Origin of the sequence: Streptomyces siamensis (assembly GCF_039543605.1) — a bacterium.
GTDB lineage: Bacteria > Actinomycetota > Actinomycetes > Streptomycetales > Streptomycetaceae > Streptomyces > Streptomyces siamensis.
In genome coordinates this window covers 110367-340447 of sequence record NZ_BAABKB010000030.1, presented here as the reverse complement: position 1 = coordinate 340447, position 230081 = coordinate 110367, and the positions used below count along the sequence as shown (strand labels likewise).

Here is a 230081-nt window from a genome sequence, read left to right as displayed (position 1 = left end):
GTGCAGGCGTTCCTGGTCAGCCTGGATCTGCACCCGGGAATGACCCGCCGGCAGATGTGGCGCCGGGTCCTCGGCAAACTGGTCTCGCCGTGGTTCCACCTCAACTTCACGGTGGCCCGCGCCCGCTCGTTCTGGCACGGCTCGGCCACCTCGGAGAAGGCCGTCTCGCTGACCCTGTACGGCGGCGCGGTGGCCGCCACCGTCGCAACCGGAACCTGGCCGGCGCTGCTGATCGGCTGGTTCGTGCCGCTGCTGCCGCTGTTCCAGGTGAGCAACACCCTGCGGCTGTGCGTGAAGCACACCTTTCCCGAACCCCATCTCGAAGTGCGCCGCGGCAAAGAGTATTTCGGCAGCCTGACCAACGCCATATTCATCGGCGAGGCGGCTCCCGCTCCGGAGCTGCCACCGCTGCGGCGGACCGCCGCCTGGTGCGGCTGGGCGGCCCGTATGTTGTTCGTGCACGCACCCTCGCGTTATCTCGTGCTCACCGGGGACACGGTGGTCCATGATTTCCATCACCGTTATCCGTCCACTCCCAAATGGGCGAACTACATCTTCGAGCGCCAGGCGGACGCGGACCGGGGAAGTCCCGGCTGGGGCCCGTACAAACAGGCCTGGGGCCTGGTTCCCGCCATCAATCTGGTCTTCGACTCACTGTCCGTCGCGGACCCCGAAGAATTCGACATCGCACGGCTGCGTGAAGTCAGCAAGCGGGAATTGTTCGCGGCATTCGACGACTAGCCACTGCGCCATCCGCCCATATTTCACCGGGGGTCATCCATGCGGCACGAAGACACACGATCAGCAGCCCGTCGAGCGGACGCGGCGGCACCCCGCACCGTCATCCTCGGTGTGGCCGCCAGCGACAGCCACGTCGTGGCCAACCACCTCATCGCGCACGCCCTGCGCGCCCGCGGCTTCCACGTCGTCAACCTCGGCACCTGCACCCCGGTGGCCGAGTTCGCCGAGGCCCACGCCGAACACCCCGAGGCCGAGGCCGTGATCATCGGCAGTCTCAACGGACACGCCCACGAGGACCTGCGGGAGCTGCCCGACGCCCGCGCCCGGGGCCAGCTGGGCTGCCCCGTCATCCTCGGCGGCAACCTCTCCGTGGGCAGCCGCAAGGACAGCTCCGACCTCGAACGCCTGCGACAGCTCGGCGTCGACGTCATCCTGTCCGACCCGGAGCTGCTGCCCGCCACCCTGGACGAGCTGCGGGAACGCACCCTGGCGCCCGCCACCGCCTCATGACCGACCCCGGCATCCCGCCCGAACCCGCCGAGCTGCCCTCGCCGGCCGAATCCGTGGCCTATGTGAAGGAGCTGGGCAAGCCGACGGCGGCCGAGGTGCTGCGCGCGGCGCGGACGGACGGGCGCGTCGCCCTCCAGCCGCGCTGCGGCGTCGGCTCGCACGCACAGATGACCACACTCCTTCAGGACCTGGAGCGGCACGCCCGGCCGGACATCCTCACCCTCACCATCGACTCCCACACCCGTCTGAAGCGGTTCGACAACGCCAGGGCCGCCCTGCTGCGCAACCCCGCGGACCTCAACGGCTACCCCCTGGTCACCCACGGGTGGCAACGGGGGCGCCAGTTGAACGAGTCGGTGGCGGCCCCGCTGGAGGTGCGGCACGGCTCCCCCGACGCGCGGCTGCTGTTCGAGACCACGGTGGCGTCCGGCATCACCTCGTTCGAGGGCGGCGGAATCTCGTACAACCTGCCCTACTCCAAGGCCGTTCCGCTCAGCGAGTCGCTGGCGGCCTGGCGGGACGTGGACGCCTTCTGCGGCGACCTCGCCGGGCGCGGACTGGTCGTGGACCGGGAGCTGTTCGGCACGCTGACCGCCGTGCTCGTACCGCCGTCGATCTCCCTGGCGATCAGCGTCCTGGAGGCGGTGGCGGCGACCCGCGAGGGCGTGCGCTGCGTGTCGGTGGCGTACCCGCAGGGCGGGCACTTCGAGCAGGACGTGGCCGCGCTGCGGGCGATCCACTCGCTGGGCGCCCGCTATCTGCCCGCGGACGTCGAAGTGCACGCCGTGCTGCACGAGTTCATGGGCGTCTTCCCCCGCGAGCGGTCGCACGCGGACGACCTGATCCTGTACGGCGCCCTGGTCGCGCGGCTCGGCGGCGCCACCAAGCTGATCACCAAGACGTATCTGGAGGCGTACGGGATTCCCGACACCCGCGCCAACGTCGACGGCCTGCTGCTGGCCTCGCGCGCCAACTCCCCGCTGCTGGACTTCATCGCACTGGACGAGGAACGGATCGAACGGGAAAGGGAGTTGATCCTCAGGGAGGTCGCCGAGATCGTGGAGCCCGTGCTCGCGGCCGGCGACCTGTACAAGTCCATCGCGACCGCCTTCGAGGAGGGACGGCTCGACATCCCGTTCAGTGCCAGCCGTTACGCGCGCTCCGAAGTGATCCCGCGCCGGGCGCCCGACGGTGCCATCCGCTACTTCGCCAGCGGATCGCTGCCGTTCTCCGCCGGCACGCTCCGCCTGAACGAACAGGGCCTCGCCTCGGGCGACGGCGCCCGGATCGGCGACATGGTGAAGGGCCTGACCTCCGACATCAACTACTTCCTGAACGTCTTCGGCGAGACCCCGGCCGTCCCGTCGTGAACCCCGCGCACACCCCGCACCACCAGGAGTTGGCAGAGAAAATGCAGTCCATCCGCGTGAACAAGCCCGGCGACGCCTCCGCACTGCGCCTGGAGGAGACCGGGTCGCCCGGCCCCGGCAGCGGCCAGGTCCTGGTCCGCAACACGGCGGCCGGCGTCAACTTCATCGACGTCTACTACCGCAACGGCACCTATCCCGCCGAGGCGCCCTTCACCCCGGGGCAGGAGGGCGCCGGGGTGGTCGAGGCCGTCGGCGAGGGCGTGACGGCGTTCGCACCGGGCGCGCGGGTCGCGTACGCCACTCAGCTGGGCGCGTACGCCGAGTACACCGTGGTCCCCGAGGACAAGCTGATCCCCGTCCCCGACGGTGTGGAGCTCGCCGACGCCGCCGCCGTCGCCCTCCAGGGCATCGCCGCCCACTACCTCACCCACGAGACGCATCCCGTCGCCGAGGGCGAGACGGTGGTGGTGCTGGCCGCGGCGGGCGGCCTCGGCCGGCTCCTCACGCAGCTGTCCGCGGCCCGCGGGGCGACCGTCGTCGCCGTCGCCTCCACCCCCGACAAGCAGCGCATCGCCCGCGAGGCGGGGGCCCGTCACACCATCGGCTACGAGGACTTCGACGCCTCGGTCCGCGAGCTGACCGACGGCCGCGGCGCCCGGGTGGTGTACGACTCGGTGGGCGCCGCCACCTATCTGAGCAGCCTGCGCAGCCTCGGCCGCCGCGGCACGCTCGCGCTGTGCGGTCTGTCCAGCGGTCCGGTGCCGCCGCTGGACGTCGAGCTGCTGCGCGGCGGCGGATCGCTGTTCCTGACCCGGCCCACGATGAAGGACCACGTGTACGACGCCGAGACGCTGCGCGCGACGGGTGGCGCCGTCTTCGAGCAGGTCGCCGCGGGTGCGCTCACACCGCGTGTGCACGCCGCCCTCCCGCTGGCCGAGGCGGCCGAGGCGCACCGCCTGCTGGAGAGCCGCGCCACGACCGGCAAGCTCCTGCTCACCGTCTGACCCCCGCCCCCTTCACCCTGCCACCCCTCACCACAGGAGCCCAGATGGCCGAGCCGACCAGCCCCCACCTCCTCTTCGTCGGCGGCGCCGGGGACGCCACCCTGGCCGTCGACGTCGTGACGCACGCCCTCACCCAGGCCCGCGCACGCGGCCTGAGCATCCATGTGACCAACCAGGAGGCCACCCTCGCCGCCACCCCCACCGTCACGGAGCTGGCCGACGAGGCCTCCGCCGTGGACTTCGCGCAGCGCGGCGCCAGTGCCGCCTGGGCCCGGGAGCGGGTCGCGGCCGGCGAGCGCTTCGACATCGTCTTCGGCGTGCGCGAGATGGCGCAGGAGGCGGTCGCCGAGGTCGCGGACGCGGTCGACGCTCCCGGCAACGCCTCGGAGGCGGTCCACCGGATCCGCACCAAGGACGAGGCCCGCGCCCACCTGGCCGCCGCCGGGTTCCTCCAGCCGCAGTTCCGGGTCTGCGCCGACGAAGCCGAGGCGGTGGACTTCCTCGCGCGGTCCACCGGACCCTGGGTGGTCAAGCCGCGCGACGCGATGGGCAGCGAGGGCGTGACCCGGATCGACGGCGCCGGGGAACTGCCCGCCGCACTGGACTTCTTGCCGGAACGCGGCGCCTTCATCGTCGAGGAGTTCGTGGAGGGGCCCGAGTACAGCGCGGAGGGCGTCTTCATCGACGGCGCGCCGCACGTCCTCGCCCTCACGTCGAAGGAGCTGCTGCCGCCGCCGAACTTCTTCGAGATCGAGTACGTCATCCCGGCGATCGTCCCGGACACCACCCGCGAGGAGATCGAGAGCCAGGTCACGGCCGCGCTCACCACTCTCGGTCTGCGCTACGGCCAGTTCCACGTGGAGCTGTGGTGGACCGAGCGGGGCGTGGTCCTCGGCGAGGTGCACATCCGCAACGCGGGCGGCTGGATCCACCGCATGCTGCCGTACGTCATCCCCGGCCTGGAGTGGTTCGGTCTGGTCTACGACGACGTCCTGGGCCGCCCGATCGACCGGAGCGCGCTGAAGCCGGTGCGCGGCTCGGCGATCCGTTTCCTGACCCCGCCGTCCGGGCGGCTGATCGCGGTGGAGGGCTGGGACGCGGTGGTGGCGCACCCCGCGGTGATCCACGCCGAGCTGGCCGTCGCCCCCGGCGACGTCATCGAGCCGCACCGCTCGGTCGGCAACCGGGTGGCCCTGATCGCGGTCGGCGCGGACACCCCGCAGGAGGCGCAGGCCCTGGCTCGGAAGCTGGACGCGTCGGTCCGCTTCGTGACGGAGCCGGTGTCCGGACAGGGGGACGAGGCAGTGGCGGGCCAGCAGCCGGAACCGGCCACGGAGCCCGTCACGGGCTGATTCCGGCGGGGCCGGGGCGGGCCCGGAGAGGGGGATAATGTCCTGGAGGCGTCCGACGCGTGGCGAAGCCAGGCCGATTCACAGAAGGTCCAGAACTTTGGGTACCCAGCCCCCGATACCCACCCGTGTGGTGCTGCTCTGCGGCCCCTCCGGCTCCGGGAAGTCCCTTCTCGCGGCGGACTCCGGGCTCCCCGTCCTCCGCCTCGACGACTTCTACAAGGAGGGCACCGACCCGACGCTGCCGCTGGTCGAGGACAGCCAGGACATCGACTGGGACCATCCGCTGTCCTGGGACGCGGACACCGCGGTCGCCGCGATCGAGCAGCTGTGCCGTACGGGAGGGACGACGATCCCCGTGTACGACATCTCACTGAGCGCCCGTACCGGCAGCGAGACGCTGCGCTTCGAGCGGACGCCGCTGTTCATCGCGGAGGGGGTCTTCGCCGCGGAGATCGTGGAGCGCTGCCGGGAGCTGGGTCTGCTGGCGGACGCGCTGTGTCTGTCGCGCGGCCCGGTCACCACGTTCCGCCGCCGGTTCGTGCGCGATCTGCGCGAGGGCCGCAAGTCGGTGCCGTTCCTGCTGCGCCGCGGCTGGCGGCTGATGCGCGCCGAGCGCTCGATCGTGGCGCGCCAGGCGGCTCTGGGCGCGCACCCGTGCGACAAGGCCGAGGCGCTGGGCCGGCTGACCGCCGCTGCCGCCGGACGCCGGGTGCCCGCGCGCCCGACGGCGGCATAGCGGCCCGGCGCCCGGGGGCGCGGGCGGGTCAGCCGCCCGGGCAGCCCGCGGTGGCGCCGGACCAGCAGTGCGAGGACCACTTGTTGTCGTCCGAGCCGGTGAAGTTCGTGGAGGCGCCGGCCGGCACGCCCCACCTGTCGCCCGCCCAGTTGTCCAGCTGGTAGAACCACAGGTTGTTGTCGGGGTCCCTGTTCTTGGCGGCGCTCGCCTTGTTGTCGATGGTGGTCGACGTGCCGTGGAAGACGAGACCGCTGTAGCTCTTCTTGCTGGACAGCGTGTCGTAGATGCCGCCCGAGTAGTCCGCGAGGCGGTAGATGCAGGCTTCGTCCGTGTTGCAGGTGCCGTCGTTGCTGGCCGCCTGCGCGGGGGTCGTCGCGGCGAGGATCGCGGCGACGGACATCGCCGACGCGGCCGCGAGAACGCGTGCGCTTCTCATTCCGTACCCTTCTTTCCGGCGCTGTGGGGCCCACCGCCCGTGCGGGCGGAGAGCGCCGTACTGCGCTCGTGACCCTGGCACACCGACCGGCGCCGTACCGGAACGCGTTCCGGTGAATGGCCGAAAGATCGACGATCACGACCAGAAACCGCATACTCGAACTGTCATTCGCCTGCGGGCACTTGACGGCCGGCGGCACGAGTGATCATCTGAAATATGCTCAACTGGACGAGACCGGCGATCCGTTCGGGGGCGACGATCACCGTGACCGCCGCCGTCGCGCTCCTCGCCACCGCCTGCTCCTCGGGCGAGCAGGACCGGGGCGGACACGACGGGCGGGACGGCGAGGACACCACGCCCGCGGTCGCCACCTCCTTCGCCCACGCCCCGAAGGCGTACCCCCTGGACGCCTACCTCCCGGACGCGCGGGAGACCGATGCCGTCGACCGCGCCGTCTCCGTCCTGGCCCGCGCCTGCATGAAGAAGTACGGCGTGAGCCGGCCCGCCTACCAGGCGCCCGCCGGTGAACTGCCGCCCAACGCACGCAAGTACGGGCCCACGGACCTGGAGTCGGTCCGCGTCTACGGCTACAAGCCGCCGCTGCCCGACGGCGTCACCAAGCGGCAGGCCGTGGCGGCGCAGCAGCGGAGCGCGGCACAGGAGCGGACGATCACGCCCGCCGCGAAGGCCGTCTACACCGGTACCGCACAGCTGGCCGACAAGAGGAGCGGAACGGCCGCGGCCGCGGTGCCGGACGGGGTGCCCGAGGGCGGCTGCCACGGCGCGGCCCAGCGCGCCGCCCTGGCCGACCGGGCCACCGATGACCTGATGGTCGTTCAGAAACTCTTCCTCGATGCCTCCGCCACCACCCGCGAGGACGCCGCGGTCCGCGCCCTCGACAAGCGGTGGAGCGCCTGCATGGGCAGGTCCGGGTTGCGCTATCCCGACCCGCTCTCCGCGGTCGACGACGCCACCTGGCGCAGCCTGCGGACGAGCCCGGACGGTCCGCACCCGGGCTTCCCCGCTCCCTCGGCCGAGGAGATCAGGACGGCGGAGGCCGACGTGCGCTGCAAGAGCGCCACCGACTACGTGGTGACGCGTCACGACATCGAGTCGGGGCACCAGAAGCGGCTGATCGGGCAGCACGAGAAGGCGCTGGCCGCGGTCGCGGAACGCAAGCGGCGCATGGTCGAGCGGTCGCGGTCGGTCCTCGCGGACGCGAGACGGAAGAAGACCGAATAGCCCGGCGAACGCGGACACACGAAAAGAGGTCCAGGCGAACCCCCCGTCCGCCTGGACCTTCTCCCGTTTCCCCCGTGGTCCCCGTTCCCCCGTGACCCCGTTGGTTCCCCCCGGCACCACTCCCCCGAGTGCTGCCCCTTTCCCCTTGCGTTCCCCCCAGGCCTTCAGGCGACGAGCTCCCCGAAGGACTCCTCCTCGTCACGGCCGAAGCTGAGGACCTCGTCCTCGCGCAGCCGGCGGAGGGACCGCCAGATGCTCGACTTCACCGTGCCGACACTGATGTCGAGGATGTCCGCGATCTCCGGATCGGTGCGGCCCTCGTAGTAACGGAGGACCAGCATCGTCCGCTGGAGCTCCGGCAGCCGGGCGAGCGCCTGCCACAGCACGGCGCGCAGCTCGGTGCCGCGCATCGCGTCCGTGTCACCGGCCGTCTCCGGCAGTTCCTCGGTCGGGTACTCGTTCAGCTTGCGGCGGCGCCACGCGCTGATGTGCAGGTTCGTCATGGTGCGGCGGAGGTAGCCCCCGACCGCGGCCTTGTCGCTGATCCGGTCCCAGGCCTTGTACGTCGAGAACAGCGCGCTCTGCAGCAGGTCCTCGGCCTCGAAACGGTCACCGGTGAGGTGATAGGCGGTTGCGTACAGGGAGGCACGACGCTCCTGGACGTAGGCGGTGAACGCCGCTTCCGCATTCGCCGTCTCCGCCGTCTGGCGGCGTTCCCCCGTGCCCTCCCCGTACGCGGCTCCCCCGTGAGCCTTCCCCCCGGCAGCGCCCGCGGCGGATGCCGCGGGGCTCTCCCCCGTGAAGGCGTCAACCACCGTCATGTACGCGGTGTGCTGACGCCCGGTGCCGCGAGCGCACCCCCGCCCGCTCACGGCACCGGACTTCTCCGTGACCCGGGTGACGTCGTGCAGACGCGTGACAACTGCGCTAGTGCTGGTGCTGTGCAGCGTGTTCATCTCGCGCCCCCCGTCGTGGAGTCCCGGTTCTTCGGTTCGTTCGCCGTACTGCCTTGCTCGTGTCGAAAAGCTTGCCCGGGGCACTTCATGGCCGTGTCCGCCGACTGTCACAGACCTGTCACAGGGCCCGTCCGTGGGCGCGCCACAGGCCGATCACGGAGAAGAGCGGTACGACTACGCAGATGACCACTCGGACCCTCCTCGCCACGCGGGAGGGCCCTCCTTCTGTGCGGGAGATGGATGGGAGCGCTCCAACGGTCGATACCCGGCCATGACATGGGCCAGAATGACGTTCGTGCCTTCCCTGTTGCTGATCGAGGACGACGACGCCATCCGTACGGCCCTGGAGCTCTCTTTGACGCGCCAGGGACACCGTGTGGCCACCGCTGCCACCGGCGAGGACGGTCTGAAGCTGCTGCGCGAGCAGCGGCCGGACCTGATCGTGCTGGATGTGATGCTGCCCGGCATCGACGGATTCGAGGTGTGCCGGCGCATCCGGCGCACCGACCAGCTGCCGATCATCCTGCTGACCGCGCGCAGCGACGACATCGACGTCGTGGTCGGTCTGGAGTCCGGCGCCGACGACTATGTCGTCAAGCCCGTGCAGGGCCGGGTGCTCGACGCCCGTATCCGTGCCGTGCTGCGACGCGGCGAGCGTGAGGCCAACGACTCGGCCACGTTCGGCTCGCTGGTCATCGACCGTGCCGCGATGACGGTCACCAAGAACGGTGAGGACCTCCAACTGACGCCCACCGAGCTGCGGTTGCTGTTGGAGCTGAGCCGCCGTCCCGGTCAGGCGCTGTCCCGCCAGCAGTTGCTGCGTCTGGTGTGGGAGCACGACTACCTGGGCGACTCGCGGCTCGTCGACGCGTGTGTGCAGCGGCTGCGCGCCAAGGTCGAGGACGTCCCCTCCTCCCCCACCCTGATCCGCACCGTGCGGGGCGTCGGCTACCGCCTGGACTCTCCGTCGTGAGCGACGCGAGGGCGGCCGTCGGGCCGCGCCCCGGCGGAGGCCGTCGTCGAACCCTGCGCGCACCGGGACCGCAGATCGTGTCCGTGCGCCGCACGCGCGGGGAAGCGAGCGTTCGGACACCGTGACCAAACCGCAGGACAAGCTCCGCGGCTGGGCCGCGGCGCGCAAGGCGCTGCTGTCCGGCCTGCGTTTCACCAGCCTGCGGCTGCGGCTGGTCGTGGTGTTCGGGCTGGTCGCGCTGACGGCCGCCGTGTCGGCGTCAGGCATCGCGTACTGGCTCAACCGCGAGGCCGTGCTGACGCGTACGCAGGACGCGGTGCTGCGCGACTTCCAGCAGGAGATGCGCAATCACGCGAGCATGCTGCCGGTGCACCCCGGGCAGGACGAACTCCAGCGCACGGCGGGGCAGATGGCCAACAGCAGCCAGCGCTTCAGCGTGCTCCTGGTCGCCGAGGACAGTGCGGGCAAGACCGTCGTCGGCAACTCCGCGCTGGACACCTTCACGCTGGAGGACGTGCCCGAGTCCCTGCAGAAGGCGGTCAACAGGAAGCAGCCGCTGAACTCGAACAACAAGTCCGAGTACCACCTGTACTGGCAGCGCGTCACCGACAACGACAAGCCGTACCTCGTGGGCGGTGCCAAGGTGATCGGCGGCACCACCACCGGCTACATGCTCAAGTCCCTCGAACCCGAGGCGAAGGACCTGAACTCGCTCGCGTGGTCCCTGGGCATCGCCACCGGCCTCGCGCTGATCGGCTCCGCGCTGCTCGCCCAGGCCGCAGCGACCACGGTCCTCAAGCCCGTGCACCGTCTGGGCATCGCGGCCCGCCGCCTCGGCGAGGGCAAGCTCGACACCCGGCTGCGGGTCTCCGGCACCGACGAACTCGCCGACCTGTCGCGGACGTTCAACCGTACGGCGGAAGCACTGGAGAAACGGGTCGCGGACATGAGCGCCCGGGACGAGGCCTCGCGCCGCTTCGTGGCGGACATGTCGCACGAACTGCGGACGCCGCTGACGGCGATCACGGCCGTCACCGAGGTCCTGGAGGAGGAGCTCGACGCGGAGACCGGCAGCGTCGACCCGATGATCGAGCCGGCCGTGCGCCTCGTCGTCAGCGAGACCCGCAGACTCGGCGACCTCGTCGAGAACCTGATGGAGGTCACCCGTTTCGACGCGGGCACCGCGCGCCTCGTCCTCGACGACGTGGACATCGCCGACCAGATCACGGCGTGCATCGACGCGCGGGCCTGGCTGGACGCGGTGGACCTGGACGCGGAGCGCGGCATCATGGCGCGCCTCGACCCGCGCCGCCTCGACGTCATCCTGGCGAACCTGATCGGCAACGCCCTCAAGCACGGCGGATCGCCGGTGCGGGTGGCCGTGCGGCTGGAGGGCGAGGAACTGGTCATCGAGGTGCGGGACCACGGTCCGGGCATCCCCGAGGACGTCCTGCCGCACGTCTTCGACCGCTTCTACAAGGCGAGCGCGTCGCGCCCGCGCTCCGAGGGCAGCGGTCTCGGACTGTCCATCGCCCTGGAGAACGCGCACATCCACGGCGGCGAGATCACCGCGGCGAACTCCCCCGAGACAGGCGCGGTGTTCACGCTGCGCCTGCCCCAGGACGCGTCGGAGCTGCTCGCCGACGACCCCCGCGACAGGAACGGGAACGGCACGGAAGGCACCGCCGGATGACCACCGCACGACCCCTCCGCCGGCGTGGCGTACGCCCCTGGCTGGCCGTCCCGCTGCTCGCCGCGCTGCTCACGGGCTGCGGCATCCGCTCCACCCAGGTCCCCACGGACTTCGGCCCGGCGCCGTCGCGGGTGCCGTGCGCCCTGTCGGGCACCGACATCTCCACCCAGTCCTCGCGGGGGGTGCCGGTCCAGGTCTTCCTGCTGTGCTCGGCCCAGTTGGTCACCGTCGACCGGTCGGTCCGCATCCCGGACGGGACCGCGGAGGCGGCGCGCCGCGTCCTGGTCGCCCAGGGGCTCCTCGACGAGCTGGCCGAGACGCCCTCCCCGACCGAGCAGCAGGCCGGCTACACCACGGACGTCCGCGGCGGCATGACGGTCGGTGGTCCCCGGGGCAGGGATCCCGAGGACACGCTCCGGCTGAGCACCCCGCCGGAGAACCTCACCCGGGCGGCGCTGGCCCAGATCGTCTGCACCTTCGCCGACTCTGCCGCGGCGGAGGACGACGGTTCGGTGATCCTCGGCGGTCCCGTGCCGGCCCCGCTGCGCAGCTACCAGTGCACCCCCGAGGTCCGCTCCGATCCCGGCACCAACGCGCCCCCGTCGTCGGCGGTCGAGGGCTAGGGATTCCCCCGGCCGGGCGGGGCGGGAGTCCGGACGGGTCGAAAACCTGTCGCCCGGAACCGATCGTGCCGGGCGCCGCGTCTTGGGGGTCGTGCAGCGTCAAGGCTCAGACGGCGGCAGTGCCGTGACCCGCGTCCGTGTGGCAGGAGGTGTCCTCCTCGTCGCACACCTCGCCCTCGTCGCCTGGATCACACTGCGCCCCCTGGACGTCCCCTGGGTGAGCGCCGCCAATCTGCGGCCGTTCGCGGGGATCAGAGCCGACCTGGCGCTGGGCCCCCGGGAGGCGACCCGCCGCATCGCCGAGGGGGTCGGTCTGCTCGCCCCGCTCGGGGTGCTGCTTCCCCTGGCCGGCGGCAAGCTGGCCGTCTCGCGTCTCGGCTCCCTGGCCCGTACGGTCGCCGCGGGCGCCCTGATCTCGCTGGGCATCGAGCTCCTGCAGACCGGCGTACCCGGGCAGGTCGTGGACGTCGACTCCATGCTGCTCAACACGGTGGGCGTGGCCCTCGCCCACCTCGCCGTCGTACCCGCGGCCCGTGCCCGGCTCCGCCGACGGGTCGAGACCCGCGACGGAGCGGCCCTTCCCCGGGAGGACACGGCTCAGGGTCGGACCCCGACGATTCCCAGGGTCGGGATCGCACCGTAGAGCGAGGCCTGTCCCGCTTCGTCCGCGTACCGTCGAAGACATCGAAGGCCGGAGAGTCCGGCACTCGGAGACGGTTCGCGAAGGAGCCACCATGACCGCCCTTGCCCGCCCCACGAACGGCCGCATGATCGGCGGAGTGTGCGCCGCGCTGGCACGGCGCTTCGGCACCTCCGCGACCACGATGCGCGTCATCTTCCTGGTGTCGTGCCTGCTGCCCGGCCCGCAGTTCCTGCTCTACATAGCGCTGTGGATCCTGTTCCCGTCCGAGGACAAGGCCCGCACCGCCTGGTGAGCCGCCGCCTGCGCACGCGCCGATGGGGCGCACCCCAACCGGGGTGCGCCCCATCGGCGTTGTGCACACGGCCGGCGTCAGCCGATCGGCAGACCGTTCACCGGGAGGCCGTGGGTGGGCAGTCCCTGCACCGGCAGGCCTCCGAGCAGTCCGGCCACCGGCGCGGTGGGCCCGTCGGCGAGAAGCTTCGCCGCGGCGGGCTGTGCGGCTGCCACACCCGTGCCGAGCGCGCTCTGCCCCTGGGTGAGCGCCTCACCGGCACCGGGCAGCGCCTTGGCGACGTTCTCGGCGGGCAGGGTCTGGGTGACCGTGTCCAGCGCCGCGGAGGTGTCCGGCACGGCCGGCGCCGCGTTGGCGGCACCCGCGCCGGCCGCGGCGAAGGCGGCACCGAGAGCGGCGACACCGAGGGTCTTGGCAGCAGACTGCTTCATTTCTAACGCGTCCTTGGATCCGTGAGACGGGGTGAGCGGTCCAAAAACGTAAACACGCGAGGCAACGCGTCGCAAACATCGAAAAACGGCCGAGTCATGGAGATGGGGTGAAGACCCGGCCGCCTCCCGACCCCTCCCATCAGGTCTGATTCGTCGCAGAACCGCTGGTGGAGGCGGTCTGCTGGAACAGCCATTCGGACTTCAGTTCTGCATATCCGGGCTTGATCACGTCATTGATCATGGCCAGTCGTTCATCGAAAGGAATGAATGCTGACTTCATAGCATTGACCGAGAACCATTGCATGTCGTCGAGCGTGTAACCGAATGCGTCGACAAGGTGCTCGAATTCACGGGTCATGCTCGTACCGGACATGAGCCGGTTGTCGGTGTTCACCGTCGCGCGGAAGTGCAGCCGTCGCAGCAGTCCGATCGGATGGGCGCCGTACGAGTCGGCGGCACCGGTCTGCAGGTTGGAGCTGGGGCACAGCTCCAGCGGGATGCGCTTGTCGCGGACGTACGAGGCCAGTCGCCCGAGCTCCACCGAGCCGTCCTCGCGCACCTGGATGTCGTCGATGATCCGGACGCCGTGGCCGAGCCGGTCGGCGCCGCACCACTGGAGGGCCTGCCAGATGGAGGGCAGCCCGAAGGCCTCGCCGGCGTGGATGGTGAAGTGGTTGTTCTCGCGCTTGAGGTACTCGAAGGCGTCGAGGTGCCGGGTGGGCGGGTAGCCGGCCTCGGCACCGGCGATGTCGAACCCGACGACGCCCAAGTCGCGGTAGCGGTTGGCCAGTTCCGCGATCTCCAGGGCGCGGGCCGCGTGCCGCATGGCGGTCAGCAGCGCGCCGACCCTGATCCGGTGGCCGTTCTCCCGCGCGCGGCGCTCCCCTTCCCGGAAGCCCTCGTTGACCGCCTCGACGACCTCTTCGAGGGTGAGACCGCTCTCCAGGTGCTGCTCGGGCGCGTAGCGGACCTCGGCGTAGACGACGCCGTCCGCGGCGAGGTCCTCGGCGCACTCGGCGGCGACCCGGACGAGGGCGTCCCGGGTCTGCATGACGGCGCACGTGTGGGCGAAGGTCTCCAGGTACCGCTCCAGGGAGCCGGAGTCCGCGGCCTCGCGGAACCAGACGCCGAGCTTTTCGGGATCGGTCTCGGGGAGACCGGAGTACCCCGTCTCCTCGGCGAGTTCGACGATCGTGCGGGGGCGCAGGCCCCCGTCGAGGTGGTCGTGCAGCAGCACCTTGGGCGCCCGGCGGATCTGTTCCGAGCTCGGCGTGTTCTGGATCTGGCTCGTCATTTCCGCACTGTAGCCCCTACGCGCGTAGAACTCCTGTTGTACGAACCCGTCGATACGTAACGGTGACCGTGCGGACGGGTGGCGTACACCATGGCTTCTGACACTGTTCTGTCATGGCACAGCAAGCGACGCCGGTTCGCACGGCCCGGCTGGGGAGGGCGCTCGGCCCGGAGCCGACGGCGGTCAGCGCAGTGGTTCTGCTGCTCCCGGGCGGCGAGGAGACCTCCGCCCGCAGGCCGTCCCCCATGATGGCGAGCGCCTCGGTCCGGGCGCTGGGGCGCCGCCTCACCCGCGCCGGACAGGCGGACGGACTGGTCACGCACGTGGTGCACTACCGGTTTCGCGGCTGGAACGGCAGCGAGGCGCACCTGGCGCGCGACGCCTCCTGGGCCGTCGACGAGGTCGTACGCCGCTACGGCGACGTCTCCGTCTGCCTCGTCGGCATCGGCATGGGCGGCCGGGCGGCGCTGCGCTCGGCCGGTCACTCCGCCGTCAACTCCGTCCTGGCACTGGCCCCTTGGCTGCCCGAGGAGGACGTGGCGGCGCCACCCGAACCGGTGAAGCAGCTGGCCGGCCGGCGGGTGCTGATCGTGCACGGCACCAAAGACGAACGCACCGACCCGGAGCTGTCCTTCCGGCTCGCGGCGCGCGCCAAGAAGGCCAACCGCGACATCTGCCGCTTCGAGGTCCACGCCGACGGACACGCCCTGCACCAGTACCGGAACGAAGTCCTCGCCCTGGCCGAGGACTTCGTGCTGGGCACCCTGTTCGGGCACGCCTTCTCCCGGCCCGTGGAGGACGCGCTCGCGGCGCCGCCGCCGCTGGGTCTGCGGATGCCGCTGGCGGCGGGTTTCGGGCAGTCGCTGAAGCGGCGCTGAGGTTCCTGCCGTCCCTGCCGTCTCCGCCGGCCGGGAGCCGGCGCGGGCTCCCGGCCGGGACGCCGTCCGGGCGCGGTCCGGCCGGACCGCCGGGTGCCCGGTCAGTCCGGCAGGAGATGACCCCGCCGGGACAGCAGGAACCTCTTGAACGCGGCCACCGGCGGCGTGTCCGGGTGGCCGTCCAGCCAGGCCACCCCGATCTCGCGCACGGCGCGCGGAGCGGTGACGGTGAGTTCGACGACGCCCGGCCGGGCCACGGCCGGCGGCGGCAGCAGGGCCACGCCGAGGTCGGCGGCCACCAGCCCGCGGAGCGTCTCGGTCTCCTCCCCCTCGAAGGCGATCCGCGGTTTGAAGCCGGCTTCCCGGCACAGGTCGTCGGTGATGCGGCGCAGCCCGTAGCCGGGTTCGAGGGTCACGAAGGTCTCGTCCGCGGCCTCGGCGAGACGGATGCGCTTGCGGGAGGCGAGCCGGTGGTCGGCCGGCACCACGAGCCGCAGCTTCTGCTCGTCGAGACGGCGGGCCACCAGATCGGGCGCGTCCGGCACGGGCGAGGTGAGGCACAGGTCCAGCTCTCCCGAGCGCAGCCGCTCCAGCATCGCCTCGCCGTAGTTCTGGACGAGACTGAAGCGGACGCGGGGGTGATCGGCGCGGAAGGCGCGGATCAGTCCCGGAACGGTCTCCGACCCCATGGTGTGCAGGAAGCCGAAGGCGACCTTGCCGGTGGCCGGGTCGGCGTCCGCCCGCACCTCGTCGGCGGCGCGCTCGATCTCGGACAGGGCGCGCTCGACGGAGGAGAGGAAGGTGCGGCCCGCCGGCGTCAGCGACACCGTACGGCCGCGGCGGGCGAACAGGTCGACGCCCAGGTCCTGTTCGAGCCTCACCATGGCCCGCGACAGCGTCGACTGCGGGACCCGCATCTCCTGGGCGGCCCGGGTCACATGCTCGATGCGGGCGACCCCGGCGAAGTACGCGAGGCGTGGCGCGAGCACCGCCGCGATGTCTTCTGTGTCACTGGACGGTGACAGGCGCGTCTCTGACCTCTTCTCATGCATCACAGGAACGATTATGACGATTCCATGCATTGGACGGATGAGCTGCGGCTGCTTAGTTTCGAGGTATGCCTTCCGCCAGTACCGGGGCGTCCACCACCCTGGACGCCGCCACTCCGTCCGCTTCCACCGCCTTTGCGCCCGTCTCCGGGGCCGACACCCGCATGGCCCCGGGTGGGCCGGGATACCGCCGGATGAGCTTCGCCCTCTTCCTGGCGGGCGTCGCGACCTTCGCGCTCCTCTACTCCACCCAGGCCCTCCTCCCCCTCGTCTCCACGGACTTCGGGGTCAGCGCGAGTGAGGCGAGCTGGACGGTGTCGGCGGCGACCGGCGCACTGGCCCTCTTCGTCCTGCCCATGAGCGCCCTGTCGGAGCGCTTCGGACGGCGTACGTTGATGACGGCGTCCCTGGCGGTGGCGGTGACGGTCGGGCTGCTGGTCCCCTTCGCCCCCTCGATCGGCGCGCTGGTCGCGCTGCGCGCGGTGCAGGGCGCGGCACTGGCCGGGCTCCCGGCCTCGGCGACCGCGTACCTGGCCGAGGAGGTCCGCCCCAAGGCGCTGATCACGGCGATCGGCCTGTTCGTGGCGGGCAACAGCGTCGGCGGGATGAGCGGCCGGGTCATCACCGGCTGGGTCGCGCAGGAATGGGGCTGGCGGGTCGCCGTCGGCGCGATCGGAGTGATCGCGGTGGCCTGCGCGATCGCGTTCCGGCTGCTGCTCCCCGCGCCCCGGCACTTCACGCCCGGGTCGCTGCGGCCACGAGTACTGGCCCGCACGGTCCGCGACCACCTCGCGAACCCCCTGCTGTGCCGGCTGTACGCGATCGGCGCGCTGTTCATGACGGTGTTCGGCGGGGTCTACACCGTGATCGGCTACCGCCTGACCGACGCCCCCTTCTCCCTCCCGCAGGGCATCGTCGGCTCGATCTTCCTCGTCTACCTGGTGGGCACCGTGTCCGCGTCGACCGCGGGCCGGCTCGTCACCCGGCTCGGCCGCCGGGGCGCGCTGTACCTGGCGGGCGGCACGACCACCGCGGGGCTCCTGCTCTCCCTGGCCGACTCGCTGGCGACGGTCCTGACCGGGCTGGTCCTGATCACCGCGGGCTTCTTCGCCGGGCACGCCGTGGCGTCGTCGTCCGTCAGCCACACCGCTCAGCGGGGTCGTGCCCAGGCGTCCGCGCTCTACCAGTCCGCGTACTACATCGGGTCCAGCGCCGGCAGCACGCTCGGGGCGGTCGCCTTCCACGCGGGAGGCTGGGCAGGGACCGTGGCCCTCGGTCTGTTCGCCGTCCTCGGCGTCGTCACCATCACCCTCTTCGGCTCCCACGCGGCCCGCGCCCACACCCGCACGGCGGCCACGGCCCACTGAGGTCCGCGGCCCCGCGCCGGACAGTCCGTCCGTCCGGCGATCGAGGACGAGGCCTTCCGCGCCGCTGCGCGGTTCCGCGGACGAAGCCCCGAGGACATCGGGGAGACCCGCAGCCGGACCCCTTCCGAGCTGCGGGTTCGTCCACTCCGGGGGCCATTGTCAGTGGGCTGCGGTAGCTTCCGAGGTGCTGGCGCGACGAAGCGCGGAACGGAACAGCCTCAGGGGTGGGTTGGCGATGAGCGACGGTACGGCGACGACGACAGACCTGGACGTCCGGCTGGAGAAGCACCGCGTCGAGCTGACGGGCTACTGCTACCGCATGCTCGGCTCCTCCTTCGAGGCCGAGGACGCGGTCCAGGACACGATGGTCCGCGCCTGGCGGAGCTACGACAAGTTCGAGGGCCGCTCCTCGATGCGGTCGTGGCTGTACCGCATCGCGACGAACGTCTGCCTGGACATGCTGAACGCGGGCAACCGAAGGGCTCGTCCCATGGACCTCTCCGCCCCCTCGCCGCTGGCCCAGGCGGCACTCACCCCCCGCCCGGACAACACCTGGCTGGAGCCTGTCCCCGACGCGCGTGTGCTCCCGACCACCGCCGACCCGGCCGAGGCCGCGGTCGCGAAGGAGTCGGTGCGCCTCGCCTTCATGGCGGCCCTCCAGCAACTGCCGCCCAAGCAGCGTGCCGTGCTCATCCTGCGCGAGGTGCTCGCGTGGAAGGCGAGCGAGGTCGCCGAGCTCCTCGGCACCTCGGTCGCGTCGGTCAACAGCGCGCTCCAGCGGGCCCGCGCGACGCTCGCCGACAGTGACGCGGCGGGCGCCGACGCCGCCGTGTCCGACCCGCTCGACGAGGAACAGAGCAAGCTCCTGGAGCGCTATGTCGCCGCGTTCGAGGGGTACGACATGACGGCGCTGACGGCGCTGCTGCACGAGGACGCCATCATGACGATGCCGCCGTTCGACCTCTGGCTGCGCGGCACGGACGACATCACCGGATTCATGACGACCATGGGCGCCGCGTGCGAGGGCTCGCGCCTGGTGCCGGTCGAGGTGAACGGCCTGCCCGGATTCGCGCAGTACAAGCCCGATCCGGAGGAGGGCGGGTTCACGCCCTGGGCGGTTCAGGTGCTGGAGATCTCAAAGGGGCGCATCGCCGGTTTCCACTGCTTCCTGGACACCGCCCGCTGGTTCCCGCTCTTCGGGCTCCCCCTCCGTCTCGAAGCGGAGACCGACCAGGGCGAGTAAGCCGCGCAGCGCGGGGTCCGGGTCGCGAAGCCGTATGCGGCCCCCCGCGCGCCGTGCGGTCAGCTCCAGTCGCGCCAGCGCGTCGACGACGGCCAGCCCCGGCGGACCGATCCCGGCGACGTCGCAGACCACGACCCCGCCCCCGGCCGCCGTCAGCCGGGCGAGCAGGTCGTCGCAGAGCCGGGGCACCTCGTCCCTGGTGACGAGTCCTGGCAGCACGAGTACGGCGGGTGTCGTGGAATCCACAGTCAGTAGACCGATCGGGAGCGGGGAACTCATCGCGTAGTCCGTAAAGGATCACATTGACCTGCGCCCAGCCTTCCCCGGAGGGTTAGGTGTATGCCCCAAGAATCAGCGCCTCCCGTGATGGCCGACGGCTTCCTCATCGTCGGGGAGGTGCCGTGCAGGGGGTGCTGACGGGCTTCGCGGTCATCGCCGTGGTGATCGGCGTCGGGTATGTGATCGGCCGGCGCGGCCACCTCGGGGACAACGGCCGGGAGGTGCTGACGAAGCTCGCCTTCCATGTCGCCTCCCCCGCACTGCTGTTCACGACGCTCGCGCAGGCCGACCTGTCGGTCATCTTCTCCAGCCGCCTGCTGGTCACGGCGATGAGCACGGCCGCGGCGGCCGGCGTGTTCGTCGCGGTCGGCGTCGTACGCCGCTGGGGCGTGGGCCGCACCACGATCGGCGCGCTCTGCTCCAGTTACGTCAACTCCGGGAATCTGGGCATCCCGATCGCCGTGTACGTGCTCGGTGACGCCTCGCTGGTGGCGCCCGTGCTGCTGTTCCAGCAGATCATGGTCACCCCCATCGCCCTCACCGTCCTCGACCTCACCGGGGGCGGCGAGAAGCGTCCCCTGTGGCAGCGGCTGATCACCCCGCTGCGCAACCCCATCGCGGTCGGCTCGCTCGGCGGGGTCGCGGTGTCGGCGACCGGTCTGACCGTGCCGGGACCGATCCTCGACCCGCTCCAGCTGATCGGGGGCATGTCGGTGCCCGCGGTGCTGCTGGCGTTCGGCATCTCGCTGTGCGGCAGCAGCATGCCGGGGCGCGGCTTCGACCGGCATCCGGTGCTGCTGTCCGTCGCGCTCAAGGCGGTCGGCCAGCCGTTCGCCGCCTGGGCGCTGGCCGTCGGCCTGTTCGGACTGCACGGCGCGCCGCTGCTCGACGTGGTGGTCACCTCGGCCCTGCCCGCCGCGCAGAACCTGTTCACGTACGCCTCGCGCTACCGGGTCGGCGAGACCCTGGCCCGCGAGTCGATCCTGCTGTCGACGATCCTCGCCGTGCCGGTCCTCGTGGTGGTCGCGGCCGTGCTGGGCTGACGCGGGAACGCCGACGGGGCCGGCGCCGAAGCGCCGGCCCCGTCGGGGTCGTTCCGGTCAGGCGATCCGGTCGAGCACGATCGGCGTCGCCGTGAAGTCCGTGCCGGCGTCCGCGATGTCGTACGAACCGTCGACCGCCTGCAGCGCGTACTCGAAGCGCTCCGGGGTGTCGGTGTGCAGGGTGAGCAACGGCTGGCCCGCGGTCACCGTGTCGCCCGGCTTGGCGTGCAGTTCCACGCCCGCGCCGGCCTGCACCGGGTCCTCCTTGCGGGCGCGGCCGGCACCGAGGCGCCAGGCGGCGATGCCGATGTCGTACGCGTCGAGACGGGTCAGCACGCCGGATGCCGGGGCGGTCACCACGTGCTGCTCACGGGCTACGGGCAGCGCGGCGTCCGGGTCGCCGCCCTGCGCGGCGATCATGCGGCGCCACACGTCCATCGCGGAGCCGTCGGCCAGCGCCTTCGCCGGGTCCGCGTCCTTGATGCCGGCGGCGTCGAGCATCTCGCGCGCGAGGGCGACGGTGAGGTCGACGACGTCGGCCGGGCCGCCGCCCGCCAGGACCTCCACGGACTCGCGGACCTCCAGGGCGTTGCCCGCGGTCAGGCCGAGCGGCGTCGACATGTCGGTGAGCAGCGCGACCGTCTTGACCCCGTGGTCGGTGCCGAGGCCCACCATCGTGGACGCCAGCTCCCGCGCGTCCTCGATGGTCTTCATGAAGGCGCCGGTGCCGACCTTCACGTCCAGGACGAGCGAGCCGGTGCCCTCCGCGATCTTCTTCGACATGATCGAGGAGGCGATCAGCGGGATCGCCTCGACCGTGCCGGTCACATCGCGCAGCGCGTACAGCTTCTTGTCCGCGGGGGCCAGGCCGTCGCCCGCCGCGCAGATCACCGCGCCGGTCGTGTCGAGGACGTCCAGCATCTCCTCGTTGGACAGCAGCGCGCGCCAGCCGGGGATGGACTCCAGCTTGTCGAGCGTGCCGCCGGTGTGGCCGAGGCCGCGTCCGGACAGCTGCGGGACCGCGGCACCGCAGGCCGCCACGAGGGGCGCCAGCGGGAGCGTGATCTTGTCACCGACGCCACCCGTCGAGTGCTTGTCGGCCGTCGGGCGGGACAGCGAGGAGAAGTCCATGCGCTCGCCGGAGGCGATCATCGCCGCGGTCCAGCGGGCGATCTCGCGGCGGTTCATGCCGTTGAGCAGGATCGCCATGTTGAGCGCGGCCATCTGGTAGTCGGCGACCTCGCCGCGGGTGTACGCGTCGACGACCCAGTCGATCTGCGCGTCGCTGAGCTCACCGCGGTCCCGCTTGGTGCGGATGACGGAGACGGCGTCCATGGCCATGGCTTTCCTTCCGAAGAAATGGGGCGGCCCCTCCCGGCGGGATCAGGAGATCACAGGACCGGGAGGGGCCGCGGGAATTACTGGGCGAGATGGCCGGGCCCGAAGGCCTGCGGCAGCATCTCGGAGAGCGGCAGGACTCCGGCCGGGGTCTCCAGCAGCAGCTCGGGACCGCCGAACTCGAAGAGCAGCTGGCGGCAGCGTCCGCACGGGACGAGGATCTCGCCCTGTCCGTCGACACACGTGAAGTGCGTCAGCCGGCCGCCGCCCGTGTTCTGCAGCTGGGAGACCAGACCGCACTCGGCGCACAGCCCGAGCCCGTACGAGGCGTTCTCGACATTGCAGCCGGAGACGGTCCGGCCGTCGTCGACGAGGGCCGCGCAGCCGACCGGGTAGCCCGAGTACGGGGAGTACGAGCGGGACATGGCGTCCCGCGCGACGGCCCGCAGGGCCTCCCAGTCGACGTCCGCGGATCCCGCGCCGGCGGCGGTCACTTGCCCTGTCCCTTCCGGTACGGCATGCCGTCCGCCTTCGGCATCCGCAGGCGCTGCGCCGAGAGCGAGAGGACGAGCAGGGTGATGACGTACGGCGTGGCCGAGACGATCTGGTTCGGCACCTCGTCGGTGAGGGAGTACCAGAGGAACACGAGCACACCGACGGCCAGGGTGATCACGGAGGTCACGTACTTCTTCTTGACCACCGACCAGATCGCGCCGATGACGAGCAGGATGGCACCGAGGAGCAGCAGCGCGTGGACGTTCTCGGCGCCGCCGCGCAGGTTGAGGCTGTCGGTGTAGCCGAACAGGCCGGCGCCGATGGCGAGTCCGCCCGGCATCCAGTTGCCGAAGATCATCGCGGCGAGACCGATGTAGCCGCGACCGCTGGTCTGGCCCTCCAGGTAGAAGGGGTTGGCGACGATCGACAGGAAGACACCGCCGAGGCCGGCCAGGCCACCGGAGATGATCACGGCCAGGTACTTGTACTTGTAGACGTTGACACCGAGCGACTCGGCCGCGATCGGGTTCTCGCCGCAGGACCGCAGGCGCAGACCGAAGGGCGTACGCCACAGGATCCACCAGGTGGCCGGGATCAGCGCGACGGCGATCAGGGTCAGCCAGGAGACGTTGGTGACCAGGCCGCCGAGCAGACCCGCGATGTCCGAGAGGAAGAACCAGCCCTTGGAGTTGAGCGTGCTGAGCCAGTCGGAGAGTCCCGGCACCGTGAAGTGGCCGAGGGACTCGACCGGCGGGGACTGCTTGGCCGAGCCGCCCTGGACGCCCTCGAAGGCGAGGGGGGCCAGGTAGCGGGTGGCACCGAGCGCCAGGATGTTGATGGCCACACCGGAGACGATGTGGTTGACGTTGAAGGTGACGGTGATGATCGCGTGCAGCAGGCCGCCGATCGCGCCGCCGATGATGCCGACCAGGACACCGGTCCACGGACCCCACTGGTAGCCGGCCCAGGCGCCGAACCAGGTGCCGAGGATCATCATGCCTTCGAGGCCGATGTTGACGACGCCCGAGCGCTCCGCCCAGAGGCCGCCGAGACCGGCGAGGCCGATCGGGACGGCCAGCTGGAGCGCGGTCGACATCTGACTCACGTTGGTGATGCCGTCGGCGCCCGTGATGATGCGGACGATCGAGGTCAGCGCCAGGCCGCCCGCGATGACCAGCAGGAGGACGGGGAGCGACAGCCGGCGGCTGCCGGGTGCCGCGGGCTGCAGCGTGGGCTGGTTGACGTCGGTTGCGGTGGTCATCGGCCAGCCACCTCCTTCTCGGTGTTGTTGGCGGCGCCGAGGACGTGGCCCGCGGCGAGTTCCGCGCCGACACGGCGCTGCTGACGGCGCAGACCCCACTCGCGCACGGCCTCGTACGAGACCACGACCGCGATCACGATCAGGCCCTGCATGATGACCGCGATCTCCTTGTCGTAGCCGTGGAAGTCCAGCTCGGGCGACGCCTTGTCGAGCCAGGCCCACAGCAGGGCCGCGAAGGCGATGCCCACCGGGCTGTTGCGGCCGAGCAGCGCGATGCCGATGCCGAGGAAGCCGATGCCGGTCGGGAAGTTCAGGCTGTACGTGTGCGTGTCGCCGAGCAGGATCGGCAGGCCCGCGAGGCCGGCCATGCCGCCGGAGACGAGCATGGCGGTGAGCACCATGCGCTTGGGGTCCACACCGCTGGCCGAGGCGGCGCTCTCCGAGGCGCCGGAGGCGCGCAGGTCGAAGCCGAAGCGGGTGCGGTTGAGGACGACCCAGTAGCCGATGCCGAGGACGACCGCGAGGATCACGAGGCCGTAGATCTCTCCGGCCTCGCCCATGTTGAAGCCGGGCACCCAGCCGGACTCGTGCATCTCGCCGGTGGTGTTGTTGTTGCCGACCTTGACGCCGAAGACGCTGGGCAGCCACAGGTAGGCGATGACGGAGGTCGCGATCGCGTTGAGCATGATCGTCGCGACGACCTCGCTGACGCCGCGGGTGACCTTGAGGACACCGGCGATGCCGGCCCAGAACGCACCGGTGAAGACCGCGGTCAGGATCAGCAGCGGGACCTGGAGCGCCGCGGGCAGCGCGACGTGGGCGCCGACGACCGCGGCCATCATGGCGGCGAGCTGGTACTGACCGTCCACGCCGATGTTGAACAGGTTCATCCGGAAGCCGATGGCCACCGCGAGGGCCGCGATGTAGTACAGCGAGGCCTGGTTGACGATCAGGACCTGGATGTCGGAGAACGTGGCCTGCTCGAACATGATCGAGTACGGCTCGATCGGGTTCTTGCCCGATGCGATCAGCACGACCGAGGTCAGCGCCACGGCCACGACGAGCGCGATGACCGGCCCGGCCACCGCGAGGAGCAGGCGCTCCTTGTCGAACTTCTTCATCAGCGGGCCTCGTCTTCCGGGGCGTCTGCCGGGGTTTCGGCGTGCTCTTCGAGCTCCGCCTGCGCTGCGAGCTCTTCGTTCTCGAGGTGTCCGGAGGCGGCGCCGGTCATGGCCGAGCCGAGCTCCTCCGGGGTGATGGTGGCCGGGTCGGCGTCCGCGACGAGCCGGCCGTTGTAGATCACCCGGAGAGTGTCGGACAGGCCGATCAGCTCGTCCAGGTCCGCGGAGATCAGCAGCACGGCCAGGCCCTCGCGACGCGCCGCACGGATCTGGTCCCAGATCTGCGCCTGCGCGCCGACGTCCACACCGCGAGTGGGGTGGGCGGCGATCAGGAACTTCGGGTTGTGGCTCATCTCGCGGCCGACGATCAGCTTCTGCTGGTTGCCGCCGGACAGGGAGGCGGCGGTGACGTCGATGCCGGGCGTACGGACGTCGTACTCCTTGACGATCCGCTTGGTGTCCTCCTGGGCGCCCTTGATGTCGAGCCAGACGCCCTTCGCGTTGGGCTTCTCGGTGACGTGACCGAGGATGCGGTTCTCCCAGAGCGGGGCTTCCAGGAGGAGACCGTGGCGGTGGCGGTCCTCGGGGATGTAGCCGATGCCCTGCTCGCGGCGCTTGCGGGTGGCCCAGGCGGTGATGTCCTCGCCGAGGAAGCTGACGGAGCCGGAATCGGCGCGCTTGAGGCCGATCAGCGCGTCGATGAGCTCGGTCTGGCCATTGCCCTCGACGCCGGCGATGCCCATGACCTCGCCCGCGTGGATGGTGAAGGTGACGTCGTCGAGGACACGCTTGACCGCGTCGGCGGTCTCGGCCTTGTCCTCCGCGACCAGGCCGCTGTCCGGCGTCGGCTCGGCGAGGTCGCCGAGGGAGGCGCCACCGCTGGCGAAGGCCGTGAGGCCCTTGACCTGGATGACCGGCTGGTCCGTGACGGTGGACTCCGCGGTCTCCGGCGTCGGCAGCTCGCTGCCGACCATCAGCTCGGCGAGCTGGCGGGGCGTCGTCTCGGAGGGGACGGCGGTGCCGACCGTCGTACCGCGGCGGATGACCGTGATGTCGTCGGCGACCGACAGGACCTCGCCCAGCTTGTGCGAGATGAAGATGACGGACAGGCCCTCGGACTTGAGCTCGCGCAGGTTGTCGAAGAGTGCGTCGACCTCCTGCGGCACGAGGACGGCGGTGGGCTCGTCCAGGATCAGGATGCGGGCGCCGCGGTAGAGGACCTTGAGGATCTCCACACGCTGGCGGTCGGCGACACCGAGGTTCTCGACCAGGACGTCGGGGCGGACGCCCAGGCCGTAGCGCTCGGAGATCTCCGCGATCTTGCGGCGGGCCTTGGCGCCGATGCCGTACAGCTTCTCGCTGCCCAGGACGACGTTCTCCAGGACGGTGAGGTTGTCGGCCAGCATGAAGTGCTGGTGGACCATGCCGATGCCGCGCACGATGGCGTCGGCGGGCGACGAGAAGGTGACCTGCTCGCCGTCGACGGCGATGGTGCCCTCGTCCGGCTTCTGCATGCCGTAGAGGATCTTCATCAGCGTCGACTTGCCGGCACCGTTCTCGCCGACCAGAGCGTGGACCGTGCCCTTGCGGACGCTGAGGTGGATGTCATGGTTGGCCACGACACCGGGGAACCGCTTGGTGATCCCGGCGAGTTCGACAGCGGTCACCTGACCGTTGACCGCGCCGGCCGGAGGGCTGCTGGACGCGTTGATGGCGCACTCTCCTGAGGGAAAGGGGGTCGTCTACGCGCGTAGCGCCCCTACGGCAACGAAGGGGGCCACGCCCCGCGAGAACGGGATACGGGGAGCCAGACTCCTCGTATCCCGTTGAGCGGACGTAACCCCGCGGTTACCAAGCGGCTCCGAGGCAGGACAGGTGCGCTCCCGTGCCGCGCGGCAGGGGGTTGCGCCTGTACGTCCTCGAAGCCGCATGGCTGCTCCTGAGGTCTTGCTCGTCAGCTGGTCTTGACCTTGATCTTGCCGCTGACGATCTTCTCCTGGGCCGCCTTGACGGCGTCCTGGATCGCCTTGTCGCTCTTGAACTCCGGGTTGGAATCGGCCAGGCCGACCTCACCGGTCTTCAGATCGCCCCGTACGATACCGGTCTCCGGCTTGCCATCCTCGACCGACTTCGCAAGGTTGTACACAGCGCTCGCCACGTTCTTGGTCGCCGAAGTCAGGATCGAGTCCTTGTACTTGGCCAGCGCTTCCTGCTGGTACTGGTCGGAGTCGACACCGATCGCCCACACCTTGTTGGCGGCGGCGGCCTCGATGACACCCTGACCGGACAGACCGGCCGCCGCGTAGACGACGTCGGCCTTCTTCTCGATCTGGCCCTCGGCGGCCGTCTTGCCCTTGTCGGGGCTGGAGAAGCCGCCCTCCTCGGCGGTCTGCGTCAGGTACTGGGAGAGGACCTTGACGCCCGGCTTGGTGTCCTTGACGCCCTGCTCGAAGCCCGCCTCGAACTTGTGGATCAGCGGAACGTCCACACCGCCCACGAAGCCGACCGTGTCGGACTTGGTGGCCTTGGCGGCCGCGACACCGGCGAGGTAGGAGGCCTCCTGCTCGGAGAAGACCAGGTCCGCGACGTTCTTCGACGTGACGGTGGAGTCGTCGACGATGCCGAAGGTGGTGTCGGGGTACTTCTCCGCGGCGGCCTTGATGGCCGGGCCGTAGGCGTAGCCGATGCCGATGACCGGGTTGTAGCCCTGCTTGGCCAGCGAGACCAGGCGCTGCGTCTTGTCCGCGTCCGTCTCGCCGTCGGTGGGCTCGACGTCGGCGGTCTCGTACTTGAACTCCGCCTTCGCCTTCTTCAGGCCCTCGAACGCGGCGTCGTTGAAGGACTGGTCGCCCTTGCCGCCGACGTCGTACGCGATGGCGAGGCCCTTGTCGCCCTTGCTGTCCGAGGACGAGCTGGAGGTCGAGGTGCCGCCACAGGCGGAGAGAGCGAGGGCGAGAGAGGCGGTCGCAGTACCTGCGAGCGCGATGCGGGTAACCCGGCGCATGTGTTGTGCTCCTGTCGTACAAGCGCCTGACGGTTCAGCTTCGGCGCTGGCTTCGCCGCAGATTAACGCGCGTAGACCAACTAGAAAACCCCTTCTGTCCACCTTGTTATCCGGCTGTGCCCGACGCCACGCGCGCGCCGTGCGGAGACTTGCCGAACGCAAAGGCGCTGTGGCGGTGGGTGACCTGCGCGGGGCGCACGAGAGCGGGCGGGCACCATGGGTGCCCGCCCGCTCTGTGTAACTTCGACCACATTCGCCGGTTCCGGCGGGGGCGAGCCTCAGCGCGCCCGTGCGGTCACTACTCGGTCTTGACCTTGATGGAGCCGCCGACGATGCCCTCCTTGGCCTTGGCCACGGCGTCGGTGAGGCCGGAGATCTCCGCCATCTTCGGGTTGCTGTCGGCGAGGCCGACGCCGTTCACCTTCAGGTCGAAGGTCTGCGTGCCGGTCAGCGGCTTGCCGTCCTTGACGGACTTGGCGAGCGAGTACACGGCACCGCCGACGTCCTTGAGCGCGGAGGTCAGGATGTAGTCCTTGTACTTGGCCAGCGCTTCCTGCTTGTACTGGTCGGAGTCGACGCCGATCGCCCACACCTTCGCCTTGGCGGCGGCCTCGATCACGCCCTGCCCGGACAGGCCGGCCGCCTGGTAGACGACGTCGGCCTTCTTCTCGATCTGACCCTCGGCGGCGGCCTTGCCCTTGTCGGGGCTGGAGAAGCCGCCCTCCTCGGCGGTCTGCGTCAGGTACTGGGAGAGGACCTTGACGCCCGGCTTGGTGTCCTTGACGCCCTGCTTGTAGCCCGCCTCGAACTTGTGGATCAGCGGGATGTCCACACCGCCCACGAAGCCGACCGTGTTGGACTTGGTGGCCTTGGCGGCCGCGACACCGGCGAGGTAGGAGGACTCCTGCTCGGCGAAGACCAGGGACGCCACGTTGTCGCCCTCGACGACCGAGTCGACGATGCCGAAGCTGGTCTTCGGGTACTTCTTGGCCACCGCCTCCAGGGCGGGACCGTAGGCGAAGCCGATGCCGATGACCGGGTTGTAGCCCTGCTTGGCCAGCGACGCGAGACGCTGCTCCTTGTCGGCGTCGGTCTCGCCGTCGGTGGGCTCGATGTCGGCGGTGGCGTACTTGAACTCCGCCTTCGCCTTCTTCAGGCCCTCGTACGCGGCGTCGTTGAAGGACTGGTCGCCCTTGCCGCCGACGTCGTAGGCAATGGCGAGACCCTTGCCGGTCTTGCTGCTGTCGCCGCTGCCCTTGTCGCTGTCATTGCTGGTGCCGCCGCAGGCCGTGGCGGCGAGTGCGAGCGACGCGACCCCCACCGCGACGCGGGTCAGGCTGGATATCCGACGCATCTGAAGTTCCCCATTCTCCAAAGCCCCGCAGTGGGTGCTGAGTTCGGCGCAGATTAACGCGCGTAGACCGTCCAGGGAACGGGGTACCGCGTGGCCGTTATCCATTCGTGCCGATGGCCGGTTACGTCCTTGTGAACCACGGGGCCGAAAGGAGCAAGGGGGCGCACAACACCCGCCACCGGCATCACCCTTCGCGTCCGCAAGGAGCGGGCCGCGTGACGAGGCCCGTGGCCACGGATGGCTCGGCCCACGCTACTGCGCGACGGTGAAGGGCGCGACCGAGTCGCCGGTCGCGCCCGCCCTCCTCACGCGTCGGCGTCCAGCAGTGCCGCCGCCGTGAACAGCTCGACGCCGACGGTGATGGCCGACTCGTCCGCGTCGAAGTCGCCGCGGTGCAGGTCGCGGGTGGTGCGGTCGCCCGGAGTGCGCACCCCGAGGCGGGCCATCGCGCCCGGCACATGCTCCAGGTACCAGGAGAAGTCCTCGCCGCCGAGGCTCTGTTCGGTGTCCTCGATGGAGTGCGCCCCGCGCCGTGCGGTCATCGCGTGGCGCAGGAGCTCCGAGACGGCCGGGTCGTTGACGACCGGGGGGACGCCGCGGATGTAGTTGATCTCGGACTTGGCGCGGTAGAGGTTCGCGATCTCGTCGATCGCGGCGTGCAGCAGGTCGGGCGCGGCCCGCCAGGCCTCCAGGTCCAGGCAGCGCACGGTCCCGGAGAGCTCGGCGTGCTGCGGGATGACGTTGCAGGCGTGGCCCGACTCGATACGGCCCCAGGTCACGGCGAGCCCGCTGCGGGCGTCGACGCGCCGGGAGACGAGGGCCGGCACGTCGGTGACGACACGGGCGGCCGCGGTGACGAGGTCGGTGGTGAGGTGCGGGCGCGCGGTGTGCCCGCCCGCGCCGTCGAGTGAGACCTCGAGCCGGTCGCACGCCGAGGTGATGGCGCCGTGCCGCAGTCCGATGCGCCCCGCGTCCACCCTCGGGTCGCAGTGCACGCCGATGATGCGCCCCACGCCGTCGAGGACGCCCGAGTCGATCGCGTCCGGGGCGCCGCCGGGCAGCACCTCCTCCGCGGGCTGGAAGATCAGCCGCACGGGGCGGGGCAGCCGCCCCTCGCGGTGCAGCTCGGCGAGGACCAGCCCGGCGCCGAGCACGACCGTCGTGTGGATGTCGTGGCCGCAGGCATGGGCACGGTCGGGCACGGTGGACCGGTACGCGCAGTCGGTCTTGGTGTCCGGGATGGGCAGCGCGTCGATGTCGGCGCGCAGCGCGAGCATGGGCCGTACGTCGTCCCGGTCGCCGATGTCGCAGATGAGTCCGGTGCCGATGGCGAGCACTCGCGGCTGGAGGCCGGCCTGCTCCAGGCGCGCCTTGAGCGCCGCTGTGGTGCGGAACTCCTGGTTGCCGAGCTCGGGGTGCATGTGCAGGTCTCGGCGGAACGCAACGAGTTCGGCGCGCAGTGCCTCGGGCAGCGCGCCGGGGAGCAGCGGTTCCCCGGGGAGATCGGCCTCGGACTCTCGGGACATCAGTTGGTTCACCCTTTGAAGGGTAGGGCGATCGGGCGGCCGACCGACCCACGATCAACAAAACTTCAGCCCGTTAGGGGAAGAAAAATCGGCCGCGCACCGCATAGCTATTGGCGGGGATGGGTAAACTCGCCCGGCTTTCCGAGCGATTGGATCTTGGGCCGATGTGGTGACCGGCCCTCGATTCCGGTCCGCGAGGGCGCGCGGAACCCTTCCGGGGAACGCTCGGGGTTCCCGAGGCCATTCCCGTACCCCACGCATACCACGTCCGCGCCCTTCACCCGCCGCCGGACGCTCATGTGAGCGCCACTGTTCCAACACGGGGCGTGCGCCTCGGGGTGTCGAGGCGTCAGGCCGTGCTCACCGCCGAGAGCCGGTGGACGTCGCGTGCGGTGCCCGTGACCCCCGACAGGAAGCCCTGCGCGCGCGGGGAGGCGTTCTCCGTCAGCCAGGCCGGGTCGATGTCGCAGACGGCCACGCGGACCTCGGTGCCCACGAGGGCGAGCGGGAGGGTGTGGACGACCGTCGACGGGAAGCTCAGGATCGTACGGCCGATGGGGCCGCGGCGGGCGATCAGTTCGAGGGGCAGGTCGGGGCGGACGATCTCCAGCCCGGTCTCGGCGGCCAGCCGGTGCAGCTTGTCGGCACTCTCGCGGCGGTGCGCGAAGTAGCGGGTCGCGCCGTGGGCGGCGGCGAGGGAGCGCACCGCCTCCAGGTAGCGGTCCGGGTCGACGACCCCGGTCTCGACGAGGGACGTGCCGACGAGGTCGGCGCCCTTGGTGATGCGGGGCGGCCCGAAGCGGGCGCGGGTCCATGAGAAGTCGTTGGCGGTGACGCGGACGCCGTCTGGTGCCGATTCGATCGGCATGGAGGAGAAGACCTCGACCGTGCGGTGCTCGGTCGGGGTGAGACGGCGGCGGGCCGAGGCGGAGACCGGCGCGAAGAGCACGTCGCGCGGGCCGGGGCGGCCGCCGCGCCGGTGCCAGCGCACGAGGCGCTCGCCGCGGGCGAGCTGGGCGACGAACTCCATCGTCGCCGTGCCGTCGTCGACCACGACCAGGTCCTGGGCCCGGGTGATGGTCAGCAGCAGCTGCACGTACCGGGAGAAGGGGTCCCCCATGACGATGCGGCGGGCCCGGCGGAGCAGGGGGGCCAGTCCCCCGATGGTGTGGAAGGGGGCGGTGGTGCCGCCGCGTGCCTCCTCCCAGCGGACCTCGTGGCCCTCGTCGCGGGCCAGCTCGGCCATGCGGCGCAACTGGCCCCGGGTCATCGGGTCGTTCGGGGACAGGACGACGAGGGTGAGCTCCGCGCCGGGCGCCGTCGCGCGGGTGAGCCCCGCGTCGGCCGCCGCCGCGGCACTGTGGGCGTGCGTGTGCGCCCACTCCAGCACGTTCAGGAGCTGTACCGGACTCTCGACGAAGGCGAGGATGTGGCTGCCGGCGGAACCGGCGCGGGGGCTCATCGGTGTACGACCGTCCCGTCGTAAGGCGCTCAGACCGCGACCGGCTCGCCCGCGGCGGCGGCGATCTCCGCCTCGGCGACGACGCCCGCGACACGGCGCAGCTTCTTCATGGGGCCGAGCTCGGACTCGTAGACCTTCTTGACGCCGTCACCGAGGGAGGCCTCGATGGTGCGGATGTCACGGACGAGGCGGGTCAGGCCCTGCGGCTCGACGGAGGCCGCCTGGTCGGAGCCCCACATGGCGCGGTCGAGGGTGATGTGGCGCTCGACGAAGGTGGCGCCCAGGGCGACCGCGGCGAGCGTGGTCTGCAGGCCGGTCTCGTGGCCCGAGTAGCCGATCGGGACGTTCGGGTACTCGGCCTGCAGGGTGTTGATGACGCGCAGGTTGAGCTCCTCGGCCTTGGCCGGGTAGGTCGACGTGGCGTGGCACAGCAGGATGTTGTCCGAGCCGAGGACCTCGACCGCGTGACGGATCTGCTTCGGGGTCGACATGCCGGTGGACAGGATGACCGTGCGGCCGGTGGCGCGCAGCGAACGCAGCAGCTCGTCGTCGGTCAGGGACGCGGACGCGACCTTGTGGGCCGGGACGTCGAACTTCTCCAGGAAGGCGACGGCCTCGGTGTCCCACGGGGAGGCGAACCAGGCGATGCCCTTCTCCTTGGAGTACTCGTCGATCTGGCGGTACTCGTCCTCACCGAACTCCACGCGGTGGCGGTAGTCGATGTAGGTCATGCGGCCCCAGGGGGTGTCGCGCTCGATGTCCCACTGGTCGCGCGGGGTGCAGATCTCCGGCGTGCGCTTCTGGAACTTCACGGCGTCGCAGCCGGCCTCGGCGGCGGCGTCGATCAGCTTGAAGGCGTTCTCGAGCTCGCCGTTGTGGTTGATGCCGATCTCGCCGACGACGTAGACGGGGTGGCCCGGGCCGGCGGTCTTCGAACCGAAGGTGCGCAGACGGGAGTTGGTGCTCATGGTGGAGAAGTTCCTTACTTGTCGAGGGAATCGAGAGAGGGGCCGAGGATCCAGCTGGCGATCTCTCGGATCGCGCCGTCACCACCGGGGACGGTGGTGACCGCGCGTGCGGCGCCGCGCACGACGTCGTGGGCGCTCGCGACCGCCACGGGCCAGCCGACGAGGGCGAAGCACGGGAGGTCGTTGACGTCGTTGCCGACGTAGAGCACGCGCTCAGGCGCGATGCCCTGCTCCTCGCACCACTGCTTCAGTGCGAGGTCTTTCCGGTCGATGCCGTGCAGCACGGGGATCTGGAGCTTGCGTGCGCGTGCGGCGACGACCGGGTTCTTCTCCGTGGACAGGACGAGCATCGTCAGGCCGCTCCTGCGGAGGGCCGCGATGCCGAGGCCGTCCCCGCGGTGCACGGAGACGATCTCCCGTCCGTCGGAGTCGATCAGCACCCTGTCGTCGGTCTGGGTGCCGTCGAAGTCGAGGACGACCGCGTCGATGTCGTCGGCGGTCGGGAGGGAGCCGGGACGGTTGGCGTCGAAGAGCGGCGCGAGGGCACGGGCACGGGCGAGGTCGTGCGGGTCGTCGATCTCCAGGACCCGCGCGGGGTCGGTGCGCACCAGCTCGGTGCGGCCGAAGAAGCGGTGCTTGTGCTCGCGCAGCCCCGTCGCGTCCATCGCGTAGGCCGCGCCGGTCTCCAGGAGGTCCTGGGGGCGGTCCTGGCGCCGGGGGCGGAAGGACTTGTCGTGGTTGACTCCGTAGCCGCCGTCCGTGCCGGTGGAGTTGGCGACCTTGGTGGTGCCTCCCGCGCCGGCCGCGCTCGCCTCGGCGGTGTGCGCGGTGTCCACGACGGCGGGGTCGTCGGCCGCGTCCCGCCAGATGAACCCGTGGAACGGGGCCACGGTCAGGGCGGTGTCCGCGCCGTTCTCGACGACCGCCGCGGCGACGCCGTCGATGTCCTCGCGGACGATGAACGGGCTGGTGCACTGGACGAGGAGGACCACGTCGACGGCCGAGCCGTGCAGCGCCTCGTGGGCGTCCATGGCGTGCAGGACGGCGGCCTCGGAGGTCGCGGTGTCGCCGGCGATGGCGGCGGGGCGCAGCACGACCTCGGCGCCGGCCTGCCGTGCCGCCGCAGCGATCGCCTGGTCGTCCGTGGAGACCACGACGTCCGTGACGAGGCGGGTCGCGCGGCACTCGCGCACCGCGCGGGCCACCAGCGGCACACCGCCGACCGGGAGGAGGTTCTTCGCGGGCACGCCCTTGGAGCCGCCGCGCGCGGGGATCACCGCGAGCACCCGGCGCATCGGCGCCGCTTGGTCCGCTTCCTGATGGGTCATGCGCTGTTCTCCTTGACGAGGGAGGCGAGAGAGGCGTGGGGGGCGGGGGTTTCCGCGCGCGTCGCTCCGGTCGGCGGCGCTCACAGCTCGCCCATCCGCCGGATCACCGGTGCCACGCGCTGGACGCCGTGGCGGTAGGCGCCGCGGGCCGCCCGGCGCACGATCTGCCGTACGGGGCTGGGCTCCTTGTCCGCCGCGGGCGCGCCGGGCAGCGGGCTGCCGTCCGGGCCGAGGTGGTGGCGGGCGAGGATGCCGGGCAGGTAGCCGGGCGCGGTGACGGGCGTGTAGTAGGGCGCGAGCGGCGGCAGGCTCCCGGCCTCCAGCAGTTCGCCGATGCGCAGGCGCGCCCCGTCGAAGGCCGTCTCGTAGGAGCCGTGCCGGGAGGAGGGGCCCCCGGCGACGACGCCCTGCCGGGCCACCCAGGCCGCGTCGGGCGTGGGCCGGTGTCCGTCGTCGAGCTGGTCCCAGGAGGCGAGGCAGCCGGAGCCGACGAAGTGGTGGTTGCCGAGCGCCTCGCGCACCCCGAGGTCGGTCAGGACGACGGTGGGGATGCGCCGGTGCAGCGACTCCAGGGCCGCGGTGGAGCTGACGGTGACCAGCAGGTCGGTACGGTCCAGGACCTCGCCCATGTGCCCGTACACGAGGCGGAAGTTGGGCGGCAGGTCGGTCTTCTGCGCCAGCTTCTGGTAGGGCAGTTCCTCGATGTGCGTGGTGTGCTCGCCCGGCTTGGAGCGCAGTTTGAGCAGCACCTCGCGCTCCGGGTGCAGGCGGGCGTGCCCGATCAGCCGGTCGAGCAGGTACGTGCGGTCCTTGCGGCTCTCCGGCACGGAGGGCTGCGCGGCGAAGACGACCGTGTACGGGTCGTTTCCGGTGTAGTCCGCACCGCCGAGGAAGGGCAGCGCGACCTCGGTCACCGAGGAGGCGTCGGCGCCCACTCCTTCGTACACGGCCCGGAACCGGTCCGCGTCCTGGCGGGAGTTGGCGAGGACCAGGTCCGCGCCGTGCCGCAGGAGCAGGCCGTCGGCGAGCTTCTCGTAGACGACGCCGACGTAGCCGGTGACGACCACGGGCCGCCGCGTGCGCCCGTCCCAGGCGTGGGCGAGGCCGTGCAGCATCGCCTGGACGGCGCCGCCGACCAGCGCGAGGACCAGGACGTCGTACGGCTCCTTCGCCATCTCGCGCAGGAATTCGACGGCGGTGACCTCGCGGAGGGAATCCGCGCGGACGCCGACCTCTTCGAGCTGGCGGGCGGTGGGAGTGGCACGGCCGCGCAGGAGGAAGCCGTCGAGGCGCATGTCCGATTCGGCAGGGGAAAGGCGGTTCGCGGTGAGCGAGCCCCATTTCCACCGGGTATCGGAATCCGCGAGGACGGCCACCCGCAGGGACTTCGTGGTACTTGCTGGCACGTCGAAGACGCTAGGAAGCCATTTCGAGGTGCGGCCCAACCCGAATGCAACAAACGGTTAACAGCACATCGACGAATGGCGAATCGGGCCGCGCCACGCACGGAAATCAGCTGGGTTCACGGCTTCGCCACGCGTCGTTCACCTGACATCTCACCAACGGTCAAGACGAATGCCGGGCCGCCGCCTAACGTCACGTGGGTGGTCAAGCTCTCCGTCATCGTGCCGTTCTACAACGTGCAGCAATATGCGCCCGACACCCTGAAGAGCCTGCGTGCGAACACACGCGAGGACTTCGAATTCATTCTCGTCGACGACTGCTCGCGCGACGAGACACCTGACATTCTCGCGCGCGCGGAGCGCGAGCTCCCGGGTGCGGTGTATGTCAGACACGAGAAGAACGGAGGGCTGGCGACCGCGCGGAACACGGGCATCGACACCGCGCGCGGCGAATACCTCACGTTCCTCGACGGGGACGACTGGCTCGCCCCCGGCTACTACCAGCAACTCCTGTCCTCCATCGAGGAGTTGGGCTGCGACTTCGTGCGCACGGACCATGTCCAGTGCACCGCGCGGGCCCGCACCGTCAACCGGGTCCCGCACGGCCGGCGCGGCGTGGTGATGAATCCGCGCGACGCGATCCTGCCCGCCGACCGGTCCACGTCCGTCGACTACGCCTACGCCTGGGCGGGCATCTACCACCGCCGTCTGGTCGACCGCGGCCTGCTGCACTTCACCGACGGGCTGCGTACGGCCGAGGACCGGCCGTGGATCTGGAAGCTGCACCGGGAGGCCGAATCCTTCGCCACGGTGGGACTGCTCGGCGTGTTCTACCGGCGTGGCGTGGCCTCCTCACTGACGCAGATCGGCGACGTACGTCAGCTGGATTTCATTCGGGCGTTCGATCAGGTCGTGGCGGAAACCGCCGAGGACCGTGACGCGGAAAAACTCCTGCCCAAAGCCGTGCGCACGTATTGCGCGATTATTTCCCATCATCTTGGATCCATCGAAAGGTTCGAGCCACCCGTGGCACGGAAACTCAAGTCGATGAGCGCGGTCGCCCTGCGGCGCATGCCGCAGGACGTGCTCGACGACGCCCTCGACTCGATGGACGTCCAGCGCGCCACCCGGCTGCGCCGGCTGCGCCGCCGGCCCGCCCCCGGCACGGGGGTGGCCGCGTGACCACCCAGATCTTCATGGCGTCCACGCTGTACGGCACGGCCACGCTCGCCGCCGCCCTGGACAGCGACTGCTTCGCCGCCGCCGACCGGCGCATCCTGCTCGTCTCCAACAACGCGGCGACGCCCGAGACGACGCCCGGCGTGGACGAGATGCCGGGCTTCGAGCGGCTGCGCGGCCGGTTCGACGACGTGATCTCGTGGAACGAGACCATCTCGCCCTTCCACCCCGGCGGCTGGGCCCCGCGCCTCGACGACGTGCCCCTGTGGGAGCGGCATCTGCGGCTCGCCTGGGACCTCGGCGACGACGACGTCGAGCTGGCCGTCGAGTCGATCCAGGTGAACCCGGCGCTGGGCGTCGCGCAGATCTTCACCGGCGCGCCCGTCACCGTGTACGCCGACGGCCTGATGAGCTACGGCCCCACCCGCAACAAGATCGACCCGTTGGTCGGCACCCGGGTCACCCGGCTGCTCCACCTGGACCTGGTCCCCGGTCTGGTCCCGCTGCTGCTCACCGAGTTCGACGTGCGGCCGGAGATCGTGCCGACGGACGCGTTCGTCAAGGTGCTCGGCGAACTCGTCGACACCGGCGACGCGTTGCCCGCGATCGACGAGCCCGCGCTGCTCCTCGGCCAGTACCTCTCCGCGCTCGGCATCCTCACCGCCGAGGAGGAGGAGGACCTGCACGTACGGATGCTGAAGGGCGCCATCGCGCTCGGCCACACCCGCGTGGTGTTCAAACCGCATCCGACGGCTCCCGCCCGCTGGTCGCGCACCCTGGAGAAGGAGGCCGAGCGACTCGGCGCCGACCTCACCGTGCTCGACACACCGGTCCTCGCCGAGGTGCTCTACCAGCGGATGCGCCCCGCCCTGGTCGTCGGCTGCTTCTCCACCGCGCTGCTCACGGCGTCCGCGCTGTACGGCCTGCCCGTCGCCCGCATCGGCACCGGGTCGCTGCTGGACCGCCTCACCCCGTACGAGAACAGCAACCGCATCCCCGTCACCGTCGTGGACGCCCTGCTGCCGGAGCTCACGGACAAGGCGGCGGTCGCCGAACAGCGGCGCGCCATGGACGTCACGGCGCTCACCGCGCTCGTGCAGGCCGTCGGGTTCGCGATGCAGCCGAAGATCTACCCGGAACTGCGCGGGAGCGCCGAGGACTACCTGACGCACCGTCTGAACGACGGCACCTGGCGGTACTTCAAGCGCCGCAGGCTCACCTCGCTGGCGCTGCCCGGCGCGGTCCCCGCGCAGCTCGCCTTCATCCCGCGCAACGCGACGGTCCGCCGGGTGGCGCGCCGCGCCCGGTCACTGAAGCGGGCGACGCTCGGATGACCGCCTCGGCCGCCGGGCCCGCCTCGGCCCCCCTGGACACCACGCCCACGAAACCCACGCCGGGCACCGGGGCCGACGGTGTCCCGCCCCGGATACTGACCCGGGCGCACGCTCCGCGCCTGCGTGCGCTCGACGGACTGCGGCTCGTCGCCGCGCTGATGGTCGCCGGTTACCACTACGGGGGACGCGACGGCGAGGTGACGCAGGCGTGGGGCAGTTCCCCCCGGCATCAGTTCCCCCTGCTGCACTCGTACTTCGCGTACGGCTGTCTGGGCGTCCAGGTCTTCTTCGTCATCAGCGGGTTCGTGATCTGCATGAGCGGCTGGGGCCGCACCCTGCGCGCGTTCTTCGCCTCCCGCGCCTCCCGCCTGCTGCCCGCCTACTGGGCGGCGATCGTCATCGTGACGGCGGTGTTCGCGCTGCCCGTGGTGGCGTACAAGGCGGTCTCGCCGAGCGACGCGCTGGTGAACCTGACGATGCTCCAGCAGCCCCTGGGCGTCGACCGGGTGCTCGGCGTGTGCTGGACGCTGTGGGCGGAGGTCCGCTTCTACGCCCTGTTCGCGCTGTGCATCGTGCTGCCCGGCGCGAGTCGGCAGCGGGTGATCCTCTTCTGCGCGGGCTGGACGCTGGCCGCGGCGATCGCTCAGGCCGCGAACGAGCCGCTCCTCAACCTGGTCCTGATGCCGGAGTACGCGCCGTTCTTCATCGGCGGCGTCGGCCTCTACCTCGTGCACCGCGACCGGCGGGACGCGTACGCCTGGGGAATCGTCGGCGTGAGCTGGCTGATCGGCCAGCACTACGCCGTCCAGCGGCTGTGGCACGCTCCCGACCCGGACTTCTTCTCGTACCGCACCTCGTTCGGCATCGTCCTCGTCGTCACACTCGGGTACGTGGCCGTGGCCGCGATCGCGCTCGGCTGGCTGAACTGGGCGAACTGGCGCTGGCTGAGCGTCGCCGGTGCGCTGACGTACCCCTTCTACCTGGTCCACGAGCACCTGGGCTGGGTGGCCGTCCAGGCCTATCACCGCACGCTGCACATCCCGTCCTACGGCACGTTCCCGCTGACGGTCGCGACGATGCTGCTGCTGGCCTGGCTGCTCAACCGCTACGTCGAAAAGTGGCTCACCCCGAAGATCCGCACGGCCCTGTCGCGCCCCCGCTCCTAGCGGCCCGTCGAGCGCCGGGCGGGCCGACGACACCCGGTCCGGCGCTCGACGGCGCGGATGTCCGGACGAGTTGGCCTGCCGTTCATCTCGGCGGCCGTTTGGGGGTGTGTCCCCGGGCAGGCGTACGGCAGTCCCCGTACCCCGCCGGCTCCGCCAGGGAGTGATCTCTCCTCATGACAGCTGTACCAGGCACGACTCGGCCGCCCCGCACGCTCGACGACGTCCCCGGCTGGTTCCCCGTTCTCGACCAGGTGCTCTTCGACTGGTTCCTCGACCGGCAGGAGGGCACCGGTGTCCGGGGCGACCTGCTGGAGGTCGGTGTCTACCTGGGCAAGAGCGCGATCTTCCTGGGGCGCCGCCCGCGGGAGGACGAGCGCTACACCGTGTGCGACCTCTTCGAGGGCGACGCGCCCGACGACGCCAACAAGGCGGAGTCGACGAAGTCGTACCGCACGCTCACCCGGCGCGCCTTCGAGGAGAACTACCTCTCCTTCCACGACACCCTGCCCCGTGTCCTCCAGGGCCCCAGTTCCCGCGTCCCCGCCGAGGTCGCTCCCGGCTCCTGCCGGTTCGTCCACATCGACGCCTCGCATCTGTACGAGCATGTGCACGGCGACATCGGCGCCGCCCACGACGTGCTGCTGCCCGGCGGGGTGGTGGTCCTGGACGACTTCCGCTCGGAGCACACGCCGGGCGTCTCGATCGCCGTGTGGGAGGCCGTGCTCAACCGGGGCCTGCGCCCGATCTGTCTGAGCACGCAGAAGCTGTACGGCACCTGGGGCGATCCCGGTCCCGTGCAGGAGGAACTGCTGGCGATGGCGCGCCGGCGCGGGGACTGCCGGCTCAGCGTCCAGGAGGCGGCCGGCCACCGCATCGTCCGCCTCAAGTCGGACGGCATGAGGGCACCGGAGTTCCCTCCCGCGCGGTTCGCGCCGTCCCCCGTGCCGGACGGCGCGCCCGCCTCCGCCGCTCCGCCCGCGGGCCCCGTACGGCGCCGCGGGCGGGGTCGCCGCCTGGCCGCCGACCTGGTGCCGCCCGTCGTCGCCCGGGCGATCCGCAGCGCCCGTACGGGCCGCGGCTAGCGGGACTCTCCTCCCGCGCCGTAGCGGGCCTCGATGCCCGCGATCACCAGGGCCAGGCCTTCCTCGAAGTGCTGGTCGTAGTCCTCGAAGATCTCCGCGCCCGCCGCGGCCGACAGGGGGAAGTCGGCCATCAGGCGGGCGCGTTCTTCGACGTCGTACCCTTCGCGGCGCTCCCCCGGCAGGGGCTGGACGCCCTGTTCCTCGGTGACGTGGCCGATCGTGTAGAGGAACGCCGTCGTGGTCGCGCGGACCGCCTGGGCGAGGGTGTGGCCGGCGTCGGTGAACAGCCCGAGGGTCCGCTCCATCTCGACCGCGTGCAGGGTGCCGGTGAAGCGTGAGCCGCTGAAGACCTTGGCGCCGTCGCGGTAGCTCAGCAGCGCGGTGCGCAGTCCGCGGTTGGCGGTGAGGAGGCGCTGCTGCCAGGTGGTGTCGGCCGTGTCCCGGGCGTCGTCGACCATGCGCCGGTACATCTCCGTCGCCATCTCGTCGAGCAGTTCCTGCTTGTTCTTGAAGTGCCAGTAAAGGGCCGGTGCCTGGACGTTCAGCTCCTTGGCGATGGCGCGGAGGGTGAGGCCGTCGAGACCGGCCTCGTTCAGCAGCCGCAGCGCGGTGGCGACGACCTGCTTCTTGTCCAGCTTGGGGGATCTCTGGGTGACCACGCTTGACAGTTTAACGCCGTTAAGCGCATGCTGCCGCCATGGAACTTAACAGCGTTAAGGAGATGGTCGTGGACGAGGACGCACGCGTCGGTACGGACGTACTCGTCGTGGGGGCCGGCCCCACCGGACTCGCCCTCGCCGTCGACCTCGCCCGGCGCGGCGTGCCGGCGCTCGTGGTGGAGCGCTCCGCCGCGCTCTTCCCCGGCTCGCGCGGCAAGGGACTCCAGCCCCGCACCCTGGAGGTCCTCGACGACCTCGGCGTGCACGACGCGATCCGGCGGGCGGGCGGCCCCTATCCGGTCGGGATGATCTGGCGCGACGGCGAACGGCAGGCCGAGCACCGGATGTTCGACGAGAGCCCCGCGAGCGAGACCGCGCCGTACGGCACACCGTGGATGGTGCCCCAGTGGCGCACGCAGGAGATCCTCTTCGCGCGACTGGAGGAACTGGGCGGCGAGGTCGCCTTCGAGCGGGAGCTCGTCTCGCTCACCCAGGACGCGGACGGGGTGAGCGCCCGCTTCACCGCCGGCCCGCCCGTCCGTGCGCGGTACGCGGTCGCCGCCGACGGAGGCCGTTCCGCGGTGCGGCGCGCGCTCGGGATCGGCATGACGGGCGAGACCGTGGACCCGAGTCCGACCCTGGTGGCCGACGTCCGCGTCAGCGGGCTCGACCGCGACAACTGGCACGTCTTCCCGCCGGCCGCGGAGGGCGGGGGGTTCCTCGCGCTCTGCCCGCTCGCGGGCACCGACGACTTCCAGCTCACGGCCCAGTTCCCCGAGGGCACGGACGTCGACCTGTCCCCCGACGCCATCCGCGAGGTCGTCGTCGCCCGCACGCACCTGGCGCCCGACGCGGTGACCGAGGTCCGCTGGGCCTCGGACTTCCGCCCGCGCACGGGCCTCGCCGAACGCTTCCGCGCGGGACGGGTGTTCCTCGCCGGGGACGCCGCGCACATCCACTCCCCCGCCGGCGGCCAGGGCCTCAACACCAGCATCCAGGACGCGTACAACCTGGGCTGGAAGCTCGGCGCGGTGCTGCGCGACGGGGCGCCCGACGCACTCCTCGACTCGTACGAGGAGGAACGGCTGCCCAACGCCGCCGACATGCTCGGCCTGTCCACGCGGGTCCACCGCGGAGAGGTCCGGCGCGGGGCGGCCACCCAGCAGCTCGGGCTCGGCTACCGCGAGCGCACACTCGCGGTGGAGACCCGCACGGGCCTCGCCGAGGACGTGCTGCACGCGGGCGACCGCGCCCCCGACGGCATCCGCGACGGCGTACGCCTCTTCGACGCCTTCCAGGGACCGCGGTGGACGCTGCTGGCGGTCGGTACGGACGCGGACCTGCCGCGCCTCTCGGGCGTCCGCACCATCCGGATCGCGGACCACGACGCCTACGGGCGCGGCCTGTTCCTCGTCCGCCCGGACGGTTACGTCGGCTGGGCGGGCGCCTCGGCGGACGGCCTCGCGCCGTACGCGGCCGGCGTGGGCCTGCGATGAGCGGACCGCCGGCCGGGCGCCCGGCGCAGCGTCAGGCGCTGGCGAGCGTGAGCTTCACGGCGAAGCCGAGGAAGAGGGCGCCCGCGGCGGTCGTGGCACCCGCGGACAGCCGCTTGCGCCTGCGGAAGGCCGACGCCAGCCGGGTGCCGCTGAAGATCAGCGCCGTCAGGTAGAGGAAGCTGGCGAGCTGCGCGAAGGCGCCGAGGACCACGAACGACAGGGCGGGGTAGGCGTACCCCGGGTCCACGAACTGCACGAAGAAGGCGACGAAGAACAGGATCGCCTTCGGGTTGAAAAGGCTGATCACGAGCGCGCGCCGGTACGGACGTTCCCCGGCGGCCTCCACGGCCTCGCCGGACTCCACGACCCGCTCCCGCCGGGTCCGCCACATCCCCCGGGCGGCCCGCAGCATCCCGACCGCCAGCCACGTCAGATAGCCGGCGCCCGCGTACTTCACGATCCCGAACAGCACGGCGTTCGCCTGCAGCAGCGACGCGACGCCCGCCGCCGACAGCGTCATCAGCACGGTGTCCCCGCACCACACGCCCGCGGCGGCGGTGTAACCGGCACGGACGCCCCGGCGGGCCGCGACCGAGAGCACGTACAGCGAGTTCGGACCGGGCAGCAGCACGATCAGCACGAGGCCCGCCAGATAGGTGGGCAGATCAATGACACCAAGCATGAGGTGGAGTGTCGCACGCGCGCACGACACTCCACCCACGGGTTTCGCCCGGTGAGACGGGGCGGTCCACGGAGCAGGGGCGGATCACCAGCCGAGATCCAGACCCCTGTCGAGACCGTCGTCGAGACCGTCCTCCTCGATGATGTCGAGCGAGGAGCGAGGGCCGCCGGGCGCATCCGTCGGAAGACCGACGCTCGAGAAGTCGGGGAGGAGTTCGTCGAGCTCGGGGTGGCGGATGCCCGCATTGATCGCCTGGATCTGAGCGAAGTCCTTGGCCGCCTCCAGATCCTCCAGCTCCTTCTGCCTCTCGGCCTTCTCACGCATGCCACGGACCGCGTCCGTCAGCATCGTGACGGTCTTCCCGATCACTGAGGTGGGCATCATGTGGATGAGGACGCCGCCGATCACACATCGAGCCGCCCCGGCCGCCAGGCCGTCGTCGCTCTTGAGTCGGGCGTGGACGGCCTGCAGGAAGGCGGCGTCCACGTCCCCGTGTGCCGCCGTGAGGAGGGCCGAGGCCGCGTCGTACACCGGCTGGGTCCGCGCCTGGCCGGACGGTGCGGGCGGGACGAGTGGCTCCGCACCGCCGCCGGGATTCAGGGGGCGGGTGAGAACGACGACCGCGTCCTCGCCCGCCCTGATCGTGTGGAACGTGATGGCGAGATGCGCGGTCTCCCTGTTGACGTCCTCCAGTGTCAGCGGCGGCGTCATCCGCGCGATCACCTTCTCCGCATGAAGCAGGACCCGCGTCTCGTTGACGTACACGGGAACGTCGACAGTGAGCCCGGGCAGGTCGGTCACCCCCGGACGGGACAGCTCGATCCGCGGCTTCGGCAGTTCCGCGCGACGGCGCGGCCTCCTCGGTAGATCCATCTGCGCCTCCCGAACGACGGGCCGGTAGTCCTTCTTGGACGCACCGACCCGTCGGCGGGTTCCGGTGAAACTCCCGCTCAGCGGGCCCCGGAGGCTCAGAAGGCGTCGGACGGCACGTACGTGCCCCAGACCTCGCGCAGCGCGTTGCAGACCTCGCCGACCGTGGCGCGGGCACGGAGGGCGTCCTTCATCGGGTAGAGGACGTTGTCCGTGCCCTCGGCCGCCTTCTTGAGGTCGGCGAGGGCGGCGTCCACCGCGGCCTGGTCGCGCTCGGCGCGCAGCTTGGCGAGGCGCTCGGCCTGCTGGGCCTCGATCGCCGGGTCGACGCGGAGCGGCTCGTAGGGCTCCTCGACGTCGATCGTGTAGCGGTTGACGCCGACGACGACCCGCTCGCCCGAGTCGGTCTCCTGCGCGATCCGGTACGCCGAGCGCTCGATCTCGTTCTTCTGGAAGCCGTGCTCGATGGCGTTGACCGCGCCGCCCAGGTCCTCGACCTTGCCCATGAGTTCGACGGCCGCCGCCTCGACCTCGTCGGTCATCTTCTCGATGACGTACGAGCCCGCGAAGGGGTCCACGGTGGCGGTGACGTCCGTCTCGTACGCCAGCACCTGCTGGGTGCGCAGCGCCAGGCGCGCGGACTTGTCGGTGGGGAGCGCGATCGCCTCGTCGAAGGAGTTGGTGTGCAGGGACTGCGTGCCGCCGAGGACGGCGGCCAGCCCCTGGACGGCGACGCGGACCAGGTTCACCTCCGGCTGCTGCGCGGTCAGCTGCACGCCGGCGGTCTGCGTGTGGAAGCGCAGCATGAGGGACTTCGGGTTCTTGGCGCCGAACTCGTCCCGCATGACCCGGGCCCAGATCCTGCGCGCGGCACGGAACTTGGCGACCTCTTCGAGAATCGTCGTGCGGGCGACGAAGAAGAAGGAGAGGCGGGGGGCGAAGTCGTCCACGTCCATGCCGGCGGCGACCGCCGTGCGGACGTACTCGATGCCGTCCGCGAGCGTGAACGCGATCTCCTGCGCGGGCGAGGCACCCGCCTCCGCCATGTGGTAGCCCGAGATCGAGATGGTGTTCCACTTCGGGATCTCGGCCTTGCAGTACTTGAAGATGTCCGCGATCAGACGCAGCGAGGGCTTCGGCGGGAAGATGTACGTGCCCCGTGCGATGTACTCCTTGAGCACGTCGTTCTGGATCGTGCCCGTCAGCTGGTCGGCCGGCACGCCCTGCTCCTCGCCGACCAGCTGGTACATCAGCAGGAGCAGCGACGCGGGCGCGTTGATGGTCATCGACGTGGAGACCTTGTCCAGCGGGATCCCGCCGAACAGCACGCGCATGTCGTCGATCGAGTCGATGGCGACGCCGACCTTGCCGACCTCACCGTGCGCGATGGCCGCGTCCGAGTCGTGGCCCATCTGGGTGGGCAGGTCGAAGGCGACCGACAGGCCCATGGTGCCGTTGGCGATCAGCTGCTTGTAGCGGGCGTTGGACTCCACGGCCGTGCCGAAGCCGGCGTACTGCCGCATCGTCCACGGGCGGCCGGTGTACATCGACGGATACACACCGCGGGTGAAGGGGTACGAACCCGGCGCGCCCAGCCTCTCGGACGGGTCCCAGCCCTCCAGGGTCTCCGGCCCGTACACCGGCTCGATGGGCAGACCGGACTCGGATTCGCGCGCCATGTGCTGTGCCTCCCGCTGAAGCTACTTACTGGTAAGACCCGACCCTCGCGACGGACTGTAGCGGCGGCCGTGCGCCCGGTGGAGTGCCCCACGCTGGGACCTTCCTCACAGACCGGTTCACGGACCTGTCCCGCGGTTCGTTTCGTTGCCTTTCGACTTCTCGCTCTCCACCATGCCGTCTAGTTCGCAACCGGTCACGCGCGGGGAGCATCTCAGGTGACACAACGGCGAAACGGGGGGTCCGAATGAGTACGACGGGCATGGGGAGATCGCTGGCCGCCCTCGCGGCCCTGATCGTGCTGAGCGGCTGCACGGCGCAGGCCGTGGACGCCCACGGGAAGCAGCCGCCACCCGTGCGCGGCGGCAGCGACGGCCCGTCGGCGTCCGAGGACGGCAAGGAGAGCGGGAAGCCCGGCGACAAGCCGGGCTCCGCCGCCCCGAAGGTCCTGTGGTCCCGGGGCGACAAGGGCCGCGACGTCCGCGAGCTCCAGGCCCGGCTGCACCAGGTCGCCTGGCTCATCACCCCGCCGACGGGGAGGTACGACTCCCCGACGGTGAAGGCCGTCAAGGGCTTCCAGGGCAAGCGGGGTCTGCCGCGCACCGGTGAGCTGGACACGGTCACCTGGCAGCGGTTGCGGAAGATGACGCACGAGCCGGCGTCCTGGGAGCTGTACCCGTACGGCGGTCAGCCGGCCGCGAAGCCGGATCCGCGCTGCATGACGGGCCGGGTGCTGTGCATCAGCAAGACGAGCCGGACGCTGCGCTGGATGGTCGACGGGAAGACGGTCTCGTCGATGGACGTGCGGTTCGGTTCGCAGTACACGCCGACCCGCGAGGGTGTGTTCAGCGTCTATTTCAAGTCGCGGTACCACGTGTCGACGATCTACCACACGTCCATGCCGTACGCGATGTTCTTCAGCGGGGGCCAGGCGGTCCACTACTCCTCGGACTTCGCGGCCCGCGGCTACTACGGCGCTTCGCACGGCTGCGTCAACGTCCGGGACGAGGGGAGGATCGCCGCCCTGTTCGCACAGGTCCGCAACGGCGACAAGGTCGTCGTGTACTGGTGAGCGCCGGGGGCGCGGGAGAGGGTGTGGGGCGCGGGCGGGACCGGGGGAACGTGTCCCGCCCGCGCCAGGTGCACAGAGCCGTGGGTACGGGGGGAACCCCGGCTCCGTGCTACGGCCGATGACCAGTCGGCTCACCCATTACTGCGTCGCGGCGGCCGAAAACGTCACACCCGGACCGAAGAAAGTTGAAAGAAGTACGAAACCGCAGGTCAGAGGCGGTGCCCTCGCGCCGGGTGCGGCGACGCCCCGAGGACCCGGGCACCGCGGCGGGGTGCCCGCGGTGCTTTCAGTGGGCGGTGAGGAGCGACGCGAGGGCGCTCCGCGTCGCCGTCGAGGACGGCGACGACGGCAATGACGTCCGCGGCAGCAGCGGGCTCAGCGCGGAGTACGAGGGCGACGGCGTGCCGATGACGCCGTTGTGGTGGCCGTCACCGGGCAGTATGTGGTGGCTGTCGCCGTCACCGCCCTGGTCGCCCTGGTCCCCCTGGTCTCCCCGGTCGTCACGGCCGGAGCCCTTGCCGTCGCCCTCGTCGCGGTCGGAGCGGTCGTCGAGCCGGTTCAGCAGGCCGGCGCAGTAGGTCCTCACCCGTCCGCTGCCGCCCGCCGCGTCCTCCAGGCCGCGCCGGCGTCCCGCGTCGAGGTCCTTGCCGGCCAGGATGTCGCGGCAGGACAACCGCGTACGCCTCCACCACTCGCGCGTGCGGTCGGAGTCCTCCTTGCCCTTGGAGCCCGGCCGGGTTCCCGGGGTGGCGTCGTCGTCCGTGCGGTCGTCCGGCGAGGCCGGTCCGCGTCCGGAGGGGCCGTTCGTGGTGCCGTCGGGCGTCGGCGTCACGGAGCCCCCGGGAGTCGTCGGTGACGGCGAGACGAGCGGCTGTTCCGGTGTGCGGGCCGCGGTGACCGAGGCGGCCGGAGCGGGCTTGTCGTCACGGAACGGAGTCGGCAGGACGCCGGTCCCGGCCGCCACGGCGACCCCGCCGATCATCCCCGCGGCCAGCGCCGCGGCGAGCCCGACCCGCACGGGACGGCCCCGGCGAACCCCGCGGCGGCCCGCGCCGGGCCGCCCGATCCGTACGAGTCCGGCGTCCGCCGCATGGGCCCCGGGACGGGCGAGGGCACGGCGGCCGAGCTGCACGGCCTCACCCTCTCCGCTGGTACGCGCCTTGCGGAAGGCGGCCAACGCGGCTTCCTCGCCCGGGAGTTCACTGCCGTTCGGCGCGGATCCCGCAGACAGCCCTCCGAGCGCGTCGGCGAGCCGTTCCGCCTGGGCCCGGGAGTCGGCGTCGACGGCTTCCAGCGGCTCACCGCGCAGCAATCGCTCCGCCGCTTCGCGGTCCAGCCACCTGTACTGCTCGTCGGCCATCACATGTCCTTCTGCGTCCGCGGACGCGTATGCGTCACACCCGCGGACGTCACCGCGCGTGTGCGCGATCCTCTTTGTGGGGGAACGGCGCCGAGTCCGCCGCCGGTGTCCGCGTCGCCGCCGAGCAGCTCCGCGAGCCGCTTCAGGCCGCGGTGCGCCGCCGTGCGGACCGCGCCGGGGCGCTTGCCGAGGGTCTCCGCGGCGGACTTGGCGTCCAGGCCGACGACGACGCGCAGGACGACGGCCTCCGCCTGGTCCTGCGGGAGCTGGGCTATCAGCGACAGGGTGCTGTCGGTGGCGAGGGCCTCGATGGCCTCGCCCGCGGTGTCGGACTCGGCGGCCCTGCCGGTCAGTTCGGTCTCGTCGCCGCCTATCGCGGGCCGCCGCCCGCGCATCCGTACATGGTCGAGCGCCCGGTTGCGGGCGATACGGGCGGCCCACCCGCGGAACCGGTCGGCATCGCCGCTGAACCGCTCCAGGTCGCGCGCGATCTGCAACCAGGCCTCGGACGTGACGTCCTCCGCGTCCGCCTCACCGACCAGCGTCCGTACATATCCGAGCAGCCGTGGGTGCACCGTGCGGTACACAGTCCGGAACGCGGTCTCGTCCCCGTCCTGTGCAGCAAGCACCGCGGCGGTCAGCTCCGCGTCGTCCCCCAGCACCGCGCCTCTCTTGCGCCTAAGCCGGCACCGCTCTCGCGGACCGGGTTCTCGCCGTCGTGGTCGTCGTTCGTCAGCCGCGGCTCCAGGACCGCGGTCGGCTGCGGCGGCCTGTCGTCCCCCGCACTCCGGCGCGAAAGGCACGTTACGGCGTGAAACCGCTGCCCGTCCATGTTCGTACAGCATGCAACTAAGTCGTGACGCAGAGAGGTGTGACACAAAACGCAGCCGCGGCGCTGTAGAGAGTACGGGCCGCCGCGCGGCCCGTGCCGCGCGACGGCCGGGGCCTCTCCTGTGGGGGGTGGCGGCCCCGGCCGTCTCCGTGGCATCTCGTTCCGGCCTCGGACGACGCGCCGCGTCGCCGGCCGATGCGACCGACACGTGACCCATCGGTCAGACGCCTCACGCGAGCCTCCCTCGGCCCGATGCGGCGAGCCGCCCCGATGCGCCGAGCCGTGCCGGACTCCGGCTCGCGGGCCCCTTCGGCTCGACGCCTGCCGTGCCGGGCCACCCACGGGCGGCGGCCGAACGCCGACCGCCGGGCGCCCCTGACACCCCCTCAACTGCCGTGCAGGGCACGCCTATGTCCGGCTTACAGCCGTATCGACCGACCGGGCTGACGAGGAAAACACTCACTGTTTACTTTTCATTGACTCCAAGATCAACTGTTCGCTACCTTCCACGCCTCGCCCGATGTGGACAGGCCCCGGGGGGGGCCGCACCGGGTGAGAGATGAGGAGTTCCCCCATGTCGGGCAGATCTTCCAAGCGTGTGTCCACCGTGGTCGCGATGGCGTCAGCCTTCGTCCTTGCGATGTCCTCCGGCGCCTGGGCCAACTGGTCGAGCACCATCAACTCGTGGACGGACGGTGGAGGCTCCAACGGACAGTCCCGCTACTGGGCGGACCAGAGCTACTCGGAGATCATTTTCAAGGGCTGCACCGTGCAGGGCGGCAAGGACACCACCGGTGTCGAGTTGTGGGACTACGACGCTCTGTCGTCCAACGACTTCTACGGCGAGAAGACCTTCACCAACTGTTTCAACGGCTCGACCTACGCGAGCCGGGGCGAGTACACCGGTCTGCCCGAGGAGTCGGACTACTTCTTCCAGCTCGACAACGTCGGTGGCGGGAGCAACGCGTGCTGCCTGCTGTGGGCGACCTACGCGGGAGTCGACACCACTCTCGAAGACGCCTGATCAGTGATCTGCAGCGTGGTGTCTCGCCGACGGCGAGGCACCACGCCCCTTTGTTCGGACCACTCCAGGAAGTCAAGAAGTGAAACCCCTCATACTCATCCGGTCCAGCAGTGCGCTGAGGGTCGCCCCTGTCGCCCTGCTTCTCGTGTTCGCCTACTACGCCACCGATCTCGGTGACGATCTTCGCGTCGATCCGCTGGGCTACTCCGCCACCGTGGTCGACGCGGTGCTGCGCAACCTGCTGCCCGTGGCCTTCGCGATTGCCTCGGGTCTCGCCGCGTGGGAGGCGCGGAAGCTGGGGGCCTCCGAGATCTGGAAGCTGGGGGCGGTGCGATCGCGCTACACCATCGCCGCGCAGCAGCTGGCTCCCGTTGTCGCACTGGCCTGGTTGCTCCTCATCCTTCCCATGCTGTGTGCCCTTGTCCAAAGGCAGGTTGCGCCCGACCTGCCCGGCCTCACTCTGCTGGCCTTCGGACTGGTGCTCTGCGTCGCCCACGGGATCCTCGGATTCGCCGCCGGAGCCGCCATTCGGCACATCTCCGTAGTGCCCGTCGTCGCGGTCACCGACTTCCTGGCCGTCGGCTGGTCCACCGGACTGTCGACGCCGTGGCCCCGGCATCTCAGCGGCCTCTTCGCCGGCAAGATGATGTTCGGCGAACTGCCCACTCCCGCCGCCTTCGCGGCTCCGCTCCTGCTGGCCGTCGGCTCCGCCTGCGCCATGGCGCTGCTCTGGGCACCTGTTTCTCGCGCGCTACGAGGAGCCGTCGCGGGAGCACTCGTCCTCGCCTGCGCGTTCGGATCGTTCTCCTTGGTCGGCGACTGGAGTTACATAGGCCCACGGAGCACCGGTCACGGCACCCTGGCCTGTGCCGGGCAGTCCCCCCGCATCTGTCTGCCCGAGGCGCGCGCCGAGCGCATCTCCGCTCTCGCCGAGGAAGCGAAGGCGACGCTGGAAGCCCTGCGTCGAGCCGGTCTGCCTGCCGAGCCGACTTCCATCACAGACACCTCTCTCAGCCTCCGGTATCCCGAACCGTCCACGAAGAGCGACTGGACCGTGCCACTCGTCTTCGGCGAGGCGACCGGCACCGTTCGTTACCAGATCGCCCGCGAAGTGGTGCGTTTCGCATGCGCCCCTCCCGCCACCGCTCCCGCCCGCCTTGTGTACTACTGGGTGTCCTCCCAAGTCGGCCAGGGGGAGACCTACTTGAAGCGGCTCAGCTCCGAACCCGATTTCACGTCTCAGGAACGCAGCCGTATTCAGGACCGGGTAGGAGAGGTTCTGCGGTCGAGCAGGGCGCGACAAATGGACTGGTACGAGAAGACCGTGGCGGAGGCCTGCCAGGAAGACGGGAAGACAACGTGATGTGGTGGCTGCGCGCCCGTCGCGCCCACACTCGGCTGCCCCTGGGTTTCCTGATGTTCACGCTTCTGGCGGCGATCGTTCAGGACACCCCCCTCTTCCTGCCGTCCATCTGGTCCGGCGGCTCCGAGATCGTGCAGGCCGTCACGCTAGTTCCGCTCGTGCTGACCTCGGTCCTCTTCGACTGTCTGCACACGCGGCTGGACGCCGCCGAGACCACCGGGATCCGACCCGTCAGGTTCTTCGACGTCCTGCTCGCACTCGGCGTGGTGGCACTCGCGCTGGTCGTGGGCGAGGTGATCGCCACGGTCACCGGGGCCGCATCGGCCGAGACACTGGGCCGCAACACGGCCTTCCTCGCCGGCCTCACCCTGTTGTGCGGAGCTCTCTTCGGGAGATCCGCAGTCCTCGTCCCCGCACTGTGGCCGCTGATCGGCGTACTTTTCGGCATGCGGGCAGCCGGCGACGCCTACCCGTGGACCGTACTCCTCGAACCGCCTGGCACCTGGTACGCCTCCGTGGGAGCCCTCTTGATGCTCACCACCGGCGTTGGTGCCCACCTCCTTTCACCGAACCGCTTCGCACGGAGAGCCGCATGACCCTCGTTCTCGATTCCTGCACCTTCGCCTACGGCCGGCGGCGGGCTGCCGTGCTGAAGGACTTCGACTACCGCCTTCCGGACGGCCTGACCATCCTTCTCGGACCGAACGGGGCGGGCAAGTCCACGATGTTGCAGCTGGCTGCCGCCGTCACCGCGCCCCAGCGGGGAACCGTGACGTGGGACGGGCTTGACGCGAAGAGCAAGGAGTACCGGCGGACGGTGGCCTGGATGCCGCAGAACATCACCCCCCTGCCCTCACTGACGGCACGGGAGTACGTCGCTTACGTGGGCTGGCTGAAGGGAATGAGCAGGGCCGATGCCTGGGACAACGCTCCTCGCGCGCTGTCCCGCGTCGAGATGTCGAAGCACGCCGACACCCGCACCAGCCGGCTCTCGGGCGGCCAGCTGAGGCGTGTGGGTGTGGCCTGTGCCCTGGTCCACGAGGCACGTGTGCTCCTCCTCGATGAACCCACGGCCGGCATGGACCCACGTCAGCGACGGGTCTTCCGCGACCTCCTTGCCGCGGTCAAGGACGAGGTCCGCATCCTGCTGTCCACGCACGACGTGACCGACCTCGCCGAAGAGGCCGATCACGTGTCCGTTCTGGTCGGCGGACGTCTCGTGCAGAGCGGATCGACGGGCGAGTTCCTCGCCCACACTCCGCCCGGTACGGCGCAGGGCCGGGCTGCCGAAGGGGCCTATACGACCCTGCTCGAGTCGGCCTGACCGGTCGGGCGGGGGAACGCTCGCGAACGGTGCTACGGCTTGCCGTTGGACTTCGCCGGTTTCGTCGGCGACGCGGTCGCGGGCGAGGCCGGCCCCTGCGTGGCGCCCGGCTGCTTGGTGTTCCCGTTCCCGGCCCCGGCCCCGTTCCCGGTCCTGGGCGCGTCGGCCAACTGCTCGGCGCAGTACGCCGCGACCTTGTCCTCACCCCCGGCGGCGGTGACGAGACGCTGCCAGGCCGTCGAGTTCAGGGCCTGGCCCCGGTCCTTCACCGAGTCGTAGGCGCGGCAATGGGCGACGGTGTCCTGGGCCTGCGTCGGGTGGGCGGACGCACGGCCCCGCCCGGAGGGGTCCGGGGCGGCGGAGGTGGGCGACTCCTGCGGGACGGACTCGGCGGCGCGACGGTCCGGAACACTCCTCGACGGCCGCGCCGTGGCCCTGCCCTGGTCGTCGCCGTCCTCGTCGGACACCGAGCCGATCGCCGCGACCGCGACCCCGCCCAGCGTCAGACTGGCCAGCAGCACGGCACACATGGCCTTCAGCGAACGGATCGGCCGCCGCCGCTCCCGCGGCCGCCAGTCGTCGCGGCGCCGGGTCCGCGCGGCGAGCGCGCCTTCGTCCCGGGCGGCGCGGAAGGCGGCGACGGCACGGGCCTCGTCCTCGGCGTCGACGGTCTCCGCCCGCACGGCGGAGGCGAGGAGCGCGCCGAGGTCGGGCCGGCCCGCTTCGCCCGGGTGCGCGACCCGACGGTCGGACGAGCCGCCGTGACCGTGTCGTTCACCCATGTCCGGATCCATCCCTGCCCGACACCTTGTTGGACTTCTTGCCGTTCATCTCGACTCCCCCAGCGTTCTGGGGCCTTCATCCGTCACACCGCCGACGCCGAGCTGCTGCGCCAGGCGTTTGAGGCCGCGGTGGGCCGCGGTGCGTACCGCGCCCGGCCGCTTGCCCAGGACCCGCGCGGCGGCCGGCCCGTCGAGTCCGACGACCACGCGCAGGAGGACCGCCTCCGCCTGGTCGCGCGGCAGTCCCGCCACCATGCGCAGGGCGTCCTGTGTGGAGAGGGACTCCAGCGCCTGGTCGTGGGTGTTGTGCGCGCCGGGCAGTTCGAGCAGGTCCTGTTCCAGGGCGGTCGCCCGCGGCCGCACCTTGAGCCGGCGCAGATGGTCCAGTGCGCGGTGCCGGCCGATGGTCGCGGTCCAGCCGCGGAAGCCCGCCCCGTCGCCCCGGAAGCGTCCGAGGTCCCGCGCGATCTCCAGCCAGGCGTCGGACGCCACGTCCTCCGCGTCCTCGCCGACGATCCCGCGCAGGTACCCGAGCAGTCCGGGCTGCACGATTCGGTAGGCCACCGCGAAGGCCGCCTCGTCCCCCTCCTGCGCCCGCGCGACGGCCGCGCCCAGCTCCGCGTCGCGTGCCTGCACGCGGCGGGGTTCCCCTCCTTGACCCAACACAGTCCTCGTTTTGTACCGAGATCGTCCGGATTCACGCCGTGCGACACGGTCAGCCGCGTGCACGCTTCCACGCCCCTCTGCGTCAGGCGGCACAGAAATGTCACAGCCTGTCAGGAACCCCACACGTCCCACGTCCCCCTGACGCCGCTCCTGCACGGTGGGCACTCCCCCTTCACCTGGACCGCCTGCCACCGCCGACCGCGGCCCTGACCTGCGGCACTCGTCCGTGCAGCTGGAGATAGAACGTCCGCACGGACTCCCGCTCCCCGACCTCGAACCGCTTGACGACCTTTCCCAGCGGATTCCAGACCCTCCCGTCGGGCATCCGCACGCCGCAGGGCTGGCCGAACAGCTCGCGCTGCCCTGCGTCGAGCTCGACCCAGCGCGCCCCGGCCCGCCGCACCAGGACCTCGCCGGTGTAGGCGCCGATCCCGAACAGCACCTGCTGGACGGCGGCCCGATCGGACCCGCCCTTGCGCAGTCCGTCCAGGATGAAGTCGACGACGCGCAGACTGTTGACGGAGTAGTCCAGCGGCAGCCGGTTCCGCGCCGTGGCCTGCCGCACGAACCGCTCCGCGTGCCGACGCATCCGCAACTCGGCCGGCCCCCGCTCCTCCATGGCTCCCGCTCCTCACTCCACCGCGCACGAGCGCGCCACTCCCCCGGTCACCAGACCAAGCGGAAGGCACGCCGCGAACATCACGTGCGGCGGCAGTGACAAAGGTCATGCGAGGAAAGTCCCGTCCTCATACAACTATTCGGCCGGCTCAAGCGTCCGAAGCACCCGCACCGACGGACCTCCCGGGCCGGGCCTCCCACGGGCCGTACCCGGCTATTTCGTGGACCGGTCCTCTCCCGCTCCCCGCGGCAGCGGCTCCGCCCCGGTCAGGATCAGCATGTCCGCCACGAAGCAGGCGACCTCGCCGTCGGTGTCCCGGCCGATCCACACCGGATAGGCGCCGTCGCCCCGGCCGCTCGGGTAGGCGATCAGGTTGGTGCCGGTGGCCGTGTCGTCCACGACCGCGATGCCGTGGTCGTCCTCCGTCAGCACGCCCGACACCTGGCCGTCCCAGAACCTGCGGCCGAGGTCCGCGGCCGTGCTCGCGTCGGCGAAGGCGCCGGTGCCGGCGTCCACGCCGAAGCCGTAGAACTGCCCGTCCCGCAGGAGCCGTTCGTCCTGTCCGGGGAGCAGCGCCAACTCCCATCGCACCGCCGGGCGTTCGGACACGAGGACGCGGGCCGCGGTGTACTCGTCGAGGATCAGCGTCCGGCCCTCGTGCTCGGCCGTGTACCCCGCGGAGGCGAGCTGCACCGGATAGTCGCCGGGCGCCACCGTCACCGTGAATCCGGCGTCCTGCTCGCACTCCCCGTACGTGGGGTCGCGGGCCACCAGCCGCCCGCTGGGCAGCCGCAGCGTCCCGGCCGGGATCGGTTCCCAGACGGTGTACTCCTGCCGGTCCGTCGAGAAGCGGGCGCCGGGCGTGAACAGCTCGTTCAGGTGCCCGGGCCGCATCCCCCGCGGCGCCCGCCAGTTCGGACCGCCGGACTCGCCGGTCCGGGCGACCGTCACGGTCTCCCGCAGTTCGCAGCCGGGCGCGTGATCGCCGCCGAGCGGCGCGAGCAGCGCCTTCCACTGTCCGAACTCCGGCACGGGGAACCAGCGTTGTTCCTCGGGGACGTCCGCGGTCGTGTATCGCGAGCCGCCCTTGTCGCCCTGCGGTTCGACGATCTGGGTCCCCCGCCCGTCCGGCCGCAGCTCGATCGTCACGCGCCCCGCGTCCGCCGCGAATTCCGGGCTCCCCTCGTCGGGGTACGCCCAGCCGCGCCGGCAGGTGAGGAAGAGCCGGTCCGCCGCGAGCCGCCGCAGGTCCACCTCCATGAACCGCCGCCCGTGCAGGTCGGACACCCAGAGGCCGAGGTAGTGGTGCGACCAGTCCACGTGCGCGACGATCGCCCCGAGACTGTCGGCCTGCCTCAGCACCACCGCGTACGGCTCCCCCGCGGCGTCACGGGCCGCGGCCGCCTCGGCGCCGATCGGCCCGAGCACGACCCCGCGCCCGAAGTCCCACCCCTCGCCGTACACGACTTCGATGATCTGCGTGCCGTTCATCGGGCCGCTCCCCTCCATGCTCGCTCACACAGTCGGACACAGGATCCGGAGTTCTCGGCGCCGCCCTCCCGCCGCCCGGGGCTCCGGGAGAAAGTCATCGGCCGGCGTCGGCGGGCAGCGTCACCCTGCCGGTGAACACGCCGTGGTTGTCGGCCCGTACCTCCTGGCTCACCGTGATGTCTCCGCCGCGGTACGGGACGAGGAACGTGTACGCGTAACGGTGCGAGACGAGCCGGTATCCGTGCGCCGCGTCCAGGTTCCATGTCTCGGTGAAGCTCTTGAGCACGATGCTGCCGTCGGGCGCCGTCACCCCGGCGTCCCGCAGTTGGGCCAGCGCGGGTTCCATCTCCCGGACCGCCCGCTTCAGCGCGGGACGGCGGCGGGCGGCCGGCAACGACCAGCCCGCGGCGGAGACCTGGAGGCGCACGTCACGGCCGCCGGCGCCCGTCCGCTGCACCTTCGCGCTCTTGGCGTACGCGCCGAACGCCTCCAGCTCGGCCACGGGATCCTCGACGTCGTCGGCGATGTCGGGGTCGGACAGCGGCCCCTGCTTCCACGCCTCGGCGCCCTCCTTGACGTAGCCGGTGCCGCCGACCACGTAGACCAGCTCGGGCTTGCGCACCTCCTTGCTGGTGGTGATCAGGCCGTCCTGCCGGAGCGCGGTGGGGTTCGTGGTGCGGTCGGCCGTCGCCGTGTACGTGGCGGTGGAGGGCCGCTGCCCCTGCATGAGGAGCGTCTCGCTGCCGCGCAGGGCGAACGTCCACCCCTTCTCGGCCGCCATGGCCTGCCGGGCCCTGGCGGTGAACTGTTCCGCGGTCCTCGGCTCCGGCGCCGGCCCGCGCCCGGCACCGGGGCGTGATGTGGCCGTCGGCCCGTCCTCGGCCCGCGTCGTCCGCGAGGAGGCGGTGCGCTCGCCCGCCGACTTCCGCTTCCCGCCGCCGTGCGGCGAGCATCCGGAGACGGCGACCGCGGTCGCGGCCGCCACCGACAGCACGGCGACCGCGCGTCGCGTTCCTGGGCGAGGACGTGTTCCGGGCAGCACGGAGTGACCCTTCGGCAGGGAGGGAGAGCTCGATTGCGGCCCGGTTATACAACAGCCCCCGACACGACCGCGAGCGTCCGGGCATAACGGCACACATCGGAATCCCGGCCGCCGAATCCGGTGCGACGCGCCGTTCATCCAGCCCCGCCTTCGGCAGACATTGCCGCTCGCGCCCGTCAGGAAGGTCACCGACCGCTTCCTACCTCCACGGACACCTGCCGGAGCAGGGCGATCCCCTCGATCCTGCCGTGCCGGCCGGGCGGAGCCGGGCGGTGGGGTGACGCAGGTCGCATCGACTGTGGTGACGCTTTGCGATCGCTGTGCGCTGTGACTCATCGGACCACCCGTGTGACGGGTGGTGCTTTTGAGGACTTGTTTCCGAGAACCTTTTCCAGGGGTGGGGCAGTTGAGTCGCAGGACTGGCCATGCGTACAAACCGCTGACTCTGAAGCGGAGAGCGTGGCTGACGATCGGGGCCGTGGTGCTGGGCGGGGCGGGCGCCGTCACCTATGCCGTAGCAAACCCGTCCGCACAGCCGGACGACCCTGCCGGAGCACGCAAACCCGCCGTGCACACGGTCAAGCTGAAGGACAAGGGGGCCGGCCGCAAGGGCCTCGGCAAGCAGGACACCGACCGCTTCAGCGCCGTACTGCTGACCTGGAGCGACCCGGACGCGAAGCCGAAGGGCACGCCCGAGGTGCGGTACCGGGAGCGGGAGTCCGGCAAGTGGTCGGGGTGGCAGAAGCTGCCTGACGACCCCTTCTCGGCCGACGGCGAGGAGGGCAGGAAGGCCGCGCAGCGCGGCGGTACGGCGTCCGTGTGGACCGGCGACGCGGACGGCGTCGAGGTCCGCGTGATCGGAGCCGACGGCACGGAGGCCGCGGGACAACCGGCCGGCATGGACGTGCGGCTGCTCGACCCGGGCACCGATCCGAAGCGGAGCACGGAACCCGCGGCGTACACGCTCCCGGTGGAGGAGACCACGCCCGCGACGACGGACTCGCCGACCCCGGCCGACCCGGTGCCGACGACCACGGATCCCGCGACCCCGACGGACACCGCCTCCCCCACCGACACCGCCTCGCCGACCACCGAGCCGCCGAGCCCGTCGTCGACCGACACCGCCTCGCCGACGCCGTCGCCCACCGACACCGTCCCCGCGCCCCGCCCGTCGACGGTGGTCAAGCCGCCGGTCATCACCCAGGCCGAGTGGGGCGCGTCGACCGACTACGACGGAACGCCCGCGTACGGCACCGAGATCAAGGCGGCCGTGGTCCACCACACCGGTGTGGACAGCGACAACAAGCTCTCCTGCGGCGAGTCCCGCGCCCGGATGCGCACCATCCAGCAGGAGCACTTCTCGCGCGGCTACTTCGACATCGGCTACAACTTCGTCGTCGACAAGTGCGGCCAGATCTTCGAGGGCCGCAGCGGCGGCATGGACCTGCCCGTCATCGGTGCGCACGACATCGGCTTCAACACCAACACGGTCGGCATCTCGTACATAGGCAACTACGAGAACGCCAAGCCGACCCGCGCGGGCCTGGAGGCCATCTCCCGCATCGTCGCCTGGAAGTTCGGCATGTACGGCGTCGACCCCAACGGCAAGGTGACGCTGGTCTCCGGCAGCCCCAAGGGCCAGGACGGCAACCTCGTCGACAAGGGCACGTCGATCACGCTGCCGACGGTCTTCGGACACCGCGACACCAACGCCACCGCGTGCCCCGGCGCCAACCTCTACCCGAAGCTCGCCGAGATCCGCAGGTACGCCGCGAGCGCCGGCCGGAACTCCGCGATCCCGACCTCCGACTACAACCGTGACGGCGTGAGCGACCTCGTCGCCGGTACGCCCAAGGCGTCGGGCGGCGTCGGCAGCCTCACCGTGGTGCCCGGCGGGCTGAACGGCCCGGTCCCGGCGTCGAAGGTGACGCTCACGCAGAACAGCGCGGGTGTCCCCGGCTCCTCCGAGGCGGGCGACAACTGGGGTGCCGCCACCGCGTGGGGCGACGTGAACGGCGACGGCTACGCGGACCTCGCGGTCGGCGCGCCCGGCGAGGACGACACGAGCGGCAACGCGGACCGCGGCTCGGTCACCGTGCTCTACGGCCCCGCTCTGAACACCGGCTTCTCGTACGCCACCTCCGGCGTGACCGCCGCCGGCGCCAAGCTCGGTTCGGCCGTCGCGGTCGGCGACTTCGACGCGAACGGCAAGGCGGACGTGTTCTCCGCGGGCACCGGCAAGGGCGGCAACTGGAACGCCCGCCTCACCGGCGGCGCCACCGAGACCGGCACCCTCACCACCTCGACGAGCGCGATCGCGTACGCCGACGCCGCCACCGGCGACTTCAACCGGGACGGCTACGCGGACGTGGCCCTCAACTACCGTGACGCGGGCGGCATCGGCCGGGTCACCTGGTTCAAGGGCGGCGCGTCGGGCCTGACGAAGGTGTCCACGCTCAGCGTGAAGGGCGGCCGTTCGATCGCCGCCGGTGACGTGAACGGCAACGGCTACGACGACATCGTCATCGGCCAGCCCTCCGCCTCGGAGTCCGGCGCCGTCTCCGGCGGCCAGGTCACCATGGTCCCCGGCACCTCCACCGGCTTCACCACCACCGGCATGACGACGGTCCAGCAGGACACCACGGGTGTGCCGGGCGCCAACGAGTCCGGTGACGCGCTCGGTTCGTCCGTGTCCGTCGGCGACTACAACCTCGACGGTTACGCGGACGTCCTCGCCGGCGCACCGGACGAGGACATCACCCGCGACGCGGTCAACCGCTCCAACGCCGGCACCACCCTGCTCCTGAAGGGCACCTCGACGGGCCTGACCGGTTCCGGCTCGATCGCCGTGTCCCAGGACACCTCCGGGGTGCCCGGCTCCACCGAGACCGACGACAAGCTCGGCTCGGCCGTCTCGCTCGCCGACCTCTCCGGGTACGGCCGCACCGACCTGGTCCTCGGCACCGAGGGCGAGGACGGCGGCGACGGCATCCTGCTGTACGTGCCCAGCAACAGCACCGGTCTCGGTCTCACGCAGGCCACGGTGTACAGCAAGACCACACTCGGCACTCCGGCGGGCGCCCATCTGGGGCAGACGCTGACGCCGTAGCGGCAGCGATCCCCGCCAGGGCCACGAGGGGGCCGTGCGACATACGGACGTATGTCGCACGGCCCCTCTTCGTGTTCCCCGCGCCGCCGGAATCCGCCGCGCCGAACCGGGCGAGACCCTCCGGCCGGGCCCCTAGCCCACGGCCTCGCGGCACAGCAGCCGCAGCGAGCCGTCGCCCGCGTAGCAGCGGCGGGCCTCCTCGATCGGATCCCACAGGCGCCCGTCGGGCGTGCGCAACCAGTGGTCGCCGCCCGTCTCCCACCATTCGCCGCCCGTGCATCTGACGACGACCTCACCGGCGTACGCGCCGAATCCGCGCAGCGCCGTCTCGACGGCGGCGAACGGCGCGCCCTCCCGGCGTATCTCCTCGATCAGCCGGTCCACGCGCCACAGGCTCTGGGCCGAATAGTCGAGGCGCAGCCGGGCGCCCTCACGCATCGTCGCGACCGTGTCCGCCGCCCAGCGCACGGGCTTCGCCGCCGCCGGGGGCCTCGTTGCCCGAGTCGAGTCCACACTCATTGCGTTCACATTCCGAAGAGCGTGGTCGGGACCGGATTCGTCACGCGCCCGGTGGGTGTTCGCGACACCGGCTCAGGACCGCCATCTCCCTCGCCGGACAGTCACAGGAACCCCTCAGGCAAACGGGTTTGAGCCTGCCGGGGCCGCCGACGCGTCCGCCCGCGCCAGGACCGGCCCGAACCCTCCCGAACCCTCCTGGACCGCTCCGAACCGACCCGGACCGGTCCGCGCCGGACGGCCCGTGTGTACGCCTACGCCCTTCCCCGCGCCCTGCGCGACACCACCGCCCGCAGCACGCGCCGGCCCTCCGTGGACACGTCCAGAGCCGGACGCAGTCCTCCGGTGCCGTGGTCGGCGAGCAGTTCCAGGACGGTGACCTGGCGGCGCAGTTCGGCGGCGACGAGCGGCGACATGCCGTCCGTGCGGCCCTCGCGGCGGGACGTCACGCACGACGCTCCGTCCTCGGCGGCGTCCAGCATCCGGTGGATCTGCAGGGCCGCGACGGAACAGGCGTCGGCCCAGGGGCGCAGGTCGGCGGCGGAGCACTCGGCGGGTGCCGCGTCGAGCATGCGACGGGCGAGCACGACGGCCTCGTCCTCGTCGGCCGCGGCCGGCTCGGGAGCGTCCGCGTCGAGTCTGGTGCGCGCCTCCTTCAGGCGGTCGCCCCATGCGTTCCCGTCCGCCAGGCTCGCCCACAGCGGTCGCAGGATCTCGTCGTCGCCGCCCAGCAGAGGCACGCACCGATCCAAACAAGCCAGACCGCTCGCCGCCAGACCTCGCTCGTCGGCCTGAGCGATCAGTTCCACCAGGCTCATCGCGCCTCCCTCGAAATGCCTCGACAGGGCGCCCTTGTCTCACGGAGCCCGCACTTCCCCTTACTGCGTGCAACGGTCCGGGAGTGTCACAGCGGCACCACACCGAGCCGGTCGAGGAACCGGAAGAAGAGGTTTTCGGCCAACGGGTCGGGGCCCGCGGTCAGCACGTCGAGCAGCGATTCCGCGGTGACGGCATGACCGGCCTCGGCGGCCCAGGCGACGGCCCGCGCGGCGGCGTCGCCCGGTTCGAGGAAGTAGTCGTCGACGCCGAGCTCGTCCTCGCCGCCGCCCAGGTACCCGGCCATCGCCTCCCGCGCCAGGCAGGTGGTCCACGCGCCGCTCTCGGGGGCGGCTGCCTCGACGGCCACGCAGTCGCTGTCCATGACGTATCCGAACAGAGCGGGCGCGCCGGTCTCCCGGGCGAGTGCGTTCATGTTCCCGACGTCCCCGTCACCGCCCGGGTACTCCCACACCTGCCAGCCTGCCGGCGCCGTCCCGCGCAGCACCATGCCGCGCGCCCCGGCCAGCGTGTCCAGCTCCGCGAGCGGTGCCTCGCTTCTGCCCACGACGTAGTAGCCCCAGTAGCCCATGCCGGTTTCCCCCGGTGTCTCGGTTCGGCGACTCGGGCCGAATACACCACAGGGGCGGGGCAGTTGGCTACGGAAAGGGATGATTCGGCGCGGGTCGGACCGCCGCGGCGACGAGCGGACCGCGCCGGGCCTTGTCGTCCTGCATACGGGTCAGACGCCGCACGAAGAGCACCGCGAGGACGGCGGCCACCACCCACAGGACCTCGGCGACTCCCAGCATGCCCATCGCCTCGCGCAGTTCGGCGGGCGTGTCGGCGCCGCGTACGGACCGGCCGGACAGCCGGTCGGTGAGCGCGGCGGCCACCCATGTGAGCCACCAGGAGTTGAGGAGGAGGTGCGACGACGAGGGCATCCGCGTCCCGTCCGCCAGGGACAGTGTCGGCAGCGGTGCGCTCGCGTCCCAGACGTCGGCGGCGACGCGGCGCGGGAACCACAGGTTCACCACGGGAACGAACCAGCCCCAGACGGCCCAGCCGCGCCTCATCCGGTGCTCCTGCGGCCCGAACACCTCGGCGTTGACCCGCACCCGGTGGAACCAGCAGACGAACACGACGGCGGTGGCGATCTCCAGCACGAACTGGAGCCTGCCCGAGGCGACGAGGAGCCGGTCCGCCAGGTCCAGGTCGTCCTGGTCCACCGCCTCGAACGCCCCGGCGGCGATGTCGCTGACGAGCCCGTACGCCGAGAGGACCGAGTAGAGGGTGAAGAGTCCGGCGGCGGCGGACACGGCGAGCATGACGACCGTGGCCTGGGCGAGACCGACGGGCGAGCGCAGGTGCGCGGCGGGCGGCTGCGAGCTGCCCGACCGCTGCGAGCCGGCGAACCGCCGGGCGCTGCCGGGCCGATGGGGGGCGGCCGTCGCGACGGTGCAGATGTCGCACAGGCCGTCCCCGGCCGTCGCTTCGAAGTGCCGGCAGTGCGTGCAGAGCATGGCTGAGGGACCCCCCACTGGTTCAGAAGACGGAGACCGGGCGGGTCCCTCCCCAGGACCTCGCGCACGGCACGCGGAACATACGGTTCACCGTGCCCGGTCGTCCACCCCGTCGGGGGCCCGTGCTCAGCCCAGCCGGTTCGCGAGCGCCTTGAAGTCGGCCCAGGACAGCGCCGGTTTCCGGGGATCCCACAGTTTCTGGACCGTCGCGCGCAGCGGCATGCGGACGCCGGCGGCGACCTGGTCCTGCGTCTGGGCGGTCGAGCGGTCGCACCAGACGGCGAAGCTCCCGCCGAGGATCTGGGAGTCGTACTTCGCGGACACCGCCGTCGATCCGCGCAGGACGAGCGGGGTCCACTGCTCGTAGATGCGCTGCCCGGTCGGGTACACGAAGGTCTGCGGCTCGCCGAGGACGTAGTAGAGGTACTCGTCGTTGTAGTTGATGACCTTGCGGCCCTCGCTCAGGTACTCGACCGGCAGCCGGGCCCCGATCTCCTTGCCCGTCCAGTACGCCACCTGGAGATCGGCGTCCGCCTCGACCTGGCCGCCGCGGAAGAACCCGTCGTTCCACGCCCGTGCCGTCCGGTCGTGGCCGTGGACGACGGCGGCCCGGTCGTTGAGCCAACCGGTCGCCAGGTCGGCGACGCTCGCGCCGGGCCCGTACTTGGTGCGGGCGGCGGTGGCCAGCTGCGGGAAGGACGCCGCCGGATTCGACACCGTCAACGCCTGGTACTCGTCGCCGCCGAGGTGCCAGTACGGGCCGGGGAAGAGGTCCGCGTACTCGTTGAGCAGGTCGTCGACCAGGTTCGCCGCGGCGGGGTCGGAGATGTCGACGGCGCCCCGCGTGGCGACACCCGACACGTTGCGCAGCTGGAGGTCGGGGTGCGCGGCGATGACCGCGCCCAGGTGGCCCGGCGAGTCGATCTCCGGGACGACATCGATGTGCCGGCTCGCCGCGAGGTCGATGATCCTGCGGACCTCCGCCTTGCTGAGGTGCTCCTTCGAGACGATCTCGGGGTGCGTGTCCGACTCGATGCGGAAGCCCTGGTCGTCCGAGAAGTGCAGACCGAGCTGATTGAACTTCAGGTCGCCCAGCTCACGGACCCGGTCCTCGATCCAGTCGGCCGTGAAGTGCTTGCGGGCGATGTCGAGCATGAACCCGCGCTGCGCCTTCGCGGGCCGGTCGTTCACGACCCCCTCCGGCGCGGTGCCGCCGCCGTGCACCTCCTGCTTGAGGGTGCGCGTGCCGTAGAAGACTCCGGCCTCGGCGGGGGCCGTGATGGTGACCCGACGGTTCTTGACGGTCAGGGTGTACGACTCGGGACCCGCGCCGCCGTGGTCGAGGCCGAGCTCCACGTCGCCGTCCTCGGCCCCCGTCCGCCCCGCGTACGTCAGCTTCAGCTCTCCCGCGATCAGCCGTCCCTCATCGGCGAGTGCCTCGTCGCGCACGACCACGCGGGCCCCGGAGGCAGGACGCCAGCCGGGCCCCCGGGCCGGGGTGTGCTCCCGTACGGCGGGAATGGTCCGGGGCGCCTGCGACAGGGGGTACGACCGGGTCGGTGAGGGCTGCGCGCCGGGCGAGGTGCCCGACCGGGCGGCCGTCGACGTCCCGGCCCCCGTCGGCTCCCCGTCGCCTCCGGGCCAGAACGCGAAGGCCGCGGCGACGGCGCCCGCCACGACCACGGCCGCGCCGCCCGCGACGGCTCCCGTGCGCCGGACCCGCCGCTCCGGTGCCCGCCGCCTGCGGCCGGTCACCGCGCACCTCCCGTGCCCGCGCCCCCGGCTCGGCGCGCCGCCGCGGGTCCGCGCGGGGCGGTCCGTGGTGCGGCTTGCGCCGTTCGGGCGAACTGTGGGGCCGTCGGATCACGCCGGGCGTGGCGCAAAGGCCGCGGAGGTATCGAGGAGACCTCCGGCCCTCCGGGCGCTCCCCACGTACCCCCGCGAACGTTCCGCATCACGCTGCCCTCACTTCGCCACCGAGGTCCACTGCACAGCGAACCTAAGCCCAGAGCCCGCATCATCCGTCCACCGCACATTCCGAAACTCTCCCGTGCGGGTGAAATTCGGGCATCCATCGGACAGCTTCCAGCACACCTCGATAGCGTGAGCGGCACAACTTTCACTCCCTCCCCTGCCGAAACACGCGTGACGCCCATGACGTCACGGCCCGGACCTTCTCTCCCACCGCCGAGGATCTACGCTGCCGTCGCACCGTCACCCACGCCTCCCCGGCCAGGTCGCCCTCCCCGAGCAGAAGAGCGCGGCGCCGTCCCCGGGCCGCCTCGCACGGTTCAACGCCGCGCCGGCCGACGTGGTCACCCGTGCCCTGCTCGCCTGCTGCGGCAGCCTGCGCTGGGCCCAACGCCTGGCCGACCATCGGCCCTACCCGGACCTGGGCGCGCTGCTCGCCGCGGCCGACGAGGCGGCGTACGACCTGACCCCCGCCGACCTCGCCGAGGCGCTGGCCGGCGAGTCGCTCACCCTGCTCCCGGACGGCGCGTACTCCGCCGCGCACACCGCGCTGAGCGCCGCGCACGCCGCATACGAGAGCCGATTCGGCCATGTGTTCGTCATCTGTCTGGACGACTTCGGGCCGGAGGAGGCCCTCGACCAGGTGCTGGCCGGAATCCGGGCCCGCCTGGCGAACGAGCCCGAGGAGGAGCGCGTCCTGACGGCCGAGGAGCTCAGGCGACTCGCCCGGGGACGCATCTCCCGGCTTGCACGTACGTTCGACGATCCGTCGGGATCTCGTCCGGAAACGGCGGAATCGACGGATTCGGGCCACCCGGATAGCCCGTACGTGCCTGTTTGATTGCCTGTTTGATCACACCAGCGGGGCCGCTGTAAGCGTTCCGACAAGTCGTCGCTACGATGGCCAGGGCCGGTGGACCGTACCCGGCCGGGCCCGACCGACACAGAAGCCGGCGCGGCCCCAATCCCCGCTCCCGGAGGGTTCTTCCGTGCCGGCTGGAACGCTGTACCGCGGCCGGGAAGGAATGTGGTCCTGGGTGGCTCACCGAGTCACCGGCGTCCTCATCTTCTTCTTCCTGTTCGTACACGTGCTGGACACCGCTCTCGTCCGTGTCTCCCCCGAGGACTACGACAAGGTCGTGTCCACGTACAAGACGCCGATCGTCGCGCTGCTGGAGTACGGCCTCGTCGCCGCCATCCTCTTCCACGCGCTCAACGGCCTGCGCGTCATCGCCGTCGACTTCTGGTCGAAGGGCCCGCGCTACCAGAAGCAGATGCTCTGGTCCGTCGTCGGTATCTGGATCGTGCTGATGGCCGGGGCGCTCTACCCCGTCCTCGGTCACGCATTCCGCGAAGTCTTCGGGAGCTGACGCAGATGTCCACTACTGACACCGCCGCTTCCGGCATCGGCCCCGTCGAGGGCGCGGGCGCGTTCTCGGCGTACGGCGTCGACAACCCCGCCCCGGTCATCGAGGCCCCCCGCAAGCGCACCAAGAAGACCCCGAAGTCGACCCGCGGCAATTTCGAGATGTACGGCTGGCTGTTCATGCGCCTGTCCGGCATCGTCCTGGTCGTCCTGGTCATCGGCCACCTGCTCATCCAGCTCGTCCTCGACGGCGGCGTCTCCAAGGTCGGCTTCGCCTTCGTGGCCGGCCGCTGGGCCAACCCGTGGTGGCAGGTCTGGGACCTCGCGATGCTGTGGCTCGCGATGCTGCACGGCGCCAACGGCCTGCGTACCGTCATCAACGACTACGCGGAGCGCGCCAACACGCGCCTTTGGCTGAAGGGCCTGCTGTACACCGCCACGGTGTTCACGATCCTGCTGGGCACGCTGGTGATCTTCACCTTCGACCCGAACATCCGCTAGGCACGGGGCTGAGGCAACCACTCATGAAGATCCACAAGTACGACACCGTCATCGTCGGCGCCGGTGGCGCCGGCATGCGCGCCGCCATCGAGTCGACGAAGCGCAGCCGCACCGCCGTGCTGACGAAGCTCTACCCGACCCGCTCCCACACGGGCGCCGCGCAGGGCGGCATGGCCGCCGCGCTCGCCAACGTGGAGGAGGACAACTGGGAGTGGCACACCTTCGACACGGTCAAGGGCGGTGACTACCTGGTCGACCAGGACGCCGCCGAGATCCTGGCGAAGGAGGCCATCGACTCGGTCCTCGACCTGGAGAAGATGGGCCTGCCGTTCAACCGGACGCCCGACGGGACGATCGACCAGCGCCGCTTCGGCGGCCACAGCCGCAACCACGGCGAGGCCCCGGTCCGCCGCTCCTGCTACGCGGCCGACCGCACCGGTCACATGATCCTCCAGACGCTGTACCAGAACTGCGTGAAGGAGGGCGTGGAGTTCTTCAACGAGTTCTACGTCCTCGACCAGCTGATCACCGAGATCGACGGGGTCAAGCACTCGGCGGGCGTCGTCGCCTACGAGCTCGCGACCGGCGAGATCCACGTCTTCCAGGCGAGGGCCGTGATCTACGCGTCCGGCGGCACCGGCAAGTTCTTCAAGGTGACCTCCAACGCGCACACCCTGACCGGTGACGGCCAGGCCGCCGTCTACCGCCGCGGGCTGCCGCTGGAGGACATGGAGTTCTTCCAGTTCCACCCGACCGGCATCTGGCGCATGGGCATCCTGCTGACGGAGGGCGCCCGCGGTGAGGGCGGCATCCTCCGCAACAAGGACGGCGAGCGCTTCATGGAGAAGTACGCGCCGGTCATGAAGGACCTCGCGTCCCGTGACGTCGTCTCACGCTCCATCTACACGGAGATCCGCGAGGGCCGCGGCTGCGGTCCCGAGGGCGACCACGTCTACCTCGACCTCACGCACCTCCCGCCGGAGCAGCTGGACGCCAAGCTGCCCGACATCACGGAGTTCGCGCGCACCTACCTCGGCATCGAGCCCTACACGGACCCGATCCCGATCCAGCCCACCGCGCACTACGCGATGGGCGGCATCCCGACGAACGTCGAGGGTGAGGTCCTGTCGGACAACACCACCGTCGTCCCGGGTCTGTACGCCGCCGGCGAGGTCGCCTGCGTCTCCGTGCACGGCGCCAACCGCCTCGGCACCAACTCGCTCCTGGACATCAACGTGTTCGGGCGCCGCGCCGGCATCGCCGCCGCCGAGTACTCGCTGAAGGCCGACTACGTCGAGCTGCCGGAGAACCCGGCCGAGCAGGTCGTCGCGCAGGTCGAGCAGCTGCGTGCCTCCACCGGCACCGAGCGGGTCGCGGAGATCCGCCGGGAGCTCCAGGAGTGCATGGACGCCAACGTGATGGTGTTCCGCACCGAGCAGACGATCAAGACGGCGGTCGAGAAGATCGCCGAGCTGCGCGAGCGGTACAAGAACGTCTCGATCCAGGACAAGGGCAAGCGGTTCAACACCGACCTGCTGGAGGCCATCGAGCTGGGCAACCTGCTCGACCTGGCCGAGGTCATGGCCGTGTCCGCCCTCGCCCGCAAGGAGTCCCGCGGCGGTCACTACCGCGAGGACTACCCGAACCGCGACGACGTCAACTTCATGCGCCACACCATGGCGTACCGCGAGGTCGGCGACGACGGCACCGAGTCCATCCGTCTCGACTACAAGCCGGTCGTCCAGACCCGCTACCAGCCGATGGAGCGTAAGTACTGATGGCTACCCCTGTTCTGGACAAGGTCGAGGCGGAGTCCGCCGCCTCTCCCTACATCACCGTCACCTTCCGGATCCGCCGCTTCAACCCGGAGATCTCGGCGGAGGCGGTCTGGGAAGACTTCCAGCTGGAGATCGACCCGAAGGAGCGCGTCCTCGACGGTCTGCACAAGATCAAGTGGGACGTCGACGGCACGCTGACCTTCCGTCGCTCCTGCGCGCACGGCATCTGCGGCTCGGACGCCATGCGGATCAACGGCAAGAACCGCCTTGCCTGCAAGACGCTGATCAAGGACATCAACCCCGAGAAGCCGATCACGGTCGAGCCCATCAAGGGCCTGACGGTCCTCAAGGACCTGGTCGTCGACATGGAGCCGTTCTTCCAGGCGTACCGCGACGTCATGCCCTTCCTCATCACGAAGGACACGAACGAGCCGACGCGTGAGCGTTTCCAGACCGCCGAGGACCGCGAGCGCTTCGACGACACGACCAAGTGCATCCTGTGCGCGGCGTGCACGTCCTCGTGCCCGGTGTTCTGGAACGACGGCCAGTACTTCGGTCCGGCCGCCATCGTGAACGCCCACCGCTTCATCTTCGACTCGCGCGACGAGGCGGGCGAGCAGCGCCTGGAGATCCTCAACGACAAGGACGGCGTGTGGCGTTGCCGCACGACGTTCAACTGCACGGACGCCTGCCCGCGCGGCATCGAGGTCACCAAGGCGATCCAGGAAGTGAAGAGGGCGCTGATCACTCGGCGCTTCTGATCTCCTTCTGATCACCAGAGGGCTCTGTTTCCGTAACTTCGGAAACAGGGCCGTCTGCTGTTTTGGCGGATTTTCGCTCCTGCCGATTGATTCCCTCCGCAGTCACACTGCGAACTCAGCGGTTTCGCTGGTTCGGGTAAACAAGTACACATGGGGGGTAGATGAGTACGGAAGTGAAAAGTAATGACGAACTTGTCGCACGTCCCACACCGCTGGGAATAGTGCGGGCCTCCGAAACAGCTCTATTCATTGCTGCGCCGCTCCTCACAGCAGGATCTCTTTCCCTGATCGGAGTGGTGTGCGCGGACGCGGACAAGATCCGATTGGCCGGTCCGACACTCCTGCTCCTCGTAACGGCGGTGATCCTCCTCCTGCTGAGCATCCAACTCGGCTTTCATGCTCGCCAGTGGATCTATTCGTACGAGGACCTCCAGAACTGGACCGGCCTGAGCGAGCCCCGCAAGGACGACCTGGAGATCCAGCGAAGGGAATGCGTTTCGGGGGAGGAGAAGCTGGAACGCGCCGGCATGGTGTACAACGCGGGAACCGTGCTCCTCGCATTCGGCGTCGCCATGGTTCTCGTTCCCCGGGGCACCGGCGATCTGGCCGTTTGGCGCTGGGCCGCCACCATCCTTGTCGCGGTGGCTTCCATCGCACAGGTCATCTGGACGCTCAGGCTCTACGACCGTCGCGTCTTCCTTCCTAGTCGGCGGCAACACACCGGAGACAAGCAGACCTTGAAGAAGGTGGAGGTGAAAAATGTATGACGCAACCCTTCCGGGCCATCCGGTCGAATTCGTCCGGTGCCCTCTGTGCAGGCAAGAACCTGTTCCCAGGCAGGCCTACTCCTACCAGGACCGAAGGCGCTGGCAGAAGGTCCTGACCGAGGGCGACGCGGAGGCCATCAACGCATACCTCGTAAGGGACCGAGCCGTCTTCAAGCACGGCCCTTACGACGGTGCTCAGTGTCCGGCTCAGATCCTGCCTGGCCCAGCCCTCTTCCGCCTGGCGGGAGTGGACGCCAGGATCAAGGCGAACGAACTGATGAAACTACTCGGCCTGCTCTGACCGCTGCGGGGGCTCTCCGTCCTCCAACCGGCCGCCCGCGCTGCCGTCGGTCTCTTCCACGTGCGGCCGGGCACCCGGGTGGGCATACGGGAAGTCCAGGCGCTGCCGGTAGGCGAAAGAATCCGAGACACCTGCAAAGACCTCCTCTTCGGTCTCCTTCGTCGGCAACGGATAGTGAAGGGCTTCGAGGAGGTCGAAGCGGTGCAGGTCATAGGTCACGTGCATGAGGCCCGAGTACGACTGTGCTGCCGTCACCGCGCCCTTGTACGCCAGCGCGGCGAAGCCCAGACCGGCTCCACAGAGCCACCAGCCGGACCGCTCGTCGTACAGGGCCGCAATGCCTGTCCCAGTAAGCGCCAGAAACGACCAGCACAGATTCACCGCACTGTCGAGCGCGTCGCGGGTCGAGCGCAGCGCCTCCGCCATGCGGTCCGAGACCTGCAGATAGATCCGCGGCCATGACGCCAAGGTGGTCAGGCCGTATCTCTCCCCCGCGCTCAACTCACCCGCGCGCAACGCGTTCCCCAGCGCCGTGGGCAGCAAGACGTCCTCCGCAGGGTGAGCGGCGAGGCGGCGCTGCGCCTCGGCCCGTACCCGCTGTGCCGCCTCGCCGAGAGCTGCCTTTTCGGCTCGCTCCGACAACGCGACCCAGCGTTTGCGCTGCACCTGTACCAGCAGCTGCCCGAGGCCCGCAGTGAGCGCCCAGCGGTCCCAGTAGCCCTCCAGCACACGGACCGCCCGGACCTGGAAGGGCTGCAGCAGGAGGCCGAGGAGGGATGCGCACGCGGTGACCACGAGGAGCGCGCCGACTGCGGTGAGCGGACGCTCCGGCACCGCCGCACCCCAGTCACTGCGCCCCGAAAAGCTGCCTGCCCGCACGAGTGCGAGTACGCCCGTGACGAACAGGGCGCAGGGTGCGAACTGGACCGCCAACACCCGTCGCACGCAGCTCGCCCTCCCCTTGCGCCCCTCGCATTCTCAGTATGGGTACACGAGGGACACGTGGTCCGTGCGGGGAGGGCTACAACTGGCTCAGGATCGAAGGATCCGTGATCCCCGTGTCGTCCGCCAGGAGGATCGCCTTGCTGAGGATCACGCCCAGCATGCGGTCGCCCTCGAAGGGGAGGTAGCCGGTCCGGGGTTCTCCCGGGGCGGACTTGGGGACGATGCACAGGTACTGGTCGTTCGGGGTCATGAGGATGTTGCCCGAGCCGAGGTGGATCTTGTACGTGTGGCGTTCGCCCCTGACGTGCAGGAAACGGCCCTCCAGGGTGCAGCGGTCGGCTATCGCCAGGCGCGGGACCAGGCGGTCCAGGAGGGCGCGGCGGGTCTCGGCGCTCTGGTTCAGCTCGCCGAAGCCGTACGTCGTCCAGTACTCGCGGAAGCGTCCGCCCGGGCCGCCGTCCTGCCAGGTCGGGTCGTTCCCGACGCTGCCGACGCCTACGAACAGGTCGACGTCGCGCAGGACTTCGGACAGGACGAGGGGCGGGATGTCGGTGAGCGGGACGGGCTCCACCGGCTCCTGCCCGTCGCGCAGCCACATGCGGTACTCGCCGCCGAAGCAGTGTGCCGAGTTCTGCGGGGCGTCGATCGGATAGAAGCGGACCTGGTCGGTGCGCAGGCGCAGATAGCTGCCCGACTCGGTGGTGTCCTCGCCGTACTCCTCTCCGTCGCCCTCGATCCAGTACTCGGCGCGCAGGCCCCACTGAGGCAGGTCGCGTGAGGCGGGCGGCGCCTCGTCGTCGACGCAGAGACGGAGCTTGTTGCGCCAGCCCCTGATCGCGGCGAGGGAGTTGAACTGGTGCTGGCGCAGGATGTGCGCCGCGAAACGGTTCGAGTAGGTCCCCGTGGTGCGCTCGGCGTCCGTGAGCAGGTACACCTCGCGGTGGGCCTGCTTGAAGGGCTGGGTGATCTCGTGCCGCTCCAGCCAGTCCCGCCAGGCGACGACCTCGGCGGGCTCGCGGCCGACGGGGTGCCAGAGTTCGACTTCCAAGCCGTCGCTCACGGGCTCGTCGGCGAGGGTGCGCAGCTCGCCGTCCGCGAACCCGGCGGGCGTGCCGTCGACGGTCCACAGGAGACGGCGGGCGAGCGTGCCCACCAGAGGATGGTCGAGGTAGCGCTCGCGCCACGCGCCGTACGCCCAGGTGCGCCGGGCGAGGAACTGCCGGTCCAGACGCTCCGCCTGCGCCGACAGCATCCTGTCGATGTCCTTGACCGCCGCCTTCAGCTCCTTGAGCTCCTCGGCGTGCTCGCGCCGCACCGTCGCGGGCACCGCCTTCACGGACTTGCCCGCCGCGTTGCGCCAGCTCAGCACCGCTCGGGAGCCGTGGACGTCGAGCGTCGCGGTGGCCTCGCCGAACTCGTGCACGGCCCTGCCGACCTCGTCGAGGCCGTACGCCGGGACGGCCAGTTCCTCGATCTCCTCGCGGCTCAGCCCGAGGGCCACGGCCCGCGCCTCCAGGGCGCCGTCGAGCAGCTTCGCCGTGTTCTTGTAGGTCACCCGGGTGGCGAGCCGGGCGAGTTCGGCGAGCGCGGCCTCGCTGTCGATGCGGGCGAGGGCGACGACCCCGGCGTTGGCGACCTTCGGGTTGCGCGGGCCGAGTCCGGCGACCTTCTTCAGGGAGGTCTCGACGAGCGTGCCCAGCGCCCTGGCGGTGTCGGGGTGGGCGGGCAGGAGGGAGAGCAGCCAGGCGAGGCCGCGCAGCGCGTTCGCGTTCCAGGGGTCGTACGCGTTGTTGATGTCCGCCTCCCACGACCTGCGCTCCAGCGGGAGGGTCCGGGGGCGGCCGACGAGGGCGAGCCAGGGCAGCGCGGTGTCGCGGACGCGGTCCGGGCCGAGGGTGTCGATGAGCGCGGCGGCCCGCCTGTCCCATGTGGCGCTGGGCTTGGAGGCGGTGGCCGAGGCGGCGTGGGTGAGCAGCGCGTGCCAGGGGTCGTCGGGCCCGGAGAGGTGTTCCATGGCCGTCTCGGCCCACTCCTCCCCGACGTTGAGGACCGGTTCGGTGAGTTTCTTCGCCAGCTCGCCCAGCTCGTGGGAGCGGTACGCGTCCATGGCGGTGCGGCGGAAGACCGCGACGACGGCGGGGGCGAGGGGGCGTCCGGCGGCCAGCTCCGCCTCGGCCAGGACGTCGAGCCGTGCCGCGTACCAGAAGGAGTGCTGCCGGCCGAGTTCGTCGAGCTGCTTGAGGCGTTCGGGGACGAGCCGGTCGCCGGGGAGATCCCTGGCGAGGATGCCGATCAGCGTCATCGCGTTGCTCTTGGCGGCCGACTCCTCGCCGACCGAGTGGTAGCGCGCCACCAGGGCGTCGGCGAGCACGGTCCGCCGCTCGACGGGCAGTTCGCGCAGCAGGTCGAGCATCGTCGCCCAGCCGCCGCCCCAGTAGCCCTTGTTCTCCAGGGCGGCCTTGAGGGCCAGGTCGGCGACCTTGCCCATGTTGTCCTCGGCGATCCGGTTGCGGATGCGCTGTTCGTAGGACCGAATGCCGGTCATGGTCAGCCCCCCACCAGTGCGACGAGCTTCAGGAAGGTGACCTCGGTGCCGAGGGCGAGGTCGATCTCCTCGTCGAGGTCGGTCAGCTGACGGTCGCCGACGAGCACGAGGAAGCCGTTCCCCGCGAAGGCCGCGAGGGCCAGGTCCGTCTGCGCCCGCGGGTCTATCCGCCGGGGCGTGCGCAACGCGTATCCGTTCAGCACGCGCTCGGTGTCCTCGGGCTGCACCAGCCCCTGGAACACCCCCGTCGCACGCGCGTTGTACTCGGCGACCTCCTGGAAGACCCTGCGCCGGATCAGCTCGCGCAACGCGAGCCGCTCCTCGGCGATCTCGACCTCCCAGCCGGCGCTCCGGCCCCCACTCGTCGTCTCGTCGACGAACGTCACCATTCCCATGCCGAGGACCGTACGAGACGCCACTGACAACGGACGAGCCGGAAGTCCCTCATCCCAATGGGTGATCGCGGGCCGGGCCCGCGGTCGGCTCTGCTCCGCGGCCGGTCAGGATCCCTAACCTGATGACATGTCAGATGACGTGTCATACGAACTGCTCGGAATCGACAACGTACTGCTGCCCGTCGGGAACCTCGACGAGGCGGTCCGCTTCTACGAGCTGGCCGGGTTCCCGGTGGCGTTCCGGCTCGACGAGGCCGGGATCGCCGCGTTGAAGGTGGGCGGCGAGACGCCGGGCGTACTGCTGCGGCTGGACGAGGAGCTGAGCCACCGGCCGCCGCCCTGGGCCGTGCCGCGGGTGTGGCTGGAGGTCCGGGACGCCCGCGCCGCGGCGAGCGCTCTCGCCGCGGCGGGGATCCGGCCACTGGACGCCCCCTTCCCCGTGGCCACCGGATGGACCGTCGAGATCGCCGACCCCTGGGGCAATGTCGTGGGCCTCACGGACTACAACAAGCGGCCCGAACTGGCCCGCGCCGCACGGACGTAGCGGCGGCGCACGGAAGTCCCCGCACGGGTGACCGCACGCCCACCCCTCGACTTGAACATGTTCAAAAGGAGGTCTACATTCATTCCCGACAGCGTTTTGAACGCGTTCAAGAAGGGGTGGGGACATGGACCTCACAGTCGTCGCGTACGTCATCTACCTGCTGGTCAGCATCGCGCTGACCGTCTGGGTGGCACGCACCCTGAGCCGCAACGGACGGATCTTCCTGGCCGACGTGCTGCACGGCAACGAGAAGCTCGCCGACGCGGTCAACCACCTGCTGGTGGTCGGCTTCTACCTGGTCAACCTGGGCTTCGTCGCGCTCTATCTGAACCAGGACGAGACGATCGGCAACGCCCGGGAGGTCTTCGAGGCCCTGTCGACCAAGCTCGGCGTCGTCCTGCTCGTCCTCGGCGTCATGCACCTGGGGAACGTCTACGTGCTCAACAAGATCCGGCGCCGCGGCGTGATGGAGCGGGAGCAGCTGCCGCCCGTCGCGCCCACCGGCTGGGTCGCGCCGACGGCCGGGGCGTGAGCACGATGGCCGGCGCCGCCGCCACCGGGGACCGGGACGCCGCGCGCGTCCCGGTCCTCGGGCTCACCGTCCTCTACGACGCGCAGTGCCCGCTGTGCGGCTTCCTCCGCGACTGGCTGGCGCGCCAGCCCTGCCTGGTCCCCCTCCGGTTCGTCCCGGCCGCCTCGGACGAGGCCCGGCAGCGCTTCCCGGAACTCGATCACGCGGCGACCCTCGGCGAGATCACCGTCGTCGGGGACGGCGGACAGATCTACAAGGGGCCCGCCGCCTGGATCGTGACCCTCTGGGCGCTGCGCGAGCACCGGCCGCTCGCGCACCGGCTGAGCACACCGGCCGGCTCCCGGCTGGCGAAGGGCGCGGTCCTCGCCGCCGCGAAGTGGCGCGGGTCCCACGCGAACGGTCAGTGGACCGGCTCCCCCGGCAACGCGCAGTGGTCCGGCTCCCCCGGCAACGGGCAGTGGGGCGGCGGCGCCTACCACTGGGGCGACGGATGGCGTTACGAACCGGGCTCGGGGTGGACGTACGAGCCGCCCGCCTGCGACAGCGGGGCCTGCTCCACGGGGCCCACTCGTTAGGCTCGTCCCCGTGCCAGCACCAACAGACCGCCCCGGTCCCGACGAGAGCCCCGAGAAGGGGTCCGCCAAGAGCCCCGCGAAGAGCGAGCAGACCCGCGCCCTGATCCTGGAGACGGCGATGCGCCTGTTCCAGGAGCGGGGCTACGACAAGACGACCATGCGGGCCATCGCGAAGGAGGCCGGGGTCTCCGTCGGGAACGCGTACTACTACTTCGACGGCAAGGAACACCTGATCCAGGGCTTCTACGACCGGATCGCGGCTGAGCACCAGGTGGCGGTGCGGGAGGTGCTGGACCGCGAGACGGACCTGGAGGCCCGGATCGGCGGCGTGCTGAAGGCCTGGCTGGACATCGCGACCCCGTACCACGAGTTCGCGGTGCAGTTCTTCAAGAACGCCGCCGACCCGGACAGTCCGCTCAGCCCCTTCTCCCCGGAGTCGGAGCACGCGCGCGTGGAGGCGATCAGCGTCCACCGGGAAGTGCTCGCCGGAGCGAAGACCAAGGTGCCGGAGGATCTGCGGGACGTGCTGCCCGAGTTGCTGTGGCTCTCCCAGATGGGACTCGTCCTGTACTGGGTGTTCGACCGCACGGAAGGACGCGAGCGCAGCTACCGGCTCGCCGAGCGGGGCGCCCGCCTCACCGCGCGCGGCGTCTCCCTGGCCCGCTTCCGCGTCCTGCGGCCGCTCGTCCACGAGGTGCACGAGCTGTTCACGGACTTCCTGCCCGGCATGACCAAGGCGCTGCCCGACCCGTCGAAGCCGAAGAAGAAGGGCTAGCGACCGGGCCCGTACCCGCAGCAGGGGCACGGGCCCGGTCGCCGTCACGGACCGCGGCCGTTCAGTTGACCGCGTCCACCTCCCCCTGCAACAGCTCCACGTCGTGCACGAGCGGTTCGTCGGACACCACCAGGTGGCGCGCCCGCGCCCCGTACGACGGAGCGGTCGCCGAGAGCAGATACGTGCCCGGGGCCGGTACCGAGACGATGTACGAGCCGTCCGCCAAGGACGTCACCCGGTCCAGTTGGCGTCCGCCCTTGGACAGCAGCGTGAGGACCGCGCCGTCGACCGCCGCGCCGTCCGCGTCACGGACGAAGCCGTGCACCACCGACGCGCTGCCCGCCGCCACGGGGGCGGTGGGCTCGGGCTGCTCCTCCGCCGGCTCCACCGCCAGGTGCGGCAGCCGCTTGTCCAGCGCCGCGGGCAGCCACCAGTTGGCGTTGCCGAGCAGATGCATCGCCGCCGGCACCAGCGCCGTACGCAGGATGAAGGCGTCGAGGGCGACGGCCGCGGCCAGGCCCACCCCCGCCATCGCCGCGCCCGAGTCGCCGCTCAGCACGAAGGCCAGGAACACACAGACCATGATCAGGGCCGCGGAGTTGATGACGCGACTGGTCTCCGCGAGGCCGACGCGCACGGCGCGGGCGTTGTCCTTGGTGTGCACCCACTCCTCGTGCATCCGGCTCACCAGGAACACCTGGTAGTCCATGGACAGGCCGAAGAGCAGCGACAGCATGATGACCGGCAGGAAGGCGTTGATCGGCCCCTCCTTGCCGAGGCCGAGCAGCTCCAGCCCCCAGCCCCACTGGAAGATCGCCACCAGGACGCCGAAGGACGCGGCGGCCGCGATCAGGTTCATCAGCGCAGCCGTCAGCGGCACCACGAGGGAGCGGAAGGCGACCAGCAGGAGCAGGAAGCCGAGGCCGATGATCGTGGCCACGAAGTACGGCAGCCGGTCGCCGGTGATGGTCGCGAAGTCCTTGGAGACGGCCGTCACCCCGCCCACATGGGCCTGGGCCCCCGCCCGAGGGATCACCCGGTCCCGCAGCGTGTCGATGAGCTCGTCGGTCCGCTCCGACTGCGGCGAGGTCCTGGGCACCACCTGGATCACCGTCACGCCGTTCGCGGGCGGCAGCGCGGCGGCCCTGGCGACCCCGTCGGTCGCCCGGATGTCCTTGACCAGCGTGTCCGTGTCCCCGTCGGCCACCACCACCTGCAAGGGGCCGTTGAAGCCGGGGCCGAAGCCCTCGGCGAGCAGGTCGTACGCCTTCCGGGTCGTCGTCGACGCGTCGTCGTTGCCCTGGTCGGTGGCGCCGAGCCGCAGGCCGAGGACCGGCAGCGCGAGCACGGCCATGACGGCCACGGCCAGGACGGCGATCGTACGGGGGCGCCGCTGCACGGTCTGCGACCAGCGGGCCGCCGCGCCGCTCGTGCGCTCCGGTTCGGGCCCCGTCGCGGCGAGTTTGCGCCGCTGACGGCGGCTGAGCACCCGGGTGCCGAGCACGCCGAGGAGCGCGGGCAGCAGGGTGATCGCGGCGAGCACGCTGAACACGACGGTGAGCGAGGTGCCGATGACGACACCGTCCAGGAAGCGGAGATTGGTGACGAGCATCCCGGCGAGTGCGATGCACACCGTGCCGCCCGCGAACAGCACCGCCCGCCCCGAGGTGTTGAGGGCGGTGACCGCGGACTCCTCCGGGTCCGCGCCGCGCAGGATGCCGCGCCGGTGCCGGGTGACGATGAACAGCGCGTAGTCGATGCCGACACCGAGCCCGATCAGGGTGGCGAGCAGCGGGGCGAGGTCGGGCACGTCGGTGACGTGGCTGATCAGCTGGGTGGAGAACAGGCCGGTGCCGACGCCGAAGATCGCGACGCCGATCGGCAGGAGCATCGCGAACAGCGAGCCGAACGCGAGGAACAGCACGACGGCCGCGGCCAGGATGCCGACCATCTCGGCGAGCCCGGTGGGCGGCTCCTGCACCCGCTGGATCGCCTGCCCGCCCAACTCGACCTGAAGGCCTCCGCGTTCGGCGCCCTGCGCGGTGTCCAGGACGTCCTGCACGAGCTCCTTGGGTACGGCGTTGGCCTGCTCGGCGAAGGTGATCTGCGCGTAGGCGATCTTCCCGTCCGAGCTGATCTGCGCCGCGCCCTGCGCGCCGGAGTACGGTCCCGCGACCCCTCCGACGCCCTTCATCCTGCCGATGTCGTCCAGTGCGGGCTGGATCCGGGACCGGACGTCCTGGTCCCGGACCGTCCCCTCGTCGACCTTCCACACCACCGTGTCGGTGTCTCCCGCGCTGTCCGGGAAGGCCTTCTCCATCAGGTCGTACGCGCGCTTGGAGTCCGTGTTCGGAAGGGAGAAGACGTTCGCGTAGTCCGTGCCCGCGGTGGACGCCGCGAAGCCCAGTCCGAACAGTCCCCCCAGCCACAGCAACAGGACCACCAGCCGGTGCCGATAGCACCACCGTGCCAATGCCGTCACGCTCAACGCTCCTTGTTCGTCGGTCGAATCGGTCCGTCGGTCCCCCAGGTCCTGCACCCACCCTCCGTGTCGCGGCGCGCGCGGGAACACGACACGCCCATGACTCTCAAGGAACTCCAAAGCGGGAGCCGCCCCGCGGGACGACGGGCGTACGGATACTGGGGGCATGACCGCTCACGAGGGGGCCACCGTCCTCGTCGTCGAGGACGAGCCGAGCATCGCGGACGTCCTCGCCATCGCCCTGCGCTACCACCGCTTCGAGGTGATGACCGCCGGCACCGTCCGTGAGGCGCTCGCGCTGGCCGAGCGCACCCGGCCCGACGCGGCCCTGCTCGACGTCATGCTGCCGGACGGCGACGGCCGGGCGCTCGGCCGTGAACTGCGCGGAAGGCGACCGGACCTGGCGATCGTGTTCCTCACCGCGCGGGACGCCCCCGCCGAGATCGTGGGCGCGCTCGGCTTCGGCGACGACTACATCACCAAGCCGTTCAACATCGACGAGGTCGTCGCCCGGATCACCGCCGTCCTGCGCCGCACCCGCTCCGACGACGTCCTGCCGCAGCGTCCGCCGCTGCGCTACGGCGACCTGGAGCTGGACGAGACGACGTACCGCGTCCACCGCTCGGGCCGCACGGTCGAACTCACCCCTACCGAGTACGCCCTGCTGCGCTTCCTCGTCCGCAACGGCGGGCGGATCGTCCCCAAGGAGCAACTCCTGCGCCACGTATGGCAGTACGAGCACTCCGCCGAGTCCACCGTCGTGGAGACGTACATCAGCTATCTGCGGCGCAAGCTCGAACCGCTGGGCCCGCCGTTGATCCAGACCCGGCGGGGCGTCGGCTACGGGCTCGCCTGATGATCCGGTTCCCGCCCTACATCCCGCTCCCCCGCTGCCGGCACGGTCTGCGCTCCCTGCGCGGCAAGCTGACCCTCGCGAACGTGGCCCTGCTGGCCCTCGGCATCGTCGTGACGACCGCCGTGAGCCTGATGGGCATGCGGCACTATCTGCTCGACCAGGTCGACGCGGAGCTCGACCAGACGCGGAAGTCGCTGAGCAGCGCCCGGCTCAGCATGCGGGAGATCGACTCGCTGAGCACCCTCGCCTTCATCCGCGACCGGCTCGTCCCCGCGACCGAGCAGTCCCCGAAACCGGACTCGGTCTTCGCCTGGGTCGACGGGAAGGGCAGGGCGGTCTCCCTCGGCGGCTTCGAACCGACCGACACCCAGAAGGCCTTCGCGGACGCCGTCGGCGACCCCGGCGCGCTGGCCCGTGCCGGGGAACCGCACGACGTGACCGTGCGCGGGGACGCCTACCGGGCGACCGCCGCCCGGCTCACCGACGGCACGTACGTCCTGCTCGCCACGTCGACGGAGGGCCTGCACAAGGGCATAGCGAAAGCGCTCCGGCTCGACCTGACCGTCGGCACCCTGCTGCTGGCGCTCCTCGCGGTGCTCACGATGATCGGTGTCAGCCGCCGGATGCGGCCGCTGGAGGACATGGTGGAGACCTCGTCGGCGATCGCCGAGGGGGACCTCACCCGGCGCGTGCCCTCCAGCCACCATCCGACACAGGAGGTCGAGCAGCTGCGGATCGCCCTCAACTCGATGCTCCAGCAGGTGGAATCGGCGTACCGGACGCGCGAGCGCAGCGCGGCCCAGCTGCGCCGCTTCGTCGGGGACGCCTCGCACGAGCTGCGCACCCCGCTGGCCGCCATCCGCGGCTACCTCCAGCTGTACGACAAGGGCATGCTGACGGATCCGGTCGAGCGCCGCAGGGCCTGGGACCGGATGAACGCCGAGGTCGACCGCATGGGACGGCTGGTGGACGAGCTGCTGACCCTGGCCCGCCTCGACCAGCGCCCCGAACTGCGCTTCCGGAACATCGATCTGAGCCGGCTGGTGCGGGACGCCGCCGAGGACCTGCGGGCCCAGCAGCCGGAGCGGCCGGTGACCGTGGGCGCGGACGGAACGCTGCTCGTGCACGCCGACGAGTCGGGGCTGCGGCAGGTGCTCGGCAACCTCGTGGGGAACGTACGCACCCACACGCCGGCCGACGTGCCGGTGCGGCTCGGTGTGGAGCGCGAGGACGGGGTGGTCCGTCTGTGTGTCGCGGACGAGGGACCGGGGCTCCCGGAGGAGGACGCCGCCCGCATCTTCGACCGGTTCTTCCGGACGGGGGGCGGGGCGGGCAGCGGGCTCGGCATGGCCATCGTGCAGGGTGTGGTGACGGCGCACGGTGGTGAGGTGGCGGTGCGGACGGCACCGGGCCGGGGGCTGGCGGTGACGGTGACACTGCCGGTGCGGTGACGGCCCCGCGTACCCCCGCCGCCGACGCGGTGACCTGCTAGAACGGACTTGGGAAGAAGCTGACCGGGACGATTGAACGCAGGCAGCCACGACGCCGTACACAGGTGAAGGCGGCCCTGACGTCTCCAGCCTGGTCCGCCGCGCCATCACCGGGCTTCGCACGGAAGGACCGCCGGGTTGTCGTCCAACACGAGTTCTCGACAGCTGCCGCACACGGACGCGGACACTCCGCAGGCGGGGCCGGCGCCGCAGCCGCCCGCGGACACCGCCACCGGGGACACCACCGCTTCGGGGGACGGTGACATCCCCGGGGACCCCGCCGCATCCGAGGACGGCGTCACCGCCGGGCCCGGAGACGGTGGCACCGCCGGGAGCGCTGTCGCGTCCGAGGACGACGGCGACCCTCCGGCCGGAGCCGCCCCGGTGGAGGGACCCGCCACTGCGGACGCCACCCGCGGTGACAGTGCCTCGGCCGACACCACTGCCGATGAAGGCGACCCGGGGGACGCCACCCCTGGTGACAGCGACGCCGGCGAGGCCGCCCTCGACGACAGCGACGCGGCCGACACCGCCCCCGACGACAGCGACGCGGCCGACACCGCCCCCGACGACAGCGACGCGGCCGAGGCCGCCCCCGCCCCCGGGGACGGCGAGACCTCCGACGGTCCGCCGGCGCCCGTCCGCTCCCGCCGGCGGCTGCGGCGCGGGCGCGGCTGGCGGCAGAAGCACCCCGTCGCGGCCCGCATCCTGGCGTGGACCCTGACGTTCCTGGCCGCCGCGCTCGTGCTGTTCGCGCTGCTGATGCCGAGCAAGGTGGACAGCTTCCGGCCCGCCGAGTTCACCCGCCTCCCGGTGGAGGCGATCTTCGGCGCCGCCGTGCTGATCGTCCTGCCACGCACCCCGCGGATCGTCGTGGCCGCGCTCGCCGGGCTCGGCCTGGGCGCGCTGACGGTCCTGAACCTCCTCGACATCGGCTTCAACGAGTACCTGGGCCGGGGCTTCAACGTCGTCCTCGACTGGAGCCTGTTCGGCGACGCGGAGGCGTACCTGCGGGACACGATGGGCGGCAGGGGCGCGCTCGGCATCGTCGTCGCCGTCGTGGCGCTGGTGATCGCGGTGCTCGCCCTCACCACGCTGGCGGTGGTCCGGCTCGCCAACCTGCTGGCCCGGCACAGCGTCGCCTCGACGCGGACGACGCTGGTGCTGGGAACCGTCTGGATCACCTGCGCGGCGCTCGGCGTGCAGGTCGCCGACGTGCCGATCGCCGCCGACCACACGGCCGCGGTCGTCCAGGACCGTGCCCATCGGGTGCGGGACACGCTGCGGGACGAGGCGGCGTTCGCCCGGATCGCCAAGAAGGACGACTTCGCCGACACCCCGCCCGACCAGCTGCTGACCGGGCTGCGCGGCAAGGACATGATGATCACGTTCATCGAGAGCTACGGCCGCAGCGCCATCGAGGATCCGGTCATCGCACCCGGCGTCGACGCGACCCTGACCGCCGAGAACGACAAGCTGCGCGAGGCCGGGTTCGCGGCGAAGAGCGGCTGGCTCACCTCGGCGACGTACGGCGGAAGCAGCTGGCTGGGCCACTCGACCTTCCTCTCGGGCCTGTGGATCAACAACCAGCAGCGGTACCGCACCGTCACCGCGGGCGAGCACCTCACCCTCACCAAGGCCTTCCGCAAGACCGGCGCCTGGGACACGGTCGGCATCATGCCGGGCATCCAGAAGGCCTGGCCGGAAGCCAAGTTCTACGGCCTCGACAAGGTCTACGACTCCCGTGAACTCGGCTACAAGGGACCGAAGTTCAGTTGGTCGACCATGCCCGACCAGTACGCCCTGACCGCGTTCGAGCGCCTGGTGCACGGAAAGAAGCACGACAAGCCGCTGATGTCGGAGATCATCCTGACGTCCAGCCACCAGCCGTGGGCGCCGATCCCGAAGACGGTCCCGCAGGACCAGGTCGGCGACGGCTCGGTCTACGACGCCATCGAGAAGGCGGGCAAGAAGCCCTCGGACATCATCACCGACTCCACCAAGTCGAAGCAGGAGTACGGGAAGTCCATCCAGTACTCGGTGACCAGCCTCATCGACTACCTGGTGAAGTACGGCGACAAGAACACCGTGCTGGTCTTCCTCGGCGACCACCAGCCCATCGCCCGGGTCAGCGGCAACCACGCCAGCCGTGACGTCCCCTGCGCGATCGTCGCCAAGGACCCGAAGGTCCTCGACAGGATCGCCGGCTGGGGCTGGTCGGACGGGCTGCAGCCCGAACACGACGCCCCGGTGTGGAAGATGAGTTCGTTCCGGGACCGCTTCCTGACGGCGTACGGTTCCACGCCCTCCCCCTGACAGCGTCCCGTACGCGGTCAGATCCAGCCCAGCCGCCAGAGCCGGAACACGCCGGTACCGTCCGACAGGTACTGGCCGCCCCCGACGGCCTCGCTGCTGAGGACGTACTCCTTGCGCTGCCACAGCGGAATCAGCGGGACGTCCTCGGCCACCACGTCCTGCAGCCGCCGGAAGTCGCTCGTCGTGCGGCTGCGGTCCGCGGCCTGCTGCGTGTCCAGGATCAGCTGGTCGACGGCCTTGCTGCTGTAGCCGTTCTTCATGCTGTTGCCGGTGCCGACGAGCTGGGCGCCGAAGGTGTCCGGGTCGGGATAGTCGGCGACCCAGCCGACCGCCCAGGCGTCCAGCTTCCCCTCCGCGTACCGCTTCTGGAAGTCGGTCCACTCGTAGCCGCGGGTGGTCACCCGGAACAGCCCGCTCGCCTCCAGCTGACGCTTGAGCTCGGCGGCCTCCGGCCCGGCCGCGCCCCGCCCGCGGCCGTACCCGTAGGTGAAGCGCACGGGCAGCGGGACCCCGGCCTCCTCCAGCAGCTCCCGCGCCTTCTTGCGGTCCGGCTTGGGGTAGGCGTCGAAGAACGACGTCGAGTGCCCGGTGATGCCCGCCGGGATCAGCCCGTACAGCGCGTCGGTCGTGCCCTTGTACGTCCGGCTGACCAGCTCCTCGCGGTTGATGACCGCGGCGATGGCCTGCCGCACCCGCCGGTCGTGCAGCGGCGAGCCCGCCCGCACGTCGAGGACTAGGTTGCGGGTCTCGGCGCTGTCGACCTCCGTGACGCGCTGCCCGGGATCGCTCGGCGAGAGGCGGGCGAGCAGGTCCGGGGGCAGCTGGCGGGCCGCCACGTCGAACTTCTTCGCCTTCCAGCCGTCCTGAAGCGCCTGCGAGGTGCGGTAGTAGCGCAGCACGACGGGCCTGCCGGTCTCACCGACGGCGCCCCGGTAGCGGGGGTTGGGACCGAGCACGGCCCGCTCGTTCTTCGTATACGTCTTCAGGACGTAGGGTCCGGTGCCGTCGGCGCCGGTGTCGGTGCGCAGCGTGCGCCTCGGGTAGCGGTCGCGGTCGACGATCGAACCGGCGGCGGTCGCCACCTTGAACGGGAACGTGGCGTCGGGCGACGACAGATGGAAGGTGACGGTCCGTCCGCTCGCGTCCACCGTGCCGAGGGTGGCGAAGAGCGAGGCGGGGCCCACCTCGGAGTTGATGCGCTTGACCCGCTCGAAGGAGTACTTGACGTCCTCGGCGGTCGCCTTGCGTCCGCTCGGGAAGGTCAGGTCGTCGCGCAGCGTGCAGCGGTACGTCCGCAGGCCGGTGCCCACGAAGCCGCAGGTCCTCGCCGCGTCCGGGACGGGGGCGGCACCGCCCGGCTCGAACGTCAGCAGCGACTGGAATACGTTGCTGAACAGCGCCCAGGAGCCGGCGTCATAGGCGCCGGCCGGGTCGAGCGAGGTGACGGCGTCCGTCGTCCCGACCGTGATGGTCCGGTTGTCGCCCTCCTGCGCCGGCAACAGCTGCCAGGCGCCCACGCCCACGCCCGCCAGTACGAGCAGCGTCGCCAGAATCCGCATGCGAACAGATCGCATCGGTGCCCTCCCCAGGCCCACCGCGAGTCACTCCCCTAGTGACGCGGATCACCTAACCACAGGTGTTTCCGCCGAGGGAGGGGCTTTGTGAAACCTGGACCGGGCGGATCCGAACGTTCATTTCAGGCCTGTTTCACAGCTGGTTCCCAGACTTCTCCGGGGCCCTTTCCCCCGTTGCTCCGGAGCCCGTTCCCGCGGGCCCCGGAGCCGGTTCTCACGCCTGCCGGGAGGCCAGTTCGACGACCGTGATGTCCGAGGGCGCGCCCACCCGGGTCGGCGGCCCCCAGGCTCCCGCGCCGCGGGAGACGTAGAGCTGGGTGTCCCCGTAGCGCTCCAGTCCGGCGAGCGTCGGGTTGGCGGCGTCCGCGATCAGGTTCCCGGGCCACAACTGCCCTCCGTGGGTGTGCCCGGACAGCTGGAGGTCGACGCCGTGGCGCACGGCCTCGTGGATCTGTACGGGCTGGTGGGCGAGGAGCACGCAGGCCCGCGAGGTGTCCCTGTCCCCGAGCGCCCGGCCGAAGTCGGGCCCCTGGCCCTCGTTCTCGCCCTGCACGTCGTTGACGCCCGCGAGATCGAATCCGGCCAGCTCGGTGCGCGCGTTCTCCAGCGGGTGGATGCCCAGCTCCCGCACCTGCCCGACCCACTGCTCGGCGCCGGAGAAGTACTCGTGGTTCCCGGTGACGAAGAAGGCCCCGTGGCGGGCGCGCAGTCCGGCCAGGGGCGCGGCGGCGGGTCCGAGGTCCTTCACACTGCCGTCGACCAGGTCACCGACCACGGCGATCAGATCGGGCTGTGTGGAGTTGACCGTGTCGACGACCTTCTGCGCGAAGCCCCGCCCGAGCACCGGGCCGAGGTGGATGTCGCTGACCACCGCGATCCGGAAGCCGTGCGCGGAACGCGGCAGCTTGGCGAGCGGCACGGTGACCCGCTTCACCGCGGGCCCGCGCAGGACCCCGTACGTCCCGTATCCGACCGTCCCCACGGCCGCGGCGGCGGCCGCGCCTCCGACCACCCGCGAGACGAAGAGCCGCCGGGAGGGCCCGGTGACTCCGGCCGCGTCCCGGGTGGATCCTCCCGGGGCGCCCGGCTCCGCCGAAGGGGTCGAGCCATCGCTCCGGCCGTCGGACGGCGGGTCGGCGAGGCCCGCGGCGCGAGCACCCGGCTCCGCGCCGGCCCCTTCGGGCACGCCGCGACGCGGCGCCGAGCCGACGGTGACGTCGCGCGCCCCCGTGCCGACCGCGGCCGGTGCCCCGGCGACGGCGGCCCCGTCCTCGGCGGCGGACGGCTGCCCGGCCGCGGCGCCCCGCCGGGTGAGCGCCCATCGCGCGAGCGGCCGCAGGACCTCCCCCGCCAGGAGCGCCAGCAACAGGTAGAGGGACAGCGCCATCCACAGGAACCCGGGCCACGCCAGCACCTGCTGGAGCCAGAACGGTGCCCCCGCGCGCTCGCTCGCGACCGCGCCGAACATCAGCAGCGGTCCCGCGACGAAGAGCACGGTGCCCGAACGGCGCGCGAGCCCCGGCCCGGACGTGGTGTCCCGCACGAGGCGCCGCCACGCGTACCAGTGCAGTGCGCCGAAGGCCGCCAGCACGGCGAGACCCACCAGTACGAACACGATCACCACGTCGCGGAATCCCCCGTCATGACGTCCGGCGCAAAGCGCGTACCCCGCGCAACCCGATGACCCCGACGACCGTCCCCAAGACAAAGGAGACGACGGCGAGCGTCAGGTGCACCCAGAAGTACGCCGTCGGATCGCCCGCGTCGTCGAACGCGAGCCCGCTGCCGTCCTTGTACAGATTCTTGATGAAAGTGACCCAAATGACCCAGCTCCACACCCCGAAGGCGAGCAGGAACCAGGACACGGGGCGGCTGAGCTTCATGGGTTCAGTATCGCCGCCGTCGGCCGGTACCCGGTGTCGGGGTGGGGAGGGTGATGGGACTTCCCGACCGGAGCCCTGTACTTTCTCGACCGTGCCCGCCACCAAAAAGACCGTCAAGCGTTCCTTGTTGGTCACTTCAGCCACTCTGTTGTCCCTTTCGCTGACGGCCGCCCCGGCCCTGGCCGACGGATCCCCCTCACCGAGCACCAGCCCGAGCGCCACTCCCCCGGCGGACATGTCGGTCGTCGGCGGCGAACGGCTCGGCCGGCCGGGCACCCAGGTGGACCTCGGCAGCGGCGCCCCCGTCCTGCCCAAGGACCTCACCGCCCGCTCCTGGATCGTCGCCGACGCCGAGTCCGGTGACGTGCTGGCCGCGCACAACGCGCACTGGCGGCTGCCCCCGGCGAGCACCATGAAGATGCTGTTCGCCGACACGGTGCTGCCCAAGTTCCCGAAGTCCACCGAGCACAAGGTGGTCCCCTCCGACCTGGCGGGCATCGGCTCGGGCTCCAGCATGGTGGGGATAAAGGAGAACGAGACCTACACGGTCCACGACCTGTGGCTCGGCGTCTTCCTGCGCTCCGGCAACGACGCCGTGCACGTGCTGTCCGCGATGAACAACGGCGTCGACCGGACGGTCAAGGACATGCAGGCGCACGCCACCGAACTCCAGGCCCTCGACACGCACGTGGTCAGCCCGGACGGCTACGACGCCAAGGGGCAGGTGTCCTCGGCGTACGACCTGACGCTGTTCGCCCGATCGGGGCTGCAGAAGAAGGACTTCCGGGAGTACTGCTCTACGGTGCGGGCCGATTTCCCGGGCGAGACGAAGAAGAACAAGAAGGGCAAGAAGAGCCGCGAGTCCTTCGAGATCCAGAACACCAACCGTCTCCTGACCGGCGACAGCGACATCTCCACGTACCAGGGCATCGCCGGGGTCAAGAACGGCAACACCACGAACGCGGGCGCCACCTTCACCGGTGTCGCCGAGCGCGACGGCAAGGTGCTGCTCGTCACGGTCATGAACCCGGAGAAGAACGAACACAACGAGGTCTACAAGGAGACCGCGCGGCTGTTCGACTGGGGTTTCCGGGCCGCGGGCAAGATCCAGCCGGTCGGTGAACTGGTGCCGCCGAAGGGAGTCGACACCACCGCGCAGCCGGGCGCGAAGGCGTCCGGCGGAACCTCCGAGGACGACCGCGCGTCCAGCAAGCCGGTGGCGGCCGCCACCGGCACCCGGAGCGGTTCGAGCGGCATCGGGATCGCGCTGGCGGTGGCGGGCGGCTTCGTCGTCCTGCTCGCGGCGGGCGTGTTCCTCGTCAACCGCCGGTGGCCGCTGCCCGACCTGATGCGCCGTCGCCGCTGACCGGCGAACGCGCCGCGCCGCCCCTCGCCGGTCCGCCGCCCCGGGCCTCCGGCTCCTTCGAGGGCGGCGCGTCCTCCTCCGCCGGGGACTCGTCGCTCGGCGTCGCCGTCCAGGCGGCGCAGAACAGCAGCAGCTTCGCGGTGAAGTTGATCCACAGCAGCAGCGCGATCGGCACGCCGAAGGCGCCGTACATGCTCTTCGAGGCGACGCCCCGCATGTAGCCGCTGAGCAGCAGCTTGAGCAGCTCGAAGCCGGCCGCGCCCATCAGCGCGGCGACGATCAGCCGGTGGCGCGGCGGCTCGACGCCGGGCAACAGCGTCAGGAGGTACAGCAGGAGCAGGAACCCGCCGAGCACGGCGACGGCGAACGCTGCCACCTGGAGCACCGTCTCGCCCCAGCCGCTCTCGTCGATGGACAGCCGTCGGGCCGTCCAGCCCACCGTCGTGGACGCGATGGTGGAGGCGGCGATGGTGACGAGCGCCGCGCCGCCGAGTCCGACGAGCACACCCGTGTCCTTGATCTTGCGCAGGACGGGGTTCTCCTCGCTGTCCGGCAGCTCCCAGACGGCCCGCAGGCACTCCCGCATCGAGCCGACCCAGCCGATGCCGGTGAACAGCAGGAAGACGCCGGCGATCACTCCGATCGTGGCGGCGTTCTGGACGAGGCCGCTGATGTCCAGCTGGTCGGAGATCCCGGGCACCTGCTCGGCCAGCTTGTCCTGGAGGTCCTTCTGCTGCTGGGTGCTCAGGGTGGCCGCCGCGATCGCCGCGGCGACCGTCAGCAGCGGGAAGAGCGCCACGAAGCTGATGAACGTCATGGCCGCGGCGAGCCGCGTCCACTTCACCCGGTCCAGGCGCTCGTAGGAGCGCCACGCGTGCGTGGCCATCAGGCGTGTGACCAACGGCCCCACGCCGGGGAGCTTCTTCAGCCAGTCCATGATCCGACTCTGCCCTCACCTCGGAAAACCAATGTCCGGGTACCCCAAAAACGCAGGACAGTGGCGATCGCCATGCCGATTCCGGCACCCGAGACGGTGTCCGCGCGCTGCGAGGTGAAGCCGAGGCCGTAGTGACTGACGGCGATGCAGAGCAGCTGGACGAGGGCGCCGGCGATGTTCACCGCGAAGAAGACCGCGTACTGACGCATGCCGCGCGCCGCCGTGTGCCGGTAGGTGCCGAGCGCGTTGCCCGCGTAGGCCACCGAACAGCCCGCCACGAACGACAGCGCCTTGGCGGTCAGCGGGTCCAGTCCCCCGGGCCCGCGCAGCCAGACGAACAGGCCGAGGTCGGTGACGTAGGCGAGGATTCCGGCGGTGGCGAAGCCGAGGAGCTCCTGGCCGATCCCCCGCTGGGCGACGCTCACCAGTTCGCCACCGCGAGCCCGTACATCGCCAGCCAGACCAGGCCGATGAGCGCGAGGGCACGGTCGTGCAGGACCACGTCCTCGGGCTCGCCCGCGGTGCCGCGGTCGGCGAAGACGGCGTAGCGCAGGACCGCCAGGATGAAGGCCACCATCGACAGCTGCCGCCACGGGAGCAGGCCGGTGCTCGGCACCCCGCCCTCTTCGAGGGCCCACAGGCAGTAGCCGAGGACGGAGACCCCGGCGGCCAGCTGCCACACGAAGCGCAGGTAGCCGGTGGTGTACTCGGTGAGCAACGCGCGCGTGGCGCCCGCCTTCCCGGCCATCTGCACGGCCTCGGAGTAACGCTTCGCCGAGACCATGAACAGCGCCCCGAAGCCGGTGGTGATCAGGAACCAGCGCGAGAGCGGGATGCCCAGGGCGAGCCCGCCGACCATCGCGCGCATCAGGAACCCGGTCGTGACGACGACGAGGTCGACCACCAGGACGTGCTTCAGGCTGACGCAGTAGGCCAGTTGCATGCCGATGTACGCGGTCAGCAACGCGGCGACGGCCGGTGAGCAGAGCACGGCCGCGGCGGCCGGCGCGAGGACCGCGAGGGCGCCGCCGACGGCGTACGCGACCGGGACGGGGACCTGGCCCGCGGCGACCGGGCGGTGCCGCTTGACCGGGTGGGCCCGGTCGGCGTCGGCGTCCCGGGCGTCGTTGATCAGATACACGGCGGCGGCACAGGCGGTGAACAGCATGAAGACGAGGGCGAGTTGGACGAGCGCGTGCTCGGAGAAGAGCCGTCCCGCGGCGGCCGGGGCGGCCACGACGAGCACGTTCTTCACCCACTGGCGGGGGCGGGCGGTCCTGAGCAGACCGCGGGCCAGACCGCCCAGCCCCCGCTCCGGTGCCGCGGCGGCCGGTGTGCGCTCCAGGAGCGCCGTGCGCTCAGCCATGGCCGCCCCCGATCCAGCGGGCGCCCAGCCGGGCCGTCAGGGCCCCGAGGGCGGCGCCCGCGGCGACGTCCGAGGGGTAGTGGACGCCGACGACGAGCCGGGAGAGGCACATCGCGGCGGCGACCGGCGTGGCCACGTAGGCGCCGAGCGCGCCGAAGGCGACCGCCGCGGCCGCCGACGAGGAGGCGTGCGAGCTCGGGAAGGAGTGGCGCCCGGCCGTGCGCGCCAGCGGCACCAGGTGCGCCGGGCGTGGGCGGCGCACGATCCGCTTCACCCCCATGCTGGCGAGGTGCGCGGTCGTGGTGAGCGCCGTCGCGCGCAGCCACGCGGCCCGCCGCTCACGGTCGACGGCGGCCCCGGTGAGCCCCGCCGCGAGCCACAGCGCGCCGTGCTCCCCGCTCCAGGACAGGGCGCGCGCGACGGCCGCCACGCGCGGATGTTCCGTACCGCACTCGTGGAGCGCGGCCAGCAGTCGACGGTCCACGTCCTCGCCGAGCCCGTGCGCGTCACGCCGGTGGTCCATGTCGAGCCGTCGATCCACGTCGTCCCGGTCGTCCCGGTCGTCAAGGTCGTCCATGCGATCTCACTCTTCTAGGGAGTGGCCGCAGAATTACGGCAATCTAGGACGACATCCCATTAATCACCCATTTCGGTGAGGAGCCGTGAGGTAGGGGATGATTCCGGTGTTATGCACCCTTGTCGGCGCTACGGTCACGGTCATGCCTGCCGACACCGTCTCCGTCACGGGTTGGGGCCGCACCGCCCCGACCGCCGCCCGTCTGGTCCGCCCGCGCACGTACGAGGAGGCGGCGGCCGCGGTCCGGGCGTGCGGGGCACGCGGCAGCATCGCCCGGGGCCTCGGACGGGCGTACGGGGACGCCGCGCAGAACGCGGGCGGCGCCGTGCTCGACATGACGGGCCTCGACCGGATCCACGCGATCGACGCGGACGGCGGCACCGTCCTGTGCGACGCCGGCGTGTCCCTGCACCGGCTGATGGAAGTCCTGCTGCCCCTCGGCTGGTTCGTGCCGGTCACCCCCGGAACCCGCTATGTGACGGTCGGCGGCGCGATCGGCGCGGACATCCACGGCAAGAACCACCACGTGTCGGGCTCGTTCGCCCGCCACGTCCTCTCCTTCGAACTCCTCACCGCCGACGGCCGGATCCGTACGGTCGGCCACGGCACCCCCCTCTTCGACGCGACGGCCGGCGGCATGGGCCTGACCGGAGTGATCCTCACGGCGACCGTCCGACTCCAGCCCGTCGAGACCGCGCTGATGTCCGTCGACACCGAACGCGCCGCGGACCTGGACGACTTGATGGCCCGCCTCACCGCCACCGACCACCGCTACCGGTATTCGGTCGCCTGGATCGACCTGCTCGCCCGCGGCACCTCCCTGGGGCGCTCGGTACTGACCCGGGGCGAGCACGCGCCGCTGGACGCGCTGCCGCCCCGCGCGCGCCGGCACCCCCTGGCGTTCCGGCCCGCGCAGTTCCCCTCCGCCCCGTCGTTCGTGCCGGAGGGCCTGCTGGGGCGCACGACGGTGGGGCTGTTCAACGAGCTCTGGTACCGCAAGGCGCCACGCGCGCGTGCCGGTGAGCTGCAGAAGATCTCGACCTTCTTCCACCCCCTCGACGGCGTTCCGCACTGGAACCGGGTCTACGGGCGCGGCGGCTTCGTCCAGTACCAGTTCGTCGTCGGACACGGACAGGAGGAGGCCCTGCACCGGATCGTGCGGCGTATCTCCGAGCGCCGGTGCCCGTCCTTCCTCGCCGTCCTCAAGCGCTTCGGGGAGGCCGACCCCGGCTGGCTGTCCTTCCCCGTGCCCGGCTGGACCCTCGCCCTGGACGTCCCCGCGAACCTGACGGGGCTCGGCGCCTTCCTCGACGAACTGGACGAGGAGGTGGCCGCGGCCGGCGGCCGGGTGTACCTGGCCAAGGACGCGCGGCTGCGCCCCGAACTGCTGGCCGGGATGTATCCGCGGATCGCCGAGTTCCGCGCCCTGCGGCAGGAACTGGACCCCGCGCGGGTCTTCACCTCCGACCTGTCCCGACGCCTCGACCTCTAGTCGCGCGCGCCGGCCGCCCCTCCCGCACGCCCTTCGCGGCCCCGTCCCCGTCGTCCGCGCACGCCCCGTCGCCCGCCCTCTCTCGCCCTTAGGAGCTGCCATGAAGGACGCCTTCGGCATCCCCCAGTCCCTGCTGATCCTCGGCGGTACGTCCGAGATCGCGCTGGCCACCGCGCGGCGCCTGATCGTCCGGCGCACCCGCACCGTGTGGCTGGCCGGACGCCCGTCGCCGGAGCTGGAACAGGCCGCCGGGCAACTGCGCGGGATGGGCGCGGACGTCCGTACCGTCGCCTTCGACGCCCTCGACAGCGCCTCCCACGAGACCGTGCTCGGCAAGGTCTTCGCGGAGGGCGACATCGACATGGTGCTGCTCGCCTTCGGCGTCCTCGGCGACCAGGCACGGGACGAGAAGGAGCCGTTGGCCGCGGCGCGGGTCGCGCAGACCAACTACACGGGCGCGGTGTCCGCGGGCCTGATCGCGGCGCGGGCACTGCAGTCCCAGGGGCACGGCTCCCTCGTGGTCCTCTCCTCGGTCGCCGGCGAACGCGCCCGCCGCTCCAACTTCATCTACGGCTCCAGCAAGGCGGGCCTCGACGCCTTCTCGCAGGGCCTGGGCGACGCGCTGTACGGCACGGGCGTGCACGTGATGGTCGTACGGCCCGGATTCGTGCGGACGAAGATGACGGCGGGGCTGCCGCAGGCCCCGATGGCCACCACCCCCGAGGCGGTCGCGGCGGCCGTCGAGACGGGTCTGCGGCGACGCTCGGAGACGGTGTGGGTACCGGGGGCGCTGCGGTTCGTGATGGCGGCCCTGCGGCACCTGCCGCGCCCGCTGTTCCGGCGCCTGCCGATCTGACACCCGCGCGGGCGCAGGGTCGGGCTCTTGGAGAGGCGCGGGGCCGCGGGCCCGGCAGGGCGTGCATGCCGGGTGCTCGCGCGGCGGCCGGGAGTCCGGTGACGCACCCGCGGGGTCGCCCCGGGCGACGTCCCGAGGGCGCTCCGGCGGGCGCCGGGCGCTCAGCGGGCGGGCAGCGTGCTGTCGACCTCGGGTGCCCCCGCCTGCGGCGGCACCAGCGTGCCGCCGAAGGGGAACTCCCGCAGCTTGCGCCAGATGCCGTCGGCGCCCTGCTCGTAGAGCGCGAATCCGGCGCACGGCCACTGGGCCTCGTACCCGGACAGCTCCTCGAAGGCCCGGTCCATCGCGACGTCGTCGATGCCGTGCGCCACGGTGACGTGCGGGTGATACGGGAAGTGCAGCTCACGGGCGACGGGACCGGACGCGTCCCGGACCTGCATCTGGAGCCGGGTGCAGGCCTCCGCCCCCTCGACTACCCGCACGAAGACGACGGGCGACAGGGGGCGGAAGGTGCCCGTGCCGTACAGCCGCATCGGGAAGGGGCGCCCGGCGGTGGCGACCCCGGTGAGGTGCGCCTCGACCGCGGGCAGCGCCGAGTCGTCTACCTCCGTCGGCGGCAGCAGGGTGACGTGCGTGGGGATGCCGGAAGCCGCGGCGTCGCCGAAGCTCAGGCGCCGCTCCTGGAGCAGGCTGCCGTGAGGCTCCGGGACCGCGATCGACACGCCGATCGTTACGGTCCCCACGTCGTCTCCTGTCGTTGTTTCGAGGTCCGCCGCCCCGGCGCGGGCAGGGGTGGCTGCTCGGCCGGTCCGGCTTTCGACTGTACGGCGGTACGGCCCGTCGGCGGCGGCCGTACGAGTGTCGCGCTCGTCTCGTACGCACTGCCGAACGGGCTGTGGTAGGTGCGGTCGCACCGCTGCCGTGGCAGCGGTGTCGGCCGTCAGTGTTTGGCGGGCAGGAAGCCGACCCTGTCGTACGCCTGGGAGAGCGTCTCCGCGGCGACGACACGCGCCTTCTCGGCGCCCTTGGCCAGGATCGAGTCGAGCGTCTCCGGGTCGTCCAGATACTGCTGGGTGCGCTCCCGGAACGGCGTCACGAAGTCGACCATGACCTCGGCGAGGTCCGTCTTGAGCGCACCGTAGCCCTTGCCGGTGTACTTCTGCTCCAGTTCCGCGATACCGGTGCCGGTGAGGGTCGAGTAGATGGTCAGCAAGTTGCTGATACCCGGCTTCAGGTCCGCGTCATACCTGATGACGGTGTCCGTGTCCGTGACCGCGCTCTTGACCTTCTTGGCGGTCGCCTTCGGGTCGTCGAGCAGGTTGATGAGGCCCTTCGGCGTCGACGCCGACTTGCTCATCTTGATCGTCGGGTCCTGGAGGTCGAAGATCTTCGCCGTCTCCTTGAGGATGTACGGCTTCGGGATCGTGAACGTCTGGCCGAAACGGCCGTTGAAACGCTCGGCGAGGTCGCGGGTGAGCTCGATGTGCTGGCGCTGGTCCTCGCCGACCGGGACCTCGTTGGCCTGGTACAGCAGGATGTCCGCGACCTGGAGGACCGGGTAGGTGAACAGACCGACGGAGGCACGGTCGGCACCCTGCTTGGCGGACTTGTCCTTGAACTGGGTCATGCGGGACGCCTCGCCGAAGCCGGTGAGGCAGTTCATGATCCAGGCGAGCTGGGCGTGCTCGGGGACGTGGCTCTGGACGAACAGCGTGCAGCGCTCCGGGTCGAGACCGGCGGCGAGCAGCTGCGCGGCGGCGAGCCGGGTGTTGGCGCGCAGGTCCGCGGGGTCCTGCGGCACGGTGATCGCGTGCAGGTCGACGACCATGTAGAACGCGTCGTGTGACTCCTGGAGGGCCACCCACTGGCGGACGGCGCCCAGGTAGTTGCCGAGGTGGAACGAGCCCGCGGTGGGCTGGATCCCGGAGAGGACGCGAGGACGATCTGAGGCCATGGGGCCCATTCTCTCAGGTGACTCTCATTGCTCGGGAACAGGTGGGAACCGATCCGCCTCCGGCGGTGTAACAAGAGTGTGAGGACGCGGGAGGGGGGCCGCATCGTCGTCGACGAGGCCGTGGTGATCGCACGCGTACGCGCCGGTGAGCCGGAGGCGTATGCGGACCTGGTCCGTGCCCACACGGGCATCGCGATCAGGGCGGCCAGGGCGCTGGGGGCGGGTGCGGACGCGGAGGACGTGGTGCAGCAGGCCTTCATCAAGGCGTACTGCTCGCTGGGGCGCTTCCGAAACGGCGCGGCGTTCAAGCCGTGGCTGCTGTCGATCGTCGCCAATGAGACGAGGAACACAGTGCGGACGGCGGTGCGCCAGCGGAGCCTGGCGGGCCGGGAGGCCGCGTTCGTGGAGGCGGAGCCGCTGATACCGGAAGCGGCGGACCCGGCGGTCGCGGCGCTGGAGACGGAGCGCCGGACGGCGCTGCTGGCCGCCCTGGAGCAGCTGAGCGAGGAGCACCGCCTCGTCGTCACCTACCGCTATCTGCTGGAGATGGACGAGCCCGAGACGGCCGAGGCGCTGGGCTGGCCGCGCGGCACGGTGAAGTCCCGGCTCAACCGCGCCCTGCGCAAGCTGAGCCGGCTGCTGCCGGACTTCGGGGCCCTGGACCCGGAAGGGGGTGAAGGGCATGAGTGAGCGGAGTGGCGGGGGCGGGTCCCGCGGCGACCGGAGGCGGCGGGGCGGCGAGGACGTCTCGCGGCTGCCGGAGGAGCTCCGGGCGCTCGGGCGCTCGCTGGACCGGCCGGATGCGGCCGACGGCGAGTCGATGGTCGAGCGCGTGCTGGAGCAGATGCTCGCCGAGCACATCCCGGTCCCGGTGGCCGAGCCGCCGGGCGTCCGCGACCGGATGCGGGCGGTGCTGCGCTGGGCACGGGCGCGCCGGCGCGGGCTGACGGCGGGCCTGTGCGGACTGCTCACGGTCCTCGTGCTCACGCCTCCGGTGCGTGCCGCGGTCGTCGACTGGTTCGGCTTCGGCGGGGTCGAGGTGCGGTACGACCCGTCGGCGGTGCCCTCGCCCGGCGCGCGGGTACCGGGGTGCGGGCCTTCGCTGACCCTGGCGCAGGCCGGACGGCGGGCCGGGTTCACCCCGCTCGTGCCCGGCGCCCTCGGTGTGCCCGACGCGGTGACGGTGACGCGTGAGCCGAAGGGGCGCCTGCTGATGAGCCTGTGCTGGCAGGAGCACGGGCGCACGGTCCGGCTGGACGAGTACCCCGCGCAGCTCGACATCGGCTTCTCCAAGACGGTGCGTGAGCCTCCGGAGTGGGTGGCGCTCGGCGCCCCCGAGGACTACGGCCGCCAGGCCCTGTGGTTCGCGAAGCCGCATCTGCTGAGTTTCTGGCTGGTCGACGACGACGGTGGCCGCTTCACCCGCTCGGTGCGGACCGCGGGGCCCACGCTGCTGTGGCTGCCCTCCGGCGGTGAGGTGACCTTGCGTCTGGAGGGCGTGGCGTCGAAGGAGCGGGCGGTGGCGATCGCCAAGTCGCTGAAATAGCACGTGTTTCCTACTGGTGAGGCAGCGCGCGAATCCGTCGGTGCCGAGTGGGAACCCCGGCGGGTCGAGCGGTGTACCAGAAGTGAGACATCGCGTGCGGGCGGGCCGCACGCGGGACGACCGGCTGGTTGGGGGTCCGGATGCGCAGGCTTCGTGAACTGCTGTCGGTGACGGGGGCGTTGGCCGTGGCGCTCGCGGTGGTGCTGATCGCGGCGCCCTCGGCGACGGCCGGTGGACCGACGAGCGTGCTGGTGGTCTCGCCGGAGAGCGCGCAGACCGCCTCGCTGTACCACTCGGACGAGGAGTACGGAGAGTTGATGCGCCTGCTGGGCGAGCCCGACGCGGGGGACCGTGAGGAGCCGCCGGGCCTGGGCGTGGCGAGCGGGCGTCAGCTCAACGTCACCTGGCTGGCGCACGACGTGTCGCCGTGGCGGGTCGACCGCGTCTATCCGGACTCGTCGCGCGGCAAGGAGGTCTGGATACACACGGCCACCGACGTCCGGAGCATGAACGGCTACTGGCACAAGGCCGCGCACCCCGCCCAGGTGCGGGCGCTGTTCAAGAAGCTCGGCGTCCTGGGCAAACCGTCGCCCGAGGGGGCGGAGGGAATCCCCCCGGGCGCGTGGGAGTCGGCGGACGACTCCGCCGGCGCGGCGACCCCGACCCCGGCCGAGGAGGTCCGCACGGGGACGAAGACGAGGCCGGCCGCGGCCGCCTCCGACGACGGCACCGACTGGTGGTGGGCTCTGCCCGGAGCGGCGGCCGGGGCGCTGCTGGCCCGGCTGTGGCGGCCTCGCACGGGTGAACCTCACCAGGAGTTGCGGGACATGTGAGGAGCCGCGGGGTGGCGGGCAGACCGGTGAGGGGGACGCATGGGGAAGAGGGGGACGGATGAGATTGCGGATCGGTCAGGAGGGGTCCCGGCCCGCCCGGCGGGGGCGGCGACCCGGCACGAGGAGCCGGCGCCTCGCCCGGCCGGAACGCCGGCTGGGCCGTACAAGACCGTCGACCGGCGGGATGGCGCCGCGGCTCGGCGCGACGGGGCCACAGCTCGACGGAAGCGGGCCGTGGACCGGCGGGACCACTTGGTGGACCGGCGGGACCGCGTGGTGGACCGGCGGGACGCGGGTGGGGACCGAAGGCACGAGGCTGCGGACCGGCGGGACGCGAGCGAGGGCCGGTGCAAGGCTCTGGACCGGCGAGAGGCGAGCGGGGACGGGTGGGAGGCGGGTGTGGCTTCTGTTGCTGGTCGTCGTGGCGTCGGTCGCGCTCGGCACTCCGGGCGCCCGGGCCTCCGCACGGGATACGGCACACGATGCGGCGCGCGGCTCGGCGCGGGCGAAGGCCGACACTCCCGACCTGGCACTGGTCGTCGCCGGTGACACGGGACGGGCGACCTCGCTGCACTCCGGGGAGCGGGACTTCGTACGGCTGTGGCGGCTGCTCTCCCCGCGGTACACGGGGACGGAGCGGGTTCCCGAGGCATGGGTGGAGGGCCGTTTCCCCGAAGTGCGGGCCACCGTGATCTGGGGGCTCACAGGGGTGGGGGGCTGGCCGCAGACCAGCAGGGCACCGGGTGGCGATGTCGCCATCGAGCGTCAGGACCAGGTGTTCGTCGCCGCGGACGGCACTCCATGGGTGCGGACGGATCCTTCCCCCGACGTCCGGGACGACGACATCCGCTGGCACCGGGCGCCGCGCGCGGTGTTCGACCAACTGGATGAGGAGGGATCCCTGTTCGGCTCGGGAAGCACTTTGGGGCGTGTGGCGGAGCCGGACGTGGCGGACAGCGTGAGGTGGGCGGTGCCAGGGCTGGCGGCGGGGCTGGTCCTCGGCACAGGGGGCTCCGTCCTGATACGCCGCGCGGCGGCCCGGCGTGAGGCTGCCGGACCGCCGCGGGAACCACGACAGGAGCTGATCGATCTGTAGCCCGCGCGAGGCGCGTCAGCCGAGGTCGATCTCCGGGTAGAGCGGGAAACCGGCGAGCAGGTCGGTGGCGCGGTGGGCGATCTCGTCGGAGATCTTCGCGTCCAGGACGTGCTGGGCCTTGGACGGGCTGCCCTTGGCCGTGGTGCCGGGCTCGGCGGACGTCAGGACGCGGTCGATCAGGCCCGCGATCTCGTCCATCTCGGCCGTGCCCAGACCACGGGTGGTCAGCGCGGGCGTGCCGATGCGGATGCCGGAGGTGTACCAGGCGCCGTTGGGGTCGGCGGGGATGGCGTTGCGGTTGGTGACGATGCCCGAGTCGAGCAGGGCGGACTCGGCCTGACGGCCGGTGAGGCCGTAGGAGGAGGTGACGTCGATCAGGTTGAGGTGGTTGTCGGTGCCGCCCGTGACCAGCGTGGCGCCGCGGCGCATCAGGCCTTCGGCGAGGGCACGGGAGTTGTCGACGACGGCCTGTGCGTAGTCGCGGAACTCGGGGCGGCGGGCCTCGGCGAGCGCGACGGCCTTGGCCGCCATGACGTGCGGGAGGGGGCCGCCGAGGACCATCGGGCAGCCGCGGTCGACCTGCTCGGCGAGGCTCTCGTCGCACAGCACCATGCCGCCGCGCGGGCCGCGCAGCGACTTGTGCGTGGTGGTGGTGACGATCTGGGCGTGCGGGACCGGGTCGAAGTCTCCGGTGAGCACCTTGCCGGCGACGAGGCCCGCGAAGTGCGCCATGTCGACCATGAGCGTGGCGCCGACCTCGTCGGCGATCTCGCGCATGATCCGGAAGTTCACCAGGCGGGGGTAGGCGGAGTAGCCGGCGACGATGATGAGCGGCTTGAACTCGCGGGCGGAGGTGCGCAGGGCCTCGTAGTCGATGAGCCCGGTGGCGGGGTCGGTGCCGTAGGAGCGCTGGTCGAACATCTTGCCGGAGATGTTCGGGCGGAAGCCGTGGGTGAGGTGGCCGCCGGCGTCGAGGGACATGCCGAGCATGCGCTGGTTGCCGAAGGCGTGGCGCAGTTCGGCCCAGTCGGCCTCGGTGAGGTCGTTGACGTTGCGGACTCCGGCGCGCTCCAGGGCGGGGGCCTCGACGCGGGCGGCGAGGACGGCCCAGAAGGCCACGAGGTTGGCGTCGATGCCGGAGTGCGGCTGGGCGTAGGCGTGCTCGGCGCCGAAGAGTTCGCGGGCGTGCTCGGCGGCGAGTGCCTCGACGGTGTCCACGTTGCGGCAGCCGGCGTAGAAGCGACGGCCGACGGTCCCCTCGGCGTACTTGTCGCTGAACCAGTTGCCCATGGCGAGGAGCGTGGCAGGGGAGGCGTAGTTCTCCGACGCGATCAGCTTGAGCATGTCGCGCTGGTCGGCGACCTCCTGGCCGATGGCGTCGGCGACGCGGGGCTCCACGGCCCGGATCACGTCCAGGGCACTGCGGAACGCGGTGGACTCGGTGGAAAGGGGCTCTGGCATGACGGCCTCCGGACGTGGTGTTCAGCGTTCACGGGTCGGCCCAGGCGCACGGCACACAGTTCGAGGGGCCGCTCCCCGATGGTCGGTCCCATCCCAGCGCGCCAGTCACGGCCCCGCCGGTCAGCCTACCGGGCGCGCCGGATCTGCGGGTTCCCCGGTCCACCATGCGAGCGACGGTAGGAAGGAGGCCGGGGCCCACCATCGGCGGGCGCCACTCCCCGCCCGGGAGGACATGCCGTCCCCCGCCCGGGAGCACGTATCCGCCCGTGGTCGGGAAGCGCGAGCCGCCCGGTCCGGGCGGCACGTGCCGCCCCGTGCGCGGGCACGCGCGTCGCCCCGTGCCGCTCGTCAAGAAACGGAGATCGCGTGACCGCTACGGAGACGACGAAGGCGTTCATCGCCTCGGCCGACGCGCACAGCGCGCACAACTACCACCCGCTGCCGGTCGTCGTGGCGACGGCGGACGGGGCCTGGATGACGGACGTCGAGGGGCGCCGCTATCTCGACATGCTGGCCGGATACTCGGCGCTGAACTTCGGGCACGGCAATCGGCGACTGATCGAGGCGGCGAAGGCGCAGCTGGAGCGGGTGACGCTGACGTCGCGGGCCTTCCACCACGACCGGTTCGCGGACTTCTGCCGGGAGCTGGCGGCACTGTGCGGCATGGAGATGGTGCTGCCGATGAACACCGGCGCGGAGGCGGTGGAGACGGCGGTGAAGACGGCCCGGAAGTGGGGGTACCGCGTGAAGGGGGTGCCCGCGGAGCGGGCGAAGATCGTCGTCGCGGGGAACAACTTCCACGGCCGTACGACCACGCTCATCAGTTTCTCCACGGACCCGGAGGCGCGGGCGGACTTCGGGCCGTACACGCCGGGCTTCGAGATCGTGCCCTACGGGGACCTGACCGCGATGCGGGCGGCGCTGACGGAGAACACGGTCGCCGTGCTGCTGGAGCCGATCCAGGGCGAGGCGGGGGTGCTGGTGCCGCCCCCGGGCTATCTGCCGGGCGTGCGGGAACTGACCCGCGAGCGGAACGTGCTGTTCGTCGCGGACGAGATCCAGTCGGGTCTCGGCCGCACGGGAAAGACGTTCGCGTGCGAGCACGAGGGGGTCGTGCCGGACGTGTACGTGCTGGGCAAGGCGCTCGGGGGCGGGGTCGTCCCCGTGTCGGCGGTGGTGGCGGGCGCCGACGTGCTGGGGGTGTTCCGGCCCGGGGAGCACGGTTCGACGTTCGGGGGCAATCCGCTGGCCTGCGCGGTGGCGTTGGAGGTGATCGCGATGCTGCGGTCGGGCGAGTACCAGCGGCGGGCGGCCGAGCTGGGTGCGCATCTGCACCAGGAGCTGGGCCGGTTGAAGGACTCCGGTCATGTCACACAGGTCCGCGGGCGCGGACTGTGGGCGGGCGTCGACATCGCCCCGGCGTACGGCACGGGCCGGGAGATCTCCGAAAAGCTGGTGGACCGGGGCGTCCTGGTGAAGGACACCCACGGCGTCACGATCCGGATCGCCCCGCCGCTGGTCATCTCCGAGGAGGACCTCGACTGGGGGCTCGGCCGACTTCGCGAGGTGCTGGGGGCCTAGGGCCGGGGCCGGGAGCCGTCGGGACCGGGCAGTCTCCGGGACGCGTCGTCTCCGGGATGCTCCAGCTCCCCGGTCCCGGGGCAGGGCGGCCCGGGGTCGCCGAGGCGCGGCGCGCCGGGTCCGGGAGCCGGCGAGGCACGGTGCCGGGTCCGGGGGCACCAGGCGCGGTGCCGGGTTCGCGGCGCACCGTCTCGGGATGCGCCGGGTCCCGGTGCAGGGTGGGTCCGGGGGCCGGCGAGGCACGGTGCCGGGCTCGGGGCGCGGGTGCCCGACGCGTCACGGGACCCGGCTCGGCCCCGTGTCGCCGGGCGGCGGCCGGGGGTCGCGCGCGCCGGGTCGTCAGAGGATCACGTGCGGCAGGAAGCGGGCGTACTCGTCCGTGACCAGGCCGGACGACTCGCGGATGCCGAGGCCCGCCGACTCGTCCTCGACGACCCAGGCGCCCAGCACGACGCGGTTGCCGTCGAAGGACGGGAGGGGGGCCAGCTCCTGGTAGACGCAGGGCTCGTCGGTACGCACGACCGGGGCGGCGCCCGGTTCGTGCACGGTGACCCCGGCGCCCTCGCGGCCGAGCAGCGGCTTGGCCACGTAGCCCCGGCCGGCGGCCAGTTCGCGCGGGCCGTCGAGGTGGGCGGGGAGCAGGTTCGGGTGGTCCGGGTAGAGCTCCCAGAGAATCGCGAGGAGAGCCTTGTTGGACAGGAGCATCTTCCAGGCCGGCTCGATCCACAGCGTGGTCCCCGTGCCGCCGCCGTTGTCGAGGGTGTCCAGGACGTGTCCGGCGAAGCGGTCGGCGGTGAGCCACTCCCAGGGGTAGAGCTTGAAGCAGCTGCGGATGAAGCGGAGCGAGTTGTCGACGAAGCGGCCGGAGAGGGGATCCCAGCCGATCTCCTCCATGGAGATCCAGTCGGTGTCGAGGCCCGCCTGCTCGGCGGTCTCCTTGAGGTAGGCGACCGTCATCAGGTCCTCGCCGAGTTCGTCGGCGGAGGAGTGCGCGAAGTGCAGCGGGCTGCCCGGCGGCAGGAGGGGCGCCTGCTTCTTCCAGGCGGCGACGAGTCGTTCGTGCAGGGAGTTCCACTGGTCGGCGCCGGGGAAGCGGTCCTGCATCCAGAACCACTGCGGGCTCGCGGCCTCGACGAGGGAGGTCGGCGTGTCGGCGTTGTACTCCAGCAGCTTGGCGGGGCCCGTGCCGTCGTAGCGCAGGTCGAAACGACCGTAGACGGAGGGGAGTTCGGCGCGTCGCCGCCAGGCCTCGGCGACGGCCCGCACGACGTGCGGGTCGGTGATGCCGAGGTCGGCGAAGCGGTCCGTGCGGACGATGTGCTCGGCCGCGGCCAGGCACATGCGGTGCAGTTCGTCCACGACCTCCTCCAGCGCCTCGACCTCGGGGAGCGAGAAGACGTAGTACGCGCTCTCGTCCCAGTAGGGGCGCAGGGAGTTGTCGGGGTGGCGGGTGAGCGGATAGATCAGGCCCTGTTCCTCGACGGTCCGCTGCCAGTCGGGGCGGGGTGCGATGGTGCGGCGTTCCACGGGACGTCTCCTGCTCAGCCGCCGGAGCTGCCCTTGCCGCTGCCGAAGCCGCCGCGGTCGACGCCGCTGTGGCTGCCGCCGGAGCCGCCGGAACCCTTGCCGGGCTTGACGAAGGAACCGCCGTCGACCCAGCCGCTCTTCTTCTTGCCGCCGTAGTACCAACTACCGTTGACGGACACCTTGGTGGACTTGCAGTTCTTGTCGGCGACGACCCGGTAGCCCTTGGCCAGGTTGTAGCTGTCGCGGTCGACGCAGCGCTTGTCCGGTTCCGAGGAGCAGGCCGTGAGTGCGGCGGCGAGGAGTCCCATGCCGCCGAGCACGACGGTGCCCGAGCGCAGTTGACGACGTGTGTCCGCCATGTCCGTTCCCCCGTTGATTCGTTCGGTTCGACTTTGCTTCGTTTGTGCTTCTTCTTGGACGTTCGGCGATCAGAGTAGAGAGCGCCGCAGGACGTGCGTGCGACGGCCCCCTGCGATGCGGGCTCCCCTACAGTCGCTTCGTGCTCTTTGGAATGGTGTGCGCGCTTGGTGCGTCGGTCTGCTTCGGAACGGCGACGGTGCTCCAGGCGATGGCGGCGCGCGCGGCGGCCGGCACCGGGCCGGGCGGGGACGCGGCGCTGCTGCTGCGCGCGCTGCGGCAATGGCGCTATCTGGCCGGGCTCGCGCTCGACGGGGTCGGGTTCCTGCTCCAGATCGCCGCGCTGCGGTCGATTCCGATCTACGCGGTGGGGGCGGCGCTCGCCGCGAGCCTCGCCGTGACGGCGGTGGTGGCCTCACGGCTGCTGCGGGTGCGACTGAGCCGGGTCGAGTGGGGCGCGGTGGGACTGGTGTGCGCGGGGCTCGCGATGCTGGGGCTGGCGTCCGGCACCGAGGGCGACCGCCCGGGGTCGGCGGCCCTGAAGTACGCGATGCTGGGCACGGCCGTGGCGGTGCTGCTGCTGGGCCTCGTGAGCGGCCGGCTGCCCGAGCGGCGGCGCCCGCTCGTCCTCGGCCTCGGCGCCGGCTTCGGCTTCGGTGTGGTCGAGGTGTCGGTGCGGCTCATCGACGACCTCGACCCCGGTGCGCTGCTGGCCAATCCGGCGACGTACGCGCTGCTCATCGGCGGCGGCGCGGCGTTCCTGCTGCTCACCTCGGCCCTTCAGCGCGGCTCCGTGACGACCGCGACCGCCGGGCTGGTGATCGGGGAGACGATCGGGCCCGCCCTGGTGGGCGTGGTGTGGCTGGGCGACCGCACGCGGGAGGGGCTCGCCTGGCTCGCTGTCCTCGGCTTCGCGGTGGCGGTGGCCGGCGCGCTGGCGCTGGCCCGCTTCGGTGAGGCCCCGGTGCAGGAATCGACGTAGCCGCCGGGCTTGCTCGGCGGGCAGCGGATCCGCTCCGGCTTGCTCCGCAGGCAGCGGGTCCGCTTCGGCGAGGCTCCGGTGCGCGCGCCACTGCCGCTCCCGGCCCGCTCGGCAGGCAGCGGTCACGTCCGCCCGGCCCTGGTGCAGAAGCCGCTCCCGGCCCCCCTCGGCGAGGCCCCGCCGCAGAGAGCGCGACAGTCCCCTCGGGCTTCGCGGCAACCTTGAACCCGGGCCGGGAGCCGGGAAACGGGAGCCGGAGCCGGGATCCAGGTCAGGGCAGCGCCCGGCACAGCGCGTCGAGCGCTCCCGACCACGCGTGGTCCGGCGGTGTCCCGTACCCCACCACCAGCGCGTCCTGCGGTTCCGTGACGGCGTCGGGGTGGCGGTAGCGCGTCAGGCCGTGGACGGCCAGGCCCTGCCAGGCCGCCGCCCGGACCACCGACTGCTCGGTACCCGCGGGAAGCCTGAGGACGGCGTGCAGGCCGGCCGCGATTCCGGTGGCGTGGACCGACGGGGCGCGATCGGCGAGGGCCGCGACCAGCGCGTCGCGGCGCCGCCGGTAGCGCAGGCGGGCCGCCCGGACGTGCCGGTCGTAGGCGCCGGAGGTGAGGAACTCCGCGAGGGTGAGCTGGTCCAGCGCCCCGGTCGACCAGCCCCCGCCGCCCTTGAGCGCGGTGACCTCGGGTGCGAGCGACGGCGGCAGGACCAGCCAGCCCAGGCGCAGCGCGGGGGCCAGCGACTTGCTCGCGCTACCCAGGTGGACGACGTGCTGGGGGTCCAGTCCCTGGAGCGCGCCGACGGGCTGGCGGTCGTAGCGGAACTCGCCGTCGTAGTCGTCCTCCAGGATCAGGCCGCCGGTGCGGCGGGCCCAGTCCACGACGGCGGCACGGCGTTCCGGATGGAGCGGCACCCCCATGGGGAACTGGTGCGCGGGCGTGAGCAGGACGGCTCCGACCCCGGCCAGGCCGTCGGTGCGGGCGCCAAGTCCGTCGAGGGGCAGGGGGACGGTCCGCAGGCCCGAACGGTGCAGGAGGTTCCAGTGCAGGCCGAGCCCGTAGGCCTCGACGGCCACGGAGCGCACGCCGCGTTGCCGCAGGACCGCGCCGAGCAGCGTCAGGCCGTCGGCGAAGCCGGAGCAGATCACGATGCGCTCCGGATCGGCCCGCACTCCGCGGGCGCGGGAGAGGTAGCCGGACAGGGCGGTGCGCAGTTCGGGGCGGCCGCGCGGATCGCCGTAGCCGAGGGCCTCGTGCGGTGCGGCGGTCAGCGCGCGGCGGGCCGCCCTGAGCCATGCGGTGCGCGGGAAGGAGGCGAGGTCCGGGCTGCCGGGGGCGAGGTCGTAGACGGGGCGCCCCTGCTCGCGGCGGCGCGGCGCCGTCTCCGGGGCGGGCGGTACGACCGTCCGCTCGGCCACCCTGGTGCCCGAACCCTGGCGTGCGGTGAGCCAGCCCTCGGCGACGAGGTCGGCGTACGCGTCGGCGACCGTGTTGCGGGCGATGCCCAGGTCGACGGCGAGCGACCGGGAGGAGGGGAGCCGGGTGCCGGGGGCGAGCCGGCCGCTGCGGACGGCCTCGCGCAGCGCGTCCGTCAGCCCTTTGCGCACCCCGGACCCGGTCGGCTCGACATGGAGGTCGAATCCCTCGGCCCCCAGAGTGGCCCATGACTCTGCCATGGAAATGGACCATACTCCTGGGCTACTCCGCCCGTAGTGTCGGGACACATGACGACGCATGACGACACCACGACCACCGGCCGCACCACCGAATACGTTCCCGAGCACAGCCCCCGCCTGGACTGGGCCAAGCTCGCCCCCGACGTGTACAAGGCGATGATCAAGCTCGACGCGGCGGCCCGTAAGGGCCTGGACCCCGTGATCCTTGAGCTGGTGAAGATCCGCGCCTCGCAGCTCAACCACTGCGCCTTCTGCCTGGACATGCACACCAAGGACGCGATCGCCGCGGGTGAGAGCGTCGAGCGGATCATCCAGCTCGGCGCGTGGGAGGAGTCGAAGCACTTCTACACGCAGAAGGAGGTCGCGGCACTCGAACTGACCGAGGCGGTCACGGTCCTGACGGACGGTTTCGTGCCCGACGAGGTGTACGAGCAGGCAGCCAAGCACTTCGAGGAGGCCGAACTGGCCCAGTTGATCGCCGCGATCACGGTGATCAACGCCTGGAACCGGTTCGGCGTGACCTGCCGGCTGGTGGCCGGGCACTACAGGGCCGGACAGTACGCGTGACGGGCTCGGACGGGAGCACCCGTACGAGCCACCTGGACGCCGAGGTGCGGACCGCGATGCAGGCGTTCAGCGCCGCCGCGAAGAAGGGTCTCGGGGACCCGGCGCTCGCGGAGATGGTCATGATCCGCGCCTCGCAGCTCAACCACTGCGCGTTCTGTCTCGACATGCATGTGAAGCTCGCCCGCAAGCACGGCGTCGACGACGACCGCGTCCAGCTCCTCAACGCCTGGGAGGAGGCCGAGGAGGCGTTCAGCGAACGCGAACGGGCAGCGTTCGCCCTGACCGACGCGGTCACGGTCCTGACGGACGGTTTCGTCCCGGACGAGGTCTACGAGCGCGCCGCCGAGCACTTCGACGAGGCGGGGCTCGCGCATCTCGTCGGGCTGATCACCGTCATCAACAGCTGGAACCGGCTGATGGTGACCCGGCGCATCGCACCGGGCGCCACAGCGTGGTGAGTCGGGGCACGGACAGGGCCGAGACGTTCCGGGCACTGCACCGGGGCCGCCCGCCGGGTGACCCGCTGGTGCTGCCGGGGCCCTGGGACGCGGCCAGCGCGCGGGTGTTCGTGGACGCCGGGTTCCCGGCGCTCGCCACGCCCAGCGCCGGGGTCGCCGCCTCCCTCGGCTACGAGGACGGGTCGACGCCCGCCGAGGAGATGTTCGCGGCGGTCGCGCGGATCGTCCGCGCGGTCGACGTGCCCGTGTCCGCGGACGTCGAGGACGGCTACGGGCTCCCGCCCCAGGAACTGGTGGAGCGGCTCCTGGGGACGGGTGCGGTCGGCTGCAATCTGGAGGACTCGACGAGAGGTGTCCTCAAGGACCCCGCCCGGCACGCCGACTGGCTGGCCGAGGTACGGGCCGCCGCCGGGGACCGGCTCTTCGTCAACGCCCGGGTCGACACGTTCGTGTGCGGTGAGCCGGACCCGGAGCGGGCGATCGAGCGGGCCGCGCTGTACGTCGCCGCGGGCGCCGACTGCGTGTACCCCATCGGCGCTCCCGTTGACGTACTCCCCCGGCTGCGCGCCGGGATCGAGGGGCCGGTCAACGTGTTCGCCAGGACCGGCGACGCCCCGCTCGACGAGCAGCTCACGGAGCTCGGCGAACGGGGCGCCACCCGCGTCACGTTCGGGCCGGGGCTGCAGCGCCGGACCGCTCAGGCCCTGGGGGAGATCGCCGCGGAACTCCGGCGGTAGGCAGGACCCCCACCGCCGACGGGACTCCGGCGGTGAGCGGGTCCGCCGCCGGCGGGACTCCGGCGATGAGCGGGTCCCCCGCCGGCGAGACTCCGGCGGTGAGCGGAAACCCCACCGCCGGAGTGACTCCGGCGGTGGCCCGCGGAAGCAGGCAGGGTCAGGGCAGCCACGCCCGCCACGTCGACTCGTGGCTGCCCACCCACTTCTTCGCCGCCTCCTCGGGCGTCAGCTTGTCGTTGGCGATCATCAGGGAGACCTCGTTCTGGTCCTCGGTCGTCCACTTGAACTTCTTCAGGAAGTCCGCCGCCTTGCCGCCGCTCTTCGCGAAGTCCGTGTTGAGGTACTTCTGGAGCGGGGTGTGCGGGTAGGCGCAGGCGACCTTCGCGGCGTCGGCGTCGCAGCCCTCCTTGTAGGCGGGGAGCTTCACCTCCGTCATCGGGACCTTCTCGAAGAGCCACTGCGGGGAGTACCAGTAGGTGAGGAAGGGCTTCTTCTCCTTGGCGAACTGCTTGATCTGGGTGATCTGCGCCGCCTCGGAACCCGCGAACACCACCTGGTAGTTCAGCTTCAGGTTGTTCACCAGCGCCTTGTCGTTGGTGACGTAGGACGGGGAGCCGTCCAGGAGCTGGCCCTTGCCGCCGCTCTCGGCCGTACGCAACTGGTCGGCGTACTTGTCGAGGTTCTTCCAGTCGGTCACGTCCGGGTGCTGCTCGGCGAAGTACGTCGGGACGTACCAGCCGATGTGCCCGGTCACCCCGAGCTGCCCGCCCTTCGTGATCGTCTTCTTGTCGTCGACGTACCGCTTCTCCTGGTCGGGGTGGCCCCAGTCCTCCAGGATCGCGTCGACGCGGCCTTGGCTGAGCGCGTCCCAGGCGGGCACCTCGTCGACCTGGACGGTGTCGACGCGGTAGCCCATCTCGTGCTCCAGCAGGTACTGGGCGACGGCCACGTTGGCCTGCGCGCCCACCCAGGACTGCACGGACAGGGTGACCGTCCTCGCGCCCCGGGCGTTCGCGAACGGCGAGGCCTGCTTCGTCATGTCGGCGGCGCCGCAGCCGGTCAGCAGCAGGAGCGCCGATCCGCCCGCCACCACGGCGGTGGTACGAAGTCGCATGTCACGCTCCCTTCTTCGCGCGGCGTTCGGTGGGCTGGGTCACCCGGTCGAGCATTAGGCCGAGGCAGACGATCGCGGCGCCGGCGACCAGACCGGTCGCCAGGTCGCCCTGCGCCAGGCCGAAGACGACGTCGTAGCCGAGCGCTCCGCCGCCGACGAGACCACCGATGATGACCACGGCGAGGACGAGCACGACGCCCTGGTTGACGGCGAGCAGCAGGGCCGGCCGGGCCAGCGGCAGCTGGACCTGGCGCAGCTGCTGCCCGCTGGTCGCACCCATCGAGCGGGCCGACTCCAGCGCGGCGGGGTCCACCGCGCGCAGCCCCTGGGTGGTGATGCGGACTACGGCGGGCAGGGCGTAGACGACGGCCGCGGCGACGGCGGGCGCGCGGCCCACGCCGAACAGCGCCACCACCGGGATCAGGTAGACGAACTGCGGCATGGTCTGGAAGACGTCCAGCACGGGCCGCAGCAGCCGCTCGACGCGCTCGCTGCGCGCCGCCGCGATACCGGTGGCGAAGCCCAGCACCAGGGTCACCGCGACCGCCGCGAGAACCTGTGACAGCGTGTCCAGGGACGGCTTCCACACGCCCAACACACCGATCGCGGCCATGGCGAGGACGGCGGTGAGCGCGGTGCGCCAGGTGCCGATCAGCCAGGCCAGAGCGGCGACGATCAGCAGGACCGACCACCAGGGCAGCCACAGCAGGCCGTCCCGGAGCGGGTCGAGGACCCAGGTCGTGAAGTGGCCCGCCCAGTCGGCGGTGCCCCCGATGACGGGGACGCCGGAGTAGAGGTGGTTCGTCATCCAGTCGACGACCCGGTTCACGGGCTCGGCGATGCCCACCACCCACGATCCGGGCCAGTCGAGACGGCCGGCGAGGCGTCCGACGACCGCGACGGCCACGGCGGCGGCCACGGCGTACGCCCACGGCGCGAGGGCACGTTCCGACTCGCCGAGCCGCTCCCCCGCGGCGGCGGTGACCCGGTCCAGGACGACGGCGAGCAGCACGATGGGGATGCCGGCGGCGAGCGCGGCGCCCACGTCGACCGAGGCGAGGGCCTGGTAGACGCGGTCGCCGAGGCCGCCCGCACCGATCACGGACGCGATGACGGCCATGGACAGCGCCATCATGATCGTCTGGTTGAGGCCGAGCAGGAGTTCCTTGCGGGCCAGCGGGAGGCGGGCCGTGGTCAGCCGCTGACGGGCGGTGGCGCCCAGCGAGGCGACGGCCTCCATCACGCCGGTGTCCGCGTCGCGCAGGCCGAGCGCGGTGAGGCGGGCCATGGGCGGGGCGGCGTAGACGACGGTGGCGAGCACGGCCGCGGGGACGCCGATGCCGAAGACCAGCACGACGGGGAGCAGGTAGGCGAAGGCGGGCAGGACCTGCATGGTGTCCAGGACGGGCCGCAGCGCGCGGTACGTGCGGTCGGACAGGCCCGCGGCCAGGCCGAGCAGTGCGCCCAGGACGACGGATGCGAGGACGGCGACCACCATGAGCGCGAGGGTCTGCATGGTGGGCACCCACATGCCGAGCACGCCGCAGGCGAGGAACGCCGCGGCCGTGCCGAGCGCCAGCCGTACGCCGGCGGTCCGCCAGGCGACGAGTGCCGCCACGGCCGTCACGCCGGCCCAGCCGGCGGCGAGCAGCACCAGGTAGACGGCGCGCACGGCCAGGACGACGGCATTGCTGACGTACCCGAAGAAGTACAGGAACAGCGGGTGGCTGTCGCGGTTGTCGATGATCCAGTCGCTGGTCCGGCCGAGCGGCCCGCCGAGGTCGACGGTGAGGGCGTGCGGCCAGCTGCCGCTGGCCCAGCGGGAGTCGAGGACGGGTACGACGACGGCCGCGGCGACGGCGAGCAGCAGGAGCTTGCCCACGGCCCGGTGTCTGAGCAGTCCGCCGATCCGGGAGGGGGCGAGCGGCGCGGTGACGGTGGCCATCAGACCACCTCCTTGTCCTGCTCCGTTCCGGCGGCGGCGCCGAGGTCGGACCCGCTCCCGGCCGCGCTGTCCCTGCCGGAACGTGACTCGACGGCGTCGGCGCGACCGGACTCGGCCTGTGCCGCGTCACCCGCACCGGACTGCGTCCCGGCGACGACGCCGAGCAGACGCTCGTGGTCGACGACGCCGAGACAGCGGCCGCCGTCCATGACACGGGCGGGGGCGCCGGTCCGGGCCACCGCCTCGATCGCCTGGGACACGGTCGCGTCGGGTGTCAGGGCCGGACCGCTGCCCGCCTCGTGCGCGGACGCCGCCCGCATCGCGGTACGGACGGTCACGACCTGCTCGCGCGGGACGTCGCGGACGAACTCCCGTACGTAGTCGTCGGCGGGCGAGCCGACGATCTCCTCGGGAGTGCCGAGCTGGACGATCCTGCCGTCGCGCATCAGGGCGATCCGGTCGCCCAGGCGCAGGGCCTCGTTCAGGTCGTGGGTGATGAAGACCATCGTGCGGCCCTCCTCGCGGTGCAGCCGGACGACCTCCTCCTGCATGTCGCGCCGGATCAGCGGGTCGAGCGCGCTGAACGGCTCGTCGAACAGCAGGACCTCCGGGTCCACCGCGAGGGCGCGGGCCAGGCCGACGCGCTGCTGCTGACCGCCGGAGAGCTGGCCCGGCCTGCGCTGCTCCAGGCCCTCCAGGCCGACCTTGGTGACGATCTCCGCGGCCCTGGCGCGGCGCTCCTCCTTGCCGACGCCCTGGATCTCCAGGCCGTAGGCGACGTTGTCGAGGACCGTGCGGTGCGGCAGCAGGCCGAAGTGCTGGAAGACCATCGCGGCACGGTGGCGGCGGAGTTCGCGCAGCCGGGTCCGGTCCATGGCGAGGACGTCCTCACCGTCGATGGCGAGGCGGCCGGACGTCGGTTCGATGAGCCGCGTCAGACACCGGACCAGGGTGGACTTGCCGGAGCCGGACAGCCCCATGACGACGAAGACCTCGCCCTTGCGCACGTCGAAGCCGACGTCGCGGACGGCGGCCGTGCAGCCGGTGCGCGAGCGCAGCTCGGCGGGGGCGAGCGCGGCGAGTTCGGGGTCCGCGGGGACGCGTTCGGCCTTCGGGCCGAACACCTTCCACAGGTTGTGCACGGAGAAGACGGGCTCGACGGCCTTGTTCTCCTGGAGGGTTGCCGTACTCATCACGCACCACCACCGATCAGATCGACGCACTTCTCCCCGACCATGAGCACCCCGATCATCGGGTTCACGGCGGGCATGGTCGGGAAGACGGACGCGTCGGCGATCCGGATCCCGTCGAGGCCGCGGATACGCAGCTCGGGGTCCACGACGGCGAGTTCGTCGGCCGGGTCACCCATGCGGCAGGTGCCCGCGGGGTGGTAGACGGTGTGCGCGACCTGGCGGGCGTAGGCGCTGAGCTCCTCGTCGTCCGTGATGCCGGGGCCGGGGCACACCTCCCGCTTGAGCCAGCCGGCCAGCGGCTCGGACCTGGCGATCTCGCGGGCGATCTTGATGCCGTCGACGAGGGTGCGCCCGTCGTAGTCGTCCTCGTCCGTGAAGTAGCGGAAGTCCAGGGCGGGCTTGACGGACGGGTCGGCGCTGGTGAGGTACAGCCGGCCGCGGCTGCGCGGCTTGGGGATGTTCGGGGTCATCGAGACGCCGTGGGCGGGGCGTTCGTAGCCCAGTCGCTCCGGGTTGTCCGTGAAGGGGACCTGGTAGAAGTGGAACATCAGGTCGGGTCCCTGGTGCTCCGGGTCCCGGCGGACGAACAGGCCCGCGTCGGAGTCCATCGCGGAGTTCTCGGGGATCGGGCCGTCGGTCTCCCACACGATGACGGACTCGGGGTGGTCGAGCAGGTTCTCGCCGACCCCGGGCAGGTCGTGGGCGACGGGTATGCCGAGCCGCTCCAGGTCCTCCTTCGGCCCGATTCCGGAGTGCATCAGCAGCCGCGGCGAGTCCACGGCGCCCGCGCACAGCACGACCTCGTTCCGCGCGCTCACGAGGATCTCCTCGCCGTCCTTGGTGCGCACGTGCACGCCCCTCGCGCGGGTCCCGTCCAGCTCCAGCCGGTACGCCCAGGTCTCCAGCAGGATCGTCAGATTGGGCCGCTCGTCCATGACGGGGTGCAGGTACGCCACGGACGCGCTGGACCGCTTGTTGTTCTCGGGGTGGTAGGCGAGGTCGAAGAAGCCGACGCCCTCGGTGAACGGCTTCTTGTTGAAGCCCTCGACGCGCGGCACGCCGAGCGCCGTCTGCGCGGCGTCGACGAAGTCGCGGGCGATGGCGTTCCGGTCCTTCTCGTCGACCGGGACGATGTTGTTGAGCAGGCGCGCGTAGTACGCCTCCATCGGCACCGCGCCCCAGCCCTCGGCGCCCGACGCCTCCCACTCGTCCCAGTCGGACGGCAGCGGCTTGAACGCGATCAGCGTGTTGTGGGACGAGCAGCCGCCGAGCACGCGGGCGCGGCTGTGCCGGATGTGCGAGTTGCCGCGCGGCTGCGGGGTCGTCGGGTAGTCGTAGTCGAGTTCCCCGCCGAGCAGGCCCATCCAGCGGCGCAGGGTGAGGACGTCGTCGCGGTCCACGTCACTGGGGCCGCCTTCGATGACGGCGACGGTGACGTCGGGGTTCTCGGTGAGGCGGGAGGCGATCACGGAGCCCGCCGTGCCGCCGCCGATGACGACGTAGTCGTACGTGTTCTCGTGCATGTGGTCGTGCTCCAAGGTGCGGGTGGTGGGGGTTGCGTCGGGGCCGGACCGCGGCCGGGCCGGGCGGGGACCGGTGTCAGCCCGCGAACCAGCGGACCGGCTTGGGCGCCAGGTTCTGGTACACGTGCTTGGTCTCGCGGTACTCGGCGAGACCGGCCGGGCCGAGTTCGCGCCCCACACCGCTCTTTCCGAAACCGCCCCACTCCGCCTGCGGGAGGTAGGGGTGGAAGTCGTTGATCCAGACGGTGCCGTGCCGCAGCCGTCCGGCGACGCGCCGGGCGCGGCCCGCGTCGGCGGTCCAGACGGCGCCGGCGAGCCCGTACTCGGTGTCGTTGGCGAGGGCGACGGCCTCGTCCTCGGTGCGGAAGGTCTCCACCGTCAGGACGGGTCCGAACACTTCCTCGCGGACGACCTTCATGTCGCGGTGGCACTGGTCGAGGACGGTCGGCTCGTAGAAGTAGCCGGTGGCGGGCCGCACGTCGGACGGCTCGGGCCGCTTGCCGCCGGAGCGCAGCACCGCCCCCTCGGCGAGCGCGGAGGCGACGTACGCCTCCGTCTTCTCGCGCTGCTGCTCGGAGACGAGCGGGCCGCACTCGACGCCGTCCTCGGTGCCGCGGCCGAGCCTGATCCGGGCGGCCCGGCGGGCGAGTTCGGCGACGAACCGCTCGCGGACCGATTCCTCGACGATGAGCCGCGAACCGGCCGAGCAGACCTGGCCGCTGTGGATGAAGGCGGCGTTGAGGGCCTGGTCGACCGCGGTGTCGAAGCTCTCCTCGGTCGCGCAGGCGTCGGCGAAGACGACGTTCGGGTTCTTGCCGCCCAGCTCCAGGGCGACCTTCTTGACGCCCGCCGCGGCGGCCTGGCCGACCTTGGTCCCGCTGACGAGCCCGCCGGTGAAGGAGACGAGGTCGACGCCGGGGTGCTCGGCGAGGCGCGCGCCGACGCTCCGGCCGGGCCCGGTGACGATGTTGGCGACGCCGGCCGGGAGTCCGGCCTCGGCGAGCAGCCGGATCAGGGCGACGGTCGTCAGCGGGGTGATCTCGCTCGGCTTGACGACGAAGGTGTTCCCGGCGGCGAGCGCGGGGGCGATCTTCCAACTGGCCTGGAGCAGCGGGTAGTTCCAGGGGGTGATCATCGTGCACACGCCGACCGGCTCGTGCACGACGACGCTGTGGACCTCGTCGGTCCCGGCGTCCACGACCCGCCCGCCGCCCTCGCCCACGACGAGATCGGCGAAGTAGCGGAAGGCGTCGGCGACGCAGTCGATGTCGACGCGGCCCTCCTCGACGGTCTTGCCCGCGTCACGGCTCTCGAGCAGCCCGAGCTCCTCACGGTCGCGCACCAGGAGGTCGGCGACGCGACGGAGCAGGGCGGCCCGGTCGGCGATGGAGGTGTGGGGCCAGGGGCCGTCGTCGAAGGCGCGGCGGGCCGCCTCGACGGCCGCGTCCGCATCCCGCTCGTCACCCTCCGCGACCACGGCGAACGGCTTGGCATCGGCGGGATCGAGGATCTCGCGGGTGGCGCGGGAGACGGCGTCGCGCCATTCGCCGCCCACGTGGATGGTCTGTTCTGCCTGCTGTCCGGCCATGATCGGTGTTGCCTTCCGTTCCTGTTCCGTGCCCCCGGGTCACACGCATGTCGCCCTTGGGGACCGGGAGCACCTGCCCCCCGACCTCGGATGCATGCACAACCGGTCACCAAAAGTGCCCCGGGTCACTGAAAAATCCCATCAAATAGGACCAGAACGGGGGAAATCTTCTACCGAGAGTGACCGGAAGCCAGGAGCGCGGCCTTGAGCGAGCCCGGCACCCCGGGTACGGGTACCGGACTCCGGAACCACCACACCTGGACGCCGAACTTTCCTTTGACTAAAGTCAAAGGAATATGGAGCCCGTGTCAGCGAACCCGTCAGCGCCCCCGCCGGCCGACCACGTGCGTGCGCTGCGCCGCTTCAACCGCTACTTCACCCGCCGCATCGGTGCGCTCGACGACCACTACCTCGGCCAGGACCGCCCGCTCGGCGAGGCCCGGCTGCTGTTCGAGATCGGCGGCGAGGGCGCCTCGCTGCGCGACCTGAGGAGCCGACTCGGCCTGGACGCCGGGTACTTGAGCCGCATGGTGCGAGCCCTGGAGACACAGGGACTCGTCCGGGTGACGGTCCACCCGCACGACAACCGACTGCGGGTCGCCGAACTCACCGCGGCCGGACGGACCGAGGTGAACGAGCAGAACCGGCTGGCCGACGAGCTGGCGGAAGGACTGCTCGCAGGACTCGGCGGACGGCAGCGCGACGAGCTGACCGCCGCCCTCGGCGCCGTCCAGCGACTCCTGCGGCTCGCCGCGATCACGGTCGTACGCGTCGACGGCGCCTCCCGCGACGCCCGCGACTGTCTCGCCGCCTACGCCACCGACATCGACGCCCGCTTCCCCGAGGGCTTCGACCCCGCCGCCCTCGTCCGGCCCCACGAGGTGTCGGGGGACGCGGGCGCCTTCCTCGTCGCCTACGAGGAGGGACGGCCCGTGGCCTGCGGGGCGCTGCGCCGCCTCGAACCGAGGGTGGGCGAGATCCGGCACGTGTGGGTGCACCCCGACGCCCGCCGCCTCGGCCTCGCGCGGCGCGTCCTGCGCGGCCTCGAGGAGCACGCCGCCGCACTCGGCTGCGCTGTCGTCCGGCTCGACACACACGCGGTGCTCACCGAGGCACAGGCCATGTACCGGGCGTGCGGGTACACCGAGATCCCGCGGTACGACGACAACGTGTACGCGGCCCACTGGTTCGAGAAGCGGTTGTCCTCCGCGGCCAAGCCCTAGGAACCGTTCGCGCAGTCGACGCCGGTGGGGCAGAAGGAGTTCACGGCCGTCGTCAGGTCACCGGTCATGTCGCCGCCCTCGGGGCCGCTCGCGTTGATCGCGTACAACGTGCCGTCGGCGGCCCTGAAACGGTGGTCGACGACGTGCGTGGGTCCGTTGTCCTTGCTGTCGTAGCGGTAGGTGACCTCGATCCAGTCGGATCCCGACTGCCGCCCCAGGAACCGGTAGCCGTTCAGTTTCCCCCAGATCGTCTCGGCCTTGTCCATCGACTCGGCCAGGGAGTTCTCCTTGACCTCGAACAGCATCAGCCTGCGGTCACCACCGGGGGACGTGTACGTGACGACCTGCGCCAGCTTGCCCCGCTCCTCCTTGCGCGCCCACCCGTCCGGCACGTCCACCGTGTAGCCGACCGGGTCCACCGCCCGGCTGTACCCGGGCGCGGGTGCCGCGACAGTGGGCTGCGCCGAGTCGGCGAAGGTGTCGTCGCTGCCGGAGGCCTGCCCGGTCTCCTGCGGGGGCGCCGGCTGCGTGGCCGTGACGGTCACCGCAGGCGACGACGCGCCGGCGTCCGTACGGCCTCCCTTGTCGTCCCTGGTCAGCGCCCACACTCCGCCGCCCACCCCGCCCGCGAGGACGGCCACCGCCACGATCACCACGAGCAGCCGGCGCGAGTCCGCCCCGCCGGAGCGCGGGCGGCCCCCGCCGGGAGCCGGACCGGGCACGGGCGGCTGCGGAAACGGGTACGGCGCCTGCTGAGGCAACTGTGGCGGCTGCTGCGGGAGCTGTGGCGGCGGGGGAGGAACCGCGGGCGGACACCCGTCCGGGCGCAGGGTCCCCGCCTGGGTCGGCGCGGACGCCCACCACTGCGCCTGCGCGTCCGGCGGCGCCCCCGCGGCACCGGATCCGCCCGCGGCGCCGCTCCCGTCGCGCACGCCGGTGCCGTCGTCGTCGATCCACCGCTGACGGTCCGCGTCCCACCGCTGTGTCATCTCGTCACCCCCGTTCTTCCCGGACCGCTGCCACTAGCCCGCGAGCTGTGCGATCACCTGCACGACGGCGGCCGTCGAGGCCAGCCCCGCGACCGCCGCCGCGGCGGTCTCCAGCCGCATGCGCAGCCGTCCGAGCCGCGCCGGGTCCGCCCGGCCCGTCCGCTCGATCTCCCCCTGCACCACGGCGAGTTCGCCGTCGAGCCCGGCCGTGTCGTCCGTCGCGGTGAGCAGTCGCAGATGGTCCCGCAGGGTGTGCACCGCCTCCAGGAGCTCCGCCGTGGTCCCGTCGGCGGCGCTCGCGTGCGGCGCCTCGTGGTACTCGGCCCTGCCGTGGTCACCGAAGTTCACCGCGCTGCGGGTGATCCGCCCGACCCGTCCGTCCGTACCGTCGCTCATCACTGGTCCCCCTCCGTGTACGACGCTCCGCCACTGCCCATGGCGACCGCGCTCTTGCTGATCCGGCCCACCACGTTGCCGCCGCTCATCTGCCCGATGAACTGGCCGCCCGCGGCGACGTTGACGATGTTCTGCTCGAAGCGTCCCGTCTCGCAGCCGCTGCGCCGCAGCGCCTCACGGACCCCGCTCGCGATGCGGTCCTGGACGGTCTTGATGTAGCGGCTGACGTCCATCTCCTGGAAGAGGGACAGCCGATCGGTGCTGCCCATCTCCCGCACGGACACCAACGGCGCGTCCGGCGGGGCCTGTTCGGGCCGGGACAGCCAGATACGCAGGCACTGGACGAGCGTGGACAGCCCGGACAGTCCGGCCACCACGCCCGTCGCGGGGGCGGACAGCAGGGTCCGCACCACCTCACGGCGCGTTCCGCCGTCCCGGGCGGCGGCGATGGCGTCCACCCGCCGGTACTCCTCGTCGACCGGCCCGAGGACGTGCGGCACGACCTCCAGGACGAGCATGCCGCCCTGGGTGTGCACGCGGACCAGGACCGACACCACGACCTGCTCGTCCCACGCGCCGATCCGGATGCGCAGGAAGTGGCGGCGGGCCTCGCCGCCCTCGTCCACCGCTCCCTCGAGGTGCGCCCGGGCGGACGACGGCTCGTACACGCCCTCGTACCGGCCCACCCCCGACGGCAGATAGACGAACTCCTCCACCTCCAGGTCCTTGAGCCGGTCCCGGCTGGTCCGCGCGGCGGAATCACGCAGCGCCTCCAGCTTCGGCACGACCAGGTCGAGGATCTGCCGGTTCGTCAGCCGCACCGCGGTCCGCTGCCCGTTCGCCGAGCCGTCGACGCGCTGATCCGGCAGAAGTCCGTCCAGACTGTCCCCCGGCTTGCGGGCGGGGGTGATCTCCATGGCGAACGACCAGGGCTCGTACGGCTTTCCGGCCCCGACGAAGGGCCGGTACGCGTCGTAGAGCGCGACGCCGGCGTGCTGCTCCCAGGTGACGGCACGCGCGATGCGCGTCTCGCGCTCGCTCCCCCTGGGCAGCGGGACCGAGGTGCGGGCGAAGGCGTCACGGGCGAGTTCGACGCCCATGACCTCGGCCACGCGGGCACGGTGCACGCCGACCACGAAGGCCATCAGGAGCGGGAAGAGCAGCGCGAAGGGGTCGTCGGGAAGGCTGGCGAGCGCGTAGGTCCAGTAGCCGAGTTCCAGGAACCGTGCCACGAAGGTCAGTCCCCAGGCGGTGGCCCGCCGCGGCAGGTGGAGGCGTGCGGTCTCGTCCCGGCTCACGGCGTACATCGTCGTGCCCCAGCCGGAGGCGGCCCGCGCGAGCCAGAGGAGCACGCAGACCGACGCGTAGTACAGCACCGCGACGGAGCCGGACAGCATCGCGATGCCCCCGGGATCCGCCACCGACGTCTCCACGGCGAGGAACGAGGCCCAGATCACGAGCAGCACGACCCCCGTCGACGCCTCCCGGCGGCGCGCCCGTAACGCGTGGGCGAGCACGGCGACGACGTCCACACCGAGGGACGGCGCCGCGGGGCGCTCCTCGTGCCCGACGAGTTCGTCGATCACCCTGGCCCGGAAGGCCGAATCCAGATGGGCCCCGGCGCACAGCAGCCGAGTGGCCTCGCTGTGCGCGTACCGTCGCCCGGATCCCGTCACTGGGACCACCCCCGCCGTGTTTCCCCCGGCCGCCCCCCGGTTCCCTGGGCGGCTCGCACGTCACGACGATAGTGAGGTCTGCCCCTGCTGCACCCTTCTTTATGGCGACAAAGCACGCATGTTCGATACGTACTTTCCCTACGCACGCGTCGGCCCCCGCCCGGAATCGCTTCCCGGGCGGGGGCCGACGCAGGTGCGGGTGGCTCAGATGAGGCCGAGGGCGCGAACGGCCTCGCGCTCCTCCTCCAGCTCCTTCACCGACGCGTCGATACGGGCGCGGGAGAACTCGTTGACGTCCAGGCCCTGGACGATCTCGTACTGGCCGTCCTTGGTGGTGACGGGGAAGGAGGAGATGAGACCCTCCGGCACGCCGTAGGAACCGTCCGACGGGATACCCATGGAGGTCCAGTCGCCGTCCGCGGTGCCGTTGACCCACGTGTACACGTGGTCGATGGCGGCGTTGGCGGCCGAGGCGGCGGAGGACGCGCCACGGGCCTCGATGATCGCGGCACCGCGCTTGGCGACGGTCGGGATGAAGTCCTCGGCCAGCCACTTCTCGTCGCCCACGACCTCGGCGGCGTTCTTGCCGGCGACCGTGGCGTGGAAGATGTCGGGGTACTGGGTGGCGGAGTGGTTGCCCCAGATGGTCAGACGCTTGATGTCGGCGACCGTGCTGCCCGTCTTCTTCGCGAGCTGGGTCAGCGCGCGGTTGTGGTCGAGGCGGGTCATGGCCGTGAAGCGCTCGGCCGGTACGTCCGGGGCGGCGGCCTGCGCGATGAGCGCGTTGGTGTTCGCCGGGTTGCCGACGACCAGGATCTTGACGTCGTCCGCGGCGTGGTCGTTGATGGCCTTGCCCTGCGGCTTGAAGATGCCGCCGTTGGCCTCCAGGAGGTCACCGCGCTCCATGCCCTTGGTACGCGGGCGGGCGCCGACGAGCAGACCGACGTTGGTGCCGTCGAAGGCGACGTTCGGGTCGTCCGTGATGTCGATGCCCTGAAGGAGCGGGAAGGCGCAGTCGTCGAGCTCCATGGCGGTGCCCTCGGCGGCCTTCAGCGCCGGCGTGATCTCCAGGAGGCGCAGCTTGACCGGCACGTCCGCGCCGAGCAGCTGGCCGGAGGCGATGCGGAAGAGCAGGGCGTAACCGATCTGGCCGGCCGCGCCGGTGACGGTGACGTTCACGGGAGTGCGGGTCATGGCGTTCTCCGTATGACAGCTGGCGGTGGGGCGTCCCTGCCCCGGGTGCAGGATCGTCCCTGGCAACCGCCGCAATGATCGATCAAGGGTTCCGATGATCGATCTCTCGGCGTCAAGAGAGATCCGCCCGTCAGGCTATCGCGCCGCCGGCACCCCGGACGTCCGGGTTCGTGTGGCCCACCCCACAGACCGCCCGAGCGGTGGCGGCCGCCGGTCCGGGAGAGGGGGCGCGGCGGCCGCCACCGGGGTCACCGGGGCGGTGTCCGGGAGGGTTGCCCCTCCCGGACGGCGCCGGATCCCGTGGGGTACGGAACGCCTGCCCCGATCCCTCCGGACCATGCCCCTCGCGTTCCCGCGCCCTCTGCACGCCCCGGCCGCGACCGGCCTCGCCCTCAAGCGCCGGACGGGCCAGGGGGTTGCCCCCGACTCCAAAGGCCTCGCGGACACCCCGGTCAGCGCGTCACCCGGAACTGGCCCGGATCGGCCTGAACGGCCTCGTCCTCAAACGCCGGACGGGCTGAAAGGTGCCGGCCGAGTCGGGGGGTGCTCTCCGCCCTCATTCCGGACGGGCATGGAAGGCCCACCCCATCTTGCAAGCCACCCGGAACTCAGCCCGATCGGCCTGAACGGCCTCGTCCTCAAACGTCGGACGGGCTGAAAGGTGCGCCCTCCGCTCCCAGGCGGGACGGGACAGGAGCCGGCGCCGGACGGCCTGGGAGCTGCCGCCGGACAGGCTGCAGAGAGGACCGGACGGGAGCCGTCCTCGGACGACCGCCCGGAGCCTCGACGACCACCCGGGAGCTGCCGCCGGACGGGCTGGAGAGGGGATCGGACGGGCCGGGAGCCAGCCTCCTACGACCGCTTGGGGCCTCGACGACCGCCCGGGAGCTGCCGCCGGACCGGCTGGAGAGGGCACCAGACGGGCCGAACGGTGACCCCAGCCTCAGCGGCGGGCGGGAACCCGCGATGAACGCACCCGCAGCCGCTATCTCACGGAAGGGGCCGTGCCGGTGAATCAAATGCCCGTTGCGGACGGCGCCACGCACCCACCGAGGTCCTACCAGTACCGCCCCGCACGAGGGCTGCAACGGGCGGATCACCGGCACGGACCCGACCCACCACCGGAGCGGCGGCGCAACGCCCACCAGACCGACCGCGCAACGCCCACCAGACCGACCGCGCAACGCCCACCGGACAGACAGCGCAACGCCCACGGCAGCAACCGCTACTTCGTGCAGCCCTTCTGCCCGGACTTCAGCGTCGCGCACGCCTTCGCGTCGCCGGCGTCCTTCACCGCCACCATCGGCGTGTAGGCGTCCGTGTCCGCCTGGACCGACCCGGTCTGCTTCGCCGCGCCGCCCGAGGACACGTCCACCTGGTCACCGGCCGCGGCCTGAGTGATGCGGGCCCAGGCAGCACCGCAGGTCTTGCTGTAGCGCACCTCGACCAGCGCCGTACCGACCGTCGCGCTGGACGTCGTCCGGGCCAGTTCACCGCCGCAGCCCATGTTCTCCGGGTCCTTGCCGGTGCACTCGGCGCCACTGCACTTGACCCCGGCCGGCAGATCGGGATTGGCGGCCGCGGAGGTCGCGGGCGGCTTCGGCGTACCGCCCGCCTCCTTCTTGTCGTCCCCACTGGTGAGGAACACGGCCACAGCGACCACCACGAGCGCCCCCACGACCCCCGCGAGGAACATCGTCAGCCGCCGCTTGCGCCGCGCCCCGTCCGCCGCCGCACGGCGCGCTCCCCCGGGCCGTGCGTCCTGAGGCCCGCCCGGCCCCCCGCCCGGCCCCGCCGGTCCACCGGGGCGGGCCGGTCCGGCCGACGCCGAGGGGCCGTACCGCCCCACCGGATCCGACGGCGAGGGAACGACTCCCCAACTGCCGCCCCGCGCACCACTCCCGTACGAGGACGACTCACCCGCGTCCGGCCCGGTCGGCTGCACCGGCACGGAGGACACAGAAGACCCCGACGACCCGGACGACCCGGACGACCCGGACGACGGCACCGTGGGCGACACCCCCGCAGGCCCGGCAACCCCGGGCGTCACGGTCGCACTGCCGCCCTTGCGCGTGGCCTGCCGCCCGTTCCCCCCCTTGCCCGGAGGCGACCCCGGCCCCGGCCCGAACTCACCGAGCGCGGCACGCGCCTGGGAGATCCGGATCGCCTCCATGGTCATGTCGTGACGCATCTCCGAGCGGCTCCACGCACGCTCGGCCAGCTCCCACATGGTCGTCAGATGGACGGGATTCGTCCCGGTCACCTCGGCGAGCGCGACGATCGCACCCTTGGGCGCGAGAAGCCGTCCGTTGAGGTATCGCTCCCAGGACGTCTTGCTGTAGCCCGTACGGTCGGCCACAGCGGCGACGCTCAGACCGCTCCGGTCCACGAGCCGGCGCAGCTGACTGGCGAACTCCTTGACCTGCGGATCGAGTTCATCCGGCAAGGCCCTCCAACGAGGCATTGCTTCCCCCCTCTTTCCCCCCGTACATGCACGACTGTTCCCCCTGCGCACGGCGCCTGAGCCGAGTCCCCGTTCTGGCTACCCACAGGGATGCGCCCGGTCAGGATCTCAGTTCCCGGGATGGGGGCGCACGGGAGCATCGAACCGGGGCATGCACCGTTGCACGCCCGCCGGACCGCGGTCCAGTGTCCCACCGGCATCTTGTACGACCGGCCGAACCCCCTGCTCCCACCAGGACGCCCCAACCGCCCGGATTGCCCACGTTATCCCGGCTGTTGCCGTGGATCGGTGCACATCCTCCAACTTGTCAAGACATCGACACAACGGGAACACAAGAGCGACCTCAGGGGCCACGGAAGCACTCGGCTCCCCCGTCAGCGACGGCAGCACCGCGGACGGCGGGACGGAGCAGGAGCGGCGAGCCGGAGCGAGAACCGGACGACACCCGCCGCCGGGCCGCGGTTCCAGGGGCTCAACGCGGACTCCGTACCGGAATGGTCACTTCCGTGCCACAGCGAACTGCCAGGTGTTGAAGAGCCCGTCGGCGGTGCACAAGGGTTGACCCAGGGCGGAACACCCGCCCGGCCGCGGCCCGTCCTTACTCGGGGGAGAGGACGGGCCGCTCTCGTACCCACCCCGGCCCCAGGCGCTGTCGTACGCACCCCGCCGCACTCAGCCCCGGGGCGTGACCAGCCCGGTCTCATAGGCGACGACGACCGCCTGCGCCCTGCTGTCCAGGCCGAGCTTGGTCATCGTGCGGTTGAGATGGGTCTTGACGGTCGCCTCGCTGATGTAGAGGCGGTCGGCGATCTCCAGGTTGGACAGACCGCCCGCGACGAGCTTCAGGACCTCCAGCTCGCGCGAGGTCAACGCGGCCAGGTCCGGCGGCGGCGCGGCGTCCGGGGCGGCCCCCGCCTGCCGGGCGAACGCCTCGATGACGAGCAGCCCGGCGCAGAGGGCGGTGGTACGGGCCTGCCGCACCGACGCCACGGTGTAGAGGGCGAGCATCGGGCCGAAGGTGCACACGACGGGCCAGTAGCCCAAGGTGACGTAGCCGAAGGTCACCGCCTCGACCGTGCCGAAGACGACGAGCGGCGCCCGGCCACGGAAGGCGACGGGCAGATGCGCGAGGACGACCAGCGCGTAGGCCGGCCCGTCGAGTGCCGGCCAGCCCTGCTTCGCCGACTCCTGCCCGAGCAGCACGGCCACGCAGACCATGGCGAGCGCGATCAGCGTGTCGACGGCGAACGGGCGGGGCGGCCGGAAGCGCATCGGCGCAGCGTAGCGCCGCTTCCCCGGCCCCGGCGTCAACCTTTCGCGGTACCGCGGAAGTTGCAGGAACCGCGGGCCTACCGCGTTTGGTGGTGCGGGAGTTCAAACCGTCGCGGGACGCGGACGCCACGGGAAGGCCCGTACGTTCGGTGACCACGACAGGGGCCCGACCACCGGCCCCGCACCACACGGGACCGGCCCGACCACCGGCCCCGCACCACACGGGACCGGCCCGACCACCGGCCCCGCACCACACAACGCGGGACCGACCACCGGCCCCGCACCACACGGGACCGGCTCGACCACCGGCCCCGCACCACACAACGCGGGACCGGCCCGACCACCGGCCCCGTATCCGAGAAGGGGAATCGGAACCCATGAGCACTTCCGCGAGCACGCCCGCAACATCTGCAACGTCCGCAAGCAAGTCCAGGAGCACCTCCCCGGCCGCCCGCACAAGCACCCGCGGACGCCTCGCCGTCGGCCTGGCCACGGTGGCCCTGCTGGGCGGCGGCCTCGCCCTCGCCCCGGCGGCGACGGCCGCGCCCAAGGCGCCGATGGCCGACTCCTGCACCCAGAACTGGTCCGTCTCCAGCGCCCAGGGCTACGCCAACGGCAAGTGGTGCAACCTCAACACGAAGGTCACCGGGACGGTCCACGACACCAAGTCCGACGGCCGGTGCCCGTTCGTGCGCGGCCTGCTGAACGGCGGCGGCCACGTCGACAGCGACTGGGCGGGCCCAAAGGGGGACTCCTCGCCGGTCAGGCTCTACGCCCCCGGCGGCAAGTCGTTCTACAAGGTGCAGATGATGTACATCAACTGCTGACGACCGCCCCGAAAGCACGGTGGCCCGCACCCTCCGGGGGAGGCGCGGGCCACCGTCGTACGCGGACCCCGGACTCAGCGCACCGTGAAGTGCAGCGTGTCGTCCAGGAACGGGATCACCAGCCACGGGCTCGGCTGCGCCATCATCGCGAGCAGCACGATCGCGACACCCAGCACGCCGTACGTGACCATGTCGGTGAAGCGGGAGCGGACCGCGAGCATGCCCACGTCGGGCAGCATCCAGCGCATCACGGCGCCGGCCAGCAGCGCGGCGCCGATCAGGATCGTGCCGAAGCGGAACACGTCGAGCGCGGTCAGCAGCAGTCCGAGACCGACGGCCGACAGCACGGCGAGGATCGGCCACTGCCGGGCGGGCGCGGGGGCGTCCCCGGGCGCGGCCCGTCCGCCGCCCTCGGGGCGCGCGGTGTCCCGGGTGAACAGCGGGAAGCGCCGAGTGGTCCGCCGCGGCCTGCCCTCGGCGTCGGGCGCGCTGATGGCGTCCCGCACGGTCTCCTCGGCGTCCTCGACGGCCGAGTCGGCGCCGGCGCTCCGCGCGCCGCGCGCCTCACTGTCCTCGGAGCCTCGCTCAGCCGACACTGCGCTCCGCCGCCTCCACCACGTTGACGAGCAGCTGGGCGCGGGTCATCGGGCCGACGCCGCCCGGGTTCGGGGAGATCCACGCCGCGACCTCGGCGACGTCCGGGTGCACGTCGCCGACGATCTTGCCTTCGGCGCTGCGCGAGACACCGACGTCGAGGACGGCCGCGCCCGGCTTCACGTCCTCGGCCCTGATGAGGTGCGCGGAGCCCGCCGCGGCGACGATGATGTCGGCGCGCTTGAGGTGCGCGGACAGGTCGCGGGTGCCGGTGTGGCACTGGGTGACCGTGGCGTTCTCGCTGCGCCGGGTCAGCAGCAGCGGCATGGGGCGCCCGATGGTCACGCCGCGGCCGACGACCACGACCTCCGCGCCCTTGATCTCCACGCCGTACCGGCGCAGCAGGGTCAGCACGCCGTTGGGGGTGCAGGGCAGTGGGGCCGGCTCGTTCAGCACGAGACGGCCGAGGTTCATCGGGTGCAGGCCGTCCGCGTCCTTGTCCGGGTCCATCAGCTCCAGGATGCGGTTCTCGTCGATGCCCTTGGGCAGCGGCAACTGGACGATGTAGCCGGTGCAGGCGGGGTCCTCGTTCAGTTCCCGCACCACCGCCTCGATCTCCTCCTGCGTGGCGGTCGCGGGCAGCTCGCGCTGGATGGAGGCGATGCCGACCTGGGCGCAGTCGCGGTGCTTGCCCGCGACGTACTTCTGGCTGCCGGGGTCGTCCCCGACCAGGATCGTCCCGAGGCCGGGCGTGACGCCCTTCTCCTTCAGGGCCGCCACGCGGGCGGTCAGATCGGACTTGATCGCGGCTGCGGTGGCCTTGCCATCGAGAATCTGGGCGGTCATGACTCCATCCTCGCGGATGACCCGGTCATGGTTCCAATCCGGGCACCCGGCGGCCCGCCGACGACGGCCGGGACAATGTCCCGCCATGATCACTGATGTTGCACTTGCACAACACATAGGGAATGTGGCTGGACAAGTAAGAGGGGCTTAAAGAACCATGAGCAGCACAGTGCCGCGGGCAGTACCGGGGGGACGGACCGCTCTGTAGAAAATTCCTCCGACCGTGCCCCGCGTCGTCCCCGCACCAGGCAACGGAGGAACAACCGCCATGAGTTTCGGCGACCCGAACAACCCCTACGGGCAGCCTCCCCAGCAGCCTCCGGCCGCTCCCGGCTACGGCTACCCCCAGGCTCCCGGCGTACCCCCGCAGGGCTACGGATACCCGCAGCAGCCGGCGTACCCCGGCTACCCGGGCACGAACCAGATGCTTCCGCAGACGATGCCGGGCCTGCTGGTCACGGCCCGCGTCTTCCTGTTCATCATCTCCGCGGTGCAGATCCTCGCGGCGCTCGGCTGGTTCTACGTGGCCGCCATCGCCAACGACGTCTCGAACAAGGCGGACAGCTACAGCTCGTCGAACGACGACGTGTTCAGCAGCTTCAGCGACGGCGCCGACATCGCCACCGGCGTCCTCGTGCTCATCGCGCTGATCGCCGCGGGCCTCGCTGCCCTGTCCATCACGCTCGGCGTGAAGTTCGGCCGGGGCGGCCAGGGCGTCCGCATCACCACCGTCATCTACGGCGCGCTCGGCGGGATCGTCGGTCTGATCATGCTCTTCGTCGGTCTCGACTCGGGCATGGCCTCCGCCGTCATCTTCCCGCTGATCTGGGTGGTCTTCGCCGCCATCATCACGGCCGCTCCCGTCGTCTCGAGCGGCACCGCCTGGTTCGCCCGCCCGCGCTACTGAACACCTCGGCGCAGGCGTCGAGTTCGCAGCACTGAACAGTTCACGCCATCCGCTCCAAGGGCCGTGTCTCACCCGCGCAAGGGGGCGACACGGCCCTGGTGCTTCTGCCGACCCTGAATCCCGTGGCCGCGCCGTGCACGACGCGGGCGGAGTTCCCCCGAAGGTCAGTGCCTACGCCGACCGCGTTGCTGACTGCCTCGATGAGTGCAGCCCGCCGGGAAGGAAGTGCCCCTGGGACTTCCGGGGCACCCCGGCGACGGGCACGGCCTCCGGCTCCCGAGGGGGGAGGCCGGAGGCCGTGGTGTCGCCGCCGGGCGCGGCCGTCGCTGCTGCCGCGCCCGGGCGTCCGTCAGTGGAAGAAGTGACGCGTGCCCGTGAAGTACATCGTGATGCCCGCCTTCTTCGCGGCCTCCACGACCAGCTCGTCACGGACCGAACCGCCGGGCTGGACCACGGCCTTGACGCCCGCCTCGGCCAGGATCTCCAGACCGTCGGGGAACGGGAAGAACGCGTCGGAGGCGGCGTACGAGCCGCGGGCGCGCTCGGCGCCGGCCCGCTCCACCGCGAGCTTCGCCGAGTCGACGCGGTTGACCTGGCCCATGCCGACACCGACGGAGGCGCCGTCCTTGGCGAGCAGGATCGCGTTGGACTTCACCGCGCGGCAGGCACGCCAGGCGAAGGCCAGCTCGTCGAGCTCGCCCTGGCCGAGCGCCTCGCCGGTCGCGAGGGTCCAGCTCGCCGGGTTGTCACCGTCGGCCTGGAGGCGGTCGGTGACCTGGAGCAGCGCGCCGCCGTCGATCTGCTTGACCTCGACCGGGTTCGCGGGAGCCCGGTGGGCGCGCAGCACGCGGATGTTCTTCTTCTTGGTGAGGGCTTCGAGGGCGCCGTCCTCGTACTCGGGCGCGACGATGACCTCGGTGAAGATCTCGGCGACCTGCTCGGCCATCTCCTTCGTCACCGGCCGGTTGACGGCGATCACACCGCCGAACGCGGACAGCGGGTCGCAGGCGTGCGCCTTGCGGTGCGCCTCCGCGACGTTCGAGGCGACCGCGATGCCGCACGGGTTGGCGTGCTTGATGATCGCGACGCACGGGTCGGTGTGGTCGTACGCGGCACGGCGCGCGGCGTCCGTGTCCGTGTAGTTGTTGTACGACATCTCCTTGCCGTGCAGCTGCTCGGCCTCGGCGAGGCCGCCCGTGCCGTCGACGTACAGCGCGGCACCCTGGTGCGGGTTCTCGCCGTAGCGGAGGGTGTTCTTGCGCTCGTAGGTCGCGCCCAGGAAGTCGGGGAAGCCGCTCTCGTCGACGGCCGCGTAGTCGTCCGCGAACCAGGAGGCGACGGCGACGTCGTACGCGGCGGTGTGCTGGAAGGCCTCCGCGGCCAGCCGCTTGCGGGTGCGCAGGTCGAAGCCACCGTCCTTGACGGCGGAGAGGACGTCGCCGTACCGGCCCGGGCTGGTCACGACGGCGACCGACGGGTGGTTCTTGGCGGCGGCGCGGACCATCGAGGGGCCGCCGATGTCGATCTGCTCGACGCACTCGTCGGGCGTCGCGCCGGAGGCGACGGTCTCGCGGAACGGGTAGAGGTTGACGACGACGAGGTCGAACGGCTCGACGCCCAGCTCCGCCAGCTGCCGCTGGTGGTCGGGCAGCCGCAGGTCGGCCAGGATGCCCGCGTGGACCTTCGGGTGCAGAGTCTTGACGCGGCCGTCCAGGCACTCGGGGAAGCCGGTCAGCTCCTCGACCTTGGTGACGGGGACGCCGGCCGCGGCGATCTTCGCGGCGGTGGAGCCGGTGGACACCAGCTCGACACCGGCTTCGTGCAGCCCGCGCGCGAGCTCCTCGAGCCCGGTCTTGTCGTAGACGCTGACGAGCGCGCGCCGGATGACCCGCTTGGTGCCCTCGGTGTTCTCGGCCGTGACTGTGCTGTCGGCGGTCACTGGATAACTACCTTTCGTCCCTCAATGCGATAGCCGTTGCGGGCGAGCCGCCCCACGACATCGACGAGCAGCCTGCGCTCGACTTCCTTGATGCGCTCGTGCAGAGCGCTCTCGTCGTCCTCGTCCCGGACCTCCACCACGCCCTGCGCGATGATCGGCCCGGTGTCGACGCCGTCGTCGACGAAGTGGACGGTGCATCCGGTGACCCGCGCGCCGTACGCGAGCGCGTCGCGCACGCCGTGGGCTCCCGGGAAACTGGGCAGCAGGGCGGGATGCGTGTTGACGAACCGCCCCCCGAACCTGGCGAGGAATTCCTTCCCCACGATCTTCATGAACCCGGCGGAGACGACGAGATCGGGCTCGTACGCGGCGGTCGCCCCGGCGAGCGCCGCGTCCCACTCCTCGCGGGTGTCGTAGTCCTTGACCTTGCAGACGAAGGTCGGCAACCCGGCCCGTTCGGCGCGCGCGAGCCCCTCGATGCCCTCCCGGTCGGCGCCCACGGCCACGATCTCGGCGCCGTAGCCCTCGGTGCCCGCGTCCGCGACGGCGTCGAGCAGTGCCTGCAGGTTCGTACCTGATCCGGAGACCAGCACGACGAGGCGCTTGGCCTTGGCCACGGCGGGGCCCTTTCTCGGGGAAGCGTTTGTACGGTCGTACGAATGCATCGCGCTCCCGGATACGGGGAAGTCTACGAAGCGGCCGACCGTCAGCAACGATACCGGCACACCGGACGGCCCCCACGGGACGGGGGCGTGGCCGGAAGGTAGCGTCTGGGGAGGATCCACCCGGGAACGTCCGGCAAGGATCCGTCCCGGAACACCGTCCCGCGCGGGGAACGCCCCGTGCGCGCGGGACGTTGACCAGGGACGGACACGAACGCCCGGGACACGGGTCCCGGGAACACCCGCGGCGCGGGCCCCGGAAACCGGGGCGCGGGCCCTGCAGGACATCCGGGGCGCGAGTCCGGGGCAGAACGCTCGGGGCGCGCGTCGCGAGCACGACGTCGTGCGGACACGCCGCCCGCCAGAACCACCAAGGGGAAGACGCACACCTGATGCCGGACCGCAGTCTCCGACTCCCTCCGCTGCTGCTGCGCGAGCGGCGCCCTTCGCCCACCCCGCCCCGGTCGGACGGGGAGGCGCCGGCGGGTGGGCAGGGCTCCTCGGGCGGCCACGGCCGAGCCGGCGGGAACGGCTCCTCGGGCGACGGCGGCCCCGACGGTCCTCCCCCGCCCTCGGACGACAACCCGTTCGCCCCGCCGCCGGAGGGCACGCCCGACCGGCCGTGGCAGCCGCGGCGCCCGACGAACGGCGGCGACACCGAGGAGAACGGCAACTCCGGACAGCCCGACGGCGGGTACACGCCGTGGGGCAGCCAGTGGAGCGACCGTCAGCCCGGTCCCTCGTCCGGCGGCGGCTTCGGCGACCGGCCCGGTGCCCCGCAGGGGCAGGGCGGCCCTGAGGGCCCCGGCGGCGGTCCCGGCACCGGTATGCGCTGGGACCCGACCGACCCGGCCCAGCGCCGTGCACGGTACGCGCTGCTGTGCGGCATGTGGGCGTTCTTCTTCGCCCTCTTCAGCTGGCCGTACGTGGCGCTGCTGCTCGGTGCGCTCGCCCTGTACTGGGGCGGCAGCTCCCTGCGCGCCAAGCCCCGCACCCCGGACCCGGACGCTCCCGCGCCCGCGCCCGAGGCGGGCGGGCGGCCGCAGAGGACGGCCGCGGTGAGCGGGATCGTCACCGCGTCGCTCGCCATCGTGATGGTCGCCGCGACGTTCACCGCGCACCTCGTGTACAGCGACTACTACTCCTGCACGAACGACGCGCTCACGAACGCGGCGAAGCAGTCCTGCAACGACCTCCTGCCCAAGGAGCTCCGGGGCGTCCTCGGCACGAGCGGCTGACCTCCGGCCCACCGCGTGGGCCCGTCCGCTCGCCACGCGGCCGGTCCGGTCCGACCGGGTCCGGCGGCAACCCGTCGGTCACGCACGCCCCGCGGGCGGTACCGGGGCTCCCCGGCCTCGCGCCGGGTCCGGGAGCTCGGGGCGGCCCGGCGACGTCACGCAGGTCCGCGTGCCACGTGCCCATGGGCTCCACGCCCTCACGCCGGGTCCCGGCGCTCCGGGGTCCCGGCGTCCCTGCCTCCCGGGGTTCCTGGGTCCCGGCGTCCCGGGGCTCCATCGGCCTCCGCGACCTCACCCGGAGGTCCGGCGGTCCGGCGGTCCGGCGGCCGGCGACGTCCCGCCCGTCCGCGTCCCACATGTTCGCGGGCTCCACGCCCTCACGCCGGGTCCCGGGGCTCAGGCGGCCCGGTGACGTCACGCAGCTCCGCGTCCCCCGTGTGCGTGGACCCCACTGCGTCACGCGGGCCCGGGTCCCGAGGCTCACGGTCCTCGCGCGGAGCCGGGTCCCTGGGGTCCGAGGGCCTCGCGGCGTCGCGCGAGAGCAGGTACCGGGGGTCCGTGAGGCCCGTGGTGTCCCGCGGAGCCGGGTCCCGGGACTCCGAGGGCCTCTCCGCGTCGCCCGGGGCACGGTCCCGGGGCTCCACGGAGTCACGCGCGTCCGGCCCCGACGGCTCCGGACGCTCCGCGGCCTCGCGGACGGCCGGATCCGGAAGTCTCGCGGCCTCGCGCAGGGCCGCCCAGCGGGCCTCGCGGGACGCCTCCTCGTGCCAGGGGAATCCCTCGGCGTCCGCGGCGGGCTCGTGCCGGATGGACCCCGTGACGTCCGCGGGATCCTCGTCCCACAGGGACCCGGGGGTGTCCACGGGCAGGAAGTCGTACGGTTCGAAGTCGTCGGCGCGGCCGGCAGCCGCTGCCCCGCCGGCGGACGCTCCGGCCGCAGGCTCGCCCAGGTCGTCCCGCGGCCGCGGGCGCGACGGTCCGTACGGCCGCGATCCCCACGGCAGCCGGAAGGGGGAGAAGGCCGGACGGCGCCGCAGGAACTTCCCGGCCGCCGCGGAGCCACCGGCAGCCGCCCGCGGCCCACGCCGCACCCGCCGCCCCCGCAGCCCCACCGCCACGGGCACGCCGACGGCCGCCGCCCACAGCGCCGCCGCGGGCCCGACCTGCCACCACACGGGCCCGAAGTCGGTCAGCGCGGCCACCCCGAGCGGCCCTCCGGCCAGCGCGGCGAGCAGGCCGAACACGCCGCCGCACCATCCGGCGGCCAGCAGCGCGGCACCCGCCGTCCGCTTACGGGACCAGGCCTCCTGCGCCGCTCCGTCCGGCGGTGCCGCGACACCGACCACGAACCAGGCGACCGTCGCCCCGGCGGCGACGGGCAGCACCCCGGTCGCCCAGCCGAACGGCCCCTTCTCGCCCGGCACGGCCGCCAGCAGCGGAAAGGCGGGCAGCAGGTCGGTCGAGGCGCGTGGCCCCGCCGCGGCCACGGACAGCGGCCCGGCGACATGCCCGGTACCCAGGACGACTCCGGGGCCGAGTCCGTAGGCCGCTCCCCAGACCGCCGCGTTCGGGACCAGCGCGAGACAGAGCAGCAGGACGGCGAGACGGCCCGACCACACGTCCGTGAGCTGGAGGAACGAGTCCCTTGCCACTCCCCCGTGCCACGCCAGTGACACCGCGACGAGCAGGGCCCCGCCCCCGACGAGCACCGCCGTCCCGGCCGCGGCGGCCCGCAGCGCACCGCCGAGGAACCGGTCCTCGCCGCCGAGGAGCCGTTCGCCGACGGCGACGAGACGGCGTACGGCTGCGGCCGGACGGGCCGGCAGGCGTCGCGGGACCCGCGACGCCCAGGGCGGCAGCGGGCCCCGGGGGCGCCCGTACGCCGTCCAGACCCCCGCCCCCGCGGCGAGCGCGGCGAGCGGCGGCAGGCACACCACGACCCACCCCCAGGAGGGCCGCAGCGCGCCGCCCGAGGCGTAGAGGGCGGCGGCCGTGCCGACGGACAGGTAACCGGCGACGACACCGGCCCATGCCGTGGCGGGAGCCGCCCGCACCCCCTCGGCCGCGTCCCTGGCCGCCCGGTGCACCAGCCACAGGGGCAGCGCCGGAAGGAGCAGCGGTGTCACTCCGACCGGCATGGGCAGACCGGAGAGGGTGTCGGTGCGGATCAGCTCGACGCCGTGGGCGAGGAGCCACAGGGACGCCGCGACGTGCAGGGCCCCGCCCGGCCCGCTGTCCGGGTACGGGGAGCTGATCCACAGGGCCATGACGAGGACGGCGGAGGAGCCGAGCCCGAGGCCCGCCGCGACGGCGCCGCCGAGGAGGCCGGAGCCCAGTCCGGGTGATCGGTCGCGCAGCCGGACGAGCAGAATCGGCAGCGGCGGCCTGCGGTCGGTCATGTGGGTCACGCCCGCCATGCTCCCAACGACACGCGCTTTCCCGTCGTAACAGGCGAACCCCGGATGTGTCGCTCAATATGCATCTATGTACTTTTTCGTACGAAAGGGCGCCTCGTGACGCGGAGTCCTCAGACCCCCCTGCCCGGCCCCAAGGAGCGCCGCCGCCTGCGCGAGGCCAAGTCGCTGACCCAGGCCGAGGTCGCCACGAAAGTGGGCGTCACCCGCGAGACGGTGCGCTCGTGGGAGTCCGGCCGTACGACGCCACGCGGCCGCAAACGGGAGACGTACGCGAAACTGCTCACCGAACCGGCTTCCTCCGAGGCCGGGGTGACCACCCGTCAGGAGCAGTCCGCGCCCGCCTTGGTGGGCGCCGCCACCGGTCCGGGCGGCTACGCCGCGGGCTCCCCGCGGCCGGCACCCCTGCCCGGGACCGCCCCGGGCCCGCTCCCCGCGGACGGGCTGACGCCCGCTCAGGCCTTCGACGCGCTCTACGCGTTCTGCGCCCCCGCCCTCGTACGGCAGACGTATCTGCTCACCGGGCGGCGTGAACTGGCACGCGAGTCCGTGGAGCGTGCCTTCCAGCAGGCCTGGCACAACTGGCCCGAGGTGGCCATGGACCGGGACCCCGCCGGGTGGGTGCGGGCGACGGCGCACGAGTACGCCCTCTCCCCCTGGCACCGGCTGCGCCCCCGCCACCGGCAGCCGGAGCCGCCGCCCGCCGACGCGGCCGACCGCGCGCTCCTGGACGCCCTGCTGACGCTGCCGCCCGTGCACCGGCGCACGTTGTTGCTCTACGACGGCGTAGGGCTCGACCTGCCGGAGACGGCGGCCGAGACGGAGGCGAGCACGCCCGCCGCGGCCAACCGGCTGCTGCACGCGCGCGAGTCTCTCGCGACACGGCTGCCCGACCTGGCGGTGCCGGACGTGCTCCACCGGCGGCTCGCCGAGCTGGCGAGCACGGAGCGGCTGCGCGCCGCCAAGCCGCGCACGGTCCGCTGGGGCGGCGAGCGCCGCGCCGAGCGCTGGACCCGGGCCGCCATCGCGTTCACGGTGCTGCTCATCGGCGCGACGACGCTGACGCTGCGGACGGCCCCGGACCACTACGAGGCCCCGCTCGCGCCCGGCGAGACCGTCCACGGCCTGCCGCCCCGCTCCGCTCCGGGCCCGCTGTCGGACGAGCAGCTGCGGCTGCGCGCCAAGCTGAAGTCGGAGACGGTGAACGGTCCGGAACGGCTCGTGCCGGACGACCGCTGACACCCCGTACGAGGTTGCCGGCGGGGCGTCCGGACATACGGGTGGGCCCGCACCCCCTCAAGGGGTGCGGGCCCACCCGCGTGGTGCTGCTGGGCTCAGCCCGCGAGGATCTCGCGCGCGAGCTTCGCCGTCTCGGTCGGCGTCTTGCCGACCTTGACGCCGGCGGCCTCGAGGGCCTCCTTCTTCGCGGCGGCCGTACCGGAGGAGCCGGAGACGATGGCGCCGGCGTGGCCCATCGTCTTGCCCTCGGGCGCGGTGAAGCCGGCGACGTAGCCGACGACCGGCTTGGTCACGTTGGCCTTGATGAAGTCGGCCGCACGCTCCTCGGCGTCGCCGCCGATCTCACCGATCATGACGATCAGGTCGGTGTCGGGGTCGGCCTCGAACGCGGCGAGCGCGTCGATGTGCGTGGTGCCGATGATCGGGTCGCCACCGATGCCGACGGCGGACGAGAAGCCGATGTCACGGAGCTCGTACATCATCTGGTACGTCAGCGTGCCGGACTTCGAGACCAGACCGATGCGGCCCGGCTTGGTGATGTCGCCCGGGATGATGCCGGCGTTGGACTGGCCCGGGGTGATGAGACCGGGGCAGTTCGGGCCGATGATGCGGGTCTTGTTGCCCTTCGACTTCGCGTACGCCCAGAAGGCGGCGGAGTCGTGGACGGCGATGCCCTCGGTGATGACGACCGCGAGCGGGATCTCCGCGTCGATGGCCTCGACGACGGCGGCCTTGGCGAAGGCCGGCGGCACGAAGAGGACGGACACGTTGGCGCCGGTCTTCTCCATGGCCTCGGCGACCGAGCCGAAGACGGGGATCTCGTGGCCGTCGATGTCGACGGACGTGCCCGCCTTGCGCGGGTTGACGCCACCGACGATGTTCGTGCCGTCGGCCAGCATGAGCTTGGTGTGCTTCATGCCCGTGGCACCGGTCATGCCCTGGACGATGACCTTGCTGTCCTTGTTGAGGAAGATAGCCATGGCTGTGGTGTTCCCTCGTCCCTTACTTGGCCGCGGCCAGCTCGGCGGCCTTGTCGGCCGCGCCGTCCATGGTGTCCACACGCTGCACGAGCGGGTGGTTGGCGTCCGACAGGATCTTGCGACCCAGCTCGGCGTTGTTGCCGTCGAGACGCACGACCAGCGGCTTGGTGACTTCCTCGCCCTTGTCCTTGAGCAGCTGGAGCGCCTGGACGATGCCGTTGGCGACCTCGTCACAGGCGGTGATGCCACCGAAGACGTTGACGAAGACGGACTTGACGTCCGGGTCGCCGAGGATGATCTCCAGGCCGTTCGCCATGACCGCGGCGGAGGCGCCACCGCCGATGTCGAGGAAGTTGGCGGGCTTGACGCCACCGTGGTTCTCACCGGCGTACGCGACGACGTCCAGGGTGCTCATGACGAGACCCGCGCCGTTGCCGATGATGCCGACCTCGCCGTCGAGCTTGACGTAGTTGAGGTTCTTCTCCTTGGCGGCGGCCTCGAGCGGGTTGGCCGACGCGTGGTCGACCAGCGCCTCGTGCTCCGGCTGACGGAACTCGGCGTTCTCGTCCAGGGAGACCTTGCCGTCCAGGGCGATGACGTCGCCGGAGGCGACCTTCGCCAGCGGGTTGACCTCGACGAGGAGCGCGTCCTCGGCGACGAAGGTCTTCCACAGCGTCACCAGCACGTCGGCGACCTTGTCGGCGACGTCGGCCGGGAACTTCGCGGCCGCGACGATCTCGCGGGCCTTCTCCGGGGTGACACCCTCGTTGGCGTCGATCGGCGTCTTGGCGACGGCGTCGGGGCGAGTGGCCGCCACCTCCTCGATCTCCATGCCGCCCTCGACGGACGCGATGGAGAGGAAGGTGCGGTTGGTGCGGTCCAGGAGGAAGGAGACGTAGTACTCCTCCAGGATCTCCGGAGCGGTCTCGGCGATCATCACCTTGTGGACCGTGTGGCCCTTGATGTCCATGCCGAGGATGTCCGTCGCACGCGCGACGGCCTCGTCCGGGGTGGCGGCGAGCTTCACGCCACCGGCCTTGCCACGTCCGCCGACCTTCACCTGGGCCTTGACGACGGACTTGCCACCGAGACGCTCAGTGGCTGCGCGGGCCGCCTCAGGCGTGTCGATGACTTCACCGGCCAGCACCGGTACATCGTGCTTGGCGAAGAGGTCCCTCGCCTGGTACTCGAACAGGTCCACGCGCTTCCGTCCCTATCAGTGATCTCGCGGTTCGTTGGATGCGTGGGCGTGCCGCGAAGGGCAACGTGACGTCCGCTGTCACAAGGGTGGCGCACACGGTGTCCGAGCGCGCGGCATGTCCGTCTCGCAGGTTATCGCCGCTGGCGGCGGGTCCCTAAATCGCGGGTCACACCTGAGCGGTGATACCTGTCACATGATGCCTCACTCGCTGGCACCGCGTGCCGCATGAGCAGGGCCTCACCGGGTTGGGGTTGACCCGGTGAGGCCCCTTGAACAGCCCCGAAGGGCTCAGGCAGGGCGGTCCCCACCCCAATGGGGACCGCTCTGCCCATCCGCGGGGTTCCGGTCGGACGGTCCGACGGGTTTCGGCCGTCCGGGTCCGTCGGCCCCGCGGAGTCGATCGGGTGCCGTACGACCGCCCTCGCCGCGGGCGGGTCGTACGACGGGGGTGCCTCAGGCCCCGTACGTGCCGTACGAAGCGCCGGGCAGGTAGCTCGGGGCGACGGACTCGGCCACGCCCCGGACGCCGTCGACGGCGTGGCCGGCCAACGGGCCGCCGGTCGCCGCGGCGGTACCGGTCAGGTCCTGCGCGAACGGACCGGCCTGTGCGACGACACCGGCCGCGAACGGGTCGACCTGGCCGACCACGCCGTCCGCGAACGGCCGCACGTCGCCCGTGACGCCGTACGCCAGCCCGGTGGCGCTGCCCGCGACCCCGTCCGCCACGGGCTGCACGAAGTCCACGACGGGCTGCGCCGCGCCGGCCACTCCCCCGGCGAAGGCCGGCACGTCGCCGGTGACGACACCCTGCGCGAACGGGGCGACCTGGCCCGTGACGCCGTGCGCGAACCCGCCCGCGGCCCCCACGACACCGCCCGCGAACGGCTGGACGTCACCGACCACACCGTGCGCGAGCGTGCCCGCGTCCACGACGGCCTGGCCGGCGACCGGGACGACACCGTGCACCGCGGCCTGGGCCACGGGCGGCAGCACCGAGCCGGCCGCGTCGCCGACGACCTGGCCGACGGCTCCGTGCACGACCGGCTGCGCGTCACCCACGACGCCGTACGCCAGGCCGCCCGCCTCACCCGCGACATCGTGCGCGAGCCCCGTCGCGTCGGCCGCGGCGCCGTACGCCACCGCCGTCACGCCGTCCACCGCACCGTGGGCCAGCGTGGTCGCGCCCCCCACGGCCCCGTGCGCCAGCGGCGCGACATGGCCGACCGCGTGCTGCGCCACCGGAGTGACGCCCTGGACGGCGGTCGCGGCGACGGGCGGCAGCGCCGAGGCGGCCGTCTCGTCCACCACCGGGATCGCGATGCCGGTGGCGGTGCCGACGGCGCCGCCGACCTGTGCGGGAGCTCCGGTCGCCGTCCGCGCCGCCGTGCCCGTGGCGCCGGCCGCCGTGTTCCCGGCCGTCCGCTCCGCCGTGGCGACGGTCTGCCGGACCCCGGTCCGGGCGGCCGAGGGCACGCCGGCGGCGGTGCGCTGGACGGCGGCGAGCTTGCTCTGCGCCCCGGCGAGCGCCTCCTCCACCTCCGGCGCGAACGCCGAGAGCGGGCCGAAGAGGTAGTCGATCTCGCCCTGCGGGGTGCCGGCGTCGGCGACGGTCTGCCGCGCCGTGTCCGCGGTGTGCCGCGCGGTGGCGGTCCCGACGTGGGAGAGGTGGGTGGCGGCGGGGACCTCGGCCTCGACGTAGCGGCGGGCGTGGTCGGCGGTCGTCGCCGCGCCCTGGGCGGTCCTCGCCGTGTGCTGTGCCTGCGTGGTCGCGGTCGTCTTCGCCGCGGTGGCGGTGCTTACGGCCTGTGCGACGTGGCCGCCGGCCGTCGCCCGCGCCTGGGCGACGGTGCCCGGGACCGAGGAGGTCACGTCGTCGACGGCGGTGCCGCCGGTGACGGCGGACACCGTGTCGTGCACGTCGTTCGTCACGTTCCCGACGGCGGCGTCGACGGTGCCGGTCACCGCGCCGACGGCGTCGGTCACGCCGACGCTCGCGTCGGGAGCGGACACGGACGACGCCGGCAGTTCGTCCGCGCTCGCGGCGGCGGAGCCGAGCGCCCACGCGCCGGTGACGCCGGCGGCTATGACGATGGAACGGCGGATGTTCTTGTTCATGCTGCGTCAGATCCTTCGGGATTCCGAGAGTTCGGGAGATTCCGGGGAGTCGCTGAACACCGGTGGGATCCGGTGGATTCAGGTGAGTTCCTTGGGCTGCCGTCCGGGATTCGCAGGGGTGCCCGGACGGCGGGCAGACCTGTTCCGCCCCCGCGCGGCAGGTCGCTCAGCGGGGAGGGGAGGAGAAGGCTGACTAGCCGGGGAAAACGGGAATGTCCCGGTACCTGTCCCGGGTCTCGGCCGCGGTCACGACCGCGGAGGCGCCGGGCACGAGCCGCAGCGGTGCCCGGTGGACGGGGGTGATGGCGTGCGGATCACCGTGCCGCGGCGCGCCGTTGTCGACCGCGGAACGGTCGATCAGCGTGCCGGTCGTGTCGTCCGCGGGTGCCTGACGCGCGGGTGACTGCACCGTCGGCACGCCCTCGTGGGCGCGGCGCACCGCACCCGCCCAGGCGTCCGCGCCGCGCGCGTCGGGGCCGAACGCAGGGGTGGTGGCCGGCGTGTGCTGACGTCGCGTCGCGTGCTGCCCGGCCGTGGCGGGCCGGTTGTTCTGCGCCGCCCCGCCGTGAGCGGGCGGCACGGAGCCGGCCGGCAGGGGCTGTGCAGCCGTGGGCGGGAGCGCGGGCAGGTCCGGCAGACCGGGAAGACCCGGTACGGCCGGGAGTGCGTCCGGCGGGGTCGCGGGCAGCCCACCGGTGACCGTCTCCACCAGGTCACCGACCGGCCGCACGACCGCACCGGTGGCGGGTCGCACGAGATCGTCGACCGGCTGGACGACGTGCCGAACGGTGTCGGTCACCTGCGTGACCACCCCCGCGACGGGGGCGAGAGCGCCGTCGACGGCGGGGGCGGCGGGACGACCCGCCCGGGTGTCGTGCGACACAGGTGCCCCGGGTGCCGCCTCCGCGGCCCGCGTCCCGTCCGTCGTACGTGTCGCGGGCGCGGGCACTGCCCTGGCGGGCTCGGGCGCCGTCCCGGCCGTGGACTTGGCCTCGGCCGTGGACTCGGACTGGGCCGTGGACTCGGACTGGGCCGTGGACTTGGCCTGGCCGTCGTCCGGGACGGTGGCCGTCGCCTCGGAGGCTCCCTCGGATACGCCGGCCGCTTCCGGTCCGGCCCCCTCGGTACGGGGCGCCGGCACGTGGTGCACCGCGTCCGCCGTCGAACGGACCACACCCGCCGCCGGCCCGGGCACTGTGCCGTCGGCGGCCTGTGCGCGCTCTCCGCAGAGGAGGGCGATGGCGAACAATCCACCCAACAACAGCGCCAGTTGCAGCGCACGCCGCCCAGCCGCCTCACGCGTCACGCGCGAAGCGGCACCGGACAGCACGGCTGACGGGGGCAAGAGGGGGAGGGTCCTCCCGTACGAAGGGAAAGAAGGTGGCACTGAGCCGCGTCGATCCTTGCACGGGACTCCCGAGGTTGCGCAAGTCCCCTGTTACCGATGGGTACTCATGTCCGGATTTTCCATTCCGCTCACCTGGTGTCCGGTATCGGCAGTGGTCGCTTCTCGATCGCGGCCGCCATGACCTCGGGGAACAGGTCGGGCGTGCAGGCGAACGCCGGTGCGTCGAGCGCCGCGAGCGCCGCCGCGTGCTCGCGGTCGTACGCGGGCGCCCCTTCGTCGGACAGCGCGAGCAGCGTCACGAACTGCACTCCCGACGCCTTCATCGCCGCGACCCGCTTCAGCATCTCGTTGCGTATGCCGCCCTCGTAGAGGTCGCTGATGAGGACGACCACCGTGTCGGCGGGCCTGGTGATCTGGGACTGGCAGTACGCGAGGGCCCTGTTGATGTCCGTACCGCCACCGAGCTGGGTTCCGAAGAGGACGTCCACCGGGTCGTCGAGCTGGTCGGTGAGGTCGACGACGGCGGTGTCGAAGACGACGAGGCGGGTGGCGATGGACCTCATCGACGCGAGGACGGCCCCGAACACGGAGGCGTACACGACGGAGGCCGCCATCGAGCCCGACTGGTCGATGCAGAGGATGACCTCCTTCTTCACGGACTGCGAGGCGCGGCCGTACCCGATGAGCCGCTCGGGCACGATCGTGCGGTACTCGGGCAGATAGTGCTTGAGGTTGGCCGCGATCGTGCGGTTCCAGTCGATGTCGTGGTGACGCGGCCTGCTGATCCGGGCGCTGCGGTCGAGAGCTCCGGTGAGGGTCGCCCGCGTACGGGTGGCGAGCCGCTTCTCCAGGTCCTCGACCACCTTGCGCACGACGGCCCGTGCCGTCTCCTTCGTCGTCTCCGGCATGGCCTTGTTCAGGGAGAGGAGGGTGCCCACCAGATGCACGTCGGCCTCCACGGCCTCCAGCATCTCGGGCTCCAGCAGCAGCGCGGAGAGCCCGAGCCGGTCGATGGCGTCACGCTGCATGACCTGCACGACGGAGGACGGGAAGTACGTCCGGATGTCGCCGAGCCAGCGCGCGACCGACGGCGCGGACGCCCCGAGCCCCGCCGAACGCGACCGCCCCGACTGCGCCTGGTTCCCCTTCCCGTACAGCGCGGCGAGCGCTCCGTCCATCGCCGCGTCCTGCCCGGAGAGCGCGCATCCGGTGCCGTCCGCCTCATCGCCCCCGAGCACGAGCCGCCAACGCCGCATCCGCTCACCGGCCGCGTCGGTCACCGCAGGCGGACCAGGGGTGGCGGAGGTGCCGGGCGCGGTGGTGTCGGCGGCAGGGGTGGTGGTCGTGCCGGGCGTGGCGGGTGTGGTGGTGGCCGTGCCACGCGTGCCGGGCGTGATGGGGGGCGTGCCAGGTGTGCCGGGCGTGGCGGTGGGTGCGCCGGGCGTGTTCAACGGTGCGGTCATCGGGCCGCCTCCACAAGGTCGTCCAGGTCGGTCACGTCATCGGATTCGTCCAGCCCGAGCAACAGGCTCAGCACCGGCAGCACGGCGTCCGCGCGACCGGCGTCGAGGCCGGTCGCGAACCCGGGCATCCCGGAGGCGGTGGCCTCGGCGCTCCCCGTCGCACGCGGGCCGCGCCGGAGCAGTTCGCCCAGCGTTCTGCGCACTCCGGGCTCGTACGCCGAGAACGTCCGCCGCAGGAGTGGCAGTACGTCCGTGAATGCCTCCGCGGGCACGCCGGTCAGCCACGCGTCCACCAGCCCGAGCAGCCGCTCGTCGTGCACGAGCAGCATCCCGCCCCCGGAGCCGCCTCCGACGAAGCCCTCGATCCACGCGGCCGCGTCGCCGGGTGCCGTCCCCGGCGACAACACCAGCCCCATCAGCCTGGCTGCCTCTTCCTGCGCCAACTCCCCGTCGTCCAGGAGCAGTCGAACGGTCCGCCCACGGACCACCCCCGGGACCGTGTCGCGGGCGGTCAGCACCCGCAGCACGGAGTGCCAGCGATGGCGTATGCCGGCGGACGGGTCAGCACGGTCGGAGGACGGGGAACCGTCCGATGGCGAGGAACCGCCGGGAGTCGGCAAGCCGCCGGACGACGAGGAACCGCCGGAGGACGCGGAGCCGGCCGGTGACGTCGTGAGCGTCTCCGCCAGCAGCCCCACCGCGCCGTGCACCGCGTCCACATGACGCCGCATCTCCTCGGCGGCCTCCGCGTCGAGGGAAGCGCAGGCCGGCGGCAGTCCGACGAAGATCCGCTCGGCGAGCCCCTCGGCCACCCCGGCGAGGGCGTGCGTGTCCGTACCCCGCACGTCGCCGTACCGCAGCGAGCGGACGAGGGCGGGCAGTGCCTGTGCGAGATGGCCGACGTCCGCGTCGAGAGCGGCCCGGTCGGCGAGGACCCGCATCACGACGGGCAGCGCTTCGGGCAGTTCGGCGAGGAGGCAGCGCTCGGAGAGCGCCGTGACGTCCGCCAGCGAAGGCGCCGAGACGGCGTCCGCCTCGGCTCTGGCGGTGGCGGCGGCCAGTACCGTCGTGCCCCACACGCCGGCCTCGGCGACCCGTACGGACAACTCCGGTTCCCAGCGCAGCCGCCAGGTCTCCCGGAACGTGCCGGTGCTGCCGCGCGACGCCGTGGGCTCACCCCAGGACACGCCCAGGAGCCGCAGCCGGTGCAGCAGTCTGCTGCGCCCGGCGTCGGTCTCCTTGCGCAGGTCCAGCTCCAACTCCCGCTCCAGCGCATCCGGTTTCATCCGCAGCCGCCGCTGGAGTCGTGCCAGGTCGCGCTGCAACGGCACGGCGGGCGCCGATTCCGGCACCTCGCCGAGCACGTCGCCGACCACCAGCCGATCCCGCACGAGGGACAGCGGGACGTCCGAGCCCTCGCACATCACGGCCTGTACCGCATCGGTGGTCTCGGTGAGGCCCGCCAGGGGGCGGCCACGCATCGCTGCGAGCGTGTCGGCCAGCCGCACCGCCTCGATCACATGGGCGGAGGAAACCCCCTGGTCCTCCGCGCGCAGCAGCCGGGCCACCTTGGTCATCCACCGCTCGACCGGACGGTCCGGGACGCTGAACAGATGCCCGTACCAGCCCGGGGAGTCGATGCCCGCGCCGTACCCGCTGACGCGGGAGAGCCGGCGGTGCGTCCACGGCACCCAGGTCAGGTCGGGCTTGACCTTGGGCAGGCCCTTGAGCAGCGCCCGGTCGGCACCGACCGTGGTCTTCCGGCGCAGCGCGGGCACGTGCCAGGCGCCGCACACCACGGCCACGTCGTCCCCGCACTCGCGCTGGGCCGCCCGGATCTGCAGTCGCATATAGGCCTCGCGCACCAGGTCCCGGTCGTGCCCGCCGACCCCGTACGCCTCCCGGAGCGCGCCCATCGCCTCTTCGAGCACGGCGAACGGAGCGAACGGGTCTCCCTGCGCGTCCGCCCGGTGCTCGACGACGTCCTCCCACCAGCGCTCCGGATCGTCATAGCCCGCGGTCTCGGCAAGGACGGCCAGGGGGTCGATCTGTACGGCCGCCTCGGTCAACTCCGCCGCGGGGGACGACTCCTGGTCGCGGTCCTGCCCCTCACCGTCGCGTCTCGGCTCCTCCTCGCCGCTCTCCTTCTCCCCTCTTTCCTTCTCCTCTTTCTGCTCCCCCTCTTTCTGCTCCTCCGCCTTCTGTTCCTCTTTTCTCTCGTCCTGCCGCTCCTCTTCTTTCTCCTGCGGAGAGTCCCCGTCTCCCCATGCCAGCGTGTGGGCTGCCGGGAGGTCGATGAAGCGGGCCGGAACTCCGTGGTCCAGGGCCCATCGGATCGCCACCCATTCCGGTGAGAACTCGGCCAGCGGCCAGAAGGCCGAGCGGCCGGGCTCGTCCACGACATGGGCCAGGAGGGCGACCGGGGGCCGCATGTCCTCGTCGGCGGCGAGCGGGACGAGCGCGTCCGCCTCCGGGGGCCCCTCGATCAGCACGACCCGGGGTGCCGTCGCGTCCAGCGCGGCGCGCACGGCTCGTGCCGAACCGGGGCCGTGGTGCCGCACGCCGAGCAGCAGCGGCCCCCGCTCCCGGTCGCTCCGGGCTCCGCTCATGCGCTCACCTCGCGGCAGGCCCGGTAGAAGTCCTTCCAGCCGTCACGCTCGCGGACGACCGCCTCCAGATACTCCTGCCAGATGACACGGTCGGCCGCCGGGTCCCGGACGACGGCGCCGAGGATGCCGGCCGCGACGTCGCCCGCTCGCAGGACGCCGTCCCCGAAGTGGGCGGCCAGAGCGAGGCCGTTGGTGACGACGGAGATCGCCTCGGCGGTGGACAGAGTGCCGCTGGGCGACTTCAGCTTCGTGCGCCCGTCGGCCGTGACCCCGTCGCGCAGCTCGCGGAAGACGGTGACGACGCGACGGATCTCGTCGATGCCGTCGGGCACGGCGGGCAGGTCGAGGGAGCGGCCGATCTGCTCGACACGGCGCGAGACGATGTCGACCTCCGCGTCGGCGCTCTCCGGCAACGGCAGCACCACCGTGTTGAACCGGCGGCGCAGCGCGCTCGACAGTTCATTGACCCCGCGGTCGCGGTCGTTGGCCGTGGCGATCAGGTTGAACCCGCGGACCGCCTGCACCTCCTGGCCCAACTCCGGGATGGGCAGCGTCTTCTCGGACAGGATCGTGATCAACGTGTCCTGCACGTCGGCGGGGATGCGGGTCAGCTCCTCCACGCGAGCCGTCATGCCCTCGGCCATGGCCCGCATGACCGGGCTGGGCACGAGGGCGTCGCGGCTCGGGCCGTGCGCGAGCAGCTGCGCGTAGTTCCAGCCGTACCGGATCGCTTCCTCCGGCGTCCCCGCCGTGCCCTGGACGAGCAGCGTCGAGTCGCCGCTGACGGCGGCGGCCAGGTGCTCGGACACCCAGGTCTTGGCCGTGCCCGGCACGCCGAGCAGGAGCAGTGCGCGGTCGGTGGCGAGCGTGGTGACGGCGACCTCGACGATACGGCGCGGGCCCACGTACTTCGGTGTGATCACCGTGCCGTCCGGCAGGGTGCCGCCCAGCAGATAGGTCGCCACGGCCCACGGCGACAGCCGCCAGCGGGCCGGACGCGGGCGGTCGTCCTGCGCGGCCAGCGCTTCGAGTTCGGCCGCGAAGGCGTGCTCGGCGTGCGGTCGCAGCGCCTCGGCCGTCCCTTCGACGGTGGCTCCCGCGAACTCTTCCGCGGACGCCTCGGCGGACGTCGGTTCTACGGACACGGACATGGCTCGGTCCCCCTCCAGCTCGGCCGGTTCGGATCTGGCTCCACCGTGCACCACGGCACTGACAATGCGCTCTGACCTGCACAAACGACTTCGCGAAGGTCGATTGTCAGTGGCGGGACCTACCTTCGATGGCATGACACAGCAGGGGGTGCGCTGGACGGCGGATCAGGTGCTGGCACTGGCGCCTGACGCCGCGTCACGCAAGGCGGGAAGCAAACTCGGCGCGGCCGGGCCGTGGTCCGAGGCGGGCAGTTCTGACGAGGGGACCGTGTGGGGACTGTGCAAGGGAAGTGGCAGCAAGCCGTATCAGACGGTCATCGACATCGCGGACTCCACCGGGCCCGCCTACAAGTGCAGTTGTCCGAGCCGGAAGTTCCCGTGCAAGCACGCGCTGGGGCTGCTGCTGCTCTGGGCGGGCGGCGACGGCACGGTGCCGCATGCGCAGGCACCGGACTGGGCCGAGCAGTGGATAGAAGGACGAAGAGCGCGCTCGGAGAAGAAGAGGACGGCGGGCGGGGCATCTGGAGCGTCCTCGGCGGGTGATCCGGAAGCGGCGCGGCGCAGGGCGGAGCGGCGCGCCGAGCGGATCACGGCCGGTGCGGCCGAGTTGGAGCAGCGGCTGGCCGACCTGCTGCGCGGCGGCCTCGCCTCGGCCGAGCAGGCGGGGTACGGGATGTGGGAGGAGACGGCGGCCCGCATGGTCGACGCGCAGGCGCCCGGCCTGGCCGCGCGAGTCCGGGAGTTGGGGGCGATCCCGTCGTCCGGGCCCGGCTGGCCCGTGCGTCTGCTGGAGGAGTGCGCGCTGCTGCACCTCCTCGATCAGGGCTGGCTGCGGCGCGAACTGTTGCCGGACGGCCTGGCCGCGACGGTCCGTTCGCGGGTCGGCCTGTCCGGCTCGGCGGACGGCCGGCCGGTGCGGGACCGCTGGCTGGTCCTGGCGCAGTACGACACGTCGGACGCCCGGCTCACGACGCGCAGGATCTGGCTGTACGGCGCGGAGTCCGGGCGTGCGGCCCTGCTCCTCTCTTATGGGGCGGCCGGCCGCGCACCCGAACTGGCGCTGCCCGTGGGGCTGGCCTTCGAGGCTGAGGTGTCCGCCTATCCGGGTGCCGGTCAGCTGCGGGCCGCGCTCGGCGAGCAGTTCACGCCACCGGCTCCCGCGGCGATACGGCCGCCGGGCACGACCACCCTTCAGGCCGTCGAGCGCTACGGCGAAGCACTGCGGGCCGACCCGTGGCTGGACTCGTACCCGGTCACCCTGGACCGGGTCGTGCCCACTCCCGACGGCGACACCTGGCAACTGGTCGACGCAGACGGCGAGTTGGCCCTGCCTCTCACTCCGTCCTCCCGTTCCCGCCCCGATCTCTGGCGTCTGGTCGCGCTCTCCGGCGGCGCGCCGGTCACGGTCTTCGGCGAGTGCGGCCACCGCGGCTTCACCCCGCTGACGGCTTGGCCGGAGGGCCCCGGGGAGGCGGTGCCCCTGTGCTGACGGCGCGGCCGGCCGACACCACCCGCACGGGCCACACCCCATCCGTACGGAAAGGACGCTCATGAACACGACCTCGGCCCCGGCGGGCGCGCCCGCCGGTGGCTCCTGGGAGGAGCTCGTCACCGTGGCGCTGCTCGGCACGGAGCGGCGTACGCCTCCGGGACTGCGGCCCGGCCGAGAAGCACCGGTGGCATTGCTGGACGCCGCCGCCGTGGAGACGGTGCGGCGGCGGGCCGGCGTCCGCCCCGCGCGGGCCGCGGCGCGACCGGAGCCGGCGGCGCGGGATCCCCGGCCGTCGCTGCCGCCCGCGGCGGCCCGCAGGCTGGCGATGCTGCTCGCGGACCGGCCGGGCACGGGAGGCGGGGGCCGCAGAGGGACGGCGCCGGACCTGATGGAGCTGCTGCCCCAGTGGCTCCAACTGGCCAACGCGCGCGGCTTCGCGGCACCCCCTCAGGCCTTGCCCGCGCTCCTGGACGCGGCCCGCGGCCGCACGGATCTACGGCCGGCCGCCCTGGCCTTCGCGGGACCGCGGGCGGTGTGGCTGGCGCGACTGAACCCGGAGTGGCGGTTCGCGCTGCGCTCCGCACCGGGCGGCGGTGCCGCGCTGCCGGGCCCGGAAGAGACCGAGCAGGTCGAGCGGTTGTGGCAGGAGGGGCTGTTCGCTGAGCGGGTCGCGCTGCTCTCCGCGATACGCGCCCATGATGCTGACGCTGCAAGGGAGTTGTTGACCACGACCTGGGCGACGGAACGGGCGGAGGACCGGCTGATGTTCCTCGATTCACTGCGGTCCGGCCTGTGCCCGGCCGACGAGGCGTTCCTGGAACGGGCGCTGGCGGACCGCAGCCGCAACGTGCGCGCGACGGCCGCGGAGCTCCTGTCCGCGCTGCCCGATTCCGCGCTCGCGGCCCGGATGGCGGCACGAGCCGGTTCGTGCGTGGCCGTGGACCGTACGCGGGGCACGCCCACGATCGTCGTCGAGGCTCCGCACGAGTGCGACGCCGGCATGGAGCGGGACGGAGTGGTGCCGAATCCGCCCACCGGTCGGGGGGAACGCTCCTGGTGGCTGGGCCAGTTGGTCGAGGCGGCCCCGCTGCGCGTCTGGCAGGAGCGGCTCGGGGGGCGCACGCCGGAGGAGATCGTGGCGTTGCCCGTGGCGGACGACTGGCAGGGCGAGCTGCACGCCGCCTGGTGCCGGGCGGCGGTGCGCCAGCGTGATCCCGGGTGGTCCAGGGCGCTGCTGGGCGCGCCGGCCGCGCCGGAGGCCGGGGGGCCCGGGGCGGTCTCCCTGGCCGAGCGGTCGAAACTGCTCGCCACGCTCGGCTCCGCGGAGCGCGCGGAGTGGGTGGCGGGGTTCATCGGGACGCACGGGCTGTCGGAGGCGTTCCAGCTGCTGGGGGTGTGCGCCGTGCCCTGGGCCGGGCCCCTGGGGCGGGCGGTGGTGGACGCGCTCAACATCGCGCGGGACGCCGGCAGCTATCCGTGGAGCTTCAGCGGGGTGATGGGGCTCGCGGAGCGATGCCTGGACCCCGCCGAGGCGGGACGGCTCGAAGGGCTCACCTCCGTGCCCGACGAGTCGGAGAACGCGGCGCCGGGAGCCGGCAGCTACTGGGCCGAGGCGTTCCAGCGCCTTGTCACCACGTTGCGGTTGCGCGCGGCGATGACCTCCGAGCTCGGCGAGCCGTGAGGGGCCACGCCCCGCCGGCCCACCGCAAGGCACCTCGCCCCGCCGGCCCACCGCGAGGCACCTCACCCCACCGGCCCACCGCGAGGCACCTCACCCCACCGGCCCACCGCGAGGCACCGCGCCCCACCGGCCCACCGCGAGGCACCGCGCCCCGATCGGGCGTACGGGGGACGGCACCCGGCCCAGATCGGCAACCTCGCCCCGCCCGGCCCACTGCCCCCCGGTCCGGCCCACCTGCGAAGCAGGCCGGCACCCCGGCCCGCACCCGTATGGGGGACGCGCACCAGCCCGTGCGCCCGTGGCCGACGCCACCGGTCACCCCGGTGGCGCTCATCGTCGGCCCCGACCCCCTGGACCTCGGCCCTGGACAGCAACGAGCCCCGTGCGCCGCGCGCACGGGGCTCGTCCCGGAAGCCGTAGCCGGACAGGCTGCACCGCGGTCGGTCGGCGGCTCGGGCGAACGCCACGGACCGTCTCGCCGTGCCGGACCAGACGGCGCCGGGCCAGACGGCGCCGGACCCGGCTCGGTCCGCCCGAGGGCGACCACCGAGCGTCACGCCCCAGCCGGCCACCCGACAGACCGCCAGGTCGCCCGGCACCGCAAGCAGCCCACAGGCGGCCACAGGCAGCCCCGAGCCGCATCCCGGTCGAGGACGACCGCGGGGCGTCACGCCTCCGCCGGCTGCCTCACGTTGGCCCGCACCCAGTCCACGATCGACGCGGTCGTCGCGCCGGGGGTGAAGATCTCCGCGACACCCTTCTCCTTGAGAGGAGCGATGTCCGCCTCGGGGATGATGCCGCCGCCGAAGACCTTGATGTCCTCCGCGTCACGCTGCTTCAGGAGCTCGATCACGGCCGCGAAGAGCGTGTTGTGGGCACCGGAGAGGATGGAGAGGCCGATCGCGTCGGCGTCCTCCTGGATCGCGGTGTCGACGATCTGCTCAGGGGTCTGATGGAGCCCGGTGTAGATGACCTCCATACCGGCGTCGCGCAGCGCCCGCGCGATCACCTTGGCCCCGCGATCGTGGCCGTCGAGCCCCGGCTTTGCCACGACCACGCGGATCGGACCGGCTGCCACACCCATCACTGCCTCCATGAACCGACTACATCAACCTGCACCGACACCGATTGTGACTGCCGACACATGGCCACCGACTACTGACTATTCACACATATCGCAGAATCTGCCGCTCACCACACCGGATGTGCCTCGCAGCCCGGGCGCCCCGGGGCCTACGGCCGGGTAAGTGAACGAACGTTATCGCCAGCATCCCGCACCCGGCAGTTTCGCGGTGGAGACCGAGGGGGAAATCACACACTGGGACAAGTTCGCCGCGCATCGCTCCGAATCCGGCGGCACCAGCGCCGCACGGACGTGCGGCACACAGGCCTCGGCCGGAGCCCTGCGCACAGGAGAGCCGCACAGGTGGCCTCGCCACCACGGCGTCAGCGGGACACCGTGGCGATGAGGGCACCGGGGACGGTCCGACAGCAAGGAGCCAGGCCGGTACGAGAACCACGGGACGACGAGGACGGCTCCACGACACCGCCGCAGGGTCGCACCGACGGCGAGGAGTCCACTCACTTCCCCCGGCAGGGCGCCACGTAGCGTCGCGGTGCACGGTGCACCGCTCACGCGCCGTCGGTCACCGCCGCCACCACGGCTCTCCATGAGGGCACACGGGGGACAGAGCGGTCCTGCCGCGTGCCGACTGGAGGTCGGCCATGAAGGTCACCAGGGCAGCGACGCCCTTTCTCCCCCTCTGTCAGCTTCTGCTTCCGAGCAGACTGGCCGGGCTTTCAGTGACCCTCCTGAAAGCGACGGCTCTGGAGATCGCGATCCTCGCCGGTCACCTCCTCCTCTACCCCTCCGGCATCGTCCAGGAGCGCCGCTCCACTCCCGCGCTGCCCTCACCCGACACGGCGCAGCTCCCCACCGAGGCCAAGCCGCCGGTCGTCCTGCTGCACGGCTTCATCGACAACCGCTCCGTCTTCGTCCTGCTGCGCCGCAACCTCGCCCAGCACGGCCGGCAGCACGTGGAGTCCCTCAACTACTCGCCGCTGACGTGCGACATCCGCACCGCCGCGGAACTGCTCGGCCGGCACATCGAGGAGATCTGCGAGCGCACGGGCCATCCGCAGGTGGACATCGTCGGGCACAGCCTCGGCGGCCTGATCGCGCGGTACTACGCGCAGTGCCTCGGCGGCGACGCCCACGTCCGCACCCTCGTCACGCTCGGCACGCCGCACTCGGGCACCCGGGTCGCCCCGCTGATGAACGCGCACCCGATCGTGCGTCAGATGCGCCCCGGCTCCGAGGTGATCGAGGAACTGGCCATGCCCGCACCGGGCTGCCGGACCCAGTTCGTCAGCTTCTGGAGCGATCTGGACCATCTGATGGACCCGCTGGAGTCGGCCTGCGTCGACCACCCCGACCTGCTCGCGCACAACGTCCGCGTGAGCGGCGTCGGCCATCTCGCCCTGCCGGTGCACCCGGCCGTGGCGACCGGCATACGGCAGGCGCTCGACATGGAGGAGGCCGACATCCGGACGGCCACCCGGGCGGGAGGTCTGACGGTCGCGTGACGACGACCGGCGGTCGCGCGGCGGTGGGCGCCCGCGTGACCGCCGCCGGCGTTCGCGCGACGGCCCATTGAGGCGCTCGTCGCCCTCACTTCACGGTCGCCGGCACCCGGAAAACGGCTCCACGACACCCGTCGGACAGCCCCACGACACCCCTGGCGCTTCGAACATTCATCGAACACCAGGCCAAAGTCGTGCCCGCACTCCCCCGAAACACGGCCGAATGCCCGTTTCCCGAGAACGGGAAACCTGACGAAGATTGTCGCGCCCGCGTACCGCCGGGTACAGTCGCCGCACTGCTCTGCCAGCCCCTGTTGTCGAGGCGAAAGAGAAGTTGGTGAACGACCGTCACCCGTCGGGGACCGTGACTCCCCCGGCTCCGGCCTCCGATGCCGCCGCGGCGCTCCATGCGTCGTACGGCGCACAGGAAGCCCAGTACGGCGACTTCACCACGTACGACGCCTACGCCGCCAACGGTTATGACGCGGGTGTCGGCGCGACCGGTTCCTATGCGACCGCGACCTTCGAGGCCGACCCCCTCTTCGGGGACATGTCGGGCCAGGGCACGGGGTCCTACGACGCCACGCAGTGGAGCACCGGCAGCCACCAGACGCCGAACTACGACCCGTACGCGGCGCAGCACCAGGCGGCCTACGACACCGGCAGCTACGAGACGACGGCCTGGGCGTCCGGCTACCAGCAGCTCGCCGACATCCCCGCGCAGCACCCGAGCCCGGAGGCGTCGGGACAGTGGGACGCCAGTGCCTGGCTCCAGCCGGACCAGTCGGTCGACCACTCCCAGCAGTGGAGCGCGCCGGCCCAGGAGACGGGTGCGTACGACGCCACGCAGTGGAACACCGTCGGCGGCCACGATCCGTACGAGGCGTACGAGTATCCGCAGCAGGACGCCTACGAGCAGCCGCTCGCCCAGCAGGAGTCGTACGAACAGCCGCACGGCCACGCCGAGGCGTACGAGCAGCCCGAGACGCACGCGTCCGTGCCCTTCGACCAGCAGGCGACCGCCACCTTCGATCACGTCTCGTACGACCAGCACATCGACGCGGACGACGAGTTCGAGTCCTTCACCGACGACGTGGACGCGCCGGCCGACGACGACGGGGACTACGAGGCCCCGCTGCTCGACGACATGGAGGAGGTCGTCCCGACCCCCCGTGCCGCGTCCCGCTCGGGCTCCCGCTCCCGTCGCCGCAGCCCCGCGAAACGTTCCGCTCTGCTGACCGTCGCCGTTCCCTCGGCCTGCGTGATGGGCGTCGCCGGCATCGCCGCCGCCTCCGTGGGCAACCTCGGCGGGGACGACGGCAAGGACACCACGGCGAGCGCCCCGGACCCCACGGCCGTGAAGCCGTCCACCGCCAACAACAAGCTGGACACCCAGCTCCAGAGTCTGTCCGCGGGCGCGGACGACTTCGCCGACCGGGCCAGCCGCACGCAGGAACGTATCGACCTCAAGGCCCAGCAGGCGGCCGACAAGAAGAAGGCGGCGGAGGAAGCGGCCCGCAAGGAGCGGCTGCGTCCCAAGTTCGCCATCCCGGTGGCGCGGAAGGGCCTCAGCGCCTACTTCGGCCAGGCGGGCATCAACTGGATGTCCGTGCACACGGGAATCGACTTCCCGGTCTCGTACGGCACGCCGGTGATGGCCGCGACCGACGGAACCGTCCGCACGCAGTGGAACAGCGCGTACGGGAACATGATGATCGTCACCGCGAAGGACGGCACGGAGACCTGGTACTGCCACCTCTCCACGTACAAGGTCGCCTCCGGCACCGCGGTGAAGGCCGGCGACCAGATCGCCTTCTCCGGCAACTCCGGCAACTCGACCGGTCCGCACCTGCACTTCGAGGTCCGGCCGGGCGGCGGTTCGGCGATCGACCCGCTGCCGTGGCTGCGCAGCCACGGACTGGACCCGACGTAACGACCCCGGGCCCACGCCACTGTTCGGGCCCCACCACACTCCTGCCCCGGGACCACCCTCACTCTCGCGAGCCCGGGCCCGCTTCCCCGAGGCGCGGCCGACGACGCCGCGAAGACGTACGCCGACGGAGGCGCTCCCCCTCAGGTGTCCTGCGGGCTCAGGTGTCCCGCGGACGGACCGGGACCGCGGGCCTGTCGAGCAGCGACAGGCCCCTCGGGCTCCCGGCTCCTACAGCTTCTCCACCGGCGCGTACCGCAGCAGCAGTCGCTTCGGCTTCGCCTCGCCGAAGTCGATCGTCGCCTCGGCGTTCGCGCCCGTCCCCTTCACACCTACGACGGTGCCGAGGCCGAACTGGTCGTGCGTGACCCGGTCCCCGACGGCCAGCGAGACCACCGGCTTCTCCGAGATCCCACGCCGCGTCGCGAACCCGGACGCCCCCGAGGCCGCGGACCGCGAACGCGAGGACGACAGTGAGGCGGCGATCCCCGACGCCGGACCGGACGACACGGGAGCCGTCGCCCCGGTGCGCTTCCAGTCCAGATGGGTGGCCGGGATCTCCTCCAGGAACCGGGACGGCGGGTTGTACGAGGGCTGGCCCCATGCGCTGCGCATCGACGACCGCGTGAGGTAGAGCCGCTCCCGCGCGCGCGTGATGCCTACGTACGCCAGGCGCCGCTCCTCCTCCAGCTCCTTGACCTGTCCCAGCGCGCGCATGTGCGGGAAGACGCCGTCCTCCATGCCGGTCAGGAAGACCACGGGGAATTCGAGGCCCTTGGCGGTGTGCAGGGTCATCAGGGTGATGACGCCGTTGCCGTCCTCCTCGTCCGGGATCTGGTCGGAGTCGGCGACGAGCGCGACCCGCTCCAGGAACTCGGAGAGGCCTCCCACGACCTCGCCCTCGCCCGACTCCTGCTCGAACTCCAGGGCCACGGCGGCGAGTTCCTGGAGGTTCTCGATCCGGGTCTCGTCCTGCGGGTCGGTCGATGCCTGCAACTCGGCGAGGTAGCCGGTGCGTTCGAGGACCGCCTCCAGGACGGTGGCCGGGCCGGCGCCCGACTCGACGATCGTCCGGAGGTCCTCCATCAGCGTGTTGAACCGCTTGACCGCGTTCGTCGAGCGGGCCGCCATCCCGTACGCCTCGTCCACGCGGCGCAGCGCCTGCGGGAAGCTGATCTTCTCGCGCTGCGACAGCGCGTCGATCATCGCTTCGGCGCGCTCGCCGATGCCGCGCTTGGGAACGTTCAGGATGCGGCGCAGCGGGACCGAGTCCTCGGGGTTGGACAGCACCCTGAGGTACGCGAGGACGTCCCGGACCTCCTTGCGCTCGTAGAAGCGGACGCCGCCGACGACCTTGTAGGGCAGGCCGACGCGGATGAAGACCTCTTCGAAGACACGGGACTGCGCGTTCGTACGGTAGAAGACGGCGACGTCGCCCGCCTTGGCCTCGCCCGCGTCGGTGAGACGGTCTATCTCGTCGGCGACGAACTGGGCCTCGTCGTGCTCCGTGTCGGCCACGTAGCCGGTGATGTTGGAACCGGCGCCCGCGTTGGTCCACAGGTTCTTCGGGCGCCGTGATTCGTTGCGCTCGATGACCGCGTTGGCAGCGGAGAGGATCGTCTGGGTGGAGCGGTAGTTCTGTTCGAGCAGGATCGTCGTCGCGTCCGTGTAGTCCTCCTCGAACTGGAGGATGTTGCGGATGGTCGCGCCGCGGAAGGCGTAGATCGACTGGTCGGCGTCACCCACGACGCACAGCTCGCCGGGGTCGCTGTCGGCGGGCCCCACCAGCTCCCTGACCAGGGCGTACTGCGCGTGGTTGGTGTCCTGGTACTCGTCGACCATGACGTGGCGGAAGCGGCGGCGGTAGTGCTCGGCGACGTCCGGGAAGGCGCGCAGCAGATTGACCGTCGTCATGATCAGGTCGTCGAAGTCGAGCGCGTTGGCCTCGCGGAGGCGCGACTGGTAGAGCGCGTAGGCCTGCGCGAGGGTCTTCTCGAAGCCGTCGGCGGCCTGGTTCGCGAAGTCCTCCTCGTCGATCAGCTCGTTCTTCAGGTTCGAGATCTTGGCGCTGAAGGACTTCGGCGGGAAGCGCTTGGGGTCGAGGTCCAGGTCGCGGCAGACCAGGGCCATCAGACGCTTGCTGTCGGCGGCGTCGTAGATCGAGAAGGACGACGTGAAGCCGAGCTTCTTGCTCTCGCGGCGCAGGATGCGGACGCAGGCGCTGTGGAAGGTCATCACCCACATCGCGCCCGCGCGCGGGCCGACGAGCTGCTCGACGCGCTCCTTCATCTCGCCCGCGGCCTTGTTCGTGAAGGTGATCGCGAGGATCTGGCCGGGGTGGACGTGCCGCTCGGCCAGCAGATGGGCGATCCGGTGGGTGAGCACGCGGGTCTTGCCCGAACCCGCGCCGGCCACGATGAGCAGCGGGGAGCCGGAGTGGACGACGGCGGCGCGCTGATTCTCGTTCAGTCCGTCGAGCAGCGTCGCCGGGTCCAGGGCAGGGCGGTGCGCGCCGTCGCGGTAGTACGCGTCCCGGGCCGGGGGCAGGTCGAAGCGGCCGCCGAACAGGTCGTCCGGAATCGGCTCCGGCGCCTCGTCCTCGGGCGGCGGCGGGGGCTCTTCCTCGTGGGCCCCGGAGGGCTTGAGGTCCGCCAGGAAGCTGTCGTCAAAGAGGCTGCTCATCGCTCTCCGAGTCTAGGCCGCCCCACCGACAACCGGCCGCCGCCCCGGAAAGTCCGCCCCGATCGGGGTGTCCGTCCGTCTCCGCGGTGCCTCATGGAAGCCGATGATCTTCCCGGACCGGCCTCCGTGAGCCCGGCCCGCCCCTCCCGGGTCCACTCCCGGGTCCACTCCCGGGTCCGCCGACCCCATCACCCGCCCGCCCGGCTCCGTGAGTCCCTCGCCCCCCGCCTGGACTCCGCGAGCCCCGTGCCCTGCCCCGGCATCGGCGCCGGCCCCGAAGACCCCTCCCCGCCGCCTCCGCCACCTCCGCCATCTCCGCCGCTCCGCCGTGACGCACATCACCTTCAGAACCCCCGCGGCGCGTCCCGCCCCCCACCGACACCCCCTTAACCCCTGTCACCCTCCAGATCCTCCGGACCACGATCGGTGAGAGTGACGCTTCTCATGGCCAAGGTCACGAAAATGTATCGGGCATATCGCACATCAACCTTCACAGCAGCCACACGAATTGGCTAGCGTGCCGCACAGGCCGCTCGACCCCCACCGGCGAACGTCGCCGGGCCGTGTGGCCTCCGCCGAATTCGGCCTGCCTTCGCGGCGGCCGGAACCGGGGACCCACCGACCTTGGGGTGAATCGGTCCAACTGCCTTGTGGGGCAAGGACCGTAGGGCAAACCTTCCGGATGCACCCGCCCGAACCCGACAGCTAACTCGGTAGGCGGATGACGGAAGGAGTCGCCTCTCTTGGCGTCGCACCGCAAATGGCGTCCCGCGGGTTCGCGTATGGCAGGCATACGCACCCCCGCTCTCGCGACGGCCGCCCTCACCTCCGTGGCCCTGCTCTCCCAGACGGCGAACGCGTCCCCCTCCGCCGAGCCCAGGCCGAGCCTCGAAGAAGTCGAGAAGAAGGTCAACGACCTCTACCACCAGGCCGAGACGGCCACCGAGAAGTACAACGCGACCAGGGAGAAGACAGCCAAGCAGCAGGAGCGCGTCGACGCCCTGCGCGACGACGTCGCCAAGCGCACCGAGAAGCTCAACTCGGCGCGTGAGGAACTGGGTTCGTTCGCGGCCGCGCAGTACCGCACCGGGGCCGCCGCCCCCGACACCGCGACCCTCCTGCTCGCCGACGACCCGCAGGACTACTTCGACCAGACCCAGCTGATGAACCGTCTGACCACCCGCCAGAAGGCGGCCGTCGACGACTACACCACCGAGCAGGCCGCCACCACGAAGAAGCGCACGGAGGCCGCCAAGAGCCTGGAGACGCTGTCCTCCTCGCAGGACGCGCTCAAGAAGTCCAAGGCCGACGTCCAGACGAAGCTCACCGAGGCGCGTGACCTGCTCTCGAAGCTGACCGCGGAGGAGAAGGCCCGGCTCGCCGCGATCGAGAAGAAGAAGCAGGAGGAGGCCGCGCGCAAGGCGGCGGAACTGGCGAAGCAGCAGGCCGCCGCCGAGGCCGCGAAGAAGGCGGCCGCGCAGGAGTCGTCGTCCGGCGACACCAGCACCGGCTCGACGGGCTCCACCGGCTCGACGACCACGGGTTCGTCGTCCACGGCGAAGGCGGACAAGGCGGTCGCCTTCGCCCGCACCCAGATCGGCAAGCCGTACGTGTGGGGCGCCACCGGACCGGACTCGTACGACTGCTCGGGCTTCACGCAGGCCGCCTGGAAGGCCGCCGGGGTCTCGCTCCCGCGCGTCACCTACGACCAGGTGAACGCGGGCACGACCGTCTCCCTCTCCGACGCGCAGCCCGGTGACCTGGTGTTCTTCTACGACGACATCAGCCACGTCGGCCTCTACATCGGCAACGGCATGATGATCCACGCGCCGAAGCCGGGCGCGTACGTGCGCGAGGAGTCGATCTACTACGACGGCACGTCGGCGATCCACAGCGTGGTGCGCCCGGCGTAGGCCGTCCCGCGGACGGCGCTCGGTGCCGGGCATGCGCGCGTGGGGCCTATCGGGCGCCCCGCGCGCGTGCCCCACGGGCAACTCCCCCGTCGGTCCATAGCATCGTCCGCATGCCAGCCTTCTCCCAGCTCCGCGCCTGGTGGGCGGAGCACCCGCCCGCCGCCGGTGCCGCCGTGATGGCCACGGGCATCGTCTCGGTCGGGCTGCACATGGCCGACCACGAGACGCTGTCCCGTATCGCGCTGGTCCTGGCCTGCGTGGCCTGGGTCGGGCTCGCCGCGGACTTCGTCCTGCGGCTGCTGCGGGAACGGCCGCGCTGGGTGGGAGAGGCGTACACGCCGGCCGGCCTCACCGCCGTCGCGGCCACCACCGTGCTCGGGACACGCCTGTCCGCCCTCGGATGGCAGGTCGTCGCCGAGGCCCTGCTCGCCCTGTCGGCCGTGCTCTGGCCCGTGCTGCTGTGGTGCGTCGTACGGCACTGGAAGCACCGGATGCCGGGCGGCGTGTTCCTCGTCTGCGTGGCCACGCAGGGGCTCGCCGTGCTGGCCGCCACGCTCGCCGCGGCCGTCGGCCCGAAGTGGCTCGCGCACGCCGCGCTCGTGCTGTTCTGGCTCGGTCTCGTGCTGTACGGGGTGGCGTACGCGCACTTCGACATCCGCGAGGTGGCGCGGGGGGCCGGGGACCAGTGGGTGGCGGGCGGCGCGCTCGCCATCTCGGCGCTGGCCGGGGCCAAGCTCGTCGCGGCGCACCACGTGAACCCGTACCTGTGGAACGACGACGACCAGAGCGTCCTGCGCACCGTGACCGTCGCCGTGCTGGTCCTCGCGGTCGCCTGGTACTGCGTCCTCGTCGTCTCGGAGCTGATCTGGCCGCGCCCGCGCTACGACGTACGACGCTGGGCGACGGTCTTCCCGATGGGAATGACGGCGGTGGCCACCCTGACCGTGTCGTCCGCGCTCGGCCACCCCTGGCTCAGGGGATGGGGGGACGCGCTGCTGTGGATCGCGGTGGCGGCGTGGCTGGCCGCCGCGGTGGGGGCCGCCCGGGCCGCGACGGCGTTCGAGCGGGCGTGAGCGGACGGCGGGCGCCCCTTCGCCGCGCTCGTGCCTTCGCCACGCTCATGCCTTAGCAGCGCTCGTGCCTTCGCCGCGCTCATGCCTTCGCCGCGCTCGGGCATCTGCCCTGCCGGGGCCGCTGCGCGCTCAGGTCCAGAGGACGGCGATGAAGATGTTGGCGGTCGTCAGCAGGCCGACGAGCCCGAAGAGGCGCTTGTCCACCTGCTCGTCGTCCCGCTTCACGTAGACCAGCCCCAGGATCACGATCAGCAGGGCCAGCTTCACGCCGATCTTGATGTTGTCGACCGGGTTGTCGTCGGCCTGGTTGAGGCCGACCAGCACCACACCGGTGACCAGCATGGTCAGCGCGCCGTGCAGCATCGCGGGGACGAAGCGGGCGGTGCCCCGGCCCATCGCCTTCATCTGGGTGAGGAAGCCACCGAGGAGCGAGGCGATGCCGATGATGTGCAGGCCGACGAAGAGATGGATGAGTACGTCCATGAGGCCGGAGCCTAATCGGACGCCTCTGTCCCGCTTGTCACCGGCCCACCCCGTGCACCCCGTAGCACCGGGGCACCGCCGGACGCCCCGGATTCGGCGCTTCGGTCATTGCACCGCGTGAAGTCGGTGACGGCAGGCGGGGATCACGGCCGCATCCGGTCATCGGGTGCTCCAGTCCCGTCAGTTCCGTACATGCTGTTACCAACCCGTCACTCTCAGGTTTACCGTCCTCCACCAGGTGACCGGCTCCCCATCGCCGTCCGGGCCAGGGACGGCCGTCGGCCACCTCCGCCGAGAAGGTCCGGCGGCGGCTCGTTCCCCCTGTGCGGGCCGCCGCCGGACGCGTCACCGCTTGACCGCGCTCCCCGGAGCGGTCGTACGGAAGGATGTGGGCCCTCGTGGCAGCGCACCGCAAGCCCAGACAGCGCTCGCTCGGCGGAAACACGGCCCGCACGGCCGCCACCATCGCTCTCGCCGGGGCGGCCACGGCGACCGGCTTCGACGGGACCGGACACGCCGATCCCCAGCTGTCCCCCGCACAGGTGAAGGCCAAGGTCGACAAGTTGTACGAGGAGGCCGAGGTGGCCACCGAGAAGTACAACGGCGCCAAGGAGAAGGCGGACAAGGCGCAGAGCCGGCTCGACGAGCTGCGCGACGAGGTGGCGCGCAAGCAGGACCGTCTCAACTCGGCGCGCGAGGCGCTGGGTTCGATGGCCGCGGCGCAGTACCGCAGCGGCGGCCTGGACCCGGCGCTGCAACTCGCGCTCTCCGACGATCCCGACCAGTACCTGGAGGGTGCCGCGTTCGCCGAACGGGCGGGCAGCCGGCAGGCCACGGCGGTGTCCCGGGTCCGCAAGCAACTGCGCGAGATCGAGCGGCTGCGCGGCGCCGCGCACGTCGAGGTCGCCTCGCTCAAGTCGCGGCAGGCCGAACTGAAGCGGCACAAGAAGACCATCAACGACAAGCTCGCCTCGGCGCGGCGGCTGCTGGGACAGCTCAGCGAGGAACAGCGTGCGGCGCTCGGGGAGGCGGGCGGCGTCGGACACGCCTCGCGTTCCTCGGCCCGCGACCTGACACCCGTGACGCCGTCGGGCTCGGTCAAGGCGCCCGACTCCCGTGCCGCGGCAGCCGTGTCGTACGCCTACGGAAAGCTCGGAAGTCCCTACGTCTGGGGCGCCACCGGCCCCGACGCCTTCGACTGCTCCGGCCTCATCCAGGCCGCGTACCGCTCCGCGGGCATCTCGCTGCCCCGCACGACGTACGCCCAGATCAACGCCGGCCGACGCGTCTCCCGCTCCGAACTCAGCCCCGGCGACCTCGTGTTCTTCTACTCGGGCATCAGCCACGTGGGCATCTACGTGGGCAACGGCCAGATGATCCACGCACCGAATCCCACGGCACCGGTGCGGCTGGCACCGGTCGACTCGATGCCGTTCGCGGGGGCCACGCGGGTGGTGTGACCCGAGGGACTCTCAGTGGAGGTCTCGTAGCATGTCACCGATCGCGGTGCCCTGCGATCGAGTCCGTACGCGAAGACGCCCTCGCCGCCGACCTGATGACCCCTTCGGACTGGACGCGGGGCATCGCGGACGTGCACCGCACGGCAACGGCCGACGGCACGTTCACCCAGCTGAGGCACCGGGACGCGATCAGCCGGTGAGCACGCTCGTCAACGTCTCCTTGAGGAGCCGCAGTTTGGCAAGCTGACGGCGTCGTACCCGCCGCCGTTCGTACAGAGTCTCGGCTTGGAGGTCGATCGCCTCCTGGTCCGCTTTGCGCGGCAGCTCTATCTCCACGTCGAGCAGACGAGCAGCGTTGAGGACCGTCGTCCCACCCACCGACGTCCGCGCCACGCCGTAGATCTGCCGCTGTACTCGCGGGAGTCGCAGCCATGCGGCCAAGTAATGGGAAGTCAACAAGCTTGTGCGGGGCTTGAGGCACAGGACATGACTGCCATGGGTCGCGCCTGGCGCCCGCTGTTGCCACACGAGAACCGGGAAGACCTGATCCGCACTTACGGCGGACAACAGCACATCCCCCGGTTCCAGATACGAAGCGCCTTCAGCGGCACGGGTGGTGGAATCGAGGCGGCGGAGCCGGGACAGGTCGAGCCCGTCGGCTGACAGATTGCCCGGGCCGATCACCCATGCCCCGTCCGCCGTTTCGGAGGCGGGTGCCCAGCTCCCCGTCCGCGCCGACACGAGCACGTCGCCCAGCGGACGGCGTTGCACCCTGTCCTCTCCGGACCCCAACACCGCAAGCGGTCCGATCAGTTCGTCGAACTCCAGCTTCGCCAGCGCTCCTTCGGCAAACTTCTCTGCATCGATCAAATCATGGACGAGAGCCGCGATCTGCTGCCTCCCGGTCGCGGAGCGCGCGCTGTCCGCCGTGAGATCCCATGCGCGGTTCTGAGACCAGGGGTTGTTCTGAGCCATTCCCTCCGAGGTCCCGTACAACTGGTTCTCGATCTCACGGAAGGAGAGCTGGTACTTCTCCTGCCACCTCTCGTATGTCTGGACGAGCTCGCGGCGTCTTCGTGCGAGAAGCCCCTCCAGCCTGTCGCTCAGGCCTTTCTTCATCATTCCGAGGACAGCGCCCTGCTCTTCCGTTGCCGCGGCGCATGCGCTGCGGGCGCGCTCGAGACGGGCTTCGAAGTCGTCTTCCAGCGCGATCACCGCCTTCCTGGCCGCAACCCGCCGTACCTCAAGCGCCCGCATCGCGGTCTTGCCGAGGACCGCCTTGGCCACCTCGGGGTCGATCTCTCCGGGCTCGTCACCTTCGCTGGAGGCCTCCATCGCTGCCAGCGCTGCTTCCGCCTCCCGTGCCGCCTTAACTTCTGCGACCAACACTTCGTACGCGCGTTCCGCCTGGGCCAACTCCCAAAGGAAGTCGGGTGCGAGGGCTGCCACCGCCTTCTGGCCGTAAGCCTGACGGCGCTCAGCCGCCGTTCGGCGCCGGCCGGGGGCTCGCGCAGACGCCCCGGGTTCAGGGCCGAGCATCGCCTGCGCAATGCCTACCCAGTCGTCGACCACCCCGTCGAAGCCGCGGGCAGCCAGCGCCGCCAGCTCGTGTTTGGCCTCGTCCCACCAGTCGACGAGCGCACCCACGGCCGCATGCCGCTCCAGCAGCCCTACTCCGAGCAGCCGGTCCCCGAACGTGTCGAACAGGTCGGCCCGTGCGGCGGCCAGCTGAGCCGTGCGCCGGCGTTGCGTGCGGGGCTGGTCGGCGTCCGCCCGAAGTGATGTGATCCGTTCCGCCACGGTCTGCCACCACTCCTCGAACGCGGACCACACCCGCCGTTCCTGCCCCATCTCCAGCTCCGCCAGCCGAGCGGCTTCGGGCCGATCGCCCGCGGGCAGGAAGTCGACATACGCCGGGTCGTGCTCCCGCGGGACGAACAGGTCCTGCACCCCGATGCCGTACGCGTCGAGAAGCGGTTTCCTCGCCTCGATCTCGGCGACCGGGACGCCGCCCACCAGATGTGCCCGGATGTCCTGCGGCTCGGGTGGCGGCGTGTTATCGACGTACCGGTGTGGGGTGAGGCTGAAGTCGTTGTTCTCCAGCTCCTCGCACTCCACGACACGGGCGAACCCTTCGGCATCCTCGTAGGCGTGGAAGGTCGAGACGATCTTCTCGATGTGCTCGGGCAGGAGTACGTTCTGGGCGCGCTCCGCGTGGAACTCGCGATCCGCGGTGATGAACAGCACCTTGCCGCGCCGCTCCGGAGCCTTCTGTCCCGGCGCCCGCAGCACCATCACGCAGGCGGGAATTCCGGTCCCGTAGAACAGGTTGGGCGCGAGTCCGATGACCGCTTCGAGCAGATCGTGCCGCAGCAGCCGCTCGCGGATGCTCTTCTCCGCTCCCTCACGGAACAGCACACCGAGCGGCATGACCGTGACGACCGAGCCGCCCCGGCCCTTCACCCGGTCGAGCATGTGCTGGAGGAACATCAGGTCGGCCTTGCCGCGCTCGGGCGTCACGCCGTACGGCATGCGCTCGGTCAGGCCCGGCACCTCGGACACTTCGTAGTTCATGGCGAAGGGGGGATTGCTCAGCGCCAGGTCGAAGTCCCGGTCCTGGTGCTGTGGTTCGGTGAGGACATCGCCGGTCTTCAGCGAGAAGGTCCTGGTTCCATGGAAGATCAGATTCGTCCTGGCCGTGTCACAGGAGCCAGGGTTGGCGTCCTGACCGGCCAGGAACAGCTCGTCCGGATCCTCCCCGTGCTCCTCCACGTACTCCATGGCCTGCACGAGCAGACCGCCGGAGCCCACGCAAGGGTCGTAGATCCGCATCCCGGCACGGGGGCGGGCCAGTTCGACCATCATCCGGACGACCGGCCGCGGAGTGTAGAACTCACCCCCCTTGCTGCCCGCCGAGTCCGCGAAGAACCTAATCAGGTACTCGTACGCCGCGCCCATCAGGCCTGGGAACGCGAAATCGTCCTTCCGTAGCCGGACCTTGCCGAAATGCTCGATGAGCGCCTCGATCCGCTTGACGCCCAAGGCGGCTGCTGCCGTGCGGACCTGGTAGCTGTTGTCCTCCGGGCCGAGCAGACTGAGGACGTGGGCGCTGTCGCGAGACCGGACAGGCGAGCGCACCGCCGGCTCCAGATACTCCACAACCAGCCTGTCCACGGCTCCGGGCAGAAGTCGCCAAGGCGCCTCGGATTCCAACAGCGACCGCCAACGTGCGCCCAGGGGGAGGAAGACGACACCTCGAGAGCGATAGTTCTCGCGCAGCTCCGCCTCGTTCTCGGCTTCCTTCCGGCTGTCACCGGCCGCGAGCCGCTCCTCGACCACCGCTTCCCGGGCGGCCTCGAACTCGTCGTTGAGATGCTTGAGCAGGAGGAACGCGAAGATGACATCCCTGGATTCGGTGGCATCCGTCGTGCCACGCACGATGTCGAGCGCCGCGAACAGATGACGTTCCAACCGTTCAAGCGTGAGTTTGGCCATGTGCGACGCGCTCCCCCTGCAGTGTCTTACTCCCACACCCTGTCAGTAGTCGGCCACATCCAGGCCGTCCTCGACGAGACGCCAGACATCGGTGTACGGGTCCCAACGGGTCTGGTCCGGTCCCGTGTGCGCCGAGTTGATCTTCTGGGCGTACTGGCGGGCTCTTTGATAATTCCCCGTCAGCTGACCGGGCTTGACGCGCTTGGCGTCCTCCGGAGACACCGGTCGGGTACTGGAGCCGTATGTCTGCGCGAAGCCCCGCTGCTCCTTGAGGCGGCTCGCGACATCGCCGCAGACGCCGCCGAAGGTGCTCGTGTAGTTCTGGTAGTGCAACAGGCGCCACAGTTCGAAGCAGGGGTGCGAGTACGCCACGTACACCCCCGCCTTCTTGGCCCGCGCGAACGCTGTCGGGATGTCGCGGTGCTGGTCCCGGTCGAAGAGGCACCAGACCTGTGGCCAGTTCCAGTCCTCGGGCTTCAGGCCGGCCCTCTTGGCCGTCCGCTCGGCCTCGGCGAGCTTGTGGATGGCGTCCTCGACAAGGGGCAGTGGCTTCCGGCGACCGGCGGAGACCGCGGCGTTCTCGATGGAGTGGTTCACCTCGCGGCCCTGCTGCGCGCGGGCGCCGTGCTCCTGCACGAACTCGATGAACTCCGGCTCCGTGACTTCGCCCTCCGTGAAGATGTACACCTCACGTGGTCGGCCCCTCTGCCGTGACTTCTTACCTCGGATCGTGCTGTCCCGCCCCTTGACCCTCGCCATCAGGAACGCTCCGCCTCCCCTGCCAGTGCTGTCAGCACCCTGCGGCCGATCTGCCCCTGGGTCACCCTCGGAACTGCGCCGAACGCACCCGCGAGGTAGGAATCACTCAGGTCTTCCTCGGGTCCGGGGTCGACATCGCTGAGCGGGTACAACTCCGTCGCCCCGCTGCCGTCCTTCTCCGTGAGCCAGATCTGGCCCGGTTCGAGCGGGCGTCCGCCCCGGGGGGTTTTGAGGAGCGACGGGTCGTGGGAGGTGAAGACGAGCTGCGCGCCCTTGGTGTTGACCCAGGGAGCCTGGAAGAGACGTACGACTTCGGCCGCGAATCGCGGGTGAAGGCTGGCGTCCAGTTCGTCGATGAGCAGGACGGCCCCCCGGTCCAGGGCCAACAGCAGAGGCCCGATCAGGGCGAACCACGAACGGGTGCCGAACGACTCGCGCTGCCAGTCGAAAGCCACGGGCTCACCCGAGTTGCTTTCGTGCAGCAGTCTCACTCGGGGGCTCATCCCAGGCCTCCGCTCCACCTCGGCTCCCTGAATGCCCAGGTCGGCCACGCGAAGCAGCTCCTCCACCCGGCCACGCGTGTTCGCGTCGAGCAGCTGATCGGCGGTGAACTGCTCCCGCTGGCTCCGCTCGGTCTCCGGGGAGATGTCCCAGAGGTTTTGGGTGAACCAGTCGTGGATCTTGGTGAGTTGGGGATGGTTGTCGGCGGCTGCCCGGCTGAGCAGCAGGGCGTTCGGACGCGTGGTGCGGACCAGCAGCGCGCGATCCTGGAGGCGGTCGCCCGGGAACTCGAAGACGTTGTCCCGTGTGGCGTCGCGATCCAGCCATACCTGGCGTCGCCCCTTGGGGTACGCGTGCAGCCACTCCGACTCCACCCGGCTCGAACCGAGTTCGAAGCCGTAGGTCCAGCGGACTCCGTCGTCGAGCACGACGTCGACCTCGTAAAAGGTGCTCTCGGAAACCGACTTCGGATCGAGTGCGAACTCCTCCCGGGGGATGCCCTGATACGAGGTCCACTGCGCGTACGAGTCGAGAACCGCTTCCCGCATCTTCTTGAGCGCGATGACGACATTGGACTTGCCCGAGGCGTTGGCGCCGAAGACGCCCAGGAGGGGATAGACCTGGAGTGACTTTCCGTCGGACAGTCTCAGCTCACGCGCCGCATCCGACTCCTGTCCGGGCGGAACGACGAAGGACAGCTCCTGCTCGTCGCGCAGCGATCGCACGTTCGCCACACGGAATCTCAGCAGCATGCCGTCCTCCTTCCGTCGCGCACAGGGTAACCGGGTGATCACGCATACGCCTGCCGGACGGTCAGACCAGTCGGCGCGCCGTGGCCCAGCGGGTCAGCTCGTGCCGGTTCGACAGCTGGAGCTTCCTCAGCACCGCCGAGACATGGGACTCGACCGTCTTCACCGAGATGAAGAGCTGCTTGGCGATCTCCTTGTACGCGTAGCCGCGGGCGATGAGACGCAGCACCTCGCGCTCGCGCTGGGTGAGGCGGTCGAGGTCCTCGTCGACGGGTGGGGCGTCGGTCGACGCGAACGCGTCCAGCACGAAGCCGGCCAGCCGCGGCGAGAAGACCGCGTCGCCGTCCTGCACCCGGAAGATCGAGTCGACGAGGTCCGTGCCCGTGATCGTCTTGGTGACGTACCCCCGGGCGCCGCCGCGGATCACGCCGATGACGTCCTCCGCGGCGTCCGACACGGACAGCGCGAGGAAACGCACCGGCTGCTCCGCGTCCGCCATCAACGGGGCGCAACGGCGCAGCACTTCGACACCGCCGCCGCCCGGCAGATGCACGTCGAGCAGCACGACCTCGGGCCGCGTGGCGGTGATCACGGTGACCGCCTGGTCGACGTCGGCGGCCTCGCCGACGACCTCGACGCCGGTGCGCTCGGTCTGCCCGATCTCGGCCTGCACGCCCGTACGGAACATGCGGTGATCGTCGACCAGCACGACGCGCACATGACGCCCGGCCCCGGCCCCTTGGGACGCGGAGGCCGAAGGCGTCTCCTCAGCAGAACTGCCGGACTCCACAGGCCCGTTCGCGTCGCTCATGACGTCTTCTCCACCCTCTCCATCTCCAACTCGACCTCCGTGCCGCCGTCGGGCACCGCGCGCAGTCGCGCCGTGCCGCCGTTGCGCTCCATGCGGCCGATGATCGATTCTCTGACGCCCATGCGGTCGGCGGGTATCGCGTCGAGGTCGAAGCCGGGACCGCGGTCGCGGACGGACACGAAGACCGTCCTGCCCTCGACTTCGGCGTAGACCTGTACGGCGCCGCCGTCGCCACCGTACTTGGCGGCGTTCACCATCGCTTCCCGCGCGGCCTGCATCTGTGCGCCGATCCGTTCGTCGAGGGGGCAGTCGCCGACGATGACGACCTCGATGGGGACACCGTGCTTGTCCTCGACCTCGGCGGCATTGCGGCGCACCGCCTCGGCGAGGGTGTCGGGCTCCTCGGCCTCGTCCTTCCCGGTGCCCTCCGGCTTGTACAGCCAGGCACGCAGGTCGCGCTCCTGGGCGCGGGCCAGTCGCCGCACCTCGTTGCCATTGTCCGCGTTGCGCTGGATCAGGGTCAGGGTGTGCAGCACGGAGTCGTGGACATGGGCGGCCACCTCGGCGCGCTCCTGGGCGCGGATGCGCATCAGACGCTCCTCGGAGAGGTCCTGCGTCATGCGGACGAGATACGGGCCGGCGAGGAGCGCTATGCCGACCAGGACGGCCAGCGCCGCCTGGAGCACGGAGCCGAGGTGCGCGGCCGAGCCCTGGAGGACGAATATCCCGGACACACCCGCGGTGACGAGCAGGACACCGGCCGCGGAGCGCAGCAGCGTGAGCGTGCGACGACGGCGGCCGACCTCCACCCAGCGGGCCCGCCTGGCGTTGTCCGCCTGCCGCCAGACCAGGGCGACGCCCGCGCCGACGAGGACCGTCGGCCACAGATACGCCTTGGCTCCCCCGCCGAGATTCACATTGCCGACGAAGATCATGGCCACCACGACCATGAGGAGCAGCGCGACGATCTGGCCCCGGTCCGGCTTGCGCGCCACGAGCCTGCGGCGGCCGTCCGGCGAGGTCTCGGTGCTGAAGGAGGGCGGACGTCCGGAGTCGACCCCGCCGACACCGAGCGGCACGAAGAACCAGAACGCGGCATACAGCAGCGCCCCCAGACCGTCCGCCATGAACAGTCCGACGAACACGAGCCGCACCCAGATCACGGGCAGCCCGAGATGCCCGGCGAGCCCTCGCGCCACGCCCCCGAGCCAGCGTCCGTCGCTGCTGCGGTAGAGCTTGCGCGGGGGCCGCGGGTCGTCGACGGGCATCGCTGCGGCATCCGGCATGCCATCGATGTTCACACGGTCGGCGGACACGGGCATCAGGGTCCGCCCCGGATACACCCCTGATCTTCGGAAAACCGGCGCCACGCACCGTCCTCCACCCCCGTCAGGGCCGATATCAGGGTTTCGCCAGGGTCATCCCGACTCCCCTCACCCCTCCCCGCCCGTCACCATGGACCCATGACAGATCAGCAGCACGCGGCGGCGGAGCCGGACCCCGGCCCCGACGGCCTCGGCGCCCCGCCCCCGGGCACCGGGCCTCGGGACGCCGTGCCGCCCGCCGAGGGCGAGCCGCCGCACGCGCCCGAGGTCCCGCGCAAGTTCCGGCGCGACCGCCGGCACAAGATGCTGGGCGGGGTGTGCGCCGGTCTGGGCCGCCAGTGCGACATGGACCCGGTGATCTTCCGCGTCGTGCTCGCGGTGCTCTCGGCGACGGGCGGCATCGGTCTCATCTTCTACGGCTTCGTCTGGCTGTTCGTCCCGTACGACGACGATGACGAGAACGAGGTGCGCAAGCTCCTCACCGGCCGCGTGGACGGCCAGGCACTGGCCGCCGTGCTCTTCGCCCTGGTCGGCTGCGGCGTACTGCTCTCCATGCTGAAGAACGGCAGCGTGCTCGCCTTCTCCGTCGTCCTCTCCCTCCTGCTCGCCGGCGCGGGCTACTGGTCGCAGCACCGCGGCGCCCCCGACCCCGACCCGCTCGCCGCCCAGGCCGTCGCCGACGCCCCGCCGGAGGCGCAGGCACCGCCCGTGCCCGCGTCCTACCCGTCGTGGTGGCGCGACCCGATCGTCAAGGACGGGTCGCACGTGGGCGGCACCGGCTATCTGTGGGGTCCGAGCGACACCGGGGACCGGGACGTGGCGGCCGCGGTCTCCATCGCCCGCGACACCTCGCGCCCCGGTGTGCGCGCGAGGACCGAGCCGAAGCCCCGCGGTCCCCGCTGGATCGGCGGCTGGGTGTTCCTGCTCGCGCTCGTCGCCGGCGGCCTGGGCACGGGGCTCACCTGGGACGACCGGGCGCTCGGCACCAGCCTGCAGACCGGCCTGGCCTGCGCGCTGATCGTGTTCGGCCTGGGCATAGCCGTCAGCGCCTTCCTGGGGCGCACCGGCGCGGGATCGATCTTCCTGGCCGTGGTCACGGCGGCCCTGCTGGCCGCGTCCGCGGCGCTCCCCAAGGACATCACCACGCAGTGGGTCCGGACGTACTGGACCCCCACGGCGGCGGCCGACGTCCGGGAGAACTACGACCTGGGCACCGGGGTGGGCACCCTCGACCTCACGCACCTGGACCTCGGCAAGGGCCAGACGGTGACGACGACCGCCGAGGTCGGCATCGGCCGGCTCAAGGTCGTCGTCCCCAAGGACGCGATCGTGAAGCTGAGCATCGACGTGGGCGTCGGAGACATCCAGCTGCCCGGCGAGGACAAGAAGGACGTGGACGTGGAGCCGGGCAAGTCCAAGGAACTGACGCTGTCGCCCACCGGCAAGGCCGGCGGCACGCTCGACATCGACCTGCATGTCGGCATCGGACAGGCGGAGGTGGCCCGTGCTGCGTCATGAGTTCCAGCCGGGAAAGCTGGTCGCCGGAGTCTTCCTCACCCTCGCGGGCGTGATCTACGCCGGCGACGCGGGCGGCGCCTGGCAGACGCCGTGGTTCGTGGTGATCCCCGTGGTCACGGGCGGCCTCTGCCTGGCGGGGGCGGTGGCGTCCGTCACCCACGCCGTCCGCAGACGCCGCACCGAACGCGGCTAGCTGAATCCCCCGGTGCGTTGCGCGCGCCGGGCCCGCAGGGCCGCGTCCACGGAGAAGTACGCGGCACCCGCGAGGACGAGGGGCAGCCAGGCCATCAGGTAGGCGAGGTCGTTGCCGTAGTAGTACGGGTCGGAGGCCCAGCTGACCGTCAGCCACAGGCTCAGCGAGATCAGCGCTCCGCCCAGCGCGGCCAGGCGGGCCAGGAGGCCGATCAAGGTGCCGATGCCGACGGCGAGTTCGCCCAGGGCGATGGCGTAACCGAAGCCGACGGGGTTCTTCAGGGCGAGGTCCACGAGGGCCGGGATGGCGGAGGAGTTCCGCGCGGAGCGCATGATGTCGCCGACCGAGCCCGAGCCGGCGCTCTGCATGAAGGCGCTGTCGGTGAGTTTGTCCAGGCCGGCGTAGATGAAGGTGACGCCGAGGAAGACGCGCAGCGGGAGGAGGGCGTAGCGGGTGGCCGTGTCCCGCCAGTCGCCTCGCTGGCCCGGGTAGGAGGTGTGAGTATCCATTCGCATACCGTGAGTCATCGCCGTTCGCCGCCTCTCACCCAGGTGCCGTTGCCCCTCAACAGACCATACGTATGACGATCGGCTCCCGCTCAATCCCCGCGCCGCCTTTTTTCGCGCGTCCGCGCGTCCCTTGCCGTCCGCCCGGGGGCAGCCTCACCCGGCGCCTCCGCTGCCCCTGGCCATGACGTCCCCCGGAGCCGCCGTGCACCGTCCTGAACGGACGCCCTCCGCTCCCGGGCGGGACAGGCCGGGAGGGCCCACCGGAACTCGTAGGCCGCCCGGACCTGCCGTGGATCGGCCTGAACGGCCTCGTCCTCAAACGCCGGACGGGCTGAGGGGTTGCTCACTGCCCTCAAGGCAGGGCGGCGCAGCCGGTGCCGCACCGGCCGGACGGGGACTCACCCGCCCCCGTAAGGCACCCGGAACTCAGCACGATCGGCCTGAACGGCCTCGTCCTCAAACGCCGGACGGGCTGAAAGGTGGCTCTCTGCCCTCAAGGCGGGACGGGAACTGCCGCAGGCCGGACAGGAACTGCCGCCGGACAGGCTGAAGAGAGGACGACCGGACGGGCTGAAGCCTGCCCCCAGCCTCAGCGGCGGGCGGGAACCCACGATGAACGCACCCGCAGCCGCCATCCCACCGAAGGGGCCGTGCCGGTGAATCAAATGCCCGTTGCGGACAGCAACACGCACCCACCGAGGCCCTACCAGCACCGCCCCGCACAAGGGCTGCAACGGGCGGATCACCGGCACGGACCCGACCCACCCACCGGAGCGGCGGCGCAACGCCCACGGCCCACCGGGCCGCTGCAGAGGCCGTCAGTCCGTCACATCGATCGCGTACCGGTTCGTCTCGACCCCGGCAGCCGTCACCACCTGCACCTCGACCCGCCCCGGCTCCACATCCACCGGCACGGGCACCGTCAGCAAGGCATCCATGGGGTTGCTGAAGCCCCCGGCCACCGGCACCAGCGGCACATGCACATGCACGGCCCCGATCCGGACGACCATCCGCGACAGCCGGTCCGCCGCCTGCGCCCCGGGCGGCACGAACCCGGCCCCCCGGATCTCGATGTCGTCACCGGTACGGATGGGTGCGTCGAGATCCCCCGCCTCCCGGGACCGCACCACGGAGAGGATCACCGGCCGCCCACCCTCGGCGTACTTGCCCGCGAGGTAGGTGCCCGCCGACACCAGCACCAGCAGCGCCAGCCCCCACGGAAGGTCCGGCAACTGCGCCGGCCGCCGAGCCAGCCGCACCGCGGCGAAGACGAGCGCCACCGCACTGATCACCACGTACTGGATGTCCGCGAAGCCCCCCTTCCCCGCATCGTCGGTGAGCAGATCGGCGGCCCGCGGCCGATCGGCCCGCACCTTCTGCAACCGCTGCCCCAGAACCCGCAGTCCCACCACCCGCCGCACCAGCACCGCCACCCCGCACACCACGGCGACGACAGTGACCACACCCGCGCCCCGCGCAAGCTCCAGCCCGGCGATCAGCTCGTCCCGGCGGCCGTGCGCGGACGCCGCCGCGAGCTGCCCGACGAGCACGAGCACCGCGTACACCACGAACAGCACCCACGCCCCGGCCACCGCCCGGGACGTGGAGAGCCGGTTGTCCTCGCCGATGACAGGGGCGAGCGCGCCCCCACGGCTCCGGTGCAACCAGGCCGCGCCCGTCAGCAGCCCGGCCACCACGACCGCCGCGACCAGCCCGGCGGTCCGCGCCGCCGTCCACCCCGCACCGATCGCGGTGAGCGCCTGCGCCAGCAGGAGCACTCCCACACCGCCCCAGACGGCGTACGCGGTGTACCGCCACAGGCGCGCCAGCCAGGCCGCGCCCTCCAGCCGCCCGCGCTCGGCGACGAGGTCCGCCGACTGGGTCAGTTCGTCGGAGATCCACTGTCGGGACGCGGACGCCGAGTGCGCGACGCCGGCCGGCAGCCCGCGCCCGGACGCCAACTCGTCGCGCTTCGCGAGGAATTCGGCGACGGCACGCCGGTGCCCCGCCCGCGCCCCGTGCGGGCAGTCCCCACAGGTGCAGCCCCCTTCATGGGCACCACCATGGGCACCCCCGTGGGCACCTCCCCGGCCTCCCCCGGACGCACCCGAGAACGCCCCAGGATCCGCCCCCTGCCCGGCTCCCGCCCCGGCACCGCGCCCCGCACCGTGTCTCGCCTCCTGCACCGCCACGCCCGCTGCCGCCTTCCCGCGCCGCACATCTCCGCGCAGCCAGACCTTCCGTACGTCTGACTGCCGCACAACTGCCTTACAACTGCCCCGCGATGACAGCGAATTGTGCCGTACGGAACACGGCCCGAATCCGGCAGGTCTGGTCAGCGTGGGTGAAGCACCGGCGCCCGTGTTGACCGGGCTGCGAGAATTTCCCCATGGCCGAGATCATCCAGCGCGACGGGACCTGGGCCTTCGACGGCAGCACGGTCAGGATCACGCCGGGGCTCCACCGTTCCGTGCCGCTGTTCCGCCAGACGTACGGGGAGATCACCGTCCCGCTGGAGGCGGTGGCGGGCATCGTCTACGAACCCGAGCGCAAACGGGGCCGGCTGCGGCTCAGGCTGCGCGAGGGCTCGGACCCCCTGCTTCAGGCGACCGGGGGCAGGCTGCCCGACGCGGCGGACCCGTACCGGCTCACGGTCGACGTCGACCGGTCCGGCGTCGCGGAGTACGTCGCCGAGGAGGTCCGCCGTGCGCTGCTGCTGGACCAGATCCCCAAGGAACCTGCGCGGACCTACCTCCTGGCGGGCCCCCCGGTCCCGGTCTCGGTGCGCTCCAGCGACGGGACGGTCTCGTTCGACGGCGTGCAGGTGCGGATCGACTGGGCGGACACGTCGGACCGGGTGAAGCGGGCGACGGGCCCGCGGATCATCGCGGTGGGCGACCTCGTACAGGTCGAGTGGCTGCCCAACTCCGGCTACGAGGACGGATTCCTGCGTTTCGTCACCCGCGAGACGGTGTTCTCCAAGCTGCCGCCCGAGAAGGACCCGTACGCCCTGGATCTTTGGGGCAGCACGCGCCGTGACCTGCTGACGGCGCTGGTCGCCGCGGCGGTGACGGCGCGCCTGCCTCATCCGTCCACGCGGACAGGCGAGCACGTGGCCCGGGAGCGTCCCGCGCTGACGGCAGCGGCACCGCCCACGTCGGACCGGCACGACGTACTGCTGCGCCGGCTCAGGGAGTTGGGCGATCTGCACCGTGCCGGGGTCCTGACGGACGAGGAGTTCGCCCTGACGAAGGCAGCGGTCCTGCGCGACTTCTGACGTACCGCCCCCGACACCACGTCTACGACAACAGATCCGGCTCACTCCGGCTGATGTCCTGCCACAACGGCTGGTAGTTGATCCACGCCACCAGATCACCGCCGAGCTGTTCACGCGTGGCGACCGCCTGCTTGTGGTCGATGAGGAGAGGGCGCCCCGCGGCCTTGGCGGTGAGCTGGACCTGGCAGGACCGTTCCATGGACAGGAACCACCAGGCGGCGGCGTCCACCGAGTCGCCCACGGTCAGCAGCCCGTGGTTGCGCAGGACGAGCGCCTTGCGGGTGTCGAGCGCGGCGGCGATCCGACGGCCCTCCTCGGCGTCGACGGCGACGCCGCTGTATGCGTCGTAGAGTGCGTGATCTTCGTAGAAGGCGCAGCTCTCCTGGGTGATCGGGTCGAGCAGGTCGCCCAGCGCGGCGAGGGCGCGCCCGTGCACGGAGTGACAGTGCGCGACGGCGACGACGTCGGGCCGGGCGGCGTGGACCTGGGCATGCACGGTGAACGCCGCCTGGTTCACGTGGTACCGGCCCTCGATCACCTGCCCGTCCTGGTTGACCAGGACCAGGTCGCCGACGGTCACGTGCTTGAAGGGCATCCCGAACGGATTGACCCAGAAGCAGTCGCTGTACTCGGGGTCGCGCGCCGTGATGTGTCCGGAGACCCCGTCCTCGAACCCGAACCGGCCGAAGACGCGCAGCGCCCCGGCCAGCCGCTCCTTGCGGTGCCGCCGCTCGTCGTCGACCGAGTCGTGCATCGGCGGCATGGCGAACCGGAGCCGGTCGGTGGGTAGGGGCAGGGGCGGGGTGGGCCCGTGCATATGTCCTCCAGCACTGGCGTGTGCGGTACGGAGCGGAAGTTACCCGGGGTCAGCGCAGGAGAACAGAGTCGTTCGGTGAAGAGATGGCCACAACCGTGGCCGGAGGTCACTGGTCTGTCTGGGTGACACCGACCCACGCCTGGGACACGGGAGGCACGCATGAACCGCGCAGAGCGGCGGATCCTCGACCTGCTCGGGCAGCTCGCGGAGCGGGACTTCGTCGTCGTCGACGATCCCGGCGGCTCACCGCGCCGGCTCGCCACGCTCGCGTACGTGGCCGAGCAGCACGGTTTCCGCTACGCGGAGGCGCACCGGGTGGGACGTGCGCTGCAGATCCAACTGGTGCGCACCGAGCGCGCGGGAACGGCACCGAAGGCCGAGGACTCGCGTGCCGTACCGGGGCTGCGTCCCGGCACGCTCCGACCGCTCGGGGAGGCGGCGCGGACGGTACGCGGGCTCCGGGACCGGATCGAGTTCGACGCGATGGCCGAGGACCCGAGCGCGTGGTCCCGCGCGGCGATCACGACGGGTTGCGCGCTCTTCGTCTCCCTGGTGTGCGCGGTGTACGGCTGGCGTGCGGCGCTGATCGGGTTCGCCGTCGCGGAGGCGTTGTCCATGGGCTTCCTGGCCCTGGAGGTCGTCCACCGCCGCAGAGTGGCGCGCCGCGTCGGCGCGGCTGGTCTGGCGTCCGGCTGACCCGAGACAGGGCGCCCCGGTGGGGCCGTTCGTCGCCGTGGCAGGTGACGGATGCCGGGTGACCTCGGGACGGCGGGGGCTGGTCGCGCAGTCCCCCGCGCCTCTGGCGGGGCGGCTCCAGCCGACGCTCATCGGTGCGGAGCGCTTGCCCACGCACAGGGCCCGACACCGACACCGACACCGACACCGACACCGACACCGACACCGACAGGAAAACGGACAGGCGCGCAAAATCCAGACAGAAGACGTCCGGTATCCCCGCCACACTCCTCCCATGACCGAACACCGGACACCCGGCCCGCAGGCCCCGGAACCGACCGCCCCCGCTGCACCGGCACCGTCGGCAGTGCCGGCACCGGCGAACTGGGCGACCTTCGCCGCAGAAGAACCGGATCTGGCCAGGACGATCGAGGACCGCTTCGGCGGCTTCACGCACCACGTCCTGGCGACCCTCCGCAAGGACGGCTCGCCCCGCACGACCGGCCTGGAGGTGCGCTTCCTGAACGGCGAGTTGTGGCTCGGCATGATGCCCGGCTCGCTCAAGGCCCTCGACCTGCGCCGCGATCCGCGCTTCGCGCTCCAGGCCAACCCGGGGCCGGGCACGGGCATGGGCGGCGGTGACGTGCGGATCAGCGGCCGAGCGGTGGAGGTCGGCGACGAGGACGCGGCGGCGAAGGCCGCGTACGTGAAAGAGGTGGAACCGCCTCAGCCGTTCCACCTCTTCCGCACCGAGTTGACGGAGGTCGTACGGACCTACGTCGAGGACGACACGTATCTGGTCGCCGAGGTCTGGCGGCCCGGAGAGCCGGTGCGGACTCTCAAGCGGACGTGACCTGGGGATCTACTCCCACTCGATGGTGCCCGGGGGCTTGGACGTCACGTCCAGGACGACGCGGTTGACGTCCGCCACCTCGTTCGTGATGCGGGTGGAGATCCTGGCGAGGACCTCGTAGGGCAGGCGCGACCAGTCGGCCGTCATGGCGTCCTCGCTGGAGACGGGGCGCAGGACGATCGGGTGACCGTACGTGCGGCCGTCGCCCTGGACACCCACGGAGCGGACGTCGGCGAGCAGGACGACCGGGCACTGCCAGATGTCGCGGTCGAGGCCGGCGGCCGTGAGCTCCTCGCGGGCGATGGCGTCGGCCTCGCGCAGCAGGTCGAGGCGCTCCTTGGTGACCTCGCCGACGATGCGGATGCCGAGGCCGGGGCCGGGGAACGGCTGGCGCTGGACGATCTCGTCCGGCAGGCCGAGCTCCTGGCCGACCATGCGGACCTCGTCCTTGAACAGCTTGCGCAGCGGCTCGACGAGCTCGAACTCGAGGTCCTCGGGGAGGCCGCCCACGTTGTGGTGGGACTTGATGTTCGCCGTGCCGGTGCCGCCGCCGGACTCGACGACGTCCGGGTAGAGGGTGCCCTGGACCAGGAAGGCGACGTCCTCGCCCTCCGCGGCCTCGGCGATGATCTCCGCCTGGGCCTGCTCGAAGACGCGGATGAACTCGCGCCCGATGATCTTCCGCTTCTCCTCGGGGTCGGAGACCCCGGCCAGCGCGGCGAGGAAGCGCTCCTCCGCGTCCACGACCTTCAGCTGGACGCCGGTGGCCGCGACGAAGTCCTTCTCGACCTGCTCGGTCTCGTCCTTGCGCATCAGACCGTGGTCGACGTAGACACAGGTCAGCTGCGAGCCGATGGCCTTCTGGACGAGGGCGGCGGCGACGGCGGAGTCCACGCCGCCGGACAGGCCGCAGATGGCGCGCTTGCTGCCGACCTGCTCGCGGATGAGGGCGACCTGCTCGTCGATGACGTTGCCGGTGGTCCAGTTCGGCTTGAGGCCGGCACCGCGGTACAGGAAGTGCTCCAGCACCTGCTGGCCGTGCGTGGAGTGCATCACCTCGGGGTGGTACTGCACTCCGTAGAGCTTCTGCTCGTCGTTCTCGAAGGCCGCGACCGGGACGACGTCCGTGGACGCCGTGACGGTGAAGCCCTCGGGGGCGGCGCTGCACGCGTCGCCGTGCGACATCCACACCGACTGCTCGTCCGGGGTGCCCTCGAAGAGCGTGGAACCGGACTTCGAGACGTGCAGGGGCGTGCGGCCGTACTCGCGGGCGCCGGTGTTGTCGACCGTGCCGCCGAGGGCCGTCGCCATCAGCTGGAAGCCGTAGCACATGCCGAACACGGGGACGCCGGCCTCGAAGATCTCGCGGTCGAGGCGCGGGGCGCTCTCCGCGTAGACCGACGAGGGGCCGCCGGAGAGGATGATCGCCGCCGGGTTCTTGGCGAGCATCTCCGCGACCGGCATGGTGCTCGGCACGATCTCGCTGTAGACCCGGGCCTCGCGGACGCGACGGGCGATGAGCTGGGCGTACTGCGCACCGAAGTCGACGACCAGGACGGTGTCGGGGGCGGCGGCAGCGGGGGTCGCTGATGACACGGGTTGCCTTCCGGCGGTGAGCATGGTGTGTGTGGTGCCGAGTCTACCGGGGGCCGGGACCGTGGTGCCTACGCCGGGTTTGTCACCCCCGCCCGGGGCCCGCGGGAGCCCGCCGAGCACCCCGCCCGGGGGCCGCCGAGCACCCCGCCCGGGACTCGCGGAAGCCCACCGGGCAGCCCGCCCGGACCACACCCCTAGCCCCCCGCCCGGACTCACACGGTGAGCGCCGTGCCCGGCTGCACACCTCGAGCCCGCTACTCCCCGACTCGGACCCGAGCGCGCCCCGCCCGGGGTCTCAGCATCCGAACGAGCTTGGTCCGCGTCCGTCGCCGGTGCATACTGGCCGCATGCTCATGCACCAGACCGCCGCGATCTTCGCGTTTACCTATGGCAACCGGCCCACCGGCTGCCATGGTCGTGCTGCTTGAGCAACTGACAAGCGACTTCCCAGGCGCCCCGGGCCGACAAGGCCCGGGGCGTCTGCCGTTTCCGGGTCCTGCCGCCCCGGGGCATCCCTCCCACGGACAGAGGAGCCCCACCATGGCCGACGTACTCGACAAGACCGGCGCCCGCACCGACGAGGCCGCCGATGTGATCACCGGTGCCCGTGAGCGCATCGACGCGCTGGACGACCGGATCATCGGTCTCATGCAGGAACGGATGGCCGTCTCGGCGGTGATCCAGGAGGCCCGGATCTCGTCCGGCGGCCGGCGGGTGAACCTCTCGCGCGAGATGGAGGTGCTCGGCCACTACAGGGAGGCGCTGGGCAAGCCCGGCACCTCCCTGGCGATGACGCTGCTGGAGCTGTGCCGGGGCCGCATCTGACCACGTCGGGACCGCTTCTGAACCCCGTACACGGCGTACGCACGTACGCATTCCGTCTCACCCGTACGGCGCGTGACCGGGCCGCCGCGGGCTTCGTTGGTCCCGGTGTCCGTGTCATCCAGGGGCGGGCCCGAAAGAACCACGCGTGGCTCCACTGGAGCGATGAGACGTACGGATCGTGCTGTGCGTCGTGGGACCTCGCTCCAGGGGTGTGACCGGACGGCAGGGGACAGCAGCCCGGTCACTCAAGAGAACGGTCGGCTCCGGGGACGCCCGGGGCCGGCCGGCGGAATCCGCTCGGAGGCGGTCGCGACGGTTGCGGAGGCCGTCGCCCGTCCAGCACGATGCGAGAACGGCTCCCGTACGAACCCTCCGGCACCCGTCCGTCCCGTACGAACAGCCCGCACGAGTCGTCCCGCACGACGACCGGTCCCGTACGAACAGCCCTGCACGACTCCGTCCCGTAGGCACAAGTCCCACCGGCATCAGTCCCGTAGGCACAAGTCCCACCGGCATCAGCCCCGTACGAACGGCCCACCGTACGAGAACACCCGCCGTACGAGAACGACCCCGGCTCTCATGGCGGACACCCCCGTAGCCGACCGATCAGCCAACCGGATCCACTCCACACCGCAGTACGCCCGTACCACCCGCTTGCCAAAGGTCGACACCACGCGCGCGCCTCGAACGCGCCGGGGCGCACGACCGGCGGTCACACCGGACCACCCCCGGACCGGCGACGCACCCCCCGGCGTCGCTCCCAGGCACCGGCGCTGCCCTGACGTCGGTGCTGACGAAAGAAGGGCCCCGCGGCACCTCCCTGTTCTCTCGGCTCCGCCCGAGCAGGGACCGCCGCGGGGCCCTTCGCCATGTCGTGCCGTGTCCCCGGCTAGGTGCGGGACAGCGTGCCGCAGGCGCCCGGCTCGGAGTGCTGGATTCCGCGGCTGCGGTCGTACGGGTCGACGGTGGGGCCCGACGGGTCCGGTCCACCGGGGTCGGCCGAGTCGAACCGCGGGTGCAGGAAGCCGTCGTGGACGTCGCAGGCCGAGTTGGCCAGGTCTCGGTCGTAGCGCCGGACCGAGAGTTTGCCGGGTGTGACCCGGTACTTCGTCGGGTCGGAGACCTCCAGGTCGAGGACACGGCGCACGATGGTGCGAGTCACCTCGGTGGAGTTGTTGTCCGCCCGTGTCACGGGATACACGAAGCTGTAGTCGGCGTGGATGACGACGGAGGCGCGCTCGCCCGCCTTGAACGTGATCCGGCCGCGCGTCTTGACCACGTCCCCGACGAGCCGGATCTCCTCGGGGTCGAACCGGGTGAACAGCGCGAGCGGATCATGGCCCTTGCCCGGTGACCGCAGCCAGCCGTTCACGTCGTCGAGCATCTTCGGCTGCTTCGGGTCGAGCGTGGCGATCGCCGCCTCGGGGCGTTCGCCGCGCAGCGTCGCCCGGTCGAGGTTCGCCTCGACGAGCAGGGTCTTGGTGCGCCGCAGCGCGGTGGCGACCTGCGCTTCGGTCAGCGGGCCGACCGCGGTGGCCCGAGGGACGACGATGCCGTCCGCGCCGTCGGCCCAGCGCTCGGCGGGCGATCCGGCGAACGGCCTGTCCAGCGTCGGGGTGCCGGACGACGCGGAGGGTGCCGCCGTCGGGGGTGCGGTCTCGTCCGGGAGCCGGGAGGCCGCGGGGGCGTCGTCGGACGACGTGCCGAAGGGATCGCCCGGCAGGAGCGACGGCTTCATCGCGACGACCGCCACCACGACGGCGAGCGGCACTCCGATGACGGCCCACAGACGTCGGCGCCGTGCGGAGCGGCGCTTCGTCTCGTGCACCGAGGGGCCCACCCGCCAGCTCTCCGGCCGGTCGCCGCGCTCGTCCTGCTGCCGCAGCCGCTCGGTCACCATGCGCGCCCGCGCGGACGGCTCCTTGGGAGCCGAGTTCCGGATGTCGCGCTCGGTGTCGCGGGCGAACTGCTCCCACACGTCGTCGCTGAAGGACGAATCCCCGTTCCCACCCGGCTTGTTGTCAGACACGAGGGACATTTCTAAGCGGTTCGAAAGGGCTTGCACAAGTCGCACCCGGATGTGACTCAGCACACACGAAAATCATGTGGCGTACAGGACAACCATTCACAGGCCTCACCGGTCACACCTGCAGAACGAACGGCCACACCCGCGCCCCACACGCGGAGGCCTCACCCAGATGAGCCCACTCGAGCGCCCGCGAACGCGCGGCGCACCGGACTTTCGAGGTCTTCATGAAGCTTCGCCGTGCCATGGCCGCTGCGGCCGCGACGGCTGCCATAGCCCCGCTGGCGCTGCTGTCGGCGCCGGCCGCGTTCGCGACGGACGACACCGCCACCCCGACCGCGAGCGCAACCGCATCCGAGTCTCCGAGCGAGTCGGCGTCGCCGAGCGCCACCGAGACCACCCCCGAGGCGACCGCCTCCGCGACCGCCTCGGCGACCGCGACCGAGTCCGCCCCGGCTCCGAGCGACTCCGCGTCCGCTTCCGCCACGTCCCCGGCGCCGAGCACCTCCGCTCCGGAGGAGTCCGAGTCGCCCGACCCGGAGCCGTCCGAGTGCGAGGACTCCAAGGTCGACGTGTCCATCACCGGCCTGCCCGGCAAGATCTCGGTGGGCAGCGGCTGGCACAAGTTCTCGCTGAACGTGGCGAACAACTCCGAGTCCACCCTCAGCGACCTCGGCTTCTTCGCCGGCGCCTCCTCCGACAAGGCGGGTGAGGACCTCTTCCAGAGCAAGAAGGTCCAGCTCCAGGCCTACAACCCGGACGACAAGGTCTGGGAGGACGTCGACTCCGAGGGCTACGCGGTCGGCTTCGTCGGTTACACCGACGAGCTCAAGCCCGACTACGAGGTCAACATCCCGATGCGCATCAACGTGAAGTCCAGCGCCCCGGTCGGCGCCGGCTTCTCCCTGGGCGCCAGCATCTACGGCGACGCCGACGGCGAGTGCACGGGCTTCGGCGAGGTCGCCTACAAGTTCCAGATCGTCGCCGCGGGCACGGACACCGACGGCACCAAGCCGCAGGAAGGCGGCAAGGTTCCGGTCTCGGACAAGCCCGCCGACAAGGGCAACACGCCCGAGGTCGACGGCAGCCTGGCCGAGACGGGCTCCAGCTCCGCCCTGCCGATGATCGGTCTCGTCGGCGGTGTCGCCGTCGTCGCCGGTGCCGGCGCGGTGTTCGTCGTCCGTCGCCGCAACTCGGGTGGCGCGACCGCGTAACGCGGCCGGCACCCCGTAGAACCTGGGCATCACGCCTGGTACGTGAAGAAGGACCTGCGCTCGGAGGGGGGCGCAGGTCCTTCTTTCTTTCTTCCGTGAGGGGGCGGCCTTTCTTCCGTGAGGAGCGGACCGGGTGGGCGGGGGCTGCGCGCCGGACCGGGGAGGCACCGGCGCGCACAGGGCCCCCGCGGGTCACTTCTTCGGCGGCACCGCGGGTATCCCCAGGAACGGCAGCTTCAGCGCGCCGAACGCGTCCGCCGGGACGGCGGGGTGCAGCGGCTCCACCGGCTTCAGCCGCTCGTACGCCGCGCCCGGCGCCGGACGCGGGTCGGCCTCGCCCTTGTTGGGCCAGTACGACATCGCCCGCTCGGCCTGGGCGGTGATGGTGAGCGACGGGTTGACCCCGAGGTTCGCGGAGACCGCGGCACCGTCGACCACGGAGATGCCCGGGTGACCGTAGAGCCGGTGGTACGGGTCTATGACGCCTTCCTCGGCGTCGGCGCCGATCGGGCAGCCGCCCAGGAAGTGCGCGGTCAGCGGCGTCCCCATCAGCTCGCCCACGTTGCTGCCCGCGAAGCCGTTGATCTCGGCGGCGATCGCGGAGGCGCTTTCCGAAGCCGCCTTGATCTGCTTGGGGTTGGGCGCCCCGTGGCCCTGCCGGGCGGTCAGCAGTCCCTTGCCCGCGCCCTTCGGCTTCAGGTACGTCGTCAGAGAGTTGTCCAGCGACTGCATCACCAGGCCGATGATGGTCCGTTCCGACCAACGGCGGTTGGACAGCGAGCGGGCCACCAGAACGGGGTGCCGCGCCGCGTTGGCCAGCCAGCCCAGCACCCTCGACGAGCCCTCCGCGTACGGGACTTGGAGGATCGACAGGCCGCCCATCGAGTTGGATCCCTTGCCGTAGCGGACCGGCTCGATGTGGGTGTTCTCGTCGGGGTGGATGGAGGACGTGATGGCGACGCCGCGGGTGAAGTCGACACGCTCCTCGCCGGTGGCCTTGCGGTAGCGGCGGTTGTCGGTCTGCGCGCCCACCAGCGCCTCGGAGTTGGTGCGGGTCAGCTCGCCCAGCTTCTGCGACAGGTACGGCAGCTGGCCGCCCGCCTTCATGCGGTGCAGCAGGGTCTGCGTGCCGTAGGTGCCGGCCGCGAGGACGACCCGCTTCGCCTTGAGGGTCCGCCCCTCCCCCTTGCGTTTGCGGTCCGTGGGGAGGGTCTGGACGGCGTACCCGCCCTGCGAGTCGTCGGTGACGGACACCACGGTCGTCATGGGGTGGACCACCGCGCCCGCCTTCTCGGCGAGGTGGAGGTAGTTCTCGTTGAGGGTGTTCTTCGCGCCGTGACGGCAGCCGGTCATGCACTCACCGCACTCGGTGCACGCCTTGCGGCTGGGTCCGGCACCGCCGAAGTACGGGTCGGCGATCTCCTGGCCGGGTCCCGCCTTCGCACCGCCGTCGGCGTCCTGGCCGTCCCCGAAGAAGACGCCCACCGGCGCCATGTGGAAGGTGTCGCCGACACCCATCGCCTCGGCCGCGGCCTTGAGATGGACGTCCGACGGGGTCATGGTCGGGTTGAGCCGTACGCCCAGCATGCGCCGGGCCTGGTCGTAGTACGGCTTCAACTCCCCTTCCCAGTCGGTGATGTCCTTCCACTGCGGGTCCTCGAAGAAGGGCTTCGGGGGGACGTAGAGGGTGTTGGCGTAGTTGAGTGAACCGCCGCCGACGCCCGCGCCCGCCAGCACCATGACGTTGCCCAGCAGATGGATGCGCTGGATGCCGTACATGCCGAGCTTCGGGGCCCACAGGTAGTTCTTGATGTCCCAGGAGTTCTTGGGCAGCGAGTCCCGGGTGAAGCGGCGGCCCGCTTCGAGGACGCCGACGCGGTACCCCTTCTCCGTCAGGCGCAGGGCGGTGACGGAACCACCGAAGCCGGAGCCGACGACGATGACGTCGTAGTCGTACGCCGCCTCGTCCGGCTGATTCTGGGCAGAGCTCTCCTGTGACACGTGCTGCTCTCCTCGTTTCTCCTCGTCGAGAACCGCTGTGAGGAGCGGTGCGAAAGGGTGGGACGGACAGGGGGACGATCGGGACGGGTCGGGGAAGGGCGGGCGGACAGGCCCGCCCCGGGGGCCGCGGCGTCTAGCGGAGCCGGAACGCCTTCATGACCTTGAGGCTCCGGCTCATGAACGCCGCGTACTTCTCGTCGTCCATGCCGAGCGACGGCGCCATCGGCAACAGCCGCTGCTGGGCGACCGTCTGGGCCTCCGTGTACTTGAGGATGCCCTCGGAGCCGTGCCGGCGGCCGAGACCGGAGTCCTTCATGCCGCCCATCGGCGACTGGACGCTGCCGTACGCGGGCGCGTAGCCCTCGTTGACGTTGACCGTGCCGGTGCGCAGCCGGGCCGCGACCGCGCGGCCCCGGCGGCCGTCCTTGGTCCACACGGACGAATTGAGGCCGTAGGGCGTGGCGTTGGCGAGCTCGACGACCTCGTCCTCGGTCTTGAAACGGTAGAGGGAGACGACGGGCCCGAAGGTCTCCTCGGCGCAGACGGCCATCGGTGCCTCGACGCCGTCGAGGATGGTCGGCTCGTAGAAGTAGGGGCCGATGTCGGGGCGGGCGACTCCGCCGGCGACGACCTTGGCGCCCTTGGCGACGGCCTCCTCCACGTGCCGGGTCACGGTCTCCAGCTGCCGCTCGCCGACCAGGGAGCCCATGTCGGCGCCGTAGGCGAGCGAGGTGCCGAGGCGCATGGCCCTGGTGCGGGCGGCGAACCGGTCCGCGAACGCGTCGGCGATGGACTCGTGGACGTAGAGCCGCTCGATGGAGATGCAGAGTTGGCCGGCCGAGGAGAAGCAGGCGCGGACGGCGCCCGCGGCGGCCTTGTCGATGTCGGCGTCCTCCAGGACCACCATGGCGTTCTTGCCGCCGAGTTCGAGGGAGACGCCGACGAGGCGGGCCGCGGCGCCCTGGGCGACCTCCCGGCCGGTGCGCGTGGACCCGGTGAAGGAGACGTAGTCGGCGTGCCTGACGACCTCGGGACCCACGACGGGCCCGTCGCCGATGACGACCTGGAAGACCTCTGCGGGCAGCCCCGCCTCGATGAGCAGGTCACGCGCCCACAGCGCGGTGAGGCAGGTCTCGGTGTCGGGCTTCATCACGACGGCGTTGCCCGCGACGAACGCCGGGAGGGCGTCGCCGACGGACAGTTCGAGCGGGTAGTTCCAGGGGGCGATCTGGCCGACGACACCGCGCGGGTGGCGCAGTTCGGTGACCTTGGTGAGGGTCGGCACGGCGCCGGTGTGCCGCTTGGGCCTCAGATACGCGGGCGCCTTGCGTCCGTAGTGCCGTGCGGCGACCGTGACGGCCTGGACCTCCTCGTGCGCGTGGAGCCGGGCCTTGCCGGTCTCCAGCTGGATGAGGTCCAGCACCTCGGCCTGCCGGGCGAGGACGAGGTCGTGGAAGCGCAGGAGCACGGCGGCGCGCTGCCGGACGGGCGTGGCTCCCCAGGCGATCTGCGCCGTGCGGGCCCGCGCGAACGCCTCGGCGACGTCCTCGGGGGTGGACTCGGGCAGGTCGGCCAGCTTCTCGCCGGTGAACGGGGTGTGGTTGGCGGTCCGCCCGGAGCCGGCCACGCCCTTGGTGAGCTGGGCCACCAGCTCGGGCGTCACGACGTCGGCTGCGGTGCGGGCCCCCGCGGGGGCGGGCGCGAGGGGGTTGGTACCGGGCCTGCCCGTACCGGCCTCGTCGCCGCTGGTCGTTTCCGTGGCCTGCTCCGTGGCCTGCGAGTCCGTCATGAGCCGCAGGGTATGCCTGCCCGGCCCCTTTGGGTACCCGTCGGTAATCGGCTTTCACGGACTGCACACACGCTGCCAGTGATCGCTGGCAACAAACGCCCTGATCAGGGCGTTGTTCGCCCGACGATCACGGGTTGATGACATCGCGGGGACGTCGCCCGGGACAGCGCGGGGACGACCGGGACGCCCGCGGTGGCGTTGCGGGGTACCCCCGGTGGCGTTCCGGGATGTCCCCGGCGGAGGACCCGGGCGTCCTCCGCGCTCGGCGGACACCCGGGGCGGCGTCCTCGAAAGCCCCCGGCGCCCTCACCGGAGGGCCGCGCCGTCCACGCCGGGACCTCGTCTCCCGACGCCCCCTCAAAGCCCCTTCGGCGTAAGGGCGATGCAGGAGCGAACACTTCCGACCTTGATCGGTTGACGATTCCTTGACCCGTCCCCCATAGTCCTTGACCCGTCCCTCATAGCCCTTTCGCCTCGGACAGATCGAAGGATCGACAAAAATGAACGGACTCGCGCTGTCGCGCGCAGGCATCGTCGCGGTCGCCTCGGCCCTCACCCTCACCCTGGCCACCGGCTGCTCCGACAGCTCCGACGACAGCGGCAAGAGCACCCGCGCGGACAAGGAGACCACTGCGGCGAAGGCCCTCAGCGGCGCCGAGCTGGAGCAGCGGATCATCGTCACGAGCGACGTCGACGGCTACAAGGTCGAGTCGACGGACAAGTCCGACGGGTTCACCACCACCAAGGACGACCTGAAGGTGGAGGACGCGAAGTGCGCGCCGATCGCCTACGTCATGGCGGGGCTCGCGCCCGGTGACTCCGCCGCCGACGTCAAGCGCGTGGTCACCCAGGACCCTTCGGCCGCCCCCAGCGCGTCTCCCTCCAAGAAGCTGGAGGACATGACGGACGAGGAGCTCGACGACGCGATGAAGTCGATCACCGACGCCCTGACCGGCACGGTGACGATCGTCTCGCTCTCCTCCTACGAGGGCGACGGCGCCGAGAAGACCCTGTCCTCGGTGTCCGACGCGGTGAAGGGTTGCGCGGGCGGCTTCAAGGCCGCGGACAAGGGCGACACCCAGAAGATCACCGAGGTGGAGAGCGAGAAGGCCTCCAGTGAGGGCGACGAGGCCGTCGCGTTCGCGGTGACCGTGGATGCCGACGGTGGCGACGTGACCGTGCACGGCGAGGTCGTCCGCCACGGCGGCACGGTCGCCACGTACTACACGCTGAGCCTGGCCGCGTTCTCGGGCGAGACCGCGGACGGCGCCGCCGACTACGACATCCCGTCCGAGATCATCAAGGCCCAGACCGCCAAGCTGGCCTGATCCCCGCCCGGGCCGCCGGTCGGCCCGGCTCGCCCGGGGCCGCCGGTCCGGTCCGAGCCGGAACCGTGGGTCCGGCCCGAGCCAAACTGCCGGTCCGGTCCGAGCGGGGCTGCCGGTCCGGTCCGAGCGGGGCCCGGGCCGCTGAAGCGGCCCGGGCGCAGCCCCTCCCCCGCGACGGAGCCTCAGAGCTTGTCGATGTCCAGGTTCGCGATCGCCGCCTTTGCGACTTCACGGCCGCGTGCCGTGAAGTCGCCCTTGCCCGGGTAGCTGATGGTGAGCTTGTACATGTCGCCCGCGGACGACTTGTAGTAGAAGATCTTCACCTCGCGGGGGCGGGGGTTCTGGCTGTCGGTGGTCGTGTAGCTCACCGTGTTCTGCGCAGCGGGCTTGCCGTCGTACGCGGCGTTCCCGTCCGTGGACGTCCGCGGCCCCTCGGGCATGTTCAGGGCGTACTCGCCGCTCTCCTTGAACTTGTCGTTGTCGGCGTACATCTCGGCGGCGGCGGAGCCCTTGATCTGCTTGCCGGCGTCCTCCACCTTCCTGGACAGCGTGAGACCGACCCAGATGCTGCCGCTCCAGTCGGTGTACGTGACCCAGTGGGTCTTGTCCGACGAGCGGTCGGGCCTGCTCGCCTGGTAGTCCTTGGGCACCGCGAGCGTCGCGGCGACGTCCTTCTCGTGCGTCTTCTTCCAGCCGTCCGGCAGTGGCCCCGCGAAGGGGTCGGCGATCACCAGGTACGCCGCCACGGCCGCCGCGACGACCGCCGCACCGATGCCGAGCAGGGTCTTGCGGCCCACCCGGACGCCCTTGCCGTCCGGCGACGCGACCTGCGTGACCTGCGCGACCTGGGTGGGCGCCGGGGCCGGCGGTCGCGCCGCCTCCTCCAGGAGCCGCCGCACCCGGTCCGCGTCCGGCCGGCGTGAGGGGTCCTTGTCCAGCAGCCCGTTGATGACCTCGGCGAGCGGGCCGCTCGCCGAAGCGGGCGCCGCGGGCGTGGAGTTGAGGACCGACTGGAGCGTCGCGGGCGTGTTGCTGCGCCGGAACGGGGAGACGCCCTCGGTGGCCGTGTAGAGCACCACGCCGAGCGACCACAGGTCGGACGCCGGCCCGGGGCGCTGCCCCAGCACCCGTTCCGGAGCGATGTACTCGGGGGAGCCGACGAAGCCGCCGGTGTCCGTCAGACTGGTCTCGCCCTCGATCTGCGCGATGCCGAAGTCGGTGAGGACGACGCGGTCGTGACGGCCCAGCAGGACGTTGTCGGGCTTGACGTCGCGGTGCAGTACGCCCGCCGCGTGCGCGGCCTCCAGGGCTCCGAGAACCTCCAGGCCGACGCGCGCGGCCTCGCGGACGCCGAGCGTGCCCTCCTGGAGGGCGTCTCCCAGCGAGCGACCCTGCACGAGTTCCATGACGATCCAGGGCTGTCCGTCCACGACCGCGACGTCGTGGACGTTCACGACCGCCGGGTGGTCGAGCCGTGCGGCGGCGCGCGCCTCGCGGCGCATCCGCTCGAAGGCGTTGGAGCGTTCACGCTCGGGAAGGTGGTCCGGGACGCGCGGTTCCTTGACGGCGACCTCGCGGTCCACCGTCTCGTCCTTGGCCCGCCAGACCGTTCCCATGCCGCCGTGCCCGAGCTTGGCGAGCAGGCGGTAGCGGCCGGCGATCAGCCGGCCCGTTCCCGGGTCCTGCGCGGCACGGGCCTGCTGCTCGGGGACGACCTGGGTGGGTGCGGCGTAGGGATTGCCCGGATACGGCACGGCCGACGGTGGTGCCGGTGCCGCCGGGCGCGGCGGTTGCAGACCGAAACTGGTCGGTTCGTCGGCCCCGTGCGGGACTCCCCCGTTGTTGCTCATGCCTCCATCTCTATCGTGGTGGGGGTTCGGCTTCCAGCCCCGTCGGCGGCCGGTCACACACCCGTGACGCGCGCCATCCCTTATCTCCTGTTTACGGCAGTACGTACGGCCTGTGCCCTGGCTCAGGCGTACGCGGCCGTCGCGGGACGCGCAGGCGCCCGCTCGGGTCGCCATGAACCGCCGCGCGGGCACCCGTTCAGGTCACCGTGAACGTGTCCACCGCCACGTCGAAGTACTCCTTGGCCTCGGTCACCTTCCCGACAGGCGCCGAGACCCACACGTCGTACATCCGGCCGCCCTCCTCCCAGCACAGGTCGTAGGTGTGCCGGGCGCCCTCCGCCTCGTCGAAGCCGTCCCAGGTGAACTGCCACAGCGCGGCGGGCGCTCCGGCGTGGGTGGTCTGCTTGACGACGCCGTCGCGGTAACCCGGGTTGTTCGCGGGGCCCTTGGCGGCGGACTCGCGCATCACCGCGAGGGGGCCGCCCGGTTCGGGGTCGGCCACCTTGATGCCGATCCGGAAGGTCTGCCCCGGTGACATGTAGAAGACCCGCTCCCCCTGCGGATCGCGGGTGAACCCGTCGGGCACGGCGAGCGAGAAGCCCTGGTCCCGCGCGACGTGGTAGCCCGAGGGCGCGGTGCGGGAAGTGTCGGCAGGGCTCTGCCGCCGGGTCACGGTGACCGTCGGGGCGGGCCGCTCGGGCGACGCGGACGGCGTACGCGAGGCACTGGGCGTACTCGGTGTGCCGGACGTGTGGGCCGTGCTCGACGAGGAGGGCGCACCGCCCCCGCCCCCGCCGTCGTTCATCAGCAGTGCCGCCGCCGACACGCCCGCGCCGACCATCGCCGCGACCAGGGCCGCGGCGACCAGGACACCCCGCGTGGACTGCTTCGGCGGGCCGTCCACCACGGTGCCGGTCGACGGGGACGGCACGGGTTTCGGTCTCGGTACGTCGCGCTGTGTCGGCGTGTACGGCACCGACAGCCGCGGCGTACGCCCGGTGTCCCGGAAGGCGCGCAGCATCCGCTCCGCCTCGGCCGCGCCGAGCCGCCGCTCGGGGTCGCGTTCCAGCAGGCCGCGCACGACCGGCAGGAGCGGAGCGGCCTGGGCGGGCGGGCGGATCTCGTCGACGACGACGGCGTGCAGGATGCCGCCCAACGAGTCGCGGCGGAAGGGCGATTCGCCGCTCAGGATCGTGCACAGCAGCGCGCCGAGCGACCACAGGTCGGACTCGGGTCCCGTCCTGACCCCGGACATCCGCTCGGGAGCGGTGTACTCGGGCGAGCCGACGAACGCGCCGCTCTCGGTCAGCGTCGTCGCGCCCGCCACCTGGGCGATGCCGAAGTCGGTGAGCACGACGCGGTCGCTGCCCGCCTCCAGCAGGACGTTGGCGGGCTTGAGATCGCGGTGCAGGACACCCGCGTCGTGTGCGCGGCGCAGCGCGCCGAGGAGGTCGATGCCGATGCGTGCGGCCTCGCGGGCGTCCACCGGCCCCCGCGCGGAGATCCGTTCGGCGAGGGAGCCGCCGTCGATGAGCTCCATCACGATGTACGGCCGCTCGTCGTCCTCGACGACGTCGTGCACGACGATGATGTGCGGGTGCCGCAGCTGCGCGACGGCACGGGCCTCGCGCAGGGTGCGGTCGCGTTGCTGCCGGGCCTCGTCCGCCGAGAGCGAGTCGTCGAGGGAGAGTTCCTTCACCGCCACCTGCCGGCCGAGCAGCTGGTCGGTGGCACGCCAGACGACCCCCATGCCGCCGCGCCCGATCCTGGCGGTCAGCCGGTAACGGCCCGCGATCACACGGACGTTCTCCCCCTCGGTCCCCATGGGCCCCATCATGCCGCACCGGACGGGGACCCTCCGGGGCGGCGACGACGGCGTGGGCGGTATCAGGCCTTGGGGCGCCAGCCCCGCAGCACCACGTCGAACTGCTCGCGGGCGGTGGCCCAGTCCGCCGCGGGCGCCGACATGTAGATCGCGTACTCGACGCCGTCACGGTCGAGATAGGTCTGCTCGATGGCGCGGCGGGCGCCCGGGAACGGTGTCTGCTTGGGCAGCGCGGTCCAGGTGAAGTCCCAGAGGGATCCGGGGCAGTCGCGGAAGGTGTTGGACTGGAGGCTCACCCGCGAGTAGGCCTGGAGCTTCGTCAGCTGCTTCTCCAGGTCGAGCTGGTGCATGTACGGGTTCTCGAAGTCCGGCGAGTCGTCCACGGCGATGCGGATGAAGTGCTTCCCGCCGTCGGGCGTGTAGTCGACCTGCGAGCCGTTGGCCTGCCGCTGCCATTTCCTGCTGGGCAGCGCGAGGCTGAAGCCGTCCACGTCGTGCACGCGCACCCAGCTGTCGGGGACGGCGCCGGCGGGGGTGCGGGTGGGGGTGGACTGCCCGCTCTTGCCGGTCCCGCCGGTCTCCTTGCCGGTCCGGGTTCCACCGGTGCCGGTGACGGAGGTGTTGTCCTTGCGCCAGTCGCTCACGTACTTGACGCCGATGGCGGTGCCTCCGCCGACGAGCGCCGCCAGCACGACGACGAGGGCGGTGACGGGGCCGCGCCGCCGCTTGCGCGGGGCGGGCGCGGTTCCCGCGTGCAGGGTCTGGTGCGCGGTGACGCCGGGTCCGCCGTAGGCCGGCCCGGGGCCGCCGTAGGGCACGCCCGGTCCGCCGTGCGACGGCGGCATGTGAGCGCCGGTCCCGTGGTCCGGGTGGCCCGGACGGCGCGTGACGTCCGTGTCCAGGTGCTCCGTCGGCACGTACGCCTGCGCGGCCTTCGGCCGGCGCCCCTCCACGGCCTCGGCGAGCATCTGCTCGGTTTCCTGGGGGCTCGGGCGTGTGGCGGGGTCCTTGCGCAGCAGCGCGGTGATGACGGGCTCCAGCGCGCCGGCGTACTGCGGCGGCGGCGGTTCCTCGTCGACCACGGCCTGCATGGTGCTCAGCGGCGAGGTGCGGCGGAACGGAGACCTGCCCTCCACCGCCGTGTACAGCGTCGCGCCGAGTGCCCACAGGTCGGAGGAGGGTCCGGGGTCGTGTCCACGGACCCGCTCGGGCGCCAGATAATCCACCGAACCGACGATCTCGCCGGTGCGCGTGATGGTCGTGTCGCCCTCGACCTGTGCGATGCCGAAGTCGGTCAGCAGGACGCGCCGGTCGACGGACAGCAGGACGTTGCCCGGTTTGACGTCACGGTGGAGTACGCCGGCGGCGTGGGCGGCCCGCAGCGCGCGGAGCACCCACAGCCCGATCCGGGCCGCCTCGGCCGGTTCGACGCGGCCCTGCTCCTTGACCTCGTCGGCCAGCGAGTTGCCCTCGACCAGCTCCATGACGATCCACGGACGGTTGTCGTGCTCCAGGACGTCGTGCACGGTGACGACGGCCGAGTGGTTGATCCGGGCGGCGGCCCGCGCCTCCGCATGGGTGCGGGCGAGCAACCGGGCCAGGTCGCCCTCGGCGACGTACAGCGCGGCGGTCAGCTCTTTGACCGCGACCGCGCGGTGCAGCACCTCGTCGTGTGCGCGCCACACCCGGCCCATGCCACCGCTGCCGATGGAGTCGACAAGCCGGTAGCGGCCCGCGAGGAGCAGGCCCTGCATCTGATTCACGTTTCCCCGCAATGGTCTTGACAGGGTCAGACTAAAGAGCGGTCCCCGCGCAGGGAACAAGCGGGGTCGTACGGAGACCGCACTGTGACGGTTCTCCCTTCCGTGTACGGAAGGGAACCATCCGGTGTTCACGTCTCTCGCCTGCGCACACCGGCGTTCAGGGGCCGGACGACCGTACGGTCCGTGCTCAGCCGGTGACTTGGTAGGTCTGCGACGCCTGCTCGTACAGGCGGGTCACCTCGTCCCGCTCGGCCTCGGGCCCGCGTACCTGCACCACGTGATAGCGCCCGCCGACGAGGATCGCGAGATTGCGGACGTAGAGCGAGCGGTCCTGGGAGTCCTGCCAGGTGAACTGGCCCTCGGCCATGGCCCGTCCGCCCACGTCGATGCGCCGCATCCCGCTGGACGTCGCCCAGGTCGAGTCCCGGAACGGCTGCAACTCCTTCTCGCTCTCCCGCTGGTACGTCATCGGGTCACTGCCGTACGTCCCCGTGCCGTCCCGGCCGGGCACCACGATGAGCTCGAAGTCGCCCTGCGAGTAGACGACCTGACCACGGCCGTTCTTCGGCGCTCGGTCCCAGCCGCTCGCCACGGCGACCCGGAATCCCTCGGGATCCTTGCGCAGGGTGAAGCCCCTGGCGACGTCCGGGTCGTCCGGGTTCTGCGAGGCGGCCGAACTGGACGCCCCCGAAGGACTCCTGTCCGTGCCCGGGGAGGTCTGGTCGGGACGTGGCTCGCTGCTCGCCTTCGTGTCCCCGCCGGTGTCGGGCGGGGAACCGACGTCCCCGGCGGCGCCGGTCCGCTCGTCCGCCGGACCGCCGCTCCGGTCGGCCTTGGGCATGAAGACCATGGCGTACGCGATCGCGGCGGCCAGCAGGAGCAGGACCAGCAGGAGCAGGTTCCGCCCGAGCCGGCGGGGTTTCGCCGTCCGGTCCTGTCTGGCGCGCTTGTGGCGGGCGTGCGGACTCGTCGCGGGCAGCCCTGCGCGGCGCCTGCGGACGAGCTCGCCCCGGCGTCGCACGATCGGCAGCCGGCTCGGGTCGACGGGGGGTGCCGCGACGACATGCGCCCCCGCCTCCGGTTCCGGCGCGGACCGCACCAAGGACCGCAGCCAGCCGCGCAGCTCCTCGAAGTCGAGGCGCTCGGTGGGGTCCTGGCGCAGCAGCGACTCCACGACGGGCCTCAGCGGCCCGCACTCCTCGGCGAACGCGGGCGGCTCCGCGCACACCAGCTGCACCAGCTCGGCGGTGTTCTCCTCCGGGTAGGGCGCATGACCCTGCACGGCGCGGAAGAGGAGCGCGCCCAGTGCCCACAGGTCGGTCGCGGGGCCGATCGGCGCCGCCAGCTGCCAGTTCTCGTGGACGGGGCCGGCCTGTTCGGGCGCCCACCGCTCGGTCACGGGGCCGACCACGGCCATCCGGGCCTGCCGGGCCCGCTCCGCGGCGAGCGCCGTGCCGGGCCCGCGGCGCGAGGGCGCGGCACCGACGAGCTCGCCCCAGCCGCCGCCCCCCGCCTGCACGTCCCGTGCCTGCGGGCCCTGCCCCGGTCCGGCCTCGGTTCCGTAGGAGAGGCCCTGCGTGCGTCCGTCACCGGGTGCCCGGTCGGCGTCGGCGCCCCGAGGAGTGCCGTGGGTCTGCGCGGGTACACCGGGGCCGCCGCCCTGCCCGGCGGCGGAGGTCTGCTGTCCGGGTGCGAGCGCGGACAGGCCGCTCCGTGCGACCGCCCCGCCGTGCGCGCCTCCGGGGAGCGCGCCCTGCCGGCCGTCACCGCCGCCGACGGCCCCGGCTCGTGGCTGGGCGCCGTGCCAGCTGCCGCGCCCTCCGACGCCGTACGGATCGGCGATCTGCCCGGGAGGTGCGGTGTGGGGGCGCTCCACGCCCTGGCCCGGCAGCTGAGGCGGTCCGCCGTGTCCGGCCTGGTGCGGGCCGGGGTTTCCCGGCACCTGGGTGTCGTGCTGCCCGGGGTGCTCCGAGGGCCTGGGCGCCGGGAGCGCGAACCGGTCGCCCCGCTGTTCCTCCTGTACGCGTGCCGCGGCGCGCGCCCCGGCGCGGTACGCGGCGATGGCTCCTGCCCGCGCCGCCCGGATGTCGCCGCCGGGGCCACCGGATCCGTCCGCTCCTCGGCCGCCCCCGGCGGCCGGGCCGCCCGGTTCGAGCGCCCGCGGGCCGGTGCCCGAAGCGGCTCCGGGCATCCCCGGAAGGGACGTGCCGTGCTCCGCCCGCGCCTCGATCGCGGCCCGCCGCGCCGCCTCGGAGTCGGCTCCGGACGTGGCGGCCACGGCGACGCCGGGCACACCGCCGTTCCCGGGAACGGGGCCGCCGGGGCCCCGGTCTCCGGCACCCCGGGGCGCTCCCCGTGTGCCGGGCCCCAAGGCACCGCGCGAGGCGTCCGCGCCCGCCGGACCGCCGCGCCCTGCCGGTCCGTTCTGCCCTGCCGGTCCGTTCCCCGCCCGACCGGTGCCGTCGGCTCCGGTCCCCGGCGCGGGTCCGGCGCCGGCGTCCTCGCCGGCGGGCACCGGGTCGTAGCCGCACAGCGCTTCCTCGGCGGCCCCCGCGGCGAGACCGGTCAGCATGACCCGGCCGTCGTCGCAGACGAGCACCGTGCGCACGGTGATGTTGCGGTGCACCCAGCCGTGCGCGTGCAGGACCCGCAGCGCGGTGAGGACGTCCGAGGCGACCTCGGCGGCGCGGTAGGGGCTCAGCGGCTTCTCGGCGAGCAGTGCGGCCAGGGACCTGGCCGGCACCAACTCGCTCACTATCCACAGCGACCCGCCCTCGGCGAACACGTCGAAGACCTGGTCGAGCCGCGGATGGTCCGGGATCTGCGCGGCGGCCTGGGCGGCCTCGACGGCCCTGCGCACGGCCGGTTCGGTGGGCCGGCGGGTGGTCCGCGCGGACGCCCGCCGTGCCCCGCCGTCCCGGGCCACGAACCCCTCGGGCAGGCCGTCCGCGTCGAGCACCTCGGCCTCGACGACCTCCGGCAACGGCACCTGCCGTACCAGGACTTCCTGCCCGCTGTAGGTGTCGAAGGCGCGGGACTCGGCGAACTCGTACTCGTCGGACGGGGGCAGCGGCAGCCGGTAGCGGTCGGCGAGGACCCGTCCCGCATAGTCGTCCACGATGCCTCCCCCGGCCGATCGGTTGGTCAATTCCGTTCGCCTTGCGTTCCGTTACGGCTTCGTACGGTCCGCAACCACTCACGATACGTGCCGGAGGCAACCCGCAAGCGGGGATGCGAGATCTCAGGGCCACCATCCGTGGCGGAACGTCACACCGGTGAGCGGTACGTCACGACTTCGGCTGGAACGTCTTGGTCAGCGTCTTCCAGGTGTCCTTGCGCAGATCGCTGTCCCAGTCGGCCGCTTTCGCCGTGTACATCAGGGCATATCCCTGATGCGAGTTGACGACGAATCCGCGGTCGATGGACCGGTACTTGGTGCCGCCCTCCGAGTAGGTGAACTCCCAGTCGGCCGTGTTCCAGCCGCGATAGTCCACCTTCTCTATGCGCACCCGCTGATACTGCGAGCGCACCATGTACCGCTCCTGGTTCTTCCAGTCCGCGACCGGGTCGTCCTTCGGCGTCGTCGTCCAGCCGACGAGGAGCTTCTGACCGTCGGGGCCGGTGAAGCGGGCACCCGCGGCGCCCGTGGACTGGTACTTCCAGCCCTTCGGAAGCCCGATCGAGAAGCCCTGCGCGCTCTTGTACTTCGACACGGCCGTGGAGTCCGACTCCTTGCCGCCGTCCGAACCGCCCGACGGGGCCTCCGCGCTCGCCGACGGGTCCGACGTGTCGTCCGCGTTCCCGTCCTCGCCGGAGCCCTTGCCCTTGTCCTTGCCCTTGTCCGACTTGTCGTCGTCGCTGTCCGTGTGGGCGGCGCCGCCCTTGTCCTTGTCGCCGCCGCTGCCGCCCGCGGTCACACCGCTGGAGGCGGCCGACCTGGTGTCGCCGCTCTTGCCGCCCTTGGCCCCCTCGTCGTCCCCGCCGCCGAGCGTGAGCGCCAGCACGGTCCCGAGCACGGCCAGCGCCACGAGCACCGCGACGATCACCAGCGTCCGGCGCGGTACGACATCCGTGAGCGACGCCCGCGGTGCCGGCCGCGGCGGCCGCTCCGGAGCCACCGGCCAGCCCGACCCGGAGACGCCGCCTGCCGAGCCCGCGGAGCCCGCCGCCGAGCCCGCAGCCGAACCGGAGTCCGACGACGCTCCGTCACGAGCCCCCGTCTTCCCGGCGGAAGCCGCCCCGGCCCCGGAGGCCTTCCCGGACACCGGCGCCGAGGGTGACGACGAGGTGGCGGCACCGGCCGAGGCCGCTCGCTCGCTCGCCGCCGTACCGGCGGACTCCTTCGCACGCGCCGTCGCCGCCGCGGTGGCGGCTCCGGCAGCCGAGGCGGCCTTGCGCACGGAACGCAGCGCCCCGCGCAGCCGATCCCCGGCCTCCTCGCCCCGCTTGCCCGAGGCGCCGCCCGAACCCTTGCCGGGTCCCTCGTCGGGCACCGGCGGCAGAGCCACGACCTTCGTCGCGTCGACCGGCTCCGGCTCCGCCTTCTTCGGTTCGGGCGTGTGCAGCACCTCGTTGAGCAGGGAGCGCGCGCCCGCGTCGTCGAGCCGCTGCGCGGGGTCCTTGGCCAGCAGGCCGTAGATCACGCTCTCCAGAGGGCCCGCGTTCTTCGGCTGCTCGACCGGCTCGGTCATCACCGCGGTGAGCGTCGCGATCGCGGAACCCTTGTCGTACGGAGGGACGCCCTCCACCGACGCGTACAGCAGACCGCCCAGCGACCACAGGTCGGCCGCGGGGCCCGGCTTGTGCCCGCGGGCCCGCTCCGGCGAGATGTAGGAGGGGGCGCCGACGAGCATGCCGGTCGAGGTGATGGACGGGTCGCCCTCGACCTGGGCGATGCCGAAGTCGGTCAGCACGACCCGGCCGTCGTCGGAGATCAGCACGTTCGACGGCTTCACGTCCCGGTGCAGGATGCCCTCACGGTGCGCCGAACGGAGCACGTCGAGTATCGCCAGACCCACCTCGGCGGCGCGCCGCGGCGTGAGCAGCCCGTCCTCGCGGATGACCTCGGCGAGCGACTTGCCCTCGACGAGCTCCATCACGATCCACGGCCTGTTGTCCTCGTCGACCACGTCGAAGACCGTCACCGCGCCGTTGTTACGGATCCGGGCGATCGCCTTGGCCTCGCGCAATGTGCGCGTGACCAGCCGTCGCTTCTCCTCCTCGTCGATGCTCGACGGGAACCGCAGCTCCTTGACGGCGACGGTGCGGCCCAGGGTCTCGTCCTTGGCCCGCCACACCGTGCCCATGCCGCCGCGGCCGAGAACATCCCCCAGCCGGTACCGCCCGGCGAGGAGACGTTCGCTCTTGTCCTGACGGGATGCTCCCGCCCGCTCCGCCTCCGACATGCGTCCCCTCATGCAACCCGCCCTGACAGAGCCTCCATTGTCCCTCACCCGACAAGCGCTCAGCGCCCAGGGTGCCTCTCACGCGACGACGGCCCGGCGACCGCGACGTCACTCGGGCCGGGACCGCCGCGGACCCCCGGGACGACGTCCCGCATGATGGACCGCGACAAGGAAGGACCGCCGATGCCTGCACGCCGGACACCTCGGACACTCCTGGCCATACCCGTGTCCCTGGCGTTGTTCCTGCTGGTCCCGGCCGACCTGCCGGACCAGGCTCCGGCAAGCTCGCCGACAGGCCCCTCGGTCCGTTCCCGAAGTCCTGTGGCAGCCGCGACGAACGCCGCGCTCTCCCGTCTCGTCACCCGGGGCGGAGCCCCGGCCGCCGCTCTGCTGACCCGCGAGGAGTCCGGCACGCGCTTCGCCACCACCGGTGGCGCGATAACGCGCTCCGACCACTTTCGGGCGGGCAGTGTCACCAAGACGTTCATCGCGACGGTCGTCCTGCAACTCGCCGCCGAGCACCGGCTGTCCCTGTCCGACACCGTGGACGACCACCTTCCCGGTCTGGTGCGCGGCGCCGGCAACGACGGCCGCGAACTGACCCTGCGCGCCCTGCTGACGCACACCAGCGGCCTGCACGACTTCACCGCGGACACCGGGGGCACCGTCCCCGTGACCCCGCTTCAGGCCGTACGCATCGCGCTCACCCACCCTCCGGCCGACCGCGGCCGCTTCGCCTACTCCAACACCAACTACGTACTGCTCGGCCTGGTCGTCGAGCAGGTAACCGGCCACTCCTACGCCGCCGAGGCGGAGCGGCGCATCATCGCCCCCCTCGGTCTGTCCGGAACGTCCTTCCCGGGAAGCCGCCGCTCCCTGCCCGCGCCGCACGGCCGGGCCTACGCAGCGGACGGGTCGGACGTCACCACGCTCGACCCGCGTGCGGCCGGCGCGGCGGGCGAGCTGGTCAGCACCCTCTCCGACCTGAACCGCTTCTACGCGGCCCTGCTCGGCGGTGACCTGCTGCCCCCGCACCTGCTGCGCGAGATGCGCAACACCCGGACCGCACACGGCTCGTACGGCATGGGGCTGTTCCCCGTGAAGCTGTCGTGCGGCGTCACGGTGTGGGGGCACAACGGCCGGATCAGCGGCAGCTACGTGCGCACCGCGGCCACCGTCGACGGCCGTCACGTCCTCACCTTCCGGGTGAACACGGACGGATTGGCAGAACCCGGCCTCGAACCCGCGCTGCTCGCGGCCGAGTTCTGCCCCCGCACCCCGTAGAACGACTGGATTGCGGACAAAGATCCCCACTCCCGACACTCGTTCGAGTGACGAGCGGGGTCTACAGCGGCACGATGTCCGGCGCTCCGAGCCGGGCCGCGTCCGCCGTCAGGTCGTCGGGCTGCCGCTGCGACTCCCGCTCGGCCTCGACGCGCTTCTCGTAGTGCTCGACCTCGCGCTCGATCTGGTCCTTGTCCCAGCCGAGGACCGGGGCCATCAGTTCGGCGGCCTCGCGGGCGCTGCGGGTGCCGCGGTCGAAGGTCTCGATGGAGATGCGGGTGCGCCGCGTCAGGACGTCGTCGAGGTGCCGGGCGCCCTCGTGCGAGGCGGCGTAGACGATCTCGGCGCGGAGGTAGTCCTCGGCGGCCGCCAGGGGCTCGCCCAGGGAGGGGTCCTCGGCGATGAGGTCGAGGAGTTCCTCGGCGAGCGACCCGTACCGGTTCAACAGGTGCTCGACGCGCACGACATGGATTCCGGTGCGCTGCGCGATCCGCGCCCGCGCGTTCCACAGGGCGTAATAGCCCTCGGCCCCGAGCAGCGGCGTCTCCTCGGTGACGCATTCGGCGACCCGCTGGTCGAGGCCGTGCACCGCCTCGTCCACCGCGTCCTTGGCCATCACCCGGTACGTCGTGTACTTGCCCCCGGCCACGACGACGAGCCCGGGCACGGGGTGGGCCACGGTGTGCTCGCGCGAGAGCTTGCTGGTCGCGTCCGACTCCCCGGCGAGCAGCGGCCGCAGGCCCGCGTAGACGCCCTGGACGTCGTCGCGGGTGAGCGGGACCGCCAGCACCGAGTTCACGTGTTCCAGGAGGTAGTCGATGTCGGCGCTGGACGCGGCGGGGTGCGCCTTGTCGAGGTCCCAGTCGGTGTCCGTGGTGCCGACGATCCAGTGCCGGCCCCAGGGGATCACGAAGAGGACGGACTTCTCGGTACGCAGGATCAGACCCGTCGTCGAGTTGATCCGGTCCTTCGGCACGACGAGATGGATTCCCTTGGAGGCCCGTACGTGGAACTGGCCGCGCTCCCCGACCATCGCCTGGGTGTCGTCGGTCCACACGCCCGTGGCGTTGACGACCTGCTTGGCGCGGATCTCGTACTCCCCGCCGCCTTCGACGTCCTGGACGCGGGCACCGACGACCCGTTCGCCCTCGCGCAGGAAGCTGGTGACGCGGGCGCGGTTGGCGACCTTCGCGCCGTACGACGCGGCGGTGCGGACCAGGGTGGCGACATAACGGGCGTCGTCCATCTGTGCGTCGTAGTACTGCAGGGCGCCGACCAGGGCGTCCTTCTTCAAGGCGGGTGCGACGCGCAGGGCCTGGCGGCGGCTCAGGTGACGGTGCCTGGGCAGGCCGCGGCCGTGGCCCCGGGCCAGCGACATGGCGTCGTAGAGCGCGACGCCGGAGCCCGCGTAGAACCGCTCCCAGCCCTTGTGCTGGAGCGGATAGAGGAACGGGACGGGCTTCACGAGGTGCGGTGCGAGCCGTTCGAGGAGGAGGCCGCGCTCCTTGAGGGCCTCGCGCACCAGGGCGAAGTCGAGCATCTCCAGATAGCGCAGCCCACCGTGGATCAGCTTGCTGGACCTGCTGGACGTGCCTGATGCCCAGTCACGGGCCTCGACCAGGCCCGTGGACAGACCGCGTGTCACGGCGTCGAGCGCGGTGCCCGCGCCGACCACGCCCGCGCCCACGACCAGCACGTCCAGCTCGCGCTCGGCCATCCCCGCCAGTGCCTCGGCACGCTCGGCCGGCCCCAGTGTCGCTGTCCTCATCGCTGCCTCCCGCTGTCCGTCGCGCTGGCCGCACCTGTCCGGCGAGACCGGGCTCGCATCCCCCCGCCCTCAAGTCTGACCGCGATGTCCTGCTTCGGCCACCGTCCGATCCTCAGCCTGTGGACAACTCTCGACGACGCGCAGGGAATCTCAGCCAAACAATCCAGCAAATCGGTCATATTTACTCCTAGTGTGACATTGCACTCGCTCGTTCTGTCCACCGGGCTTGCGCACCTGTCCCGCTTCGGCTACTGGGAAGGACGGCCCACGCCATGCCCGCAGATCTCGCCGTCATCGGACTCGGTCATCTCGGCCTGCCCCTGGCCCAGGCCGCCGTGGCCGTCGGCATCCCCACACTCGGCTACGGAACGGGGCCCGAAAGCGGCCCCCTCACCCCGGCCGAGCTGCGCCGGATGCTCGCGGGCGGCTTCCGGCCGACCACCAACCCGGCCGAACTGGGCCGGGTGCGCACCGCGGTCATCTGTGCGCCGACCCCGCGAGGTGCGGACGGCGGCCTCGACCTCGGCCAGGTGGAGGCCGCCGCCCGCACCCTGGCCACCCGGCTGCGCCCGCACACCACGGTGATCCTGGAATCACCCGTGTACCCCGGAACCACCGAGGATTTCCTGCGTCCTCTGCTCGAAGAGGGTTCGGGGCTGCGCGCGGGGCGCGACTTCTTCCTCGCCTACTCGCCCGGCCGGGTCGACCCCGGCAACCGCGACTTCACGCCCGCCAACACGCCGAAGGTCATCGGCGGCCTGACCCCCGCCTGCACCGAGTCGGCCGCCGCCTTCTACGGCCGTCTCACGGACAAGGTGGTACGCGCGCGTGGACCGCGCGAGGCCGAGACCGTGCAGCTGCTGGAGACCAACTACCGCCACGTCAACATCGCGCTCGTCAACGAGATGGCGGTGCTCTGCCACAGTCTGGGCGTCGACCTGTGGGACGTCATCCGGTGCGCCGAGACGAAGCCGTTCGGCTTCCAGGCGTTCCGTCCGGGCCCCGGTGTCGGCGGGCACGGCACGGCCCAGGACCTCGGTGGCCACACGGGGCGCACCCTGCGGATGGTCGAACTGGCCCAGCAGGTCAACGACCAGATGCCGCAGTACGTCATCCAGCGCGCCGCCACGCTCCTCAACGAGCACGGGAAATCGGTCCGCGGCGCACGCGTGCTCCTCCTCGGCGTCACGTACAAGGCGGATGTCGTCGACCAACAGGGCACCCCGGCCCACGAGATCGCGGTCCGGCTGATGGAACTCGGCGCCTCCGTCAGCTATCACGACCCCTACGTGCCGGCGTGGAGCGTCCTGGAGCGGCCCGTGCCACGCGCCGACTCCCTCTACGAGGCCGCGGCCGACGCCGACCTGACGATCCTGATCCAGCAGCACCGCACCTACGACCTGCAAGGTCTGTCCGTGAAGGCCCAACTCCTCCTGGACACGCGGGGAGCGACTCCGACAGGAGCGGCGCACCGCCTCTGACCTCCCGGTAATCCCCTCCCACCCGGTCACCCGGGCCTGCTACTGTGCGGCAGCTCTCGCACACAGGTGCGCCCGGGTCACGGGCGCCCACAGGTGTGCTCCCACGCCTTGCGCACACCACAGGTGCGCCCGCATTCCCTGGGGGGAACCACATGAGTCAGTCGACTCCGCCGCCGTCCGGCCCGCCGATCGAGAACAACCCGTACGCGGGTCAGGCGCCCGCCCCCGGGCCGGATGCCCCGCAGGGCGCGCCCCAGCCGGGCTTCCCGGTCGCCCCGGTGGCGCCGGCCGCTCCGGTGCGCGACAACCTGGCGCTCGGCCTGGCCGCCGCCGTCGTCGCCGCGCTGGTCGCCGCGGGCGTCTACGGCGCCATCATCGGTCTGACCAAGCACGAGATCGGCTGGGCCGCGGTCGGCGTCGGCTTCCTCGTCGGCCTGGCCGCGGGCCGCGTCGGTGGCCGCAACCAGATCCTGCCGGTCGCCAGCGTGATCCTGTCCGTCGCCTCGATCTACCTCGGCCAGCTCGTCGGCGAGGCCATGATCGGCGCCAAGGAGCTCGGTGTCGGCTTCAACGAGGTCTTCTTCGACCACTTCGACGTGGTCCAGGAGGCATGGAAGGCCGAAGCCGACCCGCTGACGTTCGTCTTCTTCGCGATCGCCGCGTACGTCGCGTTCTCCAGCACCCGCAAGGCCGGGGTCTGAGGATGCCCCCCTATGCGTTCTTGATGCTGCTCGGCCTGCCGGCCGCGACAGCCGGCTGCTGGGTCGCCTTCAACATCCGGGGAGCCGCCGACGCGCTGGAGGCCCTCCGGCAGCGCAACCTGGACCTGAACGCCCTGGCCGCAGGCAGCTTCGCTCCGCCGGCCGGCTCGACCCTCGGTCTCCGCTACCGGGTGTACGGCACGGTCGCCGGCATCGGCGGCGTCGTCCTGGTCCTCGCGAGCATCGCCGAACTGCTGACCAACGGCTGACAGGCCGGTCTCACGACGAAGGGCCCGTTCACCGAGATGAACGGGCCCTTCGCGTGTACAGGCTTCGTGCCCGCGGACTACCGCTTGTGCTGGGAGTCCGCGACCGTCACCTCGACGCGCTGGAACTCCTTGAGCTCGCTGTAGCCGGTGGTGGCCATGGCGCGGCGGAGGGCGCCGAAGAAGTTCATCGAGCCGTCGGGGGTGTGCGAGGGCCCCGTGAGGACCTCCTCGATGGTGCCGACGGTGCCGAGGTCCACCTTCTTGCCGCGCGGCAGCTCCTCGTTGACCGCCTCCATGCCCCAGTGGTGGCCGCGGCCCGGCGCGTCGGTCGCGCGTGCGAGCGGGGAGCCCATCATCACCGAGTCGGCGCCGCAGGCGATCGCCTTGGGGAGGTCCCCGGACCAGCCGACGCCGCCGTCCGCGATGACGTGCACGTACCGGCCACCGGACTCGTCCATGTAGTCGCGGCGGGCCGCGGCGACGTCCGCGACCGCGGTGGCCATGGGCACCTGGATGCCCAGGACGTTGCGCGTGGTGTGCGCGGCGCCGCCGCCGAAGCCGACGAGGACACCCGCCGCGCCGGTGCGCATGAGGTGCAACGCCGCCGTGTAGGTGGCGCAGCCGCCGACGATCACCGGGACGTCGAGCTCGTAGATGAACTGCTTCAGGTTCAGCGGCTCCGAGGCGCCCGAGACGTGCTCGGCGGAGACCGTGGTGCCGCGGATGACGAAGATGTCCACGCCCGCGTCCACGACGGCCTTGGAGAACTGGGCCGTGCGCTGCGGGGACAGGGCCGCGGCGGTGACGACGCCGGAGTCGCGCACCTCCTTGATGCGCTGCCCGATCAGCTCCTCCTTGATCGGAGCCGCGTAGATCTCCTGGATGCGGCGGGTCGCGGTGTCCGCGTCCAGCTCGGCGATCTCGTCGAGCAGGGGCTGCGGGTCCTCGTACCTCGTCCAGAGGCCTTCGAGGTTGAGGACGCCCAGGCCGCCCAGCTCGCCGATGCGGATCGCGGTGGCCGGGGAGACGACCGAGTCCATCGGGGCGGCCAGGAACGGCAGCTCGAAGCGGTAGGCGTCGATCTGCCAGGCGATCGAGACCTCCTTCGGGTCCCGCGTACGGCGGCTCGGGACGACGGCGATGTCGTCGAAGGCGTACGCCCGGCGGCCGCGCTTGCCGCGCCCGATCTCGATCTCAGTCACGTGTGTGGCCTTTCCCTCTTCGCTTCTGCGCCTCCCAGTATCCCCGACGCCCACGCCGAGGGCGGCCCCGGAACCTCCGGGACCGCCCTCGGGACACGGATCGGCGCGTGTCCACGCGCGCGTGGACGACGATGGGCCCCCACGCGCGCGTGGGGGCCCATCGGTGCCGTACGGGTTACTTGCGGCTGTAGTTCGGCGCCTCGACCGTCATCTGGATGTCGTGCGGGTGGCTCTCCTTGAGGCCCGCCGAGGTGATCCGGACGAACCGGCCGCGCTCCTGGAGCTCGGGGACGGTGCGGCCGCCGACGTAGAACATCGACTGGCGCAGGCCGCCGACCAGCTGGTGGACGACCGCGGAGAGCGGACCCCGGTAGGGCACCTGGCCCTCGATGCCCTCGGGCACGAGCTTCTCGTCGGAGGCGACGCCCTCCTGGAAGTAGCGGTCCTTGGAGAAGGAGCGCTGCTCGCCGCGGGACTGCATGGCGCCCAGGGAGCCCATGCCGCGGTACGACTTGAACTGCTTGCCGTTGATGAACAGCAGCTCGCCCGGGGACTCCTCGCAGCCGGCGAGCAGCGAGCCCAGCATCACCGTGTCGGCGCCCGCGACCAGGGCCTTGGCGATGTCGCCGGAGTACTGCAGGCCGCCGTCGCCGATGACCGGGACACCGGCCTCCTTGGCGGCGAGCGACGCCTCATAGATCGCCGTCACCTGCGGCACGCCGATGCCGGCGACGACGCGGGTGGTGCAGATGGAGCCGGGGCCGACGCCGACCTTGATGCCGTCGACGCCCGCGTCGATGAGCGACTGGGCACCGTCGCGGGTGGCGATGTTGCCGCCGATGACGTCGACGCCGGACGAGTTCGACTTGATCTTGGCGACCATGTCGCCGACGAGGCGGGAGTGACCGTGCGCGGTGTCGACGACGATGAAGTCGACACCCGCCTCGATGAGGGCCTGGGCGCGTTCGAAGGCGTCACCGGCCACACCGACGGCCGCGCCGACGAGCAGCCGGCCCTCGGCGTCCTTGGCGGCGTTCGGGTACTTCTCGGCCTTCACGAAGTCCTTGACCGTGATGAGGCCCTTGAGGACACCGGAGTCGTCGACGAGCGGAAGCTTCTCGATCTTGTGGCGCCGCAGCAGTTCCATGGCGTCCTGGCCGGAGATGCCGACCTTGCCGGTGACCAGCGGCATCGGCGTCATGACCTCGCGGACCTGACGCGAACGGTCGGTCTCGAAGGCCATGTCGCGGTTGGTGACGATGCCCAGGAGTTTGCCGCCGCCGTCGGTGACGGGCACCCCGGAGATGCGGAACTTGGCACAGATCGCGTCGGCCTCGGCGAGCGTCGCGTCCGGGTGCACCGTGATCGGGTCGGTCACCATGCCGGACTCGGAGCGCTTGACCAGGTCGACCTGGTTGGCCTGGTCCTCGATGGACAGGTTGCGGTGGAGGACGCCGACACCGCCCTGGCGCGCCATCGCGATCGCCATGCGGGACTCGGTCACCTTGTCCATGGCTGCGGAGAGCAGCGGGATGTTCACCCGCACGTTCTTCGAGATGTACGAGGCGGTGTCGATCTGGTCGGGCGCCATGTCCGACGCGCCCGGCAGCAGCAGCACGTCGTCGTAGGTCAGCCCGAGTGTCGCGAATTTGGCGGGCACTCCGTCGACGTTGGCAGTCATGACACCTTCCCCAAATGGCCTTGATCGGTGCGGATGTCCATGCTAACGGGAAGCATGGCTCTCTCATTCCACGGTTGAGGGTGCGCTTCGGCTTCGTATGTTCGTACGGGTCCGGTGACCTCGACGTTCATCACGGGTTCGGCCCGGGGCACGGACAGCGGGACACCTCCCTCCGCTCCCGTCGCCCTTCGCACCTGTGCGAGGGGAAATACCGCCGGCCGCGGCACGCGCCGCGGCGACGGACGGCTACTGCTCCGCGAGCGCCCGCAGACGGCTGAGCGCCCGATGCTGGGCCACCCGCACGGCCCCGGGTGACATTCCCAACATCTGGCCCGTCTCCTCGGCCGTCAGGCCCACCGCGATGCGCAGCAGCAACAGTTCGCGCTGGTTCTCGGGGAGGTTGGCCAGGAGCTTCTTGGCCCATTCGGCGTCGCTGCTGAGCAGGGCGCGCTCCTCGGGACCGAGGGAGTCGTCGGGGCGCTCGGGCATCTCGTCCGAGGGGACGGCCGTCGAGCCCGGGTGGCGCATCGCGGCGCGCTGGAGGTCGGCGACCTTGTGCGCGGCGATGGCGAAGACGAACGCCTCGAAGGGGCGCCCGGTGTCCTTGTAGCGCGGCAGCGCGAGGAGAACGGCGACGCAGACCTCCTGCGCCAGGTCCTCCACGAAGTGCCGCGCGTCGCCCGGAAGCCGGGACAGACGGGTGCGGCAGTAGCGCAGCGCGAGTGGGTGTACGTGGGCGAGCAGGTCGTGCGTGGCCTGCTCGTCGCCGTCGACCGCGCGATGGACGAGCGCGCCGATCACCGTCGTCTCGTCTTCGCGCATCGGTCCATGGTGCCTCGGCGTCGTCCGTTCCGTGGCACCGCGTCCATAGTTGTGCACCGAAGCGTTATGAGCAGGTGCGCCGGAACTCATCTCCTGCGCCCTCCCCTTCCGCTCGACCGACCTGTCCCCGAGGAACTCCACACCTCAAGGATGCGGCATCCGCCGGGAAACGGGGATCGGGCACCGAAGAGGCTCTCTGTGAGGGCCCGGCCCCGCCCGCCGTCGAGCGGGCGGGGGCTGCTGCCGTCATACCCTCGGGGCGGTTCACCTAGCGAACCAGACCCCACCGGAAACCGAGCGCCACGGCGTGCGCGCGGTCCGAGGCGCCGAGCTTCTTGAAGAGCCGCCGGGCGTGCGTCTTGACCGTGTCCTCGGAGAGGAACAGCTCGCGACCGATCTCGGCGTTGGAGCGGCCGTGGCTCATGCCCTCGAGAACCTGGATCTCCCGCGCGGTGAGGGTGGGCGCGGCGCCCATCTCGGCCGAACGCAGTCTGCGCGGCGCGAGCCGCCAGGTCGGGTCGGCGAGCGCCTGCGTCACGGTGGCGCGCAGCTCGGCGCGCGAGGCGTCCTTGTGCAGATAGCCGCGGGCGCCGGCGGCGACGGCGAGCGCCACGCCGTCCAGGTCCTCGGCGACGGTGAGCATGATGATGCGCGCACCGGGGTCGGCGGACAGCAGCCGCCGGACGGTCTCCACGCCGCCCAGTCCGGGCATGCGTACGTCCATCAGAATGAGGTCCGAACGGTCGGCACCCCAGCGGCGGAGGACTTCCTCGCCGTTGGCCGCCGTCGTCACACGCTCGACGCCGGGCACGGTCGCCACCGCGCGGCGGAGCGCCTCTCGGGCAAGCGGGGAGTCGTCGCAGACGAGGACGGATGTCATGGCCGTCCTCCGCAGCTGATGCGCGTCACCTTGAGCCTCCAGGCTGGTACGAATCGTCACCTGTGCGGTCGACACTCGCCGACGGATTCTGCCGTCTGCCCGAGCGCTTGTTCCTTCAACCGCCTCCGCACTCTCAACGATGGTCACTCGAAAGAGTTACGGGGCACTCCGTCGTCTTCGGCACTGTACGTGAGGGTGCGGACACGGTGCAGACATGCACAACGGACCCTCAATGTTTCATCACAACCTATGCCCCATTTAGACCGATTTCTTCCCATTTGCTGGTGTCTGCGGCTAGATTCGCAATGAGTCATATTTTCATCTCCTTAGATCGTAGATGTACGGTCGGTGGGGCATAGCAGCCCAGAACGGCAACAAGGGGACACGCAATGGCAGATTTCTCCCGCCTTCCCGGTCCGAACGCGGACCTCTGGGACTGGCAGCTCCTCGCGGCCTGCCGCGGGGTCGACAGCTCGCTCTTCTTCCACCCGGAGGGCGAGCGTGGTGCGGCACGGAGCGCTCGCGAGAACTCGGCCAAAGAGGTCTGCATGAGATGCCCGGTACGCGCCGAGTGCGCGGCACACGCCCTGGCGGTGCGCGAGCCGTACGGCGTGTGGGGCGGACTGACCGAGGACGAGCGCGAAGAGCTCATGGGGCGGGCGCGCAACCGGCTGGTCTCGGCATCGGCCGGTGGAAGCAGTCACGCTTCGAACAACTGAAGGAACGTTTCTTCACTCCGGGCACGCGTACGTGTGCCCCTGAATCGGCCTGCACGCACGCGTGCGGCCCGACGTCCGCCACCGCCCGTCAGCGGGCGGCGGCCCGTGCCAGCCGGTCGAGCGTCGCCGCCACCGCCGGCACCTGCGCCAGATCCGGCAGCGTGAGGGCGACGATCTCGCGCCGCACCGGCGGCTCCACCGTCACCGTGCGGGCCCGCTTCGGCCGGACGGACTCGATGGCCAGTTCCGGGAGCACCGCGACACCGAGGCCCGCGCCCACGAGACCGACCACGGCCGGGTAGTCGTCGGTGGCGAAGTCGATGCGGGGCTCGAAGCCCGCGCCCCGGCACACCTCGACCAACTGTCCGCGGCAGCGCGGGCAGCCCGCGATCCACGACTCGCCCGCGAACTCGCCGATGGCCACCGACCCGGCCCCGGCCAGACGGTGACGCTCGGGCACCAGCGCGACGAGCCGGTCCGTCAGCAGGGGCCGGACGACCAGGTCGTCCCACTCCTCACCGCCCGTGCCCTCGTAGCGGAAGGCCAGCGCGATGTCGCAGTCGCCGTCCCGGAGCTTCTCCACGGACTCCGGCGGTTCGGCCTCCTCCAGGAAGACGCGGGTCCCCGGGTGCGCGGCGCGCAGTGCGGCGAGGGCGGTCGGCACGAGGGTGGAGCTCCCGCTGGGGAAGGACACGAGCCGGACCCGGCCCGCACGCAGCCCGGCGATCGCGGCGACCTCCTCCTCGGCGGCCGTGAGACCGGACAGGATGCTCGCGGCGTGCTTCACCAGCGCCTCGCCCGCCTCGGTCAGACGCATCTCACGACCGGTGCGGATCAGCAGAGGGGTGCCGACGGAGGCCTCCAGCGCCTTCATCTGCTGACTGACGGCCGGCTGGGTGCAGCCCAGCTCGCGCCCGGCCGCGGAGAAGGAGCCGGTGGCGGCGACGGCGCGCAGGACACGGAGATGACGGGCCTCGATCACCCTCCGAGCATAAGCGAGCCTTGGGGTGCGCCGCCAATATCGCGTCGACGCTTTGGCCGTGGTCGCCTAGCGTTGAGGGTATGAAGCTTCTGTCGCTGAATCTGGGCCGGGCACAGGCCGTTGCGTACACCGACCAGCCGGAGGGCCTGACCGGCATCGACAAGCAGCCGGTGGACGGTGCCGTGCGGGTGACCGCGCCCGGCCCCAAGTCGATCGGCGGCAGCGGACTCGCCGGGGACGCGGTGTGCGACGGGCGCCACCACGGCGGCGACGACCAGGCGGTGTACGCGGTGGCCCGCGAGGACCTCGACGACTGGGAGCGCGAGCTCGGCCGGCCGCTGCGCAACGGCGTCTTCGGCGAGAACCTCACGACCGAGGGGCTGGACGTCTCCGGTGCGCGGATCGGCGAGCGCTGGCGCATCGGCTCCGAGGTCGTCCTGGAGGTCACCAGCGGGCGCATCCCCTGCCGCACCTTCCAGGGGCACCTCGGCGAGAAGGGCTGGGTCAAGCGCTTCACGCAGAAGGCCGCGCCCGGCGCGTATCTGCGGGTGATCGAGCCCGGTGAGATCCGCCCGGGCGACGCGATCGAGATCGTGCACCGGCCGGACCACGACATCACGGTCGCCCTCCAGTTCCGCGCCGTGACGACCGAACGGGAGCTGCTGCCAAGGCTGTTGACGGCCGGCGACGCGCTGCACCCGGAGGCACGGGCGAAGGCCCGGAAGTATGTGGCCGACCAGGGCGACCGGTAGCGGGCGGACCACGGCGCGGGGAACTCTTCGGACGCGGCCGGGCGTTGGACGACGGCGGGCGCCGGACGCCTGGCCAGGTCACTAACCTTGCGCCATGACAACGGCTCTGATTACGGGATCGACCGCGGGGATCGGTGCCGCCTTCGCGCGGCGCCTGGCGGCTGACGGGCACAACCTCGTTCTGGTGGCGCGCGACACGAAGCGACTGCAGGAGCAGGCCACCGAACTGCACGACCGGCACGGCATCGAGGCGGAGGTGCTGACGGCGGACCTGGCGACCGACGGCGGCATCGACGCGGTCGCCGCGCGCCTCGGCGACCGGAGGAACCCGGTCGACCTCCTGGTCAACAACGCGGGCTTCGGCAACAAGGGCCGCTATCTGGACGTATCGATGGCGGACGAGCTCAAGATGCTCAAGGTGCACTGCGAGGCGGTGCTCCGGCTGACGTCTGCGGCGACCGAGGTGATGCGGGAGCGCGGCCGGGGCGGAGTCGTCAACGTCGCCTCGGTGGCCGCGTTCGTGCCGCGTGGCACGTACGGCGCCTCGAAGGCATGGGTCGTGCAGTTCACGCAGGGCGCTGCGCGGGACCTCGCGGGCAGCGGGGTGCGGCTGATGGCGCTGTGCCCCGGGTTCGTGCGCACCGAGTTCCACCAGCGCGCCGGGATGGGCACGGACAACATCCCGAAGTGGATGTGGCTCGACGCGGACAAGCTGGTGGCGGCGGCGCTCGCGGACCTCGCCCGGGGCAAGTCGCTGTCGATCCCGGACCCGCGGTACAAGGCGCTGATGGGCGTGGTGAAGGTGACGCCGCGGGCGCTGCTCGGCGGGATCTCGTCGAGGACGGGGCGGAAGTACGGGCCGCAGTGAGCTGGGCCGGGCCGTTAGTGCCTGTCCGCACCCTCGGGTGATATCCCCTTCAACCACGACAGTTGAGGGGGATTTTCACTAAAATGGACGCATTCATCCGGACCGCGTGGGCCGGGAGGCTGCGCCATGACATTCGTGCAACTGATCGACTGCAAGACGAGCCGGTTCGACGAGATGAACCGGCTGATGGACACCTGGGTCGAGCAGACCCGGGGGAAGCGGACCGCGACGCACAGCGTCATCGGCAAGGACCGGTCCGACGCGTCCCACTTCATCGAGATCGTGGAGTTCCCCTCGTACGAGGAGGCGGTGCGGAACTCGAACCTGCCGGAGACCGACAGGATCTTCCAGGAGATGGTCGCCCTCTGCGACGAGACGCCGACGTTCACGGACCTGGACGTGATCCGTGACGAGCAGCTGTACGAGGCCACCATCCGCCGGTTCTTCGACACGGTGGCCACCGCGGGCGACCTGCCGCCGCTCAACGACCTGATGGTCGAGCACTACCACGACCACGATCCCGCCAACGAGCAGGACAACCTCGGCCTCGACGCCATGCGGCGCGAGATCGAGATGTGGCGGGGCGGGTTCGACTTCTCCTTCACCGTGGACGACCAGCTGGCCCAGGGCGACCGCGTCTGCACGCGGTGGACCTGGAACGGCACCCACACCGGCGACTTCATGGGGATCCCTCCGAGCGGGATGACGGTCACCATGACGGGGACGACCGTCTTCCGCTGCCAGGAGGACGGGAAGATCGCCGAGGGCTGGTGGCAGTACGACCGGCTGGGACTGATGGCCCAGCTCGGCGCGCTCGACGCACTGGAGAGCTAGGGAGCCGCGGTCCCCGGAACACCTCGCGAGGCTCCGGCCCCGGTGGGGTCGGCGAACGGAAACGCGGAAGGCCCCCGCTCCGTGTCGGGAGCGGGGGCCTTCGCGAGGCACTGCTCGACGTCGCGCCGGCGACGTCACGCCGTGCGGCGCGGTTCTCAGTGGGCGTGCCCGTGGCCGTGGCCGTGGCCCGCGTCGGCCTCCTCCTCGGCCGGCTTCTCGACGACCAGGGTCTCGGTCGTCAGGAGCAGCGAGGCGATGGAGGCGGCGTTCTCCAGGGCGGAGCGGGTGACCTTGACCGGGTCGATGACGCCGGCCTTGACCAGGTCGCCGTACTCGCCGGTCGCGGCGTTGAAGCCCTGGCCCTTGTCGAGCTCGGCGACCTTGGAGGTGATGACGTAGCCCTCCAGGCCGGCGTTCTCGGCGATCCAGCGCAGCGGCTCGACGGCGGCGCGGCGGACGACCGAGACACCCGTGGCCTCGTCGCCGGTCTTGCCGAGGTTGTCCTCGAGGACCTTCACGGCGTGGACGAGCGCGGAGCCACCACCGGAGACGATGCCCTCCTCGACCGCGGCGCGGGTCGCGGAGATGGCGTCCTCCAGACGGTGCTTCTTCTCCTTGAGCTCGACCTCGGTGGCGGCGCCGACCTTGATGACGCACACGCCGCCGGCCAGCTTCGCGAGGCGCTCCTGGAGCTTCTCGCGGTCCCAGTCGGAGTCGGTGTTCTCGATCTCGGCCTTGATCTGGTTGACGCGGCCGACGACCTCGTCGGAGCTGCCGCCACCGTCGACGATCGTGGTGTCGTCCTTGGTGACGGTCACGCGGCGGGCGGTGCCGAGCACGTCCAGGCCGACCTGGTCGAGCTTGAGGCCGACCTCCTCGGCGATGACCTGACCACCGGTGAGGGTGGCGATGTCGCCGAGCATGGCCTTGCGGCGGTCACCGAAGCCGGGGGCCTTCACCGCGACGGCGTTGAAGGTGCCGCGGATCTTGTTCACGACGAGGGTGGAGAGGGCCTCGCCCTCGACGTCCTCGGCGATGATCAGCAGCGGCTTGGAGGCGTTGGACTGGATGACCTTCTCCAGCAGCGGCAGCAGGTCCTGGATGGAGCTGACCTTGCCCTGGTGGATGAGGATGTACGGGTCCTCGAGGACGGCCTCCATGCGCTCCTGGTCCGTCACGAAGTACGGCGACAGGTAGCCCTTGTCGAAGGCCATGCCCTCGGTGAAGTCCAGCTCCAGACCGAAGGTGTTGGACTCCTCGACGGTGATGACACCGTCCTTGCCGACCTTGTCCATCGCCTCGGCGATGAGCTCGCCGACCTGCTGGTCCTGGGCGGACAGCGCGGCGACGGCGGCGATGTCGGACTTCTCGTCGATCGGGCGCGCGGTGGCGAGCAGGTCGTCGGAGACGGCCTTGACGGCCGCGTCGATGCCCCGCTTCAGCAGCGCCGGGGAGGCGCCCGCGGCGACGTTCTTCAGGCCCTCGCGCACGAGCGCCTGGGCGAGCACGGTGGCGGTGGTCGTACCGTCACCCGCGATGTCGTTGGTCTTGGTCGCCACCTCCTTCACCAGCTGGGCGCCGAGGTTCTCGTACGGGTCCTCGACCTCGACCTCGCGGGCGATGGTGACACCGTCGTTGGTGATGGTGGGGGCGCCGAACTTCTTGTCGATGACGACGTTGCGGCCCTTGGGGCCGATCGTCACCTTGACCGTGTCGGCAAGCTTGTTGACGCCGCGCTCAAGGGCGCGACGGGCGTCCTCGTCGAACTTCAGGATCTTCGCCATAGGAGCGGTTCAGCCCTCTCGGAAAACTGGGAGAAACGAACGGCGCCCCCGGCGCCCGGCTTGTTGACGTCGCGGGGGCCAGGGGCGCAGTTCACTGCAATTCTGGGTGAATTACTTCTCGACGATCGCGAGCACGTCGCGGGCCGAGAGGACGAGGTACTCCTCGCCGTTGTACTTCACCTCGGTGCCGCCGTACTTGCTGTACAGCACGACATCGCCGACGGTGACGTCGAGCTCGACGCGCTTTCCGTCCTCGATGCGGCCCGGGCCCACGGCCAGGACGACGCCCTCCTGGGGCTTCTCCTTGGCGGTGTCCGGAATGACCAGGCCAGAGGCCGTGGTCTGCTCGGCGTCCAGCGGCTGGACCACGATGCGGTCCTCGAGCGGCTTGATGGCAACCTTGGAGCTGGCGGTCGTCACGATCCGACCTCCCCCTTCGGAGATCTCACGGGGTTAACTGTCTGAGGTGGCGACCAGGTCGATCCGTCGTCGCGGGTGCCGGACCTGCCCGTCGCTATTGGCACTCTCCAGGGGGGAGTGCCAGGGCCGAGACTATGACTGCGATTAGCACTCGGTCAAGCGGAGTGCCAACGCGGCGCTTACATGTCCGCAAAACCTCGGCGCACGTGCGCGCGCGTCCACGTCCGCTTCCCCGTCCCTGAGGCGGAGCTCAGAGGTAGTCCTCCAGCCGGGCCACCGTGAATCCCTGCGCCTGGATGCGGCGCAGCAGACGGGTCGTGGAGTCGATGAGCGTCACTCCGCCGGTGTCCTCGGGCCGGGCCAGGACGATGTCGCCCGGCCGCAGCTCGTGCCCCTGCTCGTAGCTCAGCCCTTCCGCCCGCATGGAGGCCCGCCACAGCACGACGGCGGCGACCCCGCAGTCGGCGGCGGCACGCAGCGTGGTGTGGTCGTAGGTGCCGTACGGGGGCCGCAGCAGCCGGGGCCGGATGCCGAAGCGCTGTTTGAGCTTGTCCTGCTGGCCGCAGATCTCGGCGCGCTGGCCGGCGTAGGGCAGGCCGCGCAGGGAGGCGTGGTCGAGGGTGTGGTTCTGCACGCTCGCGCCGACCGCGCGGAGCCGGGCGAAGTCCCCGTACCCCGGCCCGAGGACGGTGTCCGTGAGGAACATGCTGACCGGCAGCCGCAGTTCACGGACCATGTCGACGAACCGCGGATCACGCTCGGCGCCGTCGTCGTAGGTCAGGAAGACCACTCGATCGTGGGTGGGGACGTGGTCCACGACGGGCGGCAGTCCGGGGCCGGCGGGGCGCGCGACGGTCCGGGCGGGCGGGCGCGGCGGGCGGGCGAGCGGGGCGGCGAGGCCCCAGCGGCGGTACGCCGACTCCCGGGGCCGTACCTTCTGCGCCGCCTTCTTGCCCAGCCGCCCGATGGGGTCGACGGACGGGGCGCAGCCGGTGAGCAGCACGGCGGCGAGCAGTCCCCCGCCGAGCGCACGCACCCAGCGCCGCGCCGGGTGCGGTGGCCGCGGGCGCGCCGGGCGCCGCACCCGGAGCCTCACAGGTAGTCCTCCAGGCGCGCCACCGCGTAGCCCTTGTCCGTGACCTTCTTCAGGAAGCGGCGGACCATGTCGGTCATCGTGCCGTCCCAGTCGGCGCGGCCCCGGAAGTGGGTGAGGACGATGTCGCCGGGGTGCAGGTCGCGGTCGTCCTCGCGGTACTCCCAGTGGTCGACGTAGACCTCCTCGTCCCAGATCGGGGCGTACTCGATGCCGCAGGACTTGGCGGCGCGCAGGGTGTCGCCGTTGTAGTTGCCGTAGGGCGGCCGGAAGAGCGTCGGGCGCTTGCCGAACTGCTTCGTCATGATGGCCTGCATGCCGCAGATCTCCTCCCTCTGCTCGTCGTACGACAGCCCGGGGAGGTACGGGTGGTGCAGCGTGTGGTTGTTGAGGGTGACACCGCGGTCGCGCATCTCGCGGAAGTACCCGTAGTCGTCCTTGATCAGGTAGTTGCTGAGGAAGGCGGTGTACGGGATCTTCAGGTCGCTCATCATCCGCAGGAACTTCGGGTCCTTCTCCTCACCGTCGTCGATGGTGAGGAAGACGACCTTGTCCTTGGTGGGGACGGTGGTGAAGACCGGGGGCAGCCCCTCCTCCTCCTGACCGTCGACCTCGAACCCGTCGCGGGCCTTGATCACCGGCTTCGTGGCGGGCGGCGCCGGGGGCACGAGCGGCGCCCTGTCCAGGCCCCAGCGCTCGGCGGCGGCGACGCGCTCGGCCTGGCTGTTGCTCACCCGGTCGGCATAGGAGCCGGCGGCCGGGGACGCCTTGACCTTCGGCTGCTGACCGGGGGTCCCCTTGACGCCGGATTCCTCGCCGGAGCAGCCGGAGACGAGAGCGGTGAGGGCGAGCACGGCAAGACCGCCGCGAACACCGGCCCGCATTGCGGCGTTTTTATCATTTTGTCGCACTGATCGCATGGTGCGGGATCTTCCCAGCGCGAGCCGCTCACGAGGCCCCGACACCACCGCGGCCCCACGGCCGGACGCGCAGCATCCACCGACTGGCCCACAATGGGCCGGTGAACGACGTCTCCTTCGCCTCCCTCCTCACCCCCGAGGGCCGCGCCCTGCTCGACGAGGTCCGCGGCACCGAACCGGCGCGGGAACTGGCCGTGGCCACCCGGCTGCGCCGCGAGCACCCGGCCGAGCTGGTCTCCGCCGCCCTCGGGCAGGAGCGGCTGCGGCAGCGGGCCACGGCGAAGTTCGGGGCCGAGGACGCGGAGCGGATGTTCTTCACCCCGAACGGGGTCGAGCAGTCGACGCGGACGAGCGTGGCGGTCCACCGCGCGCGGCGGTTCCAGGAGCTGGGCATCCGCTCCGTGGCCGACCTGTGCTGCGGGATCGGCGGCGACGCGATCGCGCTGGCCCGCGCCGGCATCCGGGTCCTCGCCGTCGACCGTGACCCGCTGACCGCGGCGGTCGCCCGCGCGAACGCGGACGCGCTGGGGCTCTCGGAGCTGATCGAGGTCCGCGAGGCGGATGTCACCGCCGTCGACACCTCCGCGTACGAGGCGGTCTTCGTGGACCCGGCACGGCGTGGCGGCCGGGGCCGGATCTTCGACCCGGAGGCCTACTCGCCGCCACTGTCCTGGGCGGTCGAGACCGCGACGAAGGCGCCGATGGCCGCTTTGAAGATCGCCCCCGGCATCCCGCACGAGACGGTGCCCGCCCAGGCCGAGGCCGAGTGGATCTCCGACGGCGGGGACGTGAAGGAGGCGGTGCTGTGGTTCGGCACCGAGCCGGGGCTGGTGCGGGCCACCCTGCTGCCCGGCCCGCGCGAGCTGCGCGGACGGGGCCTGCCCGATCCCGCCGTGCGTCCGGTCGGCCGCTACCTGTACGAGCCCGACGGCGCCGTCATCCGCGCACACCTGGTCGCGGAGGTGGCCGAGGACCTCGACGGCGGCCTGATCGACGAGACCATCGCCTACGTCACGGCGGACGAACTGCGCCCGACGCCGTACGCCTCCGCCTACGAGATCACCGACCGGCTGCCCTTCAACGTCAAGCGTCTGAAGGCGTTGCTGCGGGAGCGCGAGGTCGGTGTCCTGACGGTCAAGAAGCGGGGCTCGGCCGTCGAGCCGGAGGAGCTGCGGCGGAAGGTGAAGCCGCAGGGGCCCGCTTCCGCGACGGTGTTCCTGACGCGGGTCGCGGGTGCCCCGACCATGCTGGTGGGGGCACCCGCGCAGCCGCCTGCTGCTGGTGGCGGCCGCTGAGCGGAGCGAGGTCCGGCGCGGCGACCGGCGCTGTGCCGGGGCGCACCGCCGGCGCACCCGCGACCGGGCCGCCGACCGTGGCCGAGGAGAACGGACTCGCCTGCGGGGCAAGGCCGTGGGAATGCGGTTGCGGCGGGAACGATCACTCCCCGCCCAGCTCACGCGCCCGGGCCGCCAGCAGTTCCCGCTCCCGTTCGTTGCGCGCCAGCGCGGCCGCGCGCTCGAACTCCGCCCGCGCCTGCTCCGTGCGGCCGAGCCGGGCCAGCAGATCGCCGCGGACGCTGGGCAGCAAGTGGTAGTCGCGCAGGGCGGGTTCGCCGGCGAGGGCGTCGACGATCTCCAGGGCGGGGCCGGGCCCCTCGGCCATCGAGACGGCCACCGCACGGTTCAGCTCGACCACCGGGGACGGCGTACGGGCCGCCAGCAGGCCGTAGAGGGTGGCGATCTGCCCCCAGTCCGTGTCCTCGTACGCGTACGCCTGCGCGTGGCAGGCGGCGATGGCGGCCTGGAGGGCGTACGGGCCCGGGCTGCCCGTGGCGACGGCGTTGGCCCGGCCCAGCGCGGTGAAGCCGCGGCGGATCAGCATGCGGTTCCAGCGGCGGCGGTTCTGGTCCCCGAGCAGGACCGGTTCGCCCGAGGGGGAGGTGCGGGCGGGTGTGCGGGACGCCTGGAGCTCCAGCAGGGCGGCGAGCGCGTGCACCTCGGGCTCCTTGGGCATCAGTTCGGCGAGCACGCGCGCCAGCCGCAGGGCGTCCTCGCACAGGGCGGGGCGCAGCAGGTCGTCGCCCGCCGTGGCCGCGTAGCCCTCGTTGAAGACCAGGTAGATGATCTCCAGGACCGACCCCAGCCGGGCCTCCCGTTCGAGGCCGTACGGGACCTCGAAGGCGACGCCCTTCGCCGCCAGCGTCCGCTTGGCACGCACGATGCGCTGGGCGACCGTCGCCTCGGACGTGAGGTAGGCACGGGCGATCTCGGCGGTCGTCAGGCCACCCAGGAGACGCAGAGTGAGCGCGATGCGGGCCTCCGCGGAGAGGACCGGATGGCATGCCGTGAAGACGAGGCGGAGCAGGTCGTCGTCGATGTCGTCCGGATCGGAGGGTTCGTCGACGTGGTGCGGCGCGGACAGCGAGAGGTCCCGGCCGACCTCCTCCAGCTTGCGCGCGTACCGCTCCCGGCGTCGTACGAGGTCGATGGCGCGGTGCTTGGCCGTGGCCGTCAGCCAGGCGCCCGGGTTGTCGGGCACACCGTCCCGCGGCCACTGCTCCAGGGCCGCGACCAGTGCGTCCTGGGCGAGTTCCTCGGCGATGCCGACGTCCCGGACGATCCGGGCGACACCGGCGATGATGCGCGGCGACTCGATCCGGAAGATCGTCTCGACGGTTTCCAGGGCGTTGCTGTCGGAGCCGGCTGCGGGGATGGTGGGCTGCTCTTCCACAGCCCACCATCAGACACCCTCCGGGCGGCCGGGCCAAGCGGTCCCCGGGCCGGGCGGTGGCCCGGGCGGCCCGGGCGGGGCCCCGGCCGTGCTCCCGGTCAGCCCTCCGCGATCTCCCGGACCTCACAGGTCACCGTCCAGTGCTCCTCGTGCACCTTCAGGAAGCGCTTGGTCCACTCCAGGGCCTCGGCCATGTCCTTGCACTGCATGAGCGCGTAGCCGCCGACGACCTCCTTGGACTCGGTGAAGGGCCCGTCGGTCACGGACAGCTGCCCGCTCTGCCAGTGCACCCGCTTGCCCTGGGCGCTGGGCGTCAGCCCGGCGGTGTCGAGCATGACCCCGGCCTTCGTGATCTCCTCGATGAGCTCGCCCATCCGCTGCATCAGTTCGGGGCTCGGGCCCTCGGCGGGCGCGGTGCTCTCGTCGATCTGGACCAGCGACAGGTAGCGCGGCATGGTGACTCCTCGTGTCCGTGACTCTTGTGCTTCGGAGGCGGAGCTCCTCCCCGCCTCTCACCCATGCGTCGAACGGGGGACGCCGGTATCGACACTGCTCCGGGATTTCTTCGAAGTTTTTTCCGCCGATGTCGTTGTCGCAGGTCAGGAGGGTGCAAACGGGTGGGTGCCGGCTGATCGCCCCGGCGTCACCTCAGCGACTTCCACAGCTCGTCGGCCGCCGGTTCCCGGGCCACCACCCGGTTGCGGTCCGTGGGCGCGGTCACCACCGGCATCATCACCGTCTCGACGGCGTCGGACGACAGGCCCTTCAGGCTCCGCCCGAGTTTCGACAGCTCGCCCAACGAGTCGAGTCCGGTGTCCGTCGTCAGGCTCCCGGTCACCGCGTCCGCGACCTTGTAGAGCCTGGCCGGGTCGGCGAGCAGGCCGGTGGCCGAGATCCGCGCCAGCAACGCCTTCACCAGCTTCTGCTGGAGGCCTATGCGCCCGAGGTCGCTGCCGTCACCGATGCCGTGGCGCGTCCGGGCCAGTGCCAGCGCCCGCGCGCCGTCGAGGTGGTGCTCGCCGGCCGCCAGGTGCAGATGACTCTGGTCGTCGTCGATGTCCTCGTCGGTCGTGACGGTGACACCGCCGAGCGCGTCGACCAGGTCCGCGAAGCCCGCGAAGTCGATCTCGATGTAGTGGTCCATGCGGATGTCGGTCATGGACTCGACCGTCTTCACCGCGCAGGCCGGACCGCCCACCGCGTAGGCGCTGTTGAACATCACGCCGTACGCCACCGCCGTGGTCCCCCCGGACGGCGTGGGGCACGACGGACGGGTCACCAGGGTGTCCCGGGGGATGCTCACCACGGTCGCGTGCCTGCGGCCCTCGTCGAGGTGGACGACCATCGCCGTGTCGGAGCGCGCCCCGCCGCTGTCGCCGCCGCCGAGCTTCTCGTTGCGCTCGCCGCTGCGCGAGTCGGAGCCGAGGACCAGGATGTTCAGCGCGCCGCTCGGCAGCGGGGCGGCGGAAGCGGACGCGGTGGCGGACGCGCTCGGCGTCGGCACCGCCCGGGCCGGCCGGTCGTCGCCGAGCGCGCTGTCGATGTCGACGCTCTTGATGTTGTGGTCGAGGTGCCAGTACGCCCAGCCGGCGCCGGACGCGCAGAGCACGAGGACTCCGGCGAGAACGGCGCCGGCCGCCTTCAGCAGGCGCCGTCGGCCGCCGTGTCCCGCGGCGTCCTCGCGGTCGTCCCCGTGCTCGTCCTCACCCGTCACGCAGAGGAACGTAAGTCCGAATTATGACGAGCAGGAACCTGTTCTCGGGTTTCCTTCGGAAATTCTCAGACTTCTCAGGCGCACCTCAGCGATCGCGGTGCGGGCTCAGCCCAGCGACACCGTCGGGGCCGGATTGCTCCCGCTCCACGAGGCGTTGAAGCCGAAGGTCACCGAACCGCCGCTGGGTACGGTCCCGTTGTAGGACGCGTTGGAGCAGCTGACGCCGGCTCCCGTCTGCGTGCAGGTGGCGTTCCAGGCCTGGGTGATCCGCTGGCCCGCGCCGTACGTCCAGTTCACCTTCCACGACGACAGCGCGGCCCCGGAGCAGGCGATCGTCACCTGGCCCGTGAAGCCCGTGTTCCACTGGCCCGTGAAGCCCGTGTTCCACTGGCTCGTGACGCTGTACGTCGCGGCGCACGCGCCGGTGGGAGGCGGCGTCGACGTCCCGCCCAGCGCGGTCGCGATCGCGGAGTACGCCGGTTTCGGGGCGTAGTTCTCGTCGTACGGGGTCGCCGCGCCGTAGCCCGGGAAGACGTCCGGGATCCAGGAGTCGGAGTCCGTGAAGCCCCAGACGGTGACACCGGCGCACCGGGTGACCGCGACGCACGCGTCGAACACGGCCTTGTAGTCGGCGGCCTGCTGCGCCAGCTTCGTGCTGTCGGCGGGGAGTTGCATACGGATGTCCAGCTCGGTGACCGCGACGTCGACGCCGAGGTCGGCGAAGCGCTGGATGTTCTGCTGGAGCGTGCCGGGGACCTGGCCGAGGATCAGATGGGCCTGGAGGCCGACGCCGTCGATCGGGACGCCGCGTGCCTTCAACGACTTGACCAGGTTGTAGAGGGCGGTGCTCTTCGCGTTGACGCCCTCGACGTTGTAGTCGTTGATGTAGAGCTTGGCGCTCGGGTCGGCGGCGTGCGCCCAGGTCAGCGCCTGGGCGATGTAGTCGGCGCCGAGGCCGTCGTACCAGAGCGTCGAGCGGTAGGTCCCGTCCTCGTTGAACGGCTCGTTCACCACGTCCCAGGCCGCCAGCTTGCCCTTGTACCGGGTGACTTCGGTGGTGATGTGGTCCTGGAGCAGGCTGCTGAGCTGTGCCTGCGTCCAGGTGCCGTTCGTCAGCCAGCTCGGGTTCTGGCTGTGCCAGACGAGGGTGTGCCCGCGCACCTGCTGGTTGTGGGCCTGGGCGAAGGCGACGATCTGGTCGGCCTCGGACCAGTCGAAGCTGCCCCGGGTGGGTTCGACCGAGCCCCATTTCATGGCGTTGCCCGGGGTCAGCGAGTTGAACTGGCCGCCGGCGATGTCGCCGTAGGTGCCGGTGAGCTTGGATCCGGTGACCGCGGTGCCGATGACCTTGCCCTTGGCGGCGGCGAGGTCGCGCAGCGGGGTGTCGGCGGCGTGGGCGGTCGTCCCGGCGGCGAGCAGGGCGGCCACGGCCGCGGCGCCCGTACACAAGGCCGAGAGTCGTTTCCCTAAGGATGTCCTGGAGGTTCTCATGGCGGGTGCCTCCGAAAGTTTCGGTCGTTCAACCGATTGACTTCGGAGCAGTATGGGAGCGCTCCCATACCTCGTCAAGACATCCGTCACGCCTGTATCGCCTTCCTCGCCGAGCGGGGGCACAGCCGTGCGGACGGCAGCCGCCGTGCCGGGGTCGGACGCCGGACGTCCCCGCTACGCCGGTGGCGCGCCGGTGCTGCTGCGCACCACGAGGCTCGTGGCCAGTTCCACCCGTGTCGCCGACGTCGGCCGTTCCTCGCGGCCCAGTCGGAGCACCAGCCGCGCCGCCGCCTCGGCCATCTCGGTGAGCGGCTGCCGCACCGTCGTCAGCGGCGGGCCGACCCAGCGGGCCACCGGCAGGTCGTCGAACCCGACGACGCTCAGGTCCCCGGGGATGCGCAGCCCGAGTTCGCGCGCGGCCTCGTACAGGCCGAGCGCCTGGAGGTCGTTGCCCGCGAAGACGGCGGTGGGCCGGTCCGGGAGGCGCAGCAGTTCGAGGCCCGCGCGGTAGCCGCTGTCGTGGTGGAAGGTGCCCGGCCGGATCAGGGCCGGGTCGGACGGCAGCCCCGCCGTCTCCAGCGCGGCCCGGTAGCCGTCGACGCGGGCGCGGCTGCACATCATGCGGGTGGGCCCGCTGATCGCGCCGATCCGGGTGTGGCCCAGCTCGACGAGATGACGGGTGGCGGCCAGGCCGCCGTGCCAGTTGGTGGCCCCGACGGACGGCACGTCGTCGCCCGGGTCGCCGGCCGGGTCCATCACCACGAACGGGATGGACCTGCTGGTCAGCAGCGCCTGTCCGGACTCGTCGAGCCCGGACAGGACGAGGACCACGCCGTGCGGGCGGCGGGCGGCGACCTGGTCCGCCCAGGTGCGTCCGGGAGTCAGCCGGCCCGCGCTCTCGGAGAGGACGACGCTCAGCCCCTCGTCCCGGGCGACGTTCTCGACCCCCCGGATCACCTCCATCGCCCAGGCGCTCTCCAACTCGTGGAAGACCAGGTCGATGAGGGGCGAGCGGGTCGCCTCGGCCCGGCGCCGCCGGTAGCCGTGAGAACGCAGCAGTGCCTCCACCCGCGTACGCGTCCCGGGGGCCACGTCCGCTCGGCCGTTGAGCACCTTCGAAACGGTCGGCGCGGACACGCCGGCCTCGCGGGCGATCTCGGCCAGCGTCGCGGTCTGCGCGGACCGCGCGGGCGGACGCGCCGACGTGCGTGTTCCCGGGGTTCGCGGCGGCTTCGCGGGATTCATGGGCGGGATCGTAGCCCCGCCCACCCGCACTCCGACCCTCCCTTGCGCGCCATGCGCCGGCTGGACGATCGGCTCTTGGCGCGAAACAATCGGAGCTCGTCCCGCCGCCTCACTTCACGCGCACCTCGCACCGCATCCGCCGTCCGGGCCCCACCACCCGCTCGGGTCCGGTCAGTGTCACCGGCACCGTCCAGCGCACCCCCTCGTCCGCGCCGGACACCGCCAACCGCAGTTCCAGCGCCCCGGGTTCGACGATGCGGTCGCCGTCGGGTCCGGTGTACGCGGCCAGGTCCGCGGGCACGGTGAAGTGCACCTCCGCCGACGTGCCCGCCTCCAGCGGCACCCGCGCGTAGCCGATCAGCCGGATCACGGGCCGCGCCACCTTGCCGACCGGGTCGTGGAGATAGAGCTGGACGACCTCCGTGCCGGCCCGCTCCCCCGTGTTGCGGACGGTCAGCCGCAGCGTCGTCACGCCGTCCGTCGGGAACGAACGGTCGTCGACCGTCGGTGGCTGCCAGTCCCAGGACGTGTAGGACAGGCCGTGCCCGAACGCGAACAGCGGGGTGGGGTCGAGGTTGCTCGCCTCGCCCCTGCGGCCCAGCGGCGGCGCCAGATACGTGCCCGGCTGCCCGCCGGGGTCGCGGGGCACGCTCACCGGGAGCCGCCCCGAGGGGTTGACGCGTCCGGACAGCACACCGGCGACGGCGGAGCCGCCCGCCTGGCCCGCGAAGAAGGCCTGCACCACCGCCGCGCACCGGTCGGCCCAGCGGCCGAGCGCGTACGGGCGCCCGGAGAGCACGACCAGCACGACCGGCGTCCCCGAGGCCAGCGCCTTCTCCACCACCTCGCCCTGTCCGTCGGGCAGTTCCAGGTCGGCCGCGTCACAGCCCTCGCCCGACGTGCCGCGTCCGAACAGCCCGGAGCGGTCGCCGACGGCGACGACGCACACGTCGGCCGCGACCGGGTCCTCGGTGAACTCGGTGTCCGGCAGCTCCGCGCGCAGCGCTTCGAGCAGCGTGGGCACCTCGACACCCATCGGTACGTCGGGGTGGTCGAGCAGGACGTGGCGGGGGAAGGTGTAGCAGCCGAGGAGGGCCGCGGCGTCGTCGGCGAGCGGGCCGAGCACGGCGATCCTCCCGGTGCCCGGTGCGAGCGGCAGCACCCCGCCGTTGGCCAGCAGGGTGACCGACTCCTCGGCCAGCTGCCGCGCCAGTGCCCGCATGTGGGGCGGGTCGAGGTCCACGGCTGCGGTGTCCGTGGCGGGCGAGGACCAGTCGGGGTCCAGCAGGCCGAGCTCGCACTTCTGGGTCAGGACCCGCAGCGCGGCCCGGTCCACGAGCTCCTCGTCGAGCTGCCCGGCGCCGTAGCAGCGCACCGCGGGCAGTTCCACGTCCACGCCCGCGGCGAGGGCCAGCGTCGCGGCCGCGGCCGGAGAGTCGGCGATCGCGTGCGTCGACTCCAGGAAGGAGACGCCGAAGTAGTCGGCGACCACCGTGCCGGTGAACTGCCATTCCTCGCGGAGCAGTTCGGTGAGCAGCCGATGGTGGGCGTGTGCGGGCAGTCCGTCGAGGTCGTTGTACGCGGCCATCACCGAGCGGGCGCCGCCCTCCCGCACGGCCATCTCGAACGGGGGCAGGATGACGTCGGCGAGCTCGCGCGGGCCGATCGACGCGGGTGCGTGGTTGCGGCCTGCGCGCGAGGCCGAGTACCCGGCGAAGTGCTTGAGGGTGGCGACGACGCCCGCCGACTCCAGGCCCTGGACGTAGGCGGTGCCGATGGTCGCGACGAGGTACGGGTCCTCGCCGATCGACTCCTCGGTGCGGCCCCAGCGGGGGTCGCGCACGACGTCGAGCACGGGGGCGAGGCCCTGGTGCACGCCGACCGAGCGCATGGAGGCGCCGATCGCCGAGGCCATCTCCCGGACCAGGGCGGGGTCGAAGGCGGCACCCCAGGCGAGCGGGGTGGGGAAGACGGTGGCCCGCCAGGCGGTGAAGCCGGTGAGGCACTCCTCGTGGGCGAGGGCGGGCAGCCGGAAGCGGTTGGCCGACCGGATGCGTTCCTGGAGGGAGGCCAGCCGGGCGGCGCCCTCGGCGGGGTCGACGGGGGCGGTGCCGAAGGGGCGGGTGAGCTGGCCCAGCCCGTCGGGGAGGAGTTCCGCCAGGTCGATGTCCTCGGACAGGGCGTGCTGGAGCGGCGCCATGTCCCCTCCGGGCGTCTCGTCGGAGCCGGGCCAGACGCTGTAGAGCTGGGCGATCCGCTCGCGCGGGGTCATCCGGGCGAGCAGGTCGGCGGCACGCACGTCGGCGGGCAGAGCGGGATCCTGCCAAGGGTGGGTCATGTAACTCCTCACGTCGGTGAAGTGGTTCGGCGACGGAACGGTCCGCCGGGGCCCGCCCGGACGGGCGTGCACCTCGGGTCGGGCCCTATCCCTTGGTCGCGCCGAGCGTGATGCCGCCGATCAACTGGCGTTCGGCGACCGCGTAGAAGGCGAGGGCGGGTGCCATGGCGAGCACCAGGTACGCGAAGATGCGGGCCACGTCGGAGGCGTACTGGCCCTGGAACTGCTGGATGCCGACGGGGATCGTCCACCAGGTGGGCTCGCTGAAGACGAGCAGCGGGAGCAGGAACTGGTTCCAGCTGCTGACGATGGCGAGGACGGACACCGTGCCGAGCGCGGGCCGGGCCAGCGGCAGCAGGATGCGCCAGAAGAAGCCGAAGCGGGAGCAGCCGTCGAGGGTCGCGGCCTCCTCCAGCTCGCCGGGGATCTCCCGGAAGAACCCGCGCAGGATGATGATCGTCACCGGTAGTCCGAAGGCCGCCTCCGGCAGGATCACGCCCCAGGGGTTGTCGAGCAGCCCGAAGGTGCGCAGCAGGATGAACAACGGCAGGATCGCCACCGCGAACGGGAACATCAGGCCCATGGTGAACAGCGTGAACACCAGCTCCCGCCCGCGGAAGGCGAACCGGGCCAGCGCGAACGCGGCGAGCGCGGCGGTCGCCACGGTGAGCAGGGTGGCGCCCACGGCGATCACCGTGCTGCTGCCCACGGACCGCCAGAACGCGCCCGAGCCGAGCAGGGACGTGTAGTTCGAGGTCACCCAGGGCGACGGCAGCCCGAACGGGTTGCTGGAGAGCTGATCGGTCGACTTGAAACCGGAGACGAGCGTGTACAGGAGCGGGGTGACCATGAAGACGCCGACCACCCACAGGACCACGTACACGGGGAGGGTGCGCAGCCTGCGCCGGCGCACGAGGCTCTTCGGGACGCCCGTCGCGCCGCTCATCGGTTGGCTCGCATGGTGGTGAGGGCTCCTTCGGTGTCACGGCGCAGCACGAAGCGCTGGTAGGCGAGGGCGAAGACCAGGCTGATGAGGAACATCACGACGCTGATGGCGCTCGCGTAGCCCATCTGATAGCGCTTGAAGCCGTACTGGACCATGCTGATCGCCATCGTCTCGGAGGCGTGGTCGGGGCCGCCCGTGGTGATCACCCAGACCAGGTCGAAGAGCTGGATGGAGAAGATGACGGACAGGAACGCGCTGATCCGCAGGGTCGGCGCGAGCAGCGGCAGCGTGATGTGGCGGAAGCGCTGCCAGGTGCCGGCGCCGTCGATGCGGGCGGCCTCGTACAGCTCGGCCGGGATGCCCTGGAGGCCGGCCAGGTAGAGCATCATGTGGAAGCCGAAGTACTTCCATGTCATGACGAGGAAGAGCGTGGGCAGGACCGTGTGCTGTCCCGCGAACCACTCCCCGCCGAGGCCGTCGAGCCCCACCGCGCCGAGCAGCCGGTCGGCGAGTCCGTCCCCCGGCGCGAAGATCATGCCGAACAGCACGCCCGTGATGACCTCGGACAGGATGTACGGGGCGAAGAACAGCATCCGGTAGACGGCCCGGCCGCGCAGCTCCTGGTTGAGCAGCACGGCCATGGCGAGCGCGAACGGCAGCTGGAGGGCGATGGAGAAGCCGATCAGCAGCCCGCCGCGCCACAGGTCCCCGAGGAACACCGGGTCCTCGAACAGCCGGGTGTAGTTGCCGAACCCGGTGACGTCCGTGGGTGAACCGAATCCGCCCCAGTCGAAGAAGCTGACGTAGAACGCATAGCCCATCGGCACCAGCACCAGGAGGCCGAACAGGGCGAGCGCGGGCACCGTGAAGACGACCGCCGAGAGCCAGTCGCCCAGGCGGCGCAGCACGGGCCTGCGCGGCCCGGCGGCCGGGGGCACGGTCCCCGGCTCCGGCACCTTGCCGAGCTCGGGCGCGTACGGGGTCGATGTCGTCGAATGCGTCATCGCCGGCCGCTAGCTCTTCTCGCTCTTGGCCACCTCGGTGACCGAACGGGTCACCTGCTGCGGGGACTTGGAGCCCGCGATGAGGGCGGCGACGCTGTCGTTGATCTCCTGGCCGACGGCCGGGGCGTACGCCTGGTCGAGGTAGAGCTGGAAGCCGGTGGCGGAGTTCAGCGCGTCGGAAACGGCCGTGAGGTTGGCGTCCGTCAGCGCGGAGCGCACGTCCTTGGACACCGGGATCAGTCCGGTGTCCTTGACCAGCTTGGCGGCGAACTCCTTCTCGGCGAAGAACTTCAGGAACTCCACCGCCGCGTCCGGCGCGCCCTTGCGCACCGCGTGGCCGCCGCCTCCGCCGAACACCTCGGTGAGCGCGCCCTGTCCGCCCTCGACGGCGGGGAAGGAGAAGAAGCCGAGGTCCTTGCCGATGCCCTTTCCGGCGTCGCCCTCGACGACGGGTGCCCACTGGCCCATCAGTTCCATGGCCGCCTTGCCGTTGCCCATCGCGGCCGCCTCGCCGTTGGGCGTGGAGTAGGCCGCGCCGAGGAAGCCCTTCTGGAACGGTTCGAGGGCGACGAGTTCCTTGAGGTGTTCGCCCGCCTTGACGAAGCCCTCGCCGGTGAAGTCGGCGTCGGTGGCGGCCTTCTGCATCGCGTCGAGTCCGGCGACCCGCATCGCGAGGTACGCCCAGTAGTACATCCCGGGCCACTTCTCCTTGCCGGCCAGGGCGATGGGCGTGATCCCCGCGCTCTTCAGGGCCTTGACGGCGTCGAGGTAGGCGGACCAGGTGGTGGGCGGGGTCGTGATCTCGGCCTTGGCGAAGAGCG

195 protein-coding genes and 2 riboswitches (2 of these 197 cut by a window edge) are annotated in these 230081 nt (G+C 71.7%); of the genes, 82 read left to right on the top strand and 113 right to left on the bottom strand.

The features are described 5' to 3' along the window. The 6 genes from ABEB03_RS32330 to ABEB03_RS32305 all read left to right on the top strand — a co-directional run. Positions 1–741, top strand: partial view of a stearoyl-CoA 9-desaturase gene (locus tag ABEB03_RS32330; protein ID WP_345656370.1) — the 3' portion only. The gene continues 474 nt to the left of window position 1, outside the view; the window shows 741 of its 1215 coding nt (coding positions 475–1215); its start codon lies beyond the left edge, outside the window; its stop codon occupies positions 739–741. 39 nt (positions 742–780) lie between these two features. Further along, entirely contained in the window at positions 781–1251 is a 471-nt protein-coding gene (locus ABEB03_RS32325) for a cobalamin-dependent protein (protein WP_345656369.1), read from the top strand. After that, entirely contained in the window at positions 1248–2621 is a 1374-nt protein-coding gene (locus ABEB03_RS32320) for a methylaspartate mutase (protein WP_345656368.1), read from the top strand. The genes ABEB03_RS32325 and ABEB03_RS32320 overlap by 4 nt, the downstream gene beginning before the upstream one ends. 41 nt (positions 2622–2662) lie before the next feature. Continuing rightward, on the top strand, positions 2663–3625 hold the full coding sequence (locus ABEB03_RS32315; RefSeq protein ID WP_345656367.1) for a quinone oxidoreductase family protein: 963 nt from the start codon (positions 2663–2665) through the stop codon (positions 3623–3625). 44 nt (positions 3626–3669) lie between these two features. Then, on the top strand, positions 3670–4977 hold the full coding sequence (locus tag ABEB03_RS32310; RefSeq protein ID WP_345656366.1) for an ATP-grasp domain-containing protein: 1308 nt from the start codon (positions 3670–3672) through the stop codon (positions 4975–4977). 97 nt (positions 4978–5074) lie between these two features. Continuing rightward, positions 5075–5713 carry a uridine kinase family protein gene (locus ABEB03_RS32305; RefSeq protein WP_345656365.1) on the top strand — a complete coding sequence of 213 codons (639 nt, stop codon included), beginning with the start codon at positions 5075–5077 and terminating at the stop codon, positions 5711–5713. Between the two features lie 28 nt (positions 5714–5741). Here the strand turns inward: ABEB03_RS32305 and ABEB03_RS32300 are convergent, their stop codons facing one another. After that, the gene (locus tag ABEB03_RS32300) at positions 5742–6149 is read right to left on the bottom strand and encodes a peptidase inhibitor family I36 protein (RefSeq protein ID WP_345656364.1); all 408 of its coding nucleotides are present in this window, start codon (positions 6147–6149) and stop codon (positions 5742–5744) included. Between the two features lie 216 nt (positions 6150–6365). Here ABEB03_RS32300 and ABEB03_RS32295 point away from each other — a divergent pair, with 216 nt between their 5' ends. Further along, positions 6366–7391 carry a hypothetical protein gene (locus ABEB03_RS32295; protein WP_345656363.1) on the top strand — a complete coding sequence of 342 codons (1026 nt, stop codon included), beginning with the start codon at positions 6366–6368 and terminating at the stop codon, positions 7389–7391. Between the two features lie 164 nt (positions 7392–7555). On the opposite strand, the gene ABEB03_RS32290 is transcribed toward ABEB03_RS32295, so the two are convergent. Beyond that, positions 7556–8347 (bottom strand): SigE family RNA polymerase sigma factor, encoded by a 792-nt coding sequence (locus tag ABEB03_RS32290; protein WP_095936228.1) that lies wholly within the window; start codon positions 8345–8347, stop codon positions 7556–7558. 295 nt (positions 8348–8642) lie between these two features. On the opposite strand from ABEB03_RS32290, the gene afsQ1 reads away from it, so the two are divergent. The 5 genes from afsQ1 to ABEB03_RS32265 all read left to right on the top strand — a co-directional run bounded on the left by afsQ1 (position 8643) and on the right by ABEB03_RS32265 (position 12571). After that, positions 8643–9320 carry a two-component system response regulator AfsQ1 gene (gene afsQ1 / locus ABEB03_RS32285; protein WP_028802973.1) on the top strand — a complete coding sequence of 226 codons (678 nt, stop codon included), beginning with the start codon at positions 8643–8645 and terminating at the stop codon, positions 9318–9320. Positions 9321–9441: 121 nt separating this feature from the next. Next, positions 9442–11013 (top strand): HAMP domain-containing sensor histidine kinase, encoded by a 1572-nt coding sequence (locus ABEB03_RS32280; RefSeq protein ID WP_345656362.1) that lies wholly within the window; start codon positions 9442–9444, stop codon positions 11011–11013. Next, positions 11010–11636 (top strand): hypothetical protein, encoded by a 627-nt coding sequence (locus ABEB03_RS32275; protein ID WP_345656361.1) that lies wholly within the window; start codon positions 11010–11012, stop codon positions 11634–11636. The genes ABEB03_RS32280 and ABEB03_RS32275 overlap by 4 nt, the downstream gene beginning before the upstream one ends. Before the next feature lie 91 nt (positions 11637–11727). Further along, positions 11728–12279 (top strand): VanZ family protein, encoded by a 552-nt coding sequence (locus ABEB03_RS32270; protein WP_345656360.1) that lies wholly within the window; start codon positions 11728–11730, stop codon positions 12277–12279. A gap of 91 nt (positions 12280–12370) precedes the next feature. Then, positions 12371–12571 carry a PspC domain-containing protein gene (locus ABEB03_RS32265; RefSeq protein WP_095936224.1) on the top strand — a complete coding sequence of 67 codons (201 nt, stop codon included), beginning with the start codon at positions 12371–12373 and terminating at the stop codon, positions 12569–12571. A 77-nt stretch (positions 12572–12648) separates the two neighbouring features. Here ABEB03_RS32265 and ABEB03_RS32260 read toward each other — a convergent pair whose 3' ends face one another. Both ABEB03_RS32260 and ABEB03_RS32255 read right to left on the bottom strand, forming a co-directional pair. Further along, positions 12649–13002, bottom strand: coding sequence for an ATP-binding protein (locus ABEB03_RS32260; protein ID WP_345656359.1), 354 nt, complete (start codon positions 13000–13002; stop codon positions 12649–12651). A gap of 139 nt (positions 13003–13141) precedes the next feature. Then, positions 13142–14296 carry an adenosine deaminase gene (locus ABEB03_RS32255; protein WP_345656358.1) on the bottom strand — a complete coding sequence of 385 codons (1155 nt, stop codon included), beginning with the start codon at positions 14294–14296 and terminating at the stop codon, positions 13142–13144. Positions 14297–14409: 113 nt separating this feature from the next. On the opposite strand from ABEB03_RS32255, the gene ABEB03_RS32250 reads away from it, so the two are divergent. Then, positions 14410–15174: an alpha/beta hydrolase family protein gene (locus ABEB03_RS32250; RefSeq protein WP_345656357.1), complete on the top strand. Its 765-nt coding sequence runs from the start codon at positions 14410–14412 to the stop codon at positions 15172–15174. A 101-nt stretch (positions 15175–15275) separates the two neighbouring features. Here ABEB03_RS32250 and ABEB03_RS32245 read toward each other — a convergent pair whose 3' ends face one another. Next, the gene (locus tag ABEB03_RS32245; protein WP_345656467.1) at positions 15276–16226 is read right to left on the bottom strand and encodes a LysR family transcriptional regulator; all 951 of its coding nucleotides are present in this window, start codon (positions 16224–16226) and stop codon (positions 15276–15278) included. Positions 16227–16291: 65 nt separating this feature from the next. Here ABEB03_RS32245 and ABEB03_RS32240 point away from each other — a divergent pair, with 65 nt between their 5' ends. Then, positions 16292–17590: an MFS transporter gene (locus tag ABEB03_RS32240; RefSeq protein WP_345656356.1), complete on the top strand. Its 1299-nt coding sequence runs from the start codon at positions 16292–16294 to the stop codon at positions 17588–17590. A 235-nt stretch (positions 17591–17825) separates the two neighbouring features. Further along, positions 17826–18833 carry a sigma-70 family RNA polymerase sigma factor gene (locus tag ABEB03_RS32235; RefSeq protein WP_095936218.1) on the top strand — a complete coding sequence of 336 codons (1008 nt, stop codon included), beginning with the start codon at positions 17826–17828 and terminating at the stop codon, positions 18831–18833. On the opposite strand, the gene ABEB03_RS32230 is transcribed toward ABEB03_RS32235, so the two are convergent. Further along, complete coding sequence (locus ABEB03_RS32230) at positions 18726–19112, bottom strand: STAS domain-containing protein (protein ID WP_345656355.1); 387 nt, start codon at positions 19110–19112, stop codon at positions 18726–18728. The two genes, ABEB03_RS32235 and ABEB03_RS32230, sit on opposite strands and share 108 nt — an antisense overlap. Positions 19113–19234: 122 nt before the next feature. Here ABEB03_RS32230 and ABEB03_RS32225 point away from each other — a divergent pair, with 122 nt between their 5' ends. Continuing rightward, positions 19235–20155: an AEC family transporter gene (locus ABEB03_RS32225; RefSeq protein WP_345656354.1), complete on the top strand. Its 921-nt coding sequence runs from the start codon at positions 19235–19237 to the stop codon at positions 20153–20155. Positions 20156–20212: 57 nt separating this feature from the next. Here the strand turns inward: ABEB03_RS32225 and ABEB03_RS32220 are convergent, their stop codons facing one another. The 12 genes from ABEB03_RS32220 to ABEB03_RS32165 form a co-directional block, all read right to left on the bottom strand. Continuing rightward, positions 20213–21490, bottom strand: a complete 1278-nt coding sequence (locus tag ABEB03_RS32220; RefSeq protein WP_345656466.1) for a thymidine phosphorylase — start codon at positions 21488–21490, stop codon at positions 20213–20215. Positions 21491–21573: 83 nt separating this feature from the next. Continuing rightward, positions 21574–21987, bottom strand: coding sequence for a cytidine deaminase (locus ABEB03_RS32215; protein WP_345656353.1), 414 nt, complete (start codon positions 21985–21987; stop codon positions 21574–21576). Next, complete coding sequence (locus ABEB03_RS32210; RefSeq protein ID WP_345656352.1) at positions 21984–23249, bottom strand: ABC transporter permease; 1266 nt, start codon at positions 23247–23249, stop codon at positions 21984–21986. Before ABEB03_RS32210 ends, ABEB03_RS32215 begins: the two co-directional genes overlap by 4 nt. Then, positions 23246–24370, bottom strand: a complete 1125-nt coding sequence (locus ABEB03_RS32205) for an ABC transporter permease (RefSeq protein WP_345656351.1) — start codon at positions 24368–24370, stop codon at positions 23246–23248. The genes ABEB03_RS32210 and ABEB03_RS32205 overlap by 4 nt, the downstream gene beginning before the upstream one ends. After that, entirely contained in the window at positions 24370–26037 is a 1668-nt protein-coding gene (locus ABEB03_RS32200; protein ID WP_345656350.1) for an ABC transporter ATP-binding protein, read from the bottom strand. Before ABEB03_RS32200 ends, ABEB03_RS32205 begins: the two co-directional genes overlap by 1 nt. Positions 26038–26324: 287 nt before the next feature. After that, complete coding sequence (locus ABEB03_RS32195; RefSeq protein ID WP_345656349.1) at positions 26325–27374, bottom strand: BMP family lipoprotein; 1050 nt, start codon at positions 27372–27374, stop codon at positions 26325–26327. A 298-nt stretch (positions 27375–27672) separates the two neighbouring features. Then, positions 27673–28728, bottom strand: coding sequence for a BMP family lipoprotein (locus ABEB03_RS32190; RefSeq protein ID WP_345656348.1), 1056 nt, complete (start codon positions 28726–28728; stop codon positions 27673–27675). Positions 28729–29033: 305 nt separating this feature from the next. Continuing rightward, positions 29034–30254, bottom strand: coding sequence for an amidohydrolase (locus ABEB03_RS32185; protein WP_345656465.1), 1221 nt, complete (start codon positions 30252–30254; stop codon positions 29034–29036). Positions 30255–30603: 349 nt separating this feature from the next. Beyond that, positions 30604–31716: a hypothetical protein gene (locus ABEB03_RS32180; protein WP_345656347.1), complete on the bottom strand. Its 1113-nt coding sequence runs from the start codon at positions 31714–31716 to the stop codon at positions 30604–30606. 29 nt (positions 31717–31745) lie between these two features. After that, positions 31746–32684, bottom strand: a complete 939-nt coding sequence (locus tag ABEB03_RS32175) for an N-acetylneuraminate synthase family protein (protein ID WP_028802952.1) — start codon at positions 32682–32684, stop codon at positions 31746–31748. A gap of 14 nt (positions 32685–32698) precedes the next feature. Further along, positions 32699–34012: an N-acylneuraminate cytidylyltransferase gene (locus tag ABEB03_RS32170; RefSeq protein WP_345656346.1), complete on the bottom strand. Its 1314-nt coding sequence runs from the start codon at positions 34010–34012 to the stop codon at positions 32699–32701. Positions 34013–34092: 80 nt separating this feature from the next. After that, entirely contained in the window at positions 34093–35418 is a 1326-nt protein-coding gene (locus ABEB03_RS32165; RefSeq protein WP_345656345.1) for a DUF6716 putative glycosyltransferase, read from the bottom strand. 198 nt (positions 35419–35616) lie between these two features. On the opposite strand from ABEB03_RS32165, the gene ABEB03_RS32160 reads away from it, so the two are divergent. From ABEB03_RS32160 to ABEB03_RS32145, 4 genes are all read left to right on the top strand, one after another. Then, a complete protein-coding gene (locus ABEB03_RS32160) occupies positions 35617–36597 on the top strand; it encodes a glycosyltransferase family 2 protein (RefSeq protein ID WP_345656344.1) in 981 nt (326 codons plus the stop codon). After that, complete coding sequence (locus ABEB03_RS32155) at positions 36594–37928, top strand: polysialyltransferase family glycosyltransferase (protein WP_345656343.1); 1335 nt, start codon at positions 36594–36596, stop codon at positions 37926–37928. The genes ABEB03_RS32160 and ABEB03_RS32155 overlap by 4 nt, the downstream gene beginning before the upstream one ends. Beyond that, a complete protein-coding gene (locus ABEB03_RS32150; protein WP_345656342.1) occupies positions 37925–39094 on the top strand; it encodes an acyltransferase family protein in 1170 nt (389 codons plus the stop codon). The genes ABEB03_RS32155 and ABEB03_RS32150 overlap by 4 nt, the downstream gene beginning before the upstream one ends. Before the next feature lie 173 nt (positions 39095–39267). Continuing rightward, positions 39268–40176, top strand: a complete 909-nt coding sequence (locus tag ABEB03_RS32145) for a class I SAM-dependent methyltransferase (RefSeq protein WP_345656341.1) — start codon at positions 39268–39270, stop codon at positions 40174–40176. On the opposite strand, the gene ABEB03_RS32140 is transcribed toward ABEB03_RS32145, so the two are convergent. Next, positions 40173–40835 (bottom strand): TetR/AcrR family transcriptional regulator, encoded by a 663-nt coding sequence (locus ABEB03_RS32140; protein WP_345656340.1) that lies wholly within the window; start codon positions 40833–40835, stop codon positions 40173–40175. The genes ABEB03_RS32145 and ABEB03_RS32140 overlap by 4 nt on opposite strands. Before the next feature lie 62 nt (positions 40836–40897). Here ABEB03_RS32140 and ABEB03_RS32135 point away from each other — a divergent pair, with 62 nt between their 5' ends. Continuing rightward, on the top strand, positions 40898–42331 hold the full coding sequence (locus tag ABEB03_RS32135) for an FAD-dependent monooxygenase (protein WP_459115355.1): 1434 nt from the start codon (positions 40898–40900) through the stop codon (positions 42329–42331). A gap of 31 nt (positions 42332–42362) precedes the next feature. Here ABEB03_RS32135 and leuE read toward each other — a convergent pair whose 3' ends face one another. The 3 genes from leuE to ABEB03_RS32120 form a co-directional block, all read right to left on the bottom strand. Next, on the bottom strand, positions 42363–43013 hold the full coding sequence (gene leuE, locus ABEB03_RS32130; protein ID WP_345656338.1) for a leucine efflux protein LeuE: 651 nt from the start codon (positions 43011–43013) through the stop codon (positions 42363–42365). 84 nt (positions 43014–43097) lie between these two features. Continuing rightward, the gene (locus ABEB03_RS32125) at positions 43098–43886 is read right to left on the bottom strand and encodes a hypothetical protein (protein ID WP_345656337.1); all 789 of its coding nucleotides are present in this window, start codon (positions 43884–43886) and stop codon (positions 43098–43100) included. Positions 43887–43981: 95 nt separating this feature from the next. Continuing rightward, on the bottom strand, positions 43982–45562 hold the full coding sequence (locus ABEB03_RS32120; RefSeq protein WP_345656336.1) for an acyl-CoA mutase large subunit family protein: 1581 nt from the start codon (positions 45560–45562) through the stop codon (positions 43982–43984). 260 nt (positions 45563–45822) lie between these two features. On the opposite strand from ABEB03_RS32120, the gene ABEB03_RS32115 reads away from it, so the two are divergent. After that, on the top strand, positions 45823–46632 hold the full coding sequence (locus tag ABEB03_RS32115) for a L,D-transpeptidase family protein (RefSeq protein WP_345656335.1): 810 nt from the start codon (positions 45823–45825) through the stop codon (positions 46630–46632). Between the two features lie 286 nt (positions 46633–46918). On the opposite strand, the gene ABEB03_RS32110 is transcribed toward ABEB03_RS32115, so the two are convergent. Both ABEB03_RS32110 and ABEB03_RS32105 read right to left on the bottom strand, forming a co-directional pair. After that, positions 46919–47992 carry a hypothetical protein gene (locus tag ABEB03_RS32110; RefSeq protein WP_345656334.1) on the bottom strand — a complete coding sequence of 358 codons (1074 nt, stop codon included), beginning with the start codon at positions 47990–47992 and terminating at the stop codon, positions 46919–46921. After that, the gene (locus ABEB03_RS32105) at positions 47992–48654 is read right to left on the bottom strand and encodes an RNA polymerase sigma factor (RefSeq protein ID WP_345656333.1); all 663 of its coding nucleotides are present in this window, start codon (positions 48652–48654) and stop codon (positions 47992–47994) included. The genes ABEB03_RS32110 and ABEB03_RS32105 overlap by 1 nt, the downstream gene beginning before the upstream one ends. Positions 48655–49398: 744 nt before the next feature. Here ABEB03_RS32105 and ABEB03_RS32100 point away from each other — a divergent pair. The 4 genes from ABEB03_RS32100 to ABEB03_RS32085 all read left to right on the top strand — a co-directional run bounded on the left by ABEB03_RS32100 (position 49399) and on the right by ABEB03_RS32085 (position 52535). Then, on the top strand, positions 49399–49848 hold the full coding sequence (locus ABEB03_RS32100; RefSeq protein WP_345656332.1) for a hypothetical protein: 450 nt from the start codon (positions 49399–49401) through the stop codon (positions 49846–49848). A 79-nt stretch (positions 49849–49927) separates the two neighbouring features. After that, the gene (locus ABEB03_RS32095) at positions 49928–51211 is read left to right on the top strand and encodes a hypothetical protein (protein ID WP_345656331.1); all 1284 of its coding nucleotides are present in this window, start codon (positions 49928–49930) and stop codon (positions 51209–51211) included. Between the two features lie 53 nt (positions 51212–51264). Beyond that, positions 51265–51807 carry a hypothetical protein gene (locus ABEB03_RS32090; RefSeq protein WP_345656330.1) on the top strand — a complete coding sequence of 181 codons (543 nt, stop codon included), beginning with the start codon at positions 51265–51267 and terminating at the stop codon, positions 51805–51807. Continuing rightward, on the top strand, positions 51804–52535 hold the full coding sequence (locus tag ABEB03_RS32085) for an ATP-binding cassette domain-containing protein (RefSeq protein WP_345656329.1): 732 nt from the start codon (positions 51804–51806) through the stop codon (positions 52533–52535). The genes ABEB03_RS32090 and ABEB03_RS32085 overlap by 4 nt, the downstream gene beginning before the upstream one ends. Positions 52536–52567: 32 nt before the next feature. Here the strand turns inward: ABEB03_RS32085 and ABEB03_RS32080 are convergent, their stop codons facing one another. The 5 genes from ABEB03_RS32080 to ABEB03_RS32060 form a co-directional block, all read right to left on the bottom strand. Beyond that, the gene (locus ABEB03_RS32080) at positions 52568–53317 is read right to left on the bottom strand and encodes a hypothetical protein (protein WP_345656328.1); all 750 of its coding nucleotides are present in this window, start codon (positions 53315–53317) and stop codon (positions 52568–52570) included. Positions 53318–53362: 45 nt separating this feature from the next. Continuing rightward, positions 53363–53980, bottom strand: coding sequence for an RNA polymerase sigma factor (locus ABEB03_RS32075; RefSeq protein ID WP_345656327.1), 618 nt, complete (start codon positions 53978–53980; stop codon positions 53363–53365). Between the two features lie 175 nt (positions 53981–54155). Beyond that, positions 54156–54602, bottom strand: coding sequence for a hypothetical protein (locus tag ABEB03_RS32070; protein ID WP_345656326.1), 447 nt, complete (start codon positions 54600–54602; stop codon positions 54156–54158). A 213-nt stretch (positions 54603–54815) separates the two neighbouring features. Continuing rightward, entirely contained in the window at positions 54816–56093 is a 1278-nt protein-coding gene (locus ABEB03_RS32065) for a DUF4241 domain-containing protein (protein WP_345656325.1), read from the bottom strand. A gap of 94 nt (positions 56094–56187) precedes the next feature. After that, positions 56188–57135, bottom strand: a complete 948-nt coding sequence (locus ABEB03_RS32060; RefSeq protein WP_345656324.1) for a hypothetical protein — start codon at positions 57133–57135, stop codon at positions 56188–56190. Positions 57136–57616: 481 nt separating this feature from the next. On the opposite strand from ABEB03_RS32060, the gene ABEB03_RS32055 reads away from it, so the two are divergent. Then, positions 57617–60244, top strand: a complete 2628-nt coding sequence (locus tag ABEB03_RS32055; protein ID WP_345656464.1) for an FG-GAP-like repeat-containing protein — start codon at positions 57617–57619, stop codon at positions 60242–60244. Positions 60245–60376: 132 nt separating this feature from the next. Here the strand turns inward: ABEB03_RS32055 and ABEB03_RS32050 are convergent, their stop codons facing one another. The 5 genes from ABEB03_RS32050 to ABEB03_RS32030 form a co-directional block, all read right to left on the bottom strand. Next, positions 60377–60763 (bottom strand): hypothetical protein, encoded by a 387-nt coding sequence (locus ABEB03_RS32050; protein ID WP_078629248.1) that lies wholly within the window; start codon positions 60761–60763, stop codon positions 60377–60379. Between the two features lie 251 nt (positions 60764–61014). Further along, on the bottom strand, positions 61015–61578 hold the full coding sequence (locus tag ABEB03_RS32045) for a hypothetical protein (RefSeq protein WP_345656323.1): 564 nt from the start codon (positions 61576–61578) through the stop codon (positions 61015–61017). Between the two features lie 86 nt (positions 61579–61664). Continuing rightward, positions 61665–62168, bottom strand: a complete 504-nt coding sequence (locus ABEB03_RS32040; RefSeq protein WP_345656322.1) for a hypothetical protein — start codon at positions 62166–62168, stop codon at positions 61665–61667. A gap of 67 nt (positions 62169–62235) precedes the next feature. Next, positions 62236–63099 carry a DUF4328 domain-containing protein gene (locus ABEB03_RS32035; RefSeq protein ID WP_345656321.1) on the bottom strand — a complete coding sequence of 288 codons (864 nt, stop codon included), beginning with the start codon at positions 63097–63099 and terminating at the stop codon, positions 62236–62238. Positions 63100–63225: 126 nt separating this feature from the next. Beyond that, positions 63226–64854: a beta-N-acetylhexosaminidase gene (locus ABEB03_RS32030; protein WP_345656320.1), complete on the bottom strand. Its 1629-nt coding sequence runs from the start codon at positions 64852–64854 to the stop codon at positions 63226–63228. 445 nt (positions 64855–65299) lie between these two features. Here ABEB03_RS32030 and ABEB03_RS32025 point away from each other — a divergent pair, with 445 nt between their 5' ends. The 7 genes from ABEB03_RS32025 to ABEB03_RS31995 all read left to right on the top strand — a co-directional run bounded on the left by ABEB03_RS32025 (position 65300) and on the right by ABEB03_RS31995 (position 70544). Continuing rightward, positions 65300–65911 (top strand): 2-oxo-4-hydroxy-4-carboxy-5-ureidoimidazoline decarboxylase, encoded by a 612-nt coding sequence (locus ABEB03_RS32025; protein ID WP_345656463.1) that lies wholly within the window; start codon positions 65300–65302, stop codon positions 65909–65911. Positions 65912–66059: 148 nt separating this feature from the next. Next, a complete protein-coding gene (gene sdhC / locus ABEB03_RS32020; protein WP_078629246.1) occupies positions 66060–66440 on the top strand; it encodes a succinate dehydrogenase, cytochrome b556 subunit in 381 nt (126 codons plus the stop codon). Positions 66441–66445: 5 nt separating this feature from the next. Further along, positions 66446–66937, top strand: coding sequence for a succinate dehydrogenase hydrophobic membrane anchor subunit (locus ABEB03_RS32015; RefSeq protein WP_345656319.1), 492 nt, complete (start codon positions 66446–66448; stop codon positions 66935–66937). 23 nt (positions 66938–66960) lie between these two features. Then, positions 66961–68715 (top strand): succinate dehydrogenase flavoprotein subunit, encoded by a 1755-nt coding sequence (gene sdhA / locus ABEB03_RS32010; protein WP_345656318.1) that lies wholly within the window; start codon positions 66961–66963, stop codon positions 68713–68715. Next, positions 68715–69476, top strand: coding sequence for a succinate dehydrogenase iron-sulfur subunit (locus tag ABEB03_RS32005; protein WP_095936182.1), 762 nt, complete (start codon positions 68715–68717; stop codon positions 69474–69476). The genes sdhA and ABEB03_RS32005 overlap by 1 nt, the downstream gene beginning before the upstream one ends. A 161-nt stretch (positions 69477–69637) precedes the next feature. Then, the gene (locus ABEB03_RS32000; protein ID WP_345656317.1) at positions 69638–70243 is read left to right on the top strand and encodes a hypothetical protein; all 606 of its coding nucleotides are present in this window, start codon (positions 69638–69640) and stop codon (positions 70241–70243) included. After that, positions 70236–70544, top strand: coding sequence for a hypothetical protein (locus ABEB03_RS31995; RefSeq protein WP_345656316.1), 309 nt, complete (start codon positions 70236–70238; stop codon positions 70542–70544). Before ABEB03_RS32000 ends, ABEB03_RS31995 begins: the two co-directional genes overlap by 8 nt. On the opposite strand, the gene ABEB03_RS31990 is transcribed toward ABEB03_RS31995, so the two are convergent. The 3 genes from ABEB03_RS31990 to ABEB03_RS31980 all read right to left on the bottom strand — a co-directional run bounded on the left by ABEB03_RS31990 (position 70527) and on the right by ABEB03_RS31980 (position 74429). After that, positions 70527–71489 (bottom strand): hypothetical protein, encoded by a 963-nt coding sequence (locus ABEB03_RS31990; RefSeq protein ID WP_345656315.1) that lies wholly within the window; start codon positions 71487–71489, stop codon positions 70527–70529. The genes ABEB03_RS31995 and ABEB03_RS31990 overlap by 18 nt on opposite strands. A 76-nt stretch (positions 71490–71565) precedes the next feature. After that, positions 71566–74034, bottom strand: a complete 2469-nt coding sequence (locus ABEB03_RS31985) for a DUF4132 domain-containing protein (protein ID WP_345656314.1) — start codon at positions 74032–74034, stop codon at positions 71566–71568. Positions 74035–74036: 2 nt separating this feature from the next. Then, positions 74037–74429 carry a hypothetical protein gene (locus tag ABEB03_RS31980; RefSeq protein WP_345656313.1) on the bottom strand — a complete coding sequence of 131 codons (393 nt, stop codon included), beginning with the start codon at positions 74427–74429 and terminating at the stop codon, positions 74037–74039. 127 nt (positions 74430–74556) lie between these two features. Here ABEB03_RS31980 and ABEB03_RS31975 point away from each other — a divergent pair, with 127 nt between their 5' ends. The 4 genes from ABEB03_RS31975 to ABEB03_RS31960 all read left to right on the top strand — a co-directional run bounded on the left by ABEB03_RS31975 (position 74557) and on the right by ABEB03_RS31960 (position 76855). Beyond that, positions 74557–74973 carry a VOC family protein gene (locus ABEB03_RS31975; RefSeq protein WP_345656312.1) on the top strand — a complete coding sequence of 139 codons (417 nt, stop codon included), beginning with the start codon at positions 74557–74559 and terminating at the stop codon, positions 74971–74973. 124 nt (positions 74974–75097) lie between these two features. After that, positions 75098–75505, top strand: a complete 408-nt coding sequence (locus tag ABEB03_RS31970; RefSeq protein ID WP_095936176.1) for a hypothetical protein — start codon at positions 75098–75100, stop codon at positions 75503–75505. Between the two features lie 5 nt (positions 75506–75510). Continuing rightward, entirely contained in the window at positions 75511–76080 is a 570-nt protein-coding gene (locus ABEB03_RS31965) for a thiol-disulfide oxidoreductase DCC family protein (protein WP_345656462.1), read from the top strand. 10 nt (positions 76081–76090) lie between these two features. Next, positions 76091–76855 (top strand): TetR/AcrR family transcriptional regulator, encoded by a 765-nt coding sequence (locus tag ABEB03_RS31960; RefSeq protein WP_345656311.1) that lies wholly within the window; start codon positions 76091–76093, stop codon positions 76853–76855. A 61-nt stretch (positions 76856–76916) separates the two neighbouring features. On the opposite strand, the gene ABEB03_RS31955 is transcribed toward ABEB03_RS31960, so the two are convergent. Further along, entirely contained in the window at positions 76917–79328 is a 2412-nt protein-coding gene (locus ABEB03_RS31955) for an MMPL family transporter (RefSeq protein WP_345656461.1), read from the bottom strand. A gap of 175 nt (positions 79329–79503) precedes the next feature. Here ABEB03_RS31955 and ABEB03_RS31950 point away from each other — a divergent pair, with 175 nt between their 5' ends. From ABEB03_RS31950 to ABEB03_RS31940, 3 genes are all read left to right on the top strand, one after another. Continuing rightward, positions 79504–80193, top strand: coding sequence for a response regulator transcription factor (locus ABEB03_RS31950; protein ID WP_095936173.1), 690 nt, complete (start codon positions 79504–79506; stop codon positions 80191–80193). Continuing rightward, positions 80193–81644 (top strand): sensor histidine kinase, encoded by a 1452-nt coding sequence (locus ABEB03_RS31945; RefSeq protein ID WP_345656310.1) that lies wholly within the window; start codon positions 80193–80195, stop codon positions 81642–81644. The genes ABEB03_RS31950 and ABEB03_RS31945 overlap by 1 nt, the downstream gene beginning before the upstream one ends. Positions 81645–81821: 177 nt before the next feature. After that, on the top strand, positions 81822–83999 hold the full coding sequence (locus ABEB03_RS31940) for a sulfatase-like hydrolase/transferase (protein ID WP_345656309.1): 2178 nt from the start codon (positions 81822–81824) through the stop codon (positions 83997–83999). Between the two features lie 17 nt (positions 84000–84016). Here ABEB03_RS31940 and ABEB03_RS31935 read toward each other — a convergent pair whose 3' ends face one another. From ABEB03_RS31935 to ABEB03_RS31925, 3 genes are all read right to left on the bottom strand, one after another. Continuing rightward, the gene (locus ABEB03_RS31935; RefSeq protein WP_345656308.1) at positions 84017–85573 is read right to left on the bottom strand and encodes an ABC transporter substrate-binding protein; all 1557 of its coding nucleotides are present in this window, start codon (positions 85571–85573) and stop codon (positions 84017–84019) included. A gap of 214 nt (positions 85574–85787) precedes the next feature. Further along, positions 85788–87197, bottom strand: coding sequence for a metallophosphoesterase (locus tag ABEB03_RS31930; RefSeq protein WP_345656307.1), 1410 nt, complete (start codon positions 87195–87197; stop codon positions 85788–85790). Between the two features lie 16 nt (positions 87198–87213). Then, the gene (locus ABEB03_RS31925) at positions 87214–87456 is read right to left on the bottom strand and encodes an SCO4848 family membrane protein (RefSeq protein WP_028802923.1); all 243 of its coding nucleotides are present in this window, start codon (positions 87454–87456) and stop codon (positions 87214–87216) included. Positions 87457–87547: 91 nt separating this feature from the next. Here ABEB03_RS31925 and ABEB03_RS31920 point away from each other — a divergent pair, with 91 nt between their 5' ends. Beyond that, positions 87548–88822, top strand: a complete 1275-nt coding sequence (locus tag ABEB03_RS31920; protein ID WP_345656306.1) for a D-alanyl-D-alanine carboxypeptidase family protein — start codon at positions 87548–87550, stop codon at positions 88820–88822. Here ABEB03_RS31920 and ABEB03_RS31915 read toward each other — a convergent pair. Genes ABEB03_RS31915 through ABEB03_RS31900 form a run of 4 tightly spaced genes read right to left on the bottom strand, consistent with a single transcriptional unit; the run spans position 88776 to position 91648 of the window. After that, positions 88776–89759 carry a YihY/virulence factor BrkB family protein gene (locus ABEB03_RS31915; RefSeq protein ID WP_345656305.1) on the bottom strand — a complete coding sequence of 328 codons (984 nt, stop codon included), beginning with the start codon at positions 89757–89759 and terminating at the stop codon, positions 88776–88778. The genes ABEB03_RS31920 and ABEB03_RS31915 overlap by 47 nt on opposite strands. Further along, entirely contained in the window at positions 89747–90184 is a 438-nt protein-coding gene (locus tag ABEB03_RS31910; protein WP_345656304.1) for a GtrA family protein, read from the bottom strand. The genes ABEB03_RS31915 and ABEB03_RS31910 overlap by 13 nt, the downstream gene beginning before the upstream one ends. Next, entirely contained in the window at positions 90181–91125 is a 945-nt protein-coding gene (locus ABEB03_RS31905; RefSeq protein WP_345656303.1) for a decaprenyl-phosphate phosphoribosyltransferase, read from the bottom strand. Before ABEB03_RS31905 ends, ABEB03_RS31910 begins: the two co-directional genes overlap by 4 nt. Next, complete coding sequence (locus ABEB03_RS31900; RefSeq protein WP_345656460.1) at positions 91118–91648, bottom strand: phosphatase PAP2 family protein; 531 nt, start codon at positions 91646–91648, stop codon at positions 91118–91120. The genes ABEB03_RS31905 and ABEB03_RS31900 overlap by 8 nt, the downstream gene beginning before the upstream one ends. A gap of 196 nt (positions 91649–91844) precedes the next feature. Between ABEB03_RS31900 and ABEB03_RS31895 the strand changes: the two genes are divergently transcribed. Next, positions 91845–93194, top strand: coding sequence for an FAD-binding oxidoreductase (locus tag ABEB03_RS31895; RefSeq protein WP_345656302.1), 1350 nt, complete (start codon positions 91845–91847; stop codon positions 93192–93194). Between the two features lie 100 nt (positions 93195–93294). Beyond that, entirely contained in the window at positions 93295–94050 is a 756-nt protein-coding gene (locus tag ABEB03_RS31890; protein ID WP_095936164.1) for a decaprenylphospho-beta-D-erythro-pentofuranosid-2-ulose 2-reductase, read from the top strand. Between the two features lie 161 nt (positions 94051–94211). Here the strand turns inward: ABEB03_RS31890 and ABEB03_RS31885 are convergent, their stop codons facing one another. Then, a complete protein-coding gene (locus ABEB03_RS31885; RefSeq protein ID WP_345656301.1) occupies positions 94212–94793 on the bottom strand; it encodes a 2'-5' RNA ligase family protein in 582 nt (193 codons plus the stop codon). Between the two features lie 197 nt (positions 94794–94990). Then, entirely contained in the window at positions 94991–96004 is a 1014-nt protein-coding gene (gene trpS, locus ABEB03_RS31880) for a tryptophan--tRNA ligase (protein ID WP_028802914.1), read from the bottom strand. 78 nt (positions 96005–96082) lie between these two features. On the opposite strand from trpS, the gene ABEB03_RS31875 reads away from it, so the two are divergent. The 4 genes from ABEB03_RS31875 (at position 96083) to ABEB03_RS31860 (ending at position 99479) form a co-directional block, all read left to right on the top strand. Beyond that, positions 96083–96694 carry an RNA polymerase sigma factor gene (locus ABEB03_RS31875; protein ID WP_345656300.1) on the top strand — a complete coding sequence of 204 codons (612 nt, stop codon included), beginning with the start codon at positions 96083–96085 and terminating at the stop codon, positions 96692–96694. After that, positions 96687–97550 carry a hypothetical protein gene (locus ABEB03_RS31870; RefSeq protein ID WP_345656299.1) on the top strand — a complete coding sequence of 288 codons (864 nt, stop codon included), beginning with the start codon at positions 96687–96689 and terminating at the stop codon, positions 97548–97550. Before ABEB03_RS31875 ends, ABEB03_RS31870 begins: the two co-directional genes overlap by 8 nt. 140 nt (positions 97551–97690) lie before the next feature. Next, positions 97691–98383: a hypothetical protein gene (locus tag ABEB03_RS31865; protein ID WP_345656298.1), complete on the top strand. Its 693-nt coding sequence runs from the start codon at positions 97691–97693 to the stop codon at positions 98381–98383. A 397-nt stretch (positions 98384–98780) separates the two neighbouring features. Then, positions 98781–99479: a hypothetical protein gene (locus tag ABEB03_RS31860; RefSeq protein WP_425589329.1), complete on the top strand. Its 699-nt coding sequence runs from the start codon at positions 98781–98783 to the stop codon at positions 99477–99479. Positions 99480–99494: 15 nt separating this feature from the next. Here the strand turns inward: ABEB03_RS31860 and ABEB03_RS31855 are convergent, their stop codons facing one another. After that, entirely contained in the window at positions 99495–100940 is a 1446-nt protein-coding gene (locus tag ABEB03_RS31855) for a glycine hydroxymethyltransferase (RefSeq protein WP_345656297.1), read from the bottom strand. Positions 100941–100971: 31 nt separating this feature from the next. Beyond that, positions 100972–101059, bottom strand: a riboswitch (ZMP/ZTP riboswitch). 247 nt (positions 101060–101306) lie between these two features. Here ABEB03_RS31855 and rocD point away from each other — a divergent pair. Then, on the top strand, positions 101307–102521 hold the full coding sequence (gene rocD, locus ABEB03_RS31850) for an ornithine--oxo-acid transaminase (RefSeq protein ID WP_257004915.1): 1215 nt from the start codon (positions 101307–101309) through the stop codon (positions 102519–102521). A gap of 339 nt (positions 102522–102860) precedes the next feature. On the opposite strand, the gene ABEB03_RS31845 is transcribed toward rocD, so the two are convergent. Both ABEB03_RS31845 and ABEB03_RS31840 read right to left on the bottom strand, forming a co-directional pair. Next, complete coding sequence (locus tag ABEB03_RS31845; RefSeq protein ID WP_345656296.1) at positions 102861–104048, bottom strand: glutathionylspermidine synthase family protein; 1188 nt, start codon at positions 104046–104048, stop codon at positions 102861–102863. 14 nt (positions 104049–104062) lie between these two features. Beyond that, positions 104063–104407, bottom strand: coding sequence for a hypothetical protein (locus ABEB03_RS31840; RefSeq protein WP_028802906.1), 345 nt, complete (start codon positions 104405–104407; stop codon positions 104063–104065). Between the two features lie 152 nt (positions 104408–104559). On the opposite strand from ABEB03_RS31840, the gene ABEB03_RS31835 reads away from it, so the two are divergent. After that, complete coding sequence (locus ABEB03_RS31835; RefSeq protein WP_345656458.1) at positions 104560–105387, top strand: DMT family protein; 828 nt, start codon at positions 104560–104562, stop codon at positions 105385–105387. A 271-nt stretch (positions 105388–105658) separates the two neighbouring features. On the opposite strand, the gene pdxR is transcribed toward ABEB03_RS31835, so the two are convergent. Further along, on the bottom strand, positions 105659–107059 hold the full coding sequence (gene pdxR / locus ABEB03_RS31830) for a MocR-like pyridoxine biosynthesis transcription factor PdxR (RefSeq protein ID WP_345656295.1): 1401 nt from the start codon (positions 107057–107059) through the stop codon (positions 105659–105661). Positions 107060–107107: 48 nt separating this feature from the next. Here pdxR and ABEB03_RS31825 point away from each other — a divergent pair, with 48 nt between their 5' ends. Genes ABEB03_RS31825 through ABEB03_RS31815 form a run of 3 tightly spaced genes read left to right on the top strand, consistent with a single transcriptional unit; the run spans position 107108 to position 108821 of the window. Beyond that, entirely contained in the window at positions 107108–107626 is a 519-nt protein-coding gene (locus tag ABEB03_RS31825) for a carboxymuconolactone decarboxylase family protein (protein ID WP_345656294.1), read from the top strand. A gap of 56 nt (positions 107627–107682) precedes the next feature. After that, on the top strand, positions 107683–108084 hold the full coding sequence (locus tag ABEB03_RS31820) for a carboxymuconolactone decarboxylase family protein (protein ID WP_345656457.1): 402 nt from the start codon (positions 107683–107685) through the stop codon (positions 108082–108084). Beyond that, entirely contained in the window at positions 108078–108821 is a 744-nt protein-coding gene (locus tag ABEB03_RS31815; RefSeq protein WP_425589328.1) for an isocitrate lyase/PEP mutase family protein, read from the top strand. The genes ABEB03_RS31820 and ABEB03_RS31815 overlap by 7 nt, the downstream gene beginning before the upstream one ends. A 157-nt stretch (positions 108822–108978) precedes the next feature. Here the strand turns inward: ABEB03_RS31815 and ABEB03_RS31810 are convergent, their stop codons facing one another. From ABEB03_RS31810 to ABEB03_RS31790, 5 genes are all read right to left on the bottom strand, one after another. Next, a complete protein-coding gene (locus tag ABEB03_RS31810) occupies positions 108979–109935 on the bottom strand; it encodes an ABC transporter substrate-binding protein (protein WP_345656293.1) in 957 nt (318 codons plus the stop codon). A 1-nt stretch (position 109936) separates the two neighbouring features. Continuing rightward, positions 109937–111880 carry an ABC transporter permease gene (locus tag ABEB03_RS31805; protein ID WP_345656292.1) on the bottom strand — a complete coding sequence of 648 codons (1944 nt, stop codon included), beginning with the start codon at positions 111878–111880 and terminating at the stop codon, positions 109937–109939. Further along, the gene (locus tag ABEB03_RS31800; RefSeq protein ID WP_345656291.1) at positions 111880–113073 is read right to left on the bottom strand and encodes a quaternary amine ABC transporter ATP-binding protein; all 1194 of its coding nucleotides are present in this window, start codon (positions 113071–113073) and stop codon (positions 111880–111882) included. Before ABEB03_RS31800 ends, ABEB03_RS31805 begins: the two co-directional genes overlap by 1 nt. Further along, positions 113073–114596: a GMC family oxidoreductase gene (locus ABEB03_RS31795; protein ID WP_345656290.1), complete on the bottom strand. Its 1524-nt coding sequence runs from the start codon at positions 114594–114596 to the stop codon at positions 113073–113075. Before ABEB03_RS31795 ends, ABEB03_RS31800 begins: the two co-directional genes overlap by 1 nt. A 76-nt stretch (positions 114597–114672) precedes the next feature. Beyond that, positions 114673–116184: an aldehyde dehydrogenase family protein gene (locus ABEB03_RS31790; RefSeq protein ID WP_345656289.1), complete on the bottom strand. Its 1512-nt coding sequence runs from the start codon at positions 116182–116184 to the stop codon at positions 114673–114675. A 296-nt stretch (positions 116185–116480) separates the two neighbouring features. Between ABEB03_RS31790 and ABEB03_RS31785 the strand changes: the two genes are divergently transcribed. After that, positions 116481–117407 (top strand): bifunctional helix-turn-helix transcriptional regulator/GNAT family N-acetyltransferase, encoded by a 927-nt coding sequence (locus ABEB03_RS31785; RefSeq protein ID WP_345656288.1) that lies wholly within the window; start codon positions 116481–116483, stop codon positions 117405–117407. Here ABEB03_RS31785 and ABEB03_RS31780 read toward each other — a convergent pair. From ABEB03_RS31780 to ABEB03_RS31755, 6 genes are all read right to left on the bottom strand, one after another. Next, a complete protein-coding gene (locus ABEB03_RS31780) occupies positions 117404–118396 on the bottom strand; it encodes a hypothetical protein (protein ID WP_345656287.1) in 993 nt (330 codons plus the stop codon). The genes ABEB03_RS31785 and ABEB03_RS31780 overlap by 4 nt on opposite strands. A gap of 33 nt (positions 118397–118429) precedes the next feature. Beyond that, positions 118430–118792 (bottom strand): hypothetical protein, encoded by a 363-nt coding sequence (locus ABEB03_RS31775; RefSeq protein WP_345656286.1) that lies wholly within the window; start codon positions 118790–118792, stop codon positions 118430–118432. Further along, positions 118792–120468 (bottom strand): hypothetical protein, encoded by a 1677-nt coding sequence (locus ABEB03_RS31770; protein WP_345656285.1) that lies wholly within the window; start codon positions 120466–120468, stop codon positions 118792–118794. Before ABEB03_RS31770 ends, ABEB03_RS31775 begins: the two co-directional genes overlap by 1 nt. A gap of 204 nt (positions 120469–120672) precedes the next feature. Beyond that, complete coding sequence (locus ABEB03_RS31765; RefSeq protein WP_345656284.1) at positions 120673–121662, bottom strand: malate dehydrogenase; 990 nt, start codon at positions 121660–121662, stop codon at positions 120673–120675. A gap of 1225 nt (positions 121663–122887) precedes the next feature. Further along, the gene (locus ABEB03_RS31760) at positions 122888–124126 is read right to left on the bottom strand and encodes a helix-turn-helix domain-containing protein (RefSeq protein WP_345656283.1); all 1239 of its coding nucleotides are present in this window, start codon (positions 124124–124126) and stop codon (positions 122888–122890) included. 672 nt (positions 124127–124798) lie between these two features. Beyond that, positions 124799–125398: a helix-turn-helix domain-containing protein gene (locus ABEB03_RS31755; RefSeq protein ID WP_345656282.1), complete on the bottom strand. Its 600-nt coding sequence runs from the start codon at positions 125396–125398 to the stop codon at positions 124799–124801. A 377-nt stretch (positions 125399–125775) separates the two neighbouring features. On the opposite strand from ABEB03_RS31755, the gene ABEB03_RS31750 reads away from it, so the two are divergent. Next, complete coding sequence (locus ABEB03_RS31750; RefSeq protein ID WP_345656281.1) at positions 125776–126225, top strand: hypothetical protein; 450 nt, start codon at positions 125776–125778, stop codon at positions 126223–126225. A 74-nt stretch (positions 126226–126299) separates the two neighbouring features. On the opposite strand, the gene ABEB03_RS31745 is transcribed toward ABEB03_RS31750, so the two are convergent. Both ABEB03_RS31745 and ABEB03_RS31740 read right to left on the bottom strand, forming a co-directional pair. After that, positions 126300–126821, bottom strand: coding sequence for a DUF3017 domain-containing protein (locus ABEB03_RS31745; RefSeq protein WP_425589327.1), 522 nt, complete (start codon positions 126819–126821; stop codon positions 126300–126302). Then, positions 126811–127665: a bifunctional methylenetetrahydrofolate dehydrogenase/methenyltetrahydrofolate cyclohydrolase gene (locus ABEB03_RS31740; protein ID WP_028805509.1), complete on the bottom strand. Its 855-nt coding sequence runs from the start codon at positions 127663–127665 to the stop codon at positions 126811–126813. The genes ABEB03_RS31745 and ABEB03_RS31740 overlap by 11 nt, the downstream gene beginning before the upstream one ends. A 268-nt stretch (positions 127666–127933) precedes the next feature. Between ABEB03_RS31740 and ABEB03_RS31735 the strand changes: the two genes are divergently transcribed. After that, positions 127934–128572: a hypothetical protein gene (locus tag ABEB03_RS31735; protein WP_345656280.1), complete on the top strand. Its 639-nt coding sequence runs from the start codon at positions 127934–127936 to the stop codon at positions 128570–128572. Between the two features lie 349 nt (positions 128573–128921). On the opposite strand, the gene purH is transcribed toward ABEB03_RS31735, so the two are convergent. After that, complete coding sequence (purH, locus tag ABEB03_RS31730) at positions 128922–130511, bottom strand: bifunctional phosphoribosylaminoimidazolecarboxamide formyltransferase/IMP cyclohydrolase (protein WP_345656279.1); 1590 nt, start codon at positions 130509–130511, stop codon at positions 128922–128924. Next, complete coding sequence (purN, locus tag ABEB03_RS31725; protein ID WP_095936308.1) at positions 130508–131176, bottom strand: phosphoribosylglycinamide formyltransferase; 669 nt, start codon at positions 131174–131176, stop codon at positions 130508–130510. The genes purH and purN overlap by 4 nt, the downstream gene beginning before the upstream one ends. Before the next feature lie 389 nt (positions 131177–131565). Here purN and ABEB03_RS31720 point away from each other — a divergent pair, with 389 nt between their 5' ends. After that, positions 131566–132411, top strand: coding sequence for a hypothetical protein (locus tag ABEB03_RS31720; protein WP_345656278.1), 846 nt, complete (start codon positions 131566–131568; stop codon positions 132409–132411). A gap of 377 nt (positions 132412–132788) precedes the next feature. Here the strand turns inward: ABEB03_RS31720 and ABEB03_RS31715 are convergent, their stop codons facing one another. Further along, positions 132789–134828, bottom strand: a complete 2040-nt coding sequence (locus ABEB03_RS31715; protein ID WP_345656277.1) for a cell division protein PerM — start codon at positions 134826–134828, stop codon at positions 132789–132791. A gap of 96 nt (positions 134829–134924) precedes the next feature. On the opposite strand from ABEB03_RS31715, the gene ABEB03_RS31710 reads away from it, so the two are divergent. After that, a complete protein-coding gene (locus ABEB03_RS31710; protein WP_345656276.1) occupies positions 134925–136064 on the top strand; it encodes a helix-turn-helix domain-containing protein in 1140 nt (379 codons plus the stop codon). A gap of 95 nt (positions 136065–136159) precedes the next feature. Here ABEB03_RS31710 and sucD read toward each other — a convergent pair whose 3' ends face one another. From sucD to ABEB03_RS31675, 7 genes are all read right to left on the bottom strand, one after another. Continuing rightward, a complete protein-coding gene (sucD, locus tag ABEB03_RS31705) occupies positions 136160–137044 on the bottom strand; it encodes a succinate--CoA ligase subunit alpha (protein WP_028805502.1) in 885 nt (294 codons plus the stop codon). A gap of 22 nt (positions 137045–137066) precedes the next feature. Next, on the bottom strand, positions 137067–138245 hold the full coding sequence (sucC, locus tag ABEB03_RS31700; protein ID WP_345656275.1) for an ADP-forming succinate--CoA ligase subunit beta: 1179 nt from the start codon (positions 138243–138245) through the stop codon (positions 137067–137069). Between the two features lie 453 nt (positions 138246–138698). Next, a complete protein-coding gene (locus ABEB03_RS31695; protein WP_345656274.1) occupies positions 138699–140360 on the bottom strand; it encodes a hypothetical protein in 1662 nt (553 codons plus the stop codon). A 193-nt stretch (positions 140361–140553) separates the two neighbouring features. Then, the gene (locus ABEB03_RS31690) at positions 140554–141705 is read right to left on the bottom strand and encodes a hypothetical protein (RefSeq protein WP_345656273.1); all 1152 of its coding nucleotides are present in this window, start codon (positions 141703–141705) and stop codon (positions 140554–140556) included. 131 nt (positions 141706–141836) lie between these two features. Then, positions 141837–142964 carry a VWA domain-containing protein gene (locus tag ABEB03_RS31685; protein ID WP_345656455.1) on the bottom strand — a complete coding sequence of 376 codons (1128 nt, stop codon included), beginning with the start codon at positions 142962–142964 and terminating at the stop codon, positions 141837–141839. 203 nt (positions 142965–143167) lie between these two features. Next, positions 143168–145780, bottom strand: coding sequence for a DUF5682 family protein (locus tag ABEB03_RS31680; protein WP_345656272.1), 2613 nt, complete (start codon positions 145778–145780; stop codon positions 143168–143170). Then, positions 145777–146931, bottom strand: a complete 1155-nt coding sequence (locus ABEB03_RS31675) for an ATP-binding protein (RefSeq protein WP_345656271.1) — start codon at positions 146929–146931, stop codon at positions 145777–145779. Before ABEB03_RS31675 ends, ABEB03_RS31680 begins: the two co-directional genes overlap by 4 nt. A 133-nt stretch (positions 146932–147064) precedes the next feature. Between ABEB03_RS31675 and ABEB03_RS31670 the strand changes: the two genes are divergently transcribed. Both ABEB03_RS31670 and ABEB03_RS31665 read left to right on the top strand, forming a co-directional pair. Further along, a complete protein-coding gene (locus ABEB03_RS31670) occupies positions 147065–148420 on the top strand; it encodes an SWIM zinc finger family protein (RefSeq protein ID WP_345656270.1) in 1356 nt (451 codons plus the stop codon). A gap of 61 nt (positions 148421–148481) precedes the next feature. Beyond that, entirely contained in the window at positions 148482–150104 is a 1623-nt protein-coding gene (locus ABEB03_RS31665; RefSeq protein ID WP_345656269.1) for a DUF5691 domain-containing protein, read from the top strand. A gap of 667 nt (positions 150105–150771) precedes the next feature. On the opposite strand, the gene ABEB03_RS31660 is transcribed toward ABEB03_RS31665, so the two are convergent. Continuing rightward, complete coding sequence (locus tag ABEB03_RS31660) at positions 150772–151188, bottom strand: cobalamin B12-binding domain-containing protein (RefSeq protein ID WP_345656268.1); 417 nt, start codon at positions 151186–151188, stop codon at positions 150772–150774. 641 nt (positions 151189–151829) lie between these two features. Between ABEB03_RS31660 and ABEB03_RS31655 the strand changes: the two genes are divergently transcribed. Together ABEB03_RS31655 and ABEB03_RS31650 are read left to right on the top strand one after the other, a co-directional pair. Continuing rightward, positions 151830–152690, top strand: coding sequence for an esterase/lipase family protein (locus ABEB03_RS31655; protein WP_345656267.1), 861 nt, complete (start codon positions 151830–151832; stop codon positions 152688–152690). 334 nt (positions 152691–153024) lie between these two features. Continuing rightward, positions 153025–154620 carry a M23 family metallopeptidase gene (locus ABEB03_RS31650; RefSeq protein WP_345656266.1) on the top strand — a complete coding sequence of 532 codons (1596 nt, stop codon included), beginning with the start codon at positions 153025–153027 and terminating at the stop codon, positions 154618–154620. A 228-nt stretch (positions 154621–154848) separates the two neighbouring features. Here the strand turns inward: ABEB03_RS31650 and pcrA are convergent, their stop codons facing one another. Next, positions 154849–157299 carry a DNA helicase PcrA gene (gene pcrA / locus ABEB03_RS31645; RefSeq protein ID WP_345656265.1) on the bottom strand — a complete coding sequence of 817 codons (2451 nt, stop codon included), beginning with the start codon at positions 157297–157299 and terminating at the stop codon, positions 154849–154851. A gap of 563 nt (positions 157300–157862) precedes the next feature. Next, positions 157863–158035: riboswitch (cyclic di-AMP (ydaO/yuaA leader) on the top strand. Positions 158036–158042: 7 nt separating this feature from the next. On the opposite strand from pcrA, the gene ABEB03_RS31640 reads away from it, so the two are divergent. Both ABEB03_RS31640 and ABEB03_RS31635 read left to right on the top strand, forming a co-directional pair. Next, entirely contained in the window at positions 158043–159212 is a 1170-nt protein-coding gene (locus ABEB03_RS31640; RefSeq protein ID WP_345656264.1) for a C40 family peptidase, read from the top strand. A gap of 110 nt (positions 159213–159322) precedes the next feature. Beyond that, entirely contained in the window at positions 159323–160285 is a 963-nt protein-coding gene (locus ABEB03_RS31635; protein ID WP_345656263.1) for a tellurite resistance/C4-dicarboxylate transporter family protein, read from the top strand. Between the two features lie 129 nt (positions 160286–160414). Here the strand turns inward: ABEB03_RS31635 and ABEB03_RS31630 are convergent, their stop codons facing one another. After that, the gene (locus tag ABEB03_RS31630; RefSeq protein ID WP_095936118.1) at positions 160415–160768 is read right to left on the bottom strand and encodes a hypothetical protein; all 354 of its coding nucleotides are present in this window, start codon (positions 160766–160768) and stop codon (positions 160415–160417) included. A gap of 398 nt (positions 160769–161166) precedes the next feature. On the opposite strand from ABEB03_RS31630, the gene ABEB03_RS31625 reads away from it, so the two are divergent. Further along, the gene (locus ABEB03_RS31625) at positions 161167–162228 is read left to right on the top strand and encodes a C40 family peptidase (protein WP_345656262.1); all 1062 of its coding nucleotides are present in this window, start codon (positions 161167–161169) and stop codon (positions 162226–162228) included. Positions 162229–162417: 189 nt separating this feature from the next. Here the strand turns inward: ABEB03_RS31625 and ABEB03_RS31620 are convergent, their stop codons facing one another. The 5 genes from ABEB03_RS31620 to ABEB03_RS31600 form a co-directional block, all read right to left on the bottom strand. Next, positions 162418–165723 (bottom strand): N-6 DNA methylase, encoded by a 3306-nt coding sequence (locus tag ABEB03_RS31620; RefSeq protein WP_345656261.1) that lies wholly within the window; start codon positions 165721–165723, stop codon positions 162418–162420. Between the two features lie 42 nt (positions 165724–165765). Beyond that, positions 165766–166410 carry an RloB family protein gene (locus ABEB03_RS31615; RefSeq protein ID WP_345656260.1) on the bottom strand — a complete coding sequence of 215 codons (645 nt, stop codon included), beginning with the start codon at positions 166408–166410 and terminating at the stop codon, positions 165766–165768. Positions 166411–166481: 71 nt separating this feature from the next. Then, the gene (locus ABEB03_RS31610; RefSeq protein ID WP_345656259.1) at positions 166482–167735 is read right to left on the bottom strand and encodes an AAA family ATPase; all 1254 of its coding nucleotides are present in this window, start codon (positions 167733–167735) and stop codon (positions 166482–166484) included. A gap of 61 nt (positions 167736–167796) precedes the next feature. Then, entirely contained in the window at positions 167797–168543 is a 747-nt protein-coding gene (locus tag ABEB03_RS31605; protein WP_345656258.1) for a response regulator transcription factor, read from the bottom strand. Beyond that, positions 168540–169865, bottom strand: a complete 1326-nt coding sequence (locus ABEB03_RS31600; protein ID WP_345656257.1) for an ATP-binding protein — start codon at positions 169863–169865, stop codon at positions 168540–168542. Before ABEB03_RS31600 ends, ABEB03_RS31605 begins: the two co-directional genes overlap by 4 nt. Positions 169866–170006: 141 nt before the next feature. Here ABEB03_RS31600 and ABEB03_RS31595 point away from each other — a divergent pair, with 141 nt between their 5' ends. Together ABEB03_RS31595 and ABEB03_RS31590 are read left to right on the top strand one after the other, a co-directional pair. Then, positions 170007–171386, top strand: coding sequence for a PspC domain-containing protein (locus tag ABEB03_RS31595; RefSeq protein ID WP_345656256.1), 1380 nt, complete (start codon positions 170007–170009; stop codon positions 171384–171386). Then, positions 171373–171579 (top strand): hypothetical protein, encoded by a 207-nt coding sequence (locus ABEB03_RS31590; RefSeq protein ID WP_095936113.1) that lies wholly within the window; start codon positions 171373–171375, stop codon positions 171577–171579. The genes ABEB03_RS31595 and ABEB03_RS31590 overlap by 14 nt, the downstream gene beginning before the upstream one ends. Here the strand turns inward: ABEB03_RS31590 and ABEB03_RS31585 are convergent. Continuing rightward, positions 171576–172106 (bottom strand): DoxX family protein, encoded by a 531-nt coding sequence (locus ABEB03_RS31585; protein ID WP_345656255.1) that lies wholly within the window; start codon positions 172104–172106, stop codon positions 171576–171578. The two genes, ABEB03_RS31590 and ABEB03_RS31585, sit on opposite strands and share 4 nt — an antisense overlap. Before the next feature lie 800 nt (positions 172107–172906). Then, positions 172907–174280 carry a hypothetical protein gene (locus ABEB03_RS31580; RefSeq protein WP_345656254.1) on the bottom strand — a complete coding sequence of 458 codons (1374 nt, stop codon included), beginning with the start codon at positions 174278–174280 and terminating at the stop codon, positions 172907–172909. Positions 174281–174477: 197 nt separating this feature from the next. Here ABEB03_RS31580 and ABEB03_RS31575 point away from each other — a divergent pair, with 197 nt between their 5' ends. Further along, the gene (locus tag ABEB03_RS31575) at positions 174478–175365 is read left to right on the top strand and encodes a DUF4429 domain-containing protein (RefSeq protein ID WP_345656253.1); all 888 of its coding nucleotides are present in this window, start codon (positions 174478–174480) and stop codon (positions 175363–175365) included. Between the two features lie 22 nt (positions 175366–175387). On the opposite strand, the gene ABEB03_RS31570 is transcribed toward ABEB03_RS31575, so the two are convergent. Next, a complete protein-coding gene (locus ABEB03_RS31570) occupies positions 175388–176182 on the bottom strand; it encodes a class II aldolase/adducin family protein (RefSeq protein WP_345656252.1) in 795 nt (264 codons plus the stop codon). A 159-nt stretch (positions 176183–176341) separates the two neighbouring features. Between ABEB03_RS31570 and ABEB03_RS31565 the strand changes: the two genes are divergently transcribed. Then, on the top strand, positions 176342–176878 hold the full coding sequence (locus ABEB03_RS31565; protein WP_345656251.1) for a hypothetical protein: 537 nt from the start codon (positions 176342–176344) through the stop codon (positions 176876–176878). Between the two features lie 274 nt (positions 176879–177152). Then, a complete protein-coding gene (locus ABEB03_RS31560; RefSeq protein WP_345656250.1) occupies positions 177153–177710 on the top strand; it encodes a pyridoxamine 5'-phosphate oxidase family protein in 558 nt (185 codons plus the stop codon). A gap of 9 nt (positions 177711–177719) precedes the next feature. Here the strand turns inward: ABEB03_RS31560 and guaA are convergent, their stop codons facing one another. Then, on the bottom strand, positions 177720–179306 hold the full coding sequence (gene guaA / locus ABEB03_RS31555; protein ID WP_095936107.1) for a glutamine-hydrolyzing GMP synthase: 1587 nt from the start codon (positions 179304–179306) through the stop codon (positions 177720–177722). Positions 179307–179846: 540 nt separating this feature from the next. On the opposite strand from guaA, the gene ABEB03_RS31550 reads away from it, so the two are divergent. Beyond that, positions 179847–180131 carry a chorismate mutase gene (locus ABEB03_RS31550; RefSeq protein WP_095936106.1) on the top strand — a complete coding sequence of 95 codons (285 nt, stop codon included), beginning with the start codon at positions 179847–179849 and terminating at the stop codon, positions 180129–180131. 889 nt (positions 180132–181020) lie between these two features. Here the strand turns inward: ABEB03_RS31550 and ABEB03_RS31545 are convergent. Next, on the bottom strand, positions 181021–182169 hold the full coding sequence (locus ABEB03_RS31545) for a hypothetical protein (RefSeq protein WP_345656249.1): 1149 nt from the start codon (positions 182167–182169) through the stop codon (positions 181021–181023). A gap of 215 nt (positions 182170–182384) precedes the next feature. On the opposite strand from ABEB03_RS31545, the gene ABEB03_RS31540 reads away from it, so the two are divergent. After that, on the top strand, positions 182385–183371 hold the full coding sequence (locus ABEB03_RS31540; RefSeq protein WP_345656248.1) for an LAETG motif-containing sortase-dependent surface protein: 987 nt from the start codon (positions 182385–182387) through the stop codon (positions 183369–183371). 192 nt (positions 183372–183563) lie between these two features. On the opposite strand, the gene ABEB03_RS31535 is transcribed toward ABEB03_RS31540, so the two are convergent. Further along, positions 183564–185372 (bottom strand): GMC family oxidoreductase, encoded by a 1809-nt coding sequence (locus ABEB03_RS31535; RefSeq protein ID WP_345656247.1) that lies wholly within the window; start codon positions 185370–185372, stop codon positions 183564–183566. A 133-nt stretch (positions 185373–185505) separates the two neighbouring features. Continuing rightward, complete coding sequence (locus ABEB03_RS31530; protein ID WP_345656246.1) at positions 185506–187161, bottom strand: succinic semialdehyde dehydrogenase; 1656 nt, start codon at positions 187159–187161, stop codon at positions 185506–185508. A gap of 500 nt (positions 187162–187661) precedes the next feature. Here ABEB03_RS31530 and ABEB03_RS31525 point away from each other — a divergent pair, with 500 nt between their 5' ends. After that, positions 187662–188489: a hypothetical protein gene (locus ABEB03_RS31525; RefSeq protein WP_345656245.1), complete on the top strand. Its 828-nt coding sequence runs from the start codon at positions 187662–187664 to the stop codon at positions 188487–188489. 182 nt (positions 188490–188671) lie between these two features. On the opposite strand, the gene ABEB03_RS31520 is transcribed toward ABEB03_RS31525, so the two are convergent. The 5 genes from ABEB03_RS31520 to ABEB03_RS31500 form a co-directional block, all read right to left on the bottom strand. Beyond that, positions 188672–190339: a serine/threonine-protein kinase gene (locus ABEB03_RS31520; protein WP_345656244.1), complete on the bottom strand. Its 1668-nt coding sequence runs from the start codon at positions 190337–190339 to the stop codon at positions 188672–188674. A gap of 196 nt (positions 190340–190535) precedes the next feature. Continuing rightward, the gene (locus tag ABEB03_RS31515; protein ID WP_345656243.1) at positions 190536–192164 is read right to left on the bottom strand and encodes a serine/threonine-protein kinase; all 1629 of its coding nucleotides are present in this window, start codon (positions 192162–192164) and stop codon (positions 190536–190538) included. Between the two features lie 62 nt (positions 192165–192226). Beyond that, a complete protein-coding gene (locus ABEB03_RS31510; RefSeq protein WP_345656454.1) occupies positions 192227–193918 on the bottom strand; it encodes a serine/threonine-protein kinase in 1692 nt (563 codons plus the stop codon). Between the two features lie 196 nt (positions 193919–194114). Next, complete coding sequence (locus ABEB03_RS31505; RefSeq protein ID WP_345656242.1) at positions 194115–197045, bottom strand: protein kinase domain-containing protein; 2931 nt, start codon at positions 197043–197045, stop codon at positions 194115–194117. A gap of 169 nt (positions 197046–197214) precedes the next feature. After that, positions 197215–199332 (bottom strand): serine/threonine-protein kinase, encoded by a 2118-nt coding sequence (locus ABEB03_RS31500; RefSeq protein WP_345656453.1) that lies wholly within the window; start codon positions 199330–199332, stop codon positions 197215–197217. Positions 199333–199515: 183 nt separating this feature from the next. Between ABEB03_RS31500 and ABEB03_RS31495 the strand changes: the two genes are divergently transcribed. Further along, positions 199516–200616, top strand: coding sequence for a serine hydrolase domain-containing protein (locus ABEB03_RS31495; protein WP_345656241.1), 1101 nt, complete (start codon positions 199516–199518; stop codon positions 200614–200616). 61 nt (positions 200617–200677) lie between these two features. On the opposite strand, the gene ABEB03_RS31490 is transcribed toward ABEB03_RS31495, so the two are convergent. Next, on the bottom strand, positions 200678–202384 hold the full coding sequence (locus tag ABEB03_RS31490; protein WP_095936094.1) for a glycerol-3-phosphate dehydrogenase/oxidase: 1707 nt from the start codon (positions 202382–202384) through the stop codon (positions 200678–200680). A gap of 272 nt (positions 202385–202656) precedes the next feature. On the opposite strand from ABEB03_RS31490, the gene ABEB03_RS31485 reads away from it, so the two are divergent. The 3 genes from ABEB03_RS31485 (at position 202657) to ABEB03_RS31475 (ending at position 204835) form a co-directional block, all read left to right on the top strand. Next, positions 202657–203865 carry a nucleotide sugar dehydrogenase gene (locus ABEB03_RS31485; protein WP_345656240.1) on the top strand — a complete coding sequence of 403 codons (1209 nt, stop codon included), beginning with the start codon at positions 202657–202659 and terminating at the stop codon, positions 203863–203865. A gap of 152 nt (positions 203866–204017) precedes the next feature. Then, positions 204018–204566 carry a hypothetical protein gene (locus ABEB03_RS31480; RefSeq protein ID WP_345656239.1) on the top strand — a complete coding sequence of 183 codons (549 nt, stop codon included), beginning with the start codon at positions 204018–204020 and terminating at the stop codon, positions 204564–204566. Positions 204567–204568: 2 nt separating this feature from the next. Further along, entirely contained in the window at positions 204569–204835 is a 267-nt protein-coding gene (locus ABEB03_RS31475) for a hypothetical protein (RefSeq protein ID WP_345656238.1), read from the top strand. Positions 204836–204912: 77 nt separating this feature from the next. On the opposite strand, the gene ABEB03_RS31470 is transcribed toward ABEB03_RS31475, so the two are convergent. The 4 genes from ABEB03_RS31470 to ABEB03_RS31455 all read right to left on the bottom strand — a co-directional run bounded on the left by ABEB03_RS31470 (position 204913) and on the right by ABEB03_RS31455 (position 209420). Further along, on the bottom strand, positions 204913–206037 hold the full coding sequence (locus tag ABEB03_RS31470; protein WP_028805395.1) for a GuaB3 family IMP dehydrogenase-related protein: 1125 nt from the start codon (positions 206035–206037) through the stop codon (positions 204913–204915). Positions 206038–206212: 175 nt separating this feature from the next. Then, entirely contained in the window at positions 206213–207718 is a 1506-nt protein-coding gene (gene guaB / locus ABEB03_RS31465) for an IMP dehydrogenase (protein ID WP_345656237.1), read from the bottom strand. Between the two features lie 246 nt (positions 207719–207964). After that, the gene (locus tag ABEB03_RS31460) at positions 207965–208540 is read right to left on the bottom strand and encodes a sigma-70 family RNA polymerase sigma factor (protein WP_028805397.1); all 576 of its coding nucleotides are present in this window, start codon (positions 208538–208540) and stop codon (positions 207965–207967) included. 268 nt (positions 208541–208808) lie between these two features. After that, positions 208809–209420, bottom strand: a complete 612-nt coding sequence (locus tag ABEB03_RS31455) for a response regulator transcription factor (protein ID WP_003948568.1) — start codon at positions 209418–209420, stop codon at positions 208809–208811. Positions 209421–209809: 389 nt separating this feature from the next. On the opposite strand from ABEB03_RS31455, the gene ABEB03_RS31450 reads away from it, so the two are divergent. After that, complete coding sequence (locus ABEB03_RS31450; protein WP_028805398.1) at positions 209810–210139, top strand: WhiB family transcriptional regulator; 330 nt, start codon at positions 209810–209812, stop codon at positions 210137–210139. An 88-nt stretch (positions 210140–210227) separates the two neighbouring features. Here ABEB03_RS31450 and ABEB03_RS31445 read toward each other — a convergent pair whose 3' ends face one another. Next, positions 210228–211121, bottom strand: coding sequence for a LysR family transcriptional regulator (locus ABEB03_RS31445; RefSeq protein WP_345656236.1), 894 nt, complete (start codon positions 211119–211121; stop codon positions 210228–210230). 80 nt (positions 211122–211201) lie between these two features. Between ABEB03_RS31445 and ABEB03_RS31440 the strand changes: the two genes are divergently transcribed. The 3 genes from ABEB03_RS31440 to ABEB03_RS31430 all read left to right on the top strand — a co-directional run bounded on the left by ABEB03_RS31440 (position 211202) and on the right by ABEB03_RS31430 (position 213575). Beyond that, a complete protein-coding gene (locus ABEB03_RS31440; RefSeq protein ID WP_345656235.1) occupies positions 211202–211873 on the top strand; it encodes an MOSC domain-containing protein in 672 nt (223 codons plus the stop codon). Positions 211874–211967: 94 nt separating this feature from the next. Then, positions 211968–212741 carry an SDR family NAD(P)-dependent oxidoreductase gene (locus ABEB03_RS31435; protein ID WP_345656234.1) on the top strand — a complete coding sequence of 258 codons (774 nt, stop codon included), beginning with the start codon at positions 211968–211970 and terminating at the stop codon, positions 212739–212741. 126 nt (positions 212742–212867) lie between these two features. Beyond that, on the top strand, positions 212868–213575 hold the full coding sequence (locus ABEB03_RS31430; RefSeq protein WP_345656233.1) for an ester cyclase: 708 nt from the start codon (positions 212868–212870) through the stop codon (positions 213573–213575). A 155-nt stretch (positions 213576–213730) separates the two neighbouring features. Here ABEB03_RS31430 and groL read toward each other — a convergent pair whose 3' ends face one another. From groL to ABEB03_RS31410, 4 genes are all read right to left on the bottom strand, one after another. Continuing rightward, on the bottom strand, positions 213731–215359 hold the full coding sequence (gene groL / locus ABEB03_RS31425; protein WP_095936085.1) for a chaperonin GroEL: 1629 nt from the start codon (positions 215357–215359) through the stop codon (positions 213731–213733). A 111-nt stretch (positions 215360–215470) separates the two neighbouring features. Beyond that, entirely contained in the window at positions 215471–215779 is a 309-nt protein-coding gene (gene groES, locus ABEB03_RS31420; RefSeq protein ID WP_028805404.1) for a co-chaperone GroES, read from the bottom strand. A gap of 250 nt (positions 215780–216029) precedes the next feature. Then, positions 216030–216815 (bottom strand): polysaccharide deacetylase family protein, encoded by a 786-nt coding sequence (locus ABEB03_RS31415; protein WP_425589335.1) that lies wholly within the window; start codon positions 216813–216815, stop codon positions 216030–216032. A gap of 56 nt (positions 216816–216871) precedes the next feature. Then, positions 216872–217756, bottom strand: a complete 885-nt coding sequence (locus tag ABEB03_RS31410; protein ID WP_345656232.1) for a polysaccharide deacetylase family protein — start codon at positions 217754–217756, stop codon at positions 216872–216874. A gap of 137 nt (positions 217757–217893) precedes the next feature. Here ABEB03_RS31410 and ABEB03_RS31405 point away from each other — a divergent pair, with 137 nt between their 5' ends. Further along, a complete protein-coding gene (locus ABEB03_RS31405; RefSeq protein ID WP_345656231.1) occupies positions 217894–219087 on the top strand; it encodes a class I SAM-dependent methyltransferase in 1194 nt (397 codons plus the stop codon). 142 nt (positions 219088–219229) lie between these two features. Here ABEB03_RS31405 and ABEB03_RS31400 read toward each other — a convergent pair whose 3' ends face one another. The 9 genes from ABEB03_RS31400 to ABEB03_RS31360 all read right to left on the bottom strand — a co-directional run. After that, positions 219230–220522: an RNA polymerase sigma factor gene (locus ABEB03_RS31400; protein ID WP_345656230.1), complete on the bottom strand. Its 1293-nt coding sequence runs from the start codon at positions 220520–220522 to the stop codon at positions 219230–219232. 98 nt (positions 220523–220620) lie between these two features. Continuing rightward, positions 220621–220977 (bottom strand): YciI family protein, encoded by a 357-nt coding sequence (locus ABEB03_RS31395; RefSeq protein WP_028805410.1) that lies wholly within the window; start codon positions 220975–220977, stop codon positions 220621–220623. 188 nt (positions 220978–221165) lie between these two features. Then, a complete protein-coding gene (locus tag ABEB03_RS31390) occupies positions 221166–222236 on the bottom strand; it encodes an LCP family protein (protein ID WP_345656229.1) in 1071 nt (356 codons plus the stop codon). Positions 222237–222341: 105 nt separating this feature from the next. Then, positions 222342–223727: an endo-1,4-beta-xylanase gene (locus ABEB03_RS31385; protein WP_345656228.1), complete on the bottom strand. Its 1386-nt coding sequence runs from the start codon at positions 223725–223727 to the stop codon at positions 222342–222344. A gap of 174 nt (positions 223728–223901) precedes the next feature. Beyond that, the gene (locus ABEB03_RS31380; protein WP_345656227.1) at positions 223902–224972 is read right to left on the bottom strand and encodes a LacI family DNA-binding transcriptional regulator; all 1071 of its coding nucleotides are present in this window, start codon (positions 224970–224972) and stop codon (positions 223902–223904) included. A 109-nt stretch (positions 224973–225081) separates the two neighbouring features. Further along, a complete protein-coding gene (locus ABEB03_RS31375) occupies positions 225082–227310 on the bottom strand; it encodes a beta-xylosidase/alpha-l-arabinosidase (protein ID WP_345656226.1) in 2229 nt (742 codons plus the stop codon). 85 nt (positions 227311–227395) lie between these two features. Continuing rightward, positions 227396–228256 (bottom strand): carbohydrate ABC transporter permease, encoded by an 861-nt coding sequence (locus ABEB03_RS31370; protein WP_095936076.1) that lies wholly within the window; start codon positions 228254–228256, stop codon positions 227396–227398. Next, entirely contained in the window at positions 228253–229260 is a 1008-nt protein-coding gene (locus tag ABEB03_RS31365) for a carbohydrate ABC transporter permease (RefSeq protein ID WP_345656225.1), read from the bottom strand. Before ABEB03_RS31365 ends, ABEB03_RS31370 begins: the two co-directional genes overlap by 4 nt. A gap of 9 nt (positions 229261–229269) precedes the next feature. Next, positions 229270–230081, bottom strand: the 3' portion of a protein-coding gene (locus tag ABEB03_RS31360; protein WP_345656451.1) for an extracellular solute-binding protein. The gene runs 484 nt beyond the window's last position; the window shows 812 of its 1296 coding nt (coding positions 485–1296); the start codon falls outside the window, past its right edge — the gene reads right to left on this strand; the stop codon is at positions 229270–229272.

Bases quoted from the DNA above. Each gene is read 5' to 3' on its own strand.
- ABEB03_RS32235 (WP_095936218.1), top strand. From the start codon at position 17,826: ATGAGCGACGGTACGGCGACGACGACAGACCTGGACGTCCGGCTGGAG.
- ABEB03_RS31520 (WP_345656244.1), bottom strand. From the start codon at position 190,339: ATGAGCAACAACGGGGGAGTCCCGCACGGGGCCGACGAACCGACCAGT.
- ABEB03_RS31905 (WP_345656303.1), bottom strand. From the start codon at position 91,125: ATGGCTGAGCGCACGGCGCTCCTGGAGCGCACACCGGCCGCCGCGGCA.
- ABEB03_RS31805 (WP_345656292.1), bottom strand. From the start codon at position 111,880: ATGGCCACCGTCACCGCGCCGCTCGCCCCCTCCCGGATCGGCGGACTG.
- ABEB03_RS32175 (WP_028802952.1), bottom strand. From the start codon at position 32,684: ATGAGCACCAACTCCCGTCTGCGCACCTTCGGTTCGAAGACCGCCGGC.
- ABEB03_RS31510 (WP_345656454.1), bottom strand. From the start codon at position 193,918: ATGCAGGGCCTGCTCCTCGCGGGCCGCTACCGGCTTGTCGACTCCATC.
- ABEB03_RS32035 (WP_345656321.1), bottom strand. From the start codon at position 63,099: ATGCTCTGCACGCACTGCCGGCACTTCGAAGCGACGGCCGGGGACGGC.
- ABEB03_RS31370 (WP_095936076.1), bottom strand. From the start codon at position 228,256: ATGAGCGGCGCGACGGGCGTCCCGAAGAGCCTCGTGCGCCGGCGCAGG.
- ABEB03_RS31485 (WP_345656240.1), top strand. From the start codon at position 202,657: ATGCCCGCAGATCTCGCCGTCATCGGACTCGGTCATCTCGGCCTGCCC.
- ABEB03_RS31935 (WP_345656308.1), bottom strand. From the start codon at position 85,573: ATGCGATCTGTTCGCATGCGGATTCTGGCGACGCTGCTCGTACTGGCG.
- ABEB03_RS31760 (WP_345656283.1), bottom strand. From the start codon at position 124,126: ATGCCTCGTTGGAGGGCCTTGCCGGATGAACTCGATCCGCAGGTCAAG.
- ABEB03_RS32240 (WP_345656356.1), top strand. From the start codon at position 16,292: ATGCCTTCCGCCAGTACCGGGGCGTCCACCACCCTGGACGCCGCCACT.
- ABEB03_RS32290 (WP_095936228.1), bottom strand. From the start codon at position 8,347: ATGAACACGCTGCACAGCACCAGCACTAGCGCAGTTGTCACGCGTCTG.
- ABEB03_RS31655 (WP_345656267.1), top strand. From the start codon at position 151,830: ATGAAGGTCACCAGGGCAGCGACGCCCTTTCTCCCCCTCTGTCAGCTT.
- ABEB03_RS31585 (WP_345656255.1), bottom strand. From the start codon at position 172,106: ATGACTCACGGTATGCGAATGGATACTCACACCTCCTACCCGGGCCAG.
- ABEB03_RS31800 (WP_345656291.1), bottom strand. From the start codon at position 113,073: ATGAGTACGGCAACCCTCCAGGAGAACAAGGCCGTCGAGCCCGTCTTC.
- ABEB03_RS32255 (WP_345656358.1), bottom strand. From the start codon at position 14,296: ATGACGAGCCAGATCCAGAACACGCCGAGCTCGGAACAGATCCGCCGG.
- ABEB03_RS32275 (WP_345656361.1), top strand. From the start codon at position 11,010: ATGACCACCGCACGACCCCTCCGCCGGCGTGGCGTACGCCCCTGGCTG.
- ABEB03_RS32070 (WP_345656326.1), bottom strand. From the start codon at position 54,602: ATGGAGGAGCGGGGGCCGGCCGAGTTGCGGATGCGTCGGCACGCGGAG.
- ABEB03_RS31870 (WP_345656299.1), top strand. From the start codon at position 96,687: ATGAGTGAGCGGAGTGGCGGGGGCGGGTCCCGCGGCGACCGGAGGCGG.
- ABEB03_RS32150 (WP_345656342.1), top strand. From the start codon at position 37,925: ATGACCGCCTCGGCCGCCGGGCCCGCCTCGGCCCCCCTGGACACCACG.
- ABEB03_RS31755 (WP_345656282.1), bottom strand. From the start codon at position 125,398: ATGCGCTTCCGGCCGCCCCGCCCGTTCGCCGTCGACACGCTGATCGCG.
- ABEB03_RS32210 (WP_345656352.1), bottom strand. From the start codon at position 23,249: ATGACCACCGCAACCGACGTCAACCAGCCCACGCTGCAGCCCGCGGCA.
- ABEB03_RS31375 (WP_345656226.1), bottom strand. From the start codon at position 227,310: ATGACCCACCCTTGGCAGGATCCCGCTCTGCCCGCCGACGTGCGTGCC.
- ABEB03_RS31855 (WP_345656297.1), bottom strand. From the start codon at position 100,940: ATGCCAGAGCCCCTTTCCACCGAGTCCACCGCGTTCCGCAGTGCCCTG.
- ABEB03_RS31570 (WP_345656252.1), bottom strand. From the start codon at position 176,182: ATGCACGGGCCCACCCCGCCCCTGCCCCTACCCACCGACCGGCTCCGG.
- ABEB03_RS32260 (WP_345656359.1), bottom strand. From the start codon at position 13,002: ATGAAGCAGTCTGCTGCCAAGACCCTCGGTGTCGCCGCTCTCGGTGCC.
- ABEB03_RS31475 (WP_345656238.1), top strand. From the start codon at position 204,569: ATGCCCCCCTATGCGTTCTTGATGCTGCTCGGCCTGCCGGCCGCGACA.
- ABEB03_RS31460 (WP_028805397.1), bottom strand. From the start codon at position 208,540: ATGCGCGAAGACGAGACGACGGTGATCGGCGCGCTCGTCCATCGCGCG.
- ABEB03_RS32320 (WP_345656368.1), top strand. From the start codon at position 1,248: ATGACCGACCCCGGCATCCCGCCCGAACCCGCCGAGCTGCCCTCGCCG.
- ABEB03_RS32250 (WP_345656357.1), top strand. From the start codon at position 14,410: ATGGCACAGCAAGCGACGCCGGTTCGCACGGCCCGGCTGGGGAGGGCG.
- ABEB03_RS31380 (WP_345656227.1), bottom strand. From the start codon at position 224,972: ATGAATCCCGCGAAGCCGCCGCGAACCCCGGGAACACGCACGTCGGCG.
- ABEB03_RS31500 (WP_345656453.1), bottom strand. From the start codon at position 199,332: ATGTCGGAGGCGGAGCGGGCGGGAGCATCCCGTCAGGACAAGAGCGAA.
- ABEB03_RS31410 (WP_345656232.1), bottom strand. From the start codon at position 217,756: ATGCGGGCCGGTGTTCGCGGCGGTCTTGCCGTGCTCGCCCTCACCGCT.
- ABEB03_RS31780 (WP_345656287.1), bottom strand. From the start codon at position 118,396: ATGACACAGCGGTGGGACGCGGACCGTCAGCGGTGGATCGACGACGAC.
- ABEB03_RS31925 (WP_028802923.1), bottom strand. From the start codon at position 87,456: ATGAAGCTCAGCCGCCCCGTGTCCTGGTTCCTGCTCGCCTTCGGGGTG.
- ABEB03_RS32310 (WP_345656366.1), top strand. From the start codon at position 3,670: ATGGCCGAGCCGACCAGCCCCCACCTCCTCTTCGTCGGCGGCGCCGGG.
- ABEB03_RS32050 (WP_078629248.1), bottom strand. From the start codon at position 60,763: ATGAGTGTGGACTCGACTCGGGCAACGAGGCCCCCGGCGGCGGCGAAG.
- ABEB03_RS31455 (WP_003948568.1), bottom strand. From the start codon at position 209,420: ATGACATCCGTCCTCGTCTGCGACGACTCCCCGCTTGCCCGAGAGGCG.
- ABEB03_RS31665 (WP_345656269.1), top strand. From the start codon at position 148,482: ATGAACACGACCTCGGCCCCGGCGGGCGCGCCCGCCGGTGGCTCCTGG.
- ABEB03_RS31840 (WP_028802906.1), bottom strand. From the start codon at position 104,407: ATGGCGGACACACGTCGTCAACTGCGCTCGGGCACCGTCGTGCTCGGC.
- ABEB03_RS31395 (WP_028805410.1), bottom strand. From the start codon at position 220,977: ATGCCGCGCTACCTGTCGCTGGTCCAGATCGACGAGAGCACCGCGCCC.
- ABEB03_RS32205 (WP_345656351.1), bottom strand. From the start codon at position 24,370: ATGAAGAAGTTCGACAAGGAGCGCCTGCTCCTCGCGGTGGCCGGGCCG.
- ABEB03_RS32170 (WP_345656346.1), bottom strand. From the start codon at position 34,012: ATGACCCATCAGGAAGCGGACCAAGCGGCGCCGATGCGCCGGGTGCTC.
- ABEB03_RS32185 (WP_345656465.1), bottom strand. From the start codon at position 30,254: ATGTCCCGAGAGTCCGAGGCCGATCTCCCCGGGGAACCGCTGCTCCCC.
- ABEB03_RS31945 (WP_345656310.1), top strand. From the start codon at position 80,193: ATGATCCGGTTCCCGCCCTACATCCCGCTCCCCCGCTGCCGGCACGGT.
- ABEB03_RS31430 (WP_345656233.1), top strand. From the start codon at position 212,868: ATGACATTCGTGCAACTGATCGACTGCAAGACGAGCCGGTTCGACGAG.
- ABEB03_RS31965 (WP_345656462.1), top strand. From the start codon at position 75,511: ATGGCCGGCGCCGCCGCCACCGGGGACCGGGACGCCGCGCGCGTCCCG.
- ABEB03_RS32315 (WP_345656367.1), top strand. From the start codon at position 2,663: ATGCAGTCCATCCGCGTGAACAAGCCCGGCGACGCCTCCGCACTGCGC.
- ABEB03_RS32230 (WP_345656355.1), bottom strand. From the start codon at position 19,112: ATGAGTTCCCCGCTCCCGATCGGTCTACTGACTGTGGATTCCACGACA.
- ABEB03_RS31550 (WP_095936106.1), top strand. From the start codon at position 179,847: ATGGCCGACGTACTCGACAAGACCGGCGCCCGCACCGACGAGGCCGCC.
- ABEB03_RS32040 (WP_345656322.1), bottom strand. From the start codon at position 62,168: ATGGGCTACTGGGGCTACTACGTCGTGGGCAGAAGCGAGGCACCGCTC.
- ABEB03_RS31740 (WP_028805509.1), bottom strand. From the start codon at position 127,665: ATGACCGCCCAGATTCTCGATGGCAAGGCCACCGCAGCCGCGATCAAG.
- ABEB03_RS32125 (WP_345656337.1), bottom strand. From the start codon at position 43,886: ATGGATCTACCGAGGAGGCCGCGCCGTCGCGCGGAACTGCCGAAGCCG.
- ABEB03_RS31560 (WP_345656250.1), top strand. From the start codon at position 177,153: ATGACCGAACACCGGACACCCGGCCCGCAGGCCCCGGAACCGACCGCC.
- ABEB03_RS32090 (WP_345656330.1), top strand. From the start codon at position 51,265: ATGTTCACGCTTCTGGCGGCGATCGTTCAGGACACCCCCCTCTTCCTG.
- ABEB03_RS32190 (WP_345656348.1), bottom strand. From the start codon at position 28,728: ATGCGTCGGATATCCAGCCTGACCCGCGTCGCGGTGGGGGTCGCGTCG.
- ABEB03_RS31660 (WP_345656268.1), bottom strand. From the start codon at position 151,188: ATGGGTGTGGCAGCCGGTCCGATCCGCGTGGTCGTGGCAAAGCCGGGG.
- ABEB03_RS31450 (WP_028805398.1), top strand. From the start codon at position 209,810: ATGGCAGATTTCTCCCGCCTTCCCGGTCCGAACGCGGACCTCTGGGAC.
- ABEB03_RS31765 (WP_345656284.1), bottom strand. From the start codon at position 121,662: ATGACCCGCACTCCCGTGAACGTCACCGTCACCGGCGCGGCCGGCCAG.
- ABEB03_RS32115 (WP_345656335.1), top strand. From the start codon at position 45,823: ATGGGGAGATCGCTGGCCGCCCTCGCGGCCCTGATCGTGCTGAGCGGC.
- ABEB03_RS32015 (WP_345656319.1), top strand. From the start codon at position 66,446: ATGTCCACTACTGACACCGCCGCTTCCGGCATCGGCCCCGTCGAGGGC.
- ABEB03_RS31775 (WP_345656286.1), bottom strand. From the start codon at position 118,792: ATGAGCGACGGTACGGACGGACGGGTCGGGCGGATCACCCGCAGCGCG.
- ABEB03_RS31540 (WP_345656248.1), top strand. From the start codon at position 182,385: ATGAAGCTTCGCCGTGCCATGGCCGCTGCGGCCGCGACGGCTGCCATA.
- ABEB03_RS31865 (WP_345656298.1), top strand. From the start codon at position 97,691: ATGCGCAGGCTTCGTGAACTGCTGTCGGTGACGGGGGCGTTGGCCGTG.
- ABEB03_RS31515 (WP_345656243.1), bottom strand. From the start codon at position 192,164: ATGGGGACCGAGGGGGAGAACGTCCGTGTGATCGCGGGCCGTTACCGG.
- ABEB03_RS31685 (WP_345656455.1), bottom strand. From the start codon at position 142,964: ATGCGGCGTTGGCGGCTCGTGCTCGGGGGCGATGAGGCGGACGGCACC.
- ABEB03_RS31975 (WP_345656312.1), top strand. From the start codon at position 74,557: ATGTCAGATGACGTGTCATACGAACTGCTCGGAATCGACAACGTACTG.
- ABEB03_RS31985 (WP_345656314.1), bottom strand. From the start codon at position 74,034: ATGACCGGCATTCGGTCCTACGAACAGCGCATCCGCAACCGGATCGCC.
- ABEB03_RS31790 (WP_345656289.1), bottom strand. From the start codon at position 116,184: ATGGCCGGACAGCAGGCAGAACAGACCATCCACGTGGGCGGCGAATGG.
- ABEB03_RS31385 (WP_345656228.1), bottom strand. From the start codon at position 223,727: ATGAGAACCTCCAGGACATCCTTAGGGAAACGACTCTCGGCCTTGTGT.
- ABEB03_RS32120 (WP_345656336.1), bottom strand. From the start codon at position 45,562: ATGGCGCGCGAATCCGAGTCCGGTCTGCCCATCGAGCCGGTGTACGGG.
- ABEB03_RS32325 (WP_345656369.1), top strand. From the start codon at position 781: ATGCGGCACGAAGACACACGATCAGCAGCCCGTCGAGCGGACGCGGCG.
- ABEB03_RS32135 (WP_459115355.1), top strand. From the start codon at position 40,898: ATGGTCGTGGACGAGGACGCACGCGTCGGTACGGACGTACTCGTCGTG.
- ABEB03_RS32065 (WP_345656325.1), bottom strand. From the start codon at position 56,093: ATGAACGGCACGCAGATCATCGAAGTCGTGTACGGCGAGGGGTGGGAC.
- ABEB03_RS32295 (WP_345656363.1), top strand. From the start codon at position 6,366: ATGCTCAACTGGACGAGACCGGCGATCCGTTCGGGGGCGACGATCACC.
- ABEB03_RS31525 (WP_345656245.1), top strand. From the start codon at position 187,662: ATGAACGGACTCGCGCTGTCGCGCGCAGGCATCGTCGCGGTCGCCTCG.
- ABEB03_RS31720 (WP_345656278.1), top strand. From the start codon at position 131,566: ATGCCGGACCGCAGTCTCCGACTCCCTCCGCTGCTGCTGCGCGAGCGG.
- trpS (WP_028802914.1), bottom strand. From the start codon at position 96,004: ATGGCCTCAGATCGTCCTCGCGTCCTCTCCGGGATCCAGCCCACCGCG.
- ABEB03_RS32195 (WP_345656349.1), bottom strand. From the start codon at position 27,374: ATGCGCCGGGTTACCCGCATCGCGCTCGCAGGTACTGCGACCGCCTCT.
- purN (WP_095936308.1), bottom strand. From the start codon at position 131,176: ATGCATTCGTACGACCGTACAAACGCTTCCCCGAGAAAGGGCCCCGCC.
- ABEB03_RS31635 (WP_345656263.1), top strand. From the start codon at position 159,323: ATGCCAGCCTTCTCCCAGCTCCGCGCCTGGTGGGCGGAGCACCCGCCC.
- ABEB03_RS31715 (WP_345656277.1), bottom strand. From the start codon at position 134,828: ATGGCGGGCGTGACCCACATGACCGACCGCAGGCCGCCGCTGCCGATT.
- ABEB03_RS31890 (WP_095936164.1), top strand. From the start codon at position 93,295: ATGAAGGACGCCTTCGGCATCCCCCAGTCCCTGCTGATCCTCGGCGGT.
- leuE (WP_345656338.1), bottom strand. From the start codon at position 43,013: ATGCTTGGTGTCATTGATCTGCCCACCTATCTGGCGGGCCTCGTGCTG.
- ABEB03_RS31530 (WP_345656246.1), bottom strand. From the start codon at position 187,161: ATGACGGACTCGCAGGCCACGGAGCAGGCCACGGAAACGACCAGCGGC.
- ABEB03_RS32265 (WP_095936224.1), top strand. From the start codon at position 12,371: ATGACCGCCCTTGCCCGCCCCACGAACGGCCGCATGATCGGCGGAGTG.
- ABEB03_RS31630 (WP_095936118.1), bottom strand. From the start codon at position 160,768: ATGGACGTACTCATCCATCTCTTCGTCGGCCTGCACATCATCGGCATC.
- ABEB03_RS31575 (WP_345656253.1), top strand. From the start codon at position 174,478: ATGGCCGAGATCATCCAGCGCGACGGGACCTGGGCCTTCGACGGCAGC.
- ABEB03_RS31680 (WP_345656272.1), bottom strand. From the start codon at position 145,780: ATGAGCGGAGCCCGGAGCGACCGGGAGCGGGGGCCGCTGCTGCTCGGC.
- ABEB03_RS32180 (WP_345656347.1), bottom strand. From the start codon at position 31,716: ATGAGCCCCCGCGCCGGTTCCGCCGGCAGCCACATCCTCGCCTTCGTC.
- ABEB03_RS31820 (WP_345656457.1), top strand. From the start codon at position 107,683: ATGCAGGCGTTCAGCGCCGCCGCGAAGAAGGGTCTCGGGGACCCGGCG.
- ABEB03_RS31545 (WP_345656249.1), bottom strand. From the start codon at position 182,169: ATGTCCCTCGTGTCTGACAACAAGCCGGGTGGGAACGGGGATTCGTCC.
- ABEB03_RS32110 (WP_345656334.1), bottom strand. From the start codon at position 47,992: ATGGCCGACGAGCAGTACAGGTGGCTGGACCGCGAAGCGGCGGAGCGA.
- ABEB03_RS31735 (WP_345656280.1), top strand. From the start codon at position 127,934: ATGAGTTTCGGCGACCCGAACAACCCCTACGGGCAGCCTCCCCAGCAG.
- ABEB03_RS31620 (WP_345656261.1), bottom strand. From the start codon at position 165,723: ATGGCCAAACTCACGCTTGAACGGTTGGAACGTCATCTGTTCGCGGCG.
- ABEB03_RS31970 (WP_095936176.1), top strand. From the start codon at position 75,098: ATGGACCTCACAGTCGTCGCGTACGTCATCTACCTGCTGGTCAGCATC.
- ABEB03_RS32005 (WP_095936182.1), top strand. From the start codon at position 68,715: ATGGCTACCCCTGTTCTGGACAAGGTCGAGGCGGAGTCCGCCGCCTCT.
- ABEB03_RS31610 (WP_345656259.1), bottom strand. From the start codon at position 167,735: ATGCTGCTGAGATTCCGTGTGGCGAACGTGCGATCGCTGCGCGACGAG.
- ABEB03_RS31835 (WP_345656458.1), top strand. From the start codon at position 104,560: ATGGTGTGCGCGCTTGGTGCGTCGGTCTGCTTCGGAACGGCGACGGTG.
- ABEB03_RS31750 (WP_345656281.1), top strand. From the start codon at position 125,776: ATGAGCACTTCCGCGAGCACGCCCGCAACATCTGCAACGTCCGCAAGC.
- ABEB03_RS31795 (WP_345656290.1), bottom strand. From the start codon at position 114,596: ATGCACGAGAACACGTACGACTACGTCGTCATCGGCGGCGGCACGGCG.
- groL (WP_095936085.1), bottom strand. From the start codon at position 215,359: ATGGCGAAGATCCTGAAGTTCGACGAGGACGCCCGTCGCGCCCTTGAG.
- ABEB03_RS31605 (WP_345656258.1), bottom strand. From the start codon at position 168,543: ATGAGCGACGCGAACGGGCCTGTGGAGTCCGGCAGTTCTGCTGAGGAG.
- ABEB03_RS32045 (WP_345656323.1), bottom strand. From the start codon at position 61,578: ATGAGCCTGGTGGAACTGATCGCTCAGGCCGACGAGCGAGGTCTGGCG.
- ABEB03_RS31785 (WP_345656288.1), top strand. From the start codon at position 116,481: ATGGAGCCCGTGTCAGCGAACCCGTCAGCGCCCCCGCCGGCCGACCAC.
- ABEB03_RS32145 (WP_345656341.1), top strand. From the start codon at position 39,268: ATGACAGCTGTACCAGGCACGACTCGGCCGCCCCGCACGCTCGACGAC.
- ABEB03_RS32245 (WP_345656467.1), bottom strand. From the start codon at position 16,226: ATGCATGAGAAGAGGTCAGAGACGCGCCTGTCACCGTCCAGTGACACA.
- ABEB03_RS31565 (WP_345656251.1), top strand. From the start codon at position 176,342: ATGAACCGCGCAGAGCGGCGGATCCTCGACCTGCTCGGGCAGCTCGCG.
- guaB (WP_345656237.1), bottom strand. From the start codon at position 207,718: ATGACTGCCAACGTCGACGGAGTGCCCGCCAAATTCGCGACACTCGGG.
- ABEB03_RS31950 (WP_095936173.1), top strand. From the start codon at position 79,504: ATGACCGCTCACGAGGGGGCCACCGTCCTCGTCGTCGAGGACGAGCCG.
- ABEB03_RS31670 (WP_345656270.1), top strand. From the start codon at position 147,065: ATGACACAGCAGGGGGTGCGCTGGACGGCGGATCAGGTGCTGGCACTG.
- ABEB03_RS31675 (WP_345656271.1), bottom strand. From the start codon at position 146,931: ATGTCCGTGTCCGTAGAACCGACGTCCGCCGAGGCGTCCGCGGAAGAG.
- ABEB03_RS31440 (WP_345656235.1), top strand. From the start codon at position 211,202: ATGAAGCTTCTGTCGCTGAATCTGGGCCGGGCACAGGCCGTTGCGTAC.
- ABEB03_RS31435 (WP_345656234.1), top strand. From the start codon at position 211,968: ATGACAACGGCTCTGATTACGGGATCGACCGCGGGGATCGGTGCCGCC.
- pdxR (WP_345656295.1), bottom strand. From the start codon at position 107,059: ATGGCAGAGTCATGGGCCACTCTGGGGGCCGAGGGATTCGACCTCCAT.
- ABEB03_RS31980 (WP_345656313.1), bottom strand. From the start codon at position 74,429: ATGGGAATGGTGACGTTCGTCGACGAGACGACGAGTGGGGGCCGGAGC.
- ABEB03_RS31365 (WP_345656225.1), bottom strand. From the start codon at position 229,260: ATGACGCATTCGACGACATCGACCCCGTACGCGCCCGAGCTCGGCAAG.
- ABEB03_RS31495 (WP_345656241.1), top strand. From the start codon at position 199,516: ATGCCTGCACGCCGGACACCTCGGACACTCCTGGCCATACCCGTGTCC.
- ABEB03_RS32300 (WP_345656364.1), bottom strand. From the start codon at position 6,149: ATGAGAAGCGCACGCGTTCTCGCGGCCGCGTCGGCGATGTCCGTCGCC.
- ABEB03_RS32000 (WP_345656317.1), top strand. From the start codon at position 69,638: ATGAGTACGGAAGTGAAAAGTAATGACGAACTTGTCGCACGTCCCACA.
- ABEB03_RS31480 (WP_345656239.1), top strand. From the start codon at position 204,018: ATGAGTCAGTCGACTCCGCCGCCGTCCGGCCCGCCGATCGAGAACAAC.
- ABEB03_RS31490 (WP_095936094.1), bottom strand. From the start codon at position 202,384: ATGAGGACAGCGACACTGGGGCCGGCCGAGCGTGCCGAGGCACTGGCG.
- ABEB03_RS31595 (WP_345656256.1), top strand. From the start codon at position 170,007: ATGACAGATCAGCAGCACGCGGCGGCGGAGCCGGACCCCGGCCCCGAC.
- ABEB03_RS31810 (WP_345656293.1), bottom strand. From the start codon at position 109,935: ATGCGACTTCGTACCACCGCCGTGGTGGCGGGCGGATCGGCGCTCCTG.
- ABEB03_RS32220 (WP_345656466.1), bottom strand. From the start codon at position 21,490: ATGGACGCCGTCTCCGTCATCCGCACCAAGCGGGACCGCGGTGAGCTC.
- pcrA (WP_345656265.1), bottom strand. From the start codon at position 157,299: ATGAGCAGCCTCTTTGACGACAGCTTCCTGGCGGACCTCAAGCCCTCC.
- ABEB03_RS31995 (WP_345656316.1), top strand. From the start codon at position 70,236: ATGTATGACGCAACCCTTCCGGGCCATCCGGTCGAATTCGTCCGGTGC.
- ABEB03_RS32080 (WP_345656328.1), bottom strand. From the start codon at position 53,317: ATGGGTGAACGACACGGTCACGGCGGCTCGTCCGACCGTCGGGTCGCG.
- ABEB03_RS31915 (WP_345656305.1), bottom strand. From the start codon at position 89,759: ATGGACTGGCTGAAGAAGCTCCCCGGCGTGGGGCCGTTGGTCACACGC.
- ABEB03_RS31600 (WP_345656257.1), bottom strand. From the start codon at position 169,865: ATGCCCGTGTCCGCCGACCGTGTGAACATCGATGGCATGCCGGATGCC.
- ABEB03_RS32085 (WP_345656329.1), top strand. From the start codon at position 51,804: ATGACCCTCGTTCTCGATTCCTGCACCTTCGCCTACGGCCGGCGGCGG.
- sdhA (WP_345656318.1), top strand. From the start codon at position 66,961: ATGAAGATCCACAAGTACGACACCGTCATCGTCGGCGCCGGTGGCGCC.
- ABEB03_RS31825 (WP_345656294.1), top strand. From the start codon at position 107,108: ATGACGACGCATGACGACACCACGACCACCGGCCGCACCACCGAATAC.
- ABEB03_RS32100 (WP_345656332.1), top strand. From the start codon at position 49,399: ATGTCGGGCAGATCTTCCAAGCGTGTGTCCACCGTGGTCGCGATGGCG.
- sucD (WP_028805502.1), bottom strand. From the start codon at position 137,044: ATGGCTATCTTCCTCAACAAGGACAGCAAGGTCATCGTCCAGGGCATG.
- ABEB03_RS31895 (WP_345656302.1), top strand. From the start codon at position 91,845: ATGCCTGCCGACACCGTCTCCGTCACGGGTTGGGGCCGCACCGCCCCG.
- ABEB03_RS31695 (WP_345656274.1), bottom strand. From the start codon at position 140,360: ATGAACAAGAACATCCGCCGTTCCATCGTCATAGCCGCCGGCGTCACC.
- ABEB03_RS31900 (WP_345656460.1), bottom strand. From the start codon at position 91,648: ATGGACCACCGGCGTGACGCGCACGGGCTCGGCGAGGACGTGGACCGT.